The sequence below is a fragment of the Rhizobium sp. BIGb0125 genome (genome assembly GCF_024810055.1).
In the GTDB taxonomy this organism is placed as follows: domain Bacteria; phylum Pseudomonadota; class Alphaproteobacteria; order Rhizobiales; family Rhizobiaceae; genus Agrobacterium.
The window spans coordinates 57,672-288,357 of record NZ_JANUDV010000002.1 but is presented as its reverse complement, the minus strand read 5'-3'; the positions used below and the strand labels follow the sequence as shown (position 1 = coordinate 288,357).

Here is a 230,686-nt window from a genome sequence, read left to right as displayed (position 1 = left end):
TCTTCAGCTTCTGCCAGCCGGATGACCCAAAGGCGTCTGCGGCCTCCAGCACGTCACGGTCGACCATGCGGATGCCAAGATTGGTCAGGCGGATCATGGGCGGAATGGCGTAGATGACAACCGCAATCACCCCGGGCACACGCCCGATGCCAAGCAACATCACCACCGGGATGAGGTAGACGAAACTCGGCATGGTCTGCATGACGTCAAGCACGGGATTAACGACGTTCTGCAGCCTGTTGGAACGTGACATGGCAATGCCGATCGGCAGGCCGATGAAGATCGACACCACAGTACAGACAAGGATCATCGACACCGTCTTCATCGTATCGGCCCACATGTCGAAATAACCGATGAGGAAGAGGGTGAACACGCAGCCGATGACGATGGGCAGACTGCGGCTGGCAAGCCAGGCAATGGCGGCGATAACCACAATGATAATCGGCCACGGTGTGCCGGTCAGCAGGCGCTCTGACCAGATCAGGAAACTTTGCAGGGGACTGAACAGCGCTTCAATGTCGCTGCCATACGCCCGCGTAAATCCGCGAAATCCTTCGTCGATGCTTTTTTTGACACCGCGAAGGGTTTCGGCATCCATTGTCGGAAACTTCCAGAACCAATCCATATGAACGTCCCCATGACGATAAGGGCGATGAGAGCCAGGTTGGATCCCCCGTTTATTGTGGGTGTGTCTCCAGTCCCGGCCGCCTCGGTGTTGGAAATGCCGGTGCCTCAGGTCACCTGCGGTTTCCTATGGCTTTTAAAAATCAGAGGGATGCCTTGATCTTTTCTGCCACGTCAGGGGAAACCCATGCCGTCCACAGAGCTTCGTTATTTTTCAGGAAGTATTTTGCACCTTCTTCACCGGTTGCCTGGTTGTCGCTCATCCACGCAATCAGCTTGTTGACGGTGTCATTGGTCCAGGCGCGTTTGTTGAGGTAATCCATGACAGGACCGGCGCGGTCGGCAAAGCTCTTGGCAACAACGGTTTCAACCGTGTCTGTCTGCCAGGCATTCAGCTTCGGATCGGCGCAATCGGCAACCGATGTGCAGCGTTTCCATTCGGCTGCGTCATAGGATGTGTCGAAGTCGAGCTTGACCATCTCGTATTTGCCGAGCAGGGCGGTTGGTGCCCAGTAATAAGCGGCCACGGGCTGTTTGGCCTCATAGGCCTTGGCGATCGCGCCATCGAGGCCGGCAGCCGATCCGGTGTCGACCAGCGTAAATCCGGCCTTTTCGCCGTCATAGGCTTTAAACAACTGGGCTGTCACCACGGTGCCACCCCAACCCTGCGGACCGTTGTAGACGGCGCCCTTGCTGCTGTCTTCCGGTGCCGGGAAAAGCTGCGGGTTTTTGAACAGGTCACCCACGGTCTTTATGGTCGGGTTAGCTTCGGCCACGTATTTCGGGATCCACCAGCCCTGTACCGCACCGTCAGAGAGAATTTTGGCGGCGCTGACGAATTTCCCTTCGGAGATGCCACGGTTTACGATTTCCGGCTGCAGGCTGACCCATGCCTCGGGCGCAATGTCTGGCTGGCCCTTTTCGGCCATCGAGGTCAGTGTCGGTACGGTGTCACCAGCAACCAGTTCGGCCGTACAGCCGTAACCGGCTTCGAGAATGAGTTTGTCGACATTGGCGGCCACTTCAGCGGACTGCCAGTTCATGTTGGCAATGGTAACAGTGCCGCAATCTGCTGCGGAGGCCGTTGTTGCAAGACCGGCAAGGCTTGCGGCAAGAACGGTGGAGGCCAAAAGCATTTTCATTTTTTTTGTTCCCTCTGGTCGCGGTGTTACGTGAACCCGGGCGTCTGCGGCACCGCGTCCACAGACGTGCCTATTGAGCCTTCATTTACCAAGAGGGGGCATTCCGATTGCGTCAGATCATGCCGCATTGATGTATATTTTCAATTTTTTTGAAGTTGCAAAAACGCAAAAGCCCGGAAAACAGCCAAGCTTTCCGGGCATTCTTTTGGTTGCGAAACAGGCTGTCCGCTTGCTGGAGTTGGTGTCGCAACACGCCGAGGGGAGGCGTGTATATGGCGCCGATATTCAGCTGTTAATTCGTGTCGCTGGATCCTGAAGACGAAACTGTCTTGTCTGTCCCGCTTGCCGGCGTGTTAGCGTTGGCGTCTGGCCATGACAGGTAATAATATTTGCTGCCGACAGTGCCGAAATAGGCGTTCTCGCCAGTGGTCTTGTCGATATAGCTGCCGTCGCTTGATTTGGCGTAAGAGACATCCTCACCGCGTGTCAGACGCTCTTTCAGGAAGTCACTCCAGTTGTTGGTGGCAATGGTGGTTGCCGCACCTGACGTGGTGTCCTTGTGCTTTTCATCATCAACATCCCAGGCGGCAATCTTCTGGCCGCTGACCGGGTCGGTCACCGTTAGTGTGCCAGCCTTCAGGGCGGCGAGCATCGCATCTGCCTGCTTCTTGCCCGCGGCAGTATCGGCCATTTCTTCAAGGCTGTCTTTCAGACTGCGCATGAAGGAGGCGGTCGTGACATCAGTAGAGACGGGTGTTGGTGTGGTGTTCGGCGTCGTGTTGACGGTTGAGTCGGGGTTTTTGGTGGCCAGTGTCGTCAGCAGCCGCGTCAACGTGTCGTTGGAGGAGCTGGACGACGTGTCCAGGCCGTATTGCTGCAAAAGCGAGCTGGATGCGGAGCTGGTTGAGGTTGTAGTTTCCTCCTGCTCCTTCAGGGCTTTAAGGGCGATTTGCGTCGTCATCAGCCGGATGGATTGAATCGAAGAAACCATGAACTGCGCCTGTATGCTTCGCGGAAATGGCTTCCGCGCGGTTGTCGGACAAGCGATAGCGTTCTATCGCCTGTCCTCAAACTATAGCTACATGCATGCGCGAGGCTTGAGTGGAGGCAAGCCTTGGCTGAAATCAGTTTTCTTGAATTTTAACGCCATTTGGACCGATCTGCATCTCAATGCCTGCAGGCTTGCTTTCCTGATGCCAAACATAGGCACCAAGACCTGCAGCGAGGATCACCAGTGCGCCGATGATGAAATAAAGATTGTTGGTTCTCGTCATTCACGTCTCCCGTCATATTTTCGGGAGTGAAATGCGCAGGAATGCCAACGGGTTCCATCAGCAACACCATGTCAGCGAAAAATTATTGCCGCTGCTGCCGCTGCCATTTCAGTTCCAGCGCCATGCAGCCCCAGATGATGCCGAGCAACAGGAAGAAATGCCGCCAGTGGTCGGTGTCGATGACATTGCCAATGATCAGGTGACCGACAAAACTGACCCAGGCAATCATCAGGAAGGGCTGCCATGGACGATCCCGCAGCAGGTATCTGAAACCTTCCGCCACCGTCCAGCACATCAGGGAGACATAACTGACAAAACCGAGCCAGCCGTGAGTCGTCAGGCTTTTCAGCCAGATATTATGTTCCGCTTCCGGGAAAATGGTGGCAAACACCATGGGACCGATCCCGAGCGGATTTTCCATGGCCATCATGAAGCCAATGCGATGTCGCGCAAATCGCCCGAGATGACCGCCATCATAATCCTGCACGGCCTTTGTTCGGCTCAGGAACAGGTTGGACACCTGTTCGAACTGCAAGGCGACCATCAATGCAATAACCAGAAACACCACGGCCAGCAGTGTCAGTACCAGTATTTTAAGCCTGAAGGCGGTGGAGCGCTCTTTCAGCAACATCAGCAGAACGAGCATGACGGTTGCGATAAGAAACAAGCCCCAGGCCGCACGGGAAAACGACAGGAAAATACCAAGCGCCAGAATGAGCAGACCGAGAATCTTAAGCGGCATGCTGCTGACCCGCCCGGTCAACAGACCATAAACCAGAAACAGCGACGGCGTGACGAGAAACGGACCAAAGACGTTCGGGTCTTGGAACGCGCCCTTGGCACGGTCATAGAGCGTGAACACCTGGAAGCCCGGAATGGCATTGAAGTAACCGAGAATGCCCAGCATCGAGGTGATCAGGGCGGCAACAACCCAAGCTTTGAAAATCAGCGACAGCCGCCGGTGATCATCTTCGGTGACTGCGGCGTAAAAAACCGATGTCAGCGCCAGAAAGGTCGAGACTGCGAGATACATCGGCCCTTCGCCGAGATCCGACATGACCAGCAGGGAGAGAAAACCACCGGCATTGAACACCAGCAAAAAAGCCAACAGCACAATGACGCGTTTGGACAGGCGAAGCCCGAGCAGGAACCAGATGGCGACCTGCGCCACCATCATCAACTCGTAAGGTGCCGGTTCGGAAATAACAAAACCGGACAGGAACACGCCAAAGGCAAGCGCAAACGCGCCAATCATCCGCATGGCGGCCAATGGCGCGTTGAAATCAGGCGTATCTGTCAGGCTGACGTTGCTCAATAGGCGTTTTCCGATTTGAGCAGCCTGATCGGTGTCAGGAACAGGATCTTGAGGTCGAACATCAACGACCAGTTTTCGATGTAATGCAGATCGAAAGCGGTGCGGAACTTGATCTTGTCGCTGTTGTCGATCTCGCCGCGCCAGCCATTGATCTGCGCCCATCCGGTCACGCCGGGCTTGACCTTGTGGCGGGCAAAATAATGCTCAACCACATCGGCATATTTCAGGTCGCCGGTCTGGGCCATGACCGCATGCGGGCGAGGGCCAACCAGGGACAGGCTGCCATTCAGCACGTTGAACAGCTGCGGCAACTCGTCAATCGAGGATTTACGCAGGAAACGGCCGACAGGCGTAACGCGTGGGTCGTTCTTGGTCACTGCCTTTTTGGCTGTCGGGTCGCTCAGCTCGGTATACATCGAGCGAAATTTCCAGACATTTATCGTCTCGTTGTTAAAGCCGTGGCGTTTCTGCTTGAAGAAAACCGGACCCTTTGAAGTTGTTTTCACGGCAATGGCCGCGCCAATCATCACCGGCCACAACAACACCAGGGCAACGACGGTGAAGAACAGGTCAAAGATGCGCTTGGCAACCGAGTCCCAGTCGCGGATCGGTTTGTCGAACACATCCAGCATCGGCACATTGCCGACATGCGAATAGGAGCGCGGGCGGAAACGCAATTTGTTGGCATGTGCGGCGATACGAATATCGACGGGCAAGATCCACACCTGCTTCAACAGGGCGAGAATACGTCCCTCGGCCGAAATCGGTAACGAGATGATCAACATGTCGAGTTTGGTCAGGCGTGCAAATTCCACCAGTTCGGCGAAGGTACCAAGCTTTGGATAACCGGCAACGATATCAGGCGAACGATCGCCGGTGCGGTCGTCGAAGATACCGCAGATACGGATATCATTGTCCGGCTGCTCTTCCAGCGAGCGGATAAGGTTCTTGGCTGCATCGCCACCACCGACGATAACCGCACGACGCTCCATGACGCCATTACGGCCCCAGTGGCGGATTGCCACGCCGGTAAGGATACGTTCCAACGCAAGAAAGGCAGCGCCGGCCACAAACCACATGGCAGTTGTCAGCCACGAACTGCCACCGGTAGGATGGAAGGCGAGAAGCAGAAGCACCGTCAGCGCAAAACCGGCGGTATAGGCCATCAGAATACGCGGCATCTTCGCCATAGGCGTGCGCAGCGACGGCAACTGGTAAAGATCAAGCGCATAAAGCATCAGGCCGGTCAGACCTGCACCCGCCACCATGATCGCAAACAGGCCAAGCAGGCTGCCAACCGTGTGTTCCGAGGCCAGCATGCTGACGATGCAGCCAAGGATCACCAGTCCGGCAAATTCCAGCAATTGCAGCTGGCCGATAATGATGTTGGGGGAGTGATTGCCCGTACGCAGCTGATTGGCGACCTGTCGTGCCAACGGGTTGAGCGACACTGGTGGGCTGTCTCCATCACCAGCTGAACGACCGGCAATCTCGGACACCTTTCGGCGCAGTTCATTGATATCGAGTTGCTGGTTTTGGACGTTGCTCATGGACGCATTCCGTTTTGCATTTTGGCGCAACCATAGCGGCAACATGCTAAGAAACGTTTATGGCGACAACCAAGTCTTTAGACAGTCGTACCGTGCTGATACGACCTGTGAACGGATGGTTAGTCTCGCATCCCGTCAGGTGCGGGGCAGTAATTCCCGGTAAAGGGCAAGAATTTGTCCGGCCATTACGGGTGTGGAAAACCGCTGCCGGAATTCGGTTGCATCAGGCAAGGCTTGCTGTCGCCACTCAGGGACTTGCAAGCTGCGAACCATGGTCTGCGCCAGGCTTGTTGCATCGCCAGCCGTGACCAGCGCCGGGCTCTGTTCGCCCATGATCTCGGAAATGCCACCAACCCGTGAGGCAATCACCGGTTTGCCGGCCGCCAGTGCTTCCAGAATGATGTAGGGCAGGGATTCTGCCCGTGAGGGGACAACGACCGTATCCGCCAAAGCAAATGCCTTGCGGGCCGGCATGGATGGATGCATGACGAGCCGGTCCGACAAGCCGGCCGCCGCAATCGCGTCGCGGTACTTGTTACGCTCGGGACCATCGCCAACGATCACGCCGGTCAGGGTTTGCCCGGACAGTTTTTCCGCCTGGGTAAAGGCATCAATGAACACGTCGGGACCTTTCAGGTCACGCAACATACCGATGTAGAGAAAATGGCTGGCATTTGCGTTGAGCGGAACCGGCGCAAATTCGCTTTCCTGCACGCCATTATAGATCATCCGCGCTTGCGTGTGCGGTTTGCCGACCTTTTGTGTATAGGCGCTCTGCTCGTAATGGCAGACGAAACACAGCGCATCGGTAAAGCGCTCTAAAAGGCGCTCCACATTAAAGAACACCTGACCGCGCAGGGATTTGCGGTCATAGTGCAGGCTGCCCCCATGGGGCGAATAGAGGCGGGCTACGCGATACCTGTTCACCCGCAGGGCTGAGCCGATGAGACGGGCGAGAACGCCGCCTTTGGCGCTATGGCCATGGATTACATCTGGCTGCAAACTTTTGATATGTTGATAGGCTTTCCAAAGAGCGCCCAGGTCGGATGGGCCGACCGAACGTCCGATGGGCAAACGGATAAGCCCCAGCGACAGCATGGGCTTGATCTGTTCAAACAGTTTTTCCTCGTGCTCGCCACCCGTTGAACTGTCGCACAGAATGCCAACCTCATGTCCCAGCTTTACATGCTCTTCCACAAGGTCACGAACGTGCCGGAATACACCACCGACCGGTGAGCGAAAACAATGCAGAATGCGGAGAGGTTTTTCTGTGGTCATGTTACCGTTACTGGCAATCAGAAGAAGCGTTCACGGACATACACAGTGTCACCAGCGAGGATTGGTCCCGAGATATTGATGCGACCCGTCACGATTTCCCCGTTGATCTTGCGGGTTACATCCACATCGCGCTGGTTGGCGCGGGTGGAGAAGCCGCCGGCAATAGCGATAGCATTTTGCACGGTCATGCCAGGCACATAGGAATATTGCCCCGGACGACCGACTTCACCCATGATGAAGATTGCCCGGTAACGGTCGATTTCGATCGTCACATCCGGGTCACGCAGATAGCCCTGTCGCAGTTTCTGGGCGATGGCGCCTTCAAGCTGCGGCAACGTCTGGCCACGGGCAGGAACCGGGCCAATGAGAGGGAAGGCGATGTAACCAGCCTGATCCACCGTATAGCTGTTGCTCAGACCGGTCTGCTCGAAAACAGTAATCCGCAGTCTGTCGCCACTATCCAGCCGGTAGGGTTGGATGGTCGCTTCGTGAAAGGCTTTCGGAGCGGGCTGGTACGCCGAACAGCCGGACAGTGCCGCAGCAAAGGCGGTCACAACGATAATGGCGGTACGGTTCAGGGCGCAGGACATTCGCGCTTGGGCTCCACAAAGCGGCAATTAAAGATGTTATCGATCTGTTAGGGTTAACGCCGAGTAAATGACGCGAAAAAAGTATGAAACTCCGCCTTTGAGATCGCGAAAGGCGGTTAACGGTTGGGTTACCATAAAGTCCTAAAATTACGGCAACAGGAATGTAATGGACGGGCGCGCGCGTCGTGCAGCCGTTTCGTCCAGCCTGCCCTTGAGGGGTCACGATGCAGGAGTTCGCATGTCAGCGACAGGCCGTAATGATAAAGACGTGGATATCGACCTGGCGCGGCTGGTGCTTGCCATCTGGGAGAGGCGGGGAAAAATTGCAGCCGTGACATTGATCGCTGGCGGCGTGGCTTTTGCTGCGTCCAGTGTCATGTCGCCGGTCTATCGCAGCGAGGCCCGTGTCCTCATCGAAACCCGTGCAGCATCATTCGGCAATGCCGACCCGAACGGTACTGGCTCCCAGCAGGTGCTGGACGATCTGAATATCTCCAGCCAGACGCAGCTTCTGCAATCGGTCGACCTGATCAAGCAGGTTGCTCGCAACATGAAGCTTTACGAGCTGCCTGAATTCGACCCCGGTGCCAGCCCGTCAATGGTGTCGCGCCTGCTGGTCATGATCGGCATGAAAAAGAACCCGCTGGAAGTGGCTCCGGAAGAACGGGTCATTTCCGCTTTCCGGGAAAAGCTGCAGGTTTATCGCGCTGAGACGTCACGCGTTATCGCCGTGGAGTTTTCCTCCAAGGACCCGGTGCTGGCCGCTGCCATCCCTAACGAAATTCTTAAAGTCTACCAGTCGCTGCAGACTGACGCCAAACTCGATGCAAATTCCGAGGCCGCACGCTGGCTTGAGCCGGAAATTGCCAGCCTGCGCGAAAAGGTACGCGAAGCCGATAAGAAGGTGGCGGATTACCGTGCTTCCTCCGATCTGTTGACCGTCGGTGAAAACACCACCTTTGCAACACGACAGCTCGGTGACATCTCGACCGAACTGGCACGTGTTCGCGGCGAAAAGGCCAATGCCGAGGCGCGTGCTGAAAATGTGCGCAATGCACTGTCCTCCGGCCGCCCGACCGACACGCTGCCTGACATTATCGGTTCGCAGATGATCCAGCGTCTCAAGGAAACCGAATCCGGTATCCAGTCGCAGATCTCCGATCTATCGACCACCATGCTCGACGGTCATCCGCGCATCAAGGCACTGCGCGCGCAGCTTGGAGGCATCCGCAGCCAGATTGAAACCGAAACCCGCAAGGTCTTGGCAAGCCTGGAAAATGAAGCGAATGTATCCCGCCTGCGGGAGCGCCAACTGGTGCAGCAGCTCAATACGCTAAAGGCAGACGGTGCACGTGCTGGTGAAGATTCTGTTGGCCTCAATGACCTCGAGCGTGATGCGACGGCACAGCGCCAGTTGCTTGAAACCTATCTGGCCCGTTACCGTGAGGCGACCTCGCGTACTACCAGCACAGATTCCAGCCCGGCTGATGCCCGCGTCATCTCTGCTGCCATCGAGCCGCGCGAACCGTATTTCCCCAAGGTTGGACCGATTGTCATCGTTGTCTCGCTCGTTGCCTTGCTGTTGTCCTGCGTTGTCGTGATGTTGATCGAGTTGTTCACCGGACGTGCCTTGCGGCCGGTCGGTGCATCCAGGCAAGAAGAACTGGAAACGGAGGCCACCGTCGTTGAGGCTGTTTCCGTACCGGTTGCCGTCGTGGACGTGCCTGCCGACCGCATCCAGGTGGCAAGTGATGAGGCGTTGGCCGCAGAAATGGAAGAAACACTCGACCTGACTGAGACGCCGGAAACGCTCGAAGTGCTTGAGGCGAACGAGGTGGATAATGACGCGGTCGAGGAGGCCGAGCAGTCTGGTCTTGAAACATTCTCCATCGCAATGATCGCAGAATATCTCGCCATGAAGGGCGTCGGCCCGGTTGCAACCGTCGTATCGCCGGCTGGCGATGCCGGCTCCACTGCAACCGTCATGCTGGCGCGCGCCGTGTCGGAAAGCGGCAGAACGGTGGTGCTGGTCGACATGACGGCGTCAGCTTGTCCGACCCGCCTGATGGCGCCGTCCTCCAATCTGCCTGGCATTACCGATCTGCTAGCTGGTGAAGTCAATTTTGCCGAAACCATTCACAATGACCGCCTGTCCAGCGCCCATATCGTGCCGCAGGGCAAGACGCCGGCGCATGAGGCCATGCGGGTCATCGACCGTCTGACGATGGTGGTAAGCGCTTTGGCTGACGTGTACGACACGGTGCTGATCGAATGCGGTGCGGTTGATGTGGTACGGGCGGCTGGAATTCTGAAAAACCTCTCCACCGACATCATCGTTTCGGCGCCACAGCCGGACGAGGAAAGCCTGTCGGGTGTCATGCAGACCTTGGCTGATGATGGCCATTCCCGCGTGCTGATCATGTCCGGCATGAACAGCCAGCGTCATCCGCAGGATGGCAGCCGTACGGCGGCGTGATGGCCGCCGTCTGGTCTCAGTCGCTTTCCGGTTCCGGTTTTGCGGTGTCCTTCTTGGCCCGCAGGGACTGGATGAAGCCGTAGAGTTTGGGATGCGCCTTGATAAAGCTTTTGAGCGAGGCAAGCGCGCGGTAGCCAATGGCCGGCAGATACCCCCGCACAGATAGGGCACGGAAGATGTCATGTTGCACGGTTTCGACTGTGCACCAGCTTCTTTTGTAAAGCTGGTCGCCAATGCCGAAGTCGAAGATCGCGGCACCCTCGGCACAACTTTTCTCGATCATCAGCCAGAACAACAATTCGCCAGGGCTGGCATCGGCTGCCAGGTGTTGGTGGATCGAGCCAAACTGACAGATCACATGATCGCCCTTGCGCGACAGCCCAGCTAATGCAGCCACTGCGTTATTGGAACCGGGCAGGCGAATGGCATGGAGTTCCAGCGGCACATTCTCAAGGTGATAGGGTGTGTCGACAAGACTGTGGAAAAAGCTCTTGATCGCCTTGTCCTGGAAGACGTCAGGAATTTTCTGTGCCGCGAAACGTTCTGCCTTTTGCTGGAAAAACGTGTCCAGCAGGGCATGTTGTTCCTGGCGATCACGCGTCAGGTAATAGTCGTAGCCACCAATCTCGTTCAGACGCTTGGTCTGCACGCGGTACTTTTTGCGACGGCGCTTGGCATTGACCTGGGCCAGCGTATCTTCAAAACGTGGCAAAAGCGGCAGCTGAAATGACCGGTTCTGGTTTTCGCTGGTCGCCAGCGCCGAGAGCGGATGCCGCCGTCCACGCCAGGTAAGCGGAATATTCTGCAAGGCCAACACATCGACGCGGTCGGATAATTGGCGGCGTATTTCGCTCAGGATAAGCTGTGCATCTTCAGGCTTGGCCGTCTGCGCATAAGCATCGTCGAACAGTCCGGTATTGATATTGTTGAAATTGCCGCCCGGGAAACGCGCCACACGAAACGGGCCCTTGCTGCGAATTTCAAGCGGGATGAGAAACACCGTCTGGCCGGACACTTGACCACGAATGACCACAACCGGCGTGCCCATGGCCTTGGACCATGCCGCGCACCACCAGTAACTCTGGTGGACGGAGTTGAGTGGGGAGTGCTCCAGACGTTGCCAGTCTGCCTCGACCGCCGCCATGTCGGAGACAACATCAACCGACAGCGGACCGGAAACCGCGTGCACAACGGCATGTTCAAAAGCCTTCTGGCTTTCTGCTTCCGGCAGGTCTGGCTGTATTGCTCTCATCAACAACTCCGCAACATCTGCCGCAAAATAGCAGCAAGCCGTGCAACAAAGAGTTTATCGGCCAAGATGCGAGCTGAAACTTGTAAGTGCAGTTAGCACAAGGTTACTGGCCGGGTTTGCGGCCCGCCATCCACTTTATCAGCGCCATGGCTGGCAGTACCCACAACAGGCCAGTGCCGATGAAATAGAGCAAATGAACCCACCAGGGCGATTCCGCCAGATTGGCCGCTGCATAGGACGTCGCCAGAATGGCATAGACAATCACCATGATGATGATGACGATGGTGCCGATGAACGAACGCAGACGAGTGGGCATGAGTTTCTCATTGTGTTGACGTGTTTGTGGGTCCGCGACGGCTTGCCGCAAACATGCAGGGCTTGTTTTGCCTTAACGGTTGGGGCAAATCAACGTCATAGCTTTCTGCAGGACCATGAAAATGACATGTCCTGCCTTATGAAACTGTCCTGCCTTGGCCTGATACAGGTCAAGGGTACCGGCCTTCTTTGACGGGGTGAGAAACCCCTGTGGAGTTGAGAATATGAGCCTGAATACCGCAGCATTGGCTGGGAACCCTTCTGAGGCTGCAATAGAGCAGACACTTGTAAAGCAGGATCGTAATCGCCGCGTGCTGCGCATCTGGCTTGGTTTTGTTATTTTTACCCTGTTTTGCCTTGTGCTGGTGGGTGGCGCAACGCGCCTGACCGAATCTGGCCTTTCGATTACCGAATGGAAACCGATCCACGGTGCCATTCCGCCGCTTTCGGTGGAAGAGTGGCAGGAAGAGTTCGATCTCTACAAGCGCATTCCGCAATACCAGGAAGTCAACAAGGGCATGAGCCTTGATGAGTTCAAAACGATTTTCTGGTGGGAATGGGCACATCGCCTGCTGGCGCGGGGCATCGGTATCATCTTTGCACTGCCACTGGCGTTTTTCTGGATCACCGGCCGCGTGGAAAAGCGTATCCGTCTGCCGCTGGTCGGCCTTTTGGCGCTGGGCGGCTTTCAGGGCTTCATCGGCTGGTGGATGGTTTCATCCGGTCTCGTCAACCGCACTGACGTGTCGCAGTACCGCCTTGCCACCCACTTGACCATCGCCTGTCTTATCTTTGCTGGCTGTATGTGGATCATGCGCGGTCTTTCGCATCATTCGCAGGATGCGGTGGGTGAAAGAAAGGGGCGCACCTTTGCAGCCGTGCTGTTCTGCCTCTGTCTGTTCCAGATCTATCTCGGTGCACTGGTGGCCGGTCTCAATGCGGGTCTGTCCTATAATACCTGGCCACTGATGGACGGTGCGGTCATCCCGGGTGATCTTTTCGTTCAGCAGCCCTGGTGGATCAATCTGTTTGAAAACCCCAAGACCGTGCAGTTCATCCACCGTCTAGGCGCCTATACACTGTTTGCAGCAGCGCTTTGGAACATGGTCAGGCTGTGCCGTGACATCCCGGGATCGCCGCATGCCCGGCGATCTGTGCTGCTGTTCGTGCTGATCCTGATCCAGGCGATGCTCGGCATCATCACGCTGCTGATGCATGTCGATATCCATGTCGCGCTGGCCCATCAGGGCATGGCATTGGTTGTTCTTGGATTTGCCACCGCCCACTGGCGCGGGTTTATCGGCGAATATTCCGCGCCGGTAGCCGTCGAGGTGCGTGACTGATAACGCTTAAAGCAGGGTGCGCGCGATCTGAAGGAATGCCAGACGTTCGCGCGCATTCTCACTGGCATCAAATAAGGTGCCATCTTCCACAGACCAGCAGATCGACAATCCTGCATGCGCAATGGCGTAGCGCAGGATTTTTTCTTCCCCACATCCCAACATCCGTGAAAACAGTGTGGTCAGCGCCTTGATGCGCGCCGGCTTGATAATATCGGGCAGGGCATTCAGCGGATTGCCGAAGATGTTTGCCACATCATAGGCGGCGTCACCAATCAGCCCCTGCGGGTCAATTGCCAGCCAGCCGCGTGTGCCGCCGGACACGATGTTGTCGTGGTGCAAATCGCCATGCAGGGGTTTGATGTTGTCCTGTGTACCGAGAAGCTGAAATGCCAGTTGTCGGGCAAAGCCAAGCGGCTCGCGCAACATTGCATCATAGCCGTCGAGTGAGCGGTCAAACAGTGCTGCAAAATGCCTGTCGAGCGGCGTAAGGTTCTCAAGTGTTGCGGGTGAGGGCGCGTGCAGCCTGCCCAGTACATCGGTTATGATCCGGTTGCTGGCGGCCTCACCATGTTCAAGACGGTACTGCCGTAGTGTCAGGTCTCCCGCATCTTCCAGCAGGCAACTCATGCCATGGCTATCGATCAGCCTGATGGCGCCGTTGCCGTCCCGCCAGCGCAGGAAGGCCATGCCCGGTAACTCTCCGATGCCGCGCAGCTTGAGTTCCTTCAGTACTGCCTTCTCACCACTGTCAAGCGTCACGCGGTAAACCAAGCTGCTCGGTGTATCGGCAAGAAGAAAGGCGGAGGATATGCTCCACCGCCTTTTGATGTCTTCTGAAATAACAGGTGAGGTTTTGCCTTCGGTCATGCCGAGAGCATCAGTTCCATGTTCTGCACAGCAGCACCGGATGCGCCCTTGCCGAGATTGTCCAGCAGCGCCACGAGGTTGATGTGCTCGCCGCCTTCGGTGCCGAACACGAACAGCTTCATGGTGTCCTTGCCGGCAAGTTCCTCTGCGTCGATGCGTGACAGGCCCTTGCTTTCGTCCAGCGATACGACTGAGACGATGTCCTGACCGGCATAATGCGCAACCAGCGCATCATGAATGGTCTTGATCGTCGTGCCGTCCTTGAGGTCGGCAGCAAACAGCGGCACCTGTACGATCATGCCCTGTGCGAAGCGGCCGACCGATGGCGAAAACAGCGGAGAGCGATCGAGCAGACCATGGGTCTTCATTTCCGGAACGTGCTTGTGCTTCAGCGGCAGGCCGTAGAGGAAGTTGTTGGCGGTAATCGCATCGTCGCGGCTCAGATCTTCCATCTGGGCAATCATCTGCTTGCCGCCACCGGTGTAACCCGAGACAGCATTGACCGAGACGGGGTAGCCGTCCGGCAGCAGGCCTGCTGCGCGCAACGGGCGGATGAGGCCGATGGCACCCGTTGGGTAGCAGCCGGGGTTGGCGACGAAACGTGCAGAGCGGATCTTGTCGCCTTGTGCATTGTCCATCTCGGCAAAGCCATAGGCCCAATCAGGCGCGATGCGGTATGCTGTCGATGTGTCGATAATGCGCACATTGTTGTTGCCTGCCACCATCGACACGGCCTCTCTCGAGGCTTCATCAGGCAGGCACAGAATGGCGACATCGGCATTGTTCAGCATGTCTTCGCGCATGGCGGCATTGCGCCGTTCCGCTTCGGGAATCGACAGCAGTTCGATATCGCGGCGGTCGGCCAGGCGTGTGCGGATCTGCAAGCCCGTTGTGCCGTGTTCGCCATCGATGAAGATTTTCGCTGTCATGCCCTTATCCTAGCTTTTTCAGTGGGTTACTGCAATTGGCGGAATCAGAGTGCCAATCGCTTGAATCAATTCCTCAGCGCGCCTTGGCAAGCCGTTCGGCGCGCAGGCCAAGCATATACATCGCAACTGTGGCACCGGCAATGGCGGTTATGTCCGCATGGTCATAGGCGGGCGCCACCTCCACCACATCAGAGCCTCTGATGTCCAGCTGGCCAAGTCCGCGCAGGATCGAGAGTATCTTGGAGCTGGTCGGGCCACCGGCAACCGGTGTGCCGGTACCGGGTGCGAAGGCCGGGTCAAGGCAGTCGATATCGAAGGTCAGATACACGGGCTGCCCGGCAGTGCGGTTGACGATCAGCGACGAGATGTCACCCGCCCGCATGTCTTCGACGTCGTGCCCGTAGATAATCTTGATGCCAAAGTCATCGGGTGCGTGGGTGCGAATACCGATCTGGATAGAGCGGTCAGGATCGATCAATCCATCACGCACGGCACGCGCCACGAAGGAGCCGTGGTCAATACGTTTGCCGTCATCGAACCACGTGTCCTGATGGGCGTCGAACTGAACCAGCGCCAACGGCCCGTGCTTGGCAACATGCGCCTTCAGAAGCGGCCAGGTAATGAAGTGATCGCCACCCAGCGTCAGCAGGTAGTCTGAGCGGGACAGGATCTTGCGTGCTTCTTTTTCGATCTTGGCAGGGGTCTGCCAGTGGTTGCCGTAATCTAGCAGGCAATCACCATAATCAATGGTCGGCATGCCCTCGAATAGGTCTCGATGAAACGGATATTGCGGGTCGTTGTCGAAAATGGCTGAGGCACGGCGAATGGCCTGTGGTCCAAAGCGAGCGCCGGGTCTGTTGGAGGTCGCCGCATCAAACGGAATGCCCCAGACAACTGTCGATGCGCCGTTTAGATTTTTGGTGAACTTTCGCCGCATGAAGGAAAGCGTGCCCGCATGGGTCGGATCTGTTGCTGCTGAGGTGAGGGAAGAAGCCGTGAATGCGTGGTCGATGGTTTTTCCCGGCATGCGTCAGTCTCCGTTTTATCGAATCCGTAAGCCTGTTCTATGTGCGCGATGTGTATGTCCAGTGATGGCATTCGCTTTGTCAGCGACATCGCTGTGCGGCAAGATGCTCGACATTGTGCTTTCATGCAACAACACTTTCCCGACGTGAAGGGCGGCCAGCGTTGCGCCTTCATGGAAACGAAAAAGCGGAAACGAAAAAAGGCGGAACCGAAGTCCCGCCTTTTCGAAGTCTGTATTCCGGAAGCGATTAACGCTTGGAGAACTGGAACGAACGGCGAGCCTTGGCCTTACCGTACTTCTTACGTTCAACAACGCGGCTGTCGCGAGTCAGGAAGCCACCCTTCTTCAGAACAGAGCGCAGGCCCGGTTCGAAGTAGGTGAGTGCCTTGGAGATACCGTGACGAACGGCACCGGCCTGACCGGAGAGACCACCACCAGCAACAGTTGCGATAACATCGAACTGGCCTGTGCGTGCTACAGCAACAACTGGCTGCTGCAGGATCATCTGCAGAACCGGACGTGCGAAGTACGCAGTGAAGTCGCGACCATTGATGATGATCTTGCCAGAGCCAGCCTTAACCCAAACGCGGGCTACGGCGTTCTTGCGCTTGCCGGTTGCGTAGGAGCGACCGAGAGTGTCAACCTTGCGGACATGTACAGGAGCCGAAGCTTCTGCTGCCGGAGCGAGGTCTTTCAGAGAGGAAAGATCGGCCATTATTAGGCGCTCCTTACGTTCTTGCTGTTGAGCTTGGCAACGTCGAGAACGACCGGCTGCTGTGCTTCATGTGGGTGGTTGGAACCAGCGTAAACGCGCAGGTTCTTCATCTGGCGACGGCCGAGCGGGCCGCGCGGGATCATGCGTTCAACTGCCTTCTCGAGAACGCGCTCCGGGAAGCGGCCTTCGATGATCTGGCGAGCTGTACGCTCCTTGATGCCGCCTGGGTAGCCGGTGTGCCAGTAGTATTTCTTGTCGGAATACTTGTTGCCGGTGAAGACAGCCTTTTCCGCATTGATGATGATGACATTGTCGCCATCGTCAACGTGTGGTGTGTAGGTTGCCTTGTGCTTGCCGCGAAGACGGTTTGCAACAACGGTGGCGAGGCGACCAACAACGAGGCCTTCGGCGTCGATGATGATCCACTTCTTCTCCACCTCAGCGGGCTTCTGAACGAAAGTCGACATATTACTAGTCTTTCTGTCTGGACCCATGGGCCATAAGGCTCTGGGCGTTTTTTGTTGCTTGGTTTTCTTGCGCCTGAACGCAAGGGTAAGCCGCATTTACATGAAATGTGACTTGGGCGAGCTTATACGTGGGTGCTGAAAAACCGTCAAGGTTTCGAATTTGGGTAAAGCTAGAAAAACGCAAGTAAAATCAATGGTTTGTTTGTGTGGTATTTTAATACCTCACTTTTTAGCCCAGCCGCATCACCAAAACACCCGCTGCAATGACGGCACCGGCGACATAACGCCAGATACTGGCCTTCTCCTTGAGGATAAAAACCGAGATGACGATGGCAAACAGGATCGATGTTTCGCGCAGCGCCGCAACAATGGCAACCGGCGCCTTGGTCATGGCCCAGAGAGCAAGTCCATAGGACAGGATCGAGCCGCCACCGCCCAGAATGCCGCGCCACCAGTTGCCGCGCACATGGGTGATCACGGCACGGCCGCCGCGCATGTAAATGGCGTGGCTGAACAGCAGGACCGGCGGCAAGAGCGACATCCACAAGGTATAGGAAATGGCATTGCCTGCCTCACGGGCGCCAACGCCATCCACAAAAGTGTAGCTGGCGATGACAACGGCATTGAGCAGCGCAAAGATTGTCGCGGTGCGGCCGCCGTGGCGAGCCTCGAATGCCAGTGTCATGATGCCGGCGCAAATGACGAAAATTCCGGTGAGCGCCATTGGTGACAGATGTTCGCCAAGAATGAAGCTGCTGCTGGCTGCAACCAGCAACGGTGCCACGCCGCGCATCAGCGGATAGACCAGCCCGATATCACCGAGTGTGTAGGCAACGGCCACCAGGCGGAAATAGACGAACTGCAGAACCGCTGACGCCAGAATGAAGGGCAGCGCTGTGATGTTCGGCATCGGGAGGAAGGGCAGAAAGGGCAGGGCACAGCAGGCGCCGCCGGCCGCAATCAGTGCGGCATCCAGTGACTTGTCCTTGCCGGATTTGACCAGGGCATTCCAGCTTGCATGGAGCAGCGCTCCGAAGAGAACCAATAAAAGCACATCGATAGACAAGGCAATGATCCGCGAGCGAGGAAAACGGCAGGTTATGTCCAGTTCTATTCGCAGTGAAAGCGCAAGTGCAAGCGGTGTGATGCACGCTTTATTGGGGGTGAGAAAATGTCGTCGTCGGGCGACTTATCGAACGATGTTTTTGGCTGCATCGAAAAGCTGTATTGGTCGATTTTTCAATGTCAAATAATAGAATAATACAACTATTTGGCGATTTGATTTACTGGTAATTTTTATGGTTTTTTTGCAGCATCGAGACGTGGGAAATCTAGTTGTTCTGGGAATGTTGCAATTTGCGATATATCTGAAGTGCTGATGCTTGCCATTCGTCACTAAAATACTGCTTCAGACGATAGTAGATTTGCTCCTGCCAGGCGTTTTATTTCATAAAGTTGGAATTTCTAATTAAACTATAAGTAGTCGCTAAAATGCCTATGAATAAAACATGAATTTATCAAATACAAAGAGTGAACATTTTTCGCGCGTAAAATTTAATTCGGCGCGTGCGAAACGGCACCGCACCAACGTTACGCCGAAAAGCTGATGGAATTTTATGTGGTCAGCAGTCTCTGCCGAACGAAAACGGGCTGCAACGATCATTGGTGCGCGGTTCACATTTGTACACCGGGCAGTTCTTTGCGTCGCGCGTTGGTACGCTGCTGTCAGCTGCGTATTCGCCGGTATCGCACTGACGGTCGCTTCGGACGTAGCGATCATAAAGCGTCATGTTGCGTACGCGCGTCGATGTTTAACGGAGAATGGCCGCGCCCTCACGGTCGATAGCACTCTGTACTGCTGCACAGCTCATGCCTGTTGTATTGTAGCGGGAAATGGCAGCGGCCGGAGAGGCTGCAAGCACGGCAAGCAGTACGGCGAATGTTGTCTTCAGCATGATCTGGTCCTTTTCTTTTTGTTGTTGGATCCCATATGCAAAAGTGCTTCGCATGTCGTAGCCCTTTGAAAAGATAGTCACCCATCCAGGAACCTGATCATGCAGCACGATACTTACGACAATGATTATATAGCAGAAATTCTCGGCTCGGTGAAGACAATTGCCTTGACTGGCGCCTCGCCAAACCCGGATCGTCCAAGCTACGGCGTCATGCGGTTTCTGCTGTCGAAGGGCTACCGGGTGTTTCCCGTTAATCCGGGGCAGGCGGGCAAGGAAATTCTCGGCCAGAAGGTCTATGCGCACTTGGCCGATATTCCGGAGCCCGTTGATATGGTGGATGTGTTCCGCGCCAAGGAGTACCTGTCGTCAGTCGTTGAAGAAACAATCCTGCTTTCGCCACGACCCAAGGTCATTTGGGGTCAGCTTTCCGTGCGTGACGATACAGCAGCCGCCAAGGCTGAAGCCTACGGTATCAAGATGGTTATGGACCGTTGCCCGGCAATTGAATATCCGCGCCTCAATATAACACAGGGTTGAGCGCGCAACAGGCTTATCATTTGCTGCCAAGGCGTTATGATCCTCCAAAGTCCAGTTCAAGGTCTGACATTTTGGAGGAAATACCATGTCCAGCAACAATCCCGGATTTGCGACGCTTGCAATTCATGCAGGCGCGCAGCCTGACCCGACCACGGGTGCCCGTAACACACCGATCTATCAGACGACGGCCTATGCCTTCCGGGATTCGGATCATGCTGCTGCATTGTTTGGCCTGAAAGAATTCGGCAACATCTACACCCGCATCATGAACCCGACTCAGGCGGTGCTGGAAGAGCGTGTGGCGGCCCTTGAGGGCGGCACGGCAGCACTGGCCGTTGCCTCCGGCCATGCTGCACAAATGCTGGTGTTCCACACATTGATGCAGCCGGGCGATAATTTTGTAGCCGCACGCCAACTCTATGGCGGCTCCATCAACCAGTTCGGCCATGCCTTCCAGAATTTTGGCTGGCAGGTGCGTTGGGCCGATACGGCTGAACCGGAAACCTTCGAAAAACATATCGATGATCGCACCAAAGCGATCTTTATCGAAAGCCTTGCCAATCCCGGCGGCACCTTCGTGGACATTGCCGCCATTGCCGAGGTTGCGCGCAAGCATGCCCTGCCGCTGATCGTTGATAACACCATGGCCAGCCCATACCTTGTGCGACCGCTGGAACATGGCGCCGACGTAGTACTGCATTCGCTGACCAAGTTCCTCGGCGGCCACGGCAATTCCATGGGCGGTATCATTGTCGACGGCGGTACATTCGACTGGTCTGCGTCCGGCAAATATCCGATGCTATCCGAACCGCGCCCGGAATATTCCGGCACGGTATTGCACGCCACCTTCGGCAATTTTGCCTTTGCCATTGCGTGCCGTGTACTTGGCTTGCGTGACCTTGGTCCGGCCATTTCGCCGTTTAACGCCTTCCTGATCCTGACCGGTATTGAAACCCTGCCGCTGCGCATGCAGCGCCATTCGGAAAACGCTCTCGCTGTTGCCAAATGGCTGAAAAAACATCCCAAGGTCGGCTGGGTCCATTATGCGGGACTTGAGGATAGCTCCAACCACGCCATCCAGCAGCATTATTCGCCAGCCGGTGCCGGTTCTGTCTTCACCTTCGGTCTGAAGGGCGGTTACGATGCCGGAAAGGGCTTTGTCGCCGGTCTGCAGCTTTTCTCGCACCTTGCCAATATTGGTGACACCCGCTCGCTGGTTATTCACCCGGCCTCGACCACCCATGCCCAGTTGACGCCGGAACAGCAGGTTGCCGCCGGTGCCGGACCGGATGTCGTGCGTCTGTCCATCGGCCTTGAAGACGTCAAGGACATCATCGCCGATCTGGAACAGGCACTGTCAAAAGTATAACAGCTGCACAAACAGAACCTGGAGAACAGCATCTCATGGCATTGACCCTGTCATTCAACCTCGAAGAAAAACTGGCGAATATTGAGCCGGAATACGGCGCCCCGAAACCGGAGCGTCTGATCTCGGGAGACCCAAAATTCACCACATGGAATTTCGAAGAGGCTGATGGCGGGGTCTACGCAGGGATCTGGCAATCAACGCCTGGCAAGTGGCGCGTCGAATATGACGAGTGGGAATATTTCAGCATTCTCGAGGGCCATTCGGTGCTGACATCTGACGACGGTCAAAGCTTTGCATTGCGTGCTGGCGACCGGATGGTATTAAGGCCCGGCTTCAAAGGAAGCTGGGAAGTCCTTGAAACGACTCGCAAGGACTACGTGATCCGTCTTTGAAAAAGGACGGGCCGGAATGAATAGGGTAATGTAATGAGAATACTGAGAACGTTTCTGATCGTAGCGATCGTTTCCGTCGGTTTTATTGGTTTCCAGTGGTACAAATATGTAACCAACACGGACAGCCCCTATGATGAGGTTGGCATCGAGCTGAACAGCCGTATGCCGGGACCAATCAACAAATGGGGTTGTGACAAGCTTCACGAGACATTTGGCAATGTTCTCCCGCCGTATGGTTGCCAGGGTGGCAGCGATGGACGGCAGTGGATTTAACCGCCACAGCATCATACAGACAAAAGCGCCGTGTGTTTTCATCAAACACACGGCGTTTCCATTTTAATCGGCAGGTTTCAGGCGCGGCAATCACCAGACAAGATCCAGACGGTCCAAACCATGGAAATGGTAGACATCCTTGACCTCGGGTTTCCGGGCAATCTTCATGCCTGGCAGGCGGGCAAACAGCAGAGGCAGCGCGATATTCAATTCAAGACGTGCCAGCGGCGCACCAATGCAGAAGTGAATACCGGCACCGAAGGACAGGTTGGCACCTTCGGCACGGTCTGGCTTGAAGGTGAGGGGATCGGTGAATTTCTGCGGGTCGAGATTGGCCGCCGCCAGAATGAGGCTGACCTTATCGCCGCGCTTGAATGCAACGCCGTCGATCTCCACCGGCTCAAGAACCCAACGCTGGAAGATATGCACGGGCGCACAGATGCGCAGCGTCTCTTCAACCGTGCGCTCGGTGGTCTTGTCATCGGAAAATAACGTATCCGGCGCAACGCCGCTTTCCAGGATTACCCGAACCGAATTGCCGATCTGGTGAACGGTGGCTTCATGGCCGGCATTCAGCAGAACGATGGTGGTCGACACCAGTTCGTCATCCGTCAGGAACTGGCCTTTGTGCTCGGTGTGGATCATGTGGCTCATCAGATCATCGCGCGGGTTTTCGCGACGATCCCTGATGATGCTGCGAACATAGTCAGCGAATTCCTTGGCCGCCCTGTCCGCCGAATGTTCATCTTCGGTGGTGCGTTTGAACATATACATGCCGACATAGGCATGGGACCATTCCAGTAGCTTCGGGCCCATCTCCTCGGGAATGCCGATCATCCGGGCAATCATCGTCACCGGAATGATATCTGCGAAGGAGGCGAGAAGCTCTGTCTTGCCATCTTTTTCAAAACCGTCGATCAGCTTGTTGGCCAGCGCCTCGATTTCCGGCTTCATGATCTCGACATGGCGAGAGACGAAAGCGCGGTTGATGAGGGTGCGCAGCCGCGTATGTTCCGGCGGTTCGATTTCCAGCAGCGAATGGCGCTCGGCCGCATCGAAATGTTTGACGTGCTCCTGCGGCTCGGCAAGGCCCAGTTCTTCGCGGCTGGCGACATGCAGGATCTGCCGTCCGAAACGGCGGTCACGCAACAGCGCATTGACGTGGTCATAGCCGGTGAAAAACCACTGTTTCTGTTCCTCCCAATAAAAGGTGGGACAGTGTTTGTGCAGAGCCGCATAAACAGCATTCGGATTTCCGAAGAACTCCGGGTTGCGGGCATCAAGCGAGACATGGCGCGTAGCGGTGTCGATTGTCAGAAAATCAGGAATATCAGTCATGCAATCATATCTATTGGAATGGGTGCCGGGCTGGAAGATGTTTTCCAAACCGGAGATAAATAAGCGGTGCGTTCCTGATCTTAGCGGTTGGCAATCGCGGTGATGCGGGCCAATGCCGCGACCTGACGGTCGGCATTGTTATCCATCGGATCTTCATTACGATCATTGGCGGCGATCACCACGTTGTTTTCACCGTTGAAGAATACGGTTCTGTTGCGGCCGGCCTTCTTGGCGGCGTACAGCGCCCGGTCGGCAATCGTCATCAGCGCGTGGAGATCCGGCGCGCCGCTATTGTCAGTCGCGATACCGACGCTGACAGTCATGGGAATGGTTTGCTTGCCATCGTCAAGCGGTGTGCGGGCAAGGTGCAGCCTGATGGTTTCGGCAACCATGATCGCCCGGTCGGGAAGGGCGGTTTCCAGAAGCAACGCAAATTCTTCGCCACCCATGCGCACGAACATGCCTGTCTCGGAAATGATGGTTTCCGCCATACGTGAAAACCGCGTGAGCGCGATATCGCCGGACTGGTGACCGTAGCGGTCGTTGATCTTCTTGAAATGATCGATGTCGAACAGGATGAGAGCCACGCTGTGGCCAGAATTGGCCGAGCGTTTTGCCAGTCTTTCGAATTCTTCTGTCAGGCCACGGCGATTGCGAGCGCCGGTCAGTTCATCGGTCGTTGCCAACAGGTGCAGGCGCTTTTCCGTTTCTTCAATATAGAGCATGGCACTGAGCGTGATCACGGCAACAAAGAACAATGCACCGTAAATGGCGGTAATGGTCGTCAGCGGCACGACATTTCCGGTCGCCATATTATGCTTGATAACCACATAGGCGGTGATTGCTCCGCACAGGGCCTGAAATACCAGCAAACTGGCAAGGGTTTTGCGCGTCGGGCTGCGCTTGCCCTTGTAATTCAGAAGAACACTGGCCAGCATGAGGTAACCAAGGCCCGCGGCCGTATGATAAAGAACGATGCGATAGGCCATGCTGTCGCGTACAGGTGGGACAAACATGAACGCCACCCACAGCAATGCAGGGATCGCGACCCAGCCTTCGATCTTTTTGCCGCTGATTTTGAGCAGGCCCGCAAGCCAGCAGGCAAAGCCTAGCAGTGCGACTGTATTGCCCACCTGAATAGAGGCGAAATTCGGGATTTCCCCGCGCAGCATCACCAGGACGCAGCCAATCGTATTAAGCGCGAAGCCGGACGCGAACAGCAGGTATTGTGTTTTGGCGCGTTGTCGCAGCCACATGCCGAGCAGCAGAAAAGCCAGGGTGAGTGTTTCTGCGGCCCAGAGAAGCATTACTGTTTTGGCATCAAACACCGTACGATCCTAATCTGCGCGTTTGCGCGTTGCTTCACGCGCCATGATCCTCATGATCATGGAGGAAACGCTTGAAACTAACCTGATGGCACGAAGTTCTATTCCGGGAGGAAATGCGGGACGGGCCTGCGCGGAAGTATCAACACCAATTGCTAATGGTTCGTTGCCGGACCGGGGCAAAACTGGGGTGATCCAGAGGTTTATTTCTGACCTATGAAGCCCACCAAAGCGCCGGACGCGGGTTGCGTGACACGCAGGTGCTTGAACTCTTGAAACCTGCACCAGATATAAAGGCCACGGCGGTGGACGATATTGGCTGCAGATTTGGAAAAACGAGTTCGAAATTTCGAAAAGCCGCTACGACGATCATCTTTGGAGCAGATTTCATTCTCGTTATGAGAAAACTGTGCTGGCGTGGGCTTTGCTGAGACGATGTGACGGGTAATGGACTTGAGAATTCATCAATCATTCACCACATCCGGTTTTCGTCGTTGATGATCAAGCATCGTCAATGCGTGGCTATGGCGACTCATGCGAATGCTCATTAGAGCGCCAGTAAGAAATGCCCGCTATTAAGGATATCCGCCGCCTGTGTCTTGAAGTACGTGGCTTGGACACTCTATGTAGAGAATGAAGAAATAGATTTGATTCCGGTTCGCAGATCGTGCCGGGCAAGAGTTGATAAAGGACGGACATGAGAAATCCAGTTGATACCGCCATGGCTCTGGTGCCGATGGTCGTGGAACAGACCAATCGCGGCGAACGGTCCTATGACATCTACTCGCGTCTTCTCAAGGAACGCATCATTTTCCTGACTGGTCCGGTTGAAGATCATATGGCGTCGCTGGTTTGCGCCCAGCTGCTCTTCCTTGAGGCTGAAAACCCCAAGAAGGAAATTGCGCTTTACATCAATTCTCCGGGCGGCGTCGTAACCGCCGGCATGGCAATCTATGATACCATGCAGTTCATTCGCCCGGCTGTATCGACGCTCTGCGTTGGTCAGGCTGCGTCCATGGGTTCGCTGCTGCTGGCTGCCGGTGAGAAGGGCATGCGTTTTGCAACGCCAAACGCCCGTATCATGGTGCACCAGCCATCCGGCGGTTTCCAGGGCCAGGCATCCGACATCGAACGTCACGCCCGTGACATCATCAAGATGAAGCGCCGCCTGAATGAAGTTTACGTGAAGCACACCGGCCGCACGCTTGAAGAGGTTGAAAAAACCCTTGATCGCGACCACTTCATGGACTCGGAAGAAGCAAAGGATTGGGGCGTCATCGACCGCATCCTGACGTCGCGCGCCGAAATCGAAGGTGCGTCTGCTTAGTAACGCATGCGCGTTTTTGACAATGGTTTGAGACCCTCTGTGGAAATAGAGGGTTTAAACCGGGAAAGAAAACGCTAATAGTACATATTAAGGCTATGTTGAAAATTTATGACGTAGCGTTGATGCTTGAAGGGGATTTCGTTGCCTCCGGGGTTCGGATTGTTTGTCCGGTCCGGTTTAGTACCCCCGGAAACAATGCGGGCACGTATCCTGAAAACGGAAAACGTGCCGGCAAGCGGTGAGTTTACCGCATTCCGTTTGACGGAATGACGGCGTGCTGGAAGGAAAGAGATATGAGCAAAGTCAGCGGCAGCAACGGCGGCGACTCCAAGAACACACTCTATTGTTCATTCTGCGGCAAGAGCCAGCACGAGGTCCGCAAGCTTATTGCTGGACCGACGGTATTCATCTGCGATGAATGCGTCGAATTGTGCATGGACATCATTCGCGAAGAGAACAAGAGTTCCATGGTGAAGTCCCGCGAAGGCGTTCCCACGCCGCAGGATATCATCAAAATTCTCGATGAATATGTCATCGGCCAGATGCAGGCGAAGAAAATTCTCTCCGTGGCCGTTCATAACCATTACAAACGTCTGGCACACGCCTCGAAAAACGGGGAAGTGGAACTGGCGAAGTCGAACATCATGCTGGTTGGCCCAACCGGTTGCGGCAAGACCTATCTTGCCCAGACCCTGGCCCGCATCATCGATGTGCCCTTCACCATGGCCGATGCCACGACGTTGACCGAAGCTGGCTACGTGGGTGAAGATGTTGAAAACATCATCCTCAAGCTGCTCCAGTCTGCGGATTACAACGTTGAACGCGCTCAGCGCGGTATCGTTTACATCGACGAAGTGGACAAGATTTCCCGCAAGTCTGACAACCCATCCATCACGCGCGACGTGTCGGGTGAGGGCGTACAGCAGGCTCTGCTGAAGATCATGGAAGGCACGGTTGCGTCCGTTCCTCCACAGGGTGGTCGCAAACATCCACAGCAGGAATTCCTGCAGGTGGATACGACCAACATCCTGTTCATCTGCGGTGGCGCGTTTGCCGGTCTGGACAAGATCATTTCGGCACGTGGCGAAAAGACCTCGATTGGTTTTGGCGCAACGGTCAAGGGTCCGGAAGATCGTCGTGTTGGCGAAGTGCTGCGTGAACTGGAGCCGGAAGATCTGGTCAAGTTCGGTCTTATTCCTGAATTCATCGGTCGTCTGCCCGTTCTGGCAACGCTCGAAGATCTCGATGAAGACGCACTGATCCAGATCCTGTCGGAACCAAAGAATGCTCTGGTCAAGCAGTACCAGCGCCTGTTCGAGATGGAAGATGTCGAACTGACATTCCATGAAGACGCATTGCGCGAAATTGCCCGCAAGGCAATCACCCGTAAAACCGGTGCTCGCGGTCTGCGTTCGATCATGGAAAAAATCCTGCTCGACACCATGTTCGAATTGCCGACGCTTGAAGGCGTTCGTGAAGTCGTGATCTCTGACGAAGTCGTCAGTGGTGTAGCGCGTCCGCTCTACATCTACGCCGATCGTCAGGAAGAAAAGACTAACGTTTCGGCCTGATTCGATTACGGTAGAATTGAAAGCCCCTTGCAGCACGGCTGCGAGGGGCTTTTTCTTTGGCCAATGGCCACAGTCCATGGTGTCCCAGGAGAACGCCTCATGAGTTTTGTGTCTGCCGTTCTCGTGCATGTCGCTGATATGGATGAGGGGATCGCGTGGTATGAGAAAGCCTTTCCTGGCGCCGTGCGAACCGTGTCGCAGCCTTCAGGGTTCGAGTTTTTGCAGGTCGGTCAGACGCAGTTGGAACTGGTGCTGGCCGATGACAAGGTAGCAAGCGGGGCCGCTGGCAGTGTGGTCTATTGGTGGACGGACGACTTTGAAAAATCGCTCACCCATCTGCAGGCGCTTGGAGCGGTGCTTTACCGCGGCCCGATGAGAATCGATGGTGATATCCTGATGTGTCAGGTTCGCGACCCATGGGGTAATTGCATAGGTCTACGCGGCGCTGCCCTCGCGATGGCATAAGGGCAGGGGTGTCAGCTCAATTTCCGGCGCTTTTGGCGATGCTTTTATCGCAATTCTGCGACGTTCCTGCGGATGGCGGCTATTTTGCGTGTAGAGCCGTTTGCTCTTTGCTGATAATGTTTTACAACTGATTTGTGACGCGGTGTTTCGCGTCTGGCGGCAAGTGTATTTCTGCCCCGCAAGCATGTTGCTTGCGACTGCGTAAAAATTAGTCTTAGTACACGCCGCATTTTAAATTTCGGTCCCTGGCGGGATACCGGCGTTTCGTCTGGCTTGAAATTGGGGTGATGAAACTCCATTTCTGGTAGGAAACGAGAATGCGCCGAAGAACCCAAGAACTTCGGCAGAGTGGCTCATTGAGGCCATGGAAAGGAAATAACATGACGAACACTACGTCTGCAGCATCTGGTGGCACTTATCCTGTCCTTCCCCTGCGCGACATTGTTGTTTTCCCGCATATGATCGTCCCGCTGTTCGTAGGGCGTGAGAAATCTATTCGTGCGCTTGAAGAGGTCATGGGTTCCGACAAGCAGATCATGCTTGCCACTCAGATCAATGCTAGCGACGACGATCCTGAACCATCTGCTATTCATGACGTTGGCACCGTGGCCAATGTTCTGCAGTTGCTCAAGCTGCCTGACGGCACCGTCAAGGTGCTGGTGGAAGGCAAGGGTCGTGCAAAGATCGACACTTACACCAGCCGCGAAGATTTCTACGAGGCAACGGCGGACCTTCTGGACGAGACCAAGGATGATCCTGTCGAAGTAGAAGCTCTTTCCCGTTCGGTCATTTCCGAATTTGAAAGCTACGTGAAGCTCAACAAGAAGATCTCCCCTGAAGTGGTTGGCGTTGCCGGCCAGATCGAGGACTATTCGAAGTTGGCTGACACGGTGGCATCGCACCTGTCGATCAAGATCAGCGAAAAGCAGGAAATGCTCGAAACCGTCAGCGTGAAGCTGCGTCTGGAAAAGGCGCTTGGCTTCATGGAAGGCGAGATTTCGGTTCTTCAGGTTGAAAAGCGCATCCGTTCTCGCGTCAAGCGCCAGATGGAGAAGACGCAGCGCGAATATTACCTGAACGAGCAGATGAAGGCGATCCAGAAGGAACTCGGTGACGGCGAAGACGGCCGTGACGAGATGGCCGAGCTGGAAGAACGCATCTCCCGCACCAAACTCTCCAAGGAGGCCAAGGAAAAGGCCGAGGCGGAGATGAAGAAGCTGCGCCAGATGAGCCCGATGTCGGCAGAAGCCACCGTTGTTCGCAACTACATGGATTGGCTGCTTGGTCTGCCATGGGGCAAGAAGTCGAAGATCAAAACTGATCTGAACAAGGCTGAGGAGATCCTCGAAGTCGATCACTTCGGTCTCGACAAGGTCAAGGAACGTATCGTCGAATATCTGGCCGTGCAGGCACGCGCCACCAAGATTCGCGGACCGATCCTGTGCCTCGTTGGCCCTCCAGGCGTTGGTAAGACTTCGCTTGCAAAGTCCATCGCCAAGGCAACCGGCCGCGAATATGTTCGCATGGCGCTGGGTGGCGTACGCGATGAGGCGGAAATTCGTGGTCACCGCCGCACCTATATCGGCTCCATGCCTGGCAAGGTCGTGCAGTCCATGAAGAAGGCCAAGAAGACCAACCCTCTCTTCCTGCTCGATGAAATCGACAAGATGGGTATGGACTTCCGTGGCGATCCGTCGTCGGCTCTGCTCGAGGTGCTGGATCCGGAACAGAACTCCACCTTCATGGACCACTACCTTGAGGTGGAATATGACCTGTCCGACGTGATGTTCATCACCACGGCAAACACGCTCAATATTCCAGGCCCGCTGATGGACCGTATGGAGATCATCCGCATCGCTGGTTACACCGAAGATGAAAAGCGTGAAATTGCCAAGCGTCACCTGCTGCCTAAGGCCATCAGGGAACATGCGTTGCAGCCGGACGAATTTTCCGTCAGCGACGATGCGATCATGGCGGTCATCCAGCAGTATACCCGTGAAGCCGGCGTTCGTAGCTTCGAGCGTGAATTGATGAAACTGGCACGTAAGGCCGTGACCGAAATCATCAAGGGCAAGACCAAGTCCGTGGCTGTAACGGCTGCCAACATCAATGACTATCTGGGCGTTCCACGCTTCCGTCATGGTGAGGCTGAACGTGAAGATCAGGTCGGCGTTGTCACCGGTCTTGCATGGACCGAAGTTGGTGGCGAACTGCTGACGATCGAAGGCGTGATGATGCCGGGCAAGGGTCGTATGACCGTGACCGGTAACTTGAAGGAAGTGATGAAGGAATCGATTTCGGCAGCGGCATCCTATGTCCGTTCGCGCGCTGTTGATTTCGGCATCGAGCCTCCACGTTTCGACAAGAGCGACATCCACGTTCACGTTCCCGAAGGTGCCACTCCGAAGGATGGCCCATCGGCAGGTGTGGCGATGGCAACCGCCATCGTATCGATCATGACCGGCATTCCTGTTTCCAAGGATGTCGCCATGACCGGTGAAATCACACTGCGTGGTCGTGTTCTGCCCATCGGCGGCCTCAAGGAAAAGCTCCTTGCAGCCCTGCGCGGCGGCATCAAGAAGGTGCTCATTCCGGAAGAAAACGCCAAGGATTTGGCCGAGATTCCGGACAATGTGAAGAACGGAATGGAGATCATTCCTGTGTCCCGCATGGGTGAGGTTATCGAGCATGCGCTGCTGCGCAAACCCGAGCCGATCGAGTGGGATGGCAGCATTGAGACGCCACTGGTTGCCACCGTCGAAGGTGTCGATGACGCCGGTCAGACGATCGCACATTGAGGTTTTACGACCTCACGTGAAGCCATATTGGTAAAAAACACACAAAGGCTGGCAGAAATGCCAGCCTTTGTTGTGAAAAAAGCAGCTAGACCTCTTGTTTTTCAGGCGATTCCGGCGCTTTTGAGTTGCGGGTCGCAGGTAGCTAGCTATTCTGCGCCCGGCTTAATTTGAGTCGTTTCAAACCATAGAAAGGGGTGGAAACATGAATAAGAATGAGCTCGTTTCCGCAGTTGCCGAAAAGGCCGGTCTCACTAAGGCAGATGCTGCTTCCGCAGTTGACGCTGTATTCGAAACCGTCCAGAGCGAACTGAAGAATGGTGGCGACATCCGCCTCGCAGGTTTTGGCAGCTTCACTGTCAGCCGTCGTGAAGCCTCCAAGGGCCGCAACCCGTCCACGGGTGCTGAAGTTGATATTCCTGCCCGTAACGTGCCGAAGTTCTCGGCTGGCAAGGGTCTCAAGGACGCCGTGAACTCCTAAAGTTTCCACTATGCGCTGCCTCGCGGCGAGTGAGCGCATATTTGGCTTGTGAGTACTGAAATTGAAAGCCCGGTGCCTTTGCATCGGGTTTTTATTTTGCCTTGCGTCTGTTTGTTGTGGATGACCCGGCTAAATAAACTATGTCTGTCATTCGTGTGTAACATGCATGCAGCAGAAGCCGACTGTTCGATTTAATGGAACAGGAGGCTTCCCATGACGTTTCGTTTTACTTCGGCCGGCCTGATGGCTGTGCTGCTTACTTCCGTCGCCTTGCCTGCTGCTGCTGATCAGGTTTTCAACCGCATTGCATCTTTCCCGGTGGCGCTAAACCTGCCCAAGGACAAGGACGCCAAAACGGTATCGTCTGCTGAGATCATCGCGGCCAGTGAAGACGGCAATACACTGATCTATTCCGACAGCCCGCTGGGCGGCATTGGCTTTATCGACATTACCGATGCCAAGGCACCGAAGGCTGGTGGTGCCCTGTTGCTGGAAGGTGAACCGACGTCGGTCGCCGTTGCTGGAACCAAGGTTCTGGCCGGTGTGAATACCTCTGAAAGCTTCACCAAGCCATCTGGCAAACTGGTGACTGTCGATATCGCCAGCAAAAAGATAGAAGCCAGCTGCGATCTGGGCGGTCAGCCTGATTCTGTCGCCATTTCCCCAGACAAGACATTTGCCGCCATCGCGATCGAAAATGAACGCGATGAAGACGTCAATGATGGTGCATTGCCGCAGATGCCGGCTGGCTATCTGGTCACGGTTGCCCTAAAAGACGGCGTTGCCGATTGCGCCACCGTCAAGCACATTGACATGACTGGCCTGGCAGATATCGCACCGGAAGATCCAGAGCCGGAATTCGTTTCCATCAACACGAATGGCGACATTGCCGTGACGCTGCAGGAAAACAACCACATCGTGATTGTTGATGGCAAAGCCGGCACGGTCAAAAGCCACTTCTCCGCTGGCACGGTTGACCTGGAAGGCATCGACACCAAGTCGGACGGCGCCCTGAAGTTCACGGACAAGCAGGAAGCCCGTAAACGCGAACCTGACGCCATCAAGTGGCTGGGCACAGATCGTGTTGTCATCGCCAATGAAGGCGACTGGGAAGGCGGCGCACGCGGCTTCACCATTTTCGACACAGCTGGCAAGGTCCTCTATGAAGCTGGCGCTTCCTTCGAACATGCCGTCGCCAGTATCGGCCACTATCCCGAGAAGCGTTCGAGAGCCAAGGGCGTAGAGCCTGAAGGTCTTGAAGTCGCAACCTTTGGCGATGACCGCTTTATCTTCGTTCTGTCCGAGCGTAGCTCTGTGGTTGGCGTTTACAAGGATACCGGCGCAGAACCTGAGCTGACACAGCTTCTGCCATCCGGCATCTCTCCAGAAGGTGCTGTGGCGATCCCTGGCCGCAATCTGCTGGCAACTGCCAACGAGGCCGATCTGGTCGAAGATGGTGGTGCCCGTTCGCACGTCATGTTGTTTGAGCGTGCAGAAGGCGAGGCGGCCTATCCGCAGCTGGTATCGGCAACGGTAGACGGCGCGCCAATCGGCTGGGGTGCACTGTCCGGTCTGGTCGCTGACGCTGAAAAGGATGGCATCCTTTATGCGGTGTCCGATTCGGTTTACGGCATGCAGCCATCGATCTACACGATCGACGCAACCCAGAAACCTGCAGTCATCACTTCTGTTCTGCGCGTGAAGCGTGATGGTCAGCCTGCCCAGAAACTCGACATCGAAGGCATCACTCTCGATGGCAAGGGTGGTTTCTGGCTGGCATCGGAAGGCAACAGCGAAAAGCTACTTCCGCACGCGCTTTACAACGTCAACGCCAAGGGTGAGATCAAGGCCGAGATCGCCCTGCCGAAAGAGTTGCTTGAGGGTGAGACCCGTTACGGCTTTGAAGGTGTGACGGTTGTGGGTGAAGGCGACGACGCCACCCTGTGGATGGCTGTGCAGCGCGAATGGGGCACAGACGAGAAGGGCTTCGTGAAGCTCGTCTCCTATAACCCCAAGGCCAAGGAGTGGGGCGCTGTGCGTTACCAGCTCGACAAGCCTGAAGCCGGTTGGGTTGGCCTGTCGGAAATCTCTGCCCATGGCGACCACGTCTACATCGTAGAGCGTGATAACCAGATTGGTGATGCCGCAGCCATCAAGAAGCTGTACCGCGTTGCAAAGGCTGACCTGAAGCCTGCCAAGATCGGTGGCGAGCAACCTCTCGTGACCAAGGAACTGGCCCATGACTTCCTGCCAGACCTTAAGGCGCAGACCAATGGTTACACCGTCGACAAGCTGGAAGGCTTTGCCTTCGACAAGTCTGGCAAGGCTTACGCCGTGACCGACAATGACGGCGTGGATGATTCCTCGGGCGAAACACTGTTCTTTGCAGTGGACCTCAAGGGCACCAACTGATTTTTGACGCACAAAAAACGGCCGGACACCAAAATGTCCGGCCGTTTTTGTTTTGGAATGAAAAATTTCAGGTGACTGACGAAGAATCGCATCCTGACGTCAGGACTCAGACGGTGATGCGCTCTGGCAAACGGGCATCGATCCACGCCACCATGTCGTCCAGAACCCGTTCCTTGCCCAGATCATTGAGAAGATCATGGAAATGTCCCTCGTAAAGTTTGAGGGTTTTGTCGCTGGAGCCTGCCGTTTTGTAAAAAAACTCGCTGCCGCTTGGCACGGTCGCTTTGTCAGCAGTGCCATGCAGAATCAGCACGGGAAGTTTTATGGTCGGAAATTCCCGCTTCAAATGTTCATCGGCACGCACCAGAGCAGCAACTGTTGCAGCTGGCTGTGTCTCATTGGCAATCAATGGATCGGCATTGAGAATACGTACAGCCTCGCCATCGCGTGAAAAATCTTCATTTTTTAGTTTGAGCACCGGTAGGCGAGGGAAGAACCCACTTAAAAACTTGGTGATTCCAAGAACGAAATTGGGGGCGGGCACTTTGAAAGCAAAACTTTCGCAGATCAGGCCGGCCAATCCATCCTGCATTTCCAGAGCGTACGAACATGAGACGACGCCACCAGCGCTGTGACCCAGCAAAAAAACTGGCAGATTCGGATTGCGGGATTTCGCCAGATCAATGACGATGCCGAGATCGGCGACATAATCGGCAATATTATCGACATAGAATCGCGGTCCATCGGATTTCCCTCGGCCGCGTAAGTCGAGTGCATAGACAATAAAGCCTCTTTGCATGAATTTTTCGGCGGCCCAGAGATACTGGCCGCCATGAGAATTCACGCCGTGGCAAATCACCACGACGGCCCGAGGCACAGAATCGGGTTTCCACGAGCGTACGAAGAGTCGCAGCCCGCCTGTTGTTGATAAAAATTCTTCCTGAAATGCACTGCCTTCCATCTGCGTCATCGGAAACTCCCGTGGTCAAGGCGTGGGAATTGACCTTTATCACGGGAGCAACGACGAGCGAAGCGCAAAAATACGCGCTATGATTGCGATGGTGGAGCGAAAAAAACGATGCGGTCAGCGAGTAGGTGCGTTTCTTATTCTTCGTCGGACAAAAGGCCGTCATACACCTCGAGCAAAGCAGCGGTTATTGCGGCACCGAGTGCATTTGCTGCCTCGCGAATGGTCTCTTCACTGCTGTCGCGCGCTGCAATCGCCAGGGATGAGCCCTCAACGGCAATGATCTCCTTGGCGCGTTCGATTGCCCACAGACCGAAATCACCACGATTGTCGATTGAGATAGTGTCCATGTTGATAATTCCCGTTGGTTGTTTTTTCTGACCAAGCGGAAAACAATACGCCATGAATAAATGGCGACATTCAAGATACTTAAAAGGGGAGACAAGAAGGAAAATGGTGGGCGATGAGAGACTCGAACTCCCGACATCCTCGGTGTAAACGAGGCGCTCTACCAACTGAGCTAATCGCCCTTCGCGTCTTGCGAACCGTTTGTTGTGTTCGCCGCGTCGGTGGCTGTGATCTATGCGGATCAGAAAAAAAGCGCAAGTCCCCTTTGTGAAGTTTTTTCAAAATTTTCTGATTTCGCTGTGCGCAATTGCGTAACATCCCGAGAAAATAAGGGTTTTTCCCAATCATAAAAAATTCAAGAAAATTTCACTCTCTATAGGACGCCCAAAACAGGGGAGGGCTGTGGATAAAATCAGCCGTTTGGGAGGGATTTTGAAAAGAAAAAAACGAAAGCGTATTTTTTGTCATGAAACCTGTTGACACCCAAACATGAACCCCGTAGTTAGCCGCTCACGGACAGTCGAGGCTGCTTCGTTAGGCAGGTTTCTGCTGAATAAGGATTAAGCGGGTGTAGCTCAGTTGGTTAGAGTGCCGGCCTGTCACGCCGGAGGTCGCGGGTTCGAGCCCCGTCACTCGCGCCATCCTTTCCTCGAAAAACGCAGATGAAAATCTGCAATGCGCGGGTGTAGCTCAGTCGGTTAGAGTGCCGGCCTGTCACGCCGGAGGTCGCGGGTTCGAGCCCCGTCACTCGCGCCATTTATTTTTAAATGTCCCCTCCATCGTTGTTTACACGCTCGTCTCTCCAGAGACTGTGGCGTGCTTTGCGCGTTGCGCGCGGTTCAAATGAATCGCGTTTGCCGCCCAACATTTCCTTCCTTTTTTGCTCATATTTCCGTTATGCAAAATGTGCTTTTTGCAGTGCAATTTCCAGCAAATTTCTCACCTTTGTGACTTTGTTTTTTGTTTGGCGGAATATTCATTTTTTTTAAGTATTTAGCGGTATCCAAAGGGGTGGGTGCCAAGGTAGTGTATCGTTATTGTTGCGAAACGATGCGGCAACCGGGTTGAAATGATGCAGAAACTCTTGCAGAGAGAACCCGGCTGCGCTAACGACTTTGGCGTTGCAACATGATTTTTGTCCTTGCAGACGGTTTGTCGCAAGGGATTGTCCGGCGCTCGGCTCGGACAGGGAAGAGTACGATGACTGAACTCCTCAGTTCCTATATTCCGATTGCAATTTTCATTGGTATCGCGCTGGTCATCGGACTGGCGCTGCTTATCGCGCCATTCGCAGTTGCTTATAAAAATCCGGACCCGGAAAAGCTGTCTGCGTTCGAGTGCGGTTTCAATGCCTTTGATGATGCACGTATGAAGTTCGACATTCGCTTTTATCTGGTGTCGATCCTATTCATTATCTTCGACCTTGAAGTTGCGTTCCTGTTCCCGTGGGCTGTGTCCTTCGGTGAGTTGGGCTGGTTCGGCTTCTGGTCCATGATGGTGTTCCTCGGTGTTCTCACCATTGGCTTCATCTATGAGTGGAAGAAGGGAGCTTTGGAATGGGCGTAGGTCAAGACAACACGACGCTGGTTGCTCCGAAGCCGAAAGGCATTATCGATCCGTCGACGGGCAAGCCTCTTGGCAGCAACGATGCGTATTTTACCGAAATCAACGACGAACTGGCCGACAAGGGCTTCCTCGTCACATCGACCGACGAGCTCATCACCTGGGCCCGTACCGGTTCGTTGATGTGGATGCAGTTCGGTCTGGCCTGTTGCGCCGTTGAAGGCCTGATGCAGGCTTCTGGCCCGCGTTATGACCTTGAGCGCTTCGGTGTTGCACCGCGTGCGTCACCGCGCCAGTCGGACGTTCTGATCGTTGCCGGTACGTTGACCAACAAGATGGCTCCGGCTCTGCGCAAGGTCTATGACCAGATGCCTGAGCCACGTTACGTCATCTCGATGGGTTCCTGCGCCAATGGCGGCGGTTATTACCATTATTCCTATGCTGTGGTGCGCGGTTGTGACCGTGTCGTCCCGGTAGATATTTACGTTCCGGGCTGTCCCCCCACGGCAGAGGCGCTGCTTTACGGCGTGCTTTTGTTGCAGAAGAAGATCCGCAGAACCGGAACGATCGAGCGTTAAGGGCAAAGGACAGTACGAATGAGTGAAGCTCTTACCGATCTTGCTGCCTATGTTAAGGAAGCACGTGGTTCGTTGGTTGAGTCTGCCGATATTGCTTTCGGCGAACTCACCCTGAACACAACGCCGGCCAATGTTATCGCACTGCTGACCTTCCTGCGGGATGACGTCCAGTGCGGTTTTATCAACATTATCGATATCTGCGGCGTTGACTGGCCGCGCCGCGAAAAGCGTTTCGATGTTGTCTATCATCTTCTGTCTCCGCGTCAGAACCTGCGTGTGCGGGTGAAGCTGCAGGTCGCGGAAGACGAGGGCGTTCCATCCTCAACATCCGTGTTCATGGGTGCGGAATGGTTCGAACGCGAAGCATGGGATATGTACGGCATTCCGTTTGAGGGCCATGCCGACCTTCGTCGTATTCTCACCGATTACGGCTTTGAAGGCCATCCGCTGCGCAAGGACTTCCCGGTTACCGGATTTGTAGAAGTACGTTACGATGACGTACTGAAGCGCGTTCTGTATGAGCCGGTCGAGTTGAAGCAGGAATTCCGTAACTTCGACTTCCTTTCTCCTTGGGAAGGAACGGATTACGTTCTTCCGGGCGACGAGAAGGCGAAGCAATGACGACCGAAACAACGCGAGAGCAGGGGCAATGTCTTTGCGGCGCCGTTCGCTTCGAGGCACAGGTTGGTGCCCGGGAGGTCGGTGTCTGCCATTGTTCCATGTGCCGTCGCTGGTCCGGCGGCGTCTTTCTCGCGGTTGAATGCGAAGGTGTGACGTTTGCAGACGAAAAGGCGCTTGGCGTCTATTCGTCTTCTGAATGGGGTGAGCGGTGTTTCTGCGCGTCATGCGGCAGCACCCTTTTGTGGCGTTCCAAGGATGGTGCGCACACGGCCGTTTCCGTTCAGGCATTCGAGAACCCTTCCGATTACCGGCTCGTTTCGCAGATTTTTATAGACGAAAAGCCTGATTGCTATTCATTCACCCAGGCCACGAAGAACATGACCGGTGCCGAATTCATCGCCATGGTCACGTCGGCGGAGCAAAAGCATGACTGAACATAATGTTCGCAACTTCACCATCAACTTCGGCCCGGAACACCCTTCCGCGCACGGCGTGTTGCGTCTTGTTCTTGAACTGGACGGTGAAATCGTCGAGCGCGTCGATCCGCATATCGGTTTGTTGCACCGCGGCACGGAAAAGCTGATCGAAACCAAGACCTACCTTCAGGCCGTGCCGTATTTCGACCGTCTGGACTACGTTTCGCCGATGAACCAGGAGCATGCCTTCGCGCTTGCTGTTGAAAAGCTTCTCGGCCTTGAAATACCGATGCGTGGTCAGTTGATCCGCGTGCTGTTTTCCGAAATCGGCCGCATCCTGTCGCACATCATGAACGTCACCACGCAGGCTATGGACGTTGGCGCCATGACACCGCCGGTTTGGGGCTTCGAAGAACGCGAAAAGCTGATGGTGTTCTATGAGCGTGCCTGTGGCGCGCGCATGCACGCAGCCTATGTTCGCCCAGGTGGCGTACACCAGGATATCCCGCCAGAGCTGGTCGATGATATCGGCAAGTGGTGTGACCCGTTCATTACCGTTCTCGACAACATCGAAGGCCTGCTGACCGATAACCGCATCTACAAGCAGCGTAACGTCGATATCGGCGTTGTGACGCTGGAAGACGCGTTCAACTGGGGCTTCTCGGGCGTTATGGTTCGTGGTTCCGGCGCTGCCTGGGACCTGCGTCGTTCGCAGCCTTACGAATGTTACTCCGATTTGGAGTTCGACATTCCTGTCGGCAAGAACGGTGACTGTTATGACCGTTACCTCATTCGTATGCAGGAGATGCGCCAGTCGGTTCGCATCATGAAGCAGTGCGTTGAGCTTCTGCAGGGCAAGCACCGCGTTGGCGCCGTATCGGCGCTTGACGGCAAGGTCGTTCCGCCGAAGCGTGGCGAAATGAAGCGTTCGATGGAAGCGCTCATTCACCACTTCAAGCTCTATACCGAAGGTTACCACGTGCCGGCTGGTGAGGTTTACGCCGCCGTTGAAGCACCGAAGGGTGAGTTCGGCGTCTATGTCGTTGCCGACGGCAGCAACAAGCCTTACCGCTGCAAGATTCGCGCTCCGGGTTTTGTGCACCTGCAGGCCATGGATTTCCTCTGCAAGGGCCATCAGCTCGCCGACGTGACGGCTGTTCTTGGTTCTCTCGACATCGTGTTCGGGGAGGTCGACCGCTAATGCGTCTGCCACTGGCATATATGGCTGTTCTGTTGTCCGGCGCGTCTGCTGCATTTGCACAGACATCGGACAACATGAGCTCTGCATCCAGTGGCGGCGTTTCCACCATTCGAGGACTTCTGTCCGCAGGCTACGAGATCAAGGCCTCGGTGCCCAACGGCAAGAAGTTCATTGTATTTTTGCAAAAAGACAAATCGGCTTATGCCTGCGAATTCGCCACGGTGGTGGAGTCGCGGTGTGAGCCGTTAAACTGATGAGGCGTGAGCTAGTATGTCCGTTCGTCGATTAGCCGAAGATCAGGTCCAGCCTGTCAACTTTGCCTTCAATGAGGCAAATGCTGCATGGGCGGAAAAGACGATCCAGAAATATCCGGAAGGCCGTCAGCAGTCCGCAGTGATTCCTCTGTTGATGAGGGCTCAGGAGCAGGATGGCTGGGTTACCCGTGCCTGCATCGAGCAGATCGCTGACATGCTGGATATGCCCTATATCCGCGTCCTGGAAGTTGCGACCTTCTACACCCAGTTCCAGCTGAAGCCGGTTGGTACGCGCGCCCACATTCAAGTGTGCGGTACAACGCCGTGCATGCTGCGTGGTTCCGAAGCGCTGATGGATGTCTGCCGTCACAAGATCCACCATGATCCGCTGACACCAAACGCCGAAGGCACGCTGTCCTGGGAAGAAGTTGAATGTCAGGGCGCCTGCGTTAACGCACCAATGGTTATCATCTTCAAGGATGCCTATGAGGATCTGACGCCTGAGCGTCTGGAAGAGATCATCGACGCGTTTGAAGCAGGCAAGGGTGACACCATCACTCCCGGCCCACAGATCGACCGTCATTTCTCGGTACCTGAAGGCGGCCTGACGTCGCTGACCGAAGAAATCAAGCTGGTTCGTACCAATCTTGAAGCTCCGGCTGCTGCACCTGCTGAAGCCAAAGCAGATACGGCACAGGTTCCGCCGTCCAATGCGGCAAAGCCTAAGACGGATGCACCTGAAACAGATCCAAAGCTGAAGACGCCTCTTACTGCCCCAAAGGCAGCCGAGGAAAACGTCAAGGCAGCCGAGAAGGAAGCAACTGGCGTAGATACGAAGTCTGAAAAGCCTTCTCTGGACGACAAGAATCGTCCTGCCGCCGTTGCAAAGCCTGAAACTCCGGATGATTTGAAGCTGATTTCGGGCGTAGGTCCGAAAATCGAATCCATTCTGCATGACATCGGCATCTTCACCTTCGCGCAAGTTGCGGGATGGAAAAAGGACGAACAGGAATGGGTTGATGGCTACTTGAATTTCAAGGGTCGTATTGTGCGGGACGATTGGGTCCGCCAGGCCGAGGCGCTCGCCAAAGGTGGCGAAGCCGAATACATTAAAGTCTTCGGCAAGAAGCCGCGGTAAGAGGTGACGTATGTTAAAAGATCAAGATCGCATCTTTACCAATATCTACGGCCTTAAGGACAAGTCCCTGAAGGGCGCGATGTCGCGTGGCCATTGGGATGGTACAAAGATCCTTATTGAAAAGGGCCGTGACTGGATCATCAATGAGATGAAGGCCTCTGGCCTTCGTGGTCGTGGCGGCGCTGGCTTCCCGACAGGTCTCAAGTGGTCCTTCATGCCGAAGGAAAACGACGGCCGTCCACATTATCTCGTGGTCAACGCCGACGAATCCGAACCAGGCACCTGCAAGGACCGTGAAATCCTGCGCCATGACCCGCATACCCTGATCGAGGGTTGCGTTCTGGCCGGTTTCGCCATGGGTGCCCATACGGCTTACATTTATGTTCGCGGCGAATACATGCGTGAGCGTGAAGCGCTGCAGGCCGCTATCGATGAATGCTACGACGCCGGTTTGTTGGGTAAAAACAACAAGAACGGCTGGGATTTTGATGTTTACGTGCATCATGGTGCCGGTGCCTATATCTGCGGCGAGGAAACAGCACTTCTGGAAAGCCTAGAAGGCAAGAAGGGCCAGCCACGCCTCAAACCGCCATTCCCGGCCAACATGGGTCTTTATGGCTGCCCGACCACCGTTAACAACGTTGAGTCGATTGCAGTTGCACCAACCATCCTGCGCCGTGGCGCTGCATGGTTCTCCGCCATCGGTCGTCCAAACAATGTCGGCACCAAGCTGTTCATGGTCTCCGGTCACGTCAACCGTCCTTGCACGGTCGAAGAAGCCATGGGCATTCCGTTCCGTGAGCTGATCGAGCGTCACTGTGGCGGTATCCGCGGCGGTTGGGATAACCTGCTGGCCGTTATTCCAGGCGGTTCTTCCTGCCCGGTCGTCAAGGCCGAAGATATAATCGACGCACCGATGGACTTTGACGGCATGCGTGATGTGAAGTCGTCCTTCGGTACGGCTGCTGTGATCGTGATGGACAAGTCGACGGATATTGTTAAAGCCATCTGGCGTCTGGCTGCTTTCTACAAGCACGAGAGCTGCGGCCAGTGCACGCCTTGCCGTGAAGGTACAGGCTGGATGATGCGCGTCATGGAGCGCATGGTGAAGGGCAATGCGCAGAAGCGCGAAATCGACATGCTGCTGGAAGTGACCAAGCAGATCGAAGGCCACACCATCTGCGCGCTGGGCGATGCGGCTGCATGGCCAATCCAGGCTCTGATCCGCAATTTCCGTCCGGAAATCGAACGGCGTATCGATGAATACACCTACAGAGCCATGGATCATGGCGCTGTATTGGAAGCTGCTGAATAATCGGTTTCGATTGTGCAGGGCAGGGTGCCGGTAATGATACCGGTGCCTTTGACAAAATGAAGCATGAAGCGCAGTTCGTTTGCGCTATTGCGATGAGGATTTGTCGCGGAACGCAAAGAGTGCGGGACGGACAGGCAACAGGACGTAAGTAGAACCATGGCAAAGCTCAAGGTTGACGGTAAAGAGATCGAGGTTCCGGATCATTTCACGCTGTTGCAGGCGTGTGAGGAGGCTGGAGCTGAAGTTCCGCGCTTTTGTTTTCACGAGCGTTTGTCGGTCGCGGGTAACTGCCGCATGTGTCTTATCGAGGTAAAGGGCGGACCGCCCAAACCTGCCGCATCCTGCGCCATGGGCGTACGCGATGTGCGTGGCGGCCCGAATGGCGAACTGCCTGAGATTTTCACCAACACACCTATGGTCAAGAAGGCCCGCGAAGGTGTGATGGAATTCCTGCTGATCAACCACCCGCTGGATTGCCCGATCTGTGACCAGGGCGGCGAATGCGACCTTCAGGACCAGGCTATGGCCTTCGGTATTGCTGGTTCGCGTTATGCTGAAAACAAGCGTGCGGTTGAAGACAAGTACATTGGACCGCTCGTCAAGACCGTGATGAACCGCTGCATTCACTGCACGCGTTGCGTTCGCTTCACGACGGAAGTGGCTGGTATCGCTGAACTCGGTCTGATCGGCCGCGGTGAAGACGCTGAAATCACCACCTACCTCGAGCAGGCAATGACCTCCGAGCTGCAGGGTAACGTTGTTGACCTGTGCCCGGTTGGCGCGCTGACCTCCAAGCCGTTCGCGTTTACGGCGCGTCCGTGGGAACTGAACAAGACTGAAACCATCGACGTGATGGATGCTCTGGGTTCTGCCATCCGCGTTGACACCCGTGGTCGCGAAGTGATGCGCGTTATGCCGCGCGTCAACGAAGCCATCAACGAAGAGTGGATTTCCGACAAGAGCCGTTTCATCTGGGATGGTTTGAAGACCCAGCGTCTCGACCGTCCTTACGTTCGCCAGAATGGCCGTCTCGCACCAGCATCCTGGGGTGAGGCCTTTGCCGCCATCAAGTCCGCAGTGTCCGCCGCAAGCGGCGACAAGATCGGCGCGATCGCTGGCGACCTGGCATCGGTTGAAGAAATGTTCGCGCTCAAGTCGCTGCTGGCGTCGCTTGGTTCAGCCAATGTCGATTGCCGTCAGGACGGCGTTGCTCTTAACCCGGCGCTCGGCCGTTCAAGCTACCTCTTCAATGCCACCATCGAAGGTATTGAACAGGCTGACGCATTGCTGATCGTTGGTGCCAACCCACGTTACGAAGCTGCCGTGCTCAACGCACGCATTCGCAAGCGCTGGCGCCGTGGCGGTTTCCCGATCGGTCTGATCGGCGAAGCTGGTGAACTGCGTTACTCCTATGACTACCTCGGTTCCGGCACGGACACGCTGAAGGAACTGGCAGATGGTTCGCACAGCTTTGTTGAAAAGCTGAAGAACGCCAAGAACCCGCTGATCCTCATCGGCCAGGGCGCATTGTCGCGCGCTGATGGTGCAGACGTTCTGGCAACTGCTGCGAAGCTTGCCGTTGCTGTTGGCGCCGTCTCCGAAGAATGGAATGGCTTCTCGGTTCTGCACACCGCAGCATCACGCGTTGGCGGTCTGGATCTCGGCTTCGTGCCGGGGCAGGGCGGTGTTGCCGCTGCTGAAATGGTATCGTCGATGGACGTTCTGTTCCTGCTCGGCGCAGACGAAATCGACCTGTCGGCCAAGGCTGCAAAGTTCACGGTTTACATCGGTTCGCATGGTGACAACGGCGCAATGAATGCCGACGTGATCCTGCCTGCCGCTGCCTACACCGAAAAGTCCGGCATCTGGGTCAACACCGAAGGCCGCGTTCAGATGGGCAACCGCGCCGGTTTCGCACCGGGCGACGCTCGTGAAGACTGGGCAATCCTGCGTGCGCTTTCCGACGTTCTCGGTCACAAGCTGCCGTTCGATTCGCTGTCTGCCCTGCGCGCGCAGCTTTACGCTGCCCACCCGCACTTCGCCGGTCTCGACGAAATTGCAGCCGGCAACGCATCCGATATCGAAGCTCTGGCCAAAAAGGCCGGTAAAATGAACAAGTCCGGGTTTGCTTCACCCGTGAAGGACTTCTATTTGACGAACCCTATTGCGAGAGCGTCCGCCGTGATGGCTGAGTGCTCCGCATTGGCCCGCAACAATTTCAAGGCTGCGGCAGAGTAAGGCAGGAGATTATGGATTCGTTTTTCTGGAGCTATGTCTGGCCCGCGCTGATCATGATCGGCCAGTCCCTGCTGCTTCTCGTTTGCCTCTTGGTTTTCATCGCGTTCATCCTGCTGGCTGACCGTAAGGTGTGGGCTGCTGTTCAGCTGCGCCGTGGTCCAAACGTTGTTGGTCCTTGGGGTCTGTTCCAGTCCTTTGCCGACCTTTTGAAGTTCATTCTCAAGGAGCCGGTCATTCCGGCCGGTGCCAACAAGGCAGTTTTCCTTCTGGCGCCGCTGGTTGCAGTGACGCTGGCTCTGGCGACTTACGCCGTTATCCCCTTTGCGGATGGCTGGGTCATCGCCAACATCAATGTCGGTATTCTCTACATCTTCGCGATTTCGTCGCTCGAAGTTTACGGCATCATCATGGGTGGTTGGGCGTCCAACTCCAAGTACCCGTTCCTTGGTGCACTTCGTTCCGCCGCGCAGATGGTATCTTATGAAGTGTCGATCGGTCTTGTTATCGTGACCGTTCTTCTTTGCGTCGGTTCGTTGAACCTGACGGATATCGTCAATGCACAGCAGACCGGACTTGGAACAATGATCGGCCTTCCGGCTTCGTTCCTCGACTGGCACTGGTTGCCATTGTTCCCGATGTTCATCGTGTTCTTCATTTCGTGCCTTGCAGAAACCAACCGTCCTCCCTTCGATCTTCCGGAAGCGGAATCGGAACTGGTTGCCGGTCACATGGTGGAATATGGCTCGACCCCATACATGATGTTCATGCTCGGCGAATATGCGGCCATCGTTTTGATGTGCTCGCTCACAACCATCCTGTTCTTAGGGGGCTGGTTGCCGATCGTCGACGTGTGGTTCCTGAACTGGGTTCCGGGCATTGTGTGGTTTATCCTCAAGGGCGGCATGGTCTTCTTCATGTTCGCTCTGGTGAAGGCATTCGTTCCGCGCTACCGCTATGACCAACTGATGCGACTCGGCTGGAAGGTCTTCCTTCCTCTGTCGCTCGCCATGGTCGTTATTGTTGCATTCGTACTCAAGCTGACGGGAACGGCATAATGATGTCCGTTCAGTCCGCTTGCAGATTTGGAGGTTGAGATGGCAAGCCTTTCACAAGCCGTCAATTCACTGTTCCTCAAGGAATTCGTCGGAGCTATTTTCCTGACGATGCGCCACTTCTTCAAACAGAAGGCAACGGTGAACTATCCCTTTGAAAAGGGTCCGGTCTCTCCGCGCTTCCGTGGTGAACATGCGCTACGCCGTTATCCAAATGGCGAAGAGCGTTGCATTGCCTGCAAGCTGTGTGAAGCCATCTGTCCTGCGCAGGCCATTACCATTGAAGCTGGTCCGCGCCGTAATGATGGTACACGTCGTACCGTTCGTTACGACATCGACATGGTGAAGTGCATTTATTGCGGTTTCTGCCAGGAAGCTTGCCCGGTTGACGCGATTGTCGAAGGCCCGAACTTCGAATTCGCCACTGAAACGCGTGAAGAACTTTACTTCGACAAGGCTCGTCTTCTGGAAAATGGCGATCGCTGGGAACGGGAAATCGCGCGCAACCTCGCGCTCGACGCACCGTACCGCTAAGAAAGCATGTTTCCGTCGCTCTGACTGTTACGGAAAACCGCAAATTGTAAGTAGGGCCTGCCGGTTTTACCGCAGGCCTCCAAACGGGCAGGGTGACAGGTTTCGCTCGCCCGATCAGGACAAAAAGGCACCAACATGGGTCTGCAGGCTGTATTCTTTTATATATTCGCCTTCGTCGCGGTCGCGTCGGCATTCATGGTTATCTCGGCAAGGAACCCGGTTCACTCGGTTCTCTTTCTGATTTTAACCTTCTTCAACGCTGCTGCTCTCTTCCTGCTGACGGGCGCTGAATTCCTCGGCATGATCCTGCTGGTCGTTTATGTCGGCGCTGTGGCGGTGCTCTTCCTGTTCGTCGTCATGATGCTGGATGTCGATTTCGCGGAATTCCGCTCTGGCGTTCTGCAATACGCGCCAATCGGCGCATTGGTCGGCGTCATTCTTGCCGCAGAACTGATCATCGTGATCGGTGGCAGCATGATTTCGCCTGAGGCAGCAAAGTCGATCAGCATGCCAATACCGCCAATCGCGGAGCGCACCAACACGGCGGCTCTCGGCGATGTGCTCTACACACATTACGTCTATTACTTCCAGCTTGCTGGCCTTGTGCTTCTGGTTGCCATGATTGGTGCGATCGTACTGACCCTGCGTCACCGTACGGACATCAAGCGTCAGGACATTTCCAAGCAGGTTGCCCGTGATCCGAAGACGGCTATCGAAGTCGTCAAGGTGAAGCCGGGGCAGGGTATCTGAGGCGCGGACGGATCAAGGAATAGAAATTATGGAAATTGGACTTTCCCACTACCTGACGCTCAGCGCCATCCTCTTCACGATCGGCGTGTTCGGCATCTTCTTGAACCGCAAGAACGTCATCATTATCCTGATGTCGATCGAACTGATCCTGCTTGCCGTGAACCTGAACATGGTCGCTTTCTCGTCGTTCCTCAACGATATCGTTGGCCAGGTGTTCGCCTTGTTCATTCTTACCGTTGCTGCTGCTGAAGCCGCTATCGGTCTTGCAATACTCGTTGTCTTCTACCGCAACCGCGGCTCGATTGCCGTGGAAGACGTTAATATGATGAAGGGCTGATAAGGCTATGATCTATAAGGCTATCGTCTTTCTGCCGCTTATCGGCTTCCTGATCGCAGGCCTCTTTGGCCGCTCGATCGGCGCGAAGGCTTCGGAATATGTCACCAGCGGTCTGATGATCGTTGTCGCAATCCTGTCGTGGATTGTTTTCTTTAACGTTGCGCTCGGCCATCACGGCGAGGGCGGCGAAGTGATCAAGGTTGAAGTGCTGCGCTGGATCCAGTCCGGCGGCATCGATGTCCAGTGGGCATTCCGTATCGATACATTGACGGCTGTGATGTTCGTGGTGGTCAACACCGTGTCCACGCTGGTTCACCTGTACTCGATCGGCTACATGCACCATGATCCGCATCGCCCGCGTTTCTTTGCATACCTGTCGCTGTTTACCTTTGCGATGTTGATGCTGATCACCTCCGACAACCTGCTGCAGATGTTCTTCGGCTGGGAAGGCGTGGGTCTGGCTTCATACCTGCTCATCGGTTTCTGGTTCAAGAAACCGTCGGCTTCTGCTGCGGCCATGAAGGCGTTCATCGTCAACCGCGTCGGTGACTTTGGTTTCATTCTCGGTATTTCCGGCGTGTTCGTGCTGTTCGGCTCGATCAACTTTGAAACGATCTTCGCGGCTGCCAGCACCTATCTGCCTGCAGAGGGCGCTGCATCGACCGAAGCTGTCATCAACCTGTTCGGCATGCAACTCGACAAGGGTCACGCGATCACCGCCGTCTGCCTGCTGCTGTTCATGGGTTCGATGGGTAAGTCGGCTCAGTTCCTGCTGCACACCTGGCTGCCGGACGCGATGGAAGGCCCGACGCCTGTGTCGGCGCTCATTCACGCCGCGACCATGGTGACCGCGGGTGTCTTCCTTGTTGCCCGTATGTCGCCTCTGTTCGAACTGTCGCCGGATGCCCTGACATTCGTGACCCTGATCGGCGCGATCACTGCATTCTTTGCAGCAACGGTTGGTCTGGTTCAGAACGACATCAAGCGCGTTATCGCTTATTCGACCTGTTCGCAGCTAGGTTACATGTTCGTGGCTCTCGGCGTTGGCGCTTACGGCGCGGCCGTATTCCACCTGTTCACGCACGCCTTCTTCAAGGCGCTGTTGTTCCTTTGCGCCGGCTCGGTCATTCACGCCGTGGATGGTGAGCAGGACATGCGTTACATGGGTGGTCTGCGCAAGCACATCCCTGTCACCTTCTGGACAATGACAATCGGTACGCTGGCTCTGACGGGCGTTGGTATTCCTGGAACAGTGATCGGCTTTGCCGGCTTCTTCTCCAAGGATGCGATCATCGAATCTGCCTTTGCCTCGCATTCCAGCCTTGGCGGTTTCGCCTTCACGCTGCTGGTTATCGCGGCTCTGTTCACCAGCTTCTATTCATGGCGCCTCGCGTTCATGACCTTCTTCGGCAAGCCACGCGCTTCTGACGATGTCATGCACCACGTCCATGAATCGCCAATGGTCATGCTTATTCCGCTGTTTATCCTGACGGTTGGTGCGCTGTTTGCCGGTGTTGCCTTTGTGGAATACTTCTACGGCCATCACTATGAGGAATTCTGGAAGGGTGCATTGTTCACCGGTCCTGAGAACCACATCGTCCATGAGTTCCACAATGTTCCGACCTGGGTAAAGTGGAGCCCGTTTGCGGCAATGGCTCTTGGTTTCGTGACGGCCTGGTACATGTATATCAAGTCGCCTTCGGTACCGAAGCGTTTGGCCGAAACACACCGTGGCCTCTACCAGTTCCTGCTCAACAAGTGGTATTTCGATGAACTGTACGACTTCCTGTTCGTGCGTTCGGCCAAAGCCCTTGGCAAGTTCCTGTGGAAGAAGGGTGACGTCGCCGTCATCGACACCTACGGACCAAACGGTGTTGCAGCACGCGTGGTTGATGTAACCAACCGCATCGTTCGCCTGCAGTCCGGTTACCTCTATCACTATGCGTTTGCGATGCTGATTGGTATCGCGGTCCTTGTTACCTGGATGATGCTCGGGAGTGCCCTGTAATGACCGATTGGCCAATTCTTTCCACGGTCACGTTCCTGCCTCTGGTGGGCGTCGCACTTCTGCTGCTGACGAATGAAAACGGTCCGTATGGTCGCCGTAATATTCTGAACGTCTCCCTGCTGACGACAGTGTTCACATTCATCGTGTCGCTGTTCATCTGGATCGGTTTCGACAATTCGAACCCGGGCTTCCAGATGGTTGAGAAGCATGCATGGTTCGGCGAGATCGCCGCTTACCACCTTGGTGTCGACGGCATTTCCATGCTGTTCGTCATCCTGACAACATTCCTGATGCCGTTCTGTGTTCTGGCCAGCTGGAACTCGGTTGAAAAGCGCATCAAGGAATACATGATCGCCTTCCTTCTTCTGGAAGTGGTCATGATCGGTGTGTTCGTGGCTCTCGACATTGTTCTGTTCTACGTGTTCTTCGAAGCAACACTGATCCCGATGTTCGTTATCATCGGTGTCTGGGGCGGCAAGGATCGCGTCTACGCATCCTACAAGTTCTTCCTCTACACGTTGCTCGGTTCCGTTCTGACCATGCTCGCCATCATGGCGATGTACTGGCAGGCTGGCACGACCGACATCACTGAACTGCTGAAATTCGGCTTCCCTGCAGGTATGCAGACATGGCTGTGGCTGGCATGTTTCGCGGCTTTCGCGGTGAAAATGCCAATGTGGCCGGTTCATACATGGCTTCCAGATGCGCACGTTCAGGCACCGACCGCTGGTTCGGTTATCCTGGCTGGCGTGATGCTGAAGCTTGGCGGTTACGGTTTCATCCGTTTCTCGCTGTCGATGTTCCCGCTGGCATCTGACTATTTCGCGCCGTTCGTCTTCACCCTGTCCGTTCTTGCCATCATCTACACCTCACTGGTCGCGCTGATGCAGGAAGACATCAAGAAGCTGATTGCTTATTCGTCCGTTGCCCACATGGGTTACGTGACCATGGGTATCTTTGCGGCCAACGTGCAGGGCTTGCAGGGCGCTATCTTCCAGATGCTGTCACACGGTATCGTATCGGGCGCGCTCTTCCTTTGCGTAGGCGTTGTTTACGACCGCCTGCACACCCGTGACATTGCCGCATACGGTGGTCTGGTCAACAACATGCCTAAATATGCTGTTGCCTTCATGATCTTCACCATGGCCAATGTCGGCTTGCCTGGCACCTCCGGCTTCGTCGGTGAATTCCTGACACTGGTCGGCGTTTTCCGTGCCAACACCTGGGTCGCGCTGTTTGCTGCCACTGGTGTTATCCTTTCTGCCGCCTATGCGCTGTGGCTCTACCGCCGCGTCATTTTCGGTGCGCTCGAAAAGGAAAGCCTGAAGGCCATGCTCGATCTGTCTCCACGTGAACAGGTCATACTTTACCCGCTTGTTGCCCTGACGATCTTCTTCGGTGTCTATCCGGCTCCGGTATTCGATGCGACTGCTGCATCGGTCGATCTGCTGATCAACAACTATACGGCTGCACTGCAGGCGGCGCAAAATGTTGCGCTCACTTTGAATTGACGACAGGACCCGTTGGACATGACCGCTGAACTCCTCTTAGCCAGTCTGCATATCGCGACACCGGAACTGATCCTTGCGGTCGGTGCCCTGGCGTTGCTCATGGTTGGCGTATTCTCGGGCGACAAGTCGACAACGACAGTCACGGGCCTCGCAGTTGCGTTGCTCGTCATTGCGGGTCTCTGGATCGTCTTTAACCCCGCAAGTGGCGTCGCTTTCGGCGGCGCTTTCATCGCCGACGCTTTCGGTAACTTCATGAAGGTGATTGCCCTGATCGGTTCGATCGTGGCGATGATCCTGACCATCGGCCACAACCGCGTTGAGCCGATAGGGCGCTTCGAATATCCGGTGCTGCTGGTGCTTGCCACCCTCGGCATCCTGCTGATGATTTCGGCAAACGACATGATCTCGCTCTACATGGCGTTGGAACTTCAGTCGCTTGCTCTCTACGTCATCTGCGCCATCAACCGTGACAGCCTGCGTTCCACGGAAGCTGGTCTGAAGTACTTCGTGCTCGGCGCGCTGTCCTCCGGTATGCTGCTCTACGGCATGTCGCTGGTCTACGGCTTCACTGGTAACACTGGCTTTGAAGAAATCGCCAAGGTTCTGACCTCTGAAACCCGTTCGCTCGGTCTGGTCTTCGGTCTGGTGTTTGTGCTGGCCGGTCTCGCATTCAAAATCTCTGCCGTTCCGTTCCACATGTGGACGCCAGACGTTTACGAAGGCGCACCAACTCCGGTTACTGCGTTCCTGTCCGCTGCTCCGAAAATCGGCGCGATGGCCATTCTGGTCCGCATCGTGGTTGAAGCCTTCCAGCCGGTATTTGCCGACTGGCAGCAGATCGTTGTGTTCATCTCGATCGCATCCATGTTGCTTGGTTCGTTTGCCGCTATCGGCCAGCGCAACATCAAGCGTCTGATGGCCTATTCCTCCATCGGTCACATGGGTTACGCGCTGGTTGGTCTTGCCGCTGGCACGGAAGCGGGCATTTCCGGCGTTGTCATGTACATGACTGTCTACATGGTCATGACGCTCGGCACCTTTGCTTGCATTCTGTCCATGCGCCGCAAGGAAATCGGCAATGTCGAGAATGTCGATGATCTCGCTGGCCTGTCCTCCACCAACCCGTTCATGGCCGTTGTCCTGACCGCACTGATGTTCTCGCTGGCCGGTATTCCGCCGCTGGCAGGCTTCTTCGGTAAGTACTTCGTGTTCCTGGCAGCCATCGAAGCCAAGCTCTACGCACTGGCTATCATCGGTGTGGTTGGCTCGGTTGTTGGTGCATTCTACTACCTGCGTGTGGTCAAGGTGATGTGGTTTGACGATGCCAAGGGTGAGTTTGAGCGCCCAGCTATCGAACACCGCATTGTCTATGCGCTGTCCGGTCTCTTCGTTCTCGGCTTCATTCTGTTCGGCGGACCTGTCGGTAACGCAGTCAACGCTGCAGCCAAGACATTCTTTTGAGCGGAACCAGCATGAGACCCGGCCGGAATTTCATTGATGAATTCCGGCACGAGGGTCTGGATGAAACCTCATCGACCAACATTGAGTGTTTCGCCCGCGCAAAAGCGGGCGAAACTGGTAATCTCTGGGTTACCGCTGCCCGCCAGACAGGCGGGCGTGGCCGGCGCGGCAGACCCTGGGTCTCAGAGCGCGGCAATCTCTACGCTTCCCTTCTTCTGATTGATCCATCTGCGCCTGAACAAATGGGCTCCTTGCCACTGGCTTTTGCTCTTGGTGTTTATCGTGCGCTGCGCACGGTTTTGCCAACCGGTGGACAGCCACTTGAGATCAAATGGCCAAATGATGTCCTGATTGGTCGCAAGAAGACCTGTGGCATCCTGATGGAAGCAGAATTCTTAGGTGACGGCCGCCGCGCCGTCGTCAGTGGTATTGGCATCAATACTGCCCACAAGCCTGATAATCCGGCCTATCCGGTGACGATGTTGTCGGAACATGGTGCGTCCTGTTCACCCGATGAACTGTTTGCACATCTGTTCCGCGAAACGGCGTCGGTACTGGAAATCTGGAACCGCGGGCAGGGTGTTGCCGAGATCATGAATGCCTGGCGGGCTGCGGCCTGCGGCATTGGTGAGCGGATTACCGTCAATCTGCCGGATCGTTCCATTTCCGGGCGTTTCACCGGAATTGATGATAATGGTTTCCTTCTGCTGGACGAAGACGATGGCCCGTCACGCGCCATCGCCGCCGGCGATGTATTTTTTGGTGGCACCTGACAGGTAACCGCAACCTCGGTAACGCAGGCAACACCTTTGGACTTGGAGCATCCTTGCAGCTCGGTAATCGCAAGGCGTCACAGCGGGTGCGCATCGGCTCCGTGAAACTGGCGGTTTTAAGTAAATGCCGATGTTTGCAAGCGGTGATGAAACAACGACCGGTACCGGTCCCGTTTCGCCGCGATATGGAAAAGAACAATGTCGAAACAGGATGAACTCGTATTCCTGCCACTGGGTGGTGTTGGCGAAATTGGTATGAACCTGGCGCTGTATGGTTACGGCCCGGCTGCCAAACGCCAGTGGATCATGGTGGACTGCGGTGTAACCTTTGCCGGTCTGGATCTGCCGGGTGTCGATCTGGTGCTACCTGACATCAGCTACATCGAACAGCAGAAAAACAATCTCAAGGGCATCATCATTACCCATGCCCATGAAGACCATTACGGCGCGCTCAATGATTTATGGCCGGGCCTCAACGTGCCGGTCTTCGCCTCGGGCTTTACGGCTGGCATGCTGGAAGCCAAGCGCAATTACGAAGGCACCCGCGCCGAAATCCCGATTACGCCGTTCAAGGCGGGTGACCGTATCAATGTCGGGCCGTTTGAAATTGAGGCCGTGGGCGTCAACCATTCCATCCCCGAGCCAATGTCGCTTGTTATCCGTACGCCACTGGGGAACGTCATTCACACCGGTGACTGGAAAATCGATGACGCACCGTCACTTGGGCCTTTGACCGATGAGGCCCGTTTCCGCGCGCTGGGTGATGAGGGCGTGCTGGCGCTGATGTGCGACAGTACCAATGCGCTGCGTGACGGTGTTTCGCCGTCCGAACACGAAGTGTCGGAAGGTCTGCGCCAGATCATTGAAAATGCCGAGGGCAGGGTGGCCATCACCACCTTCTCTTCCAATGTTGGCCGTATCCGGTCGATTGCGCAGGCGGCGGAAGCCGCTGGCCGTGAAGTGCTGCTGCTTGGCAGTTCGTTGAAACGCGTTGTCAACGTTGCCCACGACATCGGTATCATGGAAGGCATTAAGCCGTTCCTGGCGGAAGATGAATATGGTTACATCCCACGTGACAAGGTGGTGCTCATCCTCACCGGGTCGCAGGGCGAGGCGCGCGCCGCACTTGCCAAGCTGTCACGCGATGAGATGCGCAACGTGGCGCTGGCGGCCGGTGATACTGTCGTGTTCTCCTCCCGTGCCATTCCGGGTAATGAAAAGGCCATTATCGACATCAAGAACGGCCTGATCGAGCAGGGCGTGCATATCGTTACAGACAATGAGGCACTGGTGCATGTCTCCGGTCACCCCCGTCGCAACGAACTGTTGAGAATGTACGAGTGGACCCGTCCACAGATTCTCGTGCCTGTTCACGGTGAAGCCGCTCATCTGGTTGCCCAGAAGGAACTGGCAGAGCAGGCCGGTATTGCGACCGTGCCAAAGGTTCGCAACGGCAATATCCTGCGCCTGGCACCCGGCCCGGTAGAGGTCATTGATGATGCGCCCCATGGCCGCGTCTTCAAGGACGGTAAGCTGATGGGTGATTTCGAGGAAATGGGCATCGGCGACCGACGCAAGCTGTCCTTTGCTGGCCATGTCTCTGTTAACGTCGTGCTCGACAGCCGTTTCGACTTTGTTGGCGATCCGGACGTTGTGCCTTTTGGCCTGCCAGAGTTCGATGACGAAGGCGAGGATATGGAAGATACGCTTTATGACGCCGTTCTTGGCGCTGTGGAGAGCATTCCACGCAGCAAGCGCAAGGACCTCGACATGGTACGCGAAGCGGTGCGCCGCGCCGTGCGCTCCACAGCGCATCAGAGCTGGGGCAAAAAGCCTGTTGTGACGGTATTCCTGACCAAAGTCTGACAGGCGGCGGCCAGAACTTCATTGTAAAACGATATGGGCAGGAAGAACTGCCCATATCCTGTCGGCCCACAGGCTTCGGGGAGGAGGCTATGCTCGGACGTATCAACCATGTGGCACTTGCGGTGCCTGACCTTGGCGCGGCAGAGGCGGCCTACGGCCAGATGCTGGGTGCCAGCCTGTCGGAACGGCAGGCTTTGCCGGAACACGGCGTAACCGTGGTATTTGTCGAACTTCCCAATTCCAAGGTTGAACTGCTGGAGCCGCTTGGCGACGCGTCGCCGATTGCTGCCTTTCTCGCTAAAAATCCGGCCGGCGGCATGCACCACATCTGTTACGAGGTGGAGGACATCCTTGCCGCACGTGACCAGCTGAAGCAGTCCGGTGCGCGTGTTTTGGGCGATGGTGAGCCAAGAATCGGTGCGCATGGCAAGCCGGTGCTGTTTCTCCATCCCAAGGATTTTTTCGGCACGCTGATCGAGCTTGAGCAGGTCTGAAACAGATCTGGCAAGCCGCACTTCAAGTGGTTTCTCAATTCCTGGCGTTTGATAAAGCGATTCTGAAACAATGCCTTGCCGCGAAAAAGTGAATCAATTTATGCGCTTGGCCACAGAAGACTGTTGAAAACATTGTTTGTGCGCCAGCCTTGTTTGCCTATAGTTGCCCATAACAGCCTGTCTTCCCGTCGCACGTACCAGTCGGGAAAGATGCGCTCCAAACCGGATAGCAGGTGCCCATGACCGTTCTCTCGTATTTCGCAATCTACTTCGTCATCTGGTGGACCACGCTGTTTATCGTGCTGCCCATTGGTTTGCGGACGCAGGCGGAAGAGGGGGCGGTTGAACCCGGCACAGTGGCGAGTGCACCAGCCCGTTTCCGCGGTTTGAAGGTCATCGCGCTCAACACTGCCGTTTCAGCCGCACTGCTTGCGTCCTGGCTGGTTTTAACGTGGTGGTTCAATTTTGAGTTGGAAGACATCTTCGAACTGTTCCCGATGTTCAATCGGTGATGTTGCACGCTGGATCATCTCCCACACAGACAGCGTTTTCTGGACACTGTGAGAGTGTGCAAAGTGGCGGGTTTCGACGCCGAAATCAGTGCAGGTGGATGCTCGACCCTTATTTGTGAGGGGATGAGTCTTTTTACAACAAATTTGCCGTCACATGCCTGTCATGAACATGCGGCACAGAGTATTTCGAGTGATTTAGTGGACTTGACAGTCGCAATTTGGCCGAAATTTGCGTCGCCCGGTTTAAGGGGTTGCTAAAAGGCAAAAAAAAACAAGGCGTTGAAGCCTTGTTTTCTAATTTTCGCGTGATCTGTAACCGTTGCCGGGGCAGCGACGAAGCGCGCCTAAGATCTGATCCTCCCAAGACTGACCGCGAAATTGGCAGGAATTTGTTCTTCATGCCTGTTTTATGAGCTAAAGCTAGCCCAATCTCCGATGCTTGTCATTAGATTTTTTGCATTTTTGCTACAGTCGGCAAAAAATTCCCTATTGGGCGATATGTCGCAACGCAAGCGACAAAAATATTCTGCGACAATCAGTAATAGTGGATATTGATGTCGCAAAATCGTCATGTGCGTGGTTTCTGGTGTTGTCCAGTGCCGGGTTTCCTTCTGTCTGGGAAACGTTTATGAACGGCGCAAACAGCCCTTTGTTGCGGCGATTCCCGGCAGGAGAGTCCGGATCGCCAAAGTCACGGAATCCGATATGCGTCTCAGCCGTTATTTCATGCCCATCCTCAAGGAAAATCCCAAGGAAGCGGAGATCGTTTCGCATCGCCTTATGTTGCGTGCAGGCATGATCCGCCAGCATTCGCAGGGCATTTATTCCTGGCTGCCGCTGGGCAAGCGCGTTCTCGACAAGGTCAACAAGATCGTGCGTGAAGAACAGAACCGTGCCGGCGCCGTCGAACTGCTGATGCCAACACTGCAGTCCGCAGAGCTGTGGCAGGAGAGCGGCCGTTATGAGGATTACGGCAAGGAAATGCTGCGCATCAAGGACCGTCAGGATCGCCAGATGCTGTATGGCCCAACCAACGAGGAAATGATCACTGACATTTTCCGTTCTTACGTCAAATCCTACAAGAACCTGCCGCTGAACCTCTACCACATTCAGTTGAAGTTCCGTGATGAGCTGCGTCCACGGTTCGGCACCATGCGCTCGCGCGAGTTCCTGATGAAGGATGCCTATTCTTTCGACCTGACGAAGGAAGGCGCCATTCATTCCTATAACAAGATGTTCACCGCGTACCTGCGCACCTTCTCGCGTCTTGGTCTGCGTGCCATTCCAATGCGTGCTGACACGGGCCCGATCGGTGGCAACCACAGCCATGAATTCATCATTCTGGCCGACACCGGTGAATCGGAAGTGTTCTGCCACAAGAGCTTCCTCGATCGCGACATTCCTGCTGCCGACACCAATTTCGATGATGTCGCTGGCCTGCAGGCGGTGTTTGACGACTGGACCTCGGATTACGCTGCCACGTCTGAAATGCATGATGAAGCTGCTTACGACGCGATGCCGGAAGACAAGCGCATTTCGGCACGCGGTATCGAAGTTGGCCACATCTTCTATTTCGGCACCAAATATTCCGAGCCGATGGGTGCGAAGGTGCAGGGTCCGGATGGCAAGGAACACCTTGTCCACATGGGTTCCTATGGCATTGGACCAACACGCCTTGTTCCCGCCATCATTGAAGCATCGCATGACGAAAACGGAATCATCTGGCCGGATTCGGTTGCCCCATTTGATGTTGTCATCATCAACATGAAGGCAGGCGATGCATCGACCGACGCCGCATGCGAAAAGCTTTATTATACGCTGACAAATGCCGGCAAGGATGTGCTGTACGACGATACCGATGACCGTGCCGGTCAGAAGTTCGCAACGGCCGATTTGATCGGTGTTCCGTTGCAGATCATCGTTGGACCACGTTCGGTTGCCAATGGTGAAGTTGAAGTGAAAAACCGCAAGACCGGCGAACGTGAAAACGTCACGATCGAAGCAGCATTGAACAGGGTCCTCGGCTGAACGGCTGAGGCGGGGAGACGAGATGGCACAAGCCGGGGCTGACAACGCTGCTGGTCAATCCGTGAAGGATACCGCTGCGCGGCCGTTTTCGGCCTTTGAGCGCATGGTCGCGTGGCGCTACCTGCGCGCCCGCCGCAAGGAGGCGTTCATTTCGGTGATCGCCGGTTTTTCTTTTGTTGGCATTATGCTGGGTGTGGCAACGCTCATCATCGTCATGGCGGTGATGAACGGTTTCCGCACCGAGCTGATTTCCCGCATTCTGGGCATTAACGGCCATATGGTCGTGCAGCCCATTGATAGCCCGTTTAACAATTACGACGAACTGGCCAAGAAATTTGCAGGCATCAAGGGCATCACCATGGCGCTGCCATTGGTGGAAGGTCAGACGCTGGCGCAGGGGCGCGCCGGTGCAGGCAGCGGCGCGCTAGTGCGCGGCGTGCGCGGCGAGGACCTTGAGAAGCTGAAAGAGGTTTCCGGCAACATCAAGGTCGGCGATCTCGTGGGTTACATGTCCGGTGAGGGCGTGCTGGTCGGTTCCCGCCTGGCCTCGTCACTTGGTGTCACAGCCGGTGACCAGATCACCCTGATTGCGCCGGAAGGCGACATCACGCCGATGGGTGTCAATCCGCGCGTCAAATCCTACACGATCTCAGGCGTTTTCGAGATCGGTATGTCGGAATATGACGCCTCGATGGTCTACATGCCGCTTCCCGAAGCGCAGCTTTATTTCAATGCAGATGGTCTGGTGCAATCGATCGAGCTGTTCGTGGAGCATCCAGATCAGGTTGATACACTGCGTCCACTGGTGGAAGAAGCCGCAGGCCGGCAGATTTACATCACCGACTGGCGTCAGCGTAACCAGACCTTCTTCTCGGCCCTTCAGGTTGAACGCAACGTCATGTTCATGATCCTGACGCTGATCGTGCTTGTCGCAGCGCTTAACATCATTTCCGGCCTCATCATGCTGGTGAAGGATAAAGGTAGCGACATTGCCATTCTGCGCACCATGGGTGCAAGTTCCGGTGCGGTCATGCGTATCTTCTTCATGACCGGTGCTGCAATTGGTCTTGTGGGTACCTTTGCCGGTGTTCTGCTCGGCGTGATTGTCTGCCTGAACGTGGAATCGATACGCCAGTTCTTCTCGTGGGTGTCAGGTACGGTGCTGTTTGATCCGCAGCTCTATTTCCTCAGCCAGCTTCCGGCTGAAATGGATATCAGTGAAACCATTTCCGTTGTCATCATGGCGTTGACGCTGTCGTTCATTGCCACGATCTTTCCGGCATGGCGGGCTTCAAAGCTCGATCCTGTGCAGGCTCTGCGATACGAATAAGGAACGCGACATATCATGAGCAGAAACATCGCGTTGCGGCTGACGGGCGTACATAGAAGTTACGGGCAGGGCGACAGTGTCCTCCATATTCTCAACAATGCCGAGTTCGAATTGCGAAGTGGCGAGATTGTTGCGCTGGTCGCCCCGTCGGGCACGGGTAAATCCACGCTGCTGCATCTTGCTGGTTTGCTGGAGCACCCGGACGAGGGTGAGGTTTATGTCGATGGTTTGCCTTGTGGCACATTGGCGGATGACAAGCGCACGGCAATCCGCCGCAGCGATATCGGTTTCGTCTACCAGTTCCATCACCTGCTGCCGGAATTCACCGCGCTTGAAAATATCATGATGCCGCAATTGATTGCCGGTCTTCCCGACAAGGAAGCCCGTCGGCGCGCTGCACAGCTTCTTGACTACATGCGGATCGGCCACCGTGCCGATCACCGCCCGGCTGAGCTTTCCGGTGGTGAACAACAGCGCGTGGCCATTGCCCGTGCCGTTGCCAATGCACCGCTTCTGCTGCTGGCCGATGAGCCAACCGGCAACCTCGATCCCGAGACGGCCCATTATGTGTTTGAAGCACTGGAGGCGCTGGTGCGCCAGTCAGGACTTGCGGCGCTGATTGCGACCCATAATCACGATCTGGCCGCACGCATGGACCGTCGCGTCACTATCTCCGAAGGCAAGATCGTCAGCTTCTAATTTTGCCGCACATCACATGACCTGAGTTTGAGGAGAACCCGGCCACCGCGCCGGGTTTTCTTTTGCGCGCACATCAGGCGGGAACTTTCACGCCGCAACGGAATTTAAAAGAGACCAAAAAAACATATTGACTCTGAAACAAAATGAGAACAAACTGGAAACATAACGAGTAAGGAGAGTACAATGACCGACATGATCCGTGACGTTGCCGCCTTCGCTTCCATCGCTGTCTTTGTTGCCAGCTTTTCTGTGATCCTCACTGCACTCTGATATTTTTGCCGCACATAACAGCGTGTATGTGCGGTTGTCCTCGTTGTTCTGTGCTATTGGCTGTGGACTTTGCGGGCTGAACATCAGAAAATCCCCGTGATTCAGAACACGGGATATGCGGCGCATGAGTGATACCAATTCCACCAATGGAAATGCAGGGCAGGCCGGTGGAACACCTGGTTTCGTGCATCTTCGGGTTCACTCGGCCTATTCGCTTCTGGAAGGCGCGTTGCCGCTAAAAAAGGTTATGTCCAAGGCGGTGTCCGATGGGCAGCCAGCCATTGCCATAACCGACACCAACAATCTGTTCGTGGCACTGGAATTTTCGGAAAAGGCGCGTGATGAGGGCTTGCAGCCGATTATCGGCTGTCAGGTTTCCGTCGATATGGAAGACGCCATTGAAGAACGGCGTTCGAACAATCTCGCAAAACTTCCCGCCCTTGTGTTCCTCGCAGCCACCGCTGCGGGTTACGAGCGTCTGGTGGATCTCATCAGTCGCGCTTATCTCGATGGTGAAAGTGGCCAGTCGGTACGCGTCAATCGCTCCTGGCTGGAAGAGGGCGATAATGACGGGCTGATCGTGCTGACCGGCGCCTCTGGCGGCCCTGTCGATATGGCCCTGAAAGACGGGCACACCGCCCTGGCTGAGAAACGCTTACTGGCTCTCAAGGGCCTGTTTGGCAATCGCCTTTATATGGAATTGCAGCGGCAGGGCAATTACGACCGGGCGCATGAGCGCCGTGTCTTGACGCTTGCCTATGAAAACGACGTGCCGCTGGTTGCCACCAACGAAGCCTTTTTTCCGTCACGCGCCGATTACGAGGCCCATGATGCGTTGATGGCCGTGGCCCACAACGCCATCGTCTCCGATGATACCCGCTTTCGCCTGACGCCAGACCATTATCTCAAAAGCCGCGAGGAAATGGTGAAACTGTTTTCCGATTTGCCGGAGGCATTGGAAAACACCGTCGAAGTGGCGCATCGTTGCTCCTACGTGCTGAAAAAGCGCGGACCTATTCTGCCGCGCTTTACCGGCGCCAGTGACGATACCGATGCTGCCGAAAAGGCGGAGTCGGAAGAACTGCGCCGTCAGGCCGTTGAAGGCCTGGATATGCGCATCGAAAAGCTCGGTATTGCCGCTGGCTATACCGAAGAAGAATACCGCGAACGACTGGACTTCGAGCTCGGCATTATCGAGCGTATGAAATTTCCCGGTTACTTCCTGATCGTTGCCGACTTTATCAAATGGGCCAAGAACCACGATATCCCGGTTGGTCCGGGCCGTGGTTCCGGTGCGGGCTCTCTGGTTGCTTACGCGCTGACCATTACTGACGTTGATCCGCTGCGCTTCTCGTTGCTGTTCGAACGCTTCCTCAATCCTGAACGCGTTTCGATGCCCGACTTTGATATCGACTTCTGCCAGGACCGCCGCGAAGAGGTGATCCGCTATGTGCAGCAGAAATACGGCCGCGAACAGGTAGCGCAGATCATTACCTTCGGTTCATTGCAGGCGCGTGCGGCGCTGCGCGACGTTGGTCGTGTGCTGGAAATGCCTTACGGTCAGGTCGACAAGATCTGTAAGCTGGTGCCCAACAACCCGGCCAATCCAACACCGCTGTCCAAGGCAATCGAAGAAGAACCGAGACTGCGTGAAGAGGCAGAGGCTGAGCCGGTGGTGGCGCGTCTGCTGGATATCGCCCAGAAGATCGAAGGTCTCTACCGCCACGCCTCGACCCACGCTGCCGGTATCGTGATCGGCGACCGTCCGCTGTCGAAGCTGGTGCCGATGTACCGCGATCCGCGCTCCGACATGCCGGTAACCCAGTTCAACATGAAGTGGGTTGAAAGCGCCGGTCTCGTCAAGTTCGACTTTCTGGGTCTGAAAACCCTGACCGTGTTGAAGGTCGCGGTGGATTTTGTTGCCAAGCGCGGCATTCATGTCGATCTGGCCGGCATTCCGCTGGATGATCAGAAGACCTACGAAATGCTGTCGCGTGGTGAAACCATCGGCGTGTTCCAGGTGGAAAGTGCGGGCATGCGTAAGGCGCTGATTGGTATGCGCCCCGACTGCATTGAGGACATTATTGCGCTTGTGGCGCTCTATCGTCCGGGCCCGATGGAAAACATTCCGGTCTACAATGCCCGTAAACACGGTGAGGAAGAGCTGGAATCAATCCATCCGATGATCGACCACCTGCTGAAGGAAACGCAGGGCGTTATCATCTATCAGGAACAGGTGATGCAGATCGCCCAGGTTCTCTCCGGTTACTCGCTCGGCGAGGCCGATCTTCTGCGCCGCGCGATGGGTAAGAAGATCAAGGAGGAGATGGACAAGCAGCGCGAACGTTTCGTCGAAGGCGCGATGAAGAACAATGTGTCGAAGGCGCAGTCCGACACGATTTTCGATCTTCTGGCCAAGTTCGCCAACTACGGCTTCAACAAGTCGCACGCAGCTGCCTACGCGATTGTCTCCTACCAGACGGCCTATATGAAGGCGCATTATCCGGTGGAATTCCTTGCCGCCTCGATGACGCTTGATATGGCCAACACCGAAAAGATCAACGACTTCCGCCAGGACGCCTCGCGTATGGGCATCGAAATCGTCGCGCCTTCGGTGCAGACGTCGTTCCGCAAGTTCGAGACGGGTGAAAACCGCATCTATTATTCGCTGGCGGCCTTGAAGGGCGTCGGTGAAGGCGCCGTTGACCACATAGTTGAGGTGAGGGGTGACAAACCCTTTGCCAGCCTTGAGGATTTCTGCCAGCGCATCGATCCAAAACAGATCAACCGGCGTGTGTTTGAAAGCCTGATCAATGCCGGTGCCTTCGATTGTTTCGGACGTGACCGTGCCGAACTGATTGGTGGTCTTGATCGCGTTATCGGTTTTGCGCAGCTGGCACAGGAAAACCGCGTCAGCGGCCAGTCGGACATGTTCGGCTCCGGTGGCGCCAATGGTCCGGAACGGCTTGCACTACCAACCTTCTCGCCGTTTCTTGCCTCTGAAAAGCTGCTTCGAGAATATCAGGTTCTTGGCTTTTACCTAACCGCCCATCCGCTCGATACCTACCGTGCAACGCTCGAAAAGCTGCGTGTGCAGAACATTGCCGATTTTACCGTCGCGGTAAAACAGGGCGCGACCGCAGGCCGTCTGGCTGGCACGGTAACCGGAAAACAGGAGCGCAAAACCAAGACCGGTAACAAGATGGGCATCGTGACATTCTCGGATGCGTCCGGCCAATATGAGGCCGTGCTATTTTCGGAAGGGCTTGGCCAGTACCGCGATCTGCTGGAAGTTGGCAAATCGCTTGTCATCACCGTTCAGGCGGATGAGCGCCCTGAAGGCATCGGCCTTCGTATTCTGACCGCTCAGTCACTGGAGGAAAAATCCGTCTCGATGCAGAAGGCATTGCGGGTTTTTGTCCGCGATTCCGGTCCGCTTAAAATGATTGCCAAACATCTGAACGCCAAGGGCGATGGTCTGGTGTCCTTCATCGTGATCAAGGATGACGGGCAGCGCGAGATTGAGGTGGAATTGACTGAAAAATTCCGTATCTCACCGGAAATCGCCGCCGCCTTGCGGGCAGCGCCGGGCATTGTCGATGTCGAATTGATGTAAGGCCTTAAAACAATTATCGCCCCGTTTTGTCTGCGGGGCGATAAGGCAAGAACCTAAACCTGGCGGTTACGACGGGCGTCGTATCGTCTTGGTGATGGTAATGAAATCGGTGCCCTGTCCGGTCTCGGGGAAGTGACTGAGGTCTGTAATGGTAATCGATGTGCCAGCGACCAGCAGGTCTTCAATGCGCTTGCGCGCGTCCTTGGGAATGTCGATCCGGTCGAGAACTTCGCTGGCGCTTTCCTGCAATTCAAATTTGTCCGCATCGATACCGAGCCTGCGCATCGTGGCGGCCGGCAGGTGGTTTTCGAGCGTGATCGAATACCAGTCGGCCCGCCCATTGGCGTGGTCAACAGCCGTCGCTTCCATGAAATGTGTGCCAAGCGGCAGGTTGGGGTCCTTGATGCCAACAGGCACTTCAAACAGTGGCTTGAAGTCCTGGCGTACCTGAAGCTGCCCGGCAGGTTGGGCGTCGTAACCGCTCGCCGCATAAAGCGCTGTCACGAATGCATCGGTAACAGCGGTTCCTTTTTCGCTCAGGCCCTTCCAGCGTTTGAAGCCATTGATGGCGCTGATGGTCATCTGTCCCATTTGGCCATCGGTCTTGCCAGCATCAAAACCAAGCGTGTTGAGCATGGTCTGGATGTCGACCATCTTTTCGCGGTCGCCGCGTCGTGTAATCAGGATACGCATCGGTTTGGTGTTCGGTTTAACGACAGTTTCCGGCGTCACCGAATTGGTCTGTTCATTCATCGCCACTTCCACCTTCAATGAAGGATCGAAGGAGGCGGGACGCAACTCGACATCGGACAGCAGCAGATTGCCATCTGGCTGTTCAACGGTCGGTTGGAACAATGTGCTGTGCCAGATGCGCTGCGGCTCAACCGGTTTTTCTGACACGATCACATGTACGCCGCGCTCGGTCTTGCCATAAAGCAATTGGGCAAACCCGGCCGGCAGACGAATACAGCCATGCGAGGCAGGGTAGTTCGGCACCTTGCCTTCGTGAAGCGCAATACCGGACCATGTCAATCGCTGCATGAAGGGCATCGGCGCATTCGAATAGATATTCGATTCGTGGTATTTGCGTTTCTCAAGAATTGAGAAAATGCCGGTTGGCGTGTCATGACCGGGTTTGCCGGTCGAAACTTTTGAGGTTTTTATCAGTTCGCCATTGTCATAAACGGCAACAGACTGGGTGCTTTTTGAGACGATAATTTGCAGTCCTGCGGAATCATACGCGAAGGCACTTTGTGCCAGTACGGAAGTCGACAAAAGACAAGCACCCAGAAAAAGACGCAATACCATGGGGCTACTTACTCCAACGCAATACAGAGGCCTGGAGTTTATCAATTAGCATTTAATGAAGTTTTTAAGCGCCTTCACGACTTCGTGTAATTGCGCCGTTTTACAGCCTACTTTTTCACTTCGAATGTATAGCCCGTCTCCACGCTGGCCTTGCCAAACTTGTCGCGCAGCTTGTCCATGGCAGCTTCCGCCGCCGCACGTCGTGACGCCTGCTGATCGATGAGATCGGGCGGATCGGCAATGTGGGCATCGCTGAGATCAGACACCCCAATGCCGATCAGGCGGAACTTCGTACCATCCGTTTCCTTTTCCAGCAGGCTGAGACCGGTGCGGAAAATACGATCTGCAAGCTGCGTCGGGTCATCCAGTCGTTTGTTGCGGGTGCGGCTTTTGAAATCGGAAGTTTTCATTTTCAAAACAACGGTATGCCCGGCTATGCCGCTCTTCTTCAACCGCCAGGCAACTTTCTCCGATAGCGATCGTAGAATGGACACAAGGTCCTCATGCCGCGAAATATCGTTGAAAAAAGTCGTTTCGGACGACACGCTTTTGATCGGGTCGTTGTTATGCACCGTGCGGTCGTCAATGCCCCGCGACAGGCGGTAGAGCCGCTGTCCCATCGTGCCATAGCGGCGCATCAGCGTGTCTTCTTCCATAACCTGCAACTGGCCTATCAAACGAATGCCATCGGCCTCCAGCGTCGCGGCAAAGGCTTTGCCGACACCCCAGATGGTGGTGACGGGGCGGGTGGCCAGAAAGCTGACGGCTTCCTCTTGCCCGATCACCGAAAAGCCGCGTGGCTTTTGCAGGTCTGACGCGACCTTCGCCAGAAACTTGCAGTAGGACAAGCCGACGGAAATCGAAATGCCGACTTCCTTTTCCACGCGCTTGGCAAATTTGGCCAGCACGCGGGCAGGCGGATCATGATGCAGAAGTTCGGTGCCGGACAGATCGAGAAATGCCTCGTCTATGGACAGTGGCTGCACCAGCGGCGTCAGTTCCTGCATCATGCTGCGGATCTGACGGCCAACCGTGCTGTATTTTTCCATGTTAGGTTTGACGACAACCGCCTCGGGACAGGCCTCCAACGCCTTGAACATCGGCATGGCCGAACGCACGCCATGAATGCGGGCAATGTAACAGGCAGTCGAAACGACACCACGTTTGCCACCGCCGATGATCACGGGCTTGTCCATCAGATCAGGATTGTCGCGCTTTTCGATCGAAGCGTAAAACGCATCGCAGTCTATATGCGCCAGACTGAGATCATAAAGTTCGCCGTGATAGACAAGGCGAGGGCTGCCGCATTTCTGGCAACGGCGAATACCATCGGGCTGACCGGCCAGACAATCGCGGCAAAAACCGGGGGCGTGTTTTGTCATGGTCAACTCAGGAACAAAGAATGAACGTTCGCCACGTTATTCTGTTGCCGGAATTTACTCAAGAGAGACCTTTAAAAGAAACCCGGGGGAGTGGGCTCAATACACACCCGAATCGAGACCCGGACCGGAAAAATGGTGCCACGCGGCAGCAACGTCCTCGGGTTTTGTTTCTGTTGCTGCGCAAAATGCCATCAGGTCAGGCTCGTGGCTCATCAGAAAATCAAGTAATCCGGCAAAAAAGCCCGGGTCGCTGGCGGCGTGCCGCAGCATATTGGCCTGCAGGCCACTCAGCGCCAGAAAGCGGGAAAGCAAGTCGGGTTCATTGGCCAGCCAGCCAAGTATGGCGGCGGCTGTTTCTTCCGGTTTTGCCGTGGCGGCAGCACTTGTTTTTTTGTCTCGCAGCATTTCTTCGCCGAAGTTACCTATTTTTCAACCAAATCGCATTAGCGTCGTTAAACTATATACGATGGAATCGGTTCTGCGACACACTTATATGTCGGTGGCATGGTTTCAAGGCGCATTGAGGAATTGTCGCTATGCCAAAACAGGTCATGATAGTTGAAGACAACGAGCTTAACATGAAGCTCTTTCGCGACTTGATCGAGGCGTCGGGTTATACCACGATCCAGACACGCAATGGCATGGAAGCCCTTGATCTGGCACGTAAACATAAGCCCGACCTCATTCTCATGGATATTCAGTTGCCGGAGGTGTCCGGTCTGGAAGTGACCAAGTGGCTGAAGGAAGACGATGAATTGCACGTCATTCCCGTTATTGCCGTAACTGCATTTGCGATGAAGGGTGACGAAGAACGTATTCGTCAGGGCGGCTGTGAGGCTTACGTCTCCAAACCGATCTCCGTTCCCAAATTTATTGAAACTATTAAAACCTACCTTGGCGATGCCTGAAGGCATTTGAGGACTGATAATGACAGCAAGAATTCTGGTCGTTGACGATATACCGGCAAACGTAAAGTTGCTGGAAGCGCGTCTGCTTGCTGAATATTTTGATGTTCTGACCGCGGAAGACGGCTTCAAGGCACTCGAGATTTGCAACAACACCCAGGTCGATATTGTCCTGCTCGACATCATGATGCCGGGTATGGATGGTTTTGAAGTCTGCGAAAGATTGAAATCCAATCCGCGGACTATGCATATTCCCGTCGTCATGGTAACCGCACTCGATCAGCCGTCCGACCGGGTACGTGGCCTCAAGGCCGGTGCCGATGACTTTTTGACCAAGCCGGTCAATGACCTGCAACTGGTGTCTCGCGTCAAAAGCCTCGTTCGCCTGAAAACCATGAGCGACGAATTGCGCATGCGCGCAGAAACGGCGCGTGCCATTGGCATTGAAGACCTTCTGCGCGATGAAGGTCGCATCGAGGAGCCGGGGCAGGTGCTGCTGGTCGATCCGCGTGCGAACTCTCAAGAACGCATTATCAAGATGTTAAAGCCAGTCGCGGAAGTGACAGCCATTTCCGATGCACAGGCGGCGATCTTCGAGGCTGCGGAGCAGGGCTTTGAACTGGTCATCGTTAGCAGCAGTCTTGATGACTACGACCCCTTGCGTCTGTGCTCACAGTTGCGCTCGCTCGACCGTACACGGTTCCTGCCAGTGTTGCTTATTGCGGAGCAGGGTGGCGAGGACATGATCGTGCGTGCGCTTGATCTTGGCGTCAACGATTACATTACCCGTCCGCTGGACCCCAACGAGCTTGTGGCCCGCACACTCACCCAATTGAAGCGCAAGCGTTACAATGACCGCCTGCGCAGCAGCGTTCAGCACTCCATTGAGCTTGCCGTCACCGATGGCCTGACGGGGCTGCATAATCGCCGTTATCTCGACAATCACCTCAAGGTGCTGTTCAACCGCGCCGCAACCCGTGGCCGGTCACTGTCGGTATGCATTACCGATATTGACCGCTTCAAGGTGGTCAACGACACCTATGGCCACGATGCCGGCGACGAAATCCTGAAGGAATTTGCCGCCCGCCTGCGTGCAACGGTTCGCGGTGCGGATCTGGCCTGCCGTTATGGCGGAGAAGAGTTTGTAGTGGTCATGCCGGATACTACGGCGGAAATGGCTGCCAACATCGCTGAGCGGCTGCGTATGAGCGTTGAGGGCAAACCTTTCGTCCTGCGTTCCTCCGGCCAGGAAATCAATATCACGGCGTCCCTGGGCATCTCGTGCAACAGCCCCAATGTCGAGACGCCAGAACAGCTTCTGAAAGAAGCAGACAATGCGCTCTATGATGCCAAGCGGGCAGGGCGTAACCGCGTTGTGGCCGCAGCCGCCTGACGGCCGGCCGCGACATCACATCCCCAAAATAGTCCAACGTTAAGTGCCACGCCTGTCGAGCCTCTTTAGAGGGGCGGTAGCCGTGTGTATTCGAATTCCCGAATTATCGGCCCTCAGAATTCAGGTATTGCGATCATTTGGCTTGTGGATAACATGGCCCAATCTTTGAGCGATCAGGCATAGTCTCGTGCCTGTATTTTCGCGCTCTTTTTTTGCGATTTGTCAATTTGTCACGTAACGTTGCGGCAGTTGGAATATTTCCTCTGCCTAATAATTGATATATTTCATCACAGATTTTTGATGATGCTCTCACCATTTTCGCCGGATCGCGCGGCTCTTCAAGTCAAGACTATGGTTCTTTAGAAAATCAGGAATTTTTACTTGAGTGTATTTTCCTTTATTTGTGTAAGTGCTATGTTCTCTTAAATAAATACTGTGCCGCTTATGGTCATATTTAACCATATTTGCATTTCAAAACGGCATTGCTTTAAGAAGTTGTTGATTTTTTTCATCGTTTGCGCGACGTTTGGTTCAACGGCATAACTTTCGTGAATTGTGTGCAAGCACAGAGATAGAAATAACCGCAAGTTACTTGTCTATGGTGTTTCAGGGTTGGTTTTTACTTGGTCTATTGGCCGTAGCATCCAGCCTGGTAAGATACCCCATGATGCTCAGGTCCGCCGCATCTCCTGGGTCGTGGGGTCGGTCGGTTGGAGTGCACTAAACGGTTCCTCGTACCGTCTGCAACTCCGACCGACCCCCATTTCTCTCTCAAAACGTATCTAACTATAACGGTCGATCCATCTGGTCGCATTGTCACATCTGTCTGCTTGTGCGCGCTTGCGCCCCCCGCCGGCATGATGTCTGTGAGATCTGTCGTATGAAGAAGAGGCAGGGTCGCACCGTCGCCAGCGGCAGCACGGTTGCCATAACGACTTGGCGCTCTAAATGACGGCTTGTGCTGTCATGCTGCACCAAAGAAAACAGGCGAGGGGCCTGAATGCAAAAAGCGCACTTTCGGATGAAAGCGCGCTTTTTGAAAACTGCAAATTCTAGGAGAAGATTACTTGATCTTCGTTTCCTTGAATTCAACGTGCTTGCGTACGACTGGATCGTACTTTGTCTTCGTCATCTTGTCCGTGAACGTACGGCTGTTCTTGGTGGTGACGTAGAAAGTACCGGTGTCGGCTGTCGACAGCAGCTTGATCTTGATTGTTGTAGCTTTCGCCATGGTCGTCCTGCCTTTAACAAAATAGTGAGCCGCTGACCTGTTCGATCCCGGCTAAATCTGGCGCGAAACTACGGATCGCGCCCAAAAAGTCAAGCCTGTTTTGACTTCAAAACCAAACGTGCAATGGAAAGAACCACATAAAACGCGAAAAATGCGGCGAGAGCCCAAGCAAAACCATTGGTTCCGTTCAAATCCATCGACACGCCAACGATCTGTGGACCGCTGATCGTGCCAATTGCATAACAAAAAATGAAGGCTGCGTTGGCTGAAACAAGGTCAGAGCCGGTCAGGCGCGAGCCCAGATGCGTCAGGCCCACCGTGTACATGCCGGAGACACAGCCACCCCACAAAAGCAGCATGGAGGCCAGCAGAGCCCAGCTTTGCACCAGAAATGGCAGGGTCAGCGTGCCGACAAAGCCTAAAAGCGCCATCAAACCCAGCAGCAGACGCCGGTCTTTGAGGCGATCGGAGAGCAGGCCAATCGGGATCTGGAAGGCCATGTTGCCCACACCCATCACCGTCAGCAACAGGGCTGCCTGCGATTCGTTGAAACCTTCGCGCGTTGCATAGATCGGAAACAGCGAAAGGCCTCCGGCCTGCACCGATCCAAACACAAATGCGGCGGCCGAGGCCATTGGCACCAGCCAGATGTAGCGGGCGAAGTGATGATTCGGCTTTTCGTCGAGCCGCGGGCTTTCCTTGCGGGCGAGAAAGATTGGAATCACCGCCAGCAGGATCACACCTGCACCTGTCACAAACGGCGTGATGCCATCACTGCCAACCAGCGAAAACAGCAGAGGGCCGGCCGCAAAGCCGACGGCAAGGCCGGTAGCATACATGCCAAGCACCATGCCGCGCTTTGAGGGCGGAGCGGTGGCATTGATCCAAAATTCGGAGAGAATGAAAAGCGTGGTGGTCGCACCATGGAAGACGATGCGCAGCGGAAACCACATCCAGAAGGCGTCAGCGAAATAAAAGCCCAGTGCGCTGATGGCCGAGATGAACACGGCAATAATCATCGTGCGCGCCACACCGCAATCATGCGCCAGTCTTGACGTCAGCGGCGCGGCGAGCATCGAGGCTACACCAGCCATTGCAGAGTTCACCCCGATCATCGTCGACGATATGCCGCGCTTTTCGAGAATCATGCTGAGTAGCGGCAGGCCAAGCCCGATTGCCACGCCAACGGCGCTGATCGCGGCAATTGCCGCAAACAGGGAAGGCCAGTGAATTTTGTCGGTGGCATGGGTACCGCAGGTTTCAGGCTTTGTCATATAGACCTTCAAAGGTGCTCGCGGACGGCAAGTCCGTGACGCATGAAATAAAACGGTACCGCGTTTTCAAAGGATAGCGCTGGATCAACTATCATGAGCTTTGTGACATCTTCGAGAATGCTGCGCGTAATTTGCGCCATGTTCAGACTGCAAAGGGCGTCCGTGTCAAGCCATGACACGTCAACAAGTTCATCCGTATCGTGTAAAGTACCGGGATCTACACCCGCTTCATCGGTAAACGCGCAGAAGAAACGTGTGTCATAGCGCCTGATATGGCCAGGTGGCGTTATGGCGCGTGCCACAAATCGCAGGCGTGAAAGATCCGGCACATGAGTTGTGGATGAAGTGGCACACAGCCCGGTTTCCTCATGCAATTCGCGCAGTGCTGCCAGCGCAAGCGCCCGTGCGCCACCGACACCCAGTGGCCGGGAGACGCGTTTGCGCAGTCCTGAATGCACCAAGGGGTCAAGATCGCCGGTAAAGGGCAGGGTGTGGTCGTAACGGTCGCGCCGGCCGCCGGGGAAAACATAAACGCCGGGCATGAAAACATGTCCGGCTCCACGTTTACCCATCAGGATTTTAGGGATACCGCTGCTGCGGTCTATCAGGATGATCGATGCGGCGTCGCGCGGCCGTGTTGCCGCGAAACGTTGCTCCGGAAGCGTTACACCCCTGTCCGGTGACATTGTTTAGAACGATGAACCGTCGATTTGCACCTTGTCCGGCTCTCGTCCGAAACCATGCATTTTCAGCGCCCATTGCAGGCCGATGACACCGCCCTTGATGGGTTGCAGCGTCACGAGTGCAGCCAGAATGGTAATCGGCACCCAGATGGCGAAGTGTACCCACATCTCCACCGCCATGATCATGTCGGTCATCATGAAACCACCAACGGCAATGTGGCCGAGAATCACGATGGAAATATAGGGCGGCAGGTCGTCGGACCGCTCGTGGTGCATTTCTTCGCCACAGGCTGCACATTCATGTACAGGCTTCAGCCAGGCACGGAAAAGCTTGCCGCTGCCGCAGGCCGGGCAGGTGCCGCGAATACCGCGCATGATGGAACGTCCTGTGGGACGGTCGTTTGTCGAGTCGCCAAAAGTCACGGTATCATGGCTGTTATCTGCACTCATGACTGCTTCCTTTTTCTGGCGGCTCTTATCCGCCCGTGTTATCTGCGCCGTCTTGGTGGCCGTGTACCCGGTTTTGCCGATACTCTTGAGGTCTTGCGACCCGCCTTGTGGAAGGACCGCGTAGCCGTCGGCATTTTGCGACCTTCACTCAATATCTCAAACCGAAGCGCACCGGCCAGAGGCACAGCTTCAGCGAGGCGAACCTGAACAGTGTCGCCAAGCTGATAGCCAAGCCCGGTCTTTTCACCTGTCAGAGCCTGATGCGCCTCGTCATAGATGAAATAGTCCGTGCCAAGTGTAGATATGGGTATGAAGCCGTCTGCACCATAGTCAGGTAGCGCGACAAAAAGTCCCGCTTTTGTGACGCCGGAGATTCGGCCTTCAAATTCTTCGCCGACCCGCTCGGAAAGGTGGTGGGCAATCAAGCGGTTGATCGTATCGCGTTCGGCGGCCATGGCGCGGCGCTCGAATGTCGAGATTTCGGCTGCAATATCGTCCAGCATGCCTTCTTCGGTTGGCGTGATGCCGCCTTCACCAAAGCCAAGCGAACCGACCAGCGCACGGTGCACGATCAAGTCGGCATATCGGCGGATCGGCGATGTGAAGTGGGCATATTTCATCAGGTTCAGGCCAAAGTGCCCGATATTGTCAGGACTGTAGATTGCCTGGCTCTGCGAGCGCAGCACCATTTCATTGACCATGATCTGGTGTGGCGTGCCGAGGGCACGCTCCAGAATACCGTTGAATGAGTTGGCACGCATGGCACCACCCTTGGTCATGGAAATGCCGAGTGTGTTGAGGAACTCGCGCAGCGTTTCCTGTTTGGCAAGCGATGGCGTGTCGTGAACACGGTAGACCAGCGGCTGCTTTTTCTTTTCCAGTGTCTCGGCGGCGGCCACGTTGGCCTGGATCATCATTTCTTCGATCAGCTTATGGGCATCCAGCCGCTCTGGAATGATGACCTTGTCCACCGTGCCATTGGGGCGCAACAGGATCTTGCGTTCCGGCATGTCGAGTTCCAGTGGCTGGCGACGATCACGCCCGCGCTTCATGATCTCATAGGCATGCCACAGTGGCTTGAGGATCGGCTCCAGGAGTGGTCCGGTCTTGTCATCAGGCTTGCCATCAATGGCGGCCTGCGCCTGCTGGTAGGAGAGTTTTGCCGCACTCTTCATCATGATGCGGTGGAAGGTATGGCCAGCCTTGCGGCCTTCCTTGGAGAAGATCATCCGCACGGCAAGGGCAGGGCGGTCGACGCCTTCCTTCAGCGAGCAGAGATCATTCGAAATGCGCTCCGGCAGCATCGGCACGACACGGTCGGGGAAATAGACCGAGTTGCCGCGCTTCAGCGCTTCCCTGTCCAGCTGCGAGCCGGTGCGGACATACCAGGAGACATCGGCAATCGCGACAGTCACGATCACGCCGTCGGGATTGTCAGGCGATGTATCAGGCTCGGCATAAACCGCATCGTCATGGTCCTTGGCGTCGGCCGGATCGATAGTGATCAGCGGCAGGTCGCGCCAGTCCTCACGGTGCGTCATGGTCGCAGCCTTGGCCTCATCGGCCTCGTCCATCACACCTTGCGGGAATATGTGCGGGATACCATGGGCATAGATGGCGATCATCGAGATCGCCTTTTCCGACGCGACGGAACCGACGACCGACAGCACCTTGGCGCGTGTCAGGCCATAACGACCGCTGTTGCGGCCAACTTCGACTTCGATGAGATCACCGTCCTGCGCGGTGCCAACACCTTCCGGGTCGATGACCATTTCATCGCCACGGCGCTCGATCGGCATCAGCCGTCCACCGCCACCGGGAGTGGCTTTGAAAACGCCAAGCAGGGCACCCTGACGGCGGTCAAGAATTTTAATGATGCGGGCCGTATAGGCAGGGCCACCACGATCCTTGGCGGGGAAAATCTTGGCCAGCACGCGGTCGTTCAGACCGGCGGTTGGCGCCTTCTTGCCACGGTCCTGGGATGACTGGCGGATCAGCACGGCAGGGGCAACGCCCTGTTCATCAAGCCACTCGGCCGGCCGTGCAATCAGTTCGCCATCCTTGTCGCGGGTGGTAATGTCGAGAACGGTGACGGGCGGCAGTGCGCCCGGCCGTACCAGCGACTTACGGTTTTTCTGCACCATGCCGTCGACTTCAAGCTCCTTCAGCAGGGCTTTCAGTTCGACACGGGTTTCACCTTTCAGGCCAAAAGCCTTGGCGATTTCGCGCTTCGATGCCTGTTCGGGATGGTCGGCAATAAAACGCAGCAGCACGTCGCGCGGCGGTACCTGGCCGTGTACAATGTTTTCGCTTTCGCTCACCCGTTTTCCACGCCCTGTTCTTCCGAACCCATCGTTGGAGGAGCCGGTTGTCTTGCGTGGGGATTTGCTCACGATTCCGCCTTCTTTGCTTTCGGTGCAGCTTTTTTCGCCGCGGTCTTGGCCTTGGCAGCTGTCTTGCTTTTCGCTGCCGCCTTCGGCTTGGCCTTTGCCGTGGTCTCACCATCAGCCGATGCGGCCTTCGGCGTCGCCTTTTTCGCCTTTACCGGCTTGCCACCGGTGCCGGTCTTGGCAATGCGCTCGGCAATCAGCACCAGGGCTTCTTCCATCGTCACACTGTCAGGGGCCTGCGCCTTCGGAATGGTGGCATTGACCTTGCCCCAGTTGACGTAAGGACCAAAACGGCCGTCACGCACGGTAATCGCGCCGCCATCCGGATGGTCACCCAAGGTTTTCAGCGCAGCCGGTGTCGAGCCACGGCCACGTCCCGGTGCAGCCTTCTTTTCGGCAATCACGGTCACGGCACGGTTCAGACCAATCGAAAATACGTCTTCGACGCTTTCAAGGTTGGCATAACCACCATCATGCAGCAGGAACGGACCATAACGACCGATACCGGCAGAAATCATTTTACCGGTTTCGGGATGCTGGCCGACATCGCGTGGCAGGTTGATCAGTGCCAGTGCTTTTTCGTGATCGATCTCTTCCGGTTTCCAGCCTTTAGGCAGGGATGAACGCTTGGCATCCTTGCCTTCGCCACGCTGGATGTAAGGTCCGAAACGGCCGGAGCGCAGTGTCAGCTCTTCACCAGTATGCGGATCAGCACCCAATGCCTTTGGTTCGTTGAGAGCGGCCGCATCTGCTTCCGCGCCCTCCGAGTTCAACTGGCGGGTAAAATTGCATTCCGGATAGTTGGAGCAACCAACGAACGCGCCGTATTTGCCAAGCTTGAGAGACAGGTTTCCTGTGCCGCAAACCTGGCAAATGCGCGGATCGGAACCGTCTTCGCGCTTTGGAAACACCAGCGGCGCCAGAACTTCGTTCAGGGCATCCAGCACGTTGGTGACGCGCAGTTCCTTGGTGTCTTCAATCTGTGCAAAGAAGTCCTTCCAGAAATCACGAAGAACCTGCTTCCAGTCCAGTTCGCCAGCGGAGATCCGGTCGAGCTTTTCTTCCAGATCGGCGGTGAAGTCGTACTCCACATATTTTGTGAAGAAGCTTTCGAGGAATGCCGTCACCAGACGTCCACGCGAATGTGGAATGAGCTTGCGCTTGTCGATGACGATATATTCGCGGTCACCAAGCGTTTTCAGCGTCGCGGCATAGGTGGAAGGACGGCCGATGCCGAGTTCTTCCATCTTCTTGATCAGCGATGCCTCCGAATAACGCGGTGGCGGTTCGGTGAAGTGCTGGCTGGCATTGATCTTCTGCTTGGCGAGGTTCTCGCGCGCATTGATCTGTGGCAGACGGCCTTCATCGTCACCGTCGTCACTCTGTTCGCCATCTTCTTTCTGGTCGGTATAGGCGGCAATAAAGCCGTCGAATCGGATGACCGAGCCGACTGCGCGCAAACCAGCCTGTTCGCCATTGTTGGTGGCAATAATTTCAACGGTGGTGCGTTCAATTTCAGCCGACGCCATCTGGCTGGCAATGGCACGCTTCCAGACCAGATCGTACAAACGGAACTGATCAGGATCGAGAAAACGCTTAACCTGATCCGGCGTTCGGTTGAAATCGGTCGGGCGAATGGCTTCGTGCGCTTCCTGCGCGTTCTTGGCCTTGGTGGAATAGAACCGCGCCTTGTCCGGCACATAACGCGCACCAAACTGCTCGCCGATCGAACTGCGTGCAGCGTCAATCGCTTCCGGTGCCATCTGCACACCGTCGGTACGCATATAGGTGATCAGACCGGCAGTTTCGCCGCCAATGTCGATACCTTCGTAAAGCTTCTGGGCCACCTGCATGGTGCGGGAGGCGGAAAAGCCCATACGCGACGACGCGGCCTGCTGCAGGGTAGAGGTGGTGAAGGGAGGGCCCGGGTTGCGCTTGACCGGCTTTGCCTCAACGCTGTCCACGACATAGGACGCGCCTTCGAGAAGGGCTTTCAAGCGGTTGGCGTCATCGCCGGTCTTGATGCCACGTGCCTGCAGGCGCTTGCCATCGGCTGCCACCAGCTTTGCTTCGAATTCGTCACCGCGCGGCGTCTTCAACAGCGCTGAAAGGTTCCAGTACTCTTCGGAAACGAAACGTTCGATTTCCGATTCGCGGTCGCAGACCAGACGCAAGGCCACTGACTGGACGCGGCCGGCCGAACGGGCGCCCGGCAACTTGCGCCACAGAACGGGGGAAAGATTGAAGCCAACGAGATAATCAAGTGCGCGGCGGGCGAGATACGCATCCACCAAGGGAATGTCGAGATCGCGTGGCTGCGCCATGGCATCCAGCACGGCCTTCTTGGTGATGGCGTTAAACACCACACGCTTGACCGGCTTATCGCCCAGCACCCGCTTTTTCTTGAGCAGGTCCAGCACGTGCCAGGAAATGGCTTCCCCTTCGCGATCAGGGTCGGTTGCCAGAATAAGGCCATCGGATGCCTTCACGGCATCGGCGATATCCTTCATGCGTTTTTGCGACGCGCTATCGACCTCCCAGGACATTTCAAAGTCCTGATCGGGCAGCACTGAGCCATCCTTGGCTGGCAAGTCCCGCACGTGTCCGAAGGATGCAAGAACCTTGTAGCCTGGGCCGAGATACTTGTTGATCGTCTTGGCCTTGGCCGGAGATTCTACGACGACGACATTCATATTATTGTTTCTCTGGACAAGGTTCCGCCAATAATTCCTGCCGCGCCCTTTGCCGACACACGGCTCTCAAGTCTTTCGACATGGACAGGGAATTGCTCCGGGTCAAGGGGGAAACGCAATTTTCTGTCCTGTAAAACAAATTGTATGAGTGGGTATTCCGCTGCCGTTTTACAATCGAAGATGGTTTTTTGCCCGTTTTCATCCATTGGAAATCAGCGATATCTTGCCCCCGGCATGGCGCTGGATGCGCCCGGCAATTTCCAGTTCCAACAGCACAAGCATGATGGCCGATGCCGACAGACCTGTGTGGCGAATAATGTCATCCATCTCGACCGGCGAGGGGCCGAGCGCATTGGCAACCAGCGAACGGTCATCGTCGCGCGGCTCGCTTATGTCGCGGTGTTGGGCCGGTTCACTGATGTGGCTGAACAGCGGCAGATCGGGCGCGACCAGCGGCGAGATCGCATCCAGCACGTCTTTTGCTTCGGTAATCAGCGTCGCACCGTCCTTGATAAGGCCGTTGGTTCCCTGACAGCGCGTGTCGAGCGGTGAGCCGGGAACCGCAAACACCAGCCGCCCGAAATCGCCAGCCAGTCGGGCCGTGATCAGAGAACCGGAACGCTGCGCCGCCTCGACAATGATCACGCCCAGCGAAACACCGGCAATCAATCGGTTGCGGCGTGGAAAGTCGCGGGCACGTGGCTCCCAGCCAAACGGCATTTCACTGATGGTCACGCCGCCATTGGCATATATCTCATCCAGCAGCGAAAAGTTTTCCGGTGGATAGGGGCGGTCCAGTCCGCCGGCCAGCATGGCGACGGTGCCGGTGGAAAGGCTGGCTCGATGGGCGGCCGCATCAATGCCGCGTGCCAGACCGGAGGCGATCGTATAGCCTTCACGCCCGCAATCGCGCGCCATCATCGCGGCAAATTTGACACCGTTGATCGATGCGTTGCGCGAACCGACAATGCCAATGCTGGGGCGAGTTGCCGTGCTGCCGTCACCCCTCATGGCAATCAGCGGCGGCGCAGCATCAATTTCCTTGAGGGCTGGCGGATAGTCCGCCTCACCAATGCCGACGAAGCGCGCGCCAAAACGCTGGGCGATTTCAAGTTCGCGTTCTGCTTCGTTCACGGTGGTAATATGAAGGTTGCGGGTGGAACCGCCCCGCCGCGACAGATCGGGCAGGGCATCCAGTGCCTTTTCGGCGCTGCCAAAATGATTGATCAACTGGCGGAAGGTTGCAGGGCCGATATTTTCGCTGCGGATAAGCCTCAGCCATGCAATTTTCTGTTTTTCGGAAAGCGGCATGCCGCTCGGTCTTGCACCGTCATCCGGCATTTCGCGCCCCCGCTTCGGGCCGCAAATGCTGTCAGCCCTTTTTCCCTATCTTGCTTTCCGTGCCGGCAATCAGTCTGGCAATGTTTTCGCGGTGTTTCCACCAGGAAATGATGCTCAGCAACGACACCAGCAGGGCCGTCTTTTCCGGGCCTAGTATCCACAATGCAACCGGAATGACAAGCATTGCAACCAAAGCGGAAAGCGAGGAATAACGTGTGGTGAAGGCGCACAGCAGCCATATCAGTGCAAAGGCCAGCATCATGCGCCAGTCAGCACCTAGCAATACGCCGATATAGGTGGCAACACCCTTGCCGCCCTTGAAACCCAGCCAAACCGGGAACAGGTGACCGATAAAGGCAAAAAAGCCAGCAACCAGCGAGGCTTCATAACCCCAGAGCTTGGCTGCGAGAAGCACGGCAACCGTGCCTTTCAGCGCATCGCCCACCAGTGTTGCGGCAGCCAGCTTCTTGTTGCCGGTGCGCAGGACATTGGTCGCGCCGATATTACCGGAACCGATCTTGCGTACATCGCCCAATCCGGCCATGCGCGTCAAAAGCAGGCCAAACGGAATGGAACCGAGCAGGTAGCCGAGAAGTGCAGCCGCCGCCAGAAGGGCAGGCGCCGTTTGCAATGTCATGAGTTCACTCATTCAGTCCCCCTTATGCGCATCGGCTAGAGAACCGGACCCAATTTCCGGAAAGCCGATGCGTCATTCTATATATAGAGCATTGTTGTGTAGTGTCTTTAAAGACGCCTGTGCTCTACGCGCTGTACACCAGCTTGCCTGCCACATAGGTCGAAACTGCCCGGCCGCTGAACCGCGCATCTTCAAACGGTGTGTTTTTGGATTTAGAGACCAGTGCATCCCTTGAAACCAGCCATGGCTCGTCGAGATCGATCAGCGTGATATCCGCCTTGGCACCCGGCTTGAGCGTGCCGGCATCCAGGCCGAAAATCTGTGCCGGACGGGTGGACAGCGCATCGATCAGGCGCATGAGTGGCACATGGCCGCTGTGGTGCAGACGAAGTGCTGCCGCCAACATTGTCTCCAGACCTACGGCACCGCTTGCCGCGTCACCAAACGGCAGGCGCTTGGTGTCAACGTCCTGCGGGTCATGCGAAGACACGATAATGTCGATCGTGCCGTCCTTCAGCGCTTCAACCATGGCCATGCGATCATCTTCGGCGCGCAATGGCGGCTGCAGCTTGAAGAAGGTGCGGTATTCGCCAATGTCGTTTTCGTTGAGTGTCAGGTGGTTGATGGAAATGCCGCTTGTGGCTTTGACGCCACGGGACTTGGCAACCTTGATTGCTTCTGCCGATTCCGGCACGGAAATCTTGGCAGCGTGGTAGTTGGCGCGGGTCAGGCCGGCAATGCGCAGGTCACGCTCCAGCGGAATGATCTCGGCTTCTTTCGGCACGCCGGACAGGCCGAGCCAGCTTGCAAAAAGCCCCTCATTCATGTCGCCGCTGCCGATATATTTGTCGCGGGTTTCAAGGGCGATCACCGCACCCAGTTCGCGGGCATAGGTCATGGCACGGCGTAACACCAGCGTGTCGGACAGCGCGTGGCGACCATTGGTGAAGGCGACCGCACCGGCTTCCTGCAACAGGCCGAACTCGGTCATTTCCTCACCCCTCAACCCCTTTGTCAGGGCCGCTGCCGGGTGCACGTTCACGATGGCCTTGTCACGCACCATCTTTTTGACGAACTCGACCAGCGCGATGTCGTCAATGACAGGATCGGTGTCCGGCATCATGATGAAGGATGTCACGCCACCGGCGGCCGCTGCACGCGAAGCGGATTCGATGGTTTCGCGGTGTTCGGCGCCGGGTTCGCCAATAAACACGCGGGCATCGACCAGGCCGGGAACGGCAAGCAGACCCTTGGCGTCACGGACGGTGGCACCTTCAGGCGTGCCTTGGTTTTGCGCATCCTTGCCAGCGGCGAGGATCGTGCCATCGGCGTCGATGATGATCGTGCCGGTTTCATCGATATTGCGGGACGGGTCGATGATACGGGCGTTCTTGAGAACGGTTGCGACGCTCATGCGCGTTCTCCCTGATTTTGCGAAAGAAGCAGGGTTTCCATGACAGCCATGCGCACGGCAACACCCATTTCCACCTGGCTTTCAATCACGCTCTGCGGGCCATCGGCCACTTCGGAGGCAATTTCGACACCACGGTTCATCGGGCCGGGGTGCATGACCAGCGCGTCTTCCTTGGCGGCTTTCAGCTTTTCGGCATCCAGTCCGTAATAATGGAAATATTCGCGCACCGAAGGCACGAAGGAACCGGCCATGCGCTCACGCTGCAAACGCAGCATCATCACCACGTCGGCGCCTTTCAGACCCTCCGCCATGGAGTGGTACACTTCCACGCTCATGTCGGTGATACCGGATGGCAAAAGCGTTGGCGGTGCAACCACACGCACCCGCGCACCCATCTGATTGAGAAGAATGATGTTGGAGCGGGCGACGCGCGAATGCAGCACATCACCGCAGATCGCAACCGTAATGCCGGATAGACGGCCCTTGGCGCGACGGATCGTCAGTGCATCAAGAAGCGCCTGAGTCGGGTGCTCATGCTGGCCATCGCCGGCGTTCACCACAGAGCAGGCCACTTTTTGCGCGAGAAGCGCGGCTGCACCAGCCGACGAGTGGCGCACGACCAGCACGTCCGGCCGCATGGCGTTCAGTGTCATGGCCGTATCAATCAGCGTCTCACCCTTTTTGACGGAGGAGTTGCCGACCGACATGTTCATCACATCGGCGCCCAGTCGTTTGCCGGCCAGTTCAAACGAAGACTGTGTGCGGGTGGATGCTTCGAAGAACAGGTTGATCTGCGTCAGACCACGCAGAGTGGTGGTCTTTTTCTCGCGCTGACGGCTGATTTTGACAGCCTCATCGGCCTTGTCGAGAAGAGTGGTGATATCCTGATGGGAAAGGCCCTTGATGCCAAGCAGATGGCGGTGGGGGAAGAAGACCATGCGGTGTGCCTCCTGACGGGCGCCGCATCTTCCCTTGAAAATGCCCGGAACGCCCGAATGCTGTATCCGTGCGCTCCCATTCGCTGTGAACACGCCTGTGGAGTGCCGCGGAATTCGGTCCTGCGCTCTATAGAGAACGCATCGGCGTGGGGCAAGCGTCCGATAGTGGATGAATGTGAAAACGTGGTGATGTTTCCCCCACTTGCTTTATATCAAGGCGTGAACCGAGATGAATGGGCAGTGTCGGGACAGGTTGAGCGGTCACTACGGCCGTTCAGGGTGAATTGGAAACGATAGATATGCAGTCCTATTCCGCTTTTGCATTTGCCATTCTTGCGCTGTTGCTGACACCGGGCCCGACAAATACGCTTCTCGCCTTGTCCGGTGCCGGGCGAGGGGTGCGCGCATCGTTGCCCTTGATGCTGGGCGAAATCTGCGGTTATCTGCTGGTTGTCGTGCCGCTGACCATGCTGGCATCGGAGTTTCTGGCCACGCACACCGCCATTTCGCAGGCAATCAAGCTGTGTTCGGCGGTCTGGGTATCGTTTCTGGCGATTCGCCTGTGGACATTGCCACAGTCGACATCCACCGCACATGCCATCACCTTGCGCCGCGTTTTCGTCACCACATGCCTTAACCCCAAGGCAATCATCATCGCACTCGTTTTAATGCCGCAGGGGTCGGTCGCGGAACTTCTGCCCTATATCGCCATGTTTTCCATGCTGATCATCTGTGTGGCGCTCGTTTGGCTGTCGGCCGGTTCCTTCTTGATACGCGGCGCCAGCGAACATTCGCCACGGCTGGTACGCTGCGTTGCCTCGGTATTTCTGATGGCACTATCGCTTGGCCTTGCGGGAAATGTCTTCGGTATTTTGTAAGGCGGGTTGCAAGGCAGAGAAAGTTGCACATGGGGGAATGGAATTGCCACGACAGCTTCTGATGGGTGGCATTATCCAATATGACCCCCATGCAATTTGGAAAAAACTCAGCTAGAAGCAATTCATGACTCAGAATTCCCGGACTGAAGAAGCGCTCGCCGAATTGAATCAACCTGCCCCATGGGCGGGAATCAATGCCTATCGCTCGGACCCTCTTATCGTTGACCTGACATCGGATCTGGCGCGCCCGTTGCGTGACGAATTCGACCAGCTTGGACGCTATGTTACCTCGCCTGAGGCGCAGGAACTTGCCCGCATGGCAAATCAGGGCGTGCCGCAGTTGCGCACCCATGGTCCGCGTGGCGAGCGCCTGGATCAGGTGGAGTTTCATCCGGCATGGCATGCGTTGATGCGCCGTTCCATGGCGTCGGGCCTGCATTCCAGCGCCTGGGAAACCAATCCCGATACCCGCGGCAACGAGCATAAGGCACGTGCCACGCGGTTTTATCTGACAGCGCAGCTTGAAGCCGGCCATCTGTGCCCGTTGACCATGACCAGCGCCTCGGTGGCCGCGCTCATGGCATCGCCACGCGTCCAGAAAGAGTGGGCGCCGAAAATCCTGTCGCGCAAATATGATTCGACCAACAAGCCGGCCATGCAGAAAACTGCCGTCACCATCGGCATGGGCATGACGGAAAAGCAGGGTGGCACCGATGTGCGTGCCAACCGCACCAGTGCTGAACGGGTGGGCGAGGGTATCTACCGCCTGTCCGGCCACAAGTGGTTCCTGTCAGCGCCGATGAGTGACGGTTTCGTCATGCTGGCGCAGATGGGCGATGGCATGGGCTGCTTCCTGGTGCCGCGCATTCTCGAAGATGGTTCGTCCAACGGCCTGCGCCTGCAGCGCCTGAAGGACAAGCTCGGCAATCGTTCCAACGCGTCGGCCGAAGTCGAATTCACCGATGCCTTCGGGTACATTCTGGGTGATCCGGGTACCGGCATTCGCACCATTCTCGACATGGTCACGCTGACACGGCTTGATTGCGCGCTGGCATCGGCTGGTATCATGCGCGCCTCGCTGGCGGAAGCGGTGCATTATACCCGTGGTCGTCAGGTGTTTGGCAAAAATCTGATCAGCCAGCCGATCATGACCCGTGTTCTGGCCGATATGGCTCTGGATGTGGCAGCTGCCACGGCGCTGTCTTTCCGTCTGGCCTCGGCCTTTGACAATGCGCGTAACAATCCGGCCGAAGCCGCTTATGCGCGCGTCATGACGCCAGCCGTCAAATACTGGTGCTGCAAGATCGCGCCTGCCTTGATCTACGAATCCATGGAATGCCTGGGTGGCAATGGTTACGTCGAAGAGCGCCCGATTGCCCGTCATTACCGTGAAGCCCCTGTGAATGCCATCTGGGAAGGCTCCGGCAACGTCATGGCGCTGGATGTCCTGCGGGTGCTGGAACGGGGCAAGGATCTGTTCGAATTGGTGTTCAGCGTTCTTGAACGTGACCTTGGGCCATCTGGCAAGAAGACCACCGAAGTTCTGCGTGCCGCCATTGCGCTGTGCGAGCGTGATGAGGGTGCAGCCCGCCTGCTGATCGAACAGCTGGCACTGGCCGCAGCGGCCGCTGAACTGTGCCGACTGGGAGCAGGGCGCATCGCCGATGCCTTCCTGGAAACCCGTCTGGCGGGTGGCTGGCGTTCGACCTATGGCATGCTGGATTCGCGCTTCGACGCCTCCTACATCGTCGACCTGCTTTATCCCCCTGTTTCATAAAGCCTGACTGCCCATGACAGCCTTGATCGAGAACATTTATGATCCGGCGCTGGTTGAGGGGCAGTCCTCGCGTTTCATCATCCTGACCGGCTGCTCGGGCGGCGGAAAGTCCGCGTTGTTGTCGGAACTGGCAAAACGCGGTTTTGACGCCTGCGAGGAGCCGGGCCGCCAACTGGTCAAGGAACAGCTCTATATTGGCGGCGATGCGCTGCCTTGGCAAAATCTGTCGGCTTTCATCGATCTGACGATTTCGCGTTCCATCAATTTCATGATCGAGGCTGCCAAACGTCCCGGCGTGACGTTTTTTGATCGCGGTATTATCGATCAGATCAGTGGCGCGGCCCATGCCGGTCTTGAACCGAAACCGTGGTTTGAAACGGCGGTCCGCAGATTCAGGTATAACGAGACGGTATTTGCCGTTCCGCCATGGCGGGAAATCTACCAGACGGACAGCGAACGACAGCATGGTTTTGACGATGCTGTGGCCAGTTACGAGGCCTTGATTCAAAGTTACAGCGATTATGGCTATCGCGTTGTAACGATTCCCAAAACAAATGTTGAGGATCGTGCGGATTTTCTGCTGAAAACAATTTCCAATCGCGATTCTATGCAGTAATCCGGCTAACAGCATGTCTCCCGGTGGTGAAACACATCAGGGGTAAAGACAGGCGACACAACATGACAACAGACAGGTCGCATGAATCAGATTGATGACGCAGCGCGCTGATAACGCGCACCGCGTTGAAAGTTTTTTCTGTTTTCCGGCAACAACAACAGACAGTTAGACGCCTTGCTCGAATCGATACTTGAAACAAAACCGGCCCCGCGCATCAAGGATCGCGCCGCGACGGAAAAGATCATCTTCAATGCCGCAAAAGCTTTGCTGGCAGAGGAAGGCTTTCAGGGCTTCGGCATCAACGCCGTTGCGCGCCGTGCTGGCTGCGACAAGCAGTTGATCTATCGTTATTTTGGCGGGCTTGAAGGTCTGGTCGATGCGATTGGCGAAGACCTTGGCTCCTGGGTCAAGGACCGCATTCCCGAAGACACCGGCGGCATGTTTTTGCTGACCTATGGCGACCTGATGGAAAAGCTGGCACTTTATTTCATGGACGCGCTGCGAGAGGATCCGCTGGTCTGCAAGATCGTTGCCTGGGAAGTGTCTGACAGTTCCCCGCAAGTGACCCGTCTGGCGGAAGCCCGTGCCAAGTCGTTAGCCAAGTGGCTGGAACGCATGAAGGGATCGCTGGCGGCACCCAAGGGTGTTGATACCGCCGCCGTTAATGCCGTTTTGTTCGGGGCGATCCAGCACATCGTTATTTCCGCTGCCACCAGCGGCCAGTTTGCCGGCGTGCCGATGAAGACATCGAAAGATTGGGAAAAAATTGAAACCGCTGTCAAGCGGCTGGTGAGGGGCGTTTACGGCTGAGATCGCCTATCTATCATGGTATATAAGTAAATCAAAATACAAACCCGTCGGAACTTATCCGACGGGTTTTTGTTGTTTTGGCGGAGGGAAAGTTTTCCACAGTTGGACGGCTCACGTTAACCATGTTTTCATGTTGTGTTTGCGCCATCAATTCTGCAGGTCCACATTACGTTAATGATTTGTTAACCATGCGTCGGTTGGGCGCATGCAGAGGAACCGCCGTGTACCGTTGGATATCCTTGGGCGTCATGATGACGTTTTTTGCATTCTTGCCGTTGGACATTTATGCTCCGACTGTGAACCTGTGTATAATGGCCTTCGCCAGATGGATCGTCGTGTCCGGTCTGCCTTACGGTGTGTTTAATCAGGAGCAGTCGGCATGAAGTGGTTTCTGATTTTGTGGGCCGGGCCAATCACGCTTCTGGGTAGCTGGTACGGTCTGTCATACTACGACATGAGCTTCGGCATCTTTATGCTGACGCGTGAAGCGCATGAGTTGGTGTTCAATATCTATGGAAATATTCTCGGCATTCCGCCCGAGACAATTCCGCCATTGGTGGCACGCGCCATCGTGGTCGACAGCCTGATCGTGTTTGCGATCATGGGCTTTCGCAAGCGCAAGGCCATTGCCAAATGGTGGCGGGGAAATGCTCAGTCTTCAGATGGCAGCGAGATCGTCCTGCCAAGTGCCGACAATCTGTCCAGAGCGCCTTGAAGAATAAAGCTGGCGGCGGCCGAATCGATGCGTTCGGCCCGCTTGGCACGGGAAACATCCATTTCCAAAAGCGCACGTTCTGCCGCAACCGTTGAAAGACGCTCGTCCCAATAGACAAAGGGCAGGTCGGTTTTTTCACCCATTGAGCGCACGAAGGCGCGGGTTGCCTGAACACGTGGTCCCGCAGAACCGTCCATGTTCATCGGCAGGCCTATAACAAAGGCCAGAACTTTTTCCTTCGCCGCGAAATTCAGAAGAACCTGCGCATCCTGCGTAAACTTTACCCGTTTGATCACCGGGCGAGGGGTGGCAAACCGTCGTGAAAGATCCGACATGGCAAGGCCTATGGTCTTTGTGCCAAGGTCGAGACCTGCAATGGCCTGGCCCGGTTTCAGAACCTGCGCCAGTTCCTCAATGGTAATGTTCGCCATGGTTCTGCCCTGTCATGATGTGTTTATCGTTGCTGACATATGACATTTTCTACCGTAACAGAAACGAAAATCTGAATTGAAATCAGGAGATACACGATGAAACTGACATGGCTTGGTCACTCCGCTTTCCGTCTTGAAACCGGAAATGCCAAAATTCTCATCGATCCGTTCCTGACGGGTAACCCATCCTTCACCGGCCAAGACGCCAAGGATGTGGCAAGCGGTATCACCCATATCCTTTTGACTCACGGTCACGGTGACCATGTTGGCGATACGGTGCGCTTGGCGCAGGAGACGGGTGCCACGGTTCTGGCCAATGCCGATCTCGGTGCATGGCTTGGCACCAAGGGTGTTGAAAAGATCGAAGTCGGCAACACCGGCGGTACCGTCGCGTTCGAAAAGTTCGGCTTTTCCGCCACCTTCACCAATGCACTGCATTCTTCCGCACAGATCACCGAAGACGGCGTTTCGCACGCACTGGGCAATGCCAACGGCCTGATGCTGCATTTCGAAGACGGTCCAACTGTCTACCACATGGGCGACACGGATATCTTCTCCGACATGGCGCTGATCAACGAGCTGCACCAGCCTGAAGTTGGTCTGGTGCCGATCGGTGACCGCTTCACCATGGGTGGTGCGGTTGCAGCGCTTGCCTGCCAGCGCTATTTCAACTTCCGTTATGTCGTGCCTTGCCACTATGGCTCGTTCCCGATTGTCGATCAGACACCGGAAAAGTTCGTCGCTGGCATGGAAGGCGCCCAGTCCACGGTTGAAACGCCGAAAGCCGGGGCAAGCATCACGTTCTGATATTCTACCGTTGCGAATGACGGGCATGAACATTATAGCGAAGTGAAGCAGTTTCAGGAAAACCGGCCGCCGGTTTTTGCTGGAAACAGCACAAGAACACGAAAGGGCCGGTCACAGCTCCCGAAAGGGCGGTTACCGGCTCTGGATATTCCATCGGAGAAGAAACATGTCCGTCGATCTCGCCACCGTAAAACGCGTTGCGCAACTTGCCCGTATTGCCGTCACCGAAGACGAAGCAAACCAGATGCTGGGCCAGCTGAATGGCATCCTTGGCTTTGTGGAGCAGCTCTCGGAAGTGAATGTCGATGGCGTTGAGCCAATGACGTCAGTTACGCCGATGGAGATGCGCAAGCGTGCCGATGCCGTGACTGATGGCAACAAGGCGGAAGACATTGTGGCCAATGCGCCGGTGTCCGAACGGAACTTCTTCATGGTTCCAAAGGTCGTCGAGTAAGCCTTGGATATACTGGCGCGAAACGCGTGACGCAGTTTCGCAAATGCCAGTGCCAGATAGGAACTTGATAACCGAATTTGCCAGTCCGATTTTCTAAAATTCGAAAGCCGTTGCCGATATGACCGAACTGACCAGCCTCACCATTGCCGAAGCACGCGAGAAACTGCAGGCGAAGGACATTACCGCCGTCGAACTGACGGACGCCTATCTTGCGGCTATTGATGCTGCCAATGAAAAGCTGAACACCTATGTCGCCACCACGCCTGAAAAGGCACGTGAGATGGCAAAAGCGTCTGATGAGAAGTTGGCAGCCGGCAAGGGCGGTGCGCTCGAGGGTATTCCGCTTGGCGTCAAGGACCTGTTCGCCACGCGCGATATCCACACGCAGGCCTGCTCGCACATTCTCGATGGCTTCAAGCCAAAGTACGAATCGACAGTCACCCAGAACCTGTGGGACGCCGGTGCGGTTCTGCTGGGCAAGCTAAACATGGATGAGTTCGCAATGGGCTCGTCCAACGAAAGCTCTTATTACGGTCCGGCCATCAACCCATGGCGCGCCAATGGTTCTGACCAGAAGCTGGTGCCCGGCGGTTCCTCCGGTGGTTCGGCTGCTGCCGTTGCTGCACATCTGTGCGCCGGTGCAACCGCAACCGATACCGGTGGCTCTATCCGTCAGCCTGCTGCCTTCACCGGCACAGTCGGCATCAAGCCAACCTACGGCCGTTGCTCGCGCTGGGGTATCGCAGCCTATGCATCCTCGCTCGATCAGGCCGGTCCGATTGCCCGCGACGTGCGCGACGCCGCCATCCTATTGAAGACCATGGCAAGCGTAGACACAAAGGATACAACGTCGGTTGATCTGCCGGTGCCGGACTATGAAATGGCCATCGGCCAGTCGCTGAAGGGCCTCAAGATCGGTATTCCAAAAGAGTACCGCATCGACGGCATGCCGGAAGAAATCGAAAAGCTCTGGGAACAGGGTATCGAGTGGCTGAAGGATGCGGGCGCCGAGATCGTCAACATCTCCCTGCCGCACACCAAATACGCTCTGCCAGCCTATTATATCGTCGCACCTGCCGAAGCCTCGTCCAACCTTGCCCGTTATGACGGCGTTCGTTACGGCCTGCGCGTTGACGGCGGCAATATTGCCGAAATGTACCAGAACTCCCGCGCTGCCGGTTTCGGCAAGGAAGTTCAGCGCCGTATCATGGTTGGCACCTATGTGCTGTCGGCTGGTTATTACGATGCCTATTATCTGAAAGCGCAGAAGGTTCGCACGCTGATCAAGCGTGACTTCGAAAACGTCTTCCATGAAGGTGTTGATGCCATCTTGGCGCCAATCACCCCGTCGTCTGCATTCGCCATTGGTGATGAGGAACTGGCATCGGATCCAGTCAAGATGTACCTGCAGGACGTGTTCACCATTACGGTCAACATGGCTGGCCTGCCGGGTCTTTCGGTTCCGGCCGGACTTGATGGCAAGGGTCTGCCACTTGGTCTGCAGCTCATCGGCAAGCCGTTTGAAGAAGAAACGTTGTTCAAAACAGCTCATGCCATTGAGCAGGCCGCAGGCAAGTTCACGCCTGCCAAGTGGTGGTAAGCACCTTTCACATTCGTGCTATGAACGAGGCTGACCGTGAAGCGGTCGGCCTCGTTGGTTTTCGGGCATGGCAATCCAGCAATGCATTCGAGGATGTCTATCTCGATCCATCAGTCATTGAGCGTGTCCGGGGTGAATTTGCGCAATTTGCCGCCACATCAACCGGCGATATCGCAGTGGTCGAGATCAACGGTGAGATTGCCGGCTGGGGTGCGCGTGATGGTGATCCCAACCACATTTCGGACCTTTGGGTCGGCCCTGAATGGCAGGGGCGTGGCATCGGTCGCGCACTGGTGGAGCATTTTCTGCAGAAGATGCGCGCAGCCGGCATCGGGACCGTAACGATCAGCACCCATGCCAAAAACGTCTCAGCCATCCGCCTTTACGAAAGGTGCGGTTTTCAGATCGTCTGGCAGGGCCAGCAATGGTCTGACAGCATGAAGGTGGAACTGCAAAAAGTGCGGCTGGAACAGGTGCTCTAATCTGCAGAGATGCACCGGGCAGCATTGCTACCGCCCGGCACAGCCATTTACCTGTTGTCGAGTTCACCGCGTACCAGTTCCAGCCCGCGTGTGGTGATGCGATAGGGTTTTCCACCGGCAGAGGCGATGGCCCGCTTGCGTTTCAGCTTGCGGAAGGTCTCGAGGTTGAGACCGCTGAAAACCCAGCCGTCACGGGTGTAAAGGCTCAGCTTTTCGATTTTGCGATTGTCGTCTCGAACGAGTTCTATTCTGCCGCCTTGCGCGAGCAGGTGAAGGATGCGCTGTTCGGCGCGTGAAATGTCCATTTTCGGAAATCCGGTCGGCGTCCTCAAGGACGCATGAAAACACACCCGGGTGCCACAAAAGCATCCGGCTCGGTTTCATTTGGGCCCGGCGCGCAAGGTACTTGCGGGCAGGGCCGTTACCGGGACTCCGATTGAGAGAACATAAAAGCTCCTTCGTTACATTTTCTGGTTAGCGAGCAGGGCCGCCATGGTCAAGTCCAGGTGATTCTCGTGTTGTGCGCATCCTGTTTCAATCCGTGTTGCTGTGTGCGCATGGCCACAGAACACGGCCACGGCGGTAAATGAGACAACTCTCAAATATACATGTTGAATGAAGAGCTTGGCGAAAGCTTGTACTAGTCAAATGCGGGAATGAATGGTCTACTGCAACCGGACGATCGGAGGTAGCATTTGGTCAGCATACGCAATGCGCGGGAAGACGAAGCGGCATCACTTGCAGCCCTGGGGTTGCGGGCCTGGGAAATGGCCATGGCGCCGATTGGCGTTACCAAAGCGCTCAGTGAAAACGCCCGATCTGCCTTTGAAAATTTCACGCTGTCCTCATGGCTGAGCATTACGGTCGCCGAACTGGATGGCGAAATTGTCGGCTGGGCGGCACGCGAACACTTCGATGACAAGATCAGTGATTTCTGGATAGCGCCGGAATATCAGCGCAAAGGCGTGGGGGCACTGCTCCTTGCCGATGTCGAACGTGAAATTATCGAGCAGGGCTTCACATCAGTGCGGGTGGAGAGCCATGCCCAGAATGAGCAGGCCATCGCCTTTTTCCAGAAGCATGGCTACAGCGTGAACTGGTTGACCGTGACCTATGCTCCGAAGCTGGACCGTGACGTGCAATCCATCGGCTTGAGCAAACAATTGGTCGAGGAGCCGAAGGATACCTACGGCCCCGGATTTTAACGCATTGCACAGCCGCCCAGATTAAGGGGCGGCCGACACGATCTCGTAGGTGCATTTGAACGAGCTGGCGGCGATCCGGTAGGTGTCCTTTTCGTCTGACGGCACCTGCACAATGGCATCGCCCGGCTTGGCAACCATGTTTTCACCCCAAGGCGCGGTGAAGGTGAAGGCGCCGGTTTTCTCCGACACGATGAAATAATTCATCTCGCTGCCAAGCGGCTTGAAGTCGCTGTAACCCTGCGCATCGGCCGGTGATTGCGCCTCGCCATAACGCTGTGGAAACTTGGCGGCCTTGACCAGTATCTCCTCGTTGCCGGTTTCCGGGCAACGGTTGCGAACAACCCAGTCACCGGCTTCTGCCGGTTTGGATTTGGTCTCGACACCTTCACCCTTGATGATGGTGACGATAACCTCTCCCGCCACTGCGGGGCGGGCATCGACGTCCTTGGTCTTGCGGGCAATGCCCGTCAGTTTCTGTGCCTTGGCGTCGGTCATCAGGGCAACCTGATCCTTGACCGGTGCATCCTGGGCAGGCGCCATGCCGGCAAAAAAGAGGCTGGCTGCGAGTGATCCGTAAAAGAGCGAAGTTTTGTTCATGGCGATGATCTCTGTGTGAGGCGCAAAACGCTGACGGAACCGATAGAGTGCGGAGCGTTACCCAATATATTTTCCAATTGTGTGACAAGGCAACTTGTCCCGGCTTCAACAGCGCGACAAGTCTTGCGCATGCAGCACATTTGTTTTACCCCACAAACAGAAAAGAATGTATCCCGCGAGCTTGATATGACCCTTGTAGATGTGCGCACACCAGATCCGAAACGCTTCATTCCCGGTGCTACCGGCGATTGGGAAATTGTGATCGGAATGGAAGTCCACGCACAGGTTTTGTCCAATTCGAAACTGTTCTCAGGCGCATCCACGTCGTTCGGCAATGCGCCAAACGCCAACGTGTCGCTGGTTGATGCTGCCATGCCTGGCATGCTGCCGGTAATCAACCAGGAATGTGTTGCACAGGCCGTTCGTACAGGTCTTGGCCTCAAGGCCCAGATCAACAAGCGTTCGATCTTTGATCGCAAGAACTATTTCTATCCGGATCTGCCGCAGGGCTACCAGATTTCGCAGTTCAAGGACCCGATTGTCGGCGAGGGCAAGATCATCATCTCGCTTGGACCTGACCGTCAGGGCAATTTTGAAGATATCGAGATCGGTATCGAGCGTCTGCATCTGGAACAGGATGCCGGCAAGTCGATGCATGACCAGCACCCGACAATGTCTTTTGTAGACCTTAACCGTTCGGGCGTTGCCCTGATGGAAATCGTCTCCAAGCCTGACATGCGCTCCGCCGATGAAGCCAAGGCCTACATGACCAAGCTGCGCGCCATCGTGCGTTACCTTGGAACCTGCGATGGTAACATGGACGAAGGCTCGATGCGCGCTGACGTCAACGTTTCCGTGCGCAAGCCGGGCGGCGAGTTTGGCACACGGTGCGAAATCAAGAACGTCAACTCCATCCGTTTCATCGGTCAGGCCATCGAATCCGAAGCCCGTCGTCAGATCGGCATTCTCGAAGATGGCGGTTCGATCGATCAGGAAACTCGCCTGTTCGATCCGGTCAAGGGCGAAACCCGCTCGATGCGCTCCAAGGAAGATGCGCATGACTACCGTTATTTCCCTGATCCAGACCTGCTGCCGCTGGAATTCGATGACGCTTTCATTGAAAGCCTGAAGGCTGACCTGCCGGAACTGCCTGACGACAAGAAAGAGCGTTTTGTCAGCGAACTCGGCCTGTCGGTTTATGACGCGTCCATTCTGGTGTCTGAAAAGGCAATTGCCGATTATTATGAAGCCGTTGCGGCTGGTCGCGATGCCAAGCTGGCTGCGAACTGGGTTATCAACGACTTGCTGGGCGCCTTGAACAAAGCCAGCAAAGGCATTGAAGAGACTCCTGTTTCTGCCGATCAGCTCGGTGGCATCATTGACCTCATCAAGGCAGAAACCATTTCCGGCAAGATCGCCAAGGACCTGTTCGAAATCGTCTGGAACGAAGGCGGCAACCCGGCAGAGATCGTTGAAAGCCGTGGCATGAAGCAGGTGACAGACACCGGCGCCATCGAAAAGGCTGTCGATGAAATCATCGCCGCCAACCCGGATCAGGTCGAGAAGGTCAAGGCAAAGCCAACCCTTGCCGGCTGGTTTGTTGGTCAGGTTATGAAGTCTACCGGCGGCAAGGCCAACCCACAGGCCGTCCAGGCTCTGGTCAAGGCCAAGCTGGGCATAGAAGAATAAGGTCGTTTTGACAGAGATGGGGCCGGGACCGGAAAAGGTGCCCGGCCTTTTCTTTTTTAGAAAAAGGAATTTTATCATGTTTTTCGTTCGCACCGCGAGTGAGCGCGATATTGAGAAAGTTCGCACATTGCTGGCCCAGACATGGCACGCTACCTATGACCCGCTCTACGGTAAGGACAAGGTCACGCAGATGATTGCCAGCTGGCATTCGCCACAGGCCATCAAGGAGCGCATCGAGAAAAAGGGCGGGGAGTTTCTGGTTGCGGATGACGGCAAGCGTCTGGGCGGCATGGGATATGCTGCCATGTCCACCAAGATGACCAAGACGGCATTGTTGTATCAGCTTTATGTTGCGCCGGAATTCCAGCGCCAGGGCGTTGGCCGGGACATTTTTGCCGAACTGGAAACCTGCTTTCCCGACGCGGAAATCATGCGCCTAGAGGTCGATCCCAACAACAAGCCCGCGATTGCCTTCTATCAAGGTGTTGGTTTTGTCGAGGTCGATGAAATCGATCGTATGGCCGGCGTTGACGGTTTGCCGGGCATTGTCATGGAAAAGAGCCTGCGCAGATGAAGATCTCGGCCGAACAACTGACGATTCGCGAGGCGCAGGAGCGTGATATTCCAGCGCTTGCCGCCATTTACGCCGCTGACGAGGTTGGCTCGCACGGCGACACGACCGACCCGGAGGCGCTTGCTGATTACAGCAGGGCCTTTGATGCCATTGCCGCATCTCCCAATGAAAGCCTCTATGTGGTGGAGTTGGAAGGCGAAATCGTTGGTACGTTCCAGACGGTCATTCTCAACAAGCTGGTCGGCCGTGGATCGGTTTCCATGGCCATGGAAGCCGTGCAGACGCGGTCTGACATGCGCGGGCAGGGTATTGGCGCCATCATGGTCGATTACTGCATCGACAAGGCAAGAAAGCTGGATATCGGCACGGTGCAGCTCGTTTCGAACGTGGCCAGGCTGGACGCGCATCGCTTTTACGAACGGCTTGGCTTCGAGCGGCGACATTTCGGCTTCAGAATGAAGCTGAAATAACATTGTGATGATTGGAAATACTGGACAATCGCGCCGCATGGCGGCATAAGCTGATGCCAGCATGCTGCGCTTTCGTAGGCGCTTGCATGGGCAAGCCGAAGGAACGGATATGAAGACTCTTATCACTCAAATCTTCACCTGGTGGAATGGCCAGACGATCGGAGCGCGCTTTCACACATGGCGTTTCGGCAAGAAGGTAGGGCAGGACGAGTTGGGTAATATTTACTACGAAGGCGGCACCACCTCCTGGGGCATGCCGCGTCGTTGGGTTGTCTACAACGGTTACGCAGAAGCTTCCGCAATTCCGCCAGGCTGGCACGGCTGGATGCACTACCGCACCGATGTGCCTCCTTCGCAGGAAGACTACAAGCCGCGCGACTGGCAGAAGGCACACCAGCCAAACCTCACAGGCACGTCGCAGGCTTATCGCCCGAAGGGCTCGCTTGCTGTTCCTGGCGAACGTCCTCGCGTGACAGGCGACTACGACGCCTGGACACCGGGCAACTGAATCCGGCTGCTGCACGCTTTTCGCCATATTCGCACTATAGCTGGAAAGCAGGTTTGCTTTGGCGTGCTTGCGGTTTCAATTCTTGAGGGACGGTTTGATATGAGGAAATTCACGCGGGATGGTTCTTTGCGTGTGCTGGCTGTTATTGCACTGGCATGCCTGCCTTCCCTCGCAGTGGTGAACAATGCCGCTGCGGAGCGTATTTCCAACAAGGTTGCTGTCTTCTCCGGTATCGACAAGATTACCGGCCGCATCACTTCTTTCGATGTCTATATCGATGAGACCGTACAGTTCGGCGCGCTGCAGGTGACACCGAAGGTCTGTTATTCGCGTGACGAAACCGAAGCGCAGAAGATCGATTCGTTTGTCGAGGTCGATGAAATCACCCTCGATCGTAAGGTGCGTCGCATCTTTACCGGCTGGATGTTCGCAGACAGCCCCGGTCTCAATGCCGTTGAACACCCGATCTATGACGTTTGGCTGACGGGCTGCAAGCAGCAGTCGGAAGTCGTTGCTCCATCGCAGACCAACTGATCGAGCCGTCGCGCTCCTCGGAAAACCACAGACTTTTCAAAACAGACACATGACGACCAAGCGCCTCTGCCTTTGATTGGCACGCGCTTTTTGTGCTGAAATCACGGTGGTGTCGTTATGGCCGGTGAATAGCTCACGCCGCAGGTGAGGGGCTCAGACGTTGGCCCTTAAAAACGAATCGTCGGCCGATCGACGGCCTTTTCCAGCAGCTTGGCATAGTCTGCCTTGGGAACATCGATGGCACCGAAGGTCATGAGATGTTCGGTCGTGAACTGCGTATCGAGTAGGGTAAAGCCCTTTTCCCGCAACCGCTCGACCAGATAGACGAGGCAAATCTTCGACGCGTTGGTGCGGCGGGAAAACATGCTTTCCCCGAAGAATGCCGAGCCTAAAGACACCCCGTAAAGTCCGCCAACCAGTTCATCGCCTTCCCAGGCCTCAACACTGTGGGCGTGGCCCATCATGTTCAACTCGCTGTAAAGCGCGCGGATGGTGGCATTGATCCAGGTGCTGGGCCGGTCGGAGGCTTCCGCCGCGCAACCGCCAACCACGGAATCAAACGCCGTGTCGAAGCGGATATCGAACGGTTTGCGCCTGATGGCTTTGGCAAGACTTTTGGAAACATGGAAAGCGTCGAGAGGAATGATGCCTCTGACTTCTGGCTCGACCCAGAAAATCTCAGGGTCGTCAGCCGAATCGGCCATGGGAAACAGGCCAACGGAATAGGCGCGCAGCAGTATCTCGGGTGTTATTTCCGCGTTTCTGCTGCGTCGCCCGGCCATTTTTAGTGTGCGTCACCGGCCAGATATTTTTCCAGCCAGTGAATGTCGTAGTCACCCTTCAAGATGTCCTCGTTCTGCAGGAGGTCCTGGAACAGGGGCAGGGTCGTCTTGATGCCATCCACAACGAACTCGTCGAGCGCGCGGCGCAGACGTGCAATGCACTCCTCACGGTTACGACCATGCACAATCAGCTTGCCGATCATGCTGTCGTAATAAGGCGGGATCTTGTAGCCCTGATAGGCACCGGAATCGACGCGAACGCCAAGACCGCCTGGTGTGTGGAAATAGGTCAGCGTACCAGGAGATGGTACGAAGGTGCGTGGGTCTTCAGCATTGATACGGCATTCGATGGCATGGCCATTGAACTTGATATCAGCCTGCGTAACCGAGAGTCCCTGACCCGAAGCAACGCGGATCTGCTCCTGCACGAGGTCCATGCCGGTGATGGCTTCCGTGACCGGATGCTCCACCTGCAGACGGGTGTTCATTTCAATGAAATAGAACTCGCCGTTTTCGTAAAGGAACTCGATGGTGCCTGCACCGCGATATTTCAGCTTGCGCATGGCGTCGGCGCAAATCTCGCCAATGCTCATCCGCTGCTCGACGGTCAGAGCAGGAGAGTTTGCTTCTTCCAGGACCTTCTGGTGGCGGCGCTGCAAGGAGCAATCGCGTTCACCCAGATGCACGGCATTGCCTTCACCGTCACCGAAGACCTGAACTTCGATGTGGCGTGGTTTGCCCAGGTATTTTTCCATGTAGACAGCGTCGTTGCCGAATGCTGCCAGAGCCTCGGAGCGGGCCGTGGAAACGGCTTCGTCCAGATCGGCTTCAGTCTTGGCAACCTTCATGCCACGGCCGCCACCGCCTGCCGTTGCTTTGATAAGCACCGGGAAGCCGATCGACTTGGCGATTTCCATCGCGTTTTCCGGCTTCACTTCACCATCAGAGCCGGGAACGACGGGGATACCCAGTTCCTGTGCTGTCTGCTTGGCGGTGATCTTGTCACCCATGATGCGGATATGGTCAGCGGTCGGTCCGATGAAGGTAATGCCATGCGCATCCAAAATGTCTGCGAACTTGGCATTTTCCGACAGGAAGCCGTAACCGGGGTGAACGGCATCCGCGCCGGTGATTTCGCATGCCGCAACAATCTGGTGAATGTTGAGGTAGCTGTCACGCGACGGAGGAGGGCCGATGCAAACGCTTTCATCAGCAAGGCGCACATGCATCGCATCCGCATCCGCCGTGGAATGCACGGCAACGGTTGGAATGCCGAGTTCCTTGGCGGCGCGCAGTACACGAAGCGCGATTTCGCCACGGTTTGCTATGAGGATCTTGGATACCATGCTTATCCGCCTTATTCGATGACCACGAGGGCTTCACCATACTCCACAGGCTGAGCGTCGTTGACGATGATTTCCGTGACCTTGCCGGACTTTGGAGCCGGGATCTGGTTCATGGTCTTCATGGCTTCAACGATGAGAAGCGTCTGGCCTTCCTTGACGGTGGCACCAACTTCGATGAATGCGCGGGCGCCTGGAGCTGGCGACAGGTAAACCGTGCCGACCATAGGCGAAGTAACGGTGTTTGCCGGGTTGCGGGCAGGGGCAGCAGATGCCGCTGGCGCTGCGAGCGGGGCCGGTGCTGCTGGGGCAACTGGTGCCGGTGCTGCATAAGCAGGAGGAGCCGCTGCGTAAACGGTTGCTGCCGGTGCGGAGCGCGAAACGCGAATGCGCAGGTCGTCCTGCTCGATTTCGATTTCCGACAGGTCGGTGTCGTTGAGAATGTTCGCGAGATCGCGGATCAGTTCCTTGTCGATACCGTTTTTCTTTTCAGCCATAACGAGACCCTATTCTCTTGTTTATTCTTATTGCGTGATATTCTTCAGTGCATTGAGCGCCATGATGTAGCCGTAGGGGCCGAAGCCGCAAACCATGCCTTTGGCGGCGGGCGCTATCATCGATTTGTGGCGGAATTCCTCGCGGGCGTGGATATTGGAAATGTGCACTTCCAGTACCGGCACGGAAATAGCGCGAATGGCGTCATGCAACGCAATTGACGTATGCCCGTAAGCACCCGGATTGATGACGACGCCGATCGCGCGGTCGTCGGCTTCGTGAAGCCAATCGACCAGCACACCTTCATGATTGGACTGGCGGCAATCCACCTCAAAGCCGAGCGACTGGCCTGCCTCGCGGCAATCCTGCTCAATATCTTTCAAGGTTTTTCCGCCGTAAATACCTGGCTCCCGCTTCCCAAGCATGTTCAGATTGGGGCCGTTGAGGACGAGGACTAGCTTGCTCATGTACGGTTCCGTCAAAAATTCAGCGCCACCTATAGACTTTAAGGCGATCAAGGAAAAGCCCTGTTCGCCTTAAAGCACGGGTTGTCCTTAATCTTCTGGTCATGAAGAGCATTTTGATGTGGATTGTTTGATTGAAACGGTAAGGCCCGTGCTACTGCGCGGCATGAGCGTGATTCCTGCTTTGGCACAGAATAACCGCTCGTAACTGTCTGCAAGGGAATATTTCTTGTCAGCGGGATGACTAGGGCTGGTGGCAATTCCCGTGACCGGCACGGGAATTGAAGACCTTGAAGACGCAAGGCGCCGGCTGCTCTGTTACGAGCAGGTTGCCTTGCCGCAGGTGCGCATATTGGCAATCTTCTCTTTCAGTGGATCAGCGCCAACGGCGCCGAAAACGGCCTCGGTGCCGATGATGTAGGATGGAGTGCCGGTAATGCCGAGGTTGTTGGCAAGCGAATAGGCTTCCTGCACCTGCGGGGTGTTGGGGCTTTCTTCCATCGACTTGCGAATGGCGGCCTCATCGATACCGAGCGAGGTTGCGACTTCCATGGCGCTGTCTTCATTGGCGCGACCGGTGCTGCCAAGCAGCGTGCGCTGGAATTCAGGGTACTTCTCCGGCGCCACCAGCTTCACGGCATTGGAAACCTTGTGGGCAGCCAGCGACTCAGGGCCGAGGATCGGAAATTCCTTGAGCACGACGCGAATGTTCTTGTCGGACTTCAGGATGTTGTCCATGTCGCTCATGGCGCGCTTGCAGTAACCACAGTTGTAATCGAAGAACTCGACGAGCGTCACGTCACCCTTCGGGTTGCCGAGGCTGATATCGAATTTCGATTCGAAAAGCGCTTTCTGGTTGCTGCTAACCGCCTCTGATGCCTTGGCGTTGCGTGCCTCTGACTGTTTGCGCTCAAGCGCATCCTGCACTTCCAGCATGATCTCCGGATTGGCGATCAGGTATTCCTTGATATACGCACCGATTTCCTTTTTCTGCTGGTCATCCAGTGCGTGAGCAGGGGCGCTGATGCCAACTGCCGTAAAGGCCATGACGCTGGCGAGCGTTGCGGATGCTAGTGAAAATTTCATTTCGGCCTCGTTGTCATTGAAAGACGATAGCAAACATATGGTGCGGTGTTTGCAGATTAATTCATTTTACGGCAAGGCATAAACGCCACAACCGAAAAAATAGCGCCCATTGTCGCGGCGGCTGGATTGTTATTGGCAAAAGAATGCGGCAAGTCTCCGACTTGAAAGCAGCACACGTCCTCAAAACAACACATCCCTGTGCGCTACAGTTTTACCACCACACATCTTGCTTCACCAAACCCTAACCATTTTGGGGGCTGATGCTGGAGAAAATAAGAGAGGCTTCGTTTTGATTCCTGTTTCCAGCCGCAGTGCCGTTGAACCCTTCCATGCCATGGACATTTTGGCCGAAGCCAATCGCCGCAAGAAAGACGGTCGCCCCGTCATTTCTATGTCGCTTGGCCAGCCAGCCCATCCTGCACCCAAAGCCGCACTTGCCGCCGCCAGCGAAGCACTGAAACACGGGCGGATTGGTTACACCGATGCGCTTGGCCTGCTTGAGCTGCGTGAAGCCATTGCCGGTCACTACCGCGTGCAGCATGGCATAGATGTTGACCCTGCGCGCATTGCGGTAACGACAGGATCTTCCGCCGCCTTCAATCTGGCATTTCTGAGCCTGTTCGATGCAGGCGATGCGGTTGCTATCGCCAGGCCCGGTTACCCGGCCTATCGTAATATTCTCAAAGCACTTGGCCTGAAGGTTGTGGAAGTGCCGGTTACGGCTGAAACGGGCTTTACGCTGACGCCCGCAAGCCTTGAGCGGGCGGAAACCATTGCCGGCTGCAAGCTGAAGGGCGTTCTGCTGGCAAGTCCAGCCAACCCCACCGGTACCGTCACCGGACGTGAGGCACTGAAGCGGCTGGCAACCTATTGCGAAAGCCGCTCCATCGCTTTCATTTCCGACGAGATCTACCACGGACTGACATTTGTCGGCGAGGAAACCTCCGCGCTGGAAATCACTGATCAGGCTGTCGTCATCAATTCATTCTCGAAATATTATTGCATGACCGGCTGGCGTGTCGGCTGGATGGTGCTGCCGGAAAGTCTGGTGCGCCCGGTCGAATGTCTTGCACAGAGCCTTTATATTTCTGCTCCGGAACTGTCGCAGATTGCTGCTGCCGCCGCTTTTGGTGCAGCTGAAGAACTGGATGTCTACAAGGAAAGCTACCACACCAATCGTGACTTCCTGATGGAGCGTCTGCCACAGATCGGCCTGCCGCTGGCGTCCCCGATGGATGGTGCCTTCTACGCCTATGTCGATGTTAGCCGCTTTACCAATGACAGCATGGATTTCGCCAAGCGCATGCTGACGGAAATCGATGTTGCAGCGACACCGGGCATGGATTTTGACCCCACAGAGGGGCACCGCGCCCTGCGTATTTCCTACGCCGGTTCCGTCTCTGATATCGCCGAGGCGGTTGGCCGCATGGCCGGCTGGCTGAAAGAAAAGCGCTGATTTCAGCGCTTGGATCTAAGGGATAAAAGAATCTGATTTCAGTGCCTTGCGGCGATTGGCGGAATCAAACCCGCAGGCACTTGAATCAGTTTATCAACTGGCACTGTCGTCGGCGGCTTCACAGATAAACGTGCTTTCAAAAGCCGTGCGGCCTTTGCTGGTGAAGGTCAGAACCCGACCTTCCGCACGCTTGATCCATTGTTTGTCCAACATGGCGTTGAGCAGCGATGCACCGAGCGAACCACCGAGGTGGTGGCGTCTTTCACTCCAGTCCAGGCAGTGCAGGCAGACCGGGCGACGCGCCTTTTGCAGGCTTTCCAGATCAATACCAAAGTCGGAGAAAAATTGCTGGCCCTGATCGGTCAGCGCAATGGTTTCATCCTGTGAAATCACCATACCGCGCTGGGTAATGCCGTGCAGCAATTGCACGCCGCTTTCCCCGGCCAGATGGTCGTAACAGACCCTTGCTTCACGCAGCGCCGCGTCCTTGGGGCCGGTGCGGACCCGAACGGCGCCGGTGCGCTGGGCAAGCCCCATCAGCGCTTCCAGCACCTGCGCCACATCTTCGCCCGACAGACGGAAATAACGATGCCGTCCCTGTTTTTCGGCTTTCAGCAAATTGGCGTCGCTCAGCTTGGACAGGTGCCCGCTGGCCGTCTGTACCGTGACGCCGGCGGCGTTTGCCAACTCGCTGACGGTCAGCGCGCGGCCATCCATCAGCGCCGTCAGGATATTGGCGCGGGCAGGGTCGCCGATCAGTGAGGCGATAGTTGCGATAATGGGTCCGTCTTTCATAGTTCGATCATAGCCGAAGCATTGACGTACGGCAATGGCGTAGACCGAAGGCATGTCGCACGAAAGGAAATCGCCATGCTGACCTGCTTTATTCGATATGAGATTGACCCCTATAAGGTCGATGCTTTCGAACACTATGCCCGCAACTGGGGGCAAGCCATTCCACGCTGTGGTGCGGAACTGATCGGTTATTACGCGCCGAAGGAGGGCTCTAGCACCATTGCCTACGGCGTCTATAATATCGAGAACCTCGCGGCCTATGAAGCCTATCGTGCACGTCTGGCAGCAGATCCACTTGGGCGTGACAACTACGAATTCGCCAGGCGCGAACAATTCATCCGCCGCGAAGACCGGCTATTCTTGCAACTGGCATCCGCACCACATGGGGAGAGTGAGCGATGATATCTGTGATATTCGAGGTGTGGCCGGCAGAGGGTGAACGGCAGCACTATCTCGACATAGCCGCCATGCTGCGCGAAGACCTCCAGACTATCGACGGGTTTATCTCGGTCGAGCGGTTCCAGAGCATCACCAATCCCGACAAGATGCTGTCGCTTTCGTTTTTCCGGGATGAGGAAGCGGTCAAAGCCTGGCGCAATCTTGATGCCCACCGCGCGGCCCAATCCGCCGGCCGCAACGGCGTGTTTGCCAATTACCGTCTGCGTGTTGCCAGCGTCATCCGTGATTATGGCTTAGATGAGCGCGAAGACGCCCCGCCGGACAGCCGCCAGCGTCATGAAGCAAAATAGCTGTAAGAGAGGAGGGGGCAAGCCGTTTTTCCTCGCGCCATTCTGTCAGACAAAAGAAAACGCCCGCAGCTTCGTTGCGGGCGTCTTTTGTATTCGTCAGTCTTTATCGCGGCGCTTTGGCAAAACCTTTGACAAGAATTGGCCCTGTGGGTCGACCAGTCGGTGATCCCCCAGCCGTTTCCAGCGTGATTTCGTAGAGCTGTTCTCCCTGAGGTGTGGGCAGAGCCGGTCCTTTCAGAGCTGCAGAGCGGCTGTTTTCCAACAGTCCAAGCGACACTGGGCCCATGTCCTGAGAGGGCAGGGTCCACACCTGCAACGTCTTGCCTTCTGGGACAGTAAAATCGGCAAGCAGCTTCACCGTCGCTTGCTCGTTGCCGAAGTCTTCGACGATTGCCTGTGCTTCACCCTTGGCATCAAGCAGAACAGCGATCACGACAGGATCGGGTCTGGTGAGCAGGCTCCAGCCGAGTGTCACGGCAAGCAGCACTGTGGCCGCAAGCGAAGCCATCGCAGTCCAGCGCCAGCCAGACTTGATATTGTCATTGCTGGCGGCAGGGGATGGCGCTGTGGCGATCTCAGGGGTAGGGCGCGCAGCCGAAATACCGGCATCAATCCTCTGCCAGAGTTCCTCCGGGACGTCCAAAGGGTCGGCCGTCGCATCAAGCGGCAGAAAACGGTCACGGCTTGCTTCAACGGCGGCACGCAGTTCGGCGTCGCGCTCAAGGCGGACTTCGAAGGCCGCAGCCTCCATTGGCTCCATCAGGCCAAGAACATATTCATCGGCAAGGTGTATGATGTCGTGTTCAGGGTTGGTGCCGGTCATCGCATGCACTCCCTCAATGCGGAAAGTCCTCGTTTTATCCACGACTTTGCGGTGCCAAGCGGCAACCGCAGGCGTCCGGCAATTTCGCCGTGTGTATAACCACCGACATAGGCCATGAGGATCGTTCGTCGTCGCGTTTCTTCCAGTGCGCCAAGACATTCATGCAGGCGGCTGCCACTTTCCAGACGTTGCCAGGAGGCCATGATCTGATCGATCTGTTCACGGTCCTGCAATTCCTCAAGTTTGTCGCTGGTAACAAGATCTTCGCGTTTGCCATCCCGCAGCATGTTGAGCGCGTGGTTGCGAATAACGGCATAGATCCAGCCGCGTGCCGAACCGCGTCCCGGTTCAAATTGATGCGCCTTGATCCATATGCGGATGAACCCTTCCTGCACGGCTTCCTCAGCAAGATCACGCCGCCTCAAAATGCGCTGGGCGACAGCCACCAGCCGTCCGGCTTCACTATCATAAATATGCCGCAGGGCTTTGCGGTCACCTTTTGCACAGGCTGCAAGCGCAGCGCTCAAATCTTCGCTTTGATCCTGCATCACCTGCAAACGGTTCTCCTCCCGAACATTTCTCTCAAACGGGTATCTCACAGATAGGGCGCCTGTTCCAGACATCAGCTTGTCCTGTTTTTTGAACGCAAGGCTTCATCATTCTCTGTGGGGTTACCCCTCAAAGCCGCAAATGGATGCAGCATAATTTTTTTATTTGCCTGCATCCAAACGGCATCTCCCGTGTGTCTACCCATTGAGAGGCGCTTCACAGGTGTTGAAGCGGGGTTCTCTGAAACAGATATCCAAAGGGAGAAATGCCATGCACATGATCCGTTCCGTATTGATTGCCTCTACCGCCGTTCTTGCTGCCGCATCCGCACATGCCGCACCTGTTCTTGGCCTGACCGGCGACAAGACGCTGGTGATGTTCGACACAGACAAGCCGGAAGTTTCCAAGACCATGGATGTGACCGGTGTCGACAAGTTGGTGGGGATCGATTTTCGCCCAGGCAACAAGACCGTGGTCGGCGTAACGCCTGAGGGATCCATCGTCACAATCGATCTGACCAGCGGTGCAGCAACCGAAGTTGCCAAAATGGACAAGCCGCTGGCCATGACCGAGGCGCCTGTGGTCGTTGACTTCAATCCGATGGCAGACCGTCTGCGTTTCATGACCGGCACCACAAATTACCGTGTTCACCCTGATACCGGTGCTGTGACAGTTGACGGCACATTGGCCTATGAAGAGGGTGACATGCACAAGGGTGAAACACCCAACATCGTTGCGGCCGCTTACACCAACTCCTGGGGCAAGCCTGAAAAGACTGCGATGTACAATATCGATGCCACGATTGGTGCGCTGATCCAGCAGACCAAACCAAATGACGGTACGCTGAAAGCCATTGGCAAGCTTGGTATCGAAGGCACCCCGGCCACTTACGCTTTCGACATTCAAGGTGCGGAAGACGGCAAGAACACCGCCTATCTCGTCGCCAATAAAACCCTCTACACTGTCAATCTTGAGACCGGTGCTGCCACGCAGGTTGGTGCAGTCACAGGTATCGACAACGAGGTGCGGGATATCGCTATCTTGCCTGCCATGTGAGGCAGCAACAGCTGAAACCTCACGCAAAGCAGTGAATCAAAAAATGAAAAGCCGCCCGTAAGTGATTCTACGGGCGGCTTTTTTCGCATTCTATAAGGCTTCTATCAGAAGAAACCGCGGCGTTGCCACCAGCCGCCCTTACGCGGCTTTGGATCATCGCCATCACCTTCGGTCGAGGCCGTGGACGTTACCACAGGCTCGGAAGACGAAACATTCTCACCGCGGTTGGCGCGGACAGGTTTTGCGTCATCACTCAGATCGGCAGAAGCTTCACCAACTTCTTCAATCGCAGCGTCGACAACCGTCTCTTCAACAACCACAGGCTCTACGGTTTCAACCTTGGCCTTGGCAGGCTTTTCAGCTTTGGGAGCAGCAACAGCCTCTTCAGCTGGAGCTTCTTCCTGTGCCTTGGCCTTGCGGGTGCGGCGTGGCTTTTTGGCTTTTGGCTCTTCGGACACCACTTCGTCGCTACCACCTTCAACGACGCTGGCCGCAGTTTCTACAACGACGACGTCGCTTTCGCTGGCAACAGCGGTTTCAACCGCAACGCCTTCATCGGCAGTGCTGTTGTCGTCACCATCAGTTTCACCCGAGGCTTCGATATCGTTCTCTTCATCGGAGCGATTGCGACGACCGCCGCGCTTGCCACGACGGCGACGCTTGCGCTTGTTTTCTTCGTCAGACGAACTGTTGTCAGCCGAAGCTTCATCGGCAGTCTCGTTGGTGTCACCACCAACGGTTTCAACGCCGTTGTCAGCATCGTCATCGCTCTCGTCGCCTTCATCATCGCCCTCGGCACCATTATCCTGTGCCTGCGCGTCCTGACCGTTCTGGCCGCCCTTGCGACGACGACGACGACGACGCTTGCGCTTGCCGCGATTGCCATCTTCATCACCCTCAGCGCGTGCCGGCTGGGCAACTGGTGCCTTGATGATTTCTTCCTCGTCTTCGTCCTCTTCGATTTCGAAGACTGGATCATCTTCTTCTTCGATGACAGGCAGAAGCTGGAGCAGGCTTTCAATTCTGACGGGGTTTTCGACAGGTTCGCCACGATCGATAGCAAAGTGTTGCGACCCAACGCTTGCATCGGCGGCAATGATGATCGACACGCCGAAGCGGTTTTCATAATCGACAATCGTGCCACGCTTGTGGTTGAGCAGGTAAAGGGCAGTGTCCGGCGTCGAACGCACAGTGATGTTGTGCGTTGTGTTGCGCAGCAGATACTCCTCGACGCCACGCAGTACGTGCAGGGCGATGGAAGACTCAGAGCGCACGTGGCCGGTGCCGCCGCAATGCGTGCAGACCTGCGTTGTGGATTCAAGAACCGAAGCGCGAATGCGCTGGCGGGACATTTCCAGAAGGCCGAAATGCGAGATGCGGCCAACCTGAATGCGAGCGCGATCGTTTTTCAGGCAATCCTTTAACTTCTTTTCGACGGAGCGGTTGTTGCGCTTTTCCTCCATGTCGATGAAGTCGATGACGACAAGACCGGCAAGGTCGCGCAGGCGAAGCTGACGTGCAACTTCTTCCGCTGCCTCAAGGTTCGTTGCCAGCGCGGTTTCCTCAATGGAATGCTCGCGGGTCGAACGGCCTGAGTTGACGTCGATGGAAACCAGAGCTTCCGTCTGGTTGATGATCAGGTAACCACCAGACTTCAGCGTGACCTGCGGCTGCAGCATGCGGTCAAGCTGCGCTTCGATGCCGGAGCGCGAGAAGATCGGGTGAATATCACGGTACGGCTGAACCACCTTGGCATGGCTCGGCATCAGCATCTTCATGAAGTCTTTTGCTTCACGGTAGCCTTCTTCGCCGGACACGATGATTTCGCTGATGTCGCGATTGTAGAGGTCGCGGATCGAACGCTTGATCAACGAGCCTTCCTCGTAAACGAGGCAAGGGGCTGTGGAGTTCAATGTCAGTGTGCGGACATTTTCCCACAGGCGCATCAGGTATTCGAAGTCGCGCTTGATCTCGACACGTGTACGGTTGGCACCTGCTGTACGCAGGATAACGCCCATGCCGTTCGGCACTTCCAGATCGCGTGCGATTTCCTTCAGGCGCTTGCGGTCCTGCGGCTGGGTGATCTTGCGGGAAATACCGCCGCCACGAGCCGTATTCGGCATCAGCACGGAGTAACGGCCAGCCAATGAAAGGTAGGTGGTCAGGGCTGCGCCCTTGTTACCGCGTTCTTCCTTGGCAACCTGAACCAGAATAATCTGGCGGCGCTTGATGACTTCCTGAATGCGGTACTGCTTGCGTGGCTTGCGCGCTACGCGATCAGGAACCTCTTCCATGGCATCTTCTGCGCCGACGGATTCGATAACTTCCTTCTCATGGTCGTCGTCATCGTCATCATCGTCGTCAGAGCCATTGCGGCGAAGACCTTCGACCTCTTCCGAAATCGTGTCGGCGTCAACCATCGCAGCCATTTCGCCGCCTGGGGTCTCATCATCGCTGCCGGAAGCTTCGGCGGATGCTTCTTCTTCAGCATCGGCCTTCTTCTTGCGGGGGCGGCGTACGCGCTTCTTTGGCTTTTCTTCCTCGGCAGGTGCCTCAATGTTGGCGGCTTCTGCTTCTACATCTGCAGGCGCAGCTTCACCTTCGGCAGTTTCCTGCGGCGCGGCGGATTGCGGCTCTGATGTGTCGGAGACTTTCGCATCAGTGCTCAGCGGTACAATGCCGATGTCCGGCTGGTCAGCTGTGGAAAGATCGACGGTCGCTGTATGGTCGTGCGGTGCATCCGCTGGCTCGAAATCATCGCTACCGCGATGTTCTTCTGCTTCTGCTCTCAGAAGTGCCTGACGATCCGCAAGCGGGATCTGATAATAGTCGGGATGGATTTCTGCGAATGCCAGAAAGCCATGACGGTTCCCACCGTAATCGACGAAGGCTGCCTGAAGCGATGGTTCTACCCGGGTCACCTTTGCAAGGTAGATATTGCCCCGGATCTGCTTCTTGTGCTCGGATTCGAAGTCGAACTCCTCAATCCGGTTGCCTCTGACGACTACAACCCGCGTCTCCTCTTCGTGGGAGGCGTCGATAAGCATTTTGTCTGCCATGTAATCTCTGCTCCTCGACGCGACCCCGTGACAGACGAGGATCGTACCGCCGAAAAGGCGGTTCTCCCGTATCTATGAGAGGGTGCGTCGGAAATGATGTTTACCGCTTGGCGCGCGTCAACTGACAACAGCGAGGCGAAGGGCAATGCAAAATGCTTGCCGCTTTGGCCTTGTATGTAAGAAAGCTGTTGCAACGACACCATTTGCCCAAGCCGGTAATACGATAATAACTGGCCCCTTGAGGCCGATGAGTTTGCCCTTCCAGAAGGGCGGACGGTGGCATGCCACCGGGTATATGCCCGGCTCATGCCGGAATTGTTCCAGTTTCAGGAAAAATGTAGCGACGGCAGATGATTCCCGTTTTGCAGCGCCAGCGTCTTTACGATTGGCAGCCCTACGGGTATCTATCCCGTTAACATCTAAACCCTCAATTTGTGTTGTATGGTTTATCCGGCTCAATAGCAATAGGCACGCTAAATATGCCATATTGCTGGAGTAATTCAGGCGTTAACAAATGCTTCACCAATGGCTGTGAATGTGGTCTGACACGGACCGAAACAGGGCAGGGCGGCGCGGTTTCGAGAGGCATTGGGGGCTTTTGAAAGCACTTTTGCTAAAATGACGAATATGAAAAAAAGATTTGGGCTGTCATGATTATTGCACAAATGCGGGCGGCAATCCGGTGCTCGACGCGTATTACGCTGCGAATCACCATTGCAGCCACTCTGACGGCAGTCACTTTCTTCTCCGTTCCAAGCGCTGCTTTTGCAATCGGCGAGAGTTCAAGGATGGTGGCGAGCGCGGCCCGCATCGCCGGAAATGAAGCCCGCACCCGCGTTGTCATTGATTTTGCCGAAGAGCCGGAATTCGAGGTGCATTATCTCGATTCGCCGGAGCGTATCGTCGTTGATCTTCCATCCACCGATTTTGCATTTCCTGCCAAGGATCTCGAGGCTGCCGGCCTTTTCCGTGACGTGCGTTTCGGCACGATGGACGAGGGCCGCGCCCGGATCGTTCTGACCGCCAAGAAACCGGTGCGCCTGGCCATATCCGAGGTGCAGCCAAATTCTGAAGGTAATGGCGTTCGTCTGGTGCTGGATGCTGAAATCACCGACAAGGCGACCTTTGCCAATCTGGTCAAAGACCAGAGCTGGCAACCGCCATCTCCGGTCACCACCGCCTCGGTTGATGGCGTTGTCAGCGGCAAGAGTGACCGGCAGGCCCAGTTCATCATCGCAGTTGATGCAGGCCACGGCGGCATTGATAATGGTGCGCAGGGCGGCAAGACCGGTACGCATGAAAAAGACATTACCCTTGCCTTTGCCAAGGAACTGACAGAGCGGCTGAACAAGGAGCCCGGCATTCAGGCCGTGCTGACGCGCGAATCCGACGAGTTTCTGGCCCTTTCCGAGCGTGTGCAGATCGCCCGCCAGAAAGGCGCTAATCTTTTGATTTCTCTGCATGCCGATACGCTCAAACAAAAGGGCATTCGTGGCGCAACCGTCTACACCATATCAGACCGCGCATCCGACCGCATGGCGGCTGAACTGGCTGAGCGCGAAAACCTGTCCGACGAACTGGCCGGTGTTGCCATGCCGGCAAGCCAGCCGGAAGTGGCCGATATCCTGCTCGACCTGACACGGCGCGAGACACAGGCGTTCTCGGTGACCTTGGCCGGTAATATCCTGGCGTCGTTTGAAGGGCAGATCGGCCTGATCAACAACCCGCATCGCTATGCCGGTTTCCGCGTTTTGCAGGCGCCTGATATTCCCTCCATTCTGCTGGAAATGGGCTTCCTGTCCAATCCGGAAGATGAAAAGCTGTTGCTCGATGTCGAATGGCGTAAAAAGCTGGCCGATGTCATGGCAAAGGCGGTCGGAAAATATCACAATCAGTTCGTCGCCAACGGCGGTTGAAGCGTCCTATTTCCAGTAACTTTTTCGTGGGGTCGTGGCTTTTGCGGCGCCAAATACAACCGCAGGGTTTGCTGCGGGACAGGCGGCTTTCAGCTGTTTGACCTGTTGCGATAAGGTGACCCTTGGCCGGAAAAGGTCTTGGCAATGGCCCTAATGCCCGCTTTACTGGGGTAGGGCCCTATTTTACTCACATTCCCGTCGTTACTCGGCATATGTGTGGGTGACTCGTCGCTTTTGCATAAAAGACTTAGTTTGGTGTGGCTTATGACCGGCTATATTGGCAAATGCTGATGTCCCGGCTTGTCATTGCCGGAGTGGTGTGCAAAACCGCACCGACTATGCGAAAATGCGCTTGATGGTGAGCGCGAATGCCACGTTCGGATTATCGGTAGCTTTATATGATAAGACTGATTGGATATTTCTTCGGTATTGCAAGCGCGCTTTTCCTGTGCGCTGCTGCAGGGGCTGCGCTTTATCTCTACACCCTTCGCGAGCAATTGCCGGACTATGCCGTTCTCAGCTCCTACGAGCCGCCGGTCACGACCCGCGTTCACGCCGGCAATGGTGCGTTGATGGCAGAATATGCGCATGAAAAGCGCCTGTTCCTGCCCATCCAGGCCATTCCAGACCGCGTGAAGGCTGCGTTCCTCTCCGCAGAAGACAAGAATTTCTACAACCACCCTGGCGTTGATATCTACGGTCTTGGCCGCGCTATTCTGGTCAACATCCAGAACCTCGGTTCCGGCCGTCGCCCGGTTGGTGCATCGACCATTACTCAGCAGGTCGCCAAGAACTTCCTGTTGACCAATGACCAGACCATCGACCGCAAGATCAAGGAAGCGATTCTGTCCTTCCGCATCGAGCAGACCTATTCGAAAGACAAGATTCTTGAGCTTTATCTCAATGAAATCTTCTTCGGTATGAATGCCTACGGTATTGCCGGTGCCGCACTGACCTATTTCAACAAGTCGGTCACCGAACTGACCATTGCCGAAACTGCCTATCTGGCATCGCTGCCGAAGGGCCCGGCCAATTACCACCCGTTCCGTTACGAGAAGGCTGCTCTTGAGCGCCGTAACTGGGTGATCGACCGTATGGCCGAAAATGGCTACATCAACACCGCCGATGCGTCGGAAGCAAAAACCCAGCCGCTTGGCGTAAATCTGCGTCGCGGTGGTGCCCACCTGTTTGCGTCTGACTACTTCGCCGAAGAAGTCCGTCGCCAGATCGTTGATAAATACGGCGAGAAGGCCCTGCTGGAAGGTGGCCTTTCGGTTCGTACCTCGCTTGATCCGGTCTTGCAGGTTGAAGCCCGCAAGGCGCTGCAGGACGGTCTTCTTGACTATGACGAGCGCCGTGGTTTCCGTGGCCCTGTCGATGAGATTGACGTATCCGGTGATTGGGGCGCTGCCCTTGCCAAGATCCGTCCGCTGCGCGACGTGCCGGAGTGGAAACTGGCCGTGGTGCTGGATGCTGGCGACCAGTCCGTTGATATCGGCATGCAGCCGGAAACCGATGCCGGTGGCAAGGTTGTTCAGGACCGCGTCCGTGCAAGCATTCCAGCGGAAAACATGAAATGGGCTTACCGCGATGCGACCGGCAAGCGTAACACCGCCAAGTCGCCAAGTGGCGTTCTGAAGGCTGGTGACGTTGTCTATGTCCAGGCATTGACAGAAAACGGCAATACCTTCCGTCTTCGTCAGCCGCCGAAAGTGCAGGGTGGCCTCGTTGCCATGGACCCGCATACCGGCCGCGTACTCGCCATGGTCGGCGGTTTCTCCTACGGCCAGTCGGAGTTCAACCGTTCCACGCAGGCCATGCGCCAGCCGGGTTCGTCATTCAAGCCGTTCGTTTACGCTGCAGCGCTCGACAATGGTTATACGCCAGCTTCTGTTGTGATGGATGCGCCGATCGAGATCGTCTCTGGCGGTCAGGTCTGGCGTCCGCAGAACTACGGTGGTGGTTCCGCTGGTCCGTCGACACTGCGTCTCGGTATTGAAAAGTCCCGTAACCTGATGACCATCCGCCTTGCAGACGACATGGGCATGAACCTTGTTGCGGAATATGCGGAGCGTTTCGGCATTTATGACAAGATGCTGCCGGTTCTCGCCATGTCGCTCGGTTCGGGTGAAACGACCGTGACCCGTATGGTCTCTGCCTACGCGGTTCTGGCCAATGGCGGAAAGCAGATCAAGCCAACCGTGATCGACCGTATTCAGGACCGTTACGGCAAGACGATTTTCCGTCACGAAGAACGCACCTGTGAAGGCTGTAACGCGCAGACCTGGTCAGGTCAGGACGAGCCGACCATCATCGATAACCGCGAACAGGTTCTCGACCCGATGACGGCCTACCAGACAACATCGATGCTGGAAGGCGTCGTCACCCGTGGTACGGCCGCTGGCAAGATTCCGGTGAAGGATCGTCCGGTTGCTGGCAAGACAGGCACCACCAACGATGAAAAGGATGCCTGGTTCGTGGGTTACACACCGGACCTCGTGGCTGGCCTTTACATTGGCTTCGATACGCCAGCACCGCTTGGTCGTGGTGGCACCGGTGGTTCGCTTGCAGCGCCAATCTTTGGCGAGTTCCTCGCAGCTGCTGCCAAGCACACACCGCCCGGCAAGTTCATCGTACCTGAGGGCATGCAATTCATCGCCGTCAACCGCAAGACCGGCATGTATGCCAATGAAGGTGATCCAGACACGATCATGGAAGCCTTCAAGCCAGGCACCGGCCCGGCCGACAGCTTCTCGGTTATCGGCATGGAAAACTACATGTCGCCGGAAGATATCATGCGTGCATCACCACAGGCACAGCAGGCCATTACCAACGGTGGTGGCGGGCTTTACTAAGCTCCAGACAACAATGCAGCGAAGGCGCGGGTCTTTACATCCGCGCCTTCGGCATTTATGCACCGGGGCCAGTTTTACTGAGTGGATGAAGACGTCCAGAGACTTTCAACGAAGGTGAAATAGCAGCGAAATGCGCAACGAGATTGTGAATGTTGTCGACGAAATCAAGCAGGCCATAAGCCTGCTGAGGAGGCATCTTTGACTGGGACCAGGCGATAAGACGACTGGACTGGTTGAATAACAAGGCAGAAGATCCGAACCTCTGGAACGATGCCACAGAAGCACAGAAGCTGATGCGTGAGCGCCAGCAGCTTGACGAAAGCATCAGCGGCGTCAAAGCCCTCGAGCAGCAGGTCAACGATAATATCGAATTGATCGAGATGGGCGAGGAAGAAGGCGATCAGGATATCGTCAAGGACGCCGAAGAGGCATTGAAGGCGCTGCGCAGCGAAGCCAACCGCCGGCAGGTCGAAGCGATGCTGTCTGGTGAAGCCGACGCCAACGACACCTATGTTGAAGTTCACTCCGGTGCTGGCGGTACTGAAAGCCAGGACTGGGCCAGCATGCTGTTGCGCATGTACACCCGCTGGGCTGAACGCCAGGGCTTCAAGGTTGAAGTGCTGGAAGTGCATGACGGGGAAGAGGCGGGCATCAAGTCTGCAACCATTCTCGTGAAGGGCCACAATGCATTTGGCTGGATGAAGACGGAATCGGGCGTTCACCGTCTGGTGCGTATTTCGCCCTATGACAGCAATGCGCGCCGTCACACTTCGTTCTCGTCGATCTGGGTTTACCCTGTCGTTGATGACTCGATCCAGATCGACATCAATGAAAGCGATTGCCGCATTGATACCTACCGTTCGTCGGGTGCCGGTGGTCAGCACGTTAACACCACCGACTCGGCCGTGCGTATCACGCATATTCCAACCGGTATCGCTGTGGCCTGCCAGCAGGAACGCTCTCAGCACAAGAACCGCGCCAAGGCGTGGGACATGTTGCGTTCGCGCCTTTATGAAGTCGAACTTCAAAAGCGCGAAGAAGCGGCCAATGCACAGGCAGCCTCCAAGACCGATATCGGCTGGGGTCACCAGATCCGCTCCTACGTTTTGCAGCCCTACCAGCTGGTCAAGGACCTGCGTACCGGTGTGGAAAGCACCGCTCCGAGCAACGTGCTGGACGGCGATCTGAACGAGTTTATGGAAGCCGCACTGGCTCACCGCATCAGCGGCGGTGCCGATATTGATGTTTCCGACATCGACTGATTTCAATATCTCCGTAAGGTGTATTGAAAACAAAGCATTAGAGCCTGTTGATGAATCAGATCGTCAGCGACTTGATTCAGTTTGACAGCACCAAAAGAACCCACCGATCATGATCGGCGGGTTTTCTTTTGGCGGCAAGGCGCTGCCTGAGATCAAGACCCGGGAGAAGACCAGGCATGTGGGGCATTCATTTGCTCGGGCATAAAAAATCCCCGGTCGAAGCCGGGGATTGATCATGTCGGAAGTGATTGGTTCAGAACCGTCGAAGGCGGCTGCCCCACAGCGGTCAGTTCGAGGCTTTCTCGATCTTCATGTCGCCCAGCTCATCGATCAGCACTGTCCAGGCTTCAGTCTCAGTCGACATCGGATCGGTCTTCAGGTGAACGGTAACAAACAGGCCCGGCACATTGCCGTTGCCTGACGAGCTTTCCGGACGAATGTCGGTGACATAGGCCTTGAACTTCGAAAACTCTTCCAGCTCCACCGTTTGGATCAGGTCAGGGCCATTTGGCGTGTAGGCAATCTGCTGCAGAAAGATGCGTGCCGTGCCGTCATTCTGTCGCATCGCAACGACCTTGTAATAACCACGGCGTGGCGGTGCGGCCGCAGGAGGCGCTGCTTCCGAAGTCGCTGTCGTGGTCGCTGCTGCAGCGGGGGCCGGCTCGTCTTCCCAAAGGCCGCTGCTGGCGACGAAAATGGCCGCGACAGGCAGGTCCTCGATGGGGGAGGTTGGTGTCGTCTGCGCGTGAACGGCTTGCAGCGAGAGCGCAAACAGTGCGGCTGTCAGGAGGGTTTTTGTAACAAGACCTGGCATTTTCATCATTTCATCAGTTCGTGAATTGTTCAGCGAGAATTCGGTCCGACCATGAGCGGTCAGGATCGGACAAAATCACCGCAGTTCTATCCTGGGATTGTGCGATACGCACACTTACCACGGATTTAACCTCGGTGTGATCCGCAACCGCATTGACGGGGCGTTTTTCAACTTCCAACACATGAATATCCACCGTCACCTTGTTCGGTAACAATGCACCACGCCAGCGGCGCGGACGAAACGCGCTGACCGGGGTCAATGCGAGAAGGGGTGATTCCAGTGGCAGGATCGGCCCGTGGGCGGAGAAGTTATAGGCAGTGGACCCTGCGGGCGTTGCAACCATAACGCCGTCACAGATCAATTCCTCCAGCCGTATCTTGTCATCGACGGTGACCTTCAGCTTTGCAGCCTGGTGCGACTGGCGGAAAAGACTGACCTCATTCATGGCAAGGGCGGTAAATTCCGCTCCATGCACATCCGTCGCGATCATTTTTAATGGGTGGAAATCATTGCCGGTGGCAATCGCCACACGCTCATGCAGGTTGTCGACGCGGAAATCATTCATCAGGAAACCGACTGAGCCGCGGTTCATGCCATAGACACGTTTGCCGGAATTCATGGTTTCATTGAGGATCTGCAATAGAAAGCCATCGCCACCCAGCGCAATGATGACGTTTGCCTCGTCAAAGGGGGCGTTTCCATACCGGGCAATCAATGCTTCGCATGCGGCGCGCGCATCCGGTGTGTTGGCGTGGACAAATGATAGCGACTGTTGTGAACCGGACATGCAATCTACCTTTTGGAACAGTACCTTGGTACAGGAAGTCAGGAGGGTGCGACAAGCTCTTTCAGGCCCGCAGCCGGCGCGTTTTATGATGCATGGCCTGATATTTTCGAACAAACGTCACAATGGTGGGCTCCCTGTCTGATTTGATGCTCCCTATAGGCGGAAAATGGCAGTTCCTTATGACGGTGTCTGAAAATATGCGGCCGTTATGAAAACTGTTCACCATGCGCACGATTAATGGCGCTCGGACTTTATCAGTTGCAATGCCCATCATTTGCGGGCTTGCAGAGAAAGCCGGGGTCGGGCAGGTTGCGGCAAAAGCATAAGGAATAAAAAACGGCAGGAGACTGGTGTGGCGATCGAATACAGTATCTATGATGTTTTTACCGACAAACGTCTTGAGGGAAATCCTCTCGCAGTCATGTATGATGCTGATGGGCTTGACGACAAGACGATGCAGGCTATCGCCCGCGAGATGAACCTGTCGGAAACCGTGTTCATCCGCAAATCCGATAACCCTGCCTATGCCGCATCCTTACGCATTTTCACCCCCGGTGGTGAACTGCCCTTTGCAGGCCACCCGACCGTTGGGGCTGCCGTGGCACTGGGGGAGCGTAACCCCAATGGCGGTGACGTCGATATGGTTTGCGTTCTCGAGGAGAAGGTAGGACCGGTCCGCTGCGCCATCCGGCTTCGCAACGATGCGCCGGGGTTTGCCGAATTCGATTTGCCGCGAAAGTCTTCCCGTATCGATCTGCCGCTTGACCGCGCGAAGCTGGCCGATGCACTCGGTGTCAGCGAAGGCAATATCGGCTTTGAAAATCACGTGCCGTCGATCTGGACGGCTGGTGTGCCATTCCTCCTGGTGCCGCTACACAATATTTCCACCATCAGGGAAATGGATTTTGATCCGCAGTTGTGGGAACGCTCGGCGCCGCTGGTGGAGGGGAGGCTGGCTGCCTGCTACGTTTACTGTCGTGGTGGTGTGAACCACACCGCAAAATTCCACGCGCGTATGTTCTCGCCTGAAATGGGCATTGCCGAAGACCCGGCAACCGGGTCGGCGGCCGCGGCACTGTCCGGCGCCATCCATCATTTTGACGGCCTGTCCGACGGGCATTATCCGGTGATGATAGAGCAGGGCGTCGAGATGGGTCGTCCGTCCTTCATCCATCTGCATATCGATGTGAAAGACGGTGATATTTCCCGCGCACGCATTGGCGGCAGTGCCGTCCGCGTGGCCCACGGCACCATGGATATTTGATAAAAGCCTGAAAATTGGAACCATTTTTGTGGATTGCTCGTTTCCCTGACAGAAGGAGAAACGCGATGCAACACACGGGTAACGGCTCAGGTAGAAGTGGTAGCCGTCAACTGACGGCCGCAAATGGCGGAGCAAACTACTCTCCAAACATCATCCATTTGCATGGAACCCATGTGGCAATGATCTTTCGGCGTTTCTGTCCAAATCCTCTCGATCTGCGCAGCGAGCGCCGGTCGGTGACGGATAAAGGTTCTGACGAACACGGTAAGAAAGCGTGATTTCGTGAACCTGGAATTGCGGGTTACTCTTCTCGCGCAGTGAAACAGCGAAAGGAGAATGAAATGAAGGCAATTGTCATAATCGCCTCGACACTTGCGCTTTCGGCCCCTGTAGCGTTTGCCGAATGCGCCGGACATACCAAGCTGAACACATCAGCTGCAGTCGATACTGAAATCAAGACGGCAAGCATTGCCAAAACGGCAGATCAAAAGACCGATGAAGTCTTGATCATGCAGAAAAAAACTGAGACGCCCGAAACAGCTCGGCAAACAGAATAACAATATTGGTTTGATGTGATCCCTCGTGCCCTTTCTCCAGTCGGGCGCGGGGGATTTTTTACGTCACGACGAATGCAAAAATGATATGTCCGACGATTGAGATAGCCAGAGCGCCAAGAAGAACGATAAGCAAAATGCGGCTCATGACCCATCCTCGAAATCTGCATGAAAGACATGAGACGAGAGGCGGCGAAGTTATTTCGCAGTCTCTAATTTCACAGTCATTTCAGGAAGTTAATGGTGGGTGATGTAGGGCTCGAACCTACGACCCGCTGATTAAGAGTCAGCTGCTCTACCAACTGAGCTAATCACCCGCCGCCGCCCTCAGGCGGTGTGAGGGGGGCTATAAAGAGGAAAAAAAGGAATGTCCAGCGCGGAAATGAAATTTCTTCGTTTTTTATGACAAAAAAATTTCACTCACGCTGGACACGCCCATCTTTTTCCCGAAGATCAACGGTGGAGAATGCTCTCGGGAATGACTGTTAGTCGTTTGTAAATACAGGAGGAATCACCTCCGGAATGCACGTCCGACGGCAATGAGTATGCACGCGCCAACAAAGCCAGCAATGAGATAGCCCAGCCAACCGGTCAACACGACGCCAAACAACGATAGTATCGCATTGGCGACAATCGCACCGATGATACCAAGGATGATGTTCATCAACACGCCAAGATTGCTTTTCATGAACTGTTCAGCGAGCCATCCGGCGACACCACCAATGACAATTGCTGCAATCCAGCCAACACCTGCAGATTCCATGATTTCCTCCCACGCTAACTGCAAGTTTAAATTTGGTGATTCTAATATTAAAATACAAGGGAAAACAGCGGCTCTACAGCGTTTCTGGCCTAAAAAAGGACATCAGAAGCCGCTTGGAAGCCCTATTGTCGCGGCAATCGTTTTTCATAAACCGCTACGCGCATTATTTTGCGGCAAATTGCACGCCGAATTGCGGGTAGTCGAGGGGGATTGAACAAGGGCTCAAGGCCATTTTGCCGGGCCAATTTTCGATCCTTCACACAGGTTTTGAATATTTTTGCGTGACACGTATGAAACTGATGTTCGTTGTGTGCTTGTTTAAACAGCGTGATGAATTTCAGATTCGGGTCGCAAGTGATTCCGTACGCCGGAAAGGTAATTGACGTGTTTGGCATTCCTGACGCCCGGCGTTTGCCGCGGCTAGCTGTATTGATTGTTCTTTTGTCGCTCAGTGCTTTGTGTGCCGTGCCTTCGTTGGCGCTATCGCAGGATGGAGTACCGGCGGATGCGTCGTCACCGATTGAGCAGATGCGGACCGACCTGCAAAACAACAAGGCTGCACTTGGTAAACTGGCAGAGACCGTTGAAGCGGCAAAAGATGATGATGCCAGACTGGTGGACCTTAAGGCCCAGTCCGATGCCATTGCGTCCAATGCGGTTAAATCTTCGGTCAGCCTGCGCCCACGTTTTGAGGCCGCCAAGACCCGTCTCGATGAACTTGGCGAACCGCCGAAGGATGGCCAACCGCCAGAAGCGCCGATCGTCACCGAAGAGCGCAGCCGTTTGATTGCCGAAAGAGCTGACATCAATGCGCTGACGGGCGAGGCCGAACAACTGTCCACGCAGGCCAGCCAACTGTCCAACCACATTACAGATCTGCGCCGGTCTCTTTTCAAGGATACGCTTTTCAAGCGCACTGAGATTTCGCTGAATGTGTTTTCGGCTGCCGGTTCCTCGCTGGTCAACGAAGTGTCGTCCTTCCAGCGGGTGGTTGGCAGCTGGTGGACCTTCGTGTGGAACTACAAGCCGCTTCAACTGCTGTCTGCCATCTTCCTGTCTTTGCTGGCCGCCATGCTGTTTCTGGTCGGCGGCTACAAGTTCCTTGGCAGCCACATGGAACGCAGTGCCTTCTCGGGCGAGCCGGGTTATATCCGCCGCCTTTCGGTGGCCTTCTGGTCCACCATGGTGCAATCGGCCACGGTCGTAGCTTTTCTGGTGGCATCGGCGTTTTTGCTTGAAAACTTCAATGTGCTGCGCTCAGACATTGCGCCGATCGTCTTTACGGCCATGGGCTTTACCGGTCTGGTTTATTTCGTCTGGCGCCTGACCTATGCGGTGTTTGCGCCCAAGCACCCGAACTGGCGTCTGGTTCGTGTCAGCAATACCGGAGCGCACCACCTGACTTGGGCTGTGCTGGCCATGACCGTGGTCAATGGTTTCGACTATCTGCTGAGCGGTATCAGTGAGGCGCTGTATTCACCTGTTATCCTGACGGTGGTGAAAAGCTTCGTTGCATCGGTCATTGTCGGTATCATCCTCATCATCATGTCCTTCATGCACCCGGTCATGCAGAAGGATGCAGATCCGGCCGCACCCGGACAACGCCTACCACGCTGGATGAACGTGTTGTTTCGTCTGGCCGGCCTGTTTATCATCGGTGCGTGTTTGACGGGATATGTTGGCCTTGCTCGGTTTGTGTCGACACAGATTGTCGTCACCGGTGCCGTGCTGGCTACCATGTATATTGGCATTCTCTCCGGCAAGGCGATTTCCAAACAGGGCATATTTGCCGATTCCGTCGCTGGCAGTTTCCTGTACCGGCGTTATGGCCTCGGTCCTGTGTTTCTTGACCAACTGGGACTTGTTGCCGGTCTTGGCATCTATGTTGTCGCACTTGCCTTTGGTGTGCCGCTGATCCTGTTTTCCTGGGGCTTCCAGCCCGGCGATATCGAGAACTGGGGCTATCGGTTGCTGACTGGTATTCCGGTTGGCAACACCAATATCTCGCTGCTGGCGGTGTTCGGTGGCATCGCGGTTTTTGCAATCGGCTACATCATCACCCGCTGGTTCCAGCGCTGGCTGGACAACAATGTCATGGCGCGCAGCAAGGCTGACGCCGGTGTGCGCAACTCGGTCAAGACGGGCATTGGTTATCTCGGTATCGCCATTGCCGCCATCTTCGGTGTTTCCTCCGCCGGGCTTGACCTCTCCAACCTCGCACTGGTGGCCAGCGCGTTGTCGGTCGGTATCGGTTTTGGCTTGCAAAATATCGTGTCCAACTTCGTGTCAGGCCTCATCCTGCTGGTGGAGCGTCCATTCAAGGTCGGCGACTGGGTGGTCACAGGCGCGACCGAAGGCACCGTCAAGCGCATCTCGGTGCGTGCGACCGAAATCGAAACCTTCCGCCGCCAGTCAATCATCGTGCCAAACTCAGAGTTCATCAATTCTCCGGTTGGCAACTGGACGCACCGTAACCGCATTGCCCGTTCGGAAATTCCGGTTGGCGTCAGCTATGAGGCTGATCCAGGCAAGGTCATGGACATCCTGCTGGAACTGGTGCGCGCCCAGCCGCTTATTCTGAAAAATCCTGAACCGCATGTTGAATTCTTGCGCTTTGGTGACTTCTCGCTTGATTTCGAAGTGCGCTTCTTCCTGGCCGACCTGTCGGACGGTTTGCCGGTTCGTAACCAGCTGCGGATCGATATTCTCAGACGCTTCCGCGAGGAGGGCATTGATATCGCCTCGCCACAGCGCAATCTCAATGTGCATGTCGACCGTGACAACTCGCAGGCTCTGGCCAGCAAACTGGTGGAAGAGAGCGAGAAGCTAGCGCGGAAGGAAAAGGACGCGGAAGAGGGCGAGGGCGGAAATGTCGAGGTGAAGCCTGAACCGCAACAGGTTGAGGCGGCGGCGAACACAAAAGCGGCCGGCAAATCTGCTGACGGTGTGTCCACTAGGCCAACCGCCAAGTCGACAGACAAGAAAGGCTGATTGCCACTATTCAGCCTCTATTCATGGCGTGCCCCTTAGAATCACCGCATACTCTTTTTGACAAAGAGATTGGGCTATCAAGGGGGCGGCTACATCAGCCGAAAACGCATGAAGCATGTATTGTCCGTGATGACGGTTATTGTTCTGTCTGCGACAGCGGCTGTCTCGGCTACTATTACCAATAGCGACGCGGAGCCGGCCTCTCTGGCCGTTAGCGAGGGTGGAAATCGGTTTGATGTGGTGATTGCACCTGGTGCATCGGAACAGGTCTGTGCCTCAAATTGTTTCGTTACCTTCCCGAATGGCGACCGTATTGCGCTGGAAGGCACGGAAAATGTTGAAATCGTCAAAGGTTCTGCTGTCGTCAAGTAACGGCGCGCAGTGGCGATTTTCCGTGTTTTAAAAGCAATTTGCCAACCGTCGCGGCAAGCCTTGCGCATGTCGTAAACAGGCACCTGATATCGCTCTCAAATTGCATATTCTGACATCCGCCAGCAGTTTCGCAAAAGGCCGCACCAAAAGCGGCCGGCATGCCTCAGAGGGATTTCGGATTATGAAAACACATGCACGGGCCGTTGTTATCGGTGGTGGGGTTGTCGGTGTCTCGACGCTTTATCATCTGGCCGCCAAGGGCTGGAGCGACAGCATCCTGATTGAGCGCAAGGAACTGACATCCGGTTCCACCTGGCACGCTGCTGGCCTGCTGCCGCTGTTCAACCTCAGCTATTCCGTGGGGCAGATCCACAAATATTCCGTCAAATTCTATGAGGAATTGCAGGAAGAAACCGGCATGAATGTCGGTTTCTCCAAAGTGTCCAACATTCGTCTGGCCCGCAGCAAGGATCGCTGGGACGAATTTATGTATTATGCCGGTATCGCCGAAACCATTGGTGTCAACGTCAAGCTGCTGACCCCGGAGCAGTTGAAGGAAGTCTGGCCGCTGGTAGAAACCGACGGCATTCTCGGCGCAATCCAGCACCCCGATGATGGTTACATTCAGCCGGCCGACCTGACGCAGGCACTGGCCAAGGGTGCGCGCGACAAGGGCGCCACCATTTACCGCAACACCACGGTTACCGCCATCGAGCAAATGGAGGACGGCAAGTGGAAGGTGACGACCGACAAGGGGGAGGTGATTGCCGAACACGTCATTTCCTGTACCGGCAACTTTGCCCGCAAGACCGGTGAGATGGTTGGCATCAACATTCCCGTCATCCCGGTCGAACACCAGTATATCGTCACAGAACCGCACCCGGCCATTCTCGAGCGCAAGGCCAAGGGCCTGCCGGAAATGGGTGTTCTGCGTGAATCCGACAGCGCCTGGTACATGCGCGAGGAAGCCGGTGGCCTGATCCTTGGCCCTTACGAGCATGGTGCGCCGGTCTGTTATGTTGATGGCCCGTCGCCGGAAAGCGAATATGAACTGTTCCAGGAAGAGCTGGAACGCCTGATGCCGCATATCGAAACGGCAATTGCGCGTGTGCCGATCTTCGGTGAGGTTGGTATCAAAAAGGTCTATAATGGCGCGATTGCCTATACGCCGGATGGCAACCCGATTGTGGGCCCGGCACCGGGCCTGAAAAATTTCTGGCTGAATGAGGGCCATTCCTTCGGTATTACCGCAGCCGGTGGTGCCGGCTGGCAGCTCGCGGAATGGATTGTCGAAGGCGAACCAAGCCTCGACATGATGGGCGTCGATCCGCGTCGTTTTGGCCCCTATGCGACCGAGGGCTATCTCATCGCCAAGAATGAAGAAGCCTATGCCAACGTCTTCACCATGCATTACCCGGATGAAGAGCGTGCCGCGGCGCGTCCACTCAAAACAACACCTGTCTATGACCGCCTAAAGAAACTCGGTGGCGTGTTCGGCTCTGTCTATGGCTGGGAGCGTGCCAACTGGTATGCGCCAGAAGGTTACGAACTGCCGGAAAGCGAAAAGGGCGTCGGCGTCGATGTTCTGACCAACCACAATTATGCGCCACCGCTCGATGATGGACGCACGGTCGAAAAATGGTCGTTCCGCCGCTCCAACTATTTCGAGCATGTCGGCAATGAGGTGAAGAATGTCACCAACAATGTTGGCGTTCTCGACATGTCGGCCTTTGCCAAAATGGAAGTGTCAGGCCCCGGCGCACGGGCTTGGCTGGACAGCATTCTCGCCAATGCCATTCCCAAGAAGCGCGGCCGTATTGCGCTGACCCACCTGTTGACACCGGCCGGCGGCGTCAAGGCGGAATTCACGGTTTATGAATGGGCACCAGGTCGTTTTTACCTAGTTTCGGCAGGCGGTCTGGAAGCCCATGACCATGATGTTCTGCGCCGTCTGGCACCGACAGATGGTTCGGTGGTGCTGCAGCCGATCACCCAGAAATATGGCGTGCTTGTTCTGGCTGGGCCCAAGTCGCGTGACCTGTTGAAGAAGCTGACCCGCACCAGCCTCGACAACAAGGATTTCCCATGGCTGACCGCCAAGGAAATCTCGGTTGGTGTGGCGCGCGCCCATGCCTTGCGCGTCAACTTCGTTGGCGAACTGGGCTGGGAACTGCATCACCCCATCGAAACCCAGAACTATATTTTCGACCAGTTGATGGAGGCCGGTGCCGAGTTCGGTATCAAGCCGTTTGGTATTCGCGCCATGGTGTCGATGTCGGTCGAAAAGTCCTATCGCAACATGGGACGTGAACTGTCGGTGGAATATAACGCCTACGACTCCGGCCTTGATCGTTTCTTGCGCCCTGAGAAATCCTTTATCGGCCGCGATGCGCTGGTCGCCTATAAGGAGAAGGGCGTCAAATGGATATTCTCGACACTGGTGGTCGAGGGCAATACGGATGTCGATGCGCGTGGCTCGGAGGCAATTTACAATGCGGACGGTACGCTGGTCGGTCGTGTGACGAGTGGCGGTTTTGGCTGGCGTGTCGGCAAATCTCTGGCGCTCGCCATGCTGGCACCGGAGTTTTCTGAAATCGGCACACAGCTAAAAATCAAGATCCTCGGCAAGTTGTATGACGCTCAGGTGGTGGCAGAAAGCCCGTTTGATGGCGATAACCAAGTATTGCGGGCCTGATTTGCACACGTGATACAACACCATCAGCCCCGGCGTAGGTGTCCGGGGCTGATTTTAAATAGTGTATATCAGCAATACGCGATTAATTATTCCGCAAAAACTATTGGTTACAGTCCGGCGCAGAGGGGCTTTGTCCACAACCGGGGGTGTCATGAACTTTTTAGGAATTACCGGGATGCAATATTCCGGTGTACCGTTTTCTGCGCAACGCATCATTCTTGCCGAAGACACCAACGTCTTTACCCAGCTGGTCAGCACACGCCTGATGGATATGTTGGGTGTACAGGTTACCATTTGCCGCAACTTCGAAGAGTTGCAGGAAGCTTATGATGCCGCAGATGGTCCGATTGATTTGGCGATTTCCAACATCAATCTGCCGGGCGCTGAAAACGGCGAGGCGCTGGAATATCTGATCGATCTTTCCGTGCCGACCATCGTGTTCACCAGCACGTTCCATGAGGCGACCCGCGAAAAGCTGATTGCCAAGGATGTGGTTGACTACATCATCAAGGACAACGTGTTTGCCGTGGATATGCTGACGGAATCGGTTTGCCGTTTCCTGACCAACAGCCGCCATCACGTTCTGATCGTGGACGATAGCCCAACCGCGCGTGCGCTACTGTCCAGCCGTTTGAAGCGTTATAACTTCCGCGTCAGCCTGGCTGAAAGCGGTGCCAAGGCGCTGCAGATCCTCAAGGACAACCCGGATATCGGTCTTGTCGTGACCGATTACAACATGCCTGACATTGACGGTTTTGAACTGACACGCCGCATTCGCACCATGCGCGGTTCGCATGAATTGCGTGTCATCGGTGTGTCGTCATCGACCAACCGTCTTTTGTCGGCACGCTTCCTGAAGGCCGGCGGCAACGATTTCATGCTGCGACCTTTCATCGATGAAGAGTTCTATTGCCGCGTCAACCAGAACCTCGACACGCTGGTACAGATACGCATGGCAAAGGTCGGTCGCGCCGCCTAAGTGGTTGATATCATCAACTGAAATTTCAGAAACGCCCTCTATGGCAACATAGGGGGCGTTTCGCCGTTTTGGCTGCCGGTGCGATATTTTTGCTTCGCCAGCGAATAATTAGGCCGCCATTTTCTTTCTGTCCTTGTTGGTGGCGAAATTCGTTCCTATCTTCACCCCGTAGCGTGTGGGGAGGATGCGCGGGAGAATGGCTGGGTTTTTTCAAAAGCCAGCTGAGCAAATGGAGCATTCCTTGGATATCACTGAACAGGCTGCGCAGGCTAAGCCCCTTGCGCCTTGGCCTACCACCCCGAACGATATTCTTGACTGGCTGATCAACGGAACCAGCCAGGAGCCCTTTATTGACCATTTGCTGAAAGGCCTGTGTGAGCGCATTGCCGCCTACGGCCTTCCACTGGCCCGCTCGTCCATGCATTTCAGAACCCACCATCCGGAATGGTTGGGTGCGCGCCTTTTGTGGGAAACGGGCTTTGACGAAGTCCAGATCGACATGTTTGGCCGTGATATGCTGCGCAGCGGCCAGTACATCAAAAGCCCGGTCAACGAAATCCTCGATGGTGCCGACGAGCTTCGCAAGAAGCTGGACAAAGAGATTGAGAATGGTGGCTGGCACGATTTTTATCATGAGCTGAAGCAGCAGGGCATTACCGATTACGTTGCCTGGCCGGTGATCCACACCCGTGGAAAACGCCATGTGGTGACTTTTGCCACCAAACAGGAGGGTGGTTTTTCGCCTGAACATATCGTCTTCCTGAAAGACCTTCTGCCGGTGTTGTCAATGGTGACGGAAATCCGCGTCAAGAACATCATGGCGCGGACTTTCTTGGAGACTTATGTCGGCCCTCACGCCAGTGAACAGATTTTGGCAGGTGCAATCACCAGAGGGTCCGGTGCTACCATGAGCGCCGCCATCATGATCTGCGACCTTCGTGGCTTTACCGAAATCTCAGATCTCTGGCCACGCGATGATGTGATTGAAATGCTGAACGGCTATTTCGATGCACTTTCCGAGCCGGTTGAAAATCACGGTGGCGAAATTCTCAAATTCATGGGCGATGGTCTGCTTGCTGTTTTCCCGATGGACAATGAAAATGCCTGCCACAATCTGCTGGAGGCCATCCGCGAAGGCCAGAAGGGCATGGAACGTCTGAATGCCGAAAACCAGCGGCGCGACAAGCCTAATCTGCGTTACGGCGTTGGCGTGCATGTCGGGGACGTGATGTATGGCAATATCGGCTCTAAGCGACGGCTCGATTTCACAGCCATCGGCCCGGCGGTCAACATCGCATCGCGGCTGGAAAGCCTGACCAAGGAAGTCGGCCACTCTGTGCTGTTCTCCAAGGAGTTTGCGAAAAAATCCGGTCACTGGAAAGAATTGAAGCCGCTTGGCAGTTTCATGCTGCGCGGTCTCGGCGAACCTTTCGAGGTCTATGCCATGCCCGAGGAAAGCTGATCGAAGAAAACTGATTCAGCACCCGCGCATTTTCTGCTGCATTCCCTCAGAATGAGATGCCCGAATGTGGCTTCTGTTCGGTCGCAAAGACCCTGTCGAGTGCGTCGATATCCGCGCGGTCGCCGCGCAGGCGACCGGACGCAGCTAGTAACCAGGCCGGGGATGCGCCAAACACCAGTTCCGTCAACGTGTCGATTGGCAGGCCGATCTTTGGTGTCTCACTCGACTTTGCTGCGCCATCTGCGCCAACCGTCCATACGCCATTATTGTCTGCGATCAGCGGATCGGTGACCTTTATCACCACACGGGCGTTGCTGTCGTAAGAACGGGCGTTCAGCAGCTTCTGCAGATCGAGTGGGCGTATCCAGCTTTCATCGCGTAGTTCCGACGTCTGCACGGCGCGCAGATTTTCAACCAGTCGCGGCAATGGATCATCGACGGGACGTGACGGTAAAATGACCTTGTGCAGAATATCCTGCGACAACACATGGCCGAGTAGCGCCCGCCAGGCATCGTCATCATGAGCGATCAGATCATCGACAATGGCCGTGCGCTGCGTTGAGGTAAACCAGTTGTCCGTTGCCTGAATATGGAAACGGATATAACCGCGTTCCGCCCCTTCAGCGCCAACCACCACGGCATGATGCGGGGTGGACCCATGGCGGGTGCGAAACTCCTGAATTTTCCACCAGCCGTCCCAGCGTTGCAGGCTGGCAGAACGTGGCAAGGGCGCTGCAGCGGCAACCCTCCGGAACAGATCAAAACTCTCATAGGCATCAACCACGCGCAAATCCTTGCGCCGCTCTGACGGTGGTCGCCCGCCATTGGCAAGGTCAACATCCTGCCGTACCGCCCAGGAGGCGACGCCATATCCGTAACGTCCATAAATACGGGCGTCCGATGCACGCAGGCCCGCCACCACATAACCCTCGGCATGGGCGCGCTTTAACTGCTCGCTTAACAGCTTACGGGCAATGCCGTTGCGTGTCTGGGTCGGCGCGACACCAACATGCGTCACCGCAAGGTGACTGACGTAATTGCCGCCGGGTAGGGCAACAGTACCGCCATAACCATTGACCACCCCCTGTAGTTCACCGTCGATAAATCCACCGAGCGGTGAACCGCTTTCCAGATAGGCGGTTTCGGCCTTCGCATCGGCGTGACCAATGTCGCCAATGCCAAGCATGGCTTGACGAAACTGGGCAAAGGCCTGTCGCTTTTCTTGCGTGCTGGTAAGGGCGCGAACCTCTATGGGGCGGGTCTGTTCAGTCATGTGGGATATCCCGAAAATTGAAAGCAGCAAAGCACGCGCACTGCAGTATCAATGCGCAGCCGTCTTTTGTGTCCTGTCAGGGCAGGACACCAGTCTCTACATCACGACACCGGTGCCAGAAGACCACGGGATTTCAGGCGGGCGGCAGCGCCTTCACCGAAATGCCATGCTTCTTCCAGATGCGGTTGGCCGGAGAAGATGAAATGATCAAACCCTGCCTTGTGGTAGGTCTCGATCAGGTCCGCGACCTGTTCATGGCTGCCGACCAGCGCGGTTCCTGCGCCACCGCGCACGAGGCCGTATCCGGACCACACACCGGGGTGGATTTGCAGTTCACGGGCTGACTTTGGCAGACCATCCCGTTCAGCATGCAGCGCCGTCATATGGCTTTGGCCGACGGATTCCGATTTTGCCGCAAGGCTTTTGGCGTTTGCCACCTGATCAGGGGAAACCCAACCGAGCAGCTTGTCGGCCACCGCCCACGCCTCATCCTCGGTGTCGCGGGAAATCACATGCAGGCGAATGCCAAATTTGAGGTCGCGACCCTTCGCCGCCGCCTGTGCCTTCAGCTTCTTGATGTTGTCGGCCTCAAGTTCCGGCTGGCGTCCCCAGACCAGATAAACGTCGGAATGCGAGGTGGCGACCTCGGTTGCTGCGCCGCTTGCGCCACCGAAGAAGATCTGCGGCAGCCCGTAAGGTGCCGCATTGATGCGCGCTTCGCGGATATCGTAATGTTTGCCCTTGAAGGAAAACGGCTCTTGGGCGCTCTCGTCGGAGACGCCGCGCAGCACCTGAATGAACTCGGCCGTCCGCTCGTAGCGTGCATCGTGGTCAAGGTGGTCGCCAAACCGCGCCTGTTCAAAACGGTCGCCGCCGGTCACCACGTTGAGCAGCAAACGGCCCTGCGTCACCCGCTGGAAGGTAGCGGCCTGATGCGCAACCAGAGTTGGCGAAATCAGACCGGGGCGAAAGGCCACCAGAAATTTCAGCCGTTTTGTCTCGGCAGACAGGGCTGCGGTGGCAATCCATGCGTCTTCGCACCATGTGCCGGTTGGGGTCAGCACAGCGTGAAAGGGCTGGGCTTCTGCTGCCCGTGCGACCTCACCAAGATAGGCGAGGGTGGGGGCGCGGTAACCGCCGGCAAAGTCGATAAGGTGGCTGTCATTGCCCGAACCGGTCAGTCCGCGGCTATCGCCATTGGTTGGCAGATACCAGTGAAGATGAATTTTGCCACTCATGACCGGGTCTCCGAAGCGACGGATGAAGGTCGCTTCCGTCTTGATGAAATGCTGTTATGTGTCATGCGAAGTCTCGTTGTGTGAAGGAAGGAACCCGGTGGTTTGCCTGTTCACGCCGGCCGGGTACGGCGGCGATGAGGGCGCGGGCATAGTCTGATTTTGGCGCGCGAATGAGCGCGTCGGCGGGAGCAACCTCGACAATCTGGCCGCGCTGCATCACCGCAATCCGATCGGCAATCGAGGCGGCAACGCGCAGGTCGTGGGTGATGAACAGCATCGACAGGCCAAAGTCCTTTTGCAGTTCAGTCAGCAACGTCAGAACCTGCGCCTGCACCGAAACATCAAGTGCCGAGACCGGTTCATCGGCCACCAGCAGTTTGGGCTGCAACATCAAGGCGCGCGCCAGTGCGATACGCTGGCGCTGGCCGCCGGAAAAGGCGTGCGGCTTGCGGTCGGCTGCCCGCACATCGATGCCCACGCGCTGCAAAAGCTCGTTCATCCGTGCTTCTGCATCATTCTTGCTTGCCCCGAAATGCAGAACAGCCTCCGTCAGGATACGGCGAATGCTGTGGCGAGGGTTGAGCGAGGACTGAGGATCCTGAAACACCATCTGCACCAGCGGCCGCCGCTCACGCGTAAACAGGTCTTTGGCGTTGACGATGTCCTCTCCGGCAAACCGGAAGGTGCCAGCATCCCGTTCGATAAGCCCGGTAATCACCTGACCGAGCGTTGATTTGCCGGAACCGCTTTCCCCGACCAGAGCAAGCGTCTCACCTTCTCGCAGCAGCAGGTCAACGCCACCAAGCGCTGCCACCGGTTCACGTGCTGCGCGTAGCAGACGACGCGGGGCGGCATGGGTCTTGCGGATACCGTCAAGCTGAAGCAGCACCGAACCATTGACCGGTGGGCGATGTCTTTTGTCATCAAGGTCAGGCACAGCTGCCAGCAACCGGCGCGTATAGGGGTGCTGTGGATGCGCCAACAGATCGGCCGCACTGCCAGCCTCAACGATTTCGCCGTTTTGCATCACCACGATACGGTCGGCAATGTCGGCAACCACCCCAAAGTCGTGGGTGATGAACAGCACCGCAAGGCCGCGCTTTTCACGCAGATCAAGGATCAGCCTGAGGATCTCGGACTGGGTGGTAACATCCAGTGCCGTGGTCGGCTCATCGGCGATCAGTAGTTCCGGTTCGCAGGCAATGGCCATGGCAATCGCCACGCGCTGCCGCTGCCCGCCGGACAGTTCATGCGGATATCGCTGGCCGATCTTGTCGGGCTCCGGCAGTTTCATGGCCGCAAACAGTGCGGCGATCTTGTCTTTCGGTGCCGGAAAGCCATGGGCTTCAAGTGTTTCCGCCACCTGACGACCAACCGTCAACAGCGGGTTGAGGGCGGTCATCGGCTCCTGAAAAATATAGCCAATGCGGGCGCCACGCAGTTTGCGCAGCTGCACGTCATTGAGAGACAGAACGTCTTGCCCATCAAAGGACAGGGCACCGCCTGTAATCTTCAATGTGTTGCCGGGTAACAGGCCGGCAATGGCAGAGGCGAGAACCGATTTACCTGAACCGCTTTCACCCACGATGCACAGCACTTCGCCGCGTTCAATCGACACCGTTGCATTGGAAACCGCAAGTGATCGGTCTGCGCCCTTGGGGAGGGCGATGTTGAGCCTGTCTATGGCAACAAGCGGGGGGTGTTTCTGGCTCATGGCTGATGCCTCCCGGCATGTTTGGGGTCCAGCCAGCGCTCCAGCCCGTCACCAACCAGATTAAAGGCCAGCACGGTGAGGAAAATTGCCAACCCCGGCAGGGTGGAAAGCCACCAGTTGACGCTGAACGAGGTACGGCCAGAGGCCAGCAGAAAACCCCAGGACACGGAATCGCGGCTGCCAAGCCCAAGAAAGCTGATGCCGGATTCAATCATCACAGCGCCTGCAATCAGCAGTGAGGCCTGCACCACCACCTGTGGCAGCACATTTGGCAGCACATGCAAAATGGCGATACGCAGATGCGACAGGCCACTGACCCGCGCCGCTCGTACCCAGTCGAGACGCCGTATCGACAACACTTCGGCCCGCACAATGCGGACGATGGGCGGCCATGAGATGAGCGCGATTGCAAACACCACAGTCCAGCGGGTTGGCGAGAGAATGGCAACGATCATGATCGTCAGCAAGAAACCGGGGATCGTCTGGAAAAACTCGGTGATACGAATGATCAGCTCGTCGGCAATTTCACCAAAATAACCGGCCAGCAGCCCAAGCGTCACACCAAGGCTGACGGCAAACGCCACGACACTGACAGCCACGGCCAGCGTTGCCCGGCTGCCATGCACAAGACCGGCGGTCAGGTCACGTCCCAGCATGTCGGTACCTGCGGGGAAACCAGGCGAGAGGGGCGGCAGGTTTGGCCGGGCGACCATACGCCATGGATCACCGGGGTAGATCAGGTCTGCAAAAATCACCAGAAATGCCAGTGCGGCCAGCACCACAAAGCCGAAGATCACAGGCGGTCTGAGCAGGGGATGGTTTGGCCAAAAGTTCATACCGTTCCCTCCCGGTCTAGGCGCGGGTCAATCAGTCGGTAGGCGGCATCGGCAATCAGATTGGCAAGGATCACCCCAAAGGACGACACGATGAACACGGCAAGAAGCACATTGTAGTCACGGGTGGTCAGCGCGTTGAAGGCCAGCCGGCCAATGCCCGGCCATGCAAAAACCGTCTCGACAAGGATCGAACCGCCAATCAGCTGGCCAGCCTGCAAGGCGGCAATGGTAATCGTCGGAAGCAGGGCGTTTCGCAGCAGATGGTCACGCCAGATGCGCCACGGCGACAGACCCTTGGCCCGCGCAGTGCGAATGAAATCCATGCCGGCCACCTGAAGCAGTGCGGTGCGCGACACCCGGGCGTGGATCGACATATGGAAAAGGCCAAGCGTCAGCACCGGCAGCACCATATGGGCCAGACGATTGACAAAGGCTGGCCATCCGCCTTGAGAGGCGATGGCGGGTGTTTCCATGCCGTAGGATGGCAGCCAGCCGAGTTTGACGGCAAAGATGATGATGAAGACAAGGCCGACCCAGAACATCGGCATGGCAAAAAACGCCACCGATATCGTGGTGATGACGCCATCCAGCGCCGAACCCGGTTTTCTGGCTGCAAGGGCACCCAGTGTCACGCCGAGAACGACCGAGAACAGAAAACCGCTGATCGTCAGAACAAGCGTTGCCGGAACTTTTTCCAGCACGATGTCAATCACCGGTCGCTGGTCACGGTAGGACAGGCCAAAATCGAATGTCGCGACACTCTGCAGATATTTCCACAGCTGCAGATAGACCGGCCCATCCAGTCCGAGGTGACGGCGCAGGTCTTCGACAAAGGCCGGGTCACTGCCACCCTGGTCGCCGGCCAGAATGAGCGCCGGATCACCTGGCGCCAGACGCAGCAGCAGGAAACTGCCGATGACCACGAACAGCAGTGTCAACAGCGCCTTGGAAAGCCGCAGCCCAATGGCGTAGGCGGCAAGTGCCGACCGGCCTCCGAGTGCAGGGTGGTGCCCCTGCGCCGTGTTTTGCGTTGCAGCCATTACTTCTTCAGCCAGACATTGGCGAAATTGTCATCGGTGCCGAGCGCCGTGGTGATGAGGTCCTGAACCTTGTCGCGATAAAGCGTCGGGAAGACAATGTCGTGGGTCCAAACCATTGGTACATCCTGCGACAGGATCTTCTGGACCTTGGAGTAGATTTCTTTGCGCTTTGCGTCATCCTGCTCGTGCGCACCTTGATCGAGCAAAGCATCCACTTCCGGATTGGAATAACCGTTGATGTTACCGCCGGTGCTGCCGGCGTTGTCACCCTTGACGGTCTTGTAGCCGTAGGAAATGCCAATGCCCGGATCGGCGGTGGTGTAAACGAAGTTCTGGGCAATGTCGTAATCGAAAGTGGTCAGGCGCTTGAACCAACCTGCAACATCAACGGACTGGATATCCACCTTGATGCCAACGGCACCCAGTGCCTCGCGCAGATATTCCGCCTGCCGCGACCACAATTCACCATAGGGCAGAGGCACCAGCTTCAGGGTGAAACGTGTACCGTCGGCACCAGCCTTGTATCCTGCCTCATCCAGCAAAGCGGCGGCCTTTTCCGGATCATAAGAATAGGTCGTCTCGACGCTTGTGTCCTTGTAGGCCGACAGGCTGGAGAACGGTCCGTTGATCGGCTTGCCGTAACCCGCAAAGATGGTGTTGATGATGAAGTCGCGATCAATCGCCTGGGTGATGGCCTGACGAACTTTCTGGTTGGCAAGAACCGGATTGCGGTTGTTGATGTGCACGTAACCGATTGGCTGCAGAAACTCCCAGCCCCCCTCATTGACGGCAACACCCTCAAGCGCCGAGAGGCGGGGAATGTCGAAGTTTTCGACGTCACCAGAGCGAAGTACATCGACCTGTCCGGTTTCAAATGCAATGGCGCGGGAATTGGCATCCGGCACGATCTGGAAGTCTATTTCATCAAGATAGGGTTTGCCCGCATCCCAATATTTGTCGTTGCGAACCAGGCGGATGATGCTGCCTTTTTTCCACTCTGAGAACTTGAACGGGCCGGTGCCGATAAATTCGGAATTTGCAGGCGCGGTGCGCAGATCGGTAACGCCGACATATTTATGAGCCGGAACGATTGCCACGTTGAGCGACCAGAGGAAGGCCGGGTAGGGTGCCTTGAGGGTAAAGACGACAGTCAGATCGTCAGGCGTTTCGATGTGGTCGATCTGGGCGCTGAGATCTTTTGAGCGTGCATGCTGTATTGGCAGGAAATCGCCGATGCTGAAGGCGACATCCTTTGATGTGAAGGGCTCACCATCATGCCAGGTAACGCCGGGGCGCAGCTTGAACGTATAGGTCTTGCCATCGGCGGAAATCTCCCAGCTTTCCGCCAGCCGCGGAACAGGGGCAATCTCCTTGGCCGAATAACCAAGCAGCGAATCGTAGATCTTGTTGCCGACAAAGGTCGCCGGACCCAGGCGGTTGATGCCGGGATTGAGCGAGATGGGCTCCGGCTGGACGATCAGGTTCAGTGTTCCTCCACTTTCAGCTGCAAAGGCTACCGACGATAATGCGGCGCCGACAAGTGCCCCGGTTAAACCAAGCGTAAATGATCTCCAGCTGCGTGCCATTCTTCCAGAATCCTCAATTTCTATAATTTTTATAGATATGCTACATAAACGAGCGGAAGGCGCGGCATGTCTGTTCTAAATTTTTGCCGATAAATGAAAATCTTCTATCGCCGGGCTCCGAGCCGGCATGATTTTCATCATCTGATGATCCGCAGATTCGAGGCATGCGTACTGGCTGCAGAACGGGCAGGGCGGAAGTCTATTCCGCAGATTGCTTCTTAAGCAGGCAGATATTTCCCCCTGAGCTGAGAAGTTTGGAAGTTTGCAACATTCTCGGAATGCCTAAAATCTATAAATATTATAGACATTATCAATTAAGGTTATTCCGATGAAATCTCATTCTCACCGCTCAGCACTGGGACGTGTTGCGTCGAGCCTTGCCATTATCGTTGCGCTTGGAGGACAGGCGCTGGCAAGTGAGCCGCAATATGGCGGTACGCTGCGCATTGCTTCCCTGCAGGCGGATCTCGATGCGTTTGATCCGCTGACCGGTTACAGCACGGATTCCTGGGAAATCCTGCGTGCTGTTACCCGCCAGCTGGTCACCTATCCCGGCGCATCCACCGACATCAAGGACGATACAAAGCTGGTGCCGGACCTTGCCAAGTCCTGGGACGTGTCTGATGAAGGCAAGACCTACACCTTTCATCTGAAAGACGACGTCTTCTTTTCCGGCCCGATTGACCGCAAGATTGTAGCCGGCGATTTCGTCTACAATATCAAGCGCTTCTGTGATCCGAACAAGCAGGTTGCCGCCATCAACTACTTCAACCTGGCGATCTCGGGCTTCAAGGCCTATTGCGAAGAATTTGCCAAGGTTCCGACCGGTGATCTCGCTGCAACCAAGGCCTTCATCGACGCCCACGAAATCTCTGGCGTCAGCGCCCCTGACGACAAGACGCTGGTCATCAAGTCGGATTCCAAGAACTACGACTTCCTCAACATTCTCTCGATGAACTTCGTGTCGCCACTGCCACCGGAAGTCGCGTCGAAATATTTCCCTGACTCAGCCGAGTTCCGCAAGAACTTCCCGTCCAGCGGTCCTTATTACGTTGATAGCTATCAGGACGGCCAGAAGCTGGTTTTGAAAAAGGCCAAGAACTTCAAGCCGGAAAGTGACGAGGCCCGCAAAGCCTATGTCGATGAGATCGTCGTTGATTTTACTGCCAATAGCGAAGACAGCATCGTCCAGAAGATTGAGGCAGGTGAGGCGGATCTTTCGCTTTATCTCGACACGCCGCCAAGAACCGCGATCAGACGTTTCCAGACCCAGAAGGCGGAACAGCTGCATTCGTCCAACAGCGGCGCGGCCAACTTCATCACCTTTAATGCTCGCCCGGAAGCACAGAGCGACGGTGCCAATGCGTTGAGAAAGCCGGAAGTGCGCCAGGCGCTGACCTATGCCGTCAACCGCGCCCACCTCGTGCAGGTTCAGGGTGGCCCGATTGCCGCCGTGCCGCTGTCGCAGATCATCACCTCGACAATTCTCGGTTATGAGGCGTTTGATCCTTATCCAACCGAAGGCAACAAGGGTGACGCGGCAAAGGCCAAGGAATTGCTTGCCAAGGCTGGTTATCCCAATGGCGTGAAGTTTGATGCCATCTACCGCACCACAGCCCAGTTTGAGGCGATTGCCGTTGCGGTGAAGGAAGATGTGGCTGCGGCCGGTATCGAGTTGAACCTGATCCCTGTTCCACCGACCCAGTGGTACGCCTTCATTCAGGATGCCAAAAGCAGATGGGACATCTCGCTTGGTGGCCAGTTTGCGCCAGATTGGCAGGGTCCAAGCACCCGTATGCTTCTCGGCGGTTGGTTGAACTCGGATGCCTCGCCATGCGGCACGGGCAACGTCAACTCGATCTGCTACAGCAATGCCGAACTCAACAAGCTGGCAGCCGAGGCATTCCCGTCTGACAATCCAAGTCCGATCTGGACCAAGGCTGACAAGATCGTCTCCGCCGACATTCCGTGGATCCCGCTGTTTGAAAAGCGCAAGATCGCGATCACCTCTGATCGCATCACCCACTGGGCATGGTCGTCGCTGGCTGTTCAGGCCGACATCACCAACATTGCAGTGAAGAACTAGTCCGATGAGCGTCTTTTCCGTTCACGATTTGCAGGTTCGTTTTGGCACCGTCGAGGCTGTCAGAGGCGTATCATTTGATGTCGAAGCGGGAAGGACGCTGGCAATCGTCGGTGAGTCCGGATCGGGCAAGAGTGCCAGCCTGCTGGGGGCAGCTGGTCTGCTGCCAGCCTCGGCAAAGGTTCGCGGCAGTGTCCTCTACCGGGGGCGGGAGATACTGGGCGCGTCACCGACGGCGTTACGGAAGATAAGAGGGGCCGAGATCGGCTTTATCTTTCAGGACCCGCTAAGCAACCTTCATCCACTCAAGACGATTGGCGACCAGATCGGTGAGGCGATATCGGCTCATCGCTCCATCGGCAAAAAGGAGAAGCGCGAGCGTGTTCTCGCGCTTCTCCACGACGTTGAAATTTCAAACCCGGAAAAGCGGCTGGATGATTATCCGCGCCATCTCTCGGGCGGTATGCGCCAGCGCGTGATGATTGCCATTGCCATTGCACTGAACCCCGGCCTGATCATCGCCGATGAGCCGACCACAGCGCTCGACGTCACTGTTCAGGCATCCATCCTTGATCTGCTGCGACGTCTGCAGGAGAGGCACGGTACCGCACTGGTCTTCGTCAGCCATGATCTGGCTGTCGTGTCCGATATCGCCGATGATGTTGTGGTGATGCGGGACGGTCTTGTGGTCGAACGTGCCGCTGCCGATGCGATCTATACAACACCGAAACATGCCTATACGCGCGAATTGTTGAGTGCGGCGCGGCTGGACGGTCCCAGAAATTATACGCAGCCACCGGCCGTCAGCTCCGCCCAGTCGCTGCTTAATGTGGACGGTCTCAGCCGTTCCTTCGTTGCAGGCCAGCCGGTGCTGGAGGACGTGACGTTTTCGATCGCTAAGGGCGAAATTCTCGGACTGGTCGGTGAGTCCGGGTCGGGAAAATCAACCATCGGTCGGCTGATTGCCGGTCTTGACCGGCCCGATGATGGCTCTATCGCGCTGTCCGGCGTCAATTACGCAAGGGCCGGGCGCCCGACCACACTGACTGGTGCAGCGCGCCGCGACATTCAGGTGGTTTTTCAGGACCCTTACGCCAGCCTCAACCCCAGGCGAAGCGTTGAAGCCATTCTTGGCGACAGTTTCGTGATTGCCGGTGAGCGGGACCGCACGCGCCTGCGCCACCAGGTCCGCCAGTTGCTTGCAGAGGTGGAGCTGCCGGAGGCCATTGCCACGCGTTTCCCTTCACAGCTCTCAGGCGGTCAGCGGCAACGGGTGGCCATTGCACGGGCAATTGCCTCGCGCCCGTCGCTTGTTGTGGCGGATGAGCCGGTGTCGGCGCTCGATATCACCACACAGGCCAAGATCGTCGAACTGCTGCGCCGGTTGCGCGACCGGCTGGGAATTTCCTTCCTGTTCATTTCGCACGATCTCGGTGTGGTCGGTGAATTGTGCGACCGCGTCATCGTGCTGGAGAAGGGGCATATCGTCGAGGCCGGCCCGACAAGGCGTATCTTCGAGCGGGCAGAGCACGCCTACACAAAGCGTTTGCTGGCCTCGATGCCTGGCGGCAAACGGCTACCCGTCAATACCGTGGTGAAGGCCGTGTCCTATGTCGGTTGATGTTATCGAAGCGGCACCGCGCCGTCACTGGTTGCCGGAATTTGCCGCTGTCTTGTGGCGTGAACGCAGCGTGCGGATTGGCGCGATTATCGTCTTTGCCGTGCTGGTGGCGGCCGTCCTGGCGCCTCTGGCCGCCTATCTGACCGGGCATGGCCCGACCGACCTGTTTCCGGATGTGGCGCTGGATGAGATGGGCCTGCCGGTTGGGCCATCCTGGGCCTTTCCGCTGGGGGCAGATGGCAACGGTCGTGATGTGTTTGTGCGCACGCTTTACGGCGCGCAGATTTCACTGCTGGTCGGCATTCCCGCCACCACGGCAGCGATGATCATCGGAACGTTGATTGGCATGATCAGTGGTTTTCTCGCCGGTCGTGTCGACCGGATCGTCAGTCAGGCCATCGATGTCGCCATGTCGTTTCCGTTTGTCGTCACGGCGCTCAGCCTGCTGTCTTTGAACAGGGGCGAGCAGGGCATGCCGGTAATATCGCCTGTGATTGTCGTTATCCTGGTCATTGCGCTGTTTTCCTGGACCTACTTTGCCCGCCTGACACGTGGCATCGTTCTGGAACTGCGCTCCAGCCCGATGATTGAGGCGTCGCTGGTTTCTGGCGCTTCAAAAGCCCGTATCATCTGTCTCGATATCCTGCCCAACATCCTGCCGACCCTGCTGGTCTATTGGGCTGTGCAGCTTCCGGCCAACATCGTGGCCGAAGCGACGCTGTCCTTTCTCGGGGTTGGTATTCAGGCGCCGATGCCAAGCTGGGGCAACATGATTGCCGAGGCGCAGCGCACCTCGCTTTATCAGGACCAGCCCTGGTTTCTGGCCGGCCCCGCACTTGCCCTTTTTCTCACCGTGGTCGGCTTCAATACAATGAGTTCCGGGCTCAGAACTGTGCTCGATCCGCATCAAAGGCGTTTGTAATCCATGACCAGAAACCTTCTTTCCACCGTGCTTCGGTCCGCCTCGACACTCGTCATCGTGCTGATCCTGTCGTTTTTCATCACCCGTATTGCCTACCGTAATCCGGCCGCCATGCTGGCACCGCGCAACGCCACGCAGGAAACAATAGACGGCGTGGCCCGGGCACTGCGTCTCAATGAACCATGGTATGATCAGCTGTGGTATTACCTGTTCCGCGGGCCGGACATTCAGGGCGCGCCGATGGGGCTGATGCACTGGCCACCGGCGCTTGGATTTTCCTTTCGTAAACAGGCACCGGTTACAGACCTCATTCTGGCCAAGGCGCCGGTGACGATCTCGCTGGCACTGGGTGCGCTGGTCATCTGGATGACGATATCGATCATTTCAGGCGTTGTCGCCGCCCGGTGGCATGGCCGCTTCATCGACCATATGCTGGCCTTTTTTGCCTATGTAGGCCTGTCCATTCCAACCTTTCTGAGCGGCATCCTGATTTCCTATTTCTTTTTCTACCAGCTGACCAACCACGGCTACGGCTGGTTTCCGAGCAGTGGTTACGTGCCGTTGACGGAAAATCCGCTGGAATGGGCAAGGCACCTTATCCTGCCATGGGCAACGCTGGCGATCGCCGAAATCGGCATTTTCCAGCGCATCGTCAGGGCAGGCATGCTCGACGTGCTCGGCCAGGATTACATCCGCACCGCCCGTGCCAAGGGCTTGAGCGAAAGCAGGATCTACCTGTCGCACGCGTTGAAGGCAGCCCTTAATCCGATCATCACGCTGGGTGGGCTCGAGCTTGCCGTCATCATGGGTGGCGCCATCGTCACCGAAACGATCTTCGGCCTCGACGGCATTGGGCGCATGGCGATCACAGCTGCGCTGGATGGCGATTTCCCGCTGGTTATCGGTACGACGATCTTTGCCGCATCCGTCTTCGTGGTGTGCACCCTGACCGTTGATCTGGTCGCGCAATGGCGTGATCCGGCGTGACGCTGCGTGACCTGGCCAGCCCTGTTCGACGCCCTGATGGCAGCCCGTGCCGCTCAAACCCGACAAGTATGCCGGTGGGCCTTCAAGGCCCGTCGCCAGCACAACAGACATTTGCGCAGCATCTTTTCCTGATGTTGCGCCATCATGAAGGAGAATGACATGACCGCAGTGGATGCAACGCTTTCCCGCACCTATTTGCGCCCCGCAACTGCCCGAGAAGAGACGCTTGTCGAGCGCTTCCAGCCGGTGTTTGACCGTATTGCCGAAGGCAGTATTGAGCGTGAGCGCAACCGCACCTTTCCTTTTGAACAGGTGCAGTGGCTGAAGGATGCCGATTTCGCTCTGGTGCGTGTGCCAATGGAGTTTGGCGGTTTTGGCGCCTCGCTGGAACAGGTGTTTTACCTGCTGGCCCTGCTGGCAGAAGCAGACGCCAATGTCGCCCATATCTGGCGCAACCATCTGGCCTTTGTCGAAGACCGCCTCAATGCACGGCCATCCGCCGCCAATGAGCGTTGGCTGAAGCGTTTCCGCGACCGTGAATTTGTCGGTGGCGGCTGGACGGAAGCCAATAACGGCACTTACGCCACCATCAAGACCACGGTCACCAAAACCGATGACCATTACCGGGTATCCGGCGCAAAGTTTTATGCCACCGGCAGCCTTTATGCCGACTGGCTGGATGTCATCGGCAAGGATGCCGAAGGCACGCTGATCACCACACTCGTCAACCGCCACCAGCCTGGCGTTGAACTGACGGATGACTGGCCTGGTTTTGGCCAGCGCACGACGGCCAGCGGCAGTGCGGTTTACAAGGATGTCGTGGCGCATGAGGGGGATGTCTTTCCGGCCAGCGAACGTGTTGTCTATCAAGGGCATTTTTACCAGACGGCGCTGTTGGCCGTTCTGACCGGCATTACCCGTGCTGTGCTGCGCGATGGTATCAAGGCGCTCAAATCCCGCGGCCGCAATTACCCGCAGGGTCTTGATCCAGTGCCCGCACAGGATGCGCAGTTGCTGCAGGTTATTGGTGAGGTGTCGGTGCGGGCCTTTACGACCGAAGCGGCACTTCGCCGTGCCGCCAGTTCGCTTGACCTGATTGCCGCCGCCCATGCGGTGGGCAATGTCGAATTGCGTGACCAGCGCGCAACGGCAGGCGAAGTGGCTGTTGCGCAGGCGCAGATCGCCATCGTCGAGAGCACGCTTTATGCTGCCACCCATGTGTTCAACGCGCTTGGTGCATCGGCAACATCGGAGGAAACCGCGCTTGACCGCCACTGGCGCAATGCCCGTACTCTGGCGTCGCATAATCCGGTTGCCTACAAGGCGCGCATCCTCGGTGACTATCTGGTCAACGACAAGTCCCCGGTGTCGAGCATCGCGCGGCTTGGTCGTGGCGGGCAGGGCAACTGAGGAGCGGCGCAATGACGAAACCCTATCTCGCCCTTGCACTTGCCGGGCCGCATTTGCTTGAACTGACCGGCAGCCGTGAACTGCTATCGCGTTGGGATGCCTTGCCCGTTGCATTCACGGTGCTTGGCATCGACCGCATTGACGGCAGCGAACCTGCATCCGTCACCCTGGTCAGCAGTGCTGCCGGTGCCACACTGGCAGGCGCGACCGAAAATGGCCGTTTCCTGATTGCCGCCGCGCCACAACGTGACCACCCCTATAATCTGGCACGTCGTGTCGCGTCTCTTGCCCATCTCTCCCGTGGGCGCAGTGGTCTGCTTGTCGGCATTCGCGATGCCTATGCGCCGGAGGGTCCAAAAGATGCGCCGGCATGGGGCGGGGCAGGGCTTGGCGGTGGCGCACAGTTGAATGCAAAGACAGCCTATGACACAGCCGTTGCCGTGCGGGCTCTGGAGCAAAGCTGGCCGCATGATTCCATCATCGGTGATCGCGATAGCGGCATTCTCGTACAGTCCGATCGTATCGTGCATGTCGATATCGCCAACAGTTTTTCGATTGCCGGGCCGCTCAACGCGCCGGAACCACAAACCGGTGCCTCCGTCATCGCCTGGTATGGCCACACGAAAGCGGATGCACCGCCGACGGGAGAGGATAGCCCGATTGAGCTGGTGCTGGGTGGCGCAGGTACCGTGCCTGTCGTTTCCCTGGGAGAGACGCCTCCCACCGAAGCTGTGTCCGGTGTGGTGTTGAAAGCAGGCAACGAGCAATCGGTGCGGGAGTTGCTGGATGTCGCCGAGCGCTGGCTGGCGGATGGTTTTGCACCAACCGCGCTTGGCGGTTCGCTGCGAGACGCCCTCAACCTTTCGGCGCCACGACCGCTGCCATCGACGGTGCGCCCCGCGTTTCCGGCGCCAAAACCTCACGTCTCTCTGTAGACGGTATTGGAGACATTTCAGATGACAAACAAACGATCTGGCCACGTCCTGCTCGGCATCAACGTGCTGGTTCTCGGATATCTTCCGGCGGCGTGGAAAACCCCATTGCTGGAAAAGGATGCCTTCATTGATCCAGCCTATTGGGAAAATATTGGCAAGACCGCAGAGCGTGGCACGCTGGACGCGCTGTTTCTGGCAGACGGTCCGCTGCTCGGTGACCCGGCCTATGATGCCAATCCGGTACGGCTGGAACCGTCGGTCAACTGGGGGCATGTGGCGGCCGCGACCTCTCGTGTCGGTCTGGTGGCAACGGCCTCTTCAACCTTCAACGATCCGTTTGAACTGGCCGAGCGCTTTTTGTCCTGGGACCACCAGACGGGTGGACGTGCGGCATGGAATGTCGTGACAACCCGTGGTGTACCGGCGGCCCGCAACTTCGGCATTTCAGACATTCCAGCCCGTGATGACCGCTATGAGCGGGCCGGCGAATTTGTCGACGTCGTTCGGGCGCTGTGGGCGTCTGCGGCTGACGGGCGCGACATTGATCACCACGGCGAGTTCTTCGATATTTCCGGGCGCCTGCGTGTGCCACCATCCAAACAGGGCCAGCCAATCATCTTTCAGGCCGGTGGCTCGCCGCAGGGCCGCACACTGGCAGGCCGCATCGCGGAAGGTGTGTTTGCCGCAGAACTGACCAAGGCGCAGGCCATCGAGCATTATCGTCTGGTCAAGGGATTTGCCCGCGACAATGGCCGATCGCCGGACGATGTGAAAATTCTGCCGGGTCTGTTGCTGAGCCTCGGCAGCACGGAAGAGGAGGCGCGTCGTCGTAGCGATGAAATCCATGACGCCGGTCCGGCATCCTATTCAGTGGGCTGGCTATCGCAGGCCATCGGTTACGATGCCTCGAAACTTGACCTGGACGAGCCGTTTCCCGATGAAGTTCTGGGTCCGATCAAGGACGCCAAGACCTTCCTTGGCAGCATCGGTTTTCGTGAATCCATCATCACGCAAATCCGTAAAACCAACCCGACGGTGCGTGAATATCTCAAGCAAACCCGTTACACCGGGTCGGGCCATGCCGGGTTTGTCGGCACGCCCGAACAGCTGGCCGACCACATTGAGGACTGGTTCCATGCCGGCGCCATCGATGGCTTTAACCTGCAGCCGGATCGGCTGATCGATGGCCTGCCGGTTATAGCAGATGAGCTGGTGCCAATTCTGCGAAAGCGTGGCCTCTATCGCCACGAATATGAAACCGAAACGCTGCGGGATCACTTCAAGGCGGCGTCACGAACCCAGGCTTTTTGAGGACGCTGGTTTTCCTCATGCCTTGTGCTTGTCACAGGCATCCAGTCGCCGCGCGTCTGCGCGGCGGAAAGGGTCTTTTCATCCCAAAGACTTGGGATGACTGGGTCCCTGTGACAAGCACAGGGAAGAGGGAGTGTGAGGCACGCTCCATAGTTCCATTAGTTTTCAACTCGCCACACTTCTGGCACCGACATGACCATTGCGTCCGGCAAACCAGCCATTGATGGCAGCGATGGTGCCAATCACCACGAATAGAATGGCGCAGCCGGCAAAGCTGCCTGTCCAGCCGCGGATGAAACCGACAATCAAAGGTCCGGTGGCCGCCAGCAGATAACCCACGCATTGCGCCATGCCCGAGAGATGGGCGGCAATATGTGCATCACCGGAGCGCAGGACGATGACCGTCATGGCGGCTGCAATCAGCCCACCTTGGCCGACACCCTGAATAACCGCCCAGATCCACACGGTCGAAAGGGGCGCAAACAGCAGACCGATCAGGGCACCAACTGCCAATGCGCACAGTGTGACGTTGATGATGGACTGGTTTTTGCCACGCACGGCAATATGCGGAACAACGAGGCAGGCGGCGGCCTGCACCATGACCGATATTGATACCACGGCACCGGCGGTGACACCGTCAAGGCCGCGATCCCTGAGGATCGGGACCAGCCAGCCAAACACGCTGTAGGCCAACGCCGACTGCAATCCCATGAACAGGGTGACATTCCACGCCAGCCTGTCGCGCCACAGGCCTTCCACACGAAAGCCGCTGCGCACCGCGCCGCGCTTGACCATAAACACCTGCGGCAGCCAGATGGCACCAACCACCAGTGCAGGAAGTGCCCAGGCTGCAAGGGCGGCATTCATCGAACCGCCAAGCATGGCTTCCAGTGGCAGGGTCAGGCCGGCCGCACCTGCTGCACCGGCGCACAGCGCCATGGTGTAGAGGCTGGTCATCAAGGCTGCCTGTTTGGGAAAGTCACGTTTGACCAGACCCGGCAACAACACATTGCCAACAGCGATGCAGGCACCGGCCAGTGCTGTGCCGATGAACAGCAGCGGCATTGAAGACAGACCGCGCAAGGCGGTGCCAAGCGACAACAGCAGCAACACGCCAAGCAGCGTCCATTCGGAACCGAAACGCTGTGCCAAGCGCGGTGCAAAGGGCGAGAATGCACCAAGGCAAACCACGGGAAGCGTGGTCAGCAGACTGGCACCAAGGGCAGACAGTCCAAGCTCGGAGCGTATTTCCGGCAGCAGGGCGGACGCGCTGGAAAATACCGGCCTGAGGTTAAAGGCAATCAGCACCAGGCTGGCACCAAGAATGACACGGCCCATTGTGCTGAATGCCGGTGGTGCCGGCGGCGGAACAATGTCCACCTCGGCATCAACTAGGGTTTCGCCAAGCGGTTCCAGTGTCTCGGCAAGTGTATTTTCAAGCGTCTGCGCAGGATGAGCGGCAGTGGCGTGAGCTGGAGTAGGGGAATGAGAATTCATGAAAGCAGCAATCGATCAAGGGTGGAAAAGACGGGCGCCATAAAGCGCCGCACCGCGGCGGCAGCCTTGTCGGCATCGCCCGTTTGTATGGCATCGACAATGTCGGCATGGGCCTGCATGTCGGGTTCGGGAACTTCCTCATCGAGCGTCGCTTCAATGGTCTCGGTGATGGAGGAGGAGAAGAAATTGTAGATTTCGATCATCGCCTGATTACAGGATGCGGCTATCACCGCCCGGTGAAACGCCAGGTCACGGGCAATGAACAGTGCCTTGTCGCCACCGGAATAATTGCCGCGTTCGGCCAGCAGGCGTCGCAGTTCGGTAATCATCTCAGGTGTGTGGCGGATGGCGGCCAGCCGTGCTGCCTCGACATCAAGTGCGCAACGCGCCTCGAACTGGTCGCGCAGGCTTGCCCTGCGTGCCTGTGTCAGCGGTGCCGCCATGTCTGTGGTTGACAGCACATAGGTGCCGGAGCCTTGTCGGGTCTCCAGCAGCCCTTGCGCCACCAGAACGCGCACGGCTTCGCGCACCGTGCCGCGGCTGATCGACAGCATTTCCGACAGGGTGGTCTCGTTGGGCAGCTTCTCGCCAACCTGCCAGCGCACGGCGATGATCTCGCTGCGAATGGCGTTGATAGCGCGTTCCGTCAGGCTTATTTTTTCAAGGTTCTGCATGATCTAATCATAAAGTCATCTGATGACTTTGGATTATGCCTGTGCATCTGTTTTGTCAATCATCAAGGTGGGGGGGGTGTGTGTCTTACCCAAACTTGCCGTCATGCTCGGGCTTGTCCCGAGTATCTGCCCAAGTTTCGTCATGCGAAACTGACGTCTTTGGCGTGGTTAGATCCTCGCCACAAGGGCGAGGATGACGTCGAGGAGATGGTCGGTGCATTGTTTTACACTGAGGGCCACCCCAACCGGCCCTCATGCTTTGTGCTTGTCACAGGTATCCAAGCCAGCCCCAGTCTTGGGGCTGAATAGACTTTTTCCGTCACGCAGACGCGTGACTACTGGATCTGTGTGACGAGCACAGGGAAGAGGGAGGTCATGCATAACGCTGAGGCATCGAAATCACCCCTCACTTGCGATTTCTAACACTTATGGCTTCGCCTTAAGATGTTGAAATCGCTTTCTCTCCCACAAGGGTAGAGATGGCTGGGTGCCGCGCCCATCCAGCAAGTTAGACGACCGCTGAGACTGAAGTGATGTTTGCAGATGCGCGGCGGTACTCATTGAGAAACATCTCAAACGCTGTCCATAAGGCGAAGCGGCGCCGCTGGCGCCTTTACCTCTACCCTTGTGGGAGAGGAAGAAAAATCATGGTCTTAGCAACGCTAAGTCATAGATTTTTCAGGTGAGGGGTTCCACATCTGGTGCTGTGTCTACTCATTCTACCGCAACATTTTCTTCCGCAACGCTCATTGCTTAGCACCGACAGTGCCACACCCGGCCTCATGCCTCGTGCTTGTCACAAGCATCCAGTCGACGTGCGTCTGGCGACGGAAAGAAGTCTTATCATCCCCAAGACTGGGGATGACCGGACTCCTGTGACATCCCTCGGGTCAAGCCCGAGCACAGGGAAGAGGGAGGCGGGGGGGCTTCCAGCACAGACCTTCATGCTAGCGTGGAGCGCGCAACCAGCTCTGCAAGACGCGCGCGTGCTTCGCGCTCCGTATCGTAGCGTTTGCAATCCGAGCGACGGCGACGTCCGCCGATTGTATACTCGACAGTCGGGTTGATGCCGAGTTGGAGTGAGGCACGCTCCTCCTTACCTTCGACGGTACATATCCATTCGTTATCGTTCAAACGAACCCACCGCCGAGCGGGCCGTAGCCGCTCAAGCTCCTGTCGAAGAGCGGCAGCAGTCTGATACCTGTCTGCAACGATGGGATTTATCGCCTTTTTGATGATACGCTTCAGCTTAGGTGGAGTGTAATCGGCGAATCCTACTTGGCTCGCAAGTTTCCCTTCCTTGACAAGCGTAGGCCACCTATCGCTTCCCAAGACCGCGTCCCAACCGGTCATGTTGTTCACAGCACGAAGCAGTGTCATACCTGCTGCGAAAACGTCGCTGGCGGCAGAGAACTCCATGTTATTGATGGCCTCAGGCGAGGCGTGCGGCCTGTAGAACAGCTCTGTAACCTTCACGCCGCTCTCTGGATGGATGACAGTGCCGAAGTCAGAAAGTTTTGCGATGGCACCCGTCAGCATGATGTTGCCCGGCTTGACGTCGCGGTGGACAATTCCGCGATTGTGGGCGTGCTCAAGAGCGAAAAGGATTTGTTTCAGGTAACCGATGGTTTCAATGACCGGGACAAATTCCCCATGTAACCGATCCGCCAGCGATCCGCCTTCTAGGTATTCCATCTCAATGAGGACTGCACCGTCGAAGACGTCGGCTGTGAGTATCTTTACCACGTGGTCATGGCCGCACAGGTTTTGTGCCTGTGCCTCGACCACCGCGCGATGTTCTATGGGATTGGCGACTCTGACCAGCTTCAGTGCAGACTGACGGCCGAGATTTCGGTTGATGACATAGAAAACATCTCCAAACTGACCGCTTCCGAGTGGCCTAATGATCTCGTACTTGTTCAGTACGATGTCGCCGGGTTGGAACGTCAGGGGAGCGACAGCGGATATCAAAGGCTCATCCAAGCCGCCAGGGCAGCAAGCTTTGCCGCGTTCGGCCATGCGGCGGGACTATCAACAATCCGCTCGTCACAAGCTGCGAACTTGTCACCCGGATACGCCAAGGCTTTCTTCGTGAAGGTGTGGATGGTGGATTGGTCAGCAGCCAAACCTCTTTCATGCGCAACGAGGGTAAGGATTCCGAAGGGGAAGGTTAAGTAGGCAATCTGATCAGCCTTCTTTCCATCCATTGACAGACGGTATGCAAGACCTTGTGGCTGACGTGCCTCAATTAACTCATTGAATGTTTGCTTAAAAAAATTTGCCATTTCTGGTTTCGGTTGATCTACTTCGAACCGATGACGATCATGCATGAGGTAACGCGGATCAGCTCTAGTGCCTTCCATCAAACAGAAGTGCAATTCCCCCTTCTGAAGATTGAACCCAAGGATCGCCATCAATCTGCCTTTCTTGGGCCATGCACGCCGTTTGCGCGAGCTCTGAAAAAAGCGCTCGGGACGAATGACACCAGCACTCCGCATGGATTTGTTGAAACTAAGGGGTTAGCTCCTGAGCTTTACGTCTGCTGTCCCAGGCATAAACCCTGCGTAACCGGCATAACCCGGGTATCCTGGGTATCCAGGATAGCCTGGATACCCAGGATAGCTTGGGTGCCCTCGGTACGGCGCCGATGTTTTCCGTAGGAGGCGGTTTCCAAAGATTGAACCGAGATACGCTCCGGCTGTATTGACTGCATCCCCGTCACCCCAAGGAAACCAGCCTATCCATTTGCCGCGAGCGTCGAATAGGTACTTGTCTTCCGGGGAGCGTCTAAAGGCGATCCATCTCCCCCCTTTGTCGAAGAAATACTGAGTCATATTTCAATCCTTGACCGAATTTGGAACGCGCGTGTCATGGTATTGACCTCAGCGTCGCATCCTGCTCGTCCACCAACGAATTAGCTTTCAGTTTTCTGGTTCTCCCGACTGCGGAAGCGGCCGGGAGAATTCTTAACCAGCGATCAAAACGCTGATCCAATGACATTTCAGTGGCTTAGTCACCAACTTAGTGACGTCGCACAGTCGCTATTCTGCGAACTGATCAGCTGCAACCGCTTGTCGCGCCGCATGTGTCGCACTTCTCGCAGGTGCCGTTACGCACCATGGTGAAGTTCTGGCACTCGGAGCACATGTTGCCGGTGTAGCCTTGAGCAATCGAGCGCATGCGGCGTTCGTTTTCCACCTTCTTGGCTTCCGTCTTGGCTGAGGCTGCGTCGGCAGCGGCCTTGTCGGAGAAGAGGGCTGTTGCGGCCTGTTCGGTTTCGGTTGCCAGTGATTCCTCGGCAATCTCTTCCGCCAGTTCCTTGGCGCGCTCTTCATAATCGCGCTTGAAGGCGACGATTTCAGAGGTGGAAACGGCAGTTGCCACTTCCAGCTTGCGCACGGCGCTGCCGCTGAACGCGGTCACGCTTGCCGAAGCACGCGCAGGCGCCGCTGTTGCTGCACCCTTCGGCTCGGAGGAAGCGCGTTCGCTGTTGGAAACCAGCGTTGGCTTGTAACCGCGGGTCCAGCCAGTGGATACCAGGTTGGTCTTGCCTTCCTGAATGCCCTTGCCGAGTGCCGTGTTGGAGAAGTCCGATGTGTCGACATGTGCGAGATCGTGACGGCCAAGGTAGGACACGGCGAGTTCGCGGAACACGTAGTCGAGGATCGAGGTTGCGTTCTTGATCGCGTCGTTACCGATGACCATGCCAGCCGGTTCGAACTTGGTGAAGGTGAAGGCCTCCACATATTCTTCCAGCGGCACGCCATATTGCAGGCCGAGCGAGATGGCGATGGCGAAGTTGTTCATCATCGCACGGAAAGCAGCGCCTTCCTTGTGCATGTCGATGAAGATTTCGCCGATGCGACCGTCACCGAATTCGCCGGTGCGCAGGTAAACCTTGTGACCACCGACAGCAGCCTTCTGGGTGTAACCCTGACGACGGTTTGGCAGCTTTTCACGCTCGCGGCTGACACGCTCGACAACACGCTCAACGATCTTTTCGGTGATGGTGACGGCCTGTGCCGCAAGTGGCTGCTGCATCAGCTCTTCCAGTGCGTCTTCGTCGTCCTCATCCTCAACCAGCGAGGAATTGAGCGGCTGCGACAGCTTGGAACCGTCGCGGTAAAGGGCGTTGGCCTTCAGTGCCAGCTTCCAGGACAGCATGTAGGCTGCACCGCAATCTTCCACCGTTGCATCATTCGGCATGTTGATCGTCTTGGAGATCGCACCGGAGATGAATGGCTGGGCAGCCGCCATCATGCGGATGTGGGATTCTACCGAGAGGTAACGCTTGCCGATCTTGCCACATGGGTTGGCGCAATCGAACACGGCCAGATCTTCGTTCTTGAGGAACGGCGAACCTTCCAGTGTCATCGCACCGCAAACGTGAACGTTTGCTGCTTCGATGTCCTTCTTGGCAAAACCGATGTGCTCCAAGAGGTTGAAGCTCATGTCGGCCAGCTGCTCGTCGGAAACCTTCAGCGTGTCCTTCAGGAAGTCCGCACCGAGTGTCCACTGGTTGAACACGAACTTGATGTCGAAGGCGCTCTTCAGGGCAGCATTGACGGCTTCAATCTTCTCATCGGTGAAGCCCTTGGCCTTCAGCGTGGTCGGGTTGATGGCCGGTGCCTGGTTGAGGTTGCCATGACCGACAGCGTAAGCTTCGATTTCAGCGATCTGGCTTTCGGAGTAACCGAGCGAACGCAGGGATTCCGGAACAGCGCGGTTGATGATCTTGAAGTAACCGCCGCCGGCCAGCTTCTTGAACTTTACCAGCGCAAAGTCAGGCTCGATACCGGTGGTGTCGCAATCCATGACGAGGCCGATCGTGCCAGTTGGCGCGATAACGGTGGTCTGGGCGTTGCGGTAACCGTTGACTTCACCAAGTTCCAGCGCCTTGTCCCACGCTGCCATGGCATGTGTGACGAGGTCAGGGTCGGTGCAGTCTGCGTGGATCAGGGCAACCGGGTTTACCGACAGCTCTTCATAACCATAGGCCAGACCGTGGGCGGCGCGGCGGTGGTTACGGATAACGCGCAGCATGTTGTCGCGGTTCGGTGCAAAGCCCGGGAACGGACCAAGCTCGCCAGCCATTTCAGCCGATGTGGCGTAGGAAATACCGGTCATGATCGCGGTCAGCGCACCGGCAATGGCGCGGCCTTCATCGCTGTCATACGGAATGCCCGAAGACATCAGGAAACCGCCGATGTTGGCGTAACCGAGACCGAGTGTGCGGTACTCATAGGACCGTTCAGCAATCTGACGCGATGGGAACTGCGCCATCATCACGGACACTTCGAGAACAACGGTCCACAGGCGAACGGCGTGTTCGTAGTCTGCAATGTTGATGCGCTTGGTGGCCGCATCCTTGAACTGGATGAGGTTCAGCGAGGCGAGGTTGCAGGCCGTGTCGTCAAGGAACATGTATTCCGAGCACGGGTTGGACGCGCGGATCGGGCCGGCAGCTGGCGACGTGTGCCAGTCGTTCATGGTAGTGTTGAAGTGCAGGCCTGGGTCAGCCGATGCCCATGCGGCATGGGAAATCTTCTCCCACAGGTCACGTGCCTTCAAGGTCTTCATGACCTTGCCGTCGCGGCGTGCCGTCAGGTTCCAGTCACCGTCATTTTCAACGGCGCGCAGGAAGTCATCCTTCAGCGAAACGGAGTTGTTGGAATTCTGGCCCGAAACGGTCAGGTAGGCTTCCGAATCCCAGTCCGTGTCATAGGTCTTGAACTCGATGTCCTTGTAACCCTGCTGGGCAAACTGGATAACGCGCTTGATGTAGTTTTCTGCGACCTGATCCTTCTTGGCAGCGCGGATTTCGCGCTTCAGGGCAGGGTTCTTTGCAGGGTCGAAGCAATCGCCATTGTCGGCTTCGCAGTTCACGCAGGCCTTCATGATGGCCTTGAGGTGCTTGGCAACGATCTTGGAACCGGTAACGAGGGCAGCAACCTTCTGCTCTTCCTTCACCTTCCAGTCGATATAGGCTTCGATGTCCGGGTGGTCGACATCAACAACCACCATCTTGGCCGCACGGCGGGTCGTGCCGCCGGACTTGATGGCGCCAGCTGCGCGGTCACCGATCTTGAGGAAGCTCATCAGGCCGGAAGACTTGCCACCGCCGGAAAGCTTTTCGCCTTCGCCACGCAGATAGGAGAAGTTGGAACCGGTACCGGAGCCGTATTTGAACAGACGGGCTTCACGCACCCACAGGTCCATGATGCCGCCTTCATTGACCAGATCGTCTTCAACGGACTGGATGAAGCAGGCATGTGGCTGCGGATGTTCGTAAGACGACTTGGACTTGGTCAGCTTGCCGGTGAAGGGGTCAACATAGAAGTGGCCCTGGCCAGGACCATCAATGCCATAGGCCCAGTGCAGACCGGTGTTGAACCACTGTGGAGAGTTTGGTGCAACGCGCTGGCTGGCCAGCATGTAGGCAAGCTCGTCACGGAAGGCGAGAGCATCTTCTTCGGACGAGAAATATTTGCCCTTCCAGCCCCAGTAGGCCCATGTGCCAGCCAGACGATCAAACACCTGGCGCGCATCAGTTTCAGAACCGTAACGCTCGCCTTCCGGCAGTTCCTTCAGGGCCTTCTCGTCGGCAACCGAACGCCACAGGAAGGACGGAACGTCGTTCTCTTCAACCTTTTTCAGGAACTTAGGGACGCCGGCCTTGCGGAAATATTTCTGCGCCAGAACGTCGGTCGCAACCTGGCTGAACTGCGTGGGAACGTCGATATCCGCCAGACGGAAAACGATAGAACCGTCCGGGTTCTTGATTTCGCTGACGGCCTTGCGGAAGTCGATGTCCGCGTAAGGCGTCTGGCCTGGCTTCGTGAAGCGGCGTTCAATGCGCATTGTGTTCGTTCCTCGTCCAATTGGCGCCCGTCAAGGGGGCGCAATAATCCGGTCCGACTTCGCGTTATCGCGCGCAGCCGGGTGTTGCCGATCTGAATGGGATGTTCATCCGTAGATGGGCATCCTGTATCTCGTGGTGATTTCGGCTGCAAGCATACTATATATAGTATTAACAGTTTCTTGCTACCAGTCCCCGCATCATATTTCCGGCGGTAAATTCAGATCACAAAAAGTCTCACGCTCCATGCCTCTCATGGCCGAAACGCAGACAAACGCGTGTACTGAAACTGAAAAGAACCGGCCTCGTTCACCGATTCAGTTACCGCCGCAACATGTTTGCTACTTTCGAGATTTGCAGTGATTCCGTCAAGCCTTAGTTTGCAACCTCTTGTTAACCACAAGATATTGTGTGGGGAGGCTGTGGAAAACGGGGAAAGCAAAACCTGCTATAAATTTCAGATACTTGGCGCGGATTGCTGAAACAGTGTCCACAGCGACTTACTGCACGTGAACTCGCGAAAAGCCCTATTTACTGGGCTATCTTTAAAATGTCACATTTTGTTACAGCTATTTTTGACGGCAATTCCATCCCCAGTTTTTTGCCAAAAACCGCGAAAATGACGATCTGTCCAGAAAAGCGCAGATAAGTGAAGTTTTCGCTTGTCTGTCACCAAAAGCACCACACTTTGCCGTGGCTGCCCATTACATTCGTCTCAAACAATATTTGCGGGCGGGCACATTTTTTTTGTCGCAGCCGTGGTTGGCTGATTCTCTCAGCACCACTAGGGCTAGGGACTGGGCCGGATCTATGGATATTTCGTCTGCAGAAAAATGCCCTCAGAACGCGTGTCCTGAGGGCAGATATGTTACGCGGATTTCACACAGCCCAGCGCCGCACGCTAGCGGCGGCGATGGCGATGACGGCCATGGCGGCAAATGCAATGGAGATATCGCGGTAAAGCGCCTCGAAACCAAACCAGCCGATCCAGGGTTGGCTGGCAAGCGGCGATGTGAAATGCCCGAGAAACATCGACGCCGTGACCAGTCCTGCAATGCGGCCGCGCAGGGCAGGTGGTGCGATCTTGATTGTCAGCGACATGATGCTGGGCATCACCACACCAAGTCCGGTGCCGAGCACACACAGCGCAACCAGTGCCGAGACCATGCCACTTGCCTGCGCAAGCATCAGAAAGCCGGTTGCCATGAGAGCAAGCCCACCAGCAAGAATGCCAGGCACCGCCAAACGCGATCGCAACAGGCCAAAGCTCATAGCAACGAGCGCGCCAGCCAGATTGAAGGTGCCAATGGCATAGCCGATAGCGCTGGCACTGTCGATCTCCAGATGCCGCAGGAAAAATGGCAGCTGTGATGGCACGGTGTAAAACAGCACATTGATCAGATAGGTCGCCAGTGCCAGCAACAGCACCTGCGACCAGTTTGCGGACACCACAGCTTTTGCCGGGCCCCCTGATGGTGCTGTCTTTTTGGCCGGCTCGCTCAGAAATGCCAGCACTGCCGGCAGAATAAGGAACGAGGCGGCATAGATCGCAAAAGGCACCCGCCAGTGAATATCGGCCAGAATACCGCCGGTCACCACAAAGGCAACACCGCCAAATTGCGTGAATGCCTGTTGCAGGCCAAGATAGCTTTCCCGCTCGGTGCCGGTAAAATAATCGCCAGCCAGCGTGGTGCCGACGGTCATGATGCCGCCAATCGCCAACCCGAGAACGGCTCTGCCAACCAACAGGAAAAACAGATTGTCGGCCAGAAGGCCGGACATGCCGGAGAGGCCATACAGCAGCATGCTGATGACCAGCAGCTTTTTACGGCCAAACCGGTCTGCCAGAATGCCGGCAATGGGTGCCGACATCGCCACGAATATCGCCGGCAGTGTCAACACCATGCGGCTCAAAAGCGCGACATGCTCTGTACCGGCAAAGGTCTGCTCAATGGCGGGAAGGGAAGGTGCCACCGTGGTGCCGGCCATGATGGTCAGGGTCGCCACGAACAACAAGGTGCCCTTCAGGGCAAGGCTGTGCTCTTTCATTATGCAGTCTTTCGGTAAGGCGTCACCTCACGTCCCTGTTTCAGCGTGTAGGCCCACCATTGCAACTTGGTCATCATGGTCTCGAATGCGGTTGTCGCAGAGGTGCCGGCATCCAGCCGTCCATCCGGGCCAACGCTTTTCCAGGGATTGGCAAAGCTGACCACATCCCGTGTGGTCACCGCATGCAGTTCGGAAAACACCGGACGAAGCTGCTCGACGGCGCGAAGGCCGCCGGAAATGCCACCATAGCAAACAAAACCGACGGGTTTTGCGTTCCATTCCTCATAGGCGGAATCGATCAGTATCTTAAGCGCACCAGTGTAGCTGCGATTATATTCCGGTGTGATGACGATGAAGGCATCGGCAGAGTTGAGGCTCTCGCGCAGTTTCTTCGCCGGCTCCACATCCATACAATGTCCTTGCGGCAGGTTCAGTTCACGCGGGTCCAGCACCTCAACCTTGATATGCGGCATTGCCGCCAGTTGCTCACTGACCCAGGCCGTCATCACATCTGCAAAACGCACGGAGCGGGCACTGCCAATAATGACGCGGATGGAAAGTGTTTTGTCAGTCATGGAAAATCCTTTGGTGTTGAATAATCCGTGTGGTAGTTCCTCAAGTAAGGTTGAGGTCAATAGTGATGACAAAAAAACTTCGGCAATTGCCGATTATGCGGGACTTGAGTGTGGGCGAGGTGGCGGAACGCGCCGGTGTTGCCGTGTCAACCTTGCATTTTTATGAGGCTGAAGGGCTGATCAAGGGCTGGCGCACCAGTGCCAACCACCGGCGTTACGGGCGTGATGTGCTGCGCCGCATCGCCATTATCAAGGTTGCGCAACGTGCCGGTATTCCACTGAAGGAAATACAGGGCGCGCTTGGCGCATTGCCGGATGAGCGAACACCCAATTCGAAGGATTGGCAGCGATTGGCGGCGGATTGGCGCTCAGACCTCGATGACCGTATTGCCCGGCTGACACGGCTGCGCGACCAGTTGACCGGCTGTATCGGCTGCGGCTGTCTGTCCACCGATGAATGTCCCTTGCGCAACCCCGGTGACGTGCTGGGTGAAAACAGTGTTGGTCCGGTGCTGCTGGAGCCGAATGGCTGACACAAAAAAGGCCGCGCCAAGCGCAGCCTTTTGAGATGTCATAGAATGACGTGCAATGACGCGGATCAGCCGCGCGAACCCTTGGCAATTGGCTCCTGATAGGAGAAGCCCATGTCCCATGGGAAATAGATCCAGGTGTCCTGGCTGACCTCTGTCACGAAAGTGTCGATCATCGGCACGCCTGATGGCTTTGCGTAGACACAGGCAAAATGCGCTTGTGGCAACATGTCGCGCACTTCCGAAGCGGTCTTGCCGGTGTCGGTCAGATCGTCCACCACCAGAATGCCCTTGCCCTGTTCGGTGGTCAGTTCAGGCGAAATGCCCTTCAGCAGGTTCATCTCACCCTGATTGACGTAGTCATGGTAAGACGCGATGCAAACTGTCTCGATGAGACGGATGTTCAGTTCGCGCGAAATGATTGCGGCAGGTACCAGACCGCCGCGCGTAATACAGACGATAGCGCGGAAATCCTGGTTCAGACCTGCGAGGCGCCATGCAAGTGCGCGCGCATCTCTGTGGAATTGATCCCATGAAACGGGGAAAGCTTTATCGGGGAGAGAAGACATGAGAAAAGCCACCATGAGCGTGTTGTGTTGATGGCTTTCGCTAATAGCGGCAACACCGCTGAAAAATCAAGCTTTCCACAGGTCGCCTGGTTCGTTTCACACAGCTGTTATAAAATTACACTAGCTGCTTTCCTGTTTCCTAATTCCCGCAGGAGAAGAAAAAATGCGTATTTTTAGCAAATTTGTCGCCGCATTGGTGATTGGCACAACTTTGACGACGCCTGTGTTTGCGCAGGATAAGCCGGCAAAGAACGTCATTCTGCTGATTTCGGATGGCGCAGGGATCAATACATGGCACGCCGCCAGCTATTATCGCCACGGCGCGCTGGGGCATGAAGTGTATGACGATTTCGACGTGAAGGTGTTCTCGTCCACGCATCCGCTCAACACCTCCAACACCCCGACCAAATCTGCCGAAGGCACCGTGACGTTCGATCCTGCCGAACTCTGGAAGTCGGAAAAGTCTGACAGCGTGTTTGAAGGTTCGCTTGGTAACTATCCCGGTTATTTCACCGGATATGACTATACCCGCGCTTATTACACAGACAGTGCTGCCGCTGCCACGGCTCTGGCCAGCGGCGTAAAAACCTACAACAACGCCATCAACTGGTCGAACAACGACGAGAAGCTGAAGCACATTGGCGAATATGTCGTTGAAAGCGGTCGCGCCCTTGGTGTTGTCACCAGCGTTCAGTGGAGCCATGCAACACCGGCCGGGTTCCTTGCCCATAATGCAAGCCGCAATGAATATGCAGCCCTTGGCAAGGAAATCGTTGAAAGCGGTCTCGCAACCGTTGTCATGGGGTCCGGCCACCCGCTGTTCGATAATAATGGCAAGGCAGTCGAGCCAAAGGATGACAAGGCCTATCGTTACGTTGGCGGCAAAGACACCTGGGACAAGTTGACATCTGGCGAAACCGCCTACAAGCTGATTGAAACCAAGGCTGACTTTGAAGCTCTGGCAGCCGGTTCGCTTGACCTCGGTGACAAGACCAAGGTCATCGGCACCGTTCAGAACAACGCGACCACCCAGTTCAACCGCAGCGGCGTTGGTTTTGGCGACAAGCTGGAGAACCAGCCTGAATTGGCCACCATGACCAAGGCAGCCCTGAACCTAATCTCCAAGGATGAAGACGGTTTCTTCCTGATGGTCGAGGGCGGCGCGGTGGATTGGGCAGCCCATGCCAACAACCTGCCACGCATCATTGAAGAGCAGATCGAATTCAACGAAGCCGTTGAAGCGGCCGTCAAATGGATCGAAGAAAACAGCTCTTTCGATGAAACAATGATCATCGTCACCACCGACCACGGCAATGGCCTGCTGCAGGGACCGGATTCCGATAGCAAAGCCTATTCCGACATCATCAACCAGGGCGCTGGCGCCATGCCGCTGGTGCGCTGGAACTCCGACACCCACACACGCGAACTGGTTCCGGTTTTCGCCAAGGGCAATGGTTCGGATTTTTTCACCAAGAATGCAAAGCCGCATGATGGTCTGGCCCGTTACCACGTTCCTGCTGCAAGCCAGGTTTACGTTGATAACACCGACATCTTCCGCGCGTCTGCTGCCGCGCTCGGCATCACCGTTGACCAGAAGACCAACTGATCAAACGGCAGATAACAATGGAAAAGGGCGGCAAAATTGCCGCCCTTTTTCTATTTGGTCTGATGGGGACTTGAAGCTTTAACGCGACAGCAGCGTCAGCGCGGTCATCGAATCCAGAAGCGTGCGGGTCACGCCGCCAAACAGCATTTCCCACCAGCGCGAATGGGTATAGGCACCCATGACCAGCAGATCGATACTGTCATCTGAAAGGCGGTTTTCAATTGCCGCATGGGCCGAAAGCGTGCCTGAGGTCGCTTTGGTGGCCACGGTCACCTTCACGCCGTGGCGCGCAAGGGTTGCTGCGAGTTCTGCACCAGCCATAGCCGGTGACTGCGTCGCGGTTTCTGGCGGATCAACCGTGAAGATCTCGACGCTTTCCGCTTCCTTCAGGAAGGGCAGAGCATCAAAGGCCGCACGCGTGGCTTCGCGTGAACCGTTCCAGGCAATCAGCACCCGCTTGATCGGTTTGGGTTCGGTGAGAATATAAGGCACCAAAAGAACCGGGCGGCCGCTTTCAAACAGAAAGCTTTCAATATCGGAACGGCTGTCGGAAAGGCTGGATGAATCGCTCTGTCCGGCAATCACGATATCGGTGCAACGGGCGCTGTCGACGGCGGATGAGGAGGTATAACCAACCGAGGAAACGAAGCTGCGCCACTCATGCGACACACCATTTTCCGAGAGTTTTTGCTCGAAAATCCGGGCAATTTCCTTTGTTTCTTTTTGCGCAATATCCTGAATAGCCTGAATGGAGGCAGGATCGGGAATTTCCATGGGTGCAACGACGGGTACAGCCGCCATGGTTTCCATATGCAGGCCAATCACATGCGACGAGAACCTGTTCGCCAGAGCAATGGCGAATTCACTAACCTTTGCTGCGTTTTGAGTGCTGTCCAGAACGGTCAGAATTGTTTTGTAGCTCATGACGATCTCCTCAATGGTATGCGTCTCAAGTGTCTTGAGACTGGTCCTTCTCGAAATATGTCGCCTTGATCCTGATCAAGTTCTCACCGTCTTTCGGTCCGGTGAAAAGATAACGCGCCAAAGCACTTAACGGTTCACGTGCTGGCGGCAGCCTTTTCACGTCCGATCTTTTCCAGCATGTCTGAAACCGCCTGCGCTGCCGCATGCAGTACCGCCGCATCACGAGCGCGCACCACGATTTCGGTCGAAAATCGCTGCCCGTCATATTTAGGGTAGGAGCCAATGCTGGTTTCAGGATGGTTTTTCTGAACTTCGCCCAGTGCCGTGCCGATATCGCCTTCGCCGTATGGGCTGGCAACCGACTGCGACAGCAGCTTCACACCGGTTTTCAGGTGCGGGACGACATTATGCACCATGGCCTGAAAGACCTGCGGCACACCGGCCATCACATAGACATTGCCGATGTTGAAACCGGGGGCGGTCGAAACAGGATTTGCGATATGGGCAGCACCTTGAGGCAGACGCGCCATGCGCTGGCGGGCCTCGGTAAATTCCATGTCACGGGCGCGGTACATATCGGCCAGCAGGCGCATGGCTTCCGCCTCATGCACGCACGGCACGCCAAAGGCTGCGGACACCGCATCGGCGGTTATATCGTCATGGGTCGGACCAATTCCGCCCGATGTAAAGACATAATCATAACGGCTGCGCAGTGCATTCAACGCCTCGACAATGGCATCCTGCTCGTCTGCGACAATGCGGACTTCCTTGAGGTCGATACCCGACAGGGTAAGCACATCGGCGAGGTGTCCAATATTCTTGTCTTTGGTGCGGCCTGAGAGCAGTTCATCGCCAATGGCAAGCATGGCGGCGGTAACGGAAACGGGTGCAGTGGTCATGAAAAATCCGCGGTTGTGTCTGTTGAACGTAGCGCGATGCCGATGGAATGCAAGCGCGTCATTGCTACGAAAAAGTGAATGCAAGACAAAAAGCGTTCAACATCATTGAACAGTGCGTCTTGATGTGATCGGCTGGTGAGGTTGCAGCATCCGGGCTACATCTTTGTCACGTAATTGATGAGCGGCAGGATTATGCTCCTACAACTTCTGAAACGGGTCTTCGGCCCTCAAGCAAAGGAAACCGAGAAAATGGCAAAAGTACTGGTTCTGTATTATTCCTCCTACGGCCACATTGAAACCATGGCATATGCCGTGGCGGAAGGTGCAAAGTCTGCTGGTGCAGACGTTGTCGTAAAGCGTGTACCTGAACTGGTTCCGGAAGAGGTTGCCAAGTCCTCGCACTTCAAGCTGGATCAGGCAGCACCAATCGCAACGGTTGATGAACTGGCTGAATATGACGCGATCATCGTTGGTGCTGGCACACGTTTCGGCACGGTTGCCTCGCAGATGCGCAATTTCTGGGACCAGACTGGCGGTCTGTGGTTCAACGGCAAGCTGGTTGGCAAGCTCGGTTCGGTATTCACCTCCACAGCGACCCAGCACGGCGGCCAGGAATCCACCATTCTCAGCTTCATCCCAACCTTCCTGCACCACGGCATGGCCGTTGCCGGTCTGCCATACGCCTTCCAGGGCCAGATGGGTGTTGATGAAATCAAGGGTGGTTCGCCTTATGGTGCGTCGACCATCACCGACGGTGACGGTTCGCGTCAGCCTTCGGCCATCGAACTCGAAGGCGCAAAGTACCAGGGCGCGCACATTGCCAAGCTGGCTGCCAAGCTCGCTTCCTAATCGCTGATACAGCCTACTGAAAAAGCCGCCTGTCTGAACAAGACAGGCGGCTTTTTTTGTTTTGAGATTTTCACGATCAGGTGGTCAGTCGCGGTAAATGCGCGGTCCGCGGGAGATCATGACGTAGTAACGAATGTTTTTATTGGACAAGGGCAGGGGCATTGCTTTAAATAAAATTGGTTTATTGGTCGGACCAATTATAAGGCGATGAAACCCATATGAAAACTGTTCGATTGTCTGATGCCATTGCAGAACAGATCGAGGTGCTGATCAGCGCACGCGGACTGAAAGCGGGCGATCGCCTGCCTGCCGAACGGCAACTCGCACTGGAACTGAAGGTGTCGCGCTCGTCGCTGCGTGAAGCCATCCAGCAACTGGCCAGCAAAGGCCGTCTGACAAGCCGCACCGGCGGTGGAAATTATGTCCAGGAACCGCCACGCGGCTGGTCGCAGAATGCACTTGTCGATCCGCTGTCACGGCTGTTTGCCAGCGATCCGGCCTACCGGTTTGACGTGCTGGAAATTCGCCACGCGCTGGAAGGGGCCGCCGCTTATCACGCCACCTTGCGCGCAACGGATGAAGACAAGGCTCGAATCTCCGAGTGTTTCGAAACTCTGATCAGCCTTCAGGGCAGCGAGGATTCGATGGCACTGGCCAAGGCGGATGCCGCCTTTCACCTGTCCATTGCCGATGCCTCGCACAATCTGGTGCTGATTGAAGTGATGAAGGGGCTGTTTGATCTGCTGAAAGCCAATATTTCGCAGAACCTCGAGAAACTTTACGTCATTCCAAAGGTGACCGAGCCGCTGTCATCGCAGCACCGGGAATTGCGTGATGCCATTCTGGCCGGTGATGGCGAGCGCGCCCGCCGGGCGGCGCATGTTCATATCGATTTTGTCCATTCATCGTTGAAATCCATCGACGAAGACGAAGCGCGCCTAGCGCGCTCATTTTACCAAGGTAGTGTGAGGGGGTAACACCATGATTATTTCTGCGTCTACAGATTACCGCGAGGCCGCACGACGCCGGCTGCCGCCGTTCCTGTTCCATTACATCGATGGCGGTGCCTATGCCGAACATACGCTGCGCCGCAATGTCAGCGACCTCTCTGACGTCGAACTGCGCCAGCGTGTGTTGAAAAACATGTCTGATCTTAGCATCAACACACAGCTGTGGGACGACAAGCTGTCCATGCCGGTTGTGTTGGCGCCGGTTGGCCTGAGCGGCATGTATGCCCGCCGTGGCGAGGTACAGGCGGCGCGTGCGGCGGCCAAGAAGGGCATTTCCTACACCATGTCCACCGTGTCGGTGTGCCCGATCGAGGAAGTGACGCCGGAAATCGACCGCCCGATGTGGTTCCAGCTTTATGTGCTGAAAGACCGCGGTTTCATGAAAAACGTGCTGGACCGTGCGGTCGCGGCCGGTGTGAAAACGCTGGTGTTCACCGTCGATATGCCGGTGCCGGGCGCCCGTTATCGTGATGCCCATTCCGGCATGAGCGGCCCCAATGCCGAACTTCGCCGTTACTGGCAGTCGGTCACCCACCCGCGCTGGGCTTTTGATGTGGGCCTCAATGGCAAACCGCATGATCTCGGCAACGTTTCGAAATATCTCGGCAAACCAACCGGCCTGGCTGATTATATCGGCTGGCTTGGCGCCAATTTCGATCAGTCGATTTCCTGGAAGGATCTGGAGTGGATACGTGAATTCTGGAAAGGCCCGATGATCATCAAGGGCATTCTTGACCCGGATGATGCCAAGGATGCCGTGACCTTTGGTGCCGATGGCATTGTTGTGTCCAACCACGGTGGCCGCCAGCTGGATGGTGTCCTGTCGTCCGCACGCGCCTTGCCGGCCATTGCTGACGCGGTGAAGGGCGACATCAAGATCCTCGCCGATTCCGGCATTCGCTCGGGCCTCGATGTGGTGCGTATGCTGGCACTGGGTGCCGATGCGGTGATGATTGGCCGCGCCTTTGTGTACGCGCTGGCCACCGCCGGTGAGGAGGGGGTTCTCAACCTTCTCAATCTTTTCGAAAAGGAAATGCGCGTTGCCATGACGCTGACGGGGGCAAAATCCATCTCCGACATTTCGTCTGACCTGCTGGTAAAGGCAATGAGGCAGCTTTGATGCATGCACTGAACACTGACGCCGCAACCCTGTTGCGCGAATTTGGCGGTATTGTTGGGGCAGGCCACGTGCTGACCGCCGCCAAGGCGACACGCCGGTTCCGCAAGGGGCACCGTTTTGGTGATGGCAACGTGCTGGCCGTGGTACAGCCGGGAACGCTGGTGGAGCAGTGGCGGGTCGTCAAAGCCGCCGTTGCCGCCGGACGAATCGTCATCATGCAGGCCGCCAATACCGGCCTGACCGGCGGCTCGACACCTGACGGTAATGATTACGACCGCGAGATCGTTATCGTGTCGACACTGCGCCTGAAGGGCATTCAGGTCATCAATGACGGCAAGCAGGTTATCTGCCTGCCCGGCGCGACGCTCGACCGGTTGGAACAGACACTGAAACCGCTGGGGCGCGAACCGCATTCAGTTATCGGTTCATCCTGCATCGGTGCCTCGGTACTCGGCGGCATCTGCAACAATTCCGGCGGCTCGCTGGTGCGACGCGGACCGGCCTATACCCAGCTGGCCCTTTATGGCCAGGTGGATGAGGCGGGTGAACTGCACCTCGTCAATCACCTCGGCGTTAAGCTGGGTGACAACCCGGAAGATATTCTGTCACGGCTGGAAAAGGGCGCCTACAGCCCGGACGATATCGTCAATGATCCGACGCTCGTCGCATCAGACCAGAACTATGCCCAGCATGTGCGCCAGGTCGATGCGCCAACACCGGCCCGCTTCAATGCCGATGTGACCCGCCATTTCGAGGCGTCCGGTTCTGCCGGCAAGCTGGTCCTGTTTGCCGTGCGGCTCGACACGTTTCCGATGGAAAAGAGCGCGGTGTTTTACATCGGCTCCAACGATACGGCAGACCTGACGGCGGTGCGTCGCCATATGCTGACCGCCTTTGATACGCTGCCGATTGCAGGTGAATATATTCACCGCGACGCTTACGATATCGGCGAAAAATACGGCAAGGACACCTTCCTGCTGATCGACCGTTTCGGCACGGACAAGGTGCCGGCTGCCTTTGCGCTGAAAAGCCGGGTCGATGCGTTTTTTGAAGGGTTCAAGCTGCGTGGTGTGACCGACCATATTTTGCAGGCGGTGATGGCGTTGCTGCCAAGCCATCTGCCAAAACGCATGCGGGAGTTTCGCAAGCGGTTCGACCATCATTTGCTGCTCAAGGTTTCGCTCGACAGTGCGCCGGAAACCAAGGCCTTTCTGCAAAGCTATTTTGCCAACCGGGAAGGTGACTTCTTCGAATGTGATGCAGAGGAGGGGCGCAAGGCCTTTCTGCACCGCTTCGCCATTGCCGGTGCCGCCATCCGGTACCGCGATACCCATCGCAGTTCGGTGGAGGACATTGTAGCCCTCGACATTGCACTGCGCCGTAACGACGACGACTGGCTGGAAGCCTTGCCAGAATCGATAGAGGGCAAGCTGATCAGCAAGCTCTATTACGGCCACTTCTTCTGCCATGTCTTCCATCAGGACTATATCGTCCGCAAGGGGCATGACCCGATCGCCATCGAACATGAAATGTGGGACTTGCTGGACCGGCGTGGTGCCGAATATCCGGCCGAACACAATGTTGGCCACCTCTATAAGGCCAAACCTGAACTTAGGGCTTTCTACCGCTCGCTCGATCCGGCCAACGTGTTGAACCCCGGTATTGGTCAGACATCAAAATTCTTCTGCTGGGCGGAACGGTAAGGCAAAAAAAAGGGTGGTGAGAAACACTCACCACCCACTCTTTTATTTAGAAAGACGCCAGTAGCGGTAACGCTACGCACCCTGCGATCGCAATCAGCAGGAGTATTTTTATATAGCGGACGCGGCGCGTTCGTCCGCCATCCCAATCGTATGCCATTCAACCTCGCGTTTTTAATCGCGCTTAATAAGTGAACGCTCATCCTTGTGTGAAACTGGAAAATAGGCACAAAACCTTAAGAATTTGTAGGTTGAAAATAATAGGGACAACAACCGAAGGGCTGGCGTCCGGGTGCCGTGAGGCTAAAAACCATTATTCGAAATAAAAAAAGCTGATATTCAAAACGACCCTCTTGCGCATCGTTTAGGATTATTCTAAACCCCGGCAACCACAACAAAATACGCTTAGCGATGGCCTCGTGGCGGAGTGGTGACGCAGAGGACTGCAAATCCTTCAACCCCGGTTCAATTCCGGGCGAGGCCTCCAACATCTCTTAATTGACTCAGTTCGTTGGCACCAAAGCCACGCATGTCACTCGCAGTTTCATAAGTCGGCGCGATCAACTTTATCCGCCCTGAACGCGAAAAATTCCCAAAAAAATCCAAAACTGCTTGCCTCAGTCATCTGTTGGCCAGCGCCGTTCGTTGTTTGCATCTCTGCGACCGTCTCTTGGATCGCAGATATTCAGGCAACGAACATCCCTTATCGACATCTGTTTATCTTCAACATGAAGGGGATAGTTATATGCGCAATATTGAAATCAGGCCTGACGGCGCAACCGTCGAACTAACACTGCATGAACTTGTCATTCTGAAAAATGCGATCAACGAAACTCTGGATGCACTCGGCGATGCCAGCATTAGCATCCGTGTGGGTACGACCATGGGTGAGTTTTTGACGCTTTTCAGAGAGGTTCAACTCGCGATACAGGACTGCCGAAGACCGGTTGTGACTGATTGAACTCCAAGAGAGTGAAGGACCTCTCTTCGTACAACTCGAAATCTCTGCCGTGATTCAAATTCGGGAAATTTCCGAATATTTATAAATAACATCAGATGCTTGACTTATGCCCTGTTGGTTTCAGTGGACCTGAAGAGAGACTGTTTGTTGCGAGAATGTCTGTGATCTTGGCTTGCCGTGCAGTCATTCCAACAACGAACATTTCTAACCGAAACTCTATCATCACCATCATCAACGGGAATTTACATGCGTAACATTGAAAACAAACCTGACAGAGCGACCGTCGATCTGACACTCAATGAATTCCGGATTCTAAACAACGCCATGAATGAGATTTTGAATGGCCTTCGAATCCGTGGTTTTAGAGCCCGTGTGGGTGCAACCAGACGGAAAACCGATATCCTTTTGAGACAAGTTCAGCAGGCCGCAGGGGCGTGCAGAAGACAAGCAGAGAATGATTGAATTCCGAAAGACTGAAAGGCTTAGTTTCGTCCAACCATAAACGGGGGTCTATATGCGTAACATTGAAATCAAACCTGATGGTGTAACCGTCGATCTAACACAGCATGAACTTTACATGCTGAAAAACGCCATGAATGAAGTTGTGAATGGCATTAGAATTCGTGGGTTCAAAGCCCGTATGGGTACAACCAGACGGGAAGCCGATATCCTGCTGGACCAACTATTTAACGCAGTACAGGCTTCTCGAGCATCGGCTGCGACTGATTAAACGACCCGACCGCTAGCGGTCTCAATTTTACAGATACATCAACCAGGCCATTGACTTCCAAACATGGCAATATCGCCCAGGAAGTTCGAAGTCCCCTCAGAAAAACGTCGCAAGACGTGACATCATATGTTTGAAAAACATGAGATCTGGAGCCATACGGACGAAGCCGTGCTCCGCCATTTGATATTCAGAGATATCGCAACCAACCTCTATTATTTGCAGCAAACTGACAGCCTTTATGCGAATGGTTCAAAGGAAACAGCTGAATCCGCCGCGCTTCAGCTCAGTATTGCCATTAGAGCATTTCAGGATAATTCTTCCAGTAAGTGTAGGAGACGCGGCTTCAAAACGCTAGCCGAGGCCGCAGATAGCCGGAACGATTGACGAGAGCCGGCAGTGCTGGGGTTCACCTTGCGCTGCCGGTTGAACGATCAGTTGATGCGAGCGTTGTGGCGCAAGATTACTGCGGCTTCTTCTGCTTGCTGGCCTCTACAGCCCGTGCACCCAGAGTAGGAGCGGCGGCGACCGGTGCAGCCTTATCCTTCTTGGGTTTGCGTACTTCTTTGTTGCTTCTAACTTGACCCTTGGCCATTCGAATCTCCTCTTCAAAGCAAAAGATAGCCGCGCTTTGCGTGACAATAGCAAGGGAAATCCGAGTTGTCATTCGGGAAGGGGGGCGGCAGAGCTCCGTTGTGCCGATCAGGTGGCATCCTGACAAATGCGACCCGTCCAAGTGGCGCTGGCGGCTAAAAGCTAAAAGCGGCGGCAGTGTCATCGCGCGCATTAAGCAGCCGAGACGGGTTTTACACCTGGGAGAGGCAGGCAAACCTTTTGCTAACTCTGGCGGTCCACTGGCGTCGCGGCCTCGAACTCTTTGCCTTGCTCAAATTTTTCTGATGATGATTGCAACAGTACTTAAGGCATCGAGAATTTTTGTATGATTTTCATGAATAAACAGACCTTCTCACATAATCGATTGCCTTGAAAATGTCCTCTGGACTTTATTCTGGCTTCTGATACGGATTTGCGCAAAGACACTCCCCTCGCAAGACCTTGCGCTATACGATCATGCCGTGGGTTGTCCAAATATTACACGGGCCACCTTGAGGAATTGAATGTATTATCACGTAAGCAGTATTGAACATGCTGTGGGCGCTACTATCGAGCCCGGCAATTGGGGGACAACAGTCCGTTTGTTTGGTCCCGAAACCGCAGTTAAAGCCGTATCTCACGTTGAAATAATACTGTGGGAAGTCGCACTGGAAACAGCGAGGTTGGCACTTGCCCCTCAACGTCCGTCACGCCTCAATTGTGTATTTGTGTTCGAAACAGTCGATATGGCCTTTGCCTTTCAACGCCAGTACCGGCCCGATGCCCATGTTTTCGAGCTGGAACCGACCGGCGAAGCCAGCATCTACTGCGGTGATTTTGCCTTGATCGCGAAAGCTGATCGCAACAGACCATATGCGGACTACATGGCAGAAGAGAGCAAGGCATATTGGACAGCTCCGAGCGCAGACGAACCTGAAATACTATATGGAGGCGCCTTGCGCGTTGTAAGGCAGGTTCTGGCCTCTGATGCACCGCTGGTTACCCCGAACCAAGCTGCCGCAGGGTAACCAACGTCTCTTTACCAACGGCTGGATCAGTTGGTGCGCGTAGGGGCGCCGTCCACTAGGTCTTGATAGAGCCCCATATCCAGAAAGGCCTCGGATTTGACAACGAGGCCATCTTTCATGGTCAATATCCAGAGATATTCGTTGCTGTAGGTGTCATTGGTGGTTGTCGTGGCGGAAGCGTCGAACCGCACGATCACGTCGTCATCCACCGCCCAGATTTTTTTGACCACCGGTTTAAGCGGGGTACTCAGCCGCGACAGAACAGGGGCGGAAGCATCGTTTACGAAACTGTCCAGGCCGCTATAGGTGCGCGAGTAGGGACCCGAGCCGCGAACTGTCCATTCGACATCAGGTGAAACGACGCGCGTGAAAGCTCCGCCTCGTTCTGCCCAGTCTTCAAATGCCTGCTTTACGATGGTCTCGTTGCGGGCCGTCACATCAGTGCTGACCGCCGTGCCAGCGTTGGCATGGGCCGATGACGCAGCAAATGCAAGCGTCGCGATGATCGTCCAAGATCGAGCAATTTTGTAGATCGTCATGTCTTAAACCTTCCATGTTTTCAAGGTCAACTGCGCGCATGGCGCGTCAGCAGTGGCGTCGATCGGGAAAGGCTGTCTTCACGTTTCGGGGCTGCTCTTAACCTGTAATGGGGCTTATCTTTTACCAAGCCCCACATCTCCTTCCCAATCGGCAATGAGTGTAACGGTGTTAGAGCGTTTAAATTACCCGCCTAATGCTGCACAGGCTGGTTAGCTGGACTTACCAGTTTCGAAGTCGGCAAAAGCCGTCAGCGCCCACGGTGCCGCGGGCGGTCGGGACGATGCACAAGAAGCTTTGACTGCTATTTTTCTAGAAGCATGGCATCGGTCACGTCGCGCCCGGTGTGGCGGGGGATGATCATCTTCGTCAGATCAAAGCCTTGCCGGCGTGCCTCAGCAAGATAGTCTTCCAGCGTTTCTGCGGGAATCGAACTCTCGCGTGCCAGAACCCATAGAAACTGACGGTCAGGCGTGCCGACCAGCGCGACACTATAGTCGGGATCGATCTTGAGTACCCAGTAATCGCCATCGGTAAACGGCAGCCAGCGCAGGGCGGCAGGAAGAAAACTGACCTTCAGCTTTGCATGTGTCTCGTCAACCGGCTTTGCCTCGCCGACAGCCTGAGCTGGCTGCTGATCTTTGTCGAAACATCTGTTGTCAACGCGAATAGCGCCGTTCTCTTCGAGGGAGTAACGTGCCGTGATGTCAGTTGCGGCATCGTCTTCATATTTCAACGGCAAGCGGACAATTTCTTACCACCGGCCAAGATAGCGGTTGAGATCAAGGCTCGGTAGGGCTGTAACGTCTGTCATGTCTTTGGCTCTCCTTCGAGGAGAAACTGAAGCGCACATGCTGCTTGTCCAGTTGCAGCGGCGAAGAACATTAACCCTTACCATGGGAAAGAGTGGATTACCCTCGGGCATACTGCCAAGAAGTGTTTGTCTCAGGAGACAGATATGAAACTCTATATTGCTCTGGTCGTCGTGCTTTTTGCCAGTTCCAGCGTTGCAGGCGCCCAATCGAAGACACGCGTTGTAAAAGCTGATGTAATCGATTCCTACACCGCCTACATCGGCGCAAACGACCTTAACAATTCCAACGGAACGTCACTGACGAAACCGTGGCAGATTATTCGCCAAGACCGGGCAAACTATCATGTCTATGACCTCAGAGACGTAGGGGATGAGGGTGACGAATTCTTCACTGATGCGAAAAACCGTCAGTCGCTCGAAGAGATGCTGAACAACGGCTCTATGTCGGCTGAGGCTCAAAGAATGATCCTGCGTGGCGACTGCTGGATCACCGTCAAGATAATGGGTCACGAAAACCGGGGCACATTCCTTGTGGTTGATGTCTGGGAGTGACAACAGCGGTATTCGATGCTGTCGCCCGGTTTAGTCCGGTATAATGCTGACATCAGTATCCTCTAATCCTGTCCTGCCTTTTGTTCGTCTAGGAAGTTCAGCACCCATTCAAGCGCTTGAAACAGGTCGCTCGCGCCCGAGAAGATGTAGTCGATCGTCCAGACCCAGACGAAATAGGCGTAAATCAGCACCAGCGTCACCACCAGCAGCAACAACCATGGCCAGAGCGGCTTCTTTCTTGGCTCCGTGTCGGGTTTGTCAAACTCGTCGATGGTGTTCTTCCTTGAGGTATAGGGATTTGCAGTCCTTTAACCCATACAGGCGGCCTCGGCGCAAGTCGTAGGAGGGGCTGAACTGGGCGCAAACCTTGATGACATTAGCGGTTTACACAGTCGCGTATCACACCAGTTGGCACTGTCACGCCCTGGCTATGTTCACCCGTTAAGAATAGAGGCGGGCAGGTGGCTATTCCGTGGCGAGAGCGTGGAACCAAAATTCACATTGTCCGTTCTTTTTCTCAAGGACATAGGGTCCCACGGAGGGTTGATTAAATGCGCGACAGTTTGATCGAAGTTTCGATGTTTGGTGCCGTTATTCTGACATGCCTTTACATCACCGTGCCGCTCATCTGAGCATGTTTGGAAAAATTATCGGCTAGCCGGTTGTTTTTATCGTCACTGTGCGACACGCACGCTTGAAAGCGCAGGCATCGCCAATTAAGACGTATCGCAAGGAAACAGCGTTTATGCGCTCGTTTCGAATTTCTACTGAGGCGATACGATATGATGGATTTCGAAAAAGCACGTGTGAACATGGTCGATAGCCAAATCCGCACGACCGATGTAACGTCGCATTCCGTGCTCATGGCATTTGTGAATGTGCCGCGTGAAGCATTCGTGCCGCAAGCGCAGCAGACCATCGCTTACCGCGATGAAAACGTGCAGATCTGTCCCGCCTCTGATGGCCGTCCGGCCCGTTACCTAACCGCACCTTCGCCTCTGGCAAAGCTGTTGCAGCTGGCCGCCATCACCAAGGACGACGTTGTTTTGGAAGTTGGTTGCGGCACCGGTTACGTCTCAGCAGTTCTGTCGCAACTGGCCGGTTCGGTCGTTGCAATCGACAATGATGAAAAGCTGGTGGAAGCGGCAACGGAAACCCTTGCCAAGCTGGGTTATGACAATGTTGCAGCCGTCGTTTCCGACCTGGAAAAGGGCTATGCCAGCGAAGCACCTTACGATCTCATCTTCGTAAATGGTGCCGTAGAATTTATTCCAGACGCACTTCTCGACCAGCTTCGTGACGGTGGCCGCCTTGTAACTGTTGTCGGTTACGGCAACTCCGCAAAGGCAACTGTCTACAGCCGCGCCGCCACAGGCATCTCGGTAACGACCTCATTCAACGCCTCGGTCAAGCCACTTCCAGGCTTCCAGAAGGCCAAGGAATTCGTATTCTGATCAGGCAGATGCTGCTTGTTCACGGATAAACAAAGGCCCGGTTTTGACCGGGCTTTTCTGTTTTTCCACAACAATAATCTGTGTATCGCGGCAATTCCCGTCAAAAGGGTCATTCAGTTCCGATTCGCACTGCCATAAACTAGCGGTGATTCGGGGCGTGTTTCGTGTTTGCCCCAGCCAATAAATAGCAATGGAAAACGGGGATAGAAATGGCTCAGCCAAGTGTAGCGCGTGAACCGTCCATGGAAGAAATCCTGGCGTCGATCCGCCGTATCATCGAAAGCAATGAGCCTGGCCCGTCTGGCGCTTTTGCTGGCAAGCTTCCTCCTGTTTACGACGATGAGAGCGACGACGATTTTGGTATCGCTTTCACGCAGGCTGGCAACCCGGCTTCATCCGCCGAGCGCCGTGGCGAGATGACAAGCCCGCCGCCCCACGTGCCGCCCGCTGCAAACCAGACCCATGGCGCGGCAGCGCAACCCGTTCCAGAAAAGGCCATGTCGCTTGCCGATGTTGCAGCCCGGGTGAGGGCCGCCACCGGCCGCACGCTGGAACCGGCCTTGAGCGCGCTGACCGCTGAAACATTGCAGGACAAGCCGGAAGCAAAGCCGGTGGCTGCACATGCCGCTTATGAAAGCCCTGTGATGGCTGCCCGCATGGCGGAACTGCGTGGTTCGATCGACGATACCGCAGCCGAAATTTCGCGCCCATCGCAGCCGTTTTTCAGCGAAGAAAGACAGGCGACCATTTCACCGTTCCCGGTTCGTGAAACGCCAGCCGTGCAAAGCGCACCGGCTGTTGCCTGGGACGAAGAAACCTTCGAGCAGGCGCTTGAGCTTGCCGACGTTCACGAGGCCAGCGCGCCGGTAGTAAACCCTGCGCCAGTCGCAGAGACAATGCAGTTTGTCGAGCCTGTAGCGGAACCGGTTGCCGAGGTGCCATCTGCCCTGTCCAGCCTGATTTCCGTTGAAGCCGGTGCGCAGATTGCCCGCTCGTTCAACGAATTGGCCGACGTGTTCAACGGTGTTGAGCGTCGCTCCATCGAAGACATGGCGCAGGAAATGTTGAAGCCGATGCTGCAGGACTGGCTGGAAGATAACCTTCCAACGCTGGTGGAGCGTCTGGTGCGTGAGGAAATCGAGCGCGTGGCGCGCGGCCCACGCCGCTAATTTCCATCAAGGTTAAACAAAAGCCGCGCCGGTCTCGGAGCGGCTTTTTTTGTTGCACTGGTTTCTGGCTGTTGGGGGGTGTAATTTCCTCACCAGATATGAGAAAACAACGGGATAGGTCATTTTGTTGACTCAGTATGGGATGAACCTGATTCTGTTCCTGAACGGGATTGGATGTTACGCCTAAGCCCGCTCTTTCACCTGCAAGGCGATGCCCGATGCCGGGAAGCTGCAATGGTCGCCCGGTCGGGCAGTAGTTTTGGTTGAATATGCCACTTTCTGTTGACTCTCTACCGCCCATCCTTATTTAAAAACAAATACAAGAACTCAAAATTTCAGGTCAGGAAATGCTCGAAAAGACCTACGATTCCGCTTCGGTTGAACCGAAAATCGCCAAAGCATGGGACGATGCCAATGCGTTTCGTGCCGGTGCCAACGCGGCACCCGGCGCTGAAACCTTCACAATTGTCATCCCGCCGCCAAACGTCACCGGCTCGCTGCACATGGGTCATGCCCTGAACAATACGCTTCAGGACATCATGATCCGTTTTGAGCGCATGCGAGGCAAGGACGTGCTGTGGCAGCCGGGCATGGACCATGCTGGCATTGCCACGCAGATGGTGGTTGAACGCAAGCTGGCCGAACAGAAGCTGCCTGGCCGTCGCGAGATGGGCCGTGAAGCCTTTATCGACAAGGTCTGGGAATGGAAGGCTGAATCCGGCGGGTTGATCTTCAACCAACTCAAGCGTCTTGGCGCCTCCTGTGACTGGTCGCGCGAACGTTTCACCATGGATGAAGGCCTGTCGCAGGCTGTTCTGGAAGTTTTCGTCAGCCTCTACAAGGATGGCCTGATCTACAAGGACAAGCGCCTTGTGAACTGGGACCCCAAGCTTTTGACGGCAATTTCCGACATGGAAGTTGAGCAGCTGGAAGTGAAGGGCAATCTCTGGCACTTCCGTTATCCGCTGGAAAAGGGCGTTACCTATCAGTACCCGGTTGCCTTTGATGAAGACGGCAAGCCCACGGAATATGAAACCCGCGATTATATCGTGGTTGCCACGACCCGCCCGGAAACCATGCTGGGCGATACCGGCATTGCGGTGAACCCGGAAGACGAGCGTTACAAGGCAATCGTCGGCAAGCACGTCGTCCTGCCGATCGTTGGCCGCAAGATCCCGATTGTTGCCGATGACTATGCTGATCCGACAGCCGGTACCGGCGCGGTCAAGATCACGCCCGCCCACGATTTCAACGACTTTGAAGTTGGCAAGCGTGCAGGCCTGCGCGCCATCAACATTCTCAATGTCGACGGCACTGTCACCATCAAGGACAATGAAGACTTCCTGGAAGGTCTCGACCATCCGGCAGCACTTCACGGTGCCTGGGATCGCCTGGAAGGGCAGGACCGCTTTGCCGCCCGCAAGATCATCGTCGAGATTTTCGAGGATGCCGGCCTTCTCGACAAGATCGAGCCGCACAAGCACATGGTGCCCCATGGCGACCGTGGCGGCGTGCCGATCGAACCGCGCCTGACGGAACAGTGGTGGGTCGACAACAAGACGCTGGCTGGCCCTGCTATTGAGGCCGTTCGTGATGGCCGCACCAAATTCGTTCCGAAGTCCTGGGAAAAGACCTATTTCAACTGGCTGGAAAACATCGAGCCATGGTGCATCTCGCGCCAGCTGTGGTGGGGTCACCAGATCCCGGCATGGTACGGTCCTGATGGCCAGGTTTTCGTCGAGAAGACGGAAGAAGAAGCCCTGCAGGCTGCGATCCAGCACTACATTTCTCACGAAGGTCCATGGAAGGCCTGGGTTGAGGAAAAGCTTGAAAACTTCAAGCCGGGTGAAATCCTGACCCGTGACGAAGACGTTCTCGACACCTGGTTCTCGTCGGCACTGTGGCCATTCTCGACGCTTGGCTGGCCCGAGCAGACACCGGAACTGGCACGCTATTACCCGACAGATGTTCTGGTAACCGGCTTTGATATCATTCCGTTCTGGGTCGTTCGCATGATGCAGATGGGTCTGCACTTCATGAAGGATGACGCCGGTGTGCCGGTTGAGCCGTTCCACACGGTCTATATCCACGCGCTGGTTCGCGACAAGAACGGCCAGAAGATGTCGAAGTCCAAGGGCAACGTCATCGACCCTCTGGAACTGATCGATGAATATGGTGCGGATGCGCTGCGCTTTACGCTGTCAATCATGGCAGCGCAGGGCCGCGACGTGAAACTCGATCCTGCCCGCATCGCCGGTTATCGTAACTTCGGCACCAAGCTGTGGAATGCGACACGCTTTGCGGAAATGAACGGCGTGAAGCGTGATCCGGACTTCCTGCCGGAAACAACCACGCTGACCATCAATCGCTGGATCCTGACCGAACTTGCCGTTACGGCAAATGAGGTAACGGAAGCCATCGGCAACTATCGCTTCAACGATGCTGCAAGCTCGCTGTACCGCTTTGTCTGGAACCAGTTCTGCGACTGGTATCTGGAACTGCTCAAGCCTGTCTTCAGCGGTGACGACGAAAAGGCAAAGGCCGAAGCACAGGCGTGCGCGGCTTATGTTCTGGACGAAATCTACAAGCTGCTGCATCCGTTCATGCCATTCATGACGGAAGAGCTGTGGGCGCATACGGTCGAAGAAGGCGAAAGCCGTGACGGTCTGCTGTGCCATGCCGCTTGGCCAACACCAGAATTCACCGACACCGCTGCTGCGGCCGAAATCAACTGGCTGGTTGATCTCGTCACCGGCATTCGTTCGGCCCGTTCTGAAATGAACGTACCGCCGGGTGCAACAGCGCCGCTGGTTGTCGTTGGTGCCAATGGCGTGACGCAGTCGCGTCTGGAGCGTCATGACGCTGCCATTCGCCGTCTGGCACGTGCAGAAAACATCACGCTGGCCAGCACCGCACCGAAGGGTTCGGCACAGATCATCGTCGGTGAGGCAACGGCCTGCCTGCCGCTTGGCAACCTGATCGACGTCGCGGCTGAAAAGGCCCGTCTCGAAAAGGCAATCGGCAAGGCTGAGGCTGAAATTGACCGTATTGCCAAGAAGCTTGGCAACGAGAAGTTTATTGCCAATGCCGATCCGGAAGTTGTTGCTGCAGACCGTGAGCGCAACGCCGAGCTGGAAGTACAGATCGCCAACCTCAAGACCGCGCTGACACGGGTTAACGAGGCCAGCTGATCCGCTGCACAGAGCAACGAATAACGAAGGCGCATTCTGAAAGGGATGCGCCTTTTTTGTTGCCTGACGTTGGTAAGGACAGGGCGCTGGCGTGCTGGCCTTACCCTCCAGTGTTTCGCGATTAAGGCGTGAGCCCATTCCAGATCTTGCCACGTCAAACGGTTGGCAAATCTCGAGAAAAGCCGAAAACTGTATCGGATGTTACAGTTTTTCGCGATATTTTCCCGAATGCCCAAGCTGTAGTGATAATGTTACAGTTTGCGGGTTCGGTAGAATTTATTTCTGCGTTTTGTCTAAAATTCTAATTATGTTGGAATCTCGTCCCAAATGGCTTGATTTTTTTTGGATTTATCAAAAACTTACGTAAAACTTTTGAGCTAATCTAAAGGTAGCAGGCAAAATTCTGGCATTGTCATTTTGGGCGAACAGCTTCACTGTTTCACCATCACATTGCCTTGTTTGGGGAGAGAGATGGCAAAACGTGGATTTATTAAAGGCGCATTGTGCCTCGTCGCAGGCAGCATTGTTGCATCGCCGTCCTTTGCTGGCGGTTTGGAGCGCGGTGGTTACAACATCGACCTTCTGTTCGAACCTTCAGATTACGCCTTGGATGCTTCCGGCACCTTCGTGATGCCGCACCGCAAGGTAAAGAATGCGCGAGATAATGCGGCCAAGGGTGGTCCGCTCCCAGCATCTTGGTCTACGACTGCTGACGATTCCGAGAGTTTCTGGTCGCCGCGCATTGGCATGAAGGCGTCAATCGGCGATTTCGGCGACTGCATGTTCGATTATTCGCAGCCTTGGGGTGCGGATCTCAATCCCGGCATCTGGCAGGGTTCCAGCTACAACATCGACACCAAGGTCAAGTCGCATAACTATGCTGCGACCTGCCGTGTGAAGTTTGAAGCCGGTAAGGGTGATTTCTCGATCATTGGTGGTGGTTTCTATCAGGAAATCAGCGGCTACAAGTATCGTCAGGTTCTCGGACCGGCTGTGCTTGGCCTCAATCCGGCGTGGGCGAGTTTCAGCGGTGTCGGCAAATTGGAACTTGAAGGTGACGGCTGGGCTTGGCGTGCAGGTGTAGCTTACGAAATTCCAGAAATCGCTTTCCGTGCGAGCCTTGTTTACAATAGCGCGGTCGATCATGACCTGAGCGGTATTGCAGACGTAACGAACGTCCCGCAGACACCTGCAGGCCTGTCTCCAACGCTGGCGAAGTATGGTGGCAAAATCGTACCGGTCTATGGTTCCATTTCCATGCCGGACAGTGTTGAACTCAAGGTTCAGTCAGGCATTGCGCCTGACTGGTTGGCCTTTGGCTCGGTGAAGTGGACCGACTGGAGCCAGATTCAGACAATTCCGTTTTGTGCTGTCGGCACATCGCCCTGCGTACCTAGCGGTTCAGATACGCTAAACACGCTTGATCTTTTCTATCGTGATGGCTGGACCGTTTCGGGCGGCGTTGGCCACAAGTTCAACGATCAGTGGAGTGGGGCGGTTAGCGTCACCTGGGATCGTGGCACCTCGACCGTCATTGGAACTCAGACAGACACCTGGACGCTTGGTACCCAGGTCATCTATTCGCCCAACAAGAATCTCGAATTCAAGATCGCCGGTGCTATCGGCCTCTTGACCTCGGGTAGTTCGTCGATTGCCGGCGCTCCGTGCGGTGCAGGCTTTACCTGCGGTAACGAGGCTGGTTATGACTTCGGCAACGATGTCGTGGCGGCCATCTCAACCGGCATCAAGGTTAAGTTCTGATCGACGCCATTGACTGAAGCAGAATGGTGTCTGATTGGAAAAGTGAAAGGTCCGGTCCCTGCCGGGCCTTTCTTTTTTTGCGGCCCAAAATTGTGACGATTTAGCAACACATTTCTGCAACCTTATGCACGCGGTGAGAGAGAGGCACATTTGTCCATTTCCCGCCACAAAGGAAGCGTTTCGCTATTCTCACGGGTGGCGATTTTGCCGGGGGGCAAGCGTGTCGCGTAGCATCCGTGAACGTGGTGAAAGTGAAAACGGTTTTGAATTCAGGGTGTAAGGCTTATCAGCGGAGACGGGCATCTCCATCGATTGCAACTGCCAAACAGGCTGTTGGTAAACGCCGTTATCTTGCCGGAAATGTTTCCTATATCTGTTCCCGTGAAACACGGAATTGGACTCGGCTTCCAAATGACCGCGTAGTGATAACTGCGGCCAGAAAGACGCAGTCGCCTCGGAAAATCGCAAATAACTGCGGTTTGTCTTTGCAGTGTGACAGCGGTCTTGGATATACGCCGAGACGAATGAAAGAAGTTCGGTGAAATGTTGAAACGTGAAGCCAACATCCTGAAACCCCTGTGTATGGGTTTCCTCATTGCCTCCCTGGCAATGCCAGCAGCTGCATTCGATATCAATGCGGGTGTCACGAAGGAATCCGGACCGTTCGACCTCTTCAAATTCGGCTTCAAGGCCTACAAGAACGGTAAGAAGGAAGACGCGGTAGAAGCCTATCGTTATGCGGCCGAGAAGGGCCACACAGGCTCCCGTTGGGCACTGGCCAACATGTATGCCTATGGTGACGGTGTCGCAAAAAACGACTTCGAAGCCTTCAAAATCTACAATGAAATTGCCAGCCAGGGCGTAGAGCCGGGTTCTGAAGACACAGGCTTCTTCGTGAACGCTCTGCTGTCGTTGGCCGACTATTATCGCCATGGTATTCCGGGCAGCCCGGTAAAGCCTGATATGTCGCAGGCCCGCCAGATCTACTTCCAGGTGGCATCGACCTTTGGCGTTGCAGAAGCGCAGTTCCAGCTTGCCCAGATGATTCTGGCTGGTGAGGGCGGTCGCGCGGATGCCATGCAGGCCAAGAAGTGGCTAAACCAGGCGCGCCGCAACGGCCATGCTGGTGCCATGTCGGTGTTTGGCAATGTGATCTTCCAGGAAGGCCAGACCGTACGCGGACTTGCCTTCATGACCGCAGCTCTTGATCGTTGCAACCCTTCTGAATGCCCTTGGGTTCAGGATTTGCAGGAACAGGCTTTTGCGGTGGCTGGTGAGGGAGATCGCCGTGACGCCATCTCGCTTGCCCAGAGCATCCGCTCCGGCAATCTGGACTGATCCCTGATAAGCATTATCCCTGTAAACAGCTCACGCCTTTTTAGCGCCGCCACCTGAGAGGTGGCGACGGATGTGTATGCATAAATTCATGGGTGAATGAAGCCTGCGCGACCGCAGGCTGATAAGATCAGCTGGCGAAGTTGAAGAAACCGCAAACCGGCACATGGTCCGATGGCTTTTCCCAGGCGCGCACATGTTTCTCGATCGAAACAGCCTGCAACTTGTCAGAGGCTTCCGGCGACAACATCAGGTGGTCGATGCGAATGCCGTTGTTCTTTGGCCATGCCCCAGCCTGATAATCCCAAAAGGAATAAAGTCCCGCCGCATCGGTTGTCGCACGGGCCGCATCGACAAAACCGAGATTTTCCAGACGGCGGAAACTCTGCCGTGTCTGCGGCAGAAACAGCGCGTCACCTTCCCAGACTTTCGGGTCGTGGCAGTCATAGGGTTCGGGAATGACGTTATAGTCACCGGCCAGAATGAACGGCTCTTCAAGCTCAAGACGTTGCGCCGCATAGGCACGCAGACGCTCCATCCAGCGCAGCTTATAGGGGTATTTTACCGGATCATCCGGCGGGTTGCCGTTTGGCAGGTAAAGCGAACAGACGCGAATGACGCCGCCTTTGACCGAGAATACGCCTTCAATGAAGCGGGCCTGCTCATCGGTATCATCACCGGGAAGGCCACGGCGCACTTCGTCCGGCTTGATCTTTGAAAGAAGCGCAACGCCATTGAAGCCCTTCTGACCATGTGTTTCCACGTGGTAGCCGAGAGCTTCGATTTCGAGGCGAGGGAAACCTTCATCAACGGACTTGATTTCCTGCAGGCAGGCGATGTCCGGACTGGAATCCTTCAGCCACTGGCAAAGGTTTTCAATGCGTGCCTTGACGCCGTTGATGTTCCATGTGGCGATTTTCATCGGATACCCCGTTTTTCTCAAGGTCTATCTTTACCCGATGAAAAGGCAATTGACACCCGTTTTACCGCTGAACTCACAGGAAGGGTTTAAACGGAAAAACTCGTTCCACATCCGCAACTTGCAACCGCATTCGGATTCTTTATCTGAAACGATTGACCGAGAAGATTATCGACGAAGTCGATCTCGGAACCGGCCATGTAGATCAGCGACATGCTGTCGATCAGAACCTTGGCATTGTCGCGTTCAATCACCACGTCGTCGTCGGCCTGTGTGTCCTCAAGGTCAAACTTGTAGGAGAAACCGGAACAGCCGCCACCTTCCACGGAAACGCGAAGGGCCTGCTTGCCTGCATCTGCGCTGACGATTTCGGCGATTCTCTTGGCTGCCGATTCGGAAAGGGTTACGTCTATCTGTGTCATGTTGTCCTCATGGCCGGGGTCAAGGTCCGGAGAGATTTGTTTAAACGCAATTATAAAACACTCAAAGAAGAGGTCTATACCCTGCTTGAAGGAAAAGTCTGTGTTTCCGTTACTATGCGACAGGCCTTAGCATAGGTATGAATGTGAGTGTGAAACGTCAATGGCAGTCGAGAACAGGGTGAGACATGAGAATTGATCAGCGTGCATTGGGTTTTGGAAGCGGTGAAAGGGCAGTGTTTGCTGCCGACCCGTGGACGACACGCGGCCGCCTTTTTCCTGAACCATCCAGCCTGACCCGTTCCGAATTCCAGCGCGACCGTGACCGCATCGTGCACACAACGGCGTTCCGCCGGTTGAAACACAAGACGCAGGTATTCATCAGCCCTGATGGCGACCATTACCGCACACGTCTGACCCACACGGTTGAAGTGGCGCAGATTGCCCGTGCGCTGGCGCGTGCCCTCAAGCTGGACGAAGACCTCGCCGAAGGCGTGGCGCTGGTGCATGACTTTGGCCACACGCCGTTTGGCCACACCGGCGAAGATGCACTGGATGAGATGCTGAAACCCTATGGTGGTTTTGACCATAACGCCCAGTCACTGCGCATCGTCACCAAGCTGGAGCGCCGCTACGCTGATTTCGATGGCCTGAACCTGACATGGGAATCGCTGGAAGGTCTGGTCAAACACAATGGTCCGCTGGTCGATGCCAACGGGCAGGGGCTGCGTGGCCCGGTTCCACTGCCGATTGTCGATTATTGCAAGCTGAACGATCTGGAAATTGGCAGCTTTGCCAGCCTTGAGGCGCAGGTCGCGGCCATCTCAGATGATATTGCCTATAATACCCATGACATCGATGATGGCCTGCGCTCGGGTTATCTGACCTTCGAGATGCTGGAAGAAGTGCCGTTTCTGGCCGGGCTTATGGATGAGGTGCGCGCCAAATATCCAAATCTCGATGGCGAACGTTTCGCCAATGAAATCATGCGCCGGCAGATTACCCGCATGGTTGAGGATGTGATTGCCGTCACGCAGCACAATCTGTCTGTCGTCAATCCGCAGAGTGCCGCAGATGTGCGCGGCGCCGACATTACAATTGCCACGTTTTCTGAAGGTATGGCCGAGACAGACAAGCAGATCAAGAAGCTGCTGTTTGGCCATATCTACCGCCATCCGGAGATCATGCGCGTTCGTGCCGGGGCAACGCAAATCGTTTGCGATCTGTTCAAACGCTACATGCAGGACCCGAAGGAAATGCAGGGCCACTATTGGGTCGACCATATCGCTGGCCTCAGCGAAGGGCAGCTGGCACGGCATGTTGGAGATTATCTCGCGGGCATGACCGACAGTTATGCACTGAAGGCGCACCAGCGATTGTTTGACCATACCCCCGATTTGCGATAGGCAGCGCCTCAACTTCTTTAACCATGGATACGGATGGAAACCCGTTCGCGCAGGTGGATGCAATGAACCTTTTTGCCGACTTCGATACCAGAATCAAAAACGCGCTCGAAACGATCGATATCGTTAAGGACAACCGCGCAGCCGTTGATTTCGGCCGAGTAACCGTTGAAGCCCCTCGTGATGCAAGCCATGGCGATGTCGCCACCAATGCTGCAATGGTGCTGGCCAAGCCGCTTGGTACCAACCCGCGCGCCCTGGCGGAAATCATTGTCGAGAAGCTGAAGGGTGAACCTGACGTTGCAGACGTCAATGTTGCAGGCCCCGGCTTCATCAACATCAAGGTCTCCGTCGGTTACTGGCAGCGCCTGCTGTCGGCAATGATCGAGGCTGGGATTGATTTTGGCCGCTCGACAATGGGCGAGGGCCACAAGGTCAACGTCGAATATGTTTCGGCAAACCCGACCGGCCCGATGCATGTTGGCCACTGCCGTGGCGCCGTTGTCGGTGACACGCTTGCCAACGTGCTGTCATTTGCCGGTTACGACGTGACCAAGGAATACTACATCAACGACGCCGGCTCGCAGATCGAGGTTCTGGCGCGGTCGGTATTCCTGCGTTACCGCGAAGCGCTGGGTGAAGATGTTGGCGCCATTCCACCGGGTCTTTACCCAGGGGACTATCTCGTGCCTGTTGGTAAGGAACTGGCTGACGAATACGATATGAAGCTGCGCGCCATGCCGGAAGAAAAATGGCTGCCGATCGTCAAGGACAAGGCCATCACCGCAATGATGGCGATGATCCGGCAAGATCTGGAAGCGCTGAACGTCAAGCACGACGTGTTCTATTCCGAGCGCACGCTGCATGCCGGCAATGCCGGTCCTATCCTGTCGGCCATCAATGACCTGACCTTTAAGGGCCATGTCTACAAAGGCACGCTACCGCCACCAAAGGGCCAGTTGCCAGAAGATTGGGAAGACCGCGAACAGACCCTGTTCCGCTCCACCGAGGTTGGTGACGACATGGACCGTCCGCTGATCAAGTCGGATGGCAGCTACACCTATTTTGCGGCTGACGTTGCCTACTTCAAGGACAAGTTCGACCGCGGTTTTACTGAAATGGTTTATGTGCTTGGCGCAGACCATGGTGGCTACGTAAAGCGCCTTGAGGCGGTTGCGCGTGCTGTTTCCGAGGGCAAGTCCAAGCTGACGGTTCTGCTGTGCCAGCTGGTCAAGCTGTTCCGTGACGGTGAGCCGGTCAAGATGTCGAAACGCTCGGGTGACTTCATCACTCTGCGCGATGTTGTGGATGAAGTCGGCCGTGATCCGGTTCGCTTCATGATGCTCTATCGCAAGAATTCTGAGCCGCTTGACTTCGATTTTGCCAAAGTAACGGAGCAATCGAAAGATAATCCGGTATTTTATGTGCAGTATGCTCACGCACGTTGCATGTCTGTTTTCCGTCAGGCGAAAGAGGCCTTTCCTGATCTCGACGTCAGCACGGCTGACCTCGCAGGCGGTGCTGCTTTGATCAGCGATGTCAATGAGTTACAGCTTATTGCCAAGCTGGCGGAATATCCGCGTCTGATCGAATCTGCGGCCTCTTCGCAAGAGCCGCACAGACTGGCATTTTACCTCTATGATCTAGCAAGTTCGTTCCACGGACACTGGAATAAAGGTAAAGATCAGCCTGAATTACGATTTGTTAACGATAAAAACCGAGAATTAAGCGTTGCCAGACTTGGGCTGGTGAATGCTGTCGCGAATGTTTTGAAGTCCGGACTGGCCCTCGTAGGGGCCGATGCACCGGCCGAAATGCGCTAAAGCGTCACCATTTACCCACAATGCGCTGGCAAAAGCCGTAATGCGTAGATAGTGGAACGTGAAATGGTCGAGAAAAACGCCGCGTATAATCGAGACGCTCGGAGTGATGTATTCGCTGAGGATGATCCCTTGGCGGAACTGACCCGTATCGTCGGTTTCGATGAACGTCCTTCACATGTCGTTCCTGTTGCTGCGCAGACACCTGCGCAGCAGGTTGAAAGACGGGAACCTGAATTCAATCTCGAAGACGAGCTGTTGCGCGAATTCGAGATTTACGATGCGCCACGCCTGGATCCTGTCGCCGAGTTTACTCCGCGCGAACCGGTGGAACCGCCGCAGGCTTTTGAGCGGCCTGCCGCACCGGCCCCTGTCTATCAGGAAGAGCCGCGCTACGAGCCTGAACCAAGCTATCACGAAGAGCCCCAGGCACCTGTCGTTCAGGCACCTGCCGTGTACGACGAGCCGGAGCCGTCCTTTGCGCCTTCCTACGAGCAGGAAGTTGCGGCTTACGCGAAGCCTGCTGAACCCGATTACCCAGAGCCGCAATTCGCGCCAGAACCGGAAGTGACTATTCCGGAGCAGGGTGGTTGGAACTACGTCAGCGAACCTGGTGTGGTCGAGTATCGCGAGCCTTCTTTTGAGCTGCCCTCAGTCAGCGTGGCTGCAGAGCCAGCCCCTGCGCAGGAAGAACCTGAGCTGCCGCGTGTCGAGCCTGCCTTCAATCTGGCCGATGAGCTGGAACTGAACTTTGGCTCAATGGCATCCACCTTGCAGGCCCAGAACACCGTGCCACAACTGGCACCGGTAGCGGCTCCTGTCGCAACGCCGCAGGCCGCACCGCATCTGCACCGTTCGTCGCTGGAAGTGTCGGGGCTGCGTTTGCCGCTGGCAAACTTCGGTTCGCGCGCCACACCGGTTGCACCACGTCCGCAGGCAGAGCCTGTGCGTCAGGCGCCGGTTGAGCCAGTGTTTGAGCCTGCGCCCGAGCCGGTTGCCCAAGCTCCTGTCGCACAAGCACCTGTCACGCAGGCGCCTGAGGCACCGTTCTCCCCGATGGATGAACTGCTTTACGACGTTGATCACTATTCCGTCCGCAACGATAATGCCGCCGCCCAGCAGCCGGTCTTTACCCCAGCTGCCCCGGTTGCACCTGTCGCGGCTACGCCGCTTCTGCAGCGCGCCGAACCTGTAAGCCCTGATGTCTTCCAGGTTGCGCCGTCCTTCTACGAGCCTCCACGCAGCCAGGCGACGCCACAGGCACCAAAGCATGTCGCGCCTGCTCAGGCGGCGCCTGTTGCTGCCGCACCTGCCGCAGAGTTCGAGCCCTTCGCAGATGATGCGTTCGAAATGGCGCTTGATGATATCGATCTGGATTTCGATCTGTCCGACATCGGCAATGTTGAGCCGGTCGCCGCAAAGCCGATTGAGATGCCACGCGTTGTGCCTGTACCGGCCCCGCCGGTTGCCGCTGTTGCGGCTCCAGTTGTTGCCGCTGCTGCTGCCTTTGCTCCGCAGAGAACGCAGCCTGCTGCCGCAGCTCCCCAGTCATTCTCTTATGCTCCGCAGCCTGCCAAGCCTGCTCCAGCACCGGTTGCTGCACGGGCACCAGCGCCTGCGCCAGTAGAGCTTGAGCCGCTGCCCTTCGACCACGGCCAGATTGGCGATACTGAAGATCGTCCGGAAACCATTGGTGAGATGGAGGTGCCGGATCTGCCAGTTGGCGTGTTTGAACCAAAGCCGGCCCCACGCCGTCATGATGATGATCTGGACCTCGACACCGAGCTTGCAGCGCTGTTTACGCCTGCATCCACGCCAGCCGGTCTTGATCGCAACAGAAATGCTCCAAACCAGTCCGCTGCCCGTTTGCAGCAGGCCGCAGCACCGTTTGAAAATCTGGATGATTTTGAAAAGGCGCTGGAAGAGGATTTCCGTCACAGCATGAAGGCGGCATCTGAGGGCAGGGCTGAACAGCAGCACGCTCCGCAGAACCTCTATGAACAGCCAATGCAGCCATATGAAAACGAAGAGCGCCGTTCGCGTCGCTGGATCGTTCCGGTTGCCGCTCTCGGTGTTGTTCTGGTTGCCGGTGGTGTTTACGCGCTGATGTCCGGTGGTTCGCAGACGTCCGGCAACGGTGCGCCAATCATCATTTCTGCCGACAATGATCCGGTCAAGGAAGTGCCTGAAAATCCAGGCGGCAAGACTGTGCCGAACCAGGACAAAGCGGTGTATGACCGTGTTGCTGGCCAGACCGCAGCTGATCCCAAGCAGTCGTCGCTGATCTCTTCCAACGAAGAGCCGGTTGATGTTGTGCAGAAGACGCTGATCCCTGAGAACTTGCCAATGGAAGGCGAGGACGAAAGCGATTTCGGCAACATGGGTACGCCGGTTGGTGAAACCGAAGATCCACGCCTGCTGGCGCAGAATGATGCACCAGCCCGTGCGTCCGAGTCCGAAAGCAATGCACCTGCCGTATCTCCACGCAAGGTCCGTACGATGATCGTCAAGCCGGATGGCACGCTCGTCGCGCAGGAAGTGCCAGAGACACCAACAACGACACCGGCAACACCAGCATCCAACGCTGCACCTGAGCCGACACCTCTGAGCACGGCTGACAATGCCACGGCTGCCAACGATGTGCCGAAGGTTATCGAAACCAGCCCGGTTGCTGTGGCAACACCTGCTGCAACGGCTCCAGCTGCTGCCAATAACGGTGCGCCTGTACCGTCGGCACGTCCGGCCGCACAGCAGGCAAATGCTGCCGTTACCTCCAGCCAGCCAGTTGCAACAGCACCTGCGGCCCCGGTTGCCCCGGCACAGCCTCAGCAGGCTGCCCCTGTGCAGAACACCGTCTCGACCGGTGGTTATTATGTGCAGATCGCCTCGCTGCCGAGCCAGGCTGAAGCGCAGAAGTCCTACCAGAGCCTGTCCGGCAAGTTCGGTTCGGTCATTGGTGGTCGCGGCGTCGACATCAAGGCAGCGGAAGTTGCTGGCAAGGGAACCTACTACCGGGTTCGCATTCCAGCTGGCGACAAGAATGAAGCCGCAGCACTGTGCGAGCGTTACCGTGCCGCTGGCGGAAGCTGCCTGATTGCCCGCTAATTGCTGATGGCATAAAATTCAAAAACCGGGTGCGCTTGCCGTTCCCGGTTTTTTATTGCCCGATCGGTACAGCCGATCATTACATCCAAACCTCCACATGAAGCCGGTGAGCGCCATGACAGAATCTAAAGCCGTAATTTTGGGATGCAGTGGCCTGACACTGACGCATGAGGAAGTTGCCTTTTACAAAGCGGAACGTCCGTGGGGATTTATTCTGTTCGGCCGCAACATCGCAGAACCGGATCAGATCTCCGATCTCGTGGCGTCGATGCGGGACGCGATTGGGCGCCCCGATGCGCCGGTTATGATCGACCAGGAAGGTGGACGCGTACAGCGTATCAAGCCGCCAATCCTGCAGGCCTATCCTTCGGCAGAATCCTTGGGTGAAATCTACAAGGCAGACCGGGAAAAGGGGCTACGCGCCGCCTGGCTGATGTCGCGCCTGCATGCCTTTGATCTGACGAGGTTTGGCATAACAGTGGATTGCCTGCCGGTTCTGGATGTGCCGGTACCTGGCGCCAGCAATGTCATCGGCAACCGCGCCTATGGTTTTGATCCCGAGACGGTGTCGCTGATGGGGCAGGCGGCGGCTGATGGCCTGAAAGCCGGCGGCATGTTGCCTGTCATGAAGCACATGCCCGGCCACGGGCGCGGCATGGTGGATTCTCACCATGAGCTGCCTGTAGTCGATGTTCCGGTGGACGAACTGGACAAACATGACTTCGTGCCATTCCGTGCCCTGAACAAGGAACTGATGGCAATGAGCGCACATTTGGTGTTTACCTCGATCGACCCGGATGCACCGGCCACCACATCCAGAAAGGTCATCGACGAGATCATTCGTGACCGCATCGGTTTTGATGGCCTGTTGATGTCTGACGACACCTCGATGAATGCGCTGCGCGGGACATTGGGCGAGCGCGCTGCCAATATTGTGGCAGGCGGTTGCGATATGGTCTTGCATTGCAACGGCGTGATGAGTGAAATGCTTGCTGTCGTGAAAGAAGTGCCGGTCCTGTCTGGACGCGCTTTGGAGCGTGCGAAGGCAGTTGAAGCGGGCTTCCAGCAGGCTGATGGCGGCGATGAAGCGGCGCTGAGAGCAGAATTCAACGCAATGTGGGCAGTTGCCTGATATCATCAGGTAAAACAGGCCGGTTTCCGGCGGATGGGAAGATGGCGGCAGACAAGTCCCGCACCAGCACACCTATGGACAAGCTCTGGCAGGAAAACACTGCCGAGCGGGCTACGGGTGAAGCTGCGCTGATGATCGACGTTGCGGGCTTTGAAGGCCCGCTCGATCTGTTGCTGCATCTTGCCCGTACGCAGAAGGTGGACCTGTCGCGCATTTCGGTGCTGGCGCTGGCCGAACAATACCTGTCCTTTGTCGATACGGCGCGGCGGGTGCGCATTGAGTTGGCGGCCGACTATCTGGTTATGGCGGCGTGGCTTGCCTTTCTGAAGTCCAAGCTTCTCATTCCGCAGCAGGCCAAGGATGACGGCCCAAGCGGTGAGGAAATGGCGGCAACGCTGGCCTTCCGCCTGAAACGCCTTGAGGCGATGCGCGAGGCGGCGGAAAAGTTGGTCAACCGCGACCGTCTGGGTCGCGACGTCTTCGTGCGTGGCGCACCGGAGCATATTCCCCATACCAGTCGGTCGGTGTTTGAGGCCAATCTCTATGATCTGCTGAGCGCCTATGCGGCGCTTCGGCAGCGCCATGCCATTACCCATGTGACGATTGAAAAACGTCAGGTATGGTCGCTGGTCGATGCCCGTGAACTGCTGACCTCGCTGCTGGGCGATATCGATGACTGGACGGCGCTCGACCAGTATCTGTTGCAATATATTGCCGACCCCGCACACCGTGTGACCGCGATTGCCAGCGCCTTTGCCGCATCGCTGGAACTGGTGCGGGAAGGCACTCTCGAAATACGGCAGGATGGCGCCTTTCAGCCGATTTTCATGCGCAAGGGCACCGGCAAACCGGTGCTAGGCCAGCCTGATCAGGATACCGAGAATGAGTGACCATGAACCGATGGACGACAACACCATTGCGGACGTGGTGAAAACCGAACCACAGGTGGCGCTGAGCCGCGTGGAGCGTGAAGCCGAACGCATTGCCGAAGCGCTTGTGTTTGCCTCTGCCGAGCCGGTCTCGGAAGCATTTATTGCCGAACGTCTGCCCAAGGACATGGATGTGTCGGCACTGATGTGGCGCTTGAAGGTTGCCTACAACAACCGGGGGGTCAATCTTATCCAGATTGGCGGGAACTGGGCTTTCAGAACGGCCAGTGACCTGTCATTCGTCATTCGCAGCGAAGACAAGGAACCGCGCAAACTGTCACGTGCGGCCCTGGAAGTCCTTGCAATCATTGCCTATCACCAGCCGGTGACGCGTGCGGAAATCGAAGAAATCCGTGGCGTGCAAACCTCCAAGGGAACACTTGATGTGCTGATGGAAGCGGGCTGGGTGCGGTTTCGCGGGCGCCGGCGCACACCGGGTCGGCCGGTCACCATGGGCACGACGGTCGATTTTCTCGATCACTTCGGTCTTGAGGAACTGCGCGACTTGCCGGGTCTCGAAGAACTGAAGGGGGCAGGGCTGCTTTCCGGTCGTATTCCGGCCAATTTCGGCATACCGATTCCGTCCATGAACGATGATCTGACGGATGAAGAAGATCCGATCACCCAGCTGGATCTGGAAGAACTGGGCCTGTTGATGCCCGGTGGCGCCGGCGACGACGACTAATAAAACTAAAATGCTGGAAAACCTCGCGGGAGTTTGACCTGCGACAACTCCTCAATTGCGGGGGCGTGCATTTTGGTGTTTGAAAAACAGCAATAAACATCTTACATCGGTTAAAAGCGCAATTCAGGAGTTTCGGTTATGGGTTCTTTCAGTGTGTGGCATTGGCTTATCGTTCTGGTCATTGTCCTGGTTCTTTTCGGCCGCGGCAAGATTCCGGAACTGATGGGTGATGTTGCCAAGGGCATCAAGAGCTTCAAGAAGGGCATGGCTGACGACGACGCAACGCCGCCCGCATCGACCGACAGCAAGACGGTTGATCACAAGGCTGACGAAATCAAGTAAGACTTGGCCGTCAAGGCCAGTCTGACCGGCGAGGCGAGCGTGTCTCGGGAGCATATTGATGTTTGACATTGGTTGGAGCGAGATTCTGGTGATTGCGGTCGTATTGATCGTTGTCGTCGGACCCAAAGATTTGCCTCCAATGATACGTGCCTTTGGCAAAATGACGGCCAATCTTCGAAAGATGGCGGGCGAGTTCCGCAGTCAGTTCGATGAAGCGCTGCGTGAAGCTGATATGGATGATGTGCGTCGTACCATTTCCGACGTCCAGAACCTGAATCCGACAAACTCCCTGCGGGACGCCATGAACCCGCTGCGCCAGCTTGGTCAGGATATCAAGTCCGATTTGCAGAAGGCAACGACACTGGATGACGCAAAGTCGGGCGCGCCCACAACCTCTGCGACGCCAGCTTCCTCGACACCGGTTTCGATGCCTGAACCATCGATGATGTTGCCAGATAGTCCTCCAGCAATCGTTCCCGATGCTGCAACGCCAGCACCTGTTACTGCAAAGGCAAAACCGGCTGCAAAGCCGCGTGCGCCGAAGGCATCGACCGCCAAGGCAGCAACGGCAGAGGCTGCCACCACGGTCGAGGCAATCACGGTTGCTGCAAAGCCGGCCGCCAAGCCTAGAGCCAAAACGGCGCCAGTCGCACCTGCTGCTGATACGGTCGAGACAGCAAAGCCGGTCGCCGTGAAAGCAACGCCAGCCAAGGTTACGCCGGCGAAAGCCGCGCCAGCCAAAGCCGCGCCAGCCAAGACCGCTGCTGCCAAAAAGCCATCCGTGGCCAAGACTGCAACTGATGTGGCTGACAAGCCTGCCGCCGCCAAAAAGCCAGTGGTGCGGAAAACCGCCGCCACTGCAAAGACTGCCAAGAAGGACGAAGCATGAGCGGCGATATCGAAGACAAACCCCAGCCGCTTGTCGAGCATCTGATGGAGCTGCGCACGCGGCTCATCTGGTCTCTGGTGGCTTTTTTTGCTGCTTTTGTGGTGTGCTTCGGCTTTGCCAAGCACCTGTTCAACTTTCTGGTCATTCCCTACAAGTGGGCAGTGACCTGGGCAGGACTTGACCTTTCCAAGGCAGAACTCATCTACACCGCCCCGCAGGAATTCTTCTTCACCCAGGTGAAGGTGGCGATGTTCGGCGCGATTGTTATCGCGTTTCCGGTTATTGCCTCGCAGCTCTACAAGTTTGTGGCGCCCGGCCTCTACAAGAATGAGCGCGCGGCTTTCCTGCCATTCCTCATTGCATCGCCGATCCTGTTTCTGATCGGTGCAGCACTCGTCTATTTCTTCTTCACGCCCATGGTCATGTGGTTCTTCCTTGCCATGCAGCAGCTGCCGGAAGAGGGCGAAGTTGCCATTTCGCTGATGCCGAAAGTGTCGGAATATCTCAGCCTGATCATGACGCTGGTGCTGTCATTCGGTCTGGTGTTCCAGCTTCCTGTCGTCACCACGCTTCTGGCCCGCGTTGGTCTGCTCACCAGCCAGACACTCAAGGACAAGCGCAAATTCGCCATCGTGATTGCCTTTGTCGTGGCCGCCGTTCTTACGCCGCCCGATCCGCTTTCCCAGATCGGTCTTGCGCTGCCTGCGATCATTCTCTACGAGATTTCCATATACTTGGCTCGACTCGTGGAGAAGAAGCGGGAGGCGGAAAATGCAGGCAGGGAGCTCGAAGCCTCCGAAGACGCCTGACGTTTGGTCCGGCATGCTATTTTTCATGAGCCGGGCTTCAAGCCCGGCTTTTGCTTTTTTGAAGTAACCGCAGGCAAACCGAACAGTCTGGAACGCCAATGCTCGATATTAAATGGATACGCGAAAACCCCGAAGCTCTGGATGCCGCCCTGGCAAAGCGCGGCGCGGAGCCTCTTTCTTCCGGTTTGATAGTGCTTGATGAAAAGCGCCGTGCCGTTATTCAGAAACTTCAGGAAATGCAGTCCCGTCGTAATGCCGCCTCCAAAGAGATTGGCGCAGCCATGGGGCAGAAGAACTTCGAGCTTGCTGAAAAGCTGAAAGCCGAAGTTGCCGAGCTGAAAGAAACCATGCCACAGGCAGAAGAAGAGGACCGCCAGATCACGGCAGAACTCAACGACGCCCTGTCGCGCATTCCCAATATTCCCTTTGATGACGTTCCTGTCGGCAAGGACGAACACGACAACATTGTTGCGCGTGTCGTTGGTCAAAAGCCGGGCTGGAACCATGAGGCGAAAGAACACTTCGATATCGGTGAAGCGCTTGGCTACATGGATTTCGAACGCGCAGCCAAATTGTCCGGCGCCCGCTTTACTGTTCTAACTAGCCAGATTGCACGATTGGAACGGGCGCTTGGCCAGTTCATGATCGACCTGCATACAGGCGAGCACGGTTACACCGAAGTGTCGTCGCCTCTGCTTGTGCGCGATGACGCAATGTTCGGAACCGGTCAGTTGCCGAAGTTCTCCGAGGACCTGTTCAAGACCACGGATGGCCGCTGGTTGATCCCGACGGCTGAAGTCACGCTGACCAACCTGGTGTCGGGTGAAATTCTCGATCAGGAAAAGCTACCGCTGCGCTTTACTGCGCTGACGCCATCCTTCCGGTCGGAAGCCGGTTCTGCCGGTCGTGACACCCGTGGCATGCTGCGCCAGCACCAGTTCTGGAAGTGCGAGCTGGTTTCGATCACCGATGCGGAAAGCGCTGTGGAAGAGCACGAGCGCATGACGGCCTGCGCTGAAGAAGTACTGAAGCGTCTTGGTCTGCATTTCCGCACCATGACATTGTGCACCGGCGACATGGGCTTTAGCGCACGCAAGACCTATGACCTTGAAGTGTGGCTGCCGGGCCAGAACGCTTACCGCGAAATCTCGTCCTGCTCGGTGTGTGGTGACTTCCAGGGTCGCCGTATGAACGCCCGTTACCGGGGCAAGGAAGACAAGGCAACGAAGTTCGTTCACACGCTGAACGGTTCCGGGACAGCTGTTGGCCGCTGCCTGATTGCCGTTCTCGAGAACTACCTGAACGAAGACGGCTCTGTCACAATTCCAGACGTGCTGCTGCCATATATGGGCGGTCTGACCAAGATCGAAAAAGCAGCCTGATACTGCCGAAAGGGTATATGAATGCGCATTCTTCTGACCAATGATGATGGTATCCACGCCGAAGGGCTGGCGGTGCTTGAGCGCATTGCGCGCAAGCTCTCCGACGATGTGTGGATTGTCGCTCCGGAGACGGATCAGAGTGGTCTGGCGCATTCATTGACGCTTTCTGAGCCACTGCGTCTGCGCAAGGTTTCCGACAAGCATTTTGCCCTGCGCGGTACGCCAACCGATTGCGTCATCATGGGCATTCGCGAAGTTCTGCCCGGCAAGCCTGATCTGGTGCTGTCGGGTGTAAACTCCGGCGCCAACATGGCTGACGACGTGACCTATTCCGGCACCATCGCCGGCGCCATCGAAGGCACGCTGCAGGGCGTGCGTTCCTTTGCGCTGAGCCAGGCCTATGCCCATACAGATGATGGTGACCGCATCGTCCCGTGGGAAGTTGCAGAAACCTATGCACCTGACCTGATCAAGAAGCTGATCGATGTCGACCTGCCGGATGGCACGTTCCTTAATCTCAACTTCCCCAACTGCGCGCCGAAAGACGTGCAGGGCGTGACCGTGACCGATCAGGGCAAGCTGGACTTCGGTCTGACCGTTGAAGAGCGCAAGGATGGCCGTGGCCTTCCTTATTACTGGCTGCGTTTTGGCGAGCGTCTGGGTACCTTCCGCGAAGGCACCGATATTCACGCCGTCAAGAACGGCAAGATCTCGGTAACGCCTTTGAAACTCGACCTGACAGATTATACGGTCAAGGATCGTGTAGCCAAGGCGCTTGGTTTTGGAGTTGCAGATTGAAATCGCCAATGATCGAAAAAGAGGGGTTTGCTGCTCTGGTCCTGCGTCTTCGGGCCGAGGGCATCTCCGATATCGATCTGTTGACGGCAGTCGAGCAGACGCCACGCTCGCAATTCGTACCATCGCAATTTGCCGACGATGCCTATTCCACCCGAACCATCCCGATTGATTGCGGATCGTTCATGGAAGGCGCCGATATGGCGGTTAAAATGCTGGCCCGTCTTCAGGTGAAGCCGGGGCAGCGTGTTCTGGAAATCGGAACGGGCAGCGGTTTTACCGCCGCCGTTCTTGGCCGCATGGCAGAACGTGTCGTCTCTATCGATCGTTACAGGACCCTGGTTCAGGGGGCGCAGAAGCGTATGGAAGGTCTTGGCCTTCGTAATGTCGTGACCCGCCTTGCCGATGGCAGCAATGGTCTGACAGGCGAGGGCACCTTTGACCGTATTCTGATTACGGCAGCCTTTACAACCTTTCCACGCTTCATGGCCGACCAGCTCGTTTCCGGCGGCGTTTTGATTGCGCCGCTGATGGTGGATGACGAGCGTTGCGTGATGATGCGTTTGTCGAAAACCGGCAGCCGTTTTGAGCGCGAGGATATGTTCGAAGTGCCTTATTTGCCACTTATACCGCATATGGCGCGCCACATCTGATTTTTTCTATCGCAATTGCTGTTTTTTAAGGCTTTGAATTCAAACAAGGAATTCAGGTGACGCCTTGCGTTTTGCCATGTCTTAATTGTCATGGTTATCGAATTGTCAAAAAAACTGCGCGGAATTTAAGCGTCTTAACCGCGTAGTAATACTAACGCGCTTTAATCATATCCATAGACGCATGGTTTTTCCGTTCTCGGGAAATGGGCCTTGCAAGAAATGAGTTTGCGCCGAGGCAGTCAGTTTCGGCGGGTTGGCGTCAGTGTAGATCGAGTCATGCGTATGAAGAATTCGCCCAAAATCGGAAAATCAGTCGCAAGAGTTTTGGTTGCAATCTCGCTGGCAGGCGTGGTTACGGGCTGTAGCTCGGATGCCACCCGGTTCAGCGGTCTGTTTTCCAATGAAACGGATACGATGACCACTGCATCAATCCCTTCCAGAAACGGTGCAGGTGCCTATGGTCAGGCACCGATCCCGATGGGTGATGTCAATGGTTCATCGGTGGCATCAGCTCAGCCTGCCTACGGTAATAACAATCAGAATTATAACCAGCCATACCAGAACAACTCCGGTAATTACGGCTCGGTGCAAAGCTCCAGCGCACGGGTGGCCTCTTCGCCATCGACGATCCAGCGCTCGGAACTGACAGCTCCATCCGCAGGCAACACGCTTGGCGAACCGCAGTCGCGTAATCAGGCGATGGCACAGCCATTCCCGTCGGCCAACCCGCAGCCTGCCGCACCGGCGGTTGTTGCGCAGGTTCCGGCTGCACCGCGTGCTGTTGACCAGCTTTCCACGGCGTCTACCAAACCATCTTCAAATGGCTGGAATGCGCAAGGTGGCCCAAGTGTGACGCTGCGCCAGGGTGAAACCATTGCGACGCTGTCCAAGCGTTATGGTGTACCTGAAAAGGAAATCCTCAAGGCCAATGGACTGACGACGGCTTCGGCTGCGGCACCTGGCCAATCGATCACTATTCCGACCTTCGGCACGCCACGGAACGCTGCAAAGGCGGCTGCGGACAACGTAAATCTCGCCAATGACGGCAACCTGCCTGCACCAGCCCGCCAGAACGACCAAAACCTTGCTGTTCTGCCATCCGCTGCTGCTGCCCGCGACAAGGCATCCGGCGAAGCTGCAAAGCTGACACCTCCAGGTGGCAAGCCTCTGCCGCCAACCGGTGGTTACAAGGTGCAGCCAGGTGACAGCCTTGCCAAGATTGCCAAGGCAAATGGTGTTAGCGTTGCTGCTTTGAAGGCTGCAAATGGCCTGTCGAACGAAAACATTCGTATCGGCCAGACGCTGCAGATGCCTTCTGCCAACACCGACAATGTAAAAACTGCGTCGATCACGCCGAAGGAAACACCGGTACAGCCGGCAGCGCCTGCGAAGACTGAAACCGCTGTGAAGTCGCCTGAGCCTTACAAGGCACCGGTCGCCACTTCGACAGTCGGCGAGATCGAGAAGAAGTCCGACCTGGCATCGATTGCTCCGGCCGCAACAGGCATCGGCAAATACCGCTGGCCGGTTCGTGGCGCCGTGATCTCCGGTTTCGGTGAGAACGTCGATGGCAATCGTAACGACGGTATCGATATCTCGGTTCCCGAGGGTACGGCGATCAAGGCCGCTGAAAACGGTGTGGTTATCTACTCCGGCAACGGTCTGAAGCAGCTCGGCAACACGGTTCTGGTTCGTCACGACGATGGCAAGGTGACTGTTTACGGCCACGCTTCCGCCCTCAACGTACAGCGCGGCCAGAAGGTGCAGCGCGGCGATACAATTGCAACATCGGGCATGAGCGGCAGCGCGAAACGCCCACAGGTTCACTTCGAAGTGCGCAAGGATGCGACGCCGGTGAACCCATCAGGATACCTTGAGTAGGTAGTGCGTCTCAGGGAAGAAAAAGCCGGGCTTTAGCCCGGCTTTTTTGTGTTTATAGGCATGTTTCTTGACGACGACTTGCGCGAGGTCGATGTTGTCAGGCTTTTAGGTTGCGCTGGCGGATCTAGTTCCTTCAGCTCTGCGTGTCATAAAAGTCAGCTGATCAAAAACGAAGCTGTCTTCATCGGATATACCAGCACGAATGCTGGCAACGGATTCATCAGCGCGAAGACGCTTTGCGATTTCGATACCGCGGTCCGCGCGTTTGCGCTGGGAATCACGCCAGAATACAGCGGTTTTGGGACTGAAATACTTGCTGGACGTTGTCCCAGCATTGGATGCAACGACGCCGGCAAAATCTGCAAAAGTGTCCCCATTCGCCCAGACTGCCCATAAGATCGTCCGTGTTCTGACATAGAGATCTGTGTCCAGCAGACGAGCGACAAGGCGAACCGCAAGGGCGTCGTTATAGAGGCCGGAGGATGTCAAATAAGCCACGCATCGCCACCGGCAATGGCTTATTGGATCATCTATCAGCTTCAATATGACGTCGGCCAGAAAGTCGGGAGGTGGATCTGCTTCATCCAAGTACCATGCCCCACGTTCACGCTCGGCTGAGTTTTCGGATTGAAGAAGTTCAATAAGCGGGGCCAGGTCGAGGCCGAGACCCCATCGCTTAAAGATGTCGCTCCACAGTGTATTGTAGGCAAATTCCTCCCCGTAAGCCTCTTCGTTGTTAATCATACGAAGCAGGTCTTTGACGGAATACATAAAAAAATTGAAAGACATTGAGAAGCGGTGGTCATGCCACGCGCAATTTATTGATGGAGATGGGACTTTGCGTCAAGGCGGCAGTTCTGTCAATTCAGACACCTGCCTTCGTCTTGCCGGGTGGGTGCACGACACTCCCGGCAGATTAGTCGAGTTACAGCCGTTTCGCTAACTCGAACTAGTCCAGCGTATCCAGAAATGCTTGTGCAATGGAAAGCTCGTCCGGTGTGTTGATGTTGAAAAACGGATCAATCGATGATGTGGCGCTTTCAATCTTGGGGAATGAAATGCCAAGCGTAGCATGGCGCGCAAGGAAGTTACGGATACGACGGTTTTCGTCCACCGCCAGCCATTGCTCCAGATCATCGGCAATGGCGACTGGCCACAGACCGAATACCGGATGCACCTGACCGGCAGATGCGGCAATGATGACCGTGCTGTCGTCCGTCATGTAACACCGCAACTGGGCTTCCAGAGTTTCGGGAAAGAACGGACTGTCGGCCGGTACTGTCAGCATGTGGCTGGCGTCCGGCGCCACGGTCGCCATGTGACGCAGTCCAGCTAGAATGCCCGCCAGCGGCCCTGCATGGCCCAGTTTGGTATCGGGCACCACAGGAAGGCCAAACTCGTCTGCCCAGTCATGGGGTGCGTTCAGCGCAAGGTATGAGACTTGCGGGCGAATGCGCTCGATGACATGCGAGAGCAGGGGGCTGTCGCCCAGTTGCTTGAGCGCCTTGTTGCTGCCCATGCGGCGGGAAAGGCCGCCAGCGAGAATGAGGCCGGGAAGATTTTTATGCATTGTCGTCTCGTTGTGACAGGCTGGCTTCCTGCCGTTCGGCTTTGCGCGTGAAGTATGTTGCGTAAAGGGCGAGAAGCCCGGTTGCAACCATCATGAACAGCAGCGGCTGTGTGCCGGAGGTTGGCGATAGCAGCGAGGTTGCGATAACAGACAGCGCAGCACCACCGCCAATCGTTAGCGCACCACCGAGACCGGAGGCAGAACCCGCCAGATGCGGTTTTACGCTGACCATGCCGGCATTGGAACTTGGCAATGTCACGCCATTGCCAACACCGATCAGCGCCAGCGGCATGAAGAAGGCGTAAGGGCTGTGCAGGCCCGTATTGGCAAGGACGATGGCGATGATAATTCCGGTCATGGCAATGAGATTGCCGGACACCATCATGCGGATGATACCGATGTCACTGGCATAACGGCCGGAGATGAAGTTGCCGAGCATATAGCCCGCCGCCATGAAGAAGAATTGCACACCCAGCATCGCCGGTGTCAGGCCGTAAAGTGTGCTGCCAATGAATGGCGCACCACCGAGGAACGAAAAGAACAGACCGGACGAAAATGTCGAGGTCAGCGCGTATCCCCAAAACAGCCGTGATTTGAGAAGTTCCGGCCAGGCCTTGAACTGTGCCGAAAAACTGGTCGACTTCTGGCGGTTGGTTTCACCAAGATCGAAATAGACAAGTACGATCACCAGCATCGTCAGGCCCATCAGCAGCAGGAAACTTGCCTGCCAGCCGCCGATATCATTCAGGACACCACCAATCATCGGCCCAACCATCGGCACGACAGACATGCCCATGGTCACGTAGCCAATCATCGAGGCGGCCTGATTGGCCGGCACCATGTCGCGCACCACGGCTCTGGCCAGTACGAAACATGTCGCGACACTGGCCTGCGCAAAACGCGCCACCATGAACACGCCGACATTGGGCGCCAGAAAACAGACCAGTGTTGCAATGCACATGATGCACAGGCTGACCAGCATCACCGGCCGTCTGCCAAACAGGTCAGACAGCGGGCCAACAACCAGCTGCACGCAGGCGGTGGCAGCGAGATAACCCGAGATCGACAGCTGCATGACGGCATATTGTGTCTCGAAATGCGCTGTCATGGCCGGCAGCGAGGGCAGAAACACGTTCATGCTGAGGGCAGAAAGCCCGGCCACCATAACCAGCGTGAAAATATGTGGCGGTGTTTTTCTGTTCAGAAAACCTACGTCAGTCACTTCATTACTCCTGACGCGTCACCGCCCTTAACGATTGCGGATAGGGCTGGTTTGCGTCATTCCGGCAGGACGGGGATTTTCAGGAATCCTTGGCCGATTTCATCAGATAGCGTCGCCTCTCGCGATAGAACGTGTAAATGCCAGATGCAATGACAATCGCTGCACCGATCAAGGTCCAGATGTCGGGTTTTTCCTGAAAAACCAGAATGCCAATCATCAGCGCCCACAAAAGGCTGGTGTAGCGGAACGGCGCGACGAAGGAGATTTCGCCTGAGCGCATGGCGAAGATCACCGTCTGGTAGCCGGAGAGCACCAGGATGGACGCGACGGCAAGATGGCCGATGACACTCCATTCCATCGGCTGCCAGCCACCCATCGGTACGATCAGCAATGCGCCAAACGCCGTATTGGCAGTTGCGGTAAACATGCTGATGGTCAGCGACGGTACATCGGCATACATGCGCCGCGTCACCAGATCACGACAGGCCGTGACGAACACGGATGCAATTGCCAGCAATGCACCGGTGGTAAAACCTTCCGACCCCGGCCGAATGATGATCAATACACCGGCAAAACCGATACCAATCGCCACCCAGCGCCGCCAGCCCACCGGCTCGCCCAGAAAAAGTGCAGCCCCCAGCGTCACCACCAGTGGCAAGGACTGCATGATTGAGGAAATGCTGGCAAATTCCACTTGGCCGAGTGCGGTCAGAAACAGGACCGTGGCGGTAATCTCACTAACTGTCCGCAACAGCACTAGTGGTCGAAACAGTGTTTTGATGGGCCTCAGGGCGCCAAAATATTTGGCGAGCGCGATAATCATCACTGTGGTCATCACGCCGCGTACGAACATGATCTGGCCGGTATTCATGAATGGGGTGACGGATTTCACCAATGCATCGTTGATGGTGAAGCTGGCCATGGCAAGTGCCATGAACATCGCGCCTCGGGTATTTTCCGTCATTGCCATTACAGTAGAGCCTCTCCCGCCCGAATCCCCTCGGACACGGGCCAGTAGTAGCCAATCGATCATGGCTGTGCGAGGTCAGCGAGGCGGGAAAACGTCTGGTTGTGGTGACGAATTAAATAAGCAATATACAATGCGCGAGCAACGGCTCAGCCGCCGGTAACACTCATGTGGCGGGCGACAGCTGGGCGCTTGTGTTTGCGGTCAATGATGAAGTCATGCCCCTTCGGTTTGCGCAGGATTGCCTCGTCAATGGCATTGGACAGCAGGCCATCATCCTCGCTGGCGCGAAGTGCGGTGCGCAGGTCTGCGGCATCGTTCTGGCCAAGGCACATGTAAAGTGTGCCGGTGCAGGTCAGACGCACGCGGTTGCAGCTTTCACAGAAATTATGGGTCAGCGGCGTGATGAACCCCAGACGGCCGCCTGTCTCTGTAACCTTGAAATACCGGGCAGGGCCGCCGGTCTTGTAGGGAATGTCCGATAGCGTGAACTGTTCTTCCAGCTGCGTGCGCAGTTGCGACAGCGGCAGATAACGGTCGGTGCGATCTTCCTCGATCTCACCCATCGGCATGGTTTCAATGACGGTGAGGTCCATGCCGCGTCCATGCGCAAAACGCATCATCTCGGGAATTTCAAACTCGTTGAAATCCTTCAGCGCAACCGCATTGAGCTTGATCTGCAGGCCAGCCTTCTGGGCGGCATCAATGCCTTCCATGACCTTGGAGAAATCACCCCAGCGCGTGATCTGCTTGAACTTGACCGGGTCCAGCGTATCAAGCGACACATTGATGCGGCGCACGCCACAGTCGTAAAGTTCTTCGGCATTGCGTGCCAACTGCGACCCATTGGTGGTCAGCGTCAGCTCGTCAAGCGTGCCGGCATAGACATGGCGGCCGAGATTGCGCACCAATTCCATGATGTTCTTGCGCACCAGCGGTTCGCCGCCGGTCAGGCGCAGCTTACGCACACCCTTTTGAATGAAGGCGGAACAGAGCCGGTTCAGCTCCTCCAGCGTCAACAGGTCTTTCTTGGGCAGGAAGGTCATGTGTTCCGACATGCAATAGGTGCAGCGGAAATCGCAGCGATCTGTCACCGACACACGCAAATAGGTGACCGCACGCCCAAAGGGATCGATCATGGGTTCTGAATTTGGTGTCAGGGCTTCGGTTTTTCCGACCGGTCCCAAAAAGCTGTTCAACGTGCCAACTCCTGCTTCGAACACATGTTCAATGTGATACTGTTTCAGGCCAAGCCAAGGTGTTCGTTGCGCGTGTTTTATCTAGAGACTTGCTTATAACGAAACAAGACCATAACTGTGAAACACTACAAGACATTAGGGAAATGAACAATGAGTGATCCTTGGCCCACCGAATTGAAGGTCTCACAGGATCGCCATCTGCTGTCTGTTACCTTCGATGACGGTGCGCAGTATAAAATCCCGGCGGAAGTGATGCGGGTTCTGTCGCCTTCGGCAGAAGTGCAGGGGCATGGCCCCGGGCAGAAGGTAACTGTGCCTGGCAAACGCAATGTTGCCATCCGCAACATGGTCGCCGCTGGAAACTACGCTGTTCGCGTCGTTTTTGACGATGGTCATGACAGCGGTATCTTTACGTGGAAATATCTGCTGGAACTCGGTCGTGATGGCGACAAGCTGTTCGCGGCTTACGAGGCTGAATTGGCAGAAAAAGGGCTGAGCCGCGAGCCGCGCCGCCGTTAAGGCTGCAGGTGGCAAACGGCAGATACTGATTATTCCTTTCATACGAGGGCGCTTGAACCGACCGGTTCTGATCAGAAGCGCTCCAGACGTCATTTATACATATACGCACAGGTGAGGTGAACTTTGGCGGTTGAAGCAAACGGCAATGATTTGTTGCAGGTGGTGGTGCTGTTGAGCGCAGGCGTCGTTGCCGCCCCGTTGTTCAAAAAAATCGGTTTGGGCTCCGTGCTTGGTTATCTGGCCGCCGGTCTTGTCGTTGGTCCCTTTGGGTTTGGGTTCTTTTCGGATTCGCAGGCCATCCTGCATATCGCCGAACTTGGCGTCGTAATGTTCCTGTTCGTCATCGGGCTTGAAATGCAGCCGTCGCGGCTGTGGTCGATGCGCAAGGACATTTTTGGTCTCGGGGCATTTCAGGTGCTGGCCTGTATGGCCGGCCTGACGGTCATTGGCGTCAGCCTTGGTTATCCCGCCATTCCGTCTTTCGTAGCCGGGACCGGCTTCGTGCTGACCTCGACTGCCATTGTGATGCAGATGCTGCAGGAACGCGGCAGCATGTCGACGCTGAAAGGCCAGCGCATCATCTCCATCCTTCTGTTTGAAGATCTGGCGATTGTGCCACTTTTGGCGCTGGTGGTATTTCTCGGCAGCGGCGGCGAAGAAGTCACCGCATCGCAGAGATGGCTGTCGATTGGAATTGGCCTTGCAGCCATCGCAGCGTTGATTGTTGCCGGTCGTTATCTGCTCAATCCGTTTTTCCGCCTACTCGCCGCCTCCGGTGCACGGGAAGTCATGACTGCCGCTGCCCTTCTGGTGGTGCTGGGATCTGCTTTGTTGATGCAGATGAGCGGGCTTTCCATGGCCATGGGTGCATTTCTGGCCGGTGTGCTGCTGTCGGAATCGTCATTCCGCCACCAGCTGGAGGCCGATATCGAACCCTTCCGTGGTATCCTGCTTGGCCTGTTTTTCCTTGCCGTCGGAATGGCAATTGACCTGACCGTCATTGCCCAGAATTGGAAGATCGTCGTTGCCAGCGTGATCGGCTACATGGTGCTGAAGTCTGTCATCATCTACGGCGTGGCGCGTATTCTCGGCACCTGCAAACGTGAAAGCCTCGAGCGTGCGGTGCTGATGGCGCAGGGCGGCGAATTTGCCTTTGTGCTCTACGCCGCCGCTATTGCGGCCGGCATCTTCAACCGTGAAGAAAATGCGCTGTTGACCGCAACCATCATCATTTCGATGATTCTGACACCGCTGATGGTGATCTTGCATGATCGTCTGGTTCCTGCTGCCGTGCCAGATACCCATGATCTGGACCTGCCGGAAAATGTCGAAGGCACGGTGTTGTTGATCGGTTTTGGCCGTTTTGGCCAGATTGTCAGCCAGCCCTTGCTGGCGCGCGGTTACACGCTGTCGCTGATTGACCGTGATCCGGAATTTATCCGGGAAGCAGCGGAGTTCGGTTTCAAGGTCTATTACGGCGATGGTTCACGCTCTGAAATCCTGCATGCTGGCGGTGCTGCCACCGCCAAGGCTGTACTGATCTGCGTGGACGACAAGGAAGCGGCCATCCGCATTGCCGAGATCGTCAAGCACGAATTCCCGCTGGTGCCGGTGCTGGCGCGCGCCTTTGACCGCGCCCACGCTATCGATCTGTTGAATGCCGGTGTTGATTACCAGATCCGCGAGACACTGGAATCGGCACTGAACTTCAGTGAAGAAGTGCTGAACGTGCTTGGTGAAGACATGGAGGTCGCAGCGCGGCTGGTCGAGGAATTCCGCGATGTTGACCAGGAACGCTTCGCGCTTGAAGTTGTCGGCGGCATCTACGCTGGCCGCTCGCTGGTGCGTGGCAATGCCCAGCCGGCTGACCTTGTTGCGGCAAGAACGGCGAAGAAACGTGCGCAGCAGGAAAGCGCCAGTGCAGAGGCGAGGGGATGACGGTTTACCGTCATTCTCCTGTCATGTGACGGTGCTTTCACACATGCATGAACAGGTGAGGACAGATGAGTATCATACAGTCGGTTGAAGAATTGCAGGCCATTTACAATGGCGTTTCAGAAGCGTCGGTCGCCAAGGTCACGGAACGATTGACCGCCGAATACCGGCTGATGATCGAAAACTCGCCCTTTGTCGCCTTGGCAACTGTTGGCCCTGAGGGCATGGACTGTTCGCCGCGTGGCGACCGTGGCGGTGTCGTGCGCGTTGCCGATGACAAGACGGTGCTGTTGCCCGACTGGCGCGGTAACAACCGCATCGATTCCCTTCTCAATGTGGTTCGTGACCCGCGCGTCGCGCTGATGTTCCTGATCCCCGGCTCCAACACCACAATGCGCATCAATGGCCACGGACAGGTGTCGATTGATCCGGCTTTGCTGGAAAGCTTCGTGATGGATGGCAAACATCCACGCACCGTTTTGGTCGTGAGCATTGATGAGGTGTATTTCCAGTGCGCCAGAGCCTTGATGCGATCGGAGTTGTGGAACCCGGAGCACTTTGTGGATCCGGCGACACTGCCGACACCCGGTACCTTGCTGAAGGCTGCCAAGGCAGACTTTGACAAGGACACCTATGACAGCACATGGGCTGCTCGTGCGGCCGTCACCATGTGGTGATGCGCCGTTTGCGGCGGACAGGACAACAGCCTGATCAATAAGACGACGACCAATAAAAAAGAGCCTGTCATGCTTGGGACATGACAGGCTCTTTTCATTCTGGTTGTTGGCGCTGGTTACTACTTGTAGATCAACCAGTTCTTGCCAACGTAATTCTTCTGCATTCCTTCTTCAAAGAAAACGCTGCGGTTACGGCCGGTTTCCTTGGCATGGTAAAGTGCGGTGTCAGACTGTGCGTAAAGCTCGCCAGGACCAGAGGCTTGTGACCCCATGGCGTAACCGATCGAGATATTCACAGGGCCGTAATCCGTGCCCGAGCGCGAGTTGCGGAACGGTGTATTTTCCAGCGACAAGCGAATGCGTTCGCAGATCGTCATCACTTCATCGACATTGTTGCCTTCAAGGATGATTGCGAATTCTTCACCGCCGGTGCGGGCCACAAACACGTCCTTGCGAACGTTGGAGCGGATAAGATTGCCGACGGTCGCGAGAATCTTGTCGCCAACCGGATGGCCATAGGTATCGTTGATGCGCTTGAAGTGATCGATGTCGAGCAACACGAGCGATGTCAGATGAAGGCCAATGGAACTGTCGAACAGGGAAGACAGCTTTTCATCAAAAGCGCGGCGGTTGGAAAGACGGGTCAGCGAATCCGTATTGGCGATACGCTTGTATTCGTCCAGTTCCTGACGAACCTGGTTCATCTCTTCGGAATGGCGGCTGACGCTCTGTGCAGTCTTTTCACCATGGGCTGCGGTATTGCCGGTTGCATCCTGCAATACTTTGATCACGCTGCCGACAATATTGTTGCTGGTGATATTCTTGTTGGAAATACGCGCAACAGTTTCGACCAGCAGCTTGCTGTAGTTTTCCATTGAATTCTGTTCATGCTGCAAAAGCGAGAGCAGGGATTCCAGCTCAGAGCGAACCTTGTCATGCGCAGTTTCAATGATACGGCCGTGATTATGGTCAAAATATTGGTCGCCCAGCGCGTCGAGTTCCTCCTGCGTCGCCTTGCTGCCAAGGGCAGCCAGCTCGCGGGTGAGGGCAGGATTAGAGCCAATATAGGCTTCATAAAATAGACTGTAATTGCGGGGTATAGGCGCCACGCCCATGCTGCGCATGGCATAGGTAATCTGACCGGCAATATCAGGAACCTGCGCCTTGGGCGTGGTTACTGTGCTCATCAAAGTCTCCAAATAATTCTAGGCTTAAATCATGCTAAATATTAGCACCCAATTTCTTTTGGAATATTTAATTTTGGTGATGTGTTCTATTATTTCGAAAATGATGAAGTAAGTATAGTCGCAATTTAAGTTGCTGTTTTTATATTGCTTTTGAGGTCATCAACCGAAGATTGTTTTTGCTTTAGCGTTTTGCTTGTATAATTTTTTGCCATTGATTTTTCTTGGGTTAGTTTTGGGCATCAATGGTTTTTGCAATAACGCTAATACGTTGGCGAAAATTGCCAAATAAAAAACGGCCCCGTTTCCGGAGCCGTTCGATGTATATCTTTCAATCGACTTACTTCGGGCCGATCATCTCTTCTGGACGAACATACTGATCAAACTCTTCGTTGGTCAGGTAACCGCCGCCGACAGCCTCTTCACGCAGCGTCGTGCCGTTCTTGTGTGCGGTCTTGGCAATCTTGGCGCAGGCGTCGTAGCCAAGCTTGCTGTTGAGAGCAGTGACCAGCATCAGGGAGTTTTCAACGCCCTTACGGATGTTGTCTTCGCGCGCTTCGATGCCAACAACGCAGTTGTCGGTGAAGGACACGGCCGCGTCACCCAGAAGCTGGACGGACTGAAGGAAGTTGTAAGCCATCATCGGGTTGTAGACGTTCAACTCAAAGTGGCCCTGGCTGCCTGCGAACGTAATGGCGGCCTGGTTGCCGAAGATATGCGCGCAAACCTGCGTCAATGCTTCAGACTGTGTCGGGTTGACCTTGCCTGGCATGATCGACGAGCCTGGCTCGTTTTCTGGCAGCGACAGTTCGCCAAGGCCGGCGCGTGGGCCAGAACCGAGGAAACGGATGTCATTGGCAATCTTGAACAGGGCAGCAGCGGCAGCATTGATGGCGCCGTGCGAGAAGACCATGGAGTCGTGCGCTGCAAGAGCTTCGAACTTGTTCGGGGCGGTGACGAAGTCGAGACCGGTGATGGAGGCGATTTCTTCGGCAACCTTTTCAGCGAAGCCGACCGGTGCGTTGAGACCGGTGCCGACGGCGGTGCCGCCCTGTGCCAGTTCGCAAAGGCCGGGCAGGGTCAGTTCAATGCGCTTGATGGCGGAAGCAACCTGTGCGGCGTAACCGGAAAATTCCTGGCCAAGCGTCAGCGGGGTGGCGTCCTGAGTGTGCGTGCGGCCAATCTTGATGATGTGGGCGAAATCCTTCGCCTTCTTGTCCAGCGCTGCATGCAGGTGCTTGAGGCTTGGCAGAAGGTGGTGAACGATCTCTTCGGCGCAGGCAATGTGCATGGCCGTCGGGTAGGTGTCGTTGGACGACTGGCTCATATTGACGTGATCGTTCGGGTGAACAGGCTTCTTGGAGCCCATCTCGCCGCCCAGCATTTCGATGGCGCGGTTGGAGATCACTTCATTGGCATTCATGTTGGACTGGGTGCCGGAACCGGTCTGCCAGACAACGAGCGGGAAGTGGTCGTTCAGCTTGCCGTCGATAACTTCCTGCGCTGCCTTGACGATGGTGTCGCCAACCGAGCTGTCCAGGCGGCCAAGTGTCATGTTGGCGCGGGCGGCGGCCTGCTTGACGATGCCCAGTGCACGAACAACCGAAAGTGGCTGCTTTTCCCAGCCAATCTTGAAGTTTCCAAGCGAACGCTGTGCCTGTGCGCCCCAATATCTGTCGCTTGCGACGTCGATCGGGCCAAATGTATCGGTTTCCGTGCGGGTGGCTGTCATCGGTCCTGCCTCTTAATGCTCAAATCCTCCGGCAAAACGGCACTTTTGCACGCCTTGCGCGCGCAGACATATAGAGCCATCCGCCCAGCATGGAAAGCCCATATGACCCTATCTTGAGTGTAACAATGGGGTTTGTCGAAAATCGAATATTCCGCGCCGTGGCATATCCGTCACATGGCGAATTTGCGTAAAAATCGCAGCAGTGCTGAGTTCATGATGTTTGTTATTTTATGTATAAGCCATCAAAAATAAAGGAAAATTTAACCATTTAATCCAACCCTGCATGGAGTGCTGACGATGGTGCTTCCGTAACGGAAAGTTGAGGTGCTCGATGCCCCGCACTGTCGTCCGTTTTCTTTTCAAAAAACCGGTAATCGGTTAGACAGTCATTAAATAAATACAGGCGGAATCAGCTGCATTCCCGCCTTATGGTGTGAGGACGAAATTGCATACAGGATCTGGAAAAACATCGGCTGCGTTCATGCTGGCAGCCGGGCTTGCGTTCTCGGTAGCCATGCCTTCATCTGCTGGTGCTGTCACGTTGCTTGATCTCTTGCGCGGTGGTCCGGGCAAGCAGGGCGCACGCGAGCAGCAAGCGCTGCCCGGTGTTGTTACAGGCAACGGAAGCAGTGCCCGTGTCGCAAATGATGCTGACCCTGAGCCGCTGCCGCGTATCGCTGGTCCGCGTTATTACACCTATAAGGCTGACGCGACCCAGACGGTGAAAACCACCGGTTTCGGCCCGGCCGACAATGAGGCGCGTTTCCTTGATAATGCCAAGGTCAGCGCACCGGTTGATGTCGCCAAGGCGCTGGAAGCCTATTACGGTGCTGGCGGCAAAACGCTGTGGGTCACCAATGGCGAAGTCAATGAAAAGGCCAATGCCGTTCTCGAATTCTTCGCAGGCGTTTCGGCAAGCGGTCTTGATCCGGCCGACTACATCATTTCCGTTCCCGCCAGCGACGTTACCGCCAGCATCAGCGAAACACCGGCAACTGCGCCAGAAGAGCCTGTCCAGCAGCAGGTGAGCAGCACAAACGACGCTTACCAGCGCGCCTTGATGCAGTTTGAACTGTCGCTGTCGGCAAAGGTCCTGACCTATGTGCAGGACAATATGCGTGGCCGCATTGATCCAAATAAACTGTCCGGCTACCATGATTTCAAGCGCAAAACCGTCAATCTGGCGCCGGTTCTGAAGCTGTCGCGTCTCAGCACCGACATCACGGCCTATCTGCGCAGCCGCGAACGATCAAACCCGGAATACCTGTCGCTGAAGGCGGAACTGGCTGCACTGCGCGAGCAAGACGGCAACGAGCATGAGCGTATCGTTCTCTCCGACAACCTGCTGCTCAAGCCCGGCAACACCAATGCCGAGCTCGCCAGTGTCGTGAAGGCAATCCAGCACCGTTCGTCGGAAACCCTGAAACAGCAGCATTCCGAAACCTTCACCACCTACCAGCAGACCCCGGAATACACGCCGGAACTGGTGGAACTGGTCAAGGCCTTCCAGGGCGAACATGGCCTGAAGGCTGACGGCGTTATCGGCCGTGCAACGGTTCGCGCCATGATTGGCGACAGCAACGAAGCCAAGATCAACAAGGTCGTGGTGGCAATGGAGCAGGTGCGTTGGCTGCCAGCAGACCTCGGCCAGCGTTACGTCTTCATCAACCAGCCTGCCTTCATGGCCTATTACCACAATGAAGGTAAGGAAGAGTTCGGCATGAAGGTGGTTGTTGGCTCCAAGGCCAACCAGACCTATTTCTTCCAGGACCAGATCCAGACGGTAGAATTCAACCCTTATTGGGGCGTTCCGCAGTCGATCATCGTCAACGAAATGCTGCCGAAGCTGCGCAATGACCCATCCTACCTGGACCGTCTCGGTTATCAGGTTGAGGTGGGCGGCAAGCCGGTTTCGTCTTCCAGCGTCAACTGGTACGGCTCGACCAATGCCATTGCAGTTCGCCAGCCGCCAAGCAGTGACAATGCGTTGGGTGACCTGAAGATCCTGTTCCCGAATGCCCATGCGATCTACATGCATGATACGCCGGCCAAGAGCTTCTTCTCGCGCGACATGCGTGCGCTGAGCCACGGCTGTATTCGTCTGGTTGATCCGCGTCGCATGGCTGCGGCCGTGATGGGTGTTGGCATCAGCGAGATCGACCAGCAGATCGCATCCGGCAAGAATCGTGCGGTTCAGGTGCCGGTTAAAATTCCTGTTTACGTCTCCTACTTCACCGCATGGCCGAACAAGGATGGCAAGGTCGAGTTCTTCGACGACGTCTATGACCGTGACAGCTACGTCATGAAGGCTTTCGGCGTAACCAGCAAGGCACGCGGATCGTCGGTCTGAGGCGACATCACCCAAAAACAAAAGCGCCCGAAAGGGCGCTTTTTTTATGCGATAAATTCTAAGGCCTGCTGACAAGGTGGATTCCAAAATCAGTAGAAAGATGATTCAAGGCTGCCTTTTCGGAGGCGATTTTGGCGCGGGGCGATTTGAACGACGAGGAGTGGCTAATCGTCGAACGGTTTTTACCGACAGAACGTGGCCGCAAGTCGCGGCCATCACTTGATAATCGGCGCTTTTTGAATGGAATGCTGTATGTCCTGCGGATCGGTTGCCCGTGGCGCGACATGCATGAGCGTTACGGCAATTTCCGCCCGCTATGGCAAGACCCGCACATCCTATCTGGCATTTCTGACGATCGCTTCACTGAAGATATGGCTGACATATATCAGCGGACGAGGCGCAGATTTGGACAGTTTTTTGGTTGACGGCCAACGTAAGGTTGATCTTGATCCACATCTCCTCTGGTTACAGGGAATCATATGTTAAAGAGCGTATTCACAATTCTGGTTGCCATAATTTTATTGACGTGTGTTCCCTACGCGTCCGCAGAGGCGAAACGCCGCGACATCGGTGCAATGCCGGACGCGTTCGAGCGCTTGCTGCCCAGTTCCGTCTTCAGCTTGGGGATGTCTGCGCCAGATTTGGAAAGGGTGATAGCGTCGCGCTATCCCGATTGGAAGCGTTCTGATCGGCAGCGTGCGATGAACAACCGCAAAGATGTGACCCTAACGCCTGCCGCACGATCTCCATATCTGCAGACGATTTCCATTTCTTTTGAAGACAAAAATCTCGGCTTGATGCGAGAATATGGCTTCGTCTTGACATCTCCCCTTAGTGGCAGCCGAGTCTACTCGATAGTTTATGTAGTCCAATCACACACCGGGCAGCTGATTTCGGTCGGGGACTGGAAAGACGAATTGCATTCGCGGTGGGGGAGAGAGCAAGGCGGCATGCAGTCCGAAACTCGCGCCCGCGCGACGTATTTCCTCAATGCCGAATGGCAATTGGTCGAAAACGGTGGAGAGAAGTGCGCTCCTATCTACCCTGCTCTGGTCCGCCTTGACGAGAAGCCGCTTGAGGCAGTGGTTGATGCTTCAAATCTAATCAAGACTACGGGCTGCGCGTTCAGCCGCGACAACTTCGTCGGGATGGCGAATGGCGCGCTCACCAAATCAACCTTCTACACAGTTGATATTCAGCGCTCCGTCGCTGACGTTGCCAAGCGCGTGATTTTCGGAATCCGCTGACGATTCATCCAGACTTTGTCAACAGAACCTAAGGTCTGGCTGAGGTCAGGCCGCCTTTGCGCGGTCGGAAATCAACTGTAGCAACAGTTCCGGTGTCAGTTCGTCAAACGAGCTGATCACGTAGGATGGGTCCAGCTGTTCAACCGGTATGTCGGTGTAACCGAAGGTCACGCCGATGGAAGGAACGCCAGCGTTTTTGGCGGCCATGATATCGTTGACGCTGTCACCGATCATGACGCAATTGTCCAGACGACCCTTGGCAAGTTCCACGGTGCCGATGATATGGGCGGCATCGGGCTTGCGCACCGCAAAGGTGTCACCGCAGGTGATGGTCGGGAAATACTGGGTCAGATTCAACTGTTCCAGCAGTGGCAGTGTCAGCACGGCCGTTTTGTTGGTGCAGACGGCGAGCTCGAAACCGGCGTCGTTAAGACGCAGCAGCGCCTCGATAATGCCGGGGTAGGGTTTGCTGTCACCGGGAATGTTCTGCTTGTAATAATCGATGAAGCGCAAAAACAGCTCTTCCAGCCGTTCGTCGGACAGCGGCTGTTCGCGCAGCGCATAGGCGCGCTTGATCATGGTTTTAGCGCCCTGGCCAACAAGATGCATGAGATCTTCGTAGGTCACAGGGGCAAGATTGTCTTCGGCGATTGTGCTGTTGAGGCTGGTGACGAGATCGGGTGCAGTATCGATCAGGGTTCCGTCGAGGTCGAAAATGGCAAGTGGCGCAGTCAAAGGCGTTCTCTATGGCTTGGATTGAATGTCATGGGGCTCACAATTCTGTGCGGCAGCCTAAGCAATGCCATGGGCATTTGCAATAAACTGCTGTCATCCGTGGTCTGTTCGCGCATAAGGGCTTTCGTTTGGCAAGCGAGGCGTGTAAACAGCACGCGAAGAAAACGACTGGAGATTTTGGCATATGGATGCCCGCCAGATGAAGATTAAAGCCGCCGAGGCTGCCTTGTCCTATGTTGAGGATGGTATGCGGCTCGGTATTGGCACTGGTTCGACAGCCGAAGAATTTGTCCGTTTGCTGGCCGAAAAGGTCGCAGGCGGTTTGAAAGTGCAGGGGGTCCCAACCTCCGAGCGGACCGCGCGTCTGTGTGTAGAACTTGGCATTCCATTGAAATCGCTTGAAGAATTGCCGCAGCTTGATCTGACCATTGATGGTGCGGATGAGGTGGATGGCAACCTTAGCCTGATCAAGGGCGGCGGCGGCGCATTGCTGCGTGAAAAGATCGTTGCAGCGGCATCGTCGCGCATGATCGTCATTGCTGACGAAAGCAAGGTTGTCGAAACGCTTGGCGCATTCCCGTTGCCAATCGAGATCAATGCCTTTGGACTTGCCTCTACACGTATTGCGATTGAGGCACTGGCATCGCGCCTCGGTCTGACGGGCGAGCTGAAATTGCGTGGAACAGAGGATGGTCCGTTCACGACTGACGGCGGCCACCTTATTTTTGACGCATCATTTGGGCGTATTCCTGATTCAGAAACGCTGGCGAACCAACTCAATGCGATTCCCGGTGTTGTGGAACACGGACTTTTCATCAATATGGCGTCGCTTGCCATTATTGCCGGCCCTGGCGGGGCACGTGCAATGCAAGCAAGAATATAACAGGAGCAAATATTTCATGATCAGAATAGCGGGACTGGGCCGCGCTGCCGCTGCTTCGATCCTTTTTTCAGGTCTCGTTTTCGGCTCTGCCGTACGGGCGCAGGAAATTTCGGAAGAGCACATCACTGCGGCTAAGCAAGCCATTGCAACGCTTGGCGTTACCGAGCGCTTCGATGCCATTCTGCCGGGCCTTGCCGAGCGTTTGAAGGCTCAGCTCATCCAGGCTTCGCCAAATGTTCAGGACGCGATTAGCCAGACGGTTGATGAAACTGCGCTGGCGCTGGCGCCACGTCGTGCCGACCTCGAGCGTGAAGCTGCTGCGACCTACGCAAAGACCTTCTCGATTGACGAGTTGAAGGCTATCAGCGCGTTCTACAACAGCGAAGCTGGCAAGAAGCTCCTGAAAGACGGACCGATTGCAACACGCGAACTGTTGAAGGCTGCCGATATCTGGGCATCCGGCATCAACCGCGATCTCAGCGAAAAGAGCATGGCTGAACTTCAGAAGGTTGCCGGTGCCGATCTCGCACCACTGCCAGCCGAAGGCGCTGCCCCGGCTGAAGCACCGAAGCCTTGATCTTCAGTTTTTCGTGAATTCATTAGCCCGGCCTCATGGCCGGGCTTTTCATTTGGTGTGTTGAATACCTATATCAGCAGCACACAGACGCAAGGATACCGGGGCCGTTTATCGGGTATCTTCACAGGGGTATATTATGACAGCTTATGACTATGACCTTTTCGTTATCGGTGGTGGTTCCGGTGGCGTGCGCAGCGCGCGCGTAGCCTCTTCGCTTGGTAAACGTGTCGCTATTGCCGAAGAATATCGTTACGGCGGAACCTGCGTCATCAGAGGCTGTGTTCCCAAGAAGCTGTTTGTTTATGCCTCGCAATTCCCTGAGCATTTTGAAGATGCCGCCGGTTTCGGCTGGACTGTCGGCGAACGTAGCTTTGACTGGAAAAAGCTCGTTGCCGCCAAGGATCAGGAAATCACTCGTCTGGAAGGCCTGTATCGCAAGGGTCTGGAAAACGCCAAGGCTGACATTTACGACAGCCGTGCCGAGCTGGTGGATGCCCATACCGTCAAGCTGGTGAAGACCGGTCAGACCTTCACGGCTGAACGCATTGTCATTGCCGTGGGTGGTACGCCCAATGAGCACAAGGCGCTCAAAGGCCATGAGCTGACGATTTCCTCCAACGAGGCTTTTGATCTTGAAACGCTGCCGCGTTCCATCCTGATTGCAGGTGGCGGTTACATTGCTGTTGAATTTGCCAACATCTTCCACGGTCTTGGTGTGGAAACGACGCTGATCTATCGCGGCAAGGAAATCCTGTCGCGCTTCGATCTCGACATGCGCCGTGGCCTGCATGAGGCAATGGAAGCCAAGGGCATCCGCATCATTTGCTCTGACGTTATCGAGGAAGTCTCCAAGGCACCGGACGGTGGTCTTGTGGCCCGCACCCTCAACAACGGCACGCTGTCGGTCGATACCGTCATGCTGGCACTGGGACGTGACCCCAACACCAAGGGTCTTGGCCTTGAAGCGGCAGGCGTGGCGCTGGACAAGCGCGGTGCGATTGTCGTGGACGAATATTCGCGTACCAACGTGCCAAGCATCTTTGCACTTGGTGACGTCACCGACCGGGTGCAGCTGACGCCAGTGGCTATTCATGAAGCGATGTGCTTCATCGAAACCGAGTTCAAGAACAATCCGACCAAGCCGGATCATGACCTCATTGCCACCGCCGTGTTCTCGCAGCCGGAAATCGGTACGGTTGGTCTTTCGGAAGAAGAGGCGGCCTCTCGCTATCAGGAGCTGGAAGTCTACCGCGCGCAGTTCCGCCCGATGAAGGCCACACTGTCCGGTCGCTCCGAGAAGACGATCATGAAGCTGATCGTCAATGCTGAAGACCGCAAGGTTGTTGGCGTTCACATTCTTGGCCATGAAGCTGGTGAAATGGCGCAGCTGCTTGGCATCACCCTCAAGGCCGGTTGCACGAAGGATGACTTCGACAACACCATGGCGGTGCATCCAACTGCGGCCGAAGAGCTGGTGACGATGTATTCACCGAGCTACAGGATCCGAAACGGCGAACGCGTCTGAATTCGGTTTTTCTGATATAATCGATTTACGGCCCCATCCGGGGCCGAAATGGTACTGATTGATGCAATGGCGACCTATGCAAGGGCGTCCGACAGGTTTATAAGCCGCCTCTATTTTGGCGAGGACGGCTTCCCGCATTGTGCGGGAAAGGAAACAGGTGAGTAAAATGGCACAGAATTGGAACCCGGCGAGCTGGCGACACAAGCCTATACAGCAGGTGCCTGATTATCCGGATCAGGACGCATTGCATGCAACCGAAGCCAAACTCGCAAAGTATCCGCCACTCGTTTTTGCTGGTGAAGCACGCCGTTTGACGCGCTCGCTGGCCAATGTTGCCAATGGCGACGGCTTCCTGCTTCAGGGCGGTGACTGTGCGGAAAGCTTTGCCGAGCACGGCGCTGATACCATCCGCGACTTCTTCCGCGCCTTCTTGCAGATGGCCGTTGTGCTGACCTATGGCGCGCAGCTGCCTGTCGTAAAGGTTGGCCGTATTGCCGGTCAGTTTGCCAAGCCACGCTCATCGAATGTCGAAGTGCTGGATGGCGTGACGCTGCCAAGCTACCGCGGTGACATCATCAACGGTATCGAATTCAACGAAGAGTCCCGCGTTCCGGACCCTGAGCGTCAGGTCATGGCATACCGCCAGTCGGCTGCAACGCTCAACCTGCTGCGCGCCTTCGCCATGGGTGGTTATGCCAACCTGGAAAACGTGCATCAGTGGATGCTCGGCTTCATCAAGGATAGCCCGCAGGGCGACCGTTACCGCAAGCTGGCGGATCGTATCTCTGAAACCATGGACTTCATGAAGGCCATCGGCATTTCGGCAGAAAACAATCCAAGCCTGCGCGAAACAGATTTCTTCACCAGCCACGAAGCTCTGCTTCTCGGTTACGAAGAAGCGCTGACACGTGTCGATTCCACATCGGGCGACTGGTATGCAACATCCGGTCACATGATCTGGATTGGCGACCGTACGCGCCAGCCGGACCATGCGCATGTTGAATACTGCCGTGGCATCAAGAACCCGATCGGCTTGAAGTGCGGTCCGTCCATGACGGCAGACGGCCTTCTGGAACTGATCGACATTCTGAACCCTGCCAACGAAGCCGGTCGCCTGACGCTGATCTGCCGCTTCGGTTACGACAAGGTTGCCGACCATCTGCCGCGCCTCATCCGCGCCGTAGAGCGGGAAGGGCGCAAGGTTGTATGGTCATGCGATCCGATGCATGGCAACACGATCACGCTCAACAGCTACAAGACGCGTCCATTCGAGCGTGTTCTGTCGGAAGTGGAAAGCTTCTTCCAGATCCACCGCGCAGAAGGCACGCATCCGGGCGGCATCCACGTTGAAATGACCGGCAATGACGTAACGGAATGCACAGGCGGCGCACGTGCCGTAACGGCAGACTCGCTGTCTGACCGTTACCACACCCATTGCGACCCGCGCCTGAACGCAGACCAGGCCCTGGAACTGGCTTTCCTTCTTGCCGAGCGCATGAAGGGTGGCCGCGACGAAAAGCGTCTCGCTGTCGCAAACGCCTGATCTGGACTGTAAGGTCTGACATAAAGAAAGCCGTCGGAGAAATCCGGCGGCTTTTTAGTTGGCTGTAGGAGAGTTCAGCAGAGGAGGAGAATTACTGCACGAGGGCAGGTTGCATGCAGCGCACATCCGTGACGCGTACATCAGCTTCACCGATCTTGATACCGAGGACCAGCAGCGTGTTGTAGAGCACGGTGTCGAGTGGTTTGGTAACCAGTGACAGGGTGTCTGCCAGAGCTGATGTAACAAGGGTCGGTGTTCCCAGTGTCAGGAACAGAACCTTGATATCAAGATCGAGATTTTTAAGCAGCGACTGGATCAGCGACGTCGCGGTATCCTTGGTCGAGACATTCTTGACGGTGCCTTGTGTTATGTCCGCCTGCGAGAAGGTGACTTTGGTTTTGGTCATGTTGGAGGCGGTGATCTGCGCCTTGCCAAGGATTTTCAACAATGCTGAATCCACCACCGCAGCCTGCACGACGCGCGGCGTTTTGCCAAAATTGTTGAATGCCGACGTATCGACATCGCCAAGCGCAATATCGGCGGCACCCGGCACCACGTCGACGTCAACCGTGCCCTGACCGCCACCGGTGCAGCGAATGGCAGCAAGACGTGCTTCGGACTGAGCTAGATCAATATAGATTGGCACGCGCACCCGAAGACCGGCAATAGCGCTCAAGCCATCCACCGCCACTTCGACGGCCAGACGTGTCTGCGCAGTACGAACGATGGTTCCCTGTCCACCCACTGCCAGAGCCGGGGTGCCAACCGGCGCCTCGCCGATGGCCAGCTTGATCTTGGTGGAGGCAAGACCGGGAATGCCGGCGCCGAGGTCGACGGCTATCTGCTGGCCACCATTGGCGGCAATGGCCGAGGCGTTGAGAAGGTCAAAGACGCTGGCCATGACCTTCAGATTGTCGCCGGCACCAATCAGCTGCTCCTGCACGGGGCCAAGATTGAGGACTTGAGCCAGTTTCAGGGTCAGCTGGGTTTTGTTGGCGGCACGTTCCAGTGTCTTCAACACCGTGGCAACTGCCGGTTTGACGCCGGTGGTCTTGCCCAGCACACTCAACAATTTACCGTAGGTAATGTCTGTGTTCAGCAGGTCCTTATAGGTACCTGCCGTTAGGTTAAGGTCGAGCGCCAGGGCATTGAGAACCTGCAACGCATTGATGTCTGCATCGATCAGCGCGTTGTAATCCATGACATTCAGATTGACGGTCGTGCCAAGCAACCCTCCGAGAATGGCATTGAGCAGACCGTTATTGACGCTGGTCAACCGTGAACCGATCGAAAAGGCTGCCAACTGGTTGCCTGACGCCGTGCCGCTTGCCGAAATGGTCGGAGCACTGGCAAAGGCACCGGCAAAAAAGATCTCGCCTTTTTCGGTAATCGTCACCTTCAGCGCATTGGTCGGTGTCGCATTGGGCACAAAACGCTGGCCAACCGCGATACTGGGATCAGGCTCGTAGCGACCTTTGATCACTTCGGCATAACCATTGGCACTGGTAAATGGCTTTTGCGGATCAAAAGGCACAACGCCATTGGCGGTGATCAGGCCCGCCGGGCTGACGACGCCAAGATTAAGGTTGTTCAGCTTGAAATATTGGGCGACGGATTGCTCCGGATTGTTGATATCTGCGACACCGGATATCGCCGCGAGATCGGCGGCCTGCTGGGCTTGACGTTTCTGGACGGTCAGATAACCATAGTCCACGCCCAGCGCCAGAATGCCGATGAGAATAGGGGACGTCAGTGCTGCCGTCAGCGCAATATTGCCGGATGTGTCGCCGCCGAAGCGACGGACGAGCTTCTCAAGATACCACATTCAGACTCCTCCGATCCTGATCGTGGAAAATCGCTTGATGCTTTTTTCCGGCAGGGCATAGGTATAAAGGTTCCAGATCGGCAGACCCCGGGCATCATACTCGATGGTCACAGTGAACTGGTTGGGATTGGATGGATCGCTTGCGACAGCAACGGTAAAGGCGTTCTTGTCGAGGAAGGCGTAGTTCAACGTGCTTTTCTTGACGAAATCCGTTGCCAGTGTTTCCCGTTCTTTTGTATTGAGCCCTGCAACAGCGGTGCGTGCAGCATCCGCCGCCACTTGCTGAACGGCGTAGGCTGCCGTCAGGTAAATGCCGTATGCGATCAAACTTAGCAGGATGAGGATGAACATCGGGGCGATGATTGCAAACTCGACTGCCGATGCGCCTGATTTATCGCGCAGCACACTACGTATTGAATGCATGATGCGTCCTGTTTTTCGTTTTATTATTATATTCGAATATACTGACGCTTATGTGTTAAAGAATCGTTGATGCGCGAGCGGGCAGCAACCTGCGCGGGAAGCGCTGAATAGTTTTGTTTTTACAGTGTCTTGGAAAAGGGCAGCGAACACACGCTGACGTTAGATAAGGCCCATGCCCTTGAAGCTGACATGACTATCCTTGCCGATGATGATGTGGTCATGCACCGTAATGCCGAGCGGCTTTGCCGCCTCGATAATTGTGCGGGTCATGTCGATGTCGGCGCGGGACGGTGCGGGGTCACCACTGGGGTGATTATGAGCGAGGATCAAGGCGGTTGCCGACAGTTCCAACGCCCGTTTGATGACCTCACGCGTATAGACGGGCGTATGGTCAACCGTGCCTGTTCCCTGTACCTCATCAGCAATCAGCACATTGCGTTTGTCGAGAAACAGAATTCGGAATTGCTCGCGCGTCTCATGCGCCATGGCGGCATGGCAATATTCGACCACTGCCGACCAGGAGCTTAAAATCTGCTTGTTGCGGATTTCGCTTTTCAGCGTGCGGTGGCCAATGGTCGAGATCAGCTTGATATCCAGCGCCACTGTCTCGCCAATGCCATTGACCTCCTGCAGCAGTGACGCAGGTGCGCCAAACACGCCGCTTAATGTGCCAAATCGGGCAAGCAATGCCTTGGCAATCGGTTTGGTGTCCTTGCGCGGGATGAGCCGAAACAGCAGCAGTTCAAGGATTTCATAATCGGCAAGCGAGGTGTCGCCATTGTCCCGGTAGCGGCTGCGCAGCCGATCTCGGTGGCCGTGATAATGATGGTCTACAGATGGGTCGGCCTTGGCTGGCGCTTTCGGTGTTTTACCTGTCGCTTCGGGTATGCCGAAGAAAACACGTTCGTCGGCTTCCGTCAGGGAAAGGTCAAGACTTTCCTGCCCGGCAGAGGTTGAGGCAAGTGCTTCATGTTCTGCTGTTCGGGCAGGGTCTCTGGCCATCGATCAAGCCTTGAGCGGAGCAAGGCCCGGCCGATCAAGGCCACCAGGCGACAGCGTGAAGATTTCACAGCCGGTCGCGGTCACGCCAACGGCATGTTCATATTGTGCGGTCAAGGAGCGGTCGCGGGTGACGGCCGTCCAGCCATCGGCCAGCACTTTGACATGCGGCTTGCCGAGATTGATCATCGGCTCGATGGTGAAGATCATGCCTTCACGCATTTCCGGACCTTCATGCGCTTCGCCATAGTGCAGGATGTTCGGCGTGTCGTGGAACAGCTTGCCAACCCCATGGCCGCAGAAATCGCGGACGACGGAGCAACGTGCCGCTTCCGCATGTGCCTGAATGGCGGCACCGATTGCGCCGGTGCGCGCGCCCGGACGGACAGCCGCGATACCCAGCATCAGGCATTCATGGGTCACTTCCAGCAGGCGCTCGGCAGCGCGCTTGATTTCACCCACCGGGTACATGCGGCTGGAATCACCATGCCAGCCATCGACGATATAGGTGACATCGATATTGACGATGTCGCCATCGCGCAGCGGCTTTTCATTGGGAATGCCGTGACAGACGACATGGTTGATCGATGTGCAGACCGACTTGGTGTAACCGCGATAATTGAGCGTGGCGGGCAGGGCGCCATGGTCCATGCCGAACTCGAACACAAAACGGTCGATCGTATCGGTGGCAACACCCGGTTTGACGATACTGGCAAGTTCATCGAGGCAGCGTGCAGTCAGCTGGCAGGCCTTTCGCATGCCCGCAAAATCCTCTGCATTATACAGCCGGATCGCCCCAGTATTCTTGAGTGGCGCAGAGGCTGCGTCGATATAGGTCACCATTGTCCGCTTTTCCTGTCGTTTTCTATACTGTTCATAAAACAGCAAGGCAGTGTTCGTCTATCGCAACCACCCCATCGACTGCAATTTCCAGCGGTGAAACACGACATTTTACCGCATAGGCTTCAACACCCTGCCGAATGGCGAGGTTGAAAGCCGCAGCGTAAACCGGATCGAGGTCAGAGCAAATCCGAAACTGGTCGCAGTCGTCGCGCTGGATCAGGTAGAGCATGACGGCACGGTGACCGGCCATTACCATGTTGCCAAGCTCCTGAAGGTGTTTGGTGCCGCGCAGTGTGGCGGTATCTGGAAACTCCGCCAGACCGGGCTGACGCATGAAATGCACGTTCTTGACCTCGACATAGGCATCCGCCCGGCCATCCGCTGACAGGAGAAAGTCGATTCGTGAGTTCTGGCCGTATTTCTGCTCGCGCCGCAATGTGTCGTAACCGGAGAGGGGGGCAATCACGTCGTTGCGGATTGCTTCTTCCGCCAGCCGATTCGGCATACCGGTGTTAATGCCGACGATTGTGCCGTCGGCTTCCACCAGTTCCAGCATATAGGCGTATTTCCGGGTGGGGCTGACGTTGTGTTGCGACAGCCATATGCGTGATCCGGGCTCGGTCAGGCCGCGCATCGAACCGGTATTGGGGCAGGAGCCGGTGATAAATGTACCATCTTCTAGTTCCGCGTCGAACAGGAAGCGTTTGTAGCGGCTGACAAGACGGGCGGGAACAAGGGGTGTGCTGAAAAACATGCGGCATATCTGGGCGTTTGGACATGAGGTTACAAGCCGATGCGTGACCCAGCTGTGGCCAAAGCAGCGATGAAGAATTGCTCCACAATATTTATAATCTTTGTATTTGCACATGCCGGGCGAAAACGAATACAAGTTGAGCCGCAGAGCCTGAATGATGAGCTGGCTGGCAAAGTGAAGAAGTTTTATCCTGCGGGATAATTGCCGGGACAAGATCGATGAAAAACAGTTTGATGATTGTCAAAGCAGGAACGCGACTGGTCCCCGGTGCTTTTGTTGCTGTGTTGCTGGCAGGTTGCACGACGCCGCAGCCGGTCGATACCACTGCCTCTTTTAATACTCGCCCGGTGGCGCAGGTTGTTGGCCCGCAGCCGGTGAGTTCCCAGCCTGCGGTCAAGCAAGACACCGGCACGTACCCAACCTTCTCAAAGCCACTGACTTCGGCTGCCGATCAGATGTCCGACACTGAGGCCATGGAACTGCAAAAGCGTCTTTCGTCGCTGGCGTCTGCCCGCAAGGCCGGGCGGGTCAGTGAGGCTGACTATCGCCGCCAGTTGCAGGAACTGCAAAACCTTGCCACGCATCACGGTGAGGATGCGCAGGCGCAGATCGCGCAGTAATCCCTTTCCAAATTTCCTTGATATGATGGCGCCTTCACGGAATTCTCCGGGGCGCCATTTTTATGTTTAACCGGGGTTTAAAACGCCATCTGCGTTTTTAGGTTTTGGCTTAATCGTTGAATTACTTGGTTTTTTAACGGCAAATCATGGTTTGCACGTTACAGTTCTCCCACGTCAATCAGGCCTTTCAGCAAGGCTTGAAGGGCGCTTGTCGCCGCCGGATCAGTGGCTGCGGTTTCTTGGGGACTGGGGAATGAAATTCGTTATCGCGGTGGTGCTGGCTTACGGAATCCTGTTTTCCGCAAGCGAAGCAAAGGCACCCTCTTTATTTATGATGCATGATTCGGCCGGAGTTTCGAGTTGGCAAATTCCCGGCCGGATTGCTCAGTCGTTGCCTGCCGCGTAGTTCAGGCGGTCGAGATCGCCCACGGTGACGTGACGATTGTTCTCGATGTGAATGACACCTTCCTTGCGCAGCTTGGTCATCTGACGGCTGACGGTCTCTATGGTAAGACCGAGGAAATCGGCGATATCGGCGCGTGACAAGGGCAGGTCGAAACTGGACTTGTCCTCATTTTCCGGATCGATATGGGTGGCAATCAGGTAGAGGAAGCTTGCGACCTTCTCCTGCGCAGACTTGCGACCAAGCGTCAGCATCCAGTCACGCGCTTCATCCAGTTCCTTCAGGGACTGGTCGTATAGCTTGTGCTCCATCTGCGGTGACTGGTTGAGAATGCGGTCCACCACATTGCGCGGGAAGATACAGATGTTGACATCCGTCGCCGCCTCAACCGTTGTGTTGCTTTCACCGACAAAGGGCCGGCCAAGGAAGTCCGGTGCAAATTGCAATCCGACAATCTGCTGACGACCGTCAGACATCATCTTGGACAGCTTCACCACGCCGTTGAGAATATTGGCGTAAGTGGAAATAGATTCGCCCTGGCCAATCAGCTCATTGCCCGCCTCAAGCTTGCGGCGGCTGGAATGTTTGCTGAGTTCCATCAGCTGCGCAGGGCTCAGGGAGCTGCACACCCCGCCATGGCGGGCCTCGCAGGAGCGACAGACAACTGGCTCTTCCGAGTTATGAATGTTCTTAAGCAGCGTATCCATGAGGCAATATCCGATAGTTGCGGTAAAGTGCCGAAAAATCGGCACAAATTTACCCTTCCCAGTTTCTTAACGAAGCCGAATGTCCCCCTACGACTATCTTTGCGGAATGTACGCCTTGATTTGATCGAAGTCAAAGTTGCAAACTGTCGCAGACGCTACTTTCGGGTTATGTTTAGAATGGCCAAGGTAGAAATTGCATGTCGGAAAAGCTTCTCGAAAAATATTCCGGCGCGGTTCCGCGTTACACGAGTTACCCTACTGCACCCCACTTCCACGAGGGGGTCAGGTGCGGCATTTATGCGCAATGGCTGGGCAAATTGGGCGATAGCGACAATTTGTCATTGTATTTGCACATACCTTATTGCGATCGCCTGTGCTGGTTCTGCGCCTGTCACACCAAGCACACGCTGAAATATGAGCCGATTGCCAGCTACCTCTCGTCACTGAAGCTTGAAATCGCAGCTGTCGGCCAGCGCATATCACGCGATGCCAGGGTAACCGCCGTGCATTTTGGTGGCGGTTCGCCAACCATGTTGAAGCCTGAAGATATGATTGATCTGATGGACTGTCTTCGCGCGGCGTTCAATTTTGCCGAGAACGCCGAAATCAGCGTGGAGATGGACCCCAACGATCTCGATGAGCCGCGATATGATGCGCTGGCCGCCATCGGCATGACCAGAGCAAGTCTTGGCGTGCAGGACTTCGACCCCAAGGTGCAGAAAACCATCAACCGCATTCAGACCTTCGAGCAGACGCGCTCGGTGGTGGAGGCGGTGCGGGCGAGGGGCGTACGTTCAGTCAATTGCGATATCCTTTACGGCTTGCCCTACCAGTCGCTGGACACGCTGGCGGAAACCGTCAGGTCGATTATTTCGCTGGATCCGGACCGCATTGCACTGTTTGGTTATGCCCATGTTCCATGGATGAAAAAACACCAGACCATGATCCCTGACGAAGCACTGCCTGATATTGCCGAGCGGTACCGGCAAATGACACTGGCTGGTGACATGCTGGTGGCGGCTGGTTATGAGGCAATCGGCATCGACCATTTTGCAAAGCCGGTCGATAGTCTGGCGGTTGCCTGTTCGAATGGTGATCTCAAGCGAAATTTCCAGGGTTATACCGATGATTGTGCCACGGCGCTGATTGGGCTTGGTGCATCTTCGATCGGCAAGCTGCCACAGGGGTATGTGCAGAACATGCCGGCGACCGGTGAATATCAGCGCATGGCTGAAACCGACGGCCTGTGCGTCGTGCGCGGTATTGAACTCAGTGACGATGACCGGGCCCGCGCCTGGGTCATTGAGCGCATCATGTGCGATTTTGCCTTCGACTTTGCCGAACTGGAGCATGAATTTGGCCGGGATCCATCAGGCATTATTGCCGAAGCAAAACTGTTTGCGGCACAAAACAGCGATGGTATTGCGCAGATAAAAGGTCAGGTCTTTTCGCTCACAGAGGCGGGAAAACCGTTTGCGCGCACGGTCGCTGCGGTGTTCGATAGTTACTTATCCACTGGAAAAGGTCGCCATTCGGTTGCTGTTTAAGCAACACATTGACAGCAAATTACACGTTCTTTGCTGGTACCCATTGGCTTTTCAACTTGATTTGCCTATGTGGTGCGTCTGATAAGCGTTATTTGAAGACAAAAGACAGACAAGGATTATGGGCGTGACAGCTACATTTGACAAGGTTGCCGACATCATCGCCGACACCAGCGAAATTGACCGGGAAACCATTACGCCGGAGAGCCACACAATCGACGATCTGGGCATCGACAGCCTTGATTTCCTCGACATCGTATTTGCGATCGACAAGGAATTCGGCATCAAGATCCCGCTCGAGCAGTGGACCCAGGAGGTCAACGAAGGCAAGGTAACGACAGAAGAATACTTCGTGTTGAAAAACCTCTGCGCCAAGATCGACGAACTGAAGGCCGCCAAGGGCTGATCTGTTCCGGCATCCGCAAATTTGCGGACCGCTGAGTGAGTTGAATATTGGTTTATATCCCTCACGCCGGAACCGGCGGGAGGGATTGTTTTATTAAGCGGAGGGCAAATGCTTCTCGAATATTTCCAGATGATCGACCACATCGAGTCTGTCGATAAAACGGCGCGCATATTGAAGGCACGCTCTGTTGTGCCGGCAAAAAGCCCGGTTTTTGAAGGTCATTTTCCCGGAATGCCGCTTGTTCCCGGTGTTTTGTTGATTGAAACCATGGCGCAGGCCTCCGGCATGCTGGTTCTCGGCCTGACCGATTTTGCCGCCATGCCGTTTTTGATGACGGTTGACGGTGCCAAGATGCGCACTTTCGTGGAGCCGGAAGCGGTTCTGGATATCGAAGCGTTTCTGGAACATGAAGGTTCCGGTTTTGCTGTGACCAAGGCCAAGATCACCTCTGGTGGCAAGAAGGTCTGTGACGCGCAGCTGAAACTGCGCACCATGCCGTTCAGCGATATTCCTCTTGGTCCAATCGTCAAGAAACGCGCAGAAGAAGTCGGCCTGATGGCTGCTCTTGCCGCCTCTGAAGGTTGAAAAACGCGCTATCAGCCGGTTCGACCGGTGAATAAACAAGGTTTTGAAGGCCTCGTTCGGGCCTTCGCCATTGCCAAGTCGTTTTGTGCGGATTATTCGGCAAGCATGTAATGCCGCAAGCTGGCGCAAACGCATGAACAGCGGACGCGAACCACGGTGGGTCCTGCAACCGCAGAGGATGACGTATGAGCAAATCTGACAATGATGTGGTGATAACAGGTGTTGGTATCGTGACCTGTCACGGTGTCGGTACTGAAGCGCATATCGCTTTGCTTTCCGCAAGTGTAGCGCCGGAAACGATTGTCGAGAGCGAGAAGTTCAAACCTTACCCGGTTCACCCTCTGCCCGAGATCGATTGGTCAACGCAGATCGGCCGCAAGGATCAGCGCCAGATGGAAAACTGGCAGCGCCTTGGCGTGTTTGCTGCAGGTCTTGCGCTGGATGATTCCGGTTTCAAGGAAGACGCAGACGCCTGCGCCACCATGGACATGATCGTTGCTGCCGGGGGCGGGGAACGTGACATCAACGTTGATACGTTGATCGTCGATGAAGCCTTGAAGCGCAACGACCGCGAAATTCTTCTCAATGAAAAGCTGACGACGGAATTGCGGCCGACGCTGTTCCTTGCCCAGCTTTCCAACCTGATGGCTGGCAATATTTCCATCGTGCACAAGGTCACCGGTTCGTCGCGCACCTTCATGGGCGAAGAAGCAGCCGGTATCTCTGCCGTCGAAACAGCCTTCCACCGCATCCGTTCGGGTGAATCAAGCCATGCCCTTGTTGGTGGTGCTTTCTCGGCCGAACGTCCCGACATGATTTTGCTGTTTGAAGCCATCAATGCCCACGCCCAGGGTGACTGGCAGCCATTGTGGTCGCGCAGCACTGATAATGGTGGTGGCATGATCACGGGTTCGGTCGGCGCATTCCTTGTTCTGGAATCGCGCAAACACGCCGTTGATCGTGGTGCAAAGATTTACGCCCGCATCGACGCCATCGAAGGTGACCGCGGCAACCGCGACGACGCGAAGATGGAAAAGCGCCTCGAGCGCCTGCTGTCTCCGGCTGGTGACGCGGGTGACACGCTTGTCCTGTCGGGCGCCAGCGGCTTCCATGACGTGACGAAGCGCGAAAAGGCTCTGCTGGAAAAGGCGCTGCCAAACGCTGTTATCCGCGGTTACAGCGGTGTTACCGGCCATGCGCTGGAAGCGCAGTTCCCGCTCGGTCTGGCACTGGGTGCGCTTGCCATTGAAAGCGGCGCAAAGCTGCCAGCCTTTGATGGCGCACAGGAAAAGCCGATGTCGACAAGCGCCAACACGGCAGTGGTCACCACCGTCGGCCACGTGCGTGGCGAAGGCGTCGCCGTTTTGTCCCGTGATGTTTGAGGAGTAAAAAAGATGGCATCATCCAGCTTCAAGGATCATCTCGGACGTCCAATCGTTGCCGTGACCGGCATGGGCATCATCACCTCGCTCGGACAAGGGCTTGAGGACAACTGGTCTGCACTGACATCAGGCAAATCAGGCATTCACAACATCACACGTTTCCCAACCGACGGCCTGTCGACCAAGATCAGCGGAACCGTTGATTTTATCGAAATTCCGGCGCCGAACTCGGTCGAGCGTTCCTACGCCTTTGCCCGCGAAACCACCATTGAGGCGCTGGCACAGGCCGGTCTGTCGGGTGATTTCGGTGGCCCGCTGTTTTTGGCTGCACCGCCAATCGAGCCGGAATGGAGCGCGCGCTTCGAACTGGCCGATCGTTCGCCACCGGCTGACCAGCCGGGCGATGCCTATAACCGCTTCCTCGCGGCCATGCGCCAGCGCCCGGATGCCGCGTTTCAGGAAGCAGCACTGTTCGGTGCCATTTCCGAGCGTCTGGCCGACCGGTTTGGCACACGCGGTCTGCCGGTAACGCTGTCCACGGCCTGTGCATCCGGCGCCACCGCCATTCAGTTGGGCGTTGAAGCCATTCGTCAGGGTCGTACAGACCGTGCACTGACGGTTGCGACCGATGGTTCGGTCAGCGCCGAGGCGCTGATCCGCTTCTCGCTGCTGTCGGCCCTTTCCACGCAGAACGACCCGCCGGAAAAAGCGTCCAAGCCATTCAGCAAGGACCGTGATGGTTTCGTGATTGCCGAAGGTGCGGCAACGCTGGTGCTGGAATCGCTCGAATCTGCCGTTGCACGCGGTGCCAAGGTTCTCGGCATCATCAAGGGTGCTGGCGAAAAGGCCGACAGCTTCCACCGCACACGCTCCTCGCCAGATGGCGCACCTGCCATTGCAACCATCCGTGCGGCTCTCTCGGATGCCGGTATCGCGCCAGAGGGCATTGGTTACATCAATGCACACGGCACCTCGACGCCGGAAAATGACAAGATGGAATATGGCGCGATGCTGGCCGTGTTCGGTGAAGGCCTGAAGGACATTCCATTGTCGTCCAACAAGTCGATGATCGGCCACACGCTGACGGCAGCTGGTGCGGTTGAGGCGGTGTTCTCGCTGCAGACCATGCTGACCGGCACCTTGCCGCCGACCATCAACTACACCAATCCCGACCCGGCCATCGCGCTCGACGTCGTGCCAAATGTGAAGCGGGAAGCTCAGGTCAGTGCCGTGCTGTCCAACTCCTTCGGTTTCGGCGGACAGAACGCAAGCCTTGTCATGACACGGGAACCGGCTTAATCGGTTTCCCAACGGCACCGGCTCGCATGACTGAACAGGTTTATGGGGCCGGATGCAGAAATTCAAAAGGGTGAGCGTCCCTTGTGTGTCATGTCAGACGCGCGGGCGCTCTCAACCAAACAAAACGCCTTCGGGCGAAGGACTTTATCATGCGCGCCTTGCAACTCGTTGATGACCGTAAACTTGAAAGAGTGGAACTGCCGGAGCCGGAAGCACCAGCACCGGGTGAAGTAACGCTTCGGGTCAAGGCTGTTGCGCTGAACCACATCGACGTCTGGGGCTGGCGCGGCATGGCATTTGCCAAGCGCAAGATGCCACTGACGATCGGCGCGGAAGCCTCCGGTGTTGTTGAGGCCATCGGCCCTGGCGTATCCAACGTTCTGCCAGGCCAGCTGGTCTCGATCTATGGCGCACGCATCTGTGGTCTGTGCAAGCCATGCCGTGAGGGCAGGGACAACCTGTGCGAACACGTTTCTGGCGTGCACGGTTTCCACCTTGATGGTTTTGCGCAGGAAAAGATCAATATTCCAGCCCGCCAGCTGGTACCTGCGCCAAACGGTGTGGATGCTGTGGCTGCTGCGCTCGCGCCGGTGACCTTTGGTACGGTTGAACATATGCTGTTTGACAATGCCAAGCTTGAGCCGGGCGAAACGATCCTGATCCATGCCGGTGGTTCCGGCATTGGCTCGGCTGCCATTCAGCTGGCCAAGAAGATGGGTTGCACCGTCATCACCACAGTTGGTTCCGACGACAAGATTGAACGCGCCAAGGCACTGGGTGCCGACCACGTCATCAACTACCGCACCGACCGCTTCGAAGGCGTTGTGCGCAAGCTGACCAAGAAAAAAGGCGTTGACGTTGTGTTCGAACACGTTGGCAAGGACACATGGGCCGGTTCCATGTTCTCGCTGAAGCGTGGCGGCCGTCTGGTGACCTGTGGTTCGACGTCGGGTGTTTCGACCGACATCAACCTGATGATGCTGTTCCAGCAGCAGCTCAAGCTGCTCGGCTCCTTCGGTTGCCGTATGGAAAATATGGCCAATGCCATGCAGAAGATGGCGCGCGGCATCGTACATCCCGTTATCGACACCGAAGTGACCTTTGACGATATTGACCGTGCGTTGGAGCGCATGGAAACCCGTCAGGTATTCGGTAAAATCGTTCTCAGAATGGATTGATGCCCGTGAAGATGCTTGTGACGCGCATCGTCTTGGCGCTGATGCATTTTCGGCAATGGCTGATTGCGCAATTTGCGTTTGGCCTGCTGAATTTCCTGAAGCTGTTCCCGGCTGATCCGGCCATGCGTTTTGCGGAACGTTTTGCCAGATGGGTTGGCCCCAAGACCAAGCGTCACAAGCTGATGCTCTATAATCTGGAGCGCGCATTCCCTGAGAAGTCGCAGCAGGAACGTCTTGATATCGCCATGGACAGTTGGGCGAATATGGGCCGTCTGGCGGCGGAATATGTATTTCTGGACCGGTTGTTCGACTTTGATCCGGAAAACGCCACGCCAGGCCGCATTGAGGTCGAAGGTATCCCGATCTTCCTCGACCTGCGTGATAATCCGCGACCTTTCATCGTGTTTACTGCCCATACCGGCAACTTCGAACTTCTGCCCGTGGCAGGCTCTGCCTTTGGCCTGATGGTCACTGTGCTGTTTCGCCCACCGAACAACCCTTATATTGCTGACAAGGTATTCAACTTCCGCCGTGCACGCATGGGCGATCTTGTTCCCTCGCATGCCGGTTCATCTTTCGCGCTAGCGCGCCAGTTGGAACGGGGCGGTGGGGTTGGCGTGCTGGTTGACCAGAAGTTCAACAAGGGTCTGTCGACGCAGTTCTTCGACCTTGACGTGAAAACCAACCCGCTGGTTGCCAAGCTGGTTCGCCAGTTCAATTGTGAGGTCTATCCAGCCCGTTGCATCCGTTTGCCTGACAACCGCTACCGCCTGGAAATCGAGCCAAAGATAACGATCCCGGTTGACGAGAAGGGCAATGTCGATGTGGCCGGAACGGCCCAGTTGTTGAACGACAAGGTTGAAAGCTGGGTGCGGGAATATCCGGGCCAGTGGCTGTGGTACCACGACCGTTGGAACATCAAATCCAAGCTTTGAAATACCTTTCGGGTCTCGAAAATCACGAAACCTTGGCACCAGCTTCAGAATATATAAAACCCGTGGATTTCGGCGGTTAACCACACCAAGAGTAGCGGTTTGTAAACGCTTATGTTTTTGTGATATTAGTCGGTCATGGGTTTGAATGTTTTGGTTGATAGGTCTCAAGCATGTCCTGATCTCTGTGGAGGGACTGTGATTTCGGAGGTTCATCGATAATTGCATGCGGATTGCGATAATCTTCTCGGGAGAGTTGCGTTGAAGACTTTGGTTGAGCGGTTCTGGCAACAATATGCACGACTGAGACATGCGGTCGAAACCAACGACGCGACCGCCGTGGAGGCCCTGGATCGTGAGCTTGATCCGATCCTTGAAGCGATCATCCACAAGGAAACCCGAAACCCTGATGAGATCCGGATCCAGTTCCAGTTCGCAATTGATTTGCTGAACGAGGAGGCTGAGGATTTTGCTGGTGTCCAGCGCAACACAGAGTTGCTGAAAACTCTGGTAAACCGCTACATCGGCAAGGGTTATTCCCCCAACGACAAGGACGGCAAAGAGCACACCGTTCTGGATGAGGCATGGTTTGACGAGCAGTCCGACCGCATCATCGTGGTATCTACGGATTACCGTATCTTTTATTGCAATGCTGCCAATGCCAGCCGCTATTCGCTGTCTGTCGCCGATATGCTTGGCAAGCACATTGCGGAGTTTGTCGGTCTGCACCGCTTCCAGCATGGCCTGAAGGAAAAGCTGGTTCAGTGCTTCCAGGGTGAGGCAACGCAGTTTACCTACGCGGAAGATAATGATGGTCGCACCATCGTCGTTTCGCTTGGTCTCACACCTTGCTACTCGTCATCAGGCACGCTTCTCGGTGCGATGATTGTTCTGCAGGAAGCAGCCGATCGCCGCAGACGTTCCGGCGCTGCCTGAAACATTCCTTTGATTATTCCTGACCGCAATTGCTGCAACCG

General features: G+C 56.0%; 208 protein-coding genes and 5 tRNA genes (1 of these 213 running past the window's edge). 126 read left to right on the top strand and 87 right to left on the bottom strand.

The genetic code is table 11. From position 1 onward, the window contains the following. The 8 genes from M2418_RS05390 to M2418_RS05355 form a co-directional block, all read right to left on the bottom strand. Window positions 1-625, bottom strand: the 5' portion of a protein-coding gene (locus M2418_RS05390) for a proline/glycine betaine ABC transporter permease (RefSeq protein WP_259145304.1). The gene continues 263 nt to the left of window position 1, outside the view; only the first 625 of its 888 coding nucleotides appear in the window; the start codon lies at window positions 623-625; the stop codon falls past the left edge of the window. Window positions 626-767: 142 nt separating this feature from the next. After that, entirely contained in the window at window positions 768-1,766 is a 999-nt protein-coding gene (locus M2418_RS05385) for an ABC transporter substrate-binding protein (RefSeq protein WP_259145303.1), read from the bottom strand. 292 nt (window positions 1,767-2,058) lie between these two features. Then, complete coding sequence (locus M2418_RS05380) at window positions 2,059-2,757, bottom strand: hypothetical protein (protein WP_259145300.1); 699 nt, start codon at window positions 2,755-2,757, stop codon at window positions 2,059-2,061. Window positions 2,758-2,890: 133 nt separating this feature from the next. Continuing rightward, window positions 2,891-3,040 carry a hypothetical protein gene (locus M2418_RS05375; protein WP_192487523.1) on the bottom strand — a complete coding sequence of 50 codons (150 nt, stop codon included), beginning with the start codon at window positions 3,038-3,040 and terminating at the stop codon, window positions 2,891-2,893. 82 nt (window positions 3,041-3,122) lie between these two features. Further along, entirely contained in the window at window positions 3,123-4,301 is a 1,179-nt protein-coding gene (locus tag M2418_RS05370) for an O-antigen ligase (RefSeq protein ID WP_259145890.1), read from the bottom strand. A 50-nt stretch (window positions 4,302-4,351) separates the two neighbouring features. Next, window positions 4,352-5,905: an undecaprenyl-phosphate glucose phosphotransferase gene (locus M2418_RS05365; RefSeq protein WP_259145295.1), complete on the bottom strand. Its 1,554-nt coding sequence runs from the start codon at window positions 5,903-5,905 to the stop codon at window positions 4,352-4,354. A gap of 135 nt (window positions 5,906-6,040) precedes the next feature. After that, window positions 6,041-7,183, bottom strand: coding sequence for a glycosyltransferase family 4 protein (locus M2418_RS05360; protein WP_259145291.1), 1,143 nt, complete (start codon window positions 7,181-7,183; stop codon window positions 6,041-6,043). A gap of 17 nt (window positions 7,184-7,200) precedes the next feature. Further along, window positions 7,201-7,773: a polysaccharide biosynthesis/export family protein gene (locus M2418_RS05355; protein ID WP_259145289.1), complete on the bottom strand. Its 573-nt coding sequence runs from the start codon at window positions 7,771-7,773 to the stop codon at window positions 7,201-7,203. Between the two features lie 238 nt (window positions 7,774-8,011). Here M2418_RS05355 and M2418_RS05350 point away from each other — a divergent pair, with 238 nt between their 5' ends. Continuing rightward, window positions 8,012-10,249, top strand: coding sequence for an exopolysaccharide transport family protein (locus tag M2418_RS05350; protein WP_259145288.1), 2,238 nt, complete (start codon window positions 8,012-8,014; stop codon window positions 10,247-10,249). Window positions 10,250-10,265: 16 nt separating this feature from the next. Here M2418_RS05350 and M2418_RS05345 read toward each other — a convergent pair whose 3' ends face one another. Both M2418_RS05345 and M2418_RS05340 read right to left on the bottom strand, forming a co-directional pair. Continuing rightward, the gene (locus M2418_RS05345) at window positions 10,266-11,501 is read right to left on the bottom strand and encodes a GNAT family N-acetyltransferase (RefSeq protein WP_259145287.1); all 1,236 of its coding nucleotides are present in this window, start codon (window positions 11,499-11,501) and stop codon (window positions 10,266-10,268) included. A 103-nt stretch (window positions 11,502-11,604) separates the two neighbouring features. Beyond that, window positions 11,605-11,817, bottom strand: a complete 213-nt coding sequence (locus tag M2418_RS05340; protein ID WP_192487529.1) for a DUF2842 domain-containing protein — start codon at window positions 11,815-11,817, stop codon at window positions 11,605-11,607. Window positions 11,818-12,040: 223 nt separating this feature from the next. Between M2418_RS05340 and M2418_RS05335 the strand changes: the two genes are divergently transcribed. After that, a complete protein-coding gene (locus M2418_RS05335; protein ID WP_259145286.1) occupies window positions 12,041-13,159 on the top strand; it encodes a COX15/CtaA family protein in 1,119 nt (372 codons plus the stop codon). A gap of 6 nt (window positions 13,160-13,165) precedes the next feature. Here the strand turns inward: M2418_RS05335 and M2418_RS05330 are convergent, their stop codons facing one another. The 7 genes from M2418_RS05330 to M2418_RS25735 all read right to left on the bottom strand — a co-directional run bounded on the left by M2418_RS05330 (window position 13,166) and on the right by M2418_RS25735 (window position 19,119). Next, window positions 13,166-14,026 (bottom strand): aminoglycoside phosphotransferase family protein, encoded by an 861-nt coding sequence (locus M2418_RS05330; protein WP_259145281.1) that lies wholly within the window; start codon window positions 14,024-14,026, stop codon window positions 13,166-13,168. Beyond that, window positions 14,023-14,955: an N-acetyl-gamma-glutamyl-phosphate reductase gene (gene argC / locus M2418_RS05325; RefSeq protein ID WP_192487532.1), complete on the bottom strand. Its 933-nt coding sequence runs from the start codon at window positions 14,953-14,955 to the stop codon at window positions 14,023-14,025. The genes M2418_RS05330 and argC overlap by 4 nt, the downstream gene beginning before the upstream one ends. A 73-nt stretch (window positions 14,956-15,028) precedes the next feature. Next, window positions 15,029-15,982 carry an agmatinase gene (gene speB / locus M2418_RS05320; RefSeq protein ID WP_259145275.1) on the bottom strand — a complete coding sequence of 318 codons (954 nt, stop codon included), beginning with the start codon at window positions 15,980-15,982 and terminating at the stop codon, window positions 15,029-15,031. Between the two features lie 247 nt (window positions 15,983-16,229). Continuing rightward, window positions 16,230-16,697: a 30S ribosomal protein S9 gene (rpsI, locus tag M2418_RS05315; protein WP_192487534.1), complete on the bottom strand. Its 468-nt coding sequence runs from the start codon at window positions 16,695-16,697 to the stop codon at window positions 16,230-16,232. A gap of 2 nt (window positions 16,698-16,699) precedes the next feature. Continuing rightward, the gene (gene rplM, locus M2418_RS05310) at window positions 16,700-17,164 is read right to left on the bottom strand and encodes a 50S ribosomal protein L13 (RefSeq protein WP_192487535.1); all 465 of its coding nucleotides are present in this window, start codon (window positions 17,162-17,164) and stop codon (window positions 16,700-16,702) included. 229 nt (window positions 17,165-17,393) lie between these two features. Continuing rightward, a complete protein-coding gene (locus M2418_RS05305; RefSeq protein WP_259145266.1) occupies window positions 17,394-18,230 on the bottom strand; it encodes a DMT family transporter in 837 nt (278 codons plus the stop codon). Between the two features lie 745 nt (window positions 18,231-18,975). Next, complete coding sequence (locus tag M2418_RS25735; protein ID WP_405049379.1) at window positions 18,976-19,119, bottom strand: hypothetical protein; 144 nt, start codon at window positions 19,117-19,119, stop codon at window positions 18,976-18,978. Between the two features lie 99 nt (window positions 19,120-19,218). Here M2418_RS25735 and M2418_RS05295 point away from each other — a divergent pair, with 99 nt between their 5' ends. The 4 genes from M2418_RS05295 (at window position 19,219) to M2418_RS05280 (ending at window position 21,690) form a co-directional block, all read left to right on the top strand. Next, window positions 19,219-19,656 (top strand): CoA-binding protein, encoded by a 438-nt coding sequence (locus tag M2418_RS05295; RefSeq protein ID WP_250982810.1) that lies wholly within the window; start codon window positions 19,219-19,221, stop codon window positions 19,654-19,656. Window positions 19,657-19,741: 85 nt separating this feature from the next. Continuing rightward, window positions 19,742-21,025: an O-acetylhomoserine aminocarboxypropyltransferase gene (locus M2418_RS05290; RefSeq protein ID WP_259145264.1), complete on the top strand. Its 1,284-nt coding sequence runs from the start codon at window positions 19,742-19,744 to the stop codon at window positions 21,023-21,025. 35 nt (window positions 21,026-21,060) lie between these two features. Further along, window positions 21,061-21,417, top strand: a complete 357-nt coding sequence (locus tag M2418_RS05285) for a cupin domain-containing protein (protein WP_259145262.1) — start codon at window positions 21,061-21,063, stop codon at window positions 21,415-21,417. A gap of 33 nt (window positions 21,418-21,450) precedes the next feature. After that, window positions 21,451-21,690, top strand: coding sequence for a hypothetical protein (locus M2418_RS05280; protein WP_192487542.1), 240 nt, complete (start codon window positions 21,451-21,453; stop codon window positions 21,688-21,690). Window positions 21,691-21,780: 90 nt separating this feature from the next. Here M2418_RS05280 and M2418_RS05275 read toward each other — a convergent pair whose 3' ends face one another. Then, window positions 21,781-23,028, bottom strand: coding sequence for a cytochrome P450 (locus M2418_RS05275; protein ID WP_259145260.1), 1,248 nt, complete (start codon window positions 23,026-23,028; stop codon window positions 21,781-21,783). A gap of 80 nt (window positions 23,029-23,108) precedes the next feature. Continuing rightward, the gene (locus M2418_RS05270) at window positions 23,109-24,356 is read right to left on the bottom strand and encodes a GGDEF domain-containing protein (RefSeq protein ID WP_250982806.1); all 1,248 of its coding nucleotides are present in this window, start codon (window positions 24,354-24,356) and stop codon (window positions 23,109-23,111) included. A gap of 694 nt (window positions 24,357-25,050) precedes the next feature. Between M2418_RS05270 and clpP the strand changes: the two genes are divergently transcribed. The 6 genes from clpP to M2418_RS05240 all read left to right on the top strand — a co-directional run bounded on the left by clpP (window position 25,051) and on the right by M2418_RS05240 (window position 33,404). After that, window positions 25,051-25,680 carry an ATP-dependent Clp endopeptidase proteolytic subunit ClpP gene (clpP, locus tag M2418_RS05265; RefSeq protein WP_192487546.1) on the top strand — a complete coding sequence of 210 codons (630 nt, stop codon included), beginning with the start codon at window positions 25,051-25,053 and terminating at the stop codon, window positions 25,678-25,680. A gap of 293 nt (window positions 25,681-25,973) precedes the next feature. Continuing rightward, a complete protein-coding gene (clpX, locus tag M2418_RS05260) occupies window positions 25,974-27,251 on the top strand; it encodes an ATP-dependent Clp protease ATP-binding subunit ClpX (protein ID WP_192487547.1) in 1,278 nt (425 codons plus the stop codon). Window positions 27,252-27,350: 99 nt separating this feature from the next. Next, a complete protein-coding gene (locus M2418_RS05255; protein ID WP_259145256.1) occupies window positions 27,351-27,716 on the top strand; it encodes a VOC family protein in 366 nt (121 codons plus the stop codon). Window positions 27,717-28,096: 380 nt separating this feature from the next. Further along, window positions 28,097-30,514 carry an endopeptidase La gene (gene lon, locus M2418_RS05250; RefSeq protein ID WP_192487549.1) on the top strand — a complete coding sequence of 806 codons (2,418 nt, stop codon included), beginning with the start codon at window positions 28,097-28,099 and terminating at the stop codon, window positions 30,512-30,514. A gap of 202 nt (window positions 30,515-30,716) precedes the next feature. Continuing rightward, on the top strand, window positions 30,717-30,992 hold the full coding sequence (gene hupB / locus M2418_RS05245; RefSeq protein WP_192487550.1) for a DNA-binding protein HupB: 276 nt from the start codon (window positions 30,717-30,719) through the stop codon (window positions 30,990-30,992). Between the two features lie 213 nt (window positions 30,993-31,205). Further along, window positions 31,206-33,404, top strand: a complete 2,199-nt coding sequence (locus tag M2418_RS05240) for an esterase-like activity of phytase family protein (RefSeq protein WP_259145245.1) — start codon at window positions 31,206-31,208, stop codon at window positions 33,402-33,404. A gap of 106 nt (window positions 33,405-33,510) precedes the next feature. Here M2418_RS05240 and M2418_RS05235 read toward each other — a convergent pair whose 3' ends face one another. The 3 genes from M2418_RS05235 to M2418_RS05225 form a co-directional block, all read right to left on the bottom strand. Continuing rightward, window positions 33,511-34,374, bottom strand: a complete 864-nt coding sequence (locus M2418_RS05235) for an alpha/beta hydrolase (protein ID WP_259145244.1) — start codon at window positions 34,372-34,374, stop codon at window positions 33,511-33,513. 134 nt (window positions 34,375-34,508) lie between these two features. Next, window positions 34,509-34,721 (bottom strand): hypothetical protein, encoded by a 213-nt coding sequence (locus tag M2418_RS05230; protein WP_250982802.1) that lies wholly within the window; start codon window positions 34,719-34,721, stop codon window positions 34,509-34,511. 104 nt (window positions 34,722-34,825) lie between these two features. Further along, window positions 34,826-34,901: transfer RNA gene (locus tag M2418_RS05225), tRNA-Val, on the bottom strand. Window positions 34,902-35,283: 382 nt separating this feature from the next. Here M2418_RS05225 and M2418_RS05220 point away from each other — a divergent pair. The 26 genes from M2418_RS05220 to dnaE all read left to right on the top strand — a co-directional run bounded on the left by M2418_RS05220 (window position 35,284) and on the right by dnaE (window position 63,284). Beyond that, window positions 35,284-35,360, top strand: a tRNA-Asp gene (locus M2418_RS05220). Window positions 35,361-35,398: 38 nt separating this feature from the next. Continuing rightward, window positions 35,399-35,475, top strand: a tRNA-Asp gene (locus M2418_RS05215). A gap of 444 nt (window positions 35,476-35,919) precedes the next feature. Next, window positions 35,920-36,285: an NADH-quinone oxidoreductase subunit A gene (locus M2418_RS05210; RefSeq protein ID WP_192487554.1), complete on the top strand. Its 366-nt coding sequence runs from the start codon at window positions 35,920-35,922 to the stop codon at window positions 36,283-36,285. Next, entirely contained in the window at window positions 36,276-36,860 is a 585-nt protein-coding gene (locus M2418_RS05205) for an NADH-quinone oxidoreductase subunit B family protein (protein ID WP_259145241.1), read from the top strand. Before M2418_RS05210 ends, M2418_RS05205 begins: the two co-directional genes overlap by 10 nt. An 18-nt stretch (window positions 36,861-36,878) precedes the next feature. Then, entirely contained in the window at window positions 36,879-37,481 is a 603-nt protein-coding gene (locus tag M2418_RS05200; protein WP_192487556.1) for an NADH-quinone oxidoreductase subunit C, read from the top strand. Further along, window positions 37,478-37,915, top strand: a complete 438-nt coding sequence (locus tag M2418_RS05195; RefSeq protein ID WP_192487557.1) for a GFA family protein — start codon at window positions 37,478-37,480, stop codon at window positions 37,913-37,915. Before M2418_RS05200 ends, M2418_RS05195 begins: the two co-directional genes overlap by 4 nt. Continuing rightward, window positions 37,908-39,098 (top strand): NADH-quinone oxidoreductase subunit D, encoded by a 1,191-nt coding sequence (locus tag M2418_RS05190; protein WP_250982800.1) that lies wholly within the window; start codon window positions 37,908-37,910, stop codon window positions 39,096-39,098. Before M2418_RS05195 ends, M2418_RS05190 begins: the two co-directional genes overlap by 8 nt. Beyond that, window positions 39,098-39,352, top strand: coding sequence for a hypothetical protein (locus M2418_RS05185; protein ID WP_192487559.1), 255 nt, complete (start codon window positions 39,098-39,100; stop codon window positions 39,350-39,352). The genes M2418_RS05190 and M2418_RS05185 overlap by 1 nt, the downstream gene beginning before the upstream one ends. A 16-nt stretch (window positions 39,353-39,368) precedes the next feature. Next, complete coding sequence (locus tag M2418_RS05180; protein WP_259145230.1) at window positions 39,369-40,490, top strand: NADH-quinone oxidoreductase subunit E; 1,122 nt, start codon at window positions 39,369-39,371, stop codon at window positions 40,488-40,490. A gap of 10 nt (window positions 40,491-40,500) precedes the next feature. Next, complete coding sequence (gene nuoF, locus M2418_RS05175; protein ID WP_250982798.1) at window positions 40,501-41,805, top strand: NADH-quinone oxidoreductase subunit NuoF; 1,305 nt, start codon at window positions 40,501-40,503, stop codon at window positions 41,803-41,805. Between the two features lie 156 nt (window positions 41,806-41,961). Continuing rightward, entirely contained in the window at window positions 41,962-44,043 is a 2,082-nt protein-coding gene (gene nuoG, locus M2418_RS05170; RefSeq protein WP_192487562.1) for an NADH-quinone oxidoreductase subunit NuoG, read from the top strand. Between the two features lie 11 nt (window positions 44,044-44,054). After that, window positions 44,055-45,098 (top strand): NADH-quinone oxidoreductase subunit NuoH, encoded by a 1,044-nt coding sequence (gene nuoH, locus M2418_RS05165; RefSeq protein ID WP_192487563.1) that lies wholly within the window; start codon window positions 44,055-44,057, stop codon window positions 45,096-45,098. A gap of 39 nt (window positions 45,099-45,137) precedes the next feature. After that, window positions 45,138-45,629 (top strand): NADH-quinone oxidoreductase subunit NuoI, encoded by a 492-nt coding sequence (gene nuoI, locus M2418_RS05160; protein WP_192487564.1) that lies wholly within the window; start codon window positions 45,138-45,140, stop codon window positions 45,627-45,629. 135 nt (window positions 45,630-45,764) lie between these two features. Beyond that, complete coding sequence (locus M2418_RS05155; RefSeq protein ID WP_192487565.1) at window positions 45,765-46,379, top strand: NADH-quinone oxidoreductase subunit J; 615 nt, start codon at window positions 45,765-45,767, stop codon at window positions 46,377-46,379. A gap of 28 nt (window positions 46,380-46,407) precedes the next feature. Continuing rightward, on the top strand, window positions 46,408-46,716 hold the full coding sequence (gene nuoK, locus M2418_RS05150) for an NADH-quinone oxidoreductase subunit NuoK (RefSeq protein WP_192487566.1): 309 nt from the start codon (window positions 46,408-46,410) through the stop codon (window positions 46,714-46,716). 7 nt (window positions 46,717-46,723) lie between these two features. After that, window positions 46,724-48,724: an NADH-quinone oxidoreductase subunit L gene (gene nuoL / locus M2418_RS05145; protein ID WP_259145223.1), complete on the top strand. Its 2,001-nt coding sequence runs from the start codon at window positions 46,724-46,726 to the stop codon at window positions 48,722-48,724. After that, window positions 48,724-50,235: an NADH-quinone oxidoreductase subunit M gene (locus M2418_RS05140; RefSeq protein ID WP_250982795.1), complete on the top strand. Its 1,512-nt coding sequence runs from the start codon at window positions 48,724-48,726 to the stop codon at window positions 50,233-50,235. Before nuoL ends, M2418_RS05140 begins: the two co-directional genes overlap by 1 nt. Before the next feature lie 18 nt (window positions 50,236-50,253). Further along, on the top strand, window positions 50,254-51,696 hold the full coding sequence (nuoN, locus tag M2418_RS05135) for an NADH-quinone oxidoreductase subunit NuoN (protein ID WP_259145215.1): 1,443 nt from the start codon (window positions 50,254-50,256) through the stop codon (window positions 51,694-51,696). 11 nt (window positions 51,697-51,707) lie between these two features. After that, window positions 51,708-52,469, top strand: coding sequence for a biotin--[acetyl-CoA-carboxylase] ligase (locus tag M2418_RS05130; RefSeq protein ID WP_259145214.1), 762 nt, complete (start codon window positions 51,708-51,710; stop codon window positions 52,467-52,469). Between the two features lie 198 nt (window positions 52,470-52,667). Beyond that, entirely contained in the window at window positions 52,668-54,335 is a 1,668-nt protein-coding gene (locus M2418_RS05125; protein ID WP_259145209.1) for a ribonuclease J, read from the top strand. Window positions 54,336-54,424: 89 nt separating this feature from the next. Then, entirely contained in the window at window positions 54,425-54,829 is a 405-nt protein-coding gene (gene mce, locus M2418_RS05120) for a methylmalonyl-CoA epimerase (protein WP_259145207.1), read from the top strand. A gap of 239 nt (window positions 54,830-55,068) precedes the next feature. Further along, a complete protein-coding gene (locus tag M2418_RS05115) occupies window positions 55,069-55,341 on the top strand; it encodes a DUF1467 family protein (protein WP_192487573.1) in 273 nt (90 codons plus the stop codon). A gap of 705 nt (window positions 55,342-56,046) precedes the next feature. After that, the gene (gene proS, locus M2418_RS05110) at window positions 56,047-57,369 is read left to right on the top strand and encodes a proline--tRNA ligase (RefSeq protein WP_250982789.1); all 1,323 of its coding nucleotides are present in this window, start codon (window positions 56,047-56,049) and stop codon (window positions 57,367-57,369) included. A gap of 22 nt (window positions 57,370-57,391) precedes the next feature. Next, on the top strand, window positions 57,392-58,699 hold the full coding sequence (locus tag M2418_RS05105) for a lipoprotein-releasing ABC transporter permease subunit (protein ID WP_259145202.1): 1,308 nt from the start codon (window positions 57,392-57,394) through the stop codon (window positions 58,697-58,699). 15 nt (window positions 58,700-58,714) lie between these two features. After that, window positions 58,715-59,398: an ABC transporter ATP-binding protein gene (locus M2418_RS05100; protein ID WP_259145198.1), complete on the top strand. Its 684-nt coding sequence runs from the start codon at window positions 58,715-58,717 to the stop codon at window positions 59,396-59,398. A 394-nt stretch (window positions 59,399-59,792) separates the two neighbouring features. Further along, a complete protein-coding gene (gene dnaE, locus M2418_RS05095; protein ID WP_259145196.1) occupies window positions 59,793-63,284 on the top strand; it encodes a DNA polymerase III subunit alpha in 3,492 nt (1,163 codons plus the stop codon). A gap of 66 nt (window positions 63,285-63,350) precedes the next feature. On the opposite strand, the gene M2418_RS05090 is transcribed toward dnaE, so the two are convergent. The 3 genes from M2418_RS05090 to M2418_RS05080 all read right to left on the bottom strand — a co-directional run bounded on the left by M2418_RS05090 (window position 63,351) and on the right by M2418_RS05080 (window position 66,379). Further along, on the bottom strand, window positions 63,351-64,592 hold the full coding sequence (locus tag M2418_RS05090) for a L,D-transpeptidase family protein (protein WP_259145191.1): 1,242 nt from the start codon (window positions 64,590-64,592) through the stop codon (window positions 63,351-63,353). Window positions 64,593-64,699: 107 nt separating this feature from the next. After that, on the bottom strand, window positions 64,700-65,974 hold the full coding sequence (locus tag M2418_RS05085) for a DNA polymerase IV (protein ID WP_250982786.1): 1,275 nt from the start codon (window positions 65,972-65,974) through the stop codon (window positions 64,700-64,702). A gap of 96 nt (window positions 65,975-66,070) precedes the next feature. Continuing rightward, the gene (locus tag M2418_RS05080) at window positions 66,071-66,379 is read right to left on the bottom strand and encodes a DUF3572 domain-containing protein (RefSeq protein ID WP_192487580.1); all 309 of its coding nucleotides are present in this window, start codon (window positions 66,377-66,379) and stop codon (window positions 66,071-66,073) included. A 131-nt stretch (window positions 66,380-66,510) separates the two neighbouring features. Between M2418_RS05080 and M2418_RS05075 the strand changes: the two genes are divergently transcribed. Next, entirely contained in the window at window positions 66,511-66,882 is a 372-nt protein-coding gene (locus M2418_RS05075; protein WP_060641199.1) for a response regulator, read from the top strand. 19 nt (window positions 66,883-66,901) lie between these two features. After that, window positions 66,902-68,272: a PleD family two-component system response regulator gene (locus M2418_RS05070; RefSeq protein WP_259145190.1), complete on the top strand. Its 1,371-nt coding sequence runs from the start codon at window positions 66,902-66,904 to the stop codon at window positions 68,270-68,272. A 1,063-nt stretch (window positions 68,273-69,335) separates the two neighbouring features. On the opposite strand, the gene rpmG is transcribed toward M2418_RS05070, so the two are convergent. The 10 genes from rpmG to M2418_RS05020 all read right to left on the bottom strand — a co-directional run bounded on the left by rpmG (window position 69,336) and on the right by M2418_RS05020 (window position 81,323). Continuing rightward, a complete protein-coding gene (rpmG, locus tag M2418_RS05065) occupies window positions 69,336-69,503 on the bottom strand; it encodes a 50S ribosomal protein L33 (RefSeq protein ID WP_003496403.1) in 168 nt (55 codons plus the stop codon). An 89-nt stretch (window positions 69,504-69,592) separates the two neighbouring features. After that, window positions 69,593-70,777, bottom strand: a complete 1,185-nt coding sequence (locus M2418_RS05060) for an MFS transporter (protein WP_192487582.1) — start codon at window positions 70,775-70,777, stop codon at window positions 69,593-69,595. A gap of 8 nt (window positions 70,778-70,785) precedes the next feature. After that, window positions 70,786-71,463 carry an NUDIX hydrolase gene (locus M2418_RS05055; RefSeq protein ID WP_259145182.1) on the bottom strand — a complete coding sequence of 226 codons (678 nt, stop codon included), beginning with the start codon at window positions 71,461-71,463 and terminating at the stop codon, window positions 70,786-70,788. Between the two features lie 3 nt (window positions 71,464-71,466). Then, window positions 71,467-71,910 carry a DUF983 domain-containing protein gene (locus M2418_RS05050; RefSeq protein ID WP_250982782.1) on the bottom strand — a complete coding sequence of 148 codons (444 nt, stop codon included), beginning with the start codon at window positions 71,908-71,910 and terminating at the stop codon, window positions 71,467-71,469. A 38-nt stretch (window positions 71,911-71,948) separates the two neighbouring features. Then, the gene (gene rnr, locus M2418_RS05045) at window positions 71,949-74,303 is read right to left on the bottom strand and encodes a ribonuclease R (RefSeq protein WP_259145177.1); all 2,355 of its coding nucleotides are present in this window, start codon (window positions 74,301-74,303) and stop codon (window positions 71,949-71,951) included. Then, window positions 74,300-76,993 carry a type I DNA topoisomerase gene (gene topA / locus M2418_RS05040; RefSeq protein WP_259145170.1) on the bottom strand — a complete coding sequence of 898 codons (2,694 nt, stop codon included), beginning with the start codon at window positions 76,991-76,993 and terminating at the stop codon, window positions 74,300-74,302. The genes rnr and topA overlap by 4 nt, the downstream gene beginning before the upstream one ends. A 198-nt stretch (window positions 76,994-77,191) precedes the next feature. Beyond that, window positions 77,192-78,334, bottom strand: coding sequence for a DNA-processing protein DprA (dprA, locus tag M2418_RS05035; protein ID WP_259145168.1), 1,143 nt, complete (start codon window positions 78,332-78,334; stop codon window positions 77,192-77,194). A 31-nt stretch (window positions 78,335-78,365) separates the two neighbouring features. After that, complete coding sequence (plsY, locus tag M2418_RS05030) at window positions 78,366-78,983, bottom strand: glycerol-3-phosphate 1-O-acyltransferase PlsY (protein WP_259145166.1); 618 nt, start codon at window positions 78,981-78,983, stop codon at window positions 78,366-78,368. A gap of 112 nt (window positions 78,984-79,095) precedes the next feature. Further along, a complete protein-coding gene (locus M2418_RS05025; RefSeq protein WP_259145161.1) occupies window positions 79,096-80,385 on the bottom strand; it encodes a dihydroorotase in 1,290 nt (429 codons plus the stop codon). After that, window positions 80,382-81,323, bottom strand: coding sequence for an aspartate carbamoyltransferase catalytic subunit (locus M2418_RS05020; RefSeq protein WP_259145159.1), 942 nt, complete (start codon window positions 81,321-81,323; stop codon window positions 80,382-80,384). Before M2418_RS05020 ends, M2418_RS05025 begins: the two co-directional genes overlap by 4 nt. A 299-nt stretch (window positions 81,324-81,622) precedes the next feature. On the opposite strand from M2418_RS05020, the gene M2418_RS05015 reads away from it, so the two are divergent. The 5 genes from M2418_RS05015 to M2418_RS04995 all read left to right on the top strand — a co-directional run bounded on the left by M2418_RS05015 (window position 81,623) and on the right by M2418_RS04995 (window position 86,119). Continuing rightward, complete coding sequence (locus tag M2418_RS05015; RefSeq protein ID WP_259145157.1) at window positions 81,623-82,201, top strand: LysE family translocator; 579 nt, start codon at window positions 81,623-81,625, stop codon at window positions 82,199-82,201. A 124-nt stretch (window positions 82,202-82,325) separates the two neighbouring features. Then, window positions 82,326-83,978 carry an acyl-CoA dehydrogenase family protein gene (locus tag M2418_RS05010; protein ID WP_259145155.1) on the top strand — a complete coding sequence of 551 codons (1,653 nt, stop codon included), beginning with the start codon at window positions 82,326-82,328 and terminating at the stop codon, window positions 83,976-83,978. A gap of 13 nt (window positions 83,979-83,991) precedes the next feature. Continuing rightward, entirely contained in the window at window positions 83,992-84,594 is a 603-nt protein-coding gene (locus M2418_RS05005) for an AAA family ATPase (RefSeq protein WP_259145152.1), read from the top strand. A 174-nt stretch (window positions 84,595-84,768) separates the two neighbouring features. Beyond that, complete coding sequence (locus M2418_RS05000) at window positions 84,769-85,404, top strand: TetR/AcrR family transcriptional regulator (protein WP_192487887.1); 636 nt, start codon at window positions 84,769-84,771, stop codon at window positions 85,402-85,404. 379 nt (window positions 85,405-85,783) lie between these two features. Continuing rightward, complete coding sequence (locus M2418_RS04995; protein ID WP_192487594.1) at window positions 85,784-86,119, top strand: DUF6105 family protein; 336 nt, start codon at window positions 85,784-85,786, stop codon at window positions 86,117-86,119. On the opposite strand, the gene ruvX is transcribed toward M2418_RS04995, so the two are convergent. Then, entirely contained in the window at window positions 86,056-86,550 is a 495-nt protein-coding gene (ruvX, locus tag M2418_RS04990; protein ID WP_250982773.1) for a Holliday junction resolvase RuvX, read from the bottom strand. The genes M2418_RS04995 and ruvX overlap by 64 nt on opposite strands. Before the next feature lie 96 nt (window positions 86,551-86,646). Here ruvX and M2418_RS04985 point away from each other — a divergent pair, with 96 nt between their 5' ends. From M2418_RS04985 to M2418_RS04970, 4 genes are all read left to right on the top strand, one after another. Then, complete coding sequence (locus M2418_RS04985; protein WP_192487596.1) at window positions 86,647-87,357, top strand: metal-dependent hydrolase; 711 nt, start codon at window positions 86,647-86,649, stop codon at window positions 87,355-87,357. A gap of 166 nt (window positions 87,358-87,523) precedes the next feature. Then, complete coding sequence (gatC, locus tag M2418_RS04980; protein ID WP_192487597.1) at window positions 87,524-87,811, top strand: Asp-tRNA(Asn)/Glu-tRNA(Gln) amidotransferase subunit GatC; 288 nt, start codon at window positions 87,524-87,526, stop codon at window positions 87,809-87,811. 118 nt (window positions 87,812-87,929) lie between these two features. Next, window positions 87,930-89,411, top strand: coding sequence for an Asp-tRNA(Asn)/Glu-tRNA(Gln) amidotransferase subunit GatA (gene gatA / locus M2418_RS04975; RefSeq protein WP_259145145.1), 1,482 nt, complete (start codon window positions 87,930-87,932; stop codon window positions 89,409-89,411). A gap of 20 nt (window positions 89,412-89,431) precedes the next feature. Further along, window positions 89,432-89,893, top strand: coding sequence for an N-acetyltransferase (locus M2418_RS04970; protein ID WP_259145141.1), 462 nt, complete (start codon window positions 89,432-89,434; stop codon window positions 89,891-89,893). Window positions 89,894-89,940: 47 nt separating this feature from the next. Here M2418_RS04970 and M2418_RS04965 read toward each other — a convergent pair whose 3' ends face one another. Further along, window positions 89,941-90,198 (bottom strand): YjhX family toxin, encoded by a 258-nt coding sequence (locus M2418_RS04965; protein WP_259145138.1) that lies wholly within the window; start codon window positions 90,196-90,198, stop codon window positions 89,941-89,943. Window positions 90,199-90,588: 390 nt separating this feature from the next. Between M2418_RS04965 and M2418_RS04960 the strand changes: the two genes are divergently transcribed. Beyond that, window positions 90,589-91,098: a GNAT family N-acetyltransferase gene (locus tag M2418_RS04960; protein WP_259145136.1), complete on the top strand. Its 510-nt coding sequence runs from the start codon at window positions 90,589-90,591 to the stop codon at window positions 91,096-91,098. Between the two features lie 21 nt (window positions 91,099-91,119). Here the strand turns inward: M2418_RS04960 and M2418_RS04955 are convergent, their stop codons facing one another. Next, window positions 91,120-91,695: a hypothetical protein gene (locus M2418_RS04955; RefSeq protein ID WP_259145135.1), complete on the bottom strand. Its 576-nt coding sequence runs from the start codon at window positions 91,693-91,695 to the stop codon at window positions 91,120-91,122. 186 nt (window positions 91,696-91,881) lie between these two features. On the opposite strand from M2418_RS04955, the gene gatB reads away from it, so the two are divergent. The 5 genes from gatB to M2418_RS04930 all read left to right on the top strand — a co-directional run bounded on the left by gatB (window position 91,882) and on the right by M2418_RS04930 (window position 95,470). After that, window positions 91,882-93,384, top strand: a complete 1,503-nt coding sequence (gene gatB / locus M2418_RS04950) for an Asp-tRNA(Asn)/Glu-tRNA(Gln) amidotransferase subunit GatB (protein ID WP_192487601.1) — start codon at window positions 91,882-91,884, stop codon at window positions 93,382-93,384. A 76-nt stretch (window positions 93,385-93,460) separates the two neighbouring features. After that, window positions 93,461-93,958: a GNAT family N-acetyltransferase gene (locus M2418_RS04945; RefSeq protein WP_192487602.1), complete on the top strand. Its 498-nt coding sequence runs from the start codon at window positions 93,461-93,463 to the stop codon at window positions 93,956-93,958. Then, window positions 93,955-94,428: a GNAT family N-acetyltransferase gene (locus M2418_RS04940; RefSeq protein ID WP_250982765.1), complete on the top strand. Its 474-nt coding sequence runs from the start codon at window positions 93,955-93,957 to the stop codon at window positions 94,426-94,428. Before M2418_RS04945 ends, M2418_RS04940 begins: the two co-directional genes overlap by 4 nt. Window positions 94,429-94,537: 109 nt before the next feature. After that, window positions 94,538-94,936 carry an NADH:ubiquinone oxidoreductase subunit NDUFA12 gene (locus tag M2418_RS04935; protein ID WP_192487604.1) on the top strand — a complete coding sequence of 133 codons (399 nt, stop codon included), beginning with the start codon at window positions 94,538-94,540 and terminating at the stop codon, window positions 94,934-94,936. A gap of 99 nt (window positions 94,937-95,035) precedes the next feature. Continuing rightward, window positions 95,036-95,470: a DUF2155 domain-containing protein gene (locus M2418_RS04930; protein WP_192487605.1), complete on the top strand. Its 435-nt coding sequence runs from the start codon at window positions 95,036-95,038 to the stop codon at window positions 95,468-95,470. A 167-nt stretch (window positions 95,471-95,637) separates the two neighbouring features. On the opposite strand, the gene aat is transcribed toward M2418_RS04930, so the two are convergent. The 5 genes from aat to M2418_RS04905 form a co-directional block, all read right to left on the bottom strand. After that, window positions 95,638-96,252: a leucyl/phenylalanyl-tRNA--protein transferase gene (gene aat, locus M2418_RS04925; RefSeq protein WP_192487606.1), complete on the bottom strand. Its 615-nt coding sequence runs from the start codon at window positions 96,250-96,252 to the stop codon at window positions 95,638-95,640. Between the two features lie 2 nt (window positions 96,253-96,254). Next, window positions 96,255-97,598 (bottom strand): acetyl-CoA carboxylase biotin carboxylase subunit, encoded by a 1,344-nt coding sequence (gene accC / locus M2418_RS04920; RefSeq protein ID WP_192487607.1) that lies wholly within the window; start codon window positions 97,596-97,598, stop codon window positions 96,255-96,257. A gap of 11 nt (window positions 97,599-97,609) precedes the next feature. Beyond that, window positions 97,610-98,092 (bottom strand): acetyl-CoA carboxylase biotin carboxyl carrier protein, encoded by a 483-nt coding sequence (accB, locus tag M2418_RS04915; protein WP_259145129.1) that lies wholly within the window; start codon window positions 98,090-98,092, stop codon window positions 97,610-97,612. Window positions 98,093-98,119: 27 nt separating this feature from the next. Further along, a complete protein-coding gene (aroQ, locus tag M2418_RS04910; RefSeq protein ID WP_192487609.1) occupies window positions 98,120-98,557 on the bottom strand; it encodes a type II 3-dehydroquinate dehydratase in 438 nt (145 codons plus the stop codon). A 315-nt stretch (window positions 98,558-98,872) separates the two neighbouring features. Beyond that, on the bottom strand, window positions 98,873-99,640 hold the full coding sequence (locus M2418_RS04905; RefSeq protein WP_259145118.1) for a DsbA family protein: 768 nt from the start codon (window positions 99,638-99,640) through the stop codon (window positions 98,873-98,875). Between the two features lie 334 nt (window positions 99,641-99,974). Between M2418_RS04905 and M2418_RS04900 the strand changes: the two genes are divergently transcribed. After that, window positions 99,975-101,096, top strand: coding sequence for a pyridoxal phosphate-dependent aminotransferase (locus tag M2418_RS04900; RefSeq protein WP_405049390.1), 1,122 nt, complete (start codon window positions 99,975-99,977; stop codon window positions 101,094-101,096). Window positions 101,097-101,189: 93 nt separating this feature from the next. Here M2418_RS04900 and M2418_RS04895 read toward each other — a convergent pair whose 3' ends face one another. Further along, window positions 101,190-101,891 carry a helix-turn-helix transcriptional regulator gene (locus tag M2418_RS04895; RefSeq protein WP_259145109.1) on the bottom strand — a complete coding sequence of 234 codons (702 nt, stop codon included), beginning with the start codon at window positions 101,889-101,891 and terminating at the stop codon, window positions 101,190-101,192. Window positions 101,892-101,966: 75 nt separating this feature from the next. Here M2418_RS04895 and M2418_RS04890 point away from each other — a divergent pair, with 75 nt between their 5' ends. Next, window positions 101,967-102,293 (top strand): NIPSNAP family protein, encoded by a 327-nt coding sequence (locus M2418_RS04890; RefSeq protein WP_259145107.1) that lies wholly within the window; start codon window positions 101,967-101,969, stop codon window positions 102,291-102,293. Further along, entirely contained in the window at window positions 102,290-102,640 is a 351-nt protein-coding gene (locus M2418_RS04885) for an antibiotic biosynthesis monooxygenase (RefSeq protein ID WP_259145106.1), read from the top strand. The genes M2418_RS04890 and M2418_RS04885 overlap by 4 nt, the downstream gene beginning before the upstream one ends. Window positions 102,641-102,743: 103 nt before the next feature. Here the strand turns inward: M2418_RS04885 and M2418_RS04880 are convergent, their stop codons facing one another. Together M2418_RS04880 and M2418_RS04875 are read right to left on the bottom strand one after the other, a co-directional pair. Next, the gene (locus tag M2418_RS04880) at window positions 102,744-103,463 is read right to left on the bottom strand and encodes an anti-sigma factor domain-containing protein (protein ID WP_259145105.1); all 720 of its coding nucleotides are present in this window, start codon (window positions 103,461-103,463) and stop codon (window positions 102,744-102,746) included. Further along, entirely contained in the window at window positions 103,460-104,011 is a 552-nt protein-coding gene (locus M2418_RS04875) for a sigma-70 family RNA polymerase sigma factor (protein ID WP_259145103.1), read from the bottom strand. The genes M2418_RS04880 and M2418_RS04875 overlap by 4 nt, the downstream gene beginning before the upstream one ends. Window positions 104,012-104,282: 271 nt before the next feature. Between M2418_RS04875 and M2418_RS04870 the strand changes: the two genes are divergently transcribed. Next, window positions 104,283-105,068 carry a DUF4394 domain-containing protein gene (locus M2418_RS04870; RefSeq protein WP_259145102.1) on the top strand — a complete coding sequence of 262 codons (786 nt, stop codon included), beginning with the start codon at window positions 104,283-104,285 and terminating at the stop codon, window positions 105,066-105,068. Window positions 105,069-105,172: 104 nt separating this feature from the next. Here M2418_RS04870 and M2418_RS04865 read toward each other — a convergent pair whose 3' ends face one another. Then, window positions 105,173-108,127 carry a ribonuclease E/G gene (locus tag M2418_RS04865; RefSeq protein WP_259145100.1) on the bottom strand — a complete coding sequence of 985 codons (2,955 nt, stop codon included), beginning with the start codon at window positions 108,125-108,127 and terminating at the stop codon, window positions 105,173-105,175. 665 nt (window positions 108,128-108,792) lie between these two features. Between M2418_RS04865 and M2418_RS04860 the strand changes: the two genes are divergently transcribed. From M2418_RS04860 to prfB, 3 genes are all read left to right on the top strand, one after another. Continuing rightward, window positions 108,793-110,043 carry an N-acetylmuramoyl-L-alanine amidase gene (locus tag M2418_RS04860; protein WP_405049389.1) on the top strand — a complete coding sequence of 417 codons (1,251 nt, stop codon included), beginning with the start codon at window positions 108,793-108,795 and terminating at the stop codon, window positions 110,041-110,043. Between the two features lie 398 nt (window positions 110,044-110,441). Next, entirely contained in the window at window positions 110,442-112,898 is a 2,457-nt protein-coding gene (locus tag M2418_RS04855) for a penicillin-binding protein 1A (protein ID WP_192487619.1), read from the top strand. Window positions 112,899-113,028: 130 nt separating this feature from the next. Next, a protein-coding gene (prfB, locus tag M2418_RS04850) for a peptide chain release factor 2 (protein WP_259145094.1) occupies window positions 113,029-114,160 on the top strand; the annotation gives its coding sequence in 2 pieces (ribosomal slippage) (window positions 113,029-113,097 and window positions 113,099-114,160; 1,131 coding nt in all). A 286-nt stretch (window positions 114,161-114,446) separates the two neighbouring features. On the opposite strand, the gene M2418_RS04845 is transcribed toward prfB, so the two are convergent. Both M2418_RS04845 and M2418_RS04840 read right to left on the bottom strand, forming a co-directional pair. Continuing rightward, window positions 114,447-114,983 carry a hypothetical protein gene (locus M2418_RS04845; protein ID WP_250982752.1) on the bottom strand — a complete coding sequence of 179 codons (537 nt, stop codon included), beginning with the start codon at window positions 114,981-114,983 and terminating at the stop codon, window positions 114,447-114,449. Between the two features lie 4 nt (window positions 114,984-114,987). Then, window positions 114,988-115,761 (bottom strand): NAD kinase, encoded by a 774-nt coding sequence (locus tag M2418_RS04840; RefSeq protein WP_250982751.1) that lies wholly within the window; start codon window positions 115,759-115,761, stop codon window positions 114,988-114,990. 352 nt (window positions 115,762-116,113) lie between these two features. Here M2418_RS04840 and M2418_RS04835 point away from each other — a divergent pair, with 352 nt between their 5' ends. The 3 genes from M2418_RS04835 to M2418_RS04825 all read left to right on the top strand — a co-directional run bounded on the left by M2418_RS04835 (window position 116,114) and on the right by M2418_RS04825 (window position 117,582). Then, window positions 116,114-117,025 carry a PhzF family phenazine biosynthesis protein gene (locus M2418_RS04835; protein WP_250982750.1) on the top strand — a complete coding sequence of 304 codons (912 nt, stop codon included), beginning with the start codon at window positions 116,114-116,116 and terminating at the stop codon, window positions 117,023-117,025. Between the two features lie 65 nt (window positions 117,026-117,090). After that, window positions 117,091-117,303, top strand: a complete 213-nt coding sequence (locus tag M2418_RS04830; RefSeq protein WP_192487907.1) for a hypothetical protein — start codon at window positions 117,091-117,093, stop codon at window positions 117,301-117,303. 63 nt (window positions 117,304-117,366) lie between these two features. Further along, a complete protein-coding gene (locus M2418_RS04825; RefSeq protein WP_259145092.1) occupies window positions 117,367-117,582 on the top strand; it encodes a hypothetical protein in 216 nt (71 codons plus the stop codon). A gap of 238 nt (window positions 117,583-117,820) precedes the next feature. Here M2418_RS04825 and M2418_RS04820 read toward each other — a convergent pair. Then, window positions 117,821-117,896: transfer RNA gene (locus M2418_RS04820), tRNA-Lys, on the bottom strand. 194 nt (window positions 117,897-118,090) lie between these two features. Then, entirely contained in the window at window positions 118,091-118,342 is a 252-nt protein-coding gene (locus M2418_RS04815) for a GlsB/YeaQ/YmgE family stress response membrane protein (RefSeq protein ID WP_192487625.1), read from the bottom strand. A gap of 330 nt (window positions 118,343-118,672) precedes the next feature. Here M2418_RS04815 and M2418_RS04810 point away from each other — a divergent pair, with 330 nt between their 5' ends. From M2418_RS04810 to M2418_RS04790, 5 genes are all read left to right on the top strand, one after another. Beyond that, window positions 118,673-121,333, top strand: coding sequence for a mechanosensitive ion channel domain-containing protein (locus M2418_RS04810; protein ID WP_405049378.1), 2,661 nt, complete (start codon window positions 118,673-118,675; stop codon window positions 121,331-121,333). 108 nt (window positions 121,334-121,441) lie between these two features. Then, window positions 121,442-121,705: a hypothetical protein gene (locus M2418_RS04805; protein ID WP_250982747.1), complete on the top strand. Its 264-nt coding sequence runs from the start codon at window positions 121,442-121,444 to the stop codon at window positions 121,703-121,705. A 181-nt stretch (window positions 121,706-121,886) separates the two neighbouring features. Further along, window positions 121,887-124,400, top strand: a complete 2,514-nt coding sequence (locus tag M2418_RS04800) for an FAD-dependent oxidoreductase (RefSeq protein WP_259145091.1) — start codon at window positions 121,887-121,889, stop codon at window positions 124,398-124,400. A gap of 151 nt (window positions 124,401-124,551) precedes the next feature. Continuing rightward, complete coding sequence (locus M2418_RS04795; protein WP_192487629.1) at window positions 124,552-125,379, top strand: response regulator; 828 nt, start codon at window positions 124,552-124,554, stop codon at window positions 125,377-125,379. A gap of 229 nt (window positions 125,380-125,608) precedes the next feature. Beyond that, complete coding sequence (locus tag M2418_RS04790) at window positions 125,609-126,841, top strand: adenylate/guanylate cyclase domain-containing protein (protein ID WP_405049388.1); 1,233 nt, start codon at window positions 125,609-125,611, stop codon at window positions 126,839-126,841. Between the two features lie 46 nt (window positions 126,842-126,887). Here the strand turns inward: M2418_RS04790 and M2418_RS04785 are convergent, their stop codons facing one another. From M2418_RS04785 to M2418_RS04760, 6 genes are all read right to left on the bottom strand, one after another. Beyond that, window positions 126,888-128,114, bottom strand: coding sequence for a GNAT family N-acetyltransferase (locus M2418_RS04785; RefSeq protein ID WP_259145088.1), 1,227 nt, complete (start codon window positions 128,112-128,114; stop codon window positions 126,888-126,890). Window positions 128,115-128,215: 101 nt separating this feature from the next. Continuing rightward, complete coding sequence (locus M2418_RS04780) at window positions 128,216-129,352, bottom strand: LLM class flavin-dependent oxidoreductase (protein WP_250982744.1); 1,137 nt, start codon at window positions 129,350-129,352, stop codon at window positions 128,216-128,218. Between the two features lie 61 nt (window positions 129,353-129,413). Then, entirely contained in the window at window positions 129,414-131,066 is a 1,653-nt protein-coding gene (locus M2418_RS04775; RefSeq protein ID WP_259145087.1) for an ABC transporter ATP-binding protein, read from the bottom strand. After that, window positions 131,063-131,902 (bottom strand): ABC transporter permease, encoded by an 840-nt coding sequence (locus M2418_RS04770; protein WP_192487634.1) that lies wholly within the window; start codon window positions 131,900-131,902, stop codon window positions 131,063-131,065. The genes M2418_RS04775 and M2418_RS04770 overlap by 4 nt, the downstream gene beginning before the upstream one ends. After that, window positions 131,899-132,942, bottom strand: coding sequence for an ABC transporter permease (locus M2418_RS04765; RefSeq protein WP_259145079.1), 1,044 nt, complete (start codon window positions 132,940-132,942; stop codon window positions 131,899-131,901). Before M2418_RS04765 ends, M2418_RS04770 begins: the two co-directional genes overlap by 4 nt. Beyond that, a complete protein-coding gene (locus M2418_RS04760) occupies window positions 132,942-134,528 on the bottom strand; it encodes an ABC transporter substrate-binding protein (protein ID WP_259145078.1) in 1,587 nt (528 codons plus the stop codon). Before M2418_RS04760 ends, M2418_RS04765 begins: the two co-directional genes overlap by 1 nt. Before the next feature lie 328 nt (window positions 134,529-134,856). Between M2418_RS04760 and M2418_RS04755 the strand changes: the two genes are divergently transcribed. From M2418_RS04755 to M2418_RS04725, 7 genes are all read left to right on the top strand, one after another. Further along, window positions 134,857-136,614, top strand: a complete 1,758-nt coding sequence (locus tag M2418_RS04755; RefSeq protein WP_259145077.1) for an ABC transporter substrate-binding protein — start codon at window positions 134,857-134,859, stop codon at window positions 136,612-136,614. A gap of 4 nt (window positions 136,615-136,618) precedes the next feature. After that, window positions 136,619-138,232, top strand: a complete 1,614-nt coding sequence (locus M2418_RS04750) for an ABC transporter ATP-binding protein (protein WP_259145076.1) — start codon at window positions 136,619-136,621, stop codon at window positions 138,230-138,232. Then, complete coding sequence (locus M2418_RS04745; RefSeq protein ID WP_259145074.1) at window positions 138,222-139,154, top strand: ABC transporter permease; 933 nt, start codon at window positions 138,222-138,224, stop codon at window positions 139,152-139,154. The genes M2418_RS04750 and M2418_RS04745 overlap by 11 nt, the downstream gene beginning before the upstream one ends. 3 nt (window positions 139,155-139,157) lie before the next feature. Then, complete coding sequence (locus M2418_RS04740; protein ID WP_259145072.1) at window positions 139,158-140,141, top strand: ABC transporter permease; 984 nt, start codon at window positions 139,158-139,160, stop codon at window positions 140,139-140,141. Window positions 140,142-140,300: 159 nt separating this feature from the next. After that, the gene (locus tag M2418_RS04735; protein WP_259145070.1) at window positions 140,301-141,551 is read left to right on the top strand and encodes an acyl-CoA dehydrogenase family protein; all 1,251 of its coding nucleotides are present in this window, start codon (window positions 140,301-140,303) and stop codon (window positions 141,549-141,551) included. Window positions 141,552-141,562: 11 nt separating this feature from the next. Further along, window positions 141,563-142,486 carry a hypothetical protein gene (locus tag M2418_RS04730; protein WP_259145067.1) on the top strand — a complete coding sequence of 308 codons (924 nt, stop codon included), beginning with the start codon at window positions 141,563-141,565 and terminating at the stop codon, window positions 142,484-142,486. A 21-nt stretch (window positions 142,487-142,507) separates the two neighbouring features. Then, window positions 142,508-143,797, top strand: a complete 1,290-nt coding sequence (locus M2418_RS04725; RefSeq protein ID WP_259145065.1) for an NtaA/DmoA family FMN-dependent monooxygenase — start codon at window positions 142,508-142,510, stop codon at window positions 143,795-143,797. A 165-nt stretch (window positions 143,798-143,962) separates the two neighbouring features. Here M2418_RS04725 and M2418_RS04720 read toward each other — a convergent pair whose 3' ends face one another. The 7 genes from M2418_RS04720 to M2418_RS04690 all read right to left on the bottom strand — a co-directional run bounded on the left by M2418_RS04720 (window position 143,963) and on the right by M2418_RS04690 (window position 155,451). Continuing rightward, a complete protein-coding gene (locus M2418_RS04720; protein WP_259145061.1) occupies window positions 143,963-145,294 on the bottom strand; it encodes an MFS transporter in 1,332 nt (443 codons plus the stop codon). After that, window positions 145,291-145,968: a FadR/GntR family transcriptional regulator gene (locus M2418_RS04715; RefSeq protein ID WP_259145060.1), complete on the bottom strand. Its 678-nt coding sequence runs from the start codon at window positions 145,966-145,968 to the stop codon at window positions 145,291-145,293. The genes M2418_RS04720 and M2418_RS04715 overlap by 4 nt, the downstream gene beginning before the upstream one ends. A gap of 942 nt (window positions 145,969-146,910) precedes the next feature. Further along, window positions 146,911-147,939, bottom strand: a complete 1,029-nt coding sequence (locus tag M2418_RS04710; protein WP_259145059.1) for a serine/threonine-protein kinase — start codon at window positions 147,937-147,939, stop codon at window positions 146,911-146,913. Further along, window positions 147,936-148,385: a hypothetical protein gene (locus M2418_RS04705; RefSeq protein WP_259145057.1), complete on the bottom strand. Its 450-nt coding sequence runs from the start codon at window positions 148,383-148,385 to the stop codon at window positions 147,936-147,938. Before M2418_RS04705 ends, M2418_RS04710 begins: the two co-directional genes overlap by 4 nt. Window positions 148,386-149,025: 640 nt before the next feature. Then, entirely contained in the window at window positions 149,026-152,829 is a 3,804-nt protein-coding gene (locus M2418_RS04700) for a vitamin B12-dependent ribonucleotide reductase (RefSeq protein WP_259145056.1), read from the bottom strand. Window positions 152,830-153,706: 877 nt separating this feature from the next. Then, window positions 153,707-154,876 carry an MFS transporter gene (locus M2418_RS04695; protein ID WP_259145054.1) on the bottom strand — a complete coding sequence of 390 codons (1,170 nt, stop codon included), beginning with the start codon at window positions 154,874-154,876 and terminating at the stop codon, window positions 153,707-153,709. Continuing rightward, window positions 154,876-155,451, bottom strand: a complete 576-nt coding sequence (locus M2418_RS04690; protein WP_259145052.1) for an NADPH-dependent FMN reductase — start codon at window positions 155,449-155,451, stop codon at window positions 154,876-154,878. The genes M2418_RS04695 and M2418_RS04690 overlap by 1 nt, the downstream gene beginning before the upstream one ends. 65 nt (window positions 155,452-155,516) lie before the next feature. On the opposite strand from M2418_RS04690, the gene soxR reads away from it, so the two are divergent. Next, the gene (soxR, locus tag M2418_RS04685) at window positions 155,517-155,984 is read left to right on the top strand and encodes a redox-sensitive transcriptional activator SoxR (RefSeq protein WP_259145051.1); all 468 of its coding nucleotides are present in this window, start codon (window positions 155,517-155,519) and stop codon (window positions 155,982-155,984) included. 65 nt (window positions 155,985-156,049) lie between these two features. Here soxR and gpt read toward each other — a convergent pair whose 3' ends face one another. Continuing rightward, window positions 156,050-156,550: a xanthine phosphoribosyltransferase gene (gpt, locus tag M2418_RS04680; RefSeq protein ID WP_259145043.1), complete on the bottom strand. Its 501-nt coding sequence runs from the start codon at window positions 156,548-156,550 to the stop codon at window positions 156,050-156,052. A 163-nt stretch (window positions 156,551-156,713) separates the two neighbouring features. Between gpt and M2418_RS04675 the strand changes: the two genes are divergently transcribed. Next, window positions 156,714-158,156 carry an alkaline phosphatase gene (locus M2418_RS04675; RefSeq protein ID WP_259145042.1) on the top strand — a complete coding sequence of 481 codons (1,443 nt, stop codon included), beginning with the start codon at window positions 156,714-156,716 and terminating at the stop codon, window positions 158,154-158,156. A 78-nt stretch (window positions 158,157-158,234) separates the two neighbouring features. Here the strand turns inward: M2418_RS04675 and M2418_RS04670 are convergent, their stop codons facing one another. Together M2418_RS04670 and M2418_RS04665 are read right to left on the bottom strand one after the other, a co-directional pair. Next, window positions 158,235-159,080: a universal stress protein gene (locus tag M2418_RS04670; RefSeq protein WP_259145039.1), complete on the bottom strand. Its 846-nt coding sequence runs from the start codon at window positions 159,078-159,080 to the stop codon at window positions 158,235-158,237. Between the two features lie 134 nt (window positions 159,081-159,214). Next, on the bottom strand, window positions 159,215-159,979 hold the full coding sequence (locus M2418_RS04665; protein ID WP_250982724.1) for a competence/damage-inducible protein A: 765 nt from the start codon (window positions 159,977-159,979) through the stop codon (window positions 159,215-159,217). 249 nt (window positions 159,980-160,228) lie between these two features. Here M2418_RS04665 and wrbA point away from each other — a divergent pair, with 249 nt between their 5' ends. The 8 genes from wrbA to M2418_RS04625 all read left to right on the top strand — a co-directional run bounded on the left by wrbA (window position 160,229) and on the right by M2418_RS04625 (window position 166,349). Beyond that, complete coding sequence (wrbA, locus tag M2418_RS04660) at window positions 160,229-160,828, top strand: NAD(P)H:quinone oxidoreductase type IV (protein ID WP_259145037.1); 600 nt, start codon at window positions 160,229-160,231, stop codon at window positions 160,826-160,828. Window positions 160,829-161,046: 218 nt separating this feature from the next. After that, a complete protein-coding gene (gene lldR / locus M2418_RS04655) occupies window positions 161,047-161,805 on the top strand; it encodes a transcriptional regulator LldR (protein ID WP_259145032.1) in 759 nt (252 codons plus the stop codon). Window positions 161,806-161,809: 4 nt separating this feature from the next. After that, window positions 161,810-162,958: an FMN-dependent L-lactate dehydrogenase LldD gene (gene lldD, locus M2418_RS04650; protein ID WP_250982722.1), complete on the top strand. Its 1,149-nt coding sequence runs from the start codon at window positions 161,810-161,812 to the stop codon at window positions 162,956-162,958. Further along, window positions 162,958-164,661 carry a D-lactate dehydrogenase gene (gene dld, locus M2418_RS04645; RefSeq protein WP_259145020.1) on the top strand — a complete coding sequence of 568 codons (1,704 nt, stop codon included), beginning with the start codon at window positions 162,958-162,960 and terminating at the stop codon, window positions 164,659-164,661. Before lldD ends, dld begins: the two co-directional genes overlap by 1 nt. 410 nt (window positions 164,662-165,071) lie before the next feature. Next, a tRNA-Cys gene (locus M2418_RS04640) sits at window positions 165,072-165,145 on the top strand. Between the two features lie 258 nt (window positions 165,146-165,403). Continuing rightward, window positions 165,404-165,619: a hypothetical protein gene (locus M2418_RS04635; RefSeq protein ID WP_259145019.1), complete on the top strand. Its 216-nt coding sequence runs from the start codon at window positions 165,404-165,406 to the stop codon at window positions 165,617-165,619. Between the two features lie 246 nt (window positions 165,620-165,865). After that, window positions 165,866-166,081 carry a hypothetical protein gene (locus M2418_RS04630; RefSeq protein WP_259145018.1) on the top strand — a complete coding sequence of 72 codons (216 nt, stop codon included), beginning with the start codon at window positions 165,866-165,868 and terminating at the stop codon, window positions 166,079-166,081. 52 nt (window positions 166,082-166,133) lie between these two features. Then, entirely contained in the window at window positions 166,134-166,349 is a 216-nt protein-coding gene (locus M2418_RS04625; protein WP_259145016.1) for a hypothetical protein, read from the top strand. Window positions 166,350-166,809: 460 nt separating this feature from the next. On the opposite strand, the gene M2418_RS04620 is transcribed toward M2418_RS04625, so the two are convergent. Beyond that, on the bottom strand, window positions 166,810-166,941 hold the full coding sequence (locus tag M2418_RS04620; protein WP_256435694.1) for a hypothetical protein: 132 nt from the start codon (window positions 166,939-166,941) through the stop codon (window positions 166,810-166,812). A 523-nt stretch (window positions 166,942-167,464) separates the two neighbouring features. On the opposite strand from M2418_RS04620, the gene M2418_RS04615 reads away from it, so the two are divergent. Continuing rightward, window positions 167,465-167,968 carry a DUF2441 domain-containing protein gene (locus tag M2418_RS04615; RefSeq protein WP_259145015.1) on the top strand — a complete coding sequence of 168 codons (504 nt, stop codon included), beginning with the start codon at window positions 167,465-167,467 and terminating at the stop codon, window positions 167,966-167,968. A gap of 26 nt (window positions 167,969-167,994) precedes the next feature. On the opposite strand, the gene M2418_RS04610 is transcribed toward M2418_RS04615, so the two are convergent. Together M2418_RS04610 and M2418_RS04605 are read right to left on the bottom strand one after the other, a co-directional pair. Beyond that, window positions 167,995-168,507: a nuclear transport factor 2 family protein gene (locus M2418_RS04610; RefSeq protein ID WP_259145014.1), complete on the bottom strand. Its 513-nt coding sequence runs from the start codon at window positions 168,505-168,507 to the stop codon at window positions 167,995-167,997. A gap of 302 nt (window positions 168,508-168,809) precedes the next feature. Beyond that, window positions 168,810-169,247, bottom strand: coding sequence for a lipocalin family protein (locus M2418_RS04605; RefSeq protein ID WP_259145013.1), 438 nt, complete (start codon window positions 169,245-169,247; stop codon window positions 168,810-168,812). Between the two features lie 216 nt (window positions 169,248-169,463). Here M2418_RS04605 and M2418_RS04600 point away from each other — a divergent pair, with 216 nt between their 5' ends. Beyond that, a complete protein-coding gene (locus M2418_RS04600; RefSeq protein ID WP_259145012.1) occupies window positions 169,464-169,871 on the top strand; it encodes a hypothetical protein in 408 nt (135 codons plus the stop codon). A 62-nt stretch (window positions 169,872-169,933) separates the two neighbouring features. Here the strand turns inward: M2418_RS04600 and M2418_RS04595 are convergent, their stop codons facing one another. Then, the gene (locus tag M2418_RS04595; protein WP_259145011.1) at window positions 169,934-170,062 is read right to left on the bottom strand and encodes a hypothetical protein; all 129 of its coding nucleotides are present in this window, start codon (window positions 170,060-170,062) and stop codon (window positions 169,934-169,936) included. Window positions 170,063-170,653: 591 nt separating this feature from the next. Here M2418_RS04595 and M2418_RS04590 point away from each other — a divergent pair. The 5 genes from M2418_RS04590 (at window position 170,654) to exoR (ending at window position 178,784) form a co-directional block, all read left to right on the top strand. After that, window positions 170,654-171,325: a protein-L-isoaspartate O-methyltransferase gene (locus M2418_RS04590; RefSeq protein WP_259145010.1), complete on the top strand. Its 672-nt coding sequence runs from the start codon at window positions 170,654-170,656 to the stop codon at window positions 171,323-171,325. A gap of 209 nt (window positions 171,326-171,534) precedes the next feature. After that, entirely contained in the window at window positions 171,535-172,494 is a 960-nt protein-coding gene (locus M2418_RS04585) for a PopZ family protein (RefSeq protein ID WP_259145008.1), read from the top strand. 347 nt (window positions 172,495-172,841) lie between these two features. After that, on the top strand, window positions 172,842-175,685 hold the full coding sequence (locus tag M2418_RS04580; RefSeq protein WP_259145007.1) for a valine--tRNA ligase: 2,844 nt from the start codon (window positions 172,842-172,844) through the stop codon (window positions 175,683-175,685). Between the two features lie 471 nt (window positions 175,686-176,156). Then, complete coding sequence (locus M2418_RS04575) at window positions 176,157-177,446, top strand: OmpP1/FadL family transporter (protein ID WP_259145006.1); 1,290 nt, start codon at window positions 176,157-176,159, stop codon at window positions 177,444-177,446. Between the two features lie 543 nt (window positions 177,447-177,989). Then, a complete protein-coding gene (gene exoR / locus M2418_RS04570) occupies window positions 177,990-178,784 on the top strand; it encodes an exopolysaccharide production regulator ExoR (protein WP_192487670.1) in 795 nt (264 codons plus the stop codon). 127 nt (window positions 178,785-178,911) lie between these two features. Here the strand turns inward: exoR and xth are convergent, their stop codons facing one another. Both xth and erpA read right to left on the bottom strand, forming a co-directional pair. Then, window positions 178,912-179,703 carry an exodeoxyribonuclease III gene (gene xth, locus M2418_RS04565; protein ID WP_250982708.1) on the bottom strand — a complete coding sequence of 264 codons (792 nt, stop codon included), beginning with the start codon at window positions 179,701-179,703 and terminating at the stop codon, window positions 178,912-178,914. 86 nt (window positions 179,704-179,789) lie between these two features. Next, on the bottom strand, window positions 179,790-180,122 hold the full coding sequence (gene erpA, locus M2418_RS04560; RefSeq protein WP_192487672.1) for an iron-sulfur cluster insertion protein ErpA: 333 nt from the start codon (window positions 180,120-180,122) through the stop codon (window positions 179,790-179,792). 185 nt (window positions 180,123-180,307) lie between these two features. Between erpA and M2418_RS04555 the strand changes: the two genes are divergently transcribed. The 13 genes from M2418_RS04555 (at window position 180,308) to M2418_RS04495 (ending at window position 195,944) form a co-directional block, all read left to right on the top strand. Continuing rightward, a complete protein-coding gene (locus M2418_RS04555) occupies window positions 180,308-181,525 on the top strand; it encodes a deoxyguanosinetriphosphate triphosphohydrolase (RefSeq protein ID WP_259145004.1) in 1,218 nt (405 codons plus the stop codon). A 62-nt stretch (window positions 181,526-181,587) separates the two neighbouring features. Further along, on the top strand, window positions 181,588-183,345 hold the full coding sequence (argS, locus tag M2418_RS04550; RefSeq protein ID WP_259145003.1) for an arginine--tRNA ligase: 1,758 nt from the start codon (window positions 181,588-181,590) through the stop codon (window positions 183,343-183,345). Between the two features lie 129 nt (window positions 183,346-183,474). Then, on the top strand, window positions 183,475-186,447 hold the full coding sequence (locus M2418_RS04545) for an SPOR domain-containing protein (protein ID WP_310503180.1): 2,973 nt from the start codon (window positions 183,475-183,477) through the stop codon (window positions 186,445-186,447). A 115-nt stretch (window positions 186,448-186,562) separates the two neighbouring features. Continuing rightward, window positions 186,563-187,579 (top strand): beta-N-acetylhexosaminidase, encoded by a 1,017-nt coding sequence (gene nagZ / locus M2418_RS04540; RefSeq protein WP_259145000.1) that lies wholly within the window; start codon window positions 186,563-186,565, stop codon window positions 187,577-187,579. A 41-nt stretch (window positions 187,580-187,620) separates the two neighbouring features. Next, on the top strand, window positions 187,621-188,469 hold the full coding sequence (locus tag M2418_RS04535) for a ScpA family protein (RefSeq protein ID WP_250982703.1): 849 nt from the start codon (window positions 187,621-187,623) through the stop codon (window positions 188,467-188,469). Continuing rightward, on the top strand, window positions 188,462-189,193 hold the full coding sequence (gene scpB / locus M2418_RS04530; protein ID WP_259144999.1) for an SMC-Scp complex subunit ScpB: 732 nt from the start codon (window positions 188,462-188,464) through the stop codon (window positions 189,191-189,193). The genes M2418_RS04535 and scpB overlap by 8 nt, the downstream gene beginning before the upstream one ends. 138 nt (window positions 189,194-189,331) lie before the next feature. After that, window positions 189,332-189,535, top strand: a complete 204-nt coding sequence (locus M2418_RS04525) for a twin-arginine translocase TatA/TatE family subunit (protein ID WP_192487679.1) — start codon at window positions 189,332-189,334, stop codon at window positions 189,533-189,535. Window positions 189,536-189,593: 58 nt separating this feature from the next. Beyond that, on the top strand, window positions 189,594-190,424 hold the full coding sequence (tatB, locus tag M2418_RS04520) for a Sec-independent protein translocase protein TatB (RefSeq protein ID WP_259144997.1): 831 nt from the start codon (window positions 189,594-189,596) through the stop codon (window positions 190,422-190,424). Beyond that, window positions 190,421-191,233, top strand: a complete 813-nt coding sequence (gene tatC, locus M2418_RS04515) for a twin-arginine translocase subunit TatC (RefSeq protein ID WP_250982700.1) — start codon at window positions 190,421-190,423, stop codon at window positions 191,231-191,233. Before tatB ends, tatC begins: the two co-directional genes overlap by 4 nt. Before the next feature lie 98 nt (window positions 191,234-191,331). Further along, window positions 191,332-192,615 (top strand): serine--tRNA ligase, encoded by a 1,284-nt coding sequence (serS, locus tag M2418_RS04510; RefSeq protein WP_250982699.1) that lies wholly within the window; start codon window positions 191,332-191,334, stop codon window positions 192,613-192,615. A 21-nt stretch (window positions 192,616-192,636) separates the two neighbouring features. Next, window positions 192,637-193,413: a 5'/3'-nucleotidase SurE gene (gene surE, locus M2418_RS04505; RefSeq protein WP_192487683.1), complete on the top strand. Its 777-nt coding sequence runs from the start codon at window positions 192,637-192,639 to the stop codon at window positions 193,411-193,413. A gap of 8 nt (window positions 193,414-193,421) precedes the next feature. Continuing rightward, the gene (locus M2418_RS04500) at window positions 193,422-194,063 is read left to right on the top strand and encodes a protein-L-isoaspartate(D-aspartate) O-methyltransferase (RefSeq protein ID WP_371815256.1); all 642 of its coding nucleotides are present in this window, start codon (window positions 193,422-193,424) and stop codon (window positions 194,061-194,063) included. Between the two features lie 276 nt (window positions 194,064-194,339). Then, on the top strand, window positions 194,340-195,944 hold the full coding sequence (locus M2418_RS04495; protein ID WP_405049377.1) for a peptidoglycan DD-metalloendopeptidase family protein: 1,605 nt from the start codon (window positions 194,340-194,342) through the stop codon (window positions 195,942-195,944). A gap of 105 nt (window positions 195,945-196,049) precedes the next feature. On the opposite strand, the gene M2418_RS04490 is transcribed toward M2418_RS04495, so the two are convergent. The 5 genes from M2418_RS04490 to moaA all read right to left on the bottom strand — a co-directional run bounded on the left by M2418_RS04490 (window position 196,050) and on the right by moaA (window position 200,842). Further along, window positions 196,050-196,688, bottom strand: coding sequence for a hypothetical protein (locus M2418_RS04490; RefSeq protein WP_259144993.1), 639 nt, complete (start codon window positions 196,686-196,688; stop codon window positions 196,050-196,052). 205 nt (window positions 196,689-196,893) lie between these two features. Beyond that, a complete protein-coding gene (mobA, locus tag M2418_RS04485; RefSeq protein ID WP_259144992.1) occupies window positions 196,894-197,514 on the bottom strand; it encodes a molybdenum cofactor guanylyltransferase MobA in 621 nt (206 codons plus the stop codon). Continuing rightward, window positions 197,507-198,736 carry a multidrug effflux MFS transporter gene (locus M2418_RS04480; RefSeq protein ID WP_259144991.1) on the bottom strand — a complete coding sequence of 410 codons (1,230 nt, stop codon included), beginning with the start codon at window positions 198,734-198,736 and terminating at the stop codon, window positions 197,507-197,509. The genes mobA and M2418_RS04480 overlap by 8 nt, the downstream gene beginning before the upstream one ends. Window positions 198,737-198,815: 79 nt before the next feature. After that, on the bottom strand, window positions 198,816-199,706 hold the full coding sequence (locus M2418_RS04475; RefSeq protein WP_259144990.1) for a DMT family transporter: 891 nt from the start codon (window positions 199,704-199,706) through the stop codon (window positions 198,816-198,818). 146 nt (window positions 199,707-199,852) lie between these two features. Further along, window positions 199,853-200,842 carry a GTP 3',8-cyclase MoaA gene (gene moaA / locus M2418_RS04470; RefSeq protein ID WP_259145885.1) on the bottom strand — a complete coding sequence of 330 codons (990 nt, stop codon included), beginning with the start codon at window positions 200,840-200,842 and terminating at the stop codon, window positions 199,853-199,855. A 210-nt stretch (window positions 200,843-201,052) separates the two neighbouring features. Here moaA and M2418_RS04465 point away from each other — a divergent pair, with 210 nt between their 5' ends. The 3 genes from M2418_RS04465 (at window position 201,053) to M2418_RS04455 (ending at window position 204,033) form a co-directional block, all read left to right on the top strand. Next, complete coding sequence (locus M2418_RS04465; RefSeq protein ID WP_192487689.1) at window positions 201,053-201,421, top strand: gamma-butyrobetaine hydroxylase-like domain-containing protein; 369 nt, start codon at window positions 201,053-201,055, stop codon at window positions 201,419-201,421. 123 nt (window positions 201,422-201,544) lie between these two features. Further along, window positions 201,545-203,359 (top strand): monovalent cation:proton antiporter-2 (CPA2) family protein, encoded by a 1,815-nt coding sequence (locus M2418_RS04460; RefSeq protein WP_259144988.1) that lies wholly within the window; start codon window positions 201,545-201,547, stop codon window positions 203,357-203,359. Between the two features lie 65 nt (window positions 203,360-203,424). Next, window positions 203,425-204,033, top strand: a complete 609-nt coding sequence (locus M2418_RS04455) for a pyridoxamine 5'-phosphate oxidase family protein (RefSeq protein ID WP_259144987.1) — start codon at window positions 203,425-203,427, stop codon at window positions 204,031-204,033. Window positions 204,034-204,152: 119 nt separating this feature from the next. Here the strand turns inward: M2418_RS04455 and M2418_RS04450 are convergent, their stop codons facing one another. Next, the gene (locus M2418_RS04450) at window positions 204,153-205,220 is read right to left on the bottom strand and encodes a GGDEF domain-containing protein (protein ID WP_250982692.1); all 1,068 of its coding nucleotides are present in this window, start codon (window positions 205,218-205,220) and stop codon (window positions 204,153-204,155) included. A 337-nt stretch (window positions 205,221-205,557) separates the two neighbouring features. Beyond that, window positions 205,558-206,949, bottom strand: coding sequence for a class II fumarate hydratase (gene fumC / locus M2418_RS04445; protein WP_259144985.1), 1,392 nt, complete (start codon window positions 206,947-206,949; stop codon window positions 205,558-205,560). Between the two features lie 481 nt (window positions 206,950-207,430). Between fumC and M2418_RS04440 the strand changes: the two genes are divergently transcribed. The 3 genes from M2418_RS04440 to M2418_RS04430 all read left to right on the top strand — a co-directional run bounded on the left by M2418_RS04440 (window position 207,431) and on the right by M2418_RS04430 (window position 210,546). Then, window positions 207,431-209,299 (top strand): murein L,D-transpeptidase, encoded by a 1,869-nt coding sequence (locus M2418_RS04440; RefSeq protein ID WP_259145884.1) that lies wholly within the window; start codon window positions 207,431-207,433, stop codon window positions 209,297-209,299. 131 nt (window positions 209,300-209,430) lie between these two features. Then, on the top strand, window positions 209,431-209,724 hold the full coding sequence (locus tag M2418_RS04435; protein WP_259144984.1) for a transposase: 294 nt from the start codon (window positions 209,431-209,433) through the stop codon (window positions 209,722-209,724). A gap of 54 nt (window positions 209,725-209,778) precedes the next feature. Continuing rightward, entirely contained in the window at window positions 209,779-210,546 is a 768-nt protein-coding gene (locus M2418_RS04430; protein WP_259144983.1) for a hypothetical protein, read from the top strand. A gap of 45 nt (window positions 210,547-210,591) precedes the next feature. Here M2418_RS04430 and M2418_RS04425 read toward each other — a convergent pair whose 3' ends face one another. Beyond that, the gene (locus M2418_RS04425; protein ID WP_259144982.1) at window positions 210,592-211,281 is read right to left on the bottom strand and encodes an HAD family hydrolase; all 690 of its coding nucleotides are present in this window, start codon (window positions 211,279-211,281) and stop codon (window positions 210,592-210,594) included. Window positions 211,282-211,465: 184 nt separating this feature from the next. Here M2418_RS04425 and rpiA point away from each other — a divergent pair, with 184 nt between their 5' ends. The 4 genes from rpiA (at window position 211,466) to M2418_RS04405 (ending at window position 215,809) form a co-directional block, all read left to right on the top strand. After that, window positions 211,466-212,164 carry a ribose-5-phosphate isomerase RpiA gene (rpiA, locus tag M2418_RS04420; protein WP_192487695.1) on the top strand — a complete coding sequence of 233 codons (699 nt, stop codon included), beginning with the start codon at window positions 211,466-211,468 and terminating at the stop codon, window positions 212,162-212,164. Window positions 212,165-212,180: 16 nt separating this feature from the next. Next, entirely contained in the window at window positions 212,181-212,741 is a 561-nt protein-coding gene (locus tag M2418_RS04415; protein WP_192487696.1) for a DUF2059 domain-containing protein, read from the top strand. A 136-nt stretch (window positions 212,742-212,877) separates the two neighbouring features. After that, window positions 212,878-214,266, top strand: coding sequence for a glutathione-disulfide reductase (gene gor, locus M2418_RS04410; RefSeq protein WP_259144979.1), 1,389 nt, complete (start codon window positions 212,878-212,880; stop codon window positions 214,264-214,266). Between the two features lie 166 nt (window positions 214,267-214,432). Beyond that, complete coding sequence (locus M2418_RS04405) at window positions 214,433-215,809, top strand: class II 3-deoxy-7-phosphoheptulonate synthase (RefSeq protein ID WP_192487698.1); 1,377 nt, start codon at window positions 214,433-214,435, stop codon at window positions 215,807-215,809. A 91-nt stretch (window positions 215,810-215,900) separates the two neighbouring features. On the opposite strand, the gene M2418_RS04400 is transcribed toward M2418_RS04405, so the two are convergent. The 5 genes from M2418_RS04400 to sfsA form a co-directional block, all read right to left on the bottom strand. After that, a complete protein-coding gene (locus tag M2418_RS04400; protein ID WP_259144978.1) occupies window positions 215,901-217,634 on the bottom strand; it encodes a TadG family pilus assembly protein in 1,734 nt (577 codons plus the stop codon). Next, entirely contained in the window at window positions 217,635-218,057 is a 423-nt protein-coding gene (locus tag M2418_RS04395) for a TadE/TadG family type IV pilus assembly protein (protein ID WP_192487700.1), read from the bottom strand. A gap of 159 nt (window positions 218,058-218,216) precedes the next feature. Then, window positions 218,217-219,059, bottom strand: a complete 843-nt coding sequence (gene radC / locus M2418_RS04390; protein ID WP_259144976.1) for a DNA repair protein RadC — start codon at window positions 219,057-219,059, stop codon at window positions 218,217-218,219. A 3-nt stretch (window positions 219,060-219,062) separates the two neighbouring features. Beyond that, window positions 219,063-219,899: a type I methionyl aminopeptidase gene (gene map / locus M2418_RS04385; RefSeq protein WP_192487702.1), complete on the bottom strand. Its 837-nt coding sequence runs from the start codon at window positions 219,897-219,899 to the stop codon at window positions 219,063-219,065. Between the two features lie 31 nt (window positions 219,900-219,930). Continuing rightward, window positions 219,931-220,653: a DNA/RNA nuclease SfsA gene (gene sfsA / locus M2418_RS04380; protein WP_259144974.1), complete on the bottom strand. Its 723-nt coding sequence runs from the start codon at window positions 220,651-220,653 to the stop codon at window positions 219,931-219,933. 218 nt (window positions 220,654-220,871) lie between these two features. Here sfsA and M2418_RS04375 point away from each other — a divergent pair, with 218 nt between their 5' ends. After that, the gene (locus tag M2418_RS04375) at window positions 220,872-221,273 is read left to right on the top strand and encodes a hypothetical protein (RefSeq protein WP_250982682.1); all 402 of its coding nucleotides are present in this window, start codon (window positions 220,872-220,874) and stop codon (window positions 221,271-221,273) included. A 384-nt stretch (window positions 221,274-221,657) separates the two neighbouring features. Here M2418_RS04375 and fnrN read toward each other — a convergent pair whose 3' ends face one another. After that, window positions 221,658-222,383, bottom strand: coding sequence for a transcriptional regulator FnrN (fnrN, locus tag M2418_RS04370; protein ID WP_192487705.1), 726 nt, complete (start codon window positions 222,381-222,383; stop codon window positions 221,658-221,660). Window positions 222,384-222,580: 197 nt separating this feature from the next. Between fnrN and hemN the strand changes: the two genes are divergently transcribed. From hemN to M2418_RS04330, 8 genes are all read left to right on the top strand, one after another. After that, entirely contained in the window at window positions 222,581-223,930 is a 1,350-nt protein-coding gene (hemN, locus tag M2418_RS04365) for an oxygen-independent coproporphyrinogen III oxidase (RefSeq protein ID WP_259144972.1), read from the top strand. 118 nt (window positions 223,931-224,048) lie between these two features. Beyond that, window positions 224,049-224,333, top strand: coding sequence for an acyl carrier protein (locus M2418_RS04360; RefSeq protein WP_192487707.1), 285 nt, complete (start codon window positions 224,049-224,051; stop codon window positions 224,331-224,333). A 108-nt stretch (window positions 224,334-224,441) separates the two neighbouring features. Then, window positions 224,442-224,918: a 3-hydroxyacyl-ACP dehydratase FabZ family protein gene (locus M2418_RS04355; protein WP_259144971.1), complete on the top strand. Its 477-nt coding sequence runs from the start codon at window positions 224,442-224,444 to the stop codon at window positions 224,916-224,918. 185 nt (window positions 224,919-225,103) lie between these two features. Then, window positions 225,104-226,300 carry a beta-ketoacyl-ACP synthase gene (locus M2418_RS04350; protein WP_259144970.1) on the top strand — a complete coding sequence of 399 codons (1,197 nt, stop codon included), beginning with the start codon at window positions 225,104-225,106 and terminating at the stop codon, window positions 226,298-226,300. A 12-nt stretch (window positions 226,301-226,312) separates the two neighbouring features. Beyond that, window positions 226,313-227,599, top strand: a complete 1,287-nt coding sequence (locus tag M2418_RS04345) for a beta-ketoacyl-ACP synthase (protein WP_259144969.1) — start codon at window positions 226,313-226,315, stop codon at window positions 227,597-227,599. A gap of 149 nt (window positions 227,600-227,748) precedes the next feature. After that, a complete protein-coding gene (locus M2418_RS04340; protein ID WP_259144968.1) occupies window positions 227,749-228,777 on the top strand; it encodes a zinc-binding dehydrogenase in 1,029 nt (342 codons plus the stop codon). Continuing rightward, entirely contained in the window at window positions 228,777-229,712 is a 936-nt protein-coding gene (locus tag M2418_RS04335; protein WP_405049376.1) for a lipid A biosynthesis lauroyl acyltransferase, read from the top strand. The genes M2418_RS04340 and M2418_RS04335 overlap by 1 nt, the downstream gene beginning before the upstream one ends. Window positions 229,713-229,970: 258 nt before the next feature. Then, the gene (locus M2418_RS04330) at window positions 229,971-230,645 is read left to right on the top strand and encodes a PAS domain-containing protein (protein ID WP_259144966.1); all 675 of its coding nucleotides are present in this window, start codon (window positions 229,971-229,973) and stop codon (window positions 230,643-230,645) included. Window positions 230,646-230,686 lie beyond the last annotated feature (41 nt).

Bases quoted from the DNA above. Each gene is read 5' to 3' on its own strand.
- dld (WP_259145020.1), top strand. From the start codon at position 162,958: ATGCATGCACTGAACACTGACGCCGCAACCCTGTTGCGCGAATTTGGC.
- M2418_RS05140 (WP_250982795.1), top strand. From the start codon at position 48,724: ATGACCGATTGGCCAATTCTTTCCACGGTCACGTTCCTGCCTCTGGTG.
- rpiA (WP_192487695.1), top strand. From the start codon at position 211,466: ATGGATGCCCGCCAGATGAAGATTAAAGCCGCCGAGGCTGCCTTGTCC.
- M2418_RS05200 (WP_192487556.1), top strand. From the start codon at position 36,879: ATGAGTGAAGCTCTTACCGATCTTGCTGCCTATGTTAAGGAAGCACGT.
- M2418_RS05365 (WP_259145295.1), bottom strand. From the start codon at position 5,905: ATGAGCAACGTCCAAAACCAGCAACTCGATATCAATGAACTGCGCCGA.
- M2418_RS05360 (WP_259145291.1), bottom strand. From the start codon at position 7,183: ATGACCACAGAAAAACCTCTCCGCATTCTGCATTGTTTTCGCTCACCG.
- gor (WP_259144979.1), top strand. From the start codon at position 212,878: ATGACAGCTTATGACTATGACCTTTTCGTTATCGGTGGTGGTTCCGGT.
- M2418_RS25735 (WP_405049379.1), bottom strand. From the start codon at position 19,119: ATGCTGAAGACAACATTCGCCGTACTGCTTGCCGTGCTTGCAGCCTCT.
- M2418_RS05180 (WP_259145230.1), top strand. From the start codon at position 39,369: ATGTCCGTTCGTCGATTAGCCGAAGATCAGGTCCAGCCTGTCAACTTT.
- plsY (WP_259145166.1), bottom strand. From the start codon at position 78,983: ATGAGTGAACTCATGACATTGCAAACGGCGCCTGCCCTTCTGGCGGCG.
- M2418_RS05090 (WP_259145191.1), bottom strand. From the start codon at position 64,592: ATGGTATTGCGTCTTTTTCTGGGTGCTTGTCTTTTGTCGACTTCCGTA.
- M2418_RS04810 (WP_405049378.1), top strand. From the start codon at position 118,673: ATGAATTTCAGATTCGGGTCGCAAGTGATTCCGTACGCCGGAAAGGTA.
- M2418_RS04880 (WP_259145105.1), bottom strand. From the start codon at position 103,463: ATGACCGGCACCAACCCTGAACACGACATCATACACCTTGCCGATGAA.
- M2418_RS04625 (WP_259145016.1), top strand. From the start codon at position 166,134: ATGCGTAACATTGAAATCAAACCTGATGGTGTAACCGTCGATCTAACA.
- clpP (WP_192487546.1), top strand. From the start codon at position 25,051: ATGAGAAATCCAGTTGATACCGCCATGGCTCTGGTGCCGATGGTCGTG.
- M2418_RS05375 (WP_192487523.1), bottom strand. From the start codon at position 3,040: ATGACGAGAACCAACAATCTTTATTTCATCATCGGCGCACTGGTGATC.
- M2418_RS04725 (WP_259145065.1), top strand. From the start codon at position 142,508: ATGACAAACAAACGATCTGGCCACGTCCTGCTCGGCATCAACGTGCTG.
- M2418_RS05240 (WP_259145245.1), top strand. From the start codon at position 31,206: ATGACGTTTCGTTTTACTTCGGCCGGCCTGATGGCTGTGCTGCTTACT.
- accB (WP_259145129.1), bottom strand. From the start codon at position 98,092: ATGGCTGAAAAGAAAAACGGTATCGACAAGGAACTGATCCGCGATCTC.
- M2418_RS04930 (WP_192487605.1), top strand. From the start codon at position 95,036: ATGAGGAAATTCACGCGGGATGGTTCTTTGCGTGTGCTGGCTGTTATT.
- M2418_RS04865 (WP_259145100.1), bottom strand. From the start codon at position 108,127: ATGGCAGACAAAATGCTTATCGACGCCTCCCACGAAGAGGAGACGCGG.
- hupB (WP_192487550.1), top strand. From the start codon at position 30,717: ATGAATAAGAATGAGCTCGTTTCCGCAGTTGCCGAAAAGGCCGGTCTC.
- aroQ (WP_192487609.1), bottom strand. From the start codon at position 98,557: ATGAGCAAGCTAGTCCTCGTCCTCAACGGCCCCAATCTGAACATGCTT.
- M2418_RS05295 (WP_250982810.1), top strand. From the start codon at position 19,219: ATGCAGCACGATACTTACGACAATGATTATATAGCAGAAATTCTCGGC.
- gatB (WP_192487601.1), top strand. From the start codon at position 91,882: ATGACCCTTGTAGATGTGCGCACACCAGATCCGAAACGCTTCATTCCC.
- wrbA (WP_259145037.1), top strand. From the start codon at position 160,229: ATGGCAAAAGTACTGGTTCTGTATTATTCCTCCTACGGCCACATTGAA.
- M2418_RS04940 (WP_250982765.1), top strand. From the start codon at position 93,955: ATGAAGATCTCGGCCGAACAACTGACGATTCGCGAGGCGCAGGAGCGT.
- rpsI (WP_192487534.1), bottom strand. From the start codon at position 16,697: ATGGCCGATCTTTCCTCTCTGAAAGACCTCGCTCCGGCAGCAGAAGCT.
- M2418_RS05130 (WP_259145214.1), top strand. From the start codon at position 51,708: ATGAGACCCGGCCGGAATTTCATTGATGAATTCCGGCACGAGGGTCTG.
- map (WP_192487702.1), bottom strand. From the start codon at position 219,899: ATGGTGACCTATATCGACGCAGCCTCTGCGCCACTCAAGAATACTGGG.
- M2418_RS05335 (WP_259145286.1), top strand. From the start codon at position 12,041: ATGAGCCTGAATACCGCAGCATTGGCTGGGAACCCTTCTGAGGCTGCA.
- M2418_RS04840 (WP_250982751.1), bottom strand. From the start codon at position 115,761: ATGTCCGGTTCACAACAGTCGCTATCATTTGTCCACGCCAACACACCG.
- M2418_RS05085 (WP_250982786.1), bottom strand. From the start codon at position 65,974: ATGACAAAACACGCCCCCGGTTTTTGCCGCGATTGTCTGGCCGGTCAG.
- M2418_RS04900 (WP_405049390.1), top strand. From the start codon at position 99,975: ATGGACATTTTGGCCGAAGCCAATCGCCGCAAGAAAGACGGTCGCCCC.
- M2418_RS05155 (WP_192487565.1), top strand. From the start codon at position 45,765: ATGGGTCTGCAGGCTGTATTCTTTTATATATTCGCCTTCGTCGCGGTC.
- M2418_RS04945 (WP_192487602.1), top strand. From the start codon at position 93,461: ATGTTTTTCGTTCGCACCGCGAGTGAGCGCGATATTGAGAAAGTTCGC.
- accC (WP_192487607.1), bottom strand. From the start codon at position 97,598: ATGGTATCCAAGATCCTCATAGCAAACCGTGGCGAAATCGCGCTTCGT.
- M2418_RS04375 (WP_250982682.1), top strand. From the start codon at position 220,872: ATGAAAAACAGTTTGATGATTGTCAAAGCAGGAACGCGACTGGTCCCC.
- M2418_RS05290 (WP_259145264.1), top strand. From the start codon at position 19,742: ATGTCCAGCAACAATCCCGGATTTGCGACGCTTGCAATTCATGCAGGC.
- M2418_RS05185 (WP_192487559.1), top strand. From the start codon at position 39,098: ATGCGTCTGCCACTGGCATATATGGCTGTTCTGTTGTCCGGCGCGTCT.
- M2418_RS05005 (WP_259145152.1), top strand. From the start codon at position 83,992: ATGACAGCCTTGATCGAGAACATTTATGATCCGGCGCTGGTTGAGGGG.
- M2418_RS04795 (WP_192487629.1), top strand. From the start codon at position 124,552: ATGAACTTTTTAGGAATTACCGGGATGCAATATTCCGGTGTACCGTTT.
- M2418_RS04720 (WP_259145061.1), bottom strand. From the start codon at position 145,294: ATGAATTCTCATTCCCCTACTCCAGCTCACGCCACTGCCGCTCATCCT.
- nuoH (WP_192487563.1), top strand. From the start codon at position 44,055: ATGGATTCGTTTTTCTGGAGCTATGTCTGGCCCGCGCTGATCATGATC.
- M2418_RS04970 (WP_259145141.1), top strand. From the start codon at position 89,432: ATGAACGAGGCTGACCGTGAAGCGGTCGGCCTCGTTGGTTTTCGGGCA.
- proS (WP_250982789.1), top strand. From the start codon at position 56,047: ATGCGTCTCAGCCGTTATTTCATGCCCATCCTCAAGGAAAATCCCAAG.
- M2418_RS05345 (WP_259145287.1), bottom strand. From the start codon at position 11,501: ATGAGAGCAATACAGCCAGACCTGCCGGAAGCAGAAAGCCAGAAGGCT.
- M2418_RS05075 (WP_060641199.1), top strand. From the start codon at position 66,511: ATGCCAAAACAGGTCATGATAGTTGAAGACAACGAGCTTAACATGAAG.
- M2418_RS04580 (WP_259145007.1), top strand. From the start codon at position 172,842: ATGCTCGAAAAGACCTACGATTCCGCTTCGGTTGAACCGAAAATCGCC.
- M2418_RS05285 (WP_259145262.1), top strand. From the start codon at position 21,061: ATGGCATTGACCCTGTCATTCAACCTCGAAGAAAAACTGGCGAATATT.
- M2418_RS05205 (WP_259145241.1), top strand. From the start codon at position 36,276: ATGGGCGTAGGTCAAGACAACACGACGCTGGTTGCTCCGAAGCCGAAA.
- nuoL (WP_259145223.1), top strand. From the start codon at position 46,724: ATGATCTATAAGGCTATCGTCTTTCTGCCGCTTATCGGCTTCCTGATC.
- nagZ (WP_259145000.1), top strand. From the start codon at position 186,563: ATGACAGAATCTAAAGCCGTAATTTTGGGATGCAGTGGCCTGACACTG.
- M2418_RS05050 (WP_250982782.1), bottom strand. From the start codon at position 71,910: ATGAGTGCAGATAACAGCCATGATACCGTGACTTTTGGCGACTCGACA.
- scpB (WP_259144999.1), top strand. From the start codon at position 188,462: ATGAGTGACCATGAACCGATGGACGACAACACCATTGCGGACGTGGTG.
- M2418_RS05100 (WP_259145198.1), top strand. From the start codon at position 58,715: ATGAGCAGAAACATCGCGTTGCGGCTGACGGGCGTACATAGAAGTTAC.
- M2418_RS04395 (WP_192487700.1), bottom strand. From the start codon at position 218,057: ATGCATTCAATACGTAGTGTGCTGCGCGATAAATCAGGCGCATCGGCA.
- M2418_RS04780 (WP_250982744.1), bottom strand. From the start codon at position 129,352: ATGAGTGGCAAAATTCATCTTCACTGGTATCTGCCAACCAATGGCGAT.
- M2418_RS05015 (WP_259145157.1), top strand. From the start codon at position 81,623: ATGCAGTCCTATTCCGCTTTTGCATTTGCCATTCTTGCGCTGTTGCTG.
- M2418_RS04690 (WP_259145052.1), bottom strand. From the start codon at position 155,451: ATGACTGACAAAACACTTTCCATCCGCGTCATTATTGGCAGTGCCCGC.
- dprA (WP_259145168.1), bottom strand. From the start codon at position 78,334: ATGCCGGATGACGGTGCAAGACCGAGCGGCATGCCGCTTTCCGAAAAA.
- ruvX (WP_250982773.1), bottom strand. From the start codon at position 86,550: ATGGCGAACATTACCATTGAGGAACTGGCGCAGGTTCTGAAACCGGGC.
- M2418_RS04635 (WP_259145019.1), top strand. From the start codon at position 165,404: ATGCGCAATATTGAAATCAGGCCTGACGGCGCAACCGTCGAACTAACA.
- M2418_RS04805 (WP_250982747.1), top strand. From the start codon at position 121,442: ATGAAGCATGTATTGTCCGTGATGACGGTTATTGTTCTGTCTGCGACA.
- M2418_RS05060 (WP_192487582.1), bottom strand. From the start codon at position 70,777: ATGACAAAGCCTGAAACCTGCGGTACCCATGCCACCGACAAAATTCAC.
- fumC (WP_259144985.1), bottom strand. From the start codon at position 206,949: ATGACAGCCACCCGCACGGAAACCGATACATTTGGCCCGATCGACGTC.
- M2418_RS04845 (WP_250982752.1), bottom strand. From the start codon at position 114,983: ATGATGAAAATGCCAGGTCTTGTTACAAAAACCCTCCTGACAGCCGCA.
- M2418_RS05370 (WP_259145890.1), bottom strand. From the start codon at position 4,301: ATGCGGATGATTGGCGCGTTTGCGCTTGCCTTTGGCGTGTTCCTGTCC.
- M2418_RS04355 (WP_259144971.1), top strand. From the start codon at position 224,442: ATGCTTCTCGAATATTTCCAGATGATCGACCACATCGAGTCTGTCGAT.
- M2418_RS04500 (WP_371815256.1), top strand. From the start codon at position 193,422: ATGATCGAAAAAGAGGGGTTTGCTGCTCTGGTCCTGCGTCTTCGGGCC.
- M2418_RS04575 (WP_259145006.1), top strand. From the start codon at position 176,157: ATGGCAAAACGTGGATTTATTAAAGGCGCATTGTGCCTCGTCGCAGGC.
- M2418_RS04360 (WP_192487707.1), top strand. From the start codon at position 224,049: ATGGGCGTGACAGCTACATTTGACAAGGTTGCCGACATCATCGCCGAC.
- argS (WP_259145003.1), top strand. From the start codon at position 181,588: ATGAACCTTTTTGCCGACTTCGATACCAGAATCAAAAACGCGCTCGAA.
- M2418_RS04555 (WP_259145004.1), top strand. From the start codon at position 180,308: ATGAGAATTGATCAGCGTGCATTGGGTTTTGGAAGCGGTGAAAGGGCA.
- lldR (WP_259145032.1), top strand. From the start codon at position 161,047: ATGAAAACTGTTCGATTGTCTGATGCCATTGCAGAACAGATCGAGGTG.
- M2418_RS05055 (WP_259145182.1), bottom strand. From the start codon at position 71,463: ATGTCACCGGACAGGGGTGTAACGCTTCCGGAGCAACGTTTCGCGGCA.
- M2418_RS05340 (WP_192487529.1), bottom strand. From the start codon at position 11,817: ATGCCCACTCGTCTGCGTTCGTTCATCGGCACCATCGTCATCATCATC.
- M2418_RS04770 (WP_192487634.1), bottom strand. From the start codon at position 131,902: ATGAACTTTTGGCCAAACCATCCCCTGCTCAGACCGCCTGTGATCTTC.
- M2418_RS05195 (WP_192487557.1), top strand. From the start codon at position 37,478: ATGACGACCGAAACAACGCGAGAGCAGGGGCAATGTCTTTGCGGCGCC.
- M2418_RS04815 (WP_192487625.1), bottom strand. From the start codon at position 118,342: ATGGAATCTGCAGGTGTTGGCTGGATTGCAGCAATTGTCATTGGTGGT.
- M2418_RS04870 (WP_259145102.1), top strand. From the start codon at position 104,283: ATGCACATGATCCGTTCCGTATTGATTGCCTCTACCGCCGTTCTTGCT.
- M2418_RS04475 (WP_259144990.1), bottom strand. From the start codon at position 199,706: ATGGCAATGACGGAAAATACCCGAGGCGCGATGTTCATGGCACTTGCC.
- M2418_RS04730 (WP_259145067.1), top strand. From the start codon at position 141,563: ATGACGAAACCCTATCTCGCCCTTGCACTTGCCGGGCCGCATTTGCTT.
- M2418_RS04695 (WP_259145054.1), bottom strand. From the start codon at position 154,876: ATGAAAGAGCACAGCCTTGCCCTGAAGGGCACCTTGTTGTTCGTGGCG.
- M2418_RS04890 (WP_259145107.1), top strand. From the start codon at position 101,967: ATGCTGACCTGCTTTATTCGATATGAGATTGACCCCTATAAGGTCGAT.
- M2418_RS05125 (WP_259145209.1), top strand. From the start codon at position 52,668: ATGTCGAAACAGGATGAACTCGTATTCCTGCCACTGGGTGGTGTTGGC.
- M2418_RS05210 (WP_192487554.1), top strand. From the start codon at position 35,920: ATGACTGAACTCCTCAGTTCCTATATTCCGATTGCAATTTTCATTGGT.
- M2418_RS05020 (WP_259145159.1), bottom strand. From the start codon at position 81,323: ATGGTCTTCTTCCCCCACCGCCATCTGCTTGGCATCAAGGGCCTTTCC.
- M2418_RS05280 (WP_192487542.1), top strand. From the start codon at position 21,451: ATGAGAATACTGAGAACGTTTCTGATCGTAGCGATCGTTTCCGTCGGT.
- M2418_RS04675 (WP_259145042.1), top strand. From the start codon at position 156,714: ATGCGTATTTTTAGCAAATTTGTCGCCGCATTGGTGATTGGCACAACT.
- M2418_RS04735 (WP_259145070.1), top strand. From the start codon at position 140,301: ATGACCGCAGTGGATGCAACGCTTTCCCGCACCTATTTGCGCCCCGCA.
- gatC (WP_192487597.1), top strand. From the start codon at position 87,524: ATGTCCGTCGATCTCGCCACCGTAAAACGCGTTGCGCAACTTGCCCGT.
- M2418_RS04405 (WP_192487698.1), top strand. From the start codon at position 214,433: ATGGCACAGAATTGGAACCCGGCGAGCTGGCGACACAAGCCTATACAG.
- lldD (WP_250982722.1), top strand. From the start codon at position 161,810: ATGATTATTTCTGCGTCTACAGATTACCGCGAGGCCGCACGACGCCGG.
- M2418_RS04755 (WP_259145077.1), top strand. From the start codon at position 134,857: ATGAAATCTCATTCTCACCGCTCAGCACTGGGACGTGTTGCGTCGAGC.
- M2418_RS05105 (WP_259145202.1), top strand. From the start codon at position 57,392: ATGGCACAAGCCGGGGCTGACAACGCTGCTGGTCAATCCGTGAAGGAT.
- M2418_RS05350 (WP_259145288.1), top strand. From the start codon at position 8,012: ATGTCAGCGACAGGCCGTAATGATAAAGACGTGGATATCGACCTGGCG.
- M2418_RS04830 (WP_192487907.1), top strand. From the start codon at position 117,091: ATGCAACACACGGGTAACGGCTCAGGTAGAAGTGGTAGCCGTCAACTG.
- M2418_RS05330 (WP_259145281.1), bottom strand. From the start codon at position 14,026: ATGACCGAAGGCAAAACCTCACCTGTTATTTCAGAAGACATCAAAAGG.
- gpt (WP_259145043.1), bottom strand. From the start codon at position 156,550: ATGTCTTCTCTCCCCGATAAAGCTTTCCCCGTTTCATGGGATCAATTC.
- M2418_RS04760 (WP_259145078.1), bottom strand. From the start codon at position 134,528: ATGGCACGCAGCTGGAGATCATTTACGCTTGGTTTAACCGGGGCACTT.
- M2418_RS05355 (WP_259145289.1), bottom strand. From the start codon at position 7,773: ATGTCCTGCGCCCTGAACCGTACCGCCATTATCGTTGTGACCGCCTTT.
- rplM (WP_192487535.1), bottom strand. From the start codon at position 17,164: ATGTCGACTTTCGTTCAGAAGCCCGCTGAGGTGGAGAAGAAGTGGATC.
- M2418_RS05380 (WP_259145300.1), bottom strand. From the start codon at position 2,757: ATGGTTTCTTCGATTCAATCCATCCGGCTGATGACGACGCAAATCGCC.
- M2418_RS05385 (WP_259145303.1), bottom strand. From the start codon at position 1,766: ATGAAAATGCTTTTGGCCTCCACCGTTCTTGCCGCAAGCCTTGCCGGT.
- tatB (WP_259144997.1), top strand. From the start codon at position 189,594: ATGTTTGACATTGGTTGGAGCGAGATTCTGGTGATTGCGGTCGTATTG.
- M2418_RS04785 (WP_259145088.1), bottom strand. From the start codon at position 128,114: ATGACTGAACAGACCCGCCCCATAGAGGTTCGCGCCCTTACCAGCACG.
- M2418_RS04765 (WP_259145079.1), bottom strand. From the start codon at position 132,942: ATGGCTGCAACGCAAAACACGGCGCAGGGGCACCACCCTGCACTCGGA.
- nuoI (WP_192487564.1), top strand. From the start codon at position 45,138: ATGGCAAGCCTTTCACAAGCCGTCAATTCACTGTTCCTCAAGGAATTC.
- M2418_RS05080 (WP_192487580.1), bottom strand. From the start codon at position 66,379: ATGCTGCGAGACAAAAAAACAAGTGCTGCCGCCACGGCAAAACCGGAA.
- speB (WP_259145275.1), bottom strand. From the start codon at position 15,982: ATGCCGGGAAAAACCATCGACCACGCATTCACGGCTTCTTCCCTCACC.
- M2418_RS04995 (WP_192487594.1), top strand. From the start codon at position 85,784: ATGAAGTGGTTTCTGATTTTGTGGGCCGGGCCAATCACGCTTCTGGGT.
- argC (WP_192487532.1), bottom strand. From the start codon at position 14,955: ATGACAGCGAAAATCTTCATCGATGGCGAACACGGCACAACGGGCTTG.
- exoR (WP_192487670.1), top strand. From the start codon at position 177,990: ATGTTGAAACGTGAAGCCAACATCCTGAAACCCCTGTGTATGGGTTTC.
- M2418_RS04905 (WP_259145118.1), bottom strand. From the start codon at position 99,640: ATGAAATTTTCACTAGCATCCGCAACGCTCGCCAGCGTCATGGCCTTT.
- rpmG (WP_003496403.1), bottom strand. From the start codon at position 69,503: ATGGCGAAAGCTACAACAATCAAGATCAAGCTGCTGTCGACAGCCGAC.
- M2418_RS04345 (WP_259144969.1), top strand. From the start codon at position 226,313: ATGGCATCATCCAGCTTCAAGGATCATCTCGGACGTCCAATCGTTGCC.
- M2418_RS04825 (WP_259145092.1), top strand. From the start codon at position 117,367: ATGAAGGCAATTGTCATAATCGCCTCGACACTTGCGCTTTCGGCCCCT.
- M2418_RS04490 (WP_259144993.1), bottom strand. From the start codon at position 196,688: ATGATTAACAACGAAGAGGCTTACGGGGAGGAATTTGCCTACAATACA.
- fnrN (WP_192487705.1), bottom strand. From the start codon at position 222,383: ATGGATACGCTGCTTAAGAACATTCATAACTCGGAAGAGCCAGTTGTC.
- M2418_RS04610 (WP_259145014.1), bottom strand. From the start codon at position 168,507: ATGACGATCTACAAAATTGCTCGATCTTGGACGATCATCGCGACGCTT.
- M2418_RS04585 (WP_259145008.1), top strand. From the start codon at position 171,535: ATGGCTCAGCCAAGTGTAGCGCGTGAACCGTCCATGGAAGAAATCCTG.
- surE (WP_192487683.1), top strand. From the start codon at position 192,637: ATGCGCATTCTTCTGACCAATGATGATGGTATCCACGCCGAAGGGCTG.
- serS (WP_250982699.1), top strand. From the start codon at position 191,332: ATGCTCGATATTAAATGGATACGCGAAAACCCCGAAGCTCTGGATGCC.
- M2418_RS04745 (WP_259145074.1), top strand. From the start codon at position 138,222: ATGTCGGTTGATGTTATCGAAGCGGCACCGCGCCGTCACTGGTTGCCG.
- hemN (WP_259144972.1), top strand. From the start codon at position 222,581: ATGTCGGAAAAGCTTCTCGAAAAATATTCCGGCGCGGTTCCGCGTTAC.
- M2418_RS04670 (WP_259145039.1), bottom strand. From the start codon at position 159,080: ATGAGCTACAAAACAATTCTGACCGTTCTGGACAGCACTCAAAACGCA.
- M2418_RS04400 (WP_259144978.1), bottom strand. From the start codon at position 217,634: ATGTGGTATCTTGAGAAGCTCGTCCGTCGCTTCGGCGGCGACACATCC.
- M2418_RS05070 (WP_259145190.1), top strand. From the start codon at position 66,902: ATGACAGCAAGAATTCTGGTCGTTGACGATATACCGGCAAACGTAAAG.
- M2418_RS04855 (WP_192487619.1), top strand. From the start codon at position 110,442: ATGATAAGACTGATTGGATATTTCTTCGGTATTGCAAGCGCGCTTTTC.
- M2418_RS04340 (WP_259144968.1), top strand. From the start codon at position 227,749: ATGCGCGCCTTGCAACTCGTTGATGACCGTAAACTTGAAAGAGTGGAA.
- M2418_RS04415 (WP_192487696.1), top strand. From the start codon at position 212,181: ATGATCAGAATAGCGGGACTGGGCCGCGCTGCCGCTGCTTCGATCCTT.
- M2418_RS04590 (WP_259145010.1), top strand. From the start codon at position 170,654: ATGATGGATTTCGAAAAAGCACGTGTGAACATGGTCGATAGCCAAATC.
- M2418_RS04740 (WP_259145072.1), top strand. From the start codon at position 139,158: ATGACCAGAAACCTTCTTTCCACCGTGCTTCGGTCCGCCTCGACACTC.
- M2418_RS05230 (WP_250982802.1), bottom strand. From the start codon at position 34,721: ATGGACACTATCTCAATCGACAATCGTGGTGATTTCGGTCTGTGGGCA.
- M2418_RS04750 (WP_259145076.1), top strand. From the start codon at position 136,619: ATGAGCGTCTTTTCCGTTCACGATTTGCAGGTTCGTTTTGGCACCGTC.
- aat (WP_192487606.1), bottom strand. From the start codon at position 96,252: ATGGCCGGGCGACGCAGCAGAAACGCGGAAATAACACCCGAGATACTG.
- M2418_RS04700 (WP_259145056.1), bottom strand. From the start codon at position 152,829: ATGCGCATTGAACGCCGCTTCACGAAGCCAGGCCAGACGCCTTACGCG.
- gatA (WP_259145145.1), top strand. From the start codon at position 87,930: ATGACCGAACTGACCAGCCTCACCATTGCCGAAGCACGCGAGAAACTG.
- M2418_RS05255 (WP_259145256.1), top strand. From the start codon at position 27,351: ATGAGTTTTGTGTCTGCCGTTCTCGTGCATGTCGCTGATATGGATGAG.
- M2418_RS04860 (WP_405049389.1), top strand. From the start codon at position 108,793: ATGCGGGCGGCAATCCGGTGCTCGACGCGTATTACGCTGCGAATCACC.
- M2418_RS04630 (WP_259145018.1), top strand. From the start codon at position 165,866: ATGCGTAACATTGAAAACAAACCTGACAGAGCGACCGTCGATCTGACA.
- lon (WP_192487549.1), top strand. From the start codon at position 28,097: ATGACGAACACTACGTCTGCAGCATCTGGTGGCACTTATCCTGTCCTT.
- M2418_RS04600 (WP_259145012.1), top strand. From the start codon at position 169,464: ATGAAACTCTATATTGCTCTGGTCGTCGTGCTTTTTGCCAGTTCCAGC.
- radC (WP_259144976.1), bottom strand. From the start codon at position 219,059: ATGGCCAGAGACCCTGCCCGAACAGCAGAACATGAAGCACTTGCCTCA.
- M2418_RS04715 (WP_259145060.1), bottom strand. From the start codon at position 145,968: ATGCAGAACCTTGAAAAAATAAGCCTGACGGAACGCGCTATCAACGCC.
- M2418_RS04965 (WP_259145138.1), bottom strand. From the start codon at position 90,198: ATGGACATTTCACGCGCCGAACAGCGCATCCTTCACCTGCTCGCGCAA.
- M2418_RS04440 (WP_259145884.1), top strand. From the start codon at position 207,431: ATGCTGGCAGCCGGGCTTGCGTTCTCGGTAGCCATGCCTTCATCTGCT.
- moaA (WP_259145885.1), bottom strand. From the start codon at position 200,842: ATGATCGATCCCTTTGGGCGTGCGGTCACCTATTTGCGTGTGTCGGTG.
- nuoF (WP_250982798.1), top strand. From the start codon at position 40,501: ATGTTAAAAGATCAAGATCGCATCTTTACCAATATCTACGGCCTTAAG.
- M2418_RS04455 (WP_259144987.1), top strand. From the start codon at position 203,425: ATGAGTATCATACAGTCGGTTGAAGAATTGCAGGCCATTTACAATGGC.
- soxR (WP_259145051.1), top strand. From the start codon at position 155,517: ATGACAAAAAAACTTCGGCAATTGCCGATTATGCGGGACTTGAGTGTG.
- erpA (WP_192487672.1), bottom strand. From the start codon at position 180,122: ATGACACAGATAGACGTAACCCTTTCCGAATCGGCAGCCAAGAGAATC.
- M2418_RS04525 (WP_192487679.1), top strand. From the start codon at position 189,332: ATGGGTTCTTTCAGTGTGTGGCATTGGCTTATCGTTCTGGTCATTGTC.
- M2418_RS05115 (WP_192487573.1), top strand. From the start codon at position 55,069: ATGACCGTTCTCTCGTATTTCGCAATCTACTTCGTCATCTGGTGGACC.
- M2418_RS04775 (WP_259145087.1), bottom strand. From the start codon at position 131,066: ATGAGCCAGAAACACCCCCCGCTTGTTGCCATAGACAGGCTCAACATC.
- M2418_RS05190 (WP_250982800.1), top strand. From the start codon at position 37,908: ATGACTGAACATAATGTTCGCAACTTCACCATCAACTTCGGCCCGGAA.
- mce (WP_259145207.1), top strand. From the start codon at position 54,425: ATGCTCGGACGTATCAACCATGTGGCACTTGCGGTGCCTGACCTTGGC.
- M2418_RS04465 (WP_192487689.1), top strand. From the start codon at position 201,053: ATGAGTGATCCTTGGCCCACCGAATTGAAGGTCTCACAGGATCGCCAT.
- M2418_RS04615 (WP_259145015.1), top strand. From the start codon at position 167,465: ATGTATTATCACGTAAGCAGTATTGAACATGCTGTGGGCGCTACTATC.
- M2418_RS04885 (WP_259145106.1), top strand. From the start codon at position 102,290: ATGATATCTGTGATATTCGAGGTGTGGCCGGCAGAGGGTGAACGGCAG.
- topA (WP_259145170.1), bottom strand. From the start codon at position 76,993: ATGAATGTCGTCGTCGTAGAATCTCCGGCCAAGGCCAAGACGATCAAC.
- M2418_RS04790 (WP_405049388.1), top strand. From the start codon at position 125,609: ATGGAGCATTCCTTGGATATCACTGAACAGGCTGCGCAGGCTAAGCCC.
- M2418_RS04935 (WP_192487604.1), top strand. From the start codon at position 94,538: ATGAAGACTCTTATCACTCAAATCTTCACCTGGTGGAATGGCCAGACG.
- M2418_RS04875 (WP_259145103.1), bottom strand. From the start codon at position 104,011: ATGCAGGATCAAAGCGAAGATTTGAGCGCTGCGCTTGCAGCCTGTGCA.
- tatC (WP_250982700.1), top strand. From the start codon at position 190,421: ATGAGCGGCGATATCGAAGACAAACCCCAGCCGCTTGTCGAGCATCTG.
- M2418_RS05275 (WP_259145260.1), bottom strand. From the start codon at position 23,028: ATGACTGATATTCCTGATTTTCTGACAATCGACACCGCTACGCGCCAT.
- M2418_RS04430 (WP_259144983.1), top strand. From the start codon at position 209,779: ATGTTAAAGAGCGTATTCACAATTCTGGTTGCCATAATTTTATTGACG.
- M2418_RS04620 (WP_256435694.1), bottom strand. From the start codon at position 166,941: ATGGCCAAGGGTCAAGTTAGAAGCAACAAAGAAGTACGCAAACCCAAG.
- M2418_RS04535 (WP_250982703.1), top strand. From the start codon at position 187,621: ATGGCGGCAGACAAGTCCCGCACCAGCACACCTATGGACAAGCTCTGG.
- mobA (WP_259144992.1), bottom strand. From the start codon at position 197,514: ATGCATAAAAATCTTCCCGGCCTCATTCTCGCTGGCGGCCTTTCCCGC.
- nuoG (WP_192487562.1), top strand. From the start codon at position 41,962: ATGGCAAAGCTCAAGGTTGACGGTAAAGAGATCGAGGTTCCGGATCAT.
- M2418_RS05010 (WP_259145155.1), top strand. From the start codon at position 82,326: ATGACTCAGAATTCCCGGACTGAAGAAGCGCTCGCCGAATTGAATCAA.
- M2418_RS04895 (WP_259145109.1), bottom strand. From the start codon at position 101,891: ATGAAAGACGGACCCATTATCGCAACTATCGCCTCACTGATCGGCGAC.
- dnaE (WP_259145196.1), top strand. From the start codon at position 59,793: ATGAGTGATACCAATTCCACCAATGGAAATGCAGGGCAGGCCGGTGGA.
- M2418_RS04350 (WP_259144970.1), top strand. From the start codon at position 225,104: ATGAGCAAATCTGACAATGATGTGGTGATAACAGGTGTTGGTATCGTG.
- nuoN (WP_259145215.1), top strand. From the start codon at position 50,254: ATGACCGCTGAACTCCTCTTAGCCAGTCTGCATATCGCGACACCGGAA.
- sfsA (WP_259144974.1), bottom strand. From the start codon at position 220,653: ATGTTTTTCAGCACACCCCTTGTTCCCGCCCGTCTTGTCAGCCGCTAC.
- M2418_RS05235 (WP_259145244.1), bottom strand. From the start codon at position 34,374: ATGACGCAGATGGAAGGCAGTGCATTTCAGGAAGAATTTTTATCAACA.
- M2418_RS05025 (WP_259145161.1), bottom strand. From the start codon at position 80,385: ATGAGCGTCGCAACCGTTCTCAAGAACGCCCGTATCATCGACCCGTCC.
- nuoK (WP_192487566.1), top strand. From the start codon at position 46,408: ATGGAAATTGGACTTTCCCACTACCTGACGCTCAGCGCCATCCTCTTC.
- M2418_RS04800 (WP_259145091.1), top strand. From the start codon at position 121,887: ATGAAAACACATGCACGGGCCGTTGTTATCGGTGGTGGGGTTGTCGGT.
- xth (WP_250982708.1), bottom strand. From the start codon at position 179,703: ATGAAAATCGCCACATGGAACATCAACGGCGTCAAGGCACGCATTGAA.
- clpX (WP_192487547.1), top strand. From the start codon at position 25,974: ATGAGCAAAGTCAGCGGCAGCAACGGCGGCGACTCCAAGAACACACTC.
- M2418_RS04335 (WP_405049376.1), top strand. From the start codon at position 228,777: ATGCCCGTGAAGATGCTTGTGACGCGCATCGTCTTGGCGCTGATGCAT.
- M2418_RS04985 (WP_192487596.1), top strand. From the start codon at position 86,647: ATGAAACTGACATGGCTTGGTCACTCCGCTTTCCGTCTTGAAACCGGA.
- M2418_RS04495 (WP_405049377.1), top strand. From the start codon at position 194,340: ATGCGTATGAAGAATTCGCCCAAAATCGGAAAATCAGTCGCAAGAGTT.
- M2418_RS04955 (WP_259145135.1), bottom strand. From the start codon at position 91,695: ATGAACAAAACTTCGCTCTTTTACGGATCACTCGCAGCCAGCCTCTTT.
- M2418_RS04665 (WP_250982724.1), bottom strand. From the start codon at position 159,979: ATGACCACTGCACCCGTTTCCGTTACCGCCGCCATGCTTGCCATTGGC.
- M2418_RS04450 (WP_250982692.1), bottom strand. From the start codon at position 205,220: ATGAGCACAGTAACCACGCCCAAGGCGCAGGTTCCTGATATTGCCGGT.